General features: G+C 50.4%; 183 protein-coding genes and 3 tRNA genes (2 of these 186 running past the window's edge). 78 read left to right on the top strand and 108 right to left on the bottom strand.

Annotated elements, in window-relative coordinates:
• The 3 genes from GmarT_RS13645 to GmarT_RS13635 form a co-directional block, all read right to left on the bottom strand.
• A protein-coding gene (locus GmarT_RS13645) for a DUF1553 domain-containing protein (protein ID WP_002686262.1) crosses the window boundary here: on the bottom strand, positions 1-1796 show its 5' portion. The gene continues 850 nt to the left of window position 1, outside the view; the window shows 1796 of its 2646 coding nt (coding positions 1-1796); its start codon is at positions 1794-1796; its stop codon lies off the left edge, out of view.
• A 235-nt stretch (positions 1797-2031) separates the two neighbouring features.
• Positions 2032-4344, bottom strand: a complete 2313-nt coding sequence (locus GmarT_RS13640; RefSeq protein WP_002686263.1) for an efflux RND transporter permease subunit — start codon at positions 4342-4344, stop codon at positions 2032-2034.
• 126 nt (positions 4345-4470) lie between these two features.
• Entirely contained in the window at positions 4471-6435 is a 1965-nt protein-coding gene (locus tag GmarT_RS13635; RefSeq protein ID WP_149302849.1) for a redoxin domain-containing protein, read from the bottom strand.
• A 246-nt stretch (positions 6436-6681) separates the two neighbouring features.
• On the opposite strand from GmarT_RS13635, the gene GmarT_RS13630 reads away from it, so the two are divergent.
• On the top strand, positions 6682-8865 hold the full coding sequence (locus GmarT_RS13630; protein ID WP_002686266.1) for an FdhF/YdeP family oxidoreductase: 2184 nt from the start codon (positions 6682-6684) through the stop codon (positions 8863-8865).
• Positions 8866-8929: 64 nt separating this feature from the next.
• On the opposite strand, the gene GmarT_RS13625 is transcribed toward GmarT_RS13630, so the two are convergent.
• The 6 genes from GmarT_RS13625 to GmarT_RS13600 all read right to left on the bottom strand — a co-directional run bounded on the left by GmarT_RS13625 (position 8930) and on the right by GmarT_RS13600 (position 12021).
• Positions 8930-9190, bottom strand: a complete 261-nt coding sequence (locus GmarT_RS13625; RefSeq protein WP_002686267.1) for a hypothetical protein — start codon at positions 9188-9190, stop codon at positions 8930-8932.
• A gap of 70 nt (positions 9191-9260) precedes the next feature.
• Entirely contained in the window at positions 9261-9815 is a 555-nt protein-coding gene (locus GmarT_RS13620; protein ID WP_002686268.1) for a hypothetical protein, read from the bottom strand.
• 40 nt (positions 9816-9855) lie between these two features.
• Positions 9856-10197: a hypothetical protein gene (locus GmarT_RS13615; RefSeq protein WP_002686269.1), complete on the bottom strand. Its 342-nt coding sequence runs from the start codon at positions 10195-10197 to the stop codon at positions 9856-9858.
• Positions 10198-10256: 59 nt separating this feature from the next.
• The gene (locus GmarT_RS13610) at positions 10257-10496 is read right to left on the bottom strand and encodes a hypothetical protein (protein WP_149302848.1); all 240 of its coding nucleotides are present in this window, start codon (positions 10494-10496) and stop codon (positions 10257-10259) included.
• Complete coding sequence (locus GmarT_RS13605) at positions 10450-11172, bottom strand: hypothetical protein (protein WP_002686271.1); 723 nt, start codon at positions 11170-11172, stop codon at positions 10450-10452. The genes GmarT_RS13610 and GmarT_RS13605 overlap by 47 nt, the downstream gene beginning before the upstream one ends.
• 150 nt (positions 11173-11322) lie before the next feature.
• Positions 11323-12021: a phytanoyl-CoA dioxygenase family protein gene (locus GmarT_RS13600; protein WP_002686272.1), complete on the bottom strand. Its 699-nt coding sequence runs from the start codon at positions 12019-12021 to the stop codon at positions 11323-11325.
• 254 nt (positions 12022-12275) lie between these two features.
• Between GmarT_RS13600 and GmarT_RS13595 the strand changes: the two genes are divergently transcribed.
• A complete protein-coding gene (locus tag GmarT_RS13595) occupies positions 12276-15212 on the top strand; it encodes a hypothetical protein (protein WP_149302846.1) in 2937 nt (978 codons plus the stop codon).
• A 39-nt stretch (positions 15213-15251) separates the two neighbouring features.
• Here the strand turns inward: GmarT_RS13595 and GmarT_RS13590 are convergent, their stop codons facing one another.
• The 14 genes from GmarT_RS13590 to GmarT_RS13530 all read right to left on the bottom strand — a co-directional run bounded on the left by GmarT_RS13590 (position 15252) and on the right by GmarT_RS13530 (position 26284).
• Entirely contained in the window at positions 15252-15563 is a 312-nt protein-coding gene (locus GmarT_RS13590; RefSeq protein WP_149302844.1) for a hypothetical protein, read from the bottom strand.
• Positions 15564-15610: 47 nt separating this feature from the next.
• A complete protein-coding gene (gene tam, locus GmarT_RS13585; protein ID WP_002686275.1) occupies positions 15611-16381 on the bottom strand; it encodes a trans-aconitate 2-methyltransferase in 771 nt (256 codons plus the stop codon).
• 265 nt (positions 16382-16646) lie between these two features.
• Complete coding sequence (locus GmarT_RS13580; protein WP_187782364.1) at positions 16647-19709, bottom strand: GAF domain-containing protein; 3063 nt, start codon at positions 19707-19709, stop codon at positions 16647-16649.
• 482 nt (positions 19710-20191) lie between these two features.
• The gene (locus tag GmarT_RS29525; protein ID WP_155367868.1) at positions 20192-20350 is read right to left on the bottom strand and encodes a hypothetical protein; all 159 of its coding nucleotides are present in this window, start codon (positions 20348-20350) and stop codon (positions 20192-20194) included.
• A gap of 34 nt (positions 20351-20384) precedes the next feature.
• On the bottom strand, positions 20385-20918 hold the full coding sequence (locus GmarT_RS13575; protein WP_002686279.1) for a hypothetical protein: 534 nt from the start codon (positions 20916-20918) through the stop codon (positions 20385-20387).
• 152 nt (positions 20919-21070) lie between these two features.
• Positions 21071-21649 (bottom strand): hypothetical protein, encoded by a 579-nt coding sequence (locus GmarT_RS13570; protein ID WP_002686280.1) that lies wholly within the window; start codon positions 21647-21649, stop codon positions 21071-21073.
• On the bottom strand, positions 21630-21848 hold the full coding sequence (locus GmarT_RS13565; RefSeq protein ID WP_002686281.1) for a hypothetical protein: 219 nt from the start codon (positions 21846-21848) through the stop codon (positions 21630-21632). The genes GmarT_RS13570 and GmarT_RS13565 overlap by 20 nt, the downstream gene beginning before the upstream one ends.
• 25 nt (positions 21849-21873) lie before the next feature.
• On the bottom strand, positions 21874-22542 hold the full coding sequence (locus tag GmarT_RS13560) for a DUF4328 domain-containing protein (protein ID WP_157158955.1): 669 nt from the start codon (positions 22540-22542) through the stop codon (positions 21874-21876).
• A gap of 31 nt (positions 22543-22573) precedes the next feature.
• Positions 22574-23341 carry a hypothetical protein gene (locus tag GmarT_RS13555; protein WP_002686283.1) on the bottom strand — a complete coding sequence of 256 codons (768 nt, stop codon included), beginning with the start codon at positions 23339-23341 and terminating at the stop codon, positions 22574-22576.
• Between the two features lie 278 nt (positions 23342-23619).
• A complete protein-coding gene (locus tag GmarT_RS13550) occupies positions 23620-24009 on the bottom strand; it encodes a hypothetical protein (protein WP_002686284.1) in 390 nt (129 codons plus the stop codon).
• 45 nt (positions 24010-24054) lie between these two features.
• Positions 24055-24366 carry an acyl carrier protein gene (locus GmarT_RS13545; protein WP_002686285.1) on the bottom strand — a complete coding sequence of 104 codons (312 nt, stop codon included), beginning with the start codon at positions 24364-24366 and terminating at the stop codon, positions 24055-24057.
• Between the two features lie 77 nt (positions 24367-24443).
• Positions 24444-24938 (bottom strand): hypothetical protein, encoded by a 495-nt coding sequence (locus GmarT_RS13540; RefSeq protein WP_002686286.1) that lies wholly within the window; start codon positions 24936-24938, stop codon positions 24444-24446.
• A gap of 121 nt (positions 24939-25059) precedes the next feature.
• Positions 25060-25335, bottom strand: coding sequence for a hypothetical protein (locus GmarT_RS13535; RefSeq protein WP_002686287.1), 276 nt, complete (start codon positions 25333-25335; stop codon positions 25060-25062).
• Positions 25336-25543: 208 nt separating this feature from the next.
• Complete coding sequence (locus GmarT_RS13530; protein ID WP_002686288.1) at positions 25544-26284, bottom strand: helix-turn-helix domain-containing protein; 741 nt, start codon at positions 26282-26284, stop codon at positions 25544-25546.
• A gap of 89 nt (positions 26285-26373) precedes the next feature.
• Here GmarT_RS13530 and GmarT_RS13525 point away from each other — a divergent pair, with 89 nt between their 5' ends.
• Genes GmarT_RS13525 through GmarT_RS13515 form a run of 3 tightly spaced genes read left to right on the top strand, consistent with a single transcriptional unit; the run spans position 26374 to position 30763 of the window.
• Positions 26374-27918: a sodium:solute symporter family protein gene (locus GmarT_RS13525; protein WP_002686289.1), complete on the top strand. Its 1545-nt coding sequence runs from the start codon at positions 26374-26376 to the stop codon at positions 27916-27918.
• Positions 27915-29519 carry an FAD-dependent oxidoreductase gene (locus GmarT_RS13520; RefSeq protein ID WP_002686290.1) on the top strand — a complete coding sequence of 535 codons (1605 nt, stop codon included), beginning with the start codon at positions 27915-27917 and terminating at the stop codon, positions 29517-29519. The genes GmarT_RS13525 and GmarT_RS13520 overlap by 4 nt, the downstream gene beginning before the upstream one ends.
• Positions 29516-30763: an exo-alpha-sialidase gene (locus GmarT_RS13515; RefSeq protein WP_002686291.1), complete on the top strand. Its 1248-nt coding sequence runs from the start codon at positions 29516-29518 to the stop codon at positions 30761-30763. The genes GmarT_RS13520 and GmarT_RS13515 overlap by 4 nt, the downstream gene beginning before the upstream one ends.
• A 2-nt stretch (positions 30764-30765) precedes the next feature.
• On the opposite strand, the gene GmarT_RS13510 is transcribed toward GmarT_RS13515, so the two are convergent.
• The 3 genes from GmarT_RS13510 to GmarT_RS13500 are packed head-to-tail and all read right to left on the bottom strand — an operon-like array spanning position 30766 to position 32342.
• A complete protein-coding gene (locus GmarT_RS13510) occupies positions 30766-31116 on the bottom strand; it encodes a DUF6122 family protein (protein WP_002686292.1) in 351 nt (116 codons plus the stop codon).
• A gap of 56 nt (positions 31117-31172) precedes the next feature.
• The gene (locus tag GmarT_RS13505) at positions 31173-31697 is read right to left on the bottom strand and encodes a hypothetical protein (protein ID WP_149302840.1); all 525 of its coding nucleotides are present in this window, start codon (positions 31695-31697) and stop codon (positions 31173-31175) included.
• Between the two features lie 24 nt (positions 31698-31721).
• Positions 31722-32342 carry a DUF5673 domain-containing protein gene (locus GmarT_RS13500; protein WP_149302838.1) on the bottom strand — a complete coding sequence of 207 codons (621 nt, stop codon included), beginning with the start codon at positions 32340-32342 and terminating at the stop codon, positions 31722-31724.
• A gap of 250 nt (positions 32343-32592) precedes the next feature.
• On the opposite strand from GmarT_RS13500, the gene GmarT_RS13495 reads away from it, so the two are divergent.
• The 3 genes from GmarT_RS13495 (at position 32593) to GmarT_RS13485 (ending at position 38217) form a co-directional block, all read left to right on the top strand.
• A complete protein-coding gene (locus GmarT_RS13495) occupies positions 32593-33549 on the top strand; it encodes a pentapeptide repeat-containing protein (protein WP_157158956.1) in 957 nt (318 codons plus the stop codon).
• Between the two features lie 571 nt (positions 33550-34120).
• The gene (locus GmarT_RS13490) at positions 34121-35866 is read left to right on the top strand and encodes an HDOD domain-containing protein (RefSeq protein ID WP_002686296.1); all 1746 of its coding nucleotides are present in this window, start codon (positions 34121-34123) and stop codon (positions 35864-35866) included.
• Positions 35863-38217, top strand: coding sequence for a PAS domain-containing hybrid sensor histidine kinase/response regulator (locus tag GmarT_RS13485; protein WP_002686297.1), 2355 nt, complete (start codon positions 35863-35865; stop codon positions 38215-38217). Before GmarT_RS13490 ends, GmarT_RS13485 begins: the two co-directional genes overlap by 4 nt.
• A 77-nt stretch (positions 38218-38294) precedes the next feature.
• Here the strand turns inward: GmarT_RS13485 and GmarT_RS13480 are convergent, their stop codons facing one another.
• On the bottom strand, positions 38295-38765 hold the full coding sequence (locus GmarT_RS13480; protein WP_002686298.1) for a hypothetical protein: 471 nt from the start codon (positions 38763-38765) through the stop codon (positions 38295-38297).
• A gap of 41 nt (positions 38766-38806) precedes the next feature.
• Positions 38807-39013 carry a hypothetical protein gene (locus GmarT_RS13475; RefSeq protein WP_002686299.1) on the bottom strand — a complete coding sequence of 69 codons (207 nt, stop codon included), beginning with the start codon at positions 39011-39013 and terminating at the stop codon, positions 38807-38809.
• A 209-nt stretch (positions 39014-39222) separates the two neighbouring features.
• Here GmarT_RS13475 and GmarT_RS29520 point away from each other — a divergent pair, with 209 nt between their 5' ends.
• Together GmarT_RS29520 and GmarT_RS13470 are read left to right on the top strand one after the other, a co-directional pair.
• On the top strand, positions 39223-39717 hold the full coding sequence (locus GmarT_RS29520) for a hypothetical protein (RefSeq protein ID WP_002686300.1): 495 nt from the start codon (positions 39223-39225) through the stop codon (positions 39715-39717).
• On the top strand, positions 39665-40276 hold the full coding sequence (locus GmarT_RS13470) for a DUF4184 family protein (protein WP_187782363.1): 612 nt from the start codon (positions 39665-39667) through the stop codon (positions 40274-40276). The genes GmarT_RS29520 and GmarT_RS13470 overlap by 53 nt, the downstream gene beginning before the upstream one ends.
• A gap of 258 nt (positions 40277-40534) precedes the next feature.
• Here the strand turns inward: GmarT_RS13470 and GmarT_RS13465 are convergent, their stop codons facing one another.
• From GmarT_RS13465 to GmarT_RS13455, 3 genes are all read right to left on the bottom strand, one after another.
• Complete coding sequence (locus GmarT_RS13465) at positions 40535-41035, bottom strand: hypothetical protein (protein WP_149302832.1); 501 nt, start codon at positions 41033-41035, stop codon at positions 40535-40537.
• Positions 41036-41052: 17 nt separating this feature from the next.
• Positions 41053-41301, bottom strand: a complete 249-nt coding sequence (locus GmarT_RS13460) for a thiamine-binding protein (RefSeq protein WP_002686304.1) — start codon at positions 41299-41301, stop codon at positions 41053-41055.
• Positions 41302-41453: 152 nt separating this feature from the next.
• Entirely contained in the window at positions 41454-42236 is a 783-nt protein-coding gene (locus GmarT_RS13455; protein WP_081459521.1) for an SIMPL domain-containing protein, read from the bottom strand.
• A 278-nt stretch (positions 42237-42514) separates the two neighbouring features.
• On the opposite strand from GmarT_RS13455, the gene GmarT_RS13450 reads away from it, so the two are divergent.
• The gene (locus GmarT_RS13450) at positions 42515-42796 is read left to right on the top strand and encodes a hypothetical protein (protein WP_002686306.1); all 282 of its coding nucleotides are present in this window, start codon (positions 42515-42517) and stop codon (positions 42794-42796) included.
• Between the two features lie 175 nt (positions 42797-42971).
• Here the strand turns inward: GmarT_RS13450 and GmarT_RS13445 are convergent.
• The 4 genes from GmarT_RS13445 to GmarT_RS13430 form a co-directional block, all read right to left on the bottom strand.
• Positions 42972-43044 (bottom strand) — tRNA-Phe (locus GmarT_RS13445).
• 318 nt (positions 43045-43362) lie between these two features.
• Complete coding sequence (locus tag GmarT_RS13440; protein WP_002686307.1) at positions 43363-44715, bottom strand: HD-GYP domain-containing protein; 1353 nt, start codon at positions 44713-44715, stop codon at positions 43363-43365.
• A 249-nt stretch (positions 44716-44964) separates the two neighbouring features.
• Entirely contained in the window at positions 44965-46197 is a 1233-nt protein-coding gene (locus GmarT_RS13435) for a hypothetical protein (protein WP_002686308.1), read from the bottom strand.
• Between the two features lie 56 nt (positions 46198-46253).
• Positions 46254-47102, bottom strand: coding sequence for a sugar phosphate isomerase/epimerase family protein (locus GmarT_RS13430; protein ID WP_002686309.1), 849 nt, complete (start codon positions 47100-47102; stop codon positions 46254-46256).
• 279 nt (positions 47103-47381) lie between these two features.
• Here GmarT_RS13430 and GmarT_RS13425 point away from each other — a divergent pair, with 279 nt between their 5' ends.
• Both GmarT_RS13425 and GmarT_RS13420 read left to right on the top strand, forming a co-directional pair.
• Positions 47382-47855 carry a universal stress protein gene (locus GmarT_RS13425; RefSeq protein ID WP_002686310.1) on the top strand — a complete coding sequence of 158 codons (474 nt, stop codon included), beginning with the start codon at positions 47382-47384 and terminating at the stop codon, positions 47853-47855.
• 72 nt (positions 47856-47927) lie between these two features.
• Positions 47928-49553, top strand: coding sequence for an SLC13 family permease (locus GmarT_RS13420; RefSeq protein ID WP_002686311.1), 1626 nt, complete (start codon positions 47928-47930; stop codon positions 49551-49553).
• Here the strand turns inward: GmarT_RS13420 and GmarT_RS13415 are convergent, their stop codons facing one another.
• From GmarT_RS13415 to GmarT_RS13405, 3 genes are all read right to left on the bottom strand, one after another.
• Entirely contained in the window at positions 49554-50927 is a 1374-nt protein-coding gene (locus tag GmarT_RS13415) for a tRNA modification GTPase (RefSeq protein WP_002686312.1), read from the bottom strand.
• Between the two features lie 190 nt (positions 50928-51117).
• Positions 51118-53241: a YidC/Oxa1 family insertase periplasmic-domain containing protein gene (locus tag GmarT_RS13410; RefSeq protein WP_002686313.1), complete on the bottom strand. Its 2124-nt coding sequence runs from the start codon at positions 53239-53241 to the stop codon at positions 51118-51120.
• Positions 53242-53243: 2 nt separating this feature from the next.
• Positions 53244-53990 carry a metallophosphoesterase family protein gene (locus GmarT_RS13405; RefSeq protein ID WP_002686314.1) on the bottom strand — a complete coding sequence of 249 codons (747 nt, stop codon included), beginning with the start codon at positions 53988-53990 and terminating at the stop codon, positions 53244-53246.
• 1072 nt (positions 53991-55062) lie between these two features.
• Here GmarT_RS13405 and GmarT_RS13400 point away from each other — a divergent pair.
• Together GmarT_RS13400 and GmarT_RS13395 are read left to right on the top strand one after the other, a co-directional pair.
• The gene (locus GmarT_RS13400) at positions 55063-56457 is read left to right on the top strand and encodes a sigma-54-dependent transcriptional regulator (RefSeq protein ID WP_002686315.1); all 1395 of its coding nucleotides are present in this window, start codon (positions 55063-55065) and stop codon (positions 56455-56457) included.
• 358 nt (positions 56458-56815) lie between these two features.
• Complete coding sequence (locus GmarT_RS13395) at positions 56816-57997, top strand: hypothetical protein (protein ID WP_002686316.1); 1182 nt, start codon at positions 56816-56818, stop codon at positions 57995-57997.
• Positions 57998-58024: 27 nt separating this feature from the next.
• Here GmarT_RS13395 and cmk read toward each other — a convergent pair whose 3' ends face one another.
• Together cmk and GmarT_RS13385 are read right to left on the bottom strand one after the other, a co-directional pair.
• The gene (cmk, locus tag GmarT_RS13390) at positions 58025-58687 is read right to left on the bottom strand and encodes a (d)CMP kinase (protein WP_002686317.1); all 663 of its coding nucleotides are present in this window, start codon (positions 58685-58687) and stop codon (positions 58025-58027) included.
• A 3-nt stretch (positions 58688-58690) separates the two neighbouring features.
• Positions 58691-61597 carry a polysaccharide deacetylase family protein gene (locus GmarT_RS13385; RefSeq protein WP_002686318.1) on the bottom strand — a complete coding sequence of 969 codons (2907 nt, stop codon included), beginning with the start codon at positions 61595-61597 and terminating at the stop codon, positions 58691-58693.
• 770 nt (positions 61598-62367) lie between these two features.
• Between GmarT_RS13385 and pilM the strand changes: the two genes are divergently transcribed.
• The 3 genes from pilM (at position 62368) to GmarT_RS13370 (ending at position 68574) form a co-directional block, all read left to right on the top strand.
• Positions 62368-64497 carry a type IV pilus assembly protein PilM gene (gene pilM, locus GmarT_RS13380; protein ID WP_002686319.1) on the top strand — a complete coding sequence of 710 codons (2130 nt, stop codon included), beginning with the start codon at positions 62368-62370 and terminating at the stop codon, positions 64495-64497.
• Positions 64498-64599: 102 nt separating this feature from the next.
• Positions 64600-66315, top strand: coding sequence for a hypothetical protein (locus GmarT_RS13375; protein ID WP_002686320.1), 1716 nt, complete (start codon positions 64600-64602; stop codon positions 66313-66315).
• A 66-nt stretch (positions 66316-66381) separates the two neighbouring features.
• Positions 66382-68574: a hypothetical protein gene (locus GmarT_RS13370; RefSeq protein WP_157158957.1), complete on the top strand. Its 2193-nt coding sequence runs from the start codon at positions 66382-66384 to the stop codon at positions 68572-68574.
• 139 nt (positions 68575-68713) lie between these two features.
• Here the strand turns inward: GmarT_RS13370 and GmarT_RS13365 are convergent, their stop codons facing one another.
• Complete coding sequence (locus GmarT_RS13365) at positions 68714-70147, bottom strand: bifunctional folylpolyglutamate synthase/dihydrofolate synthase (protein WP_002686322.1); 1434 nt, start codon at positions 70145-70147, stop codon at positions 68714-68716.
• Between the two features lie 207 nt (positions 70148-70354).
• Here GmarT_RS13365 and GmarT_RS13360 point away from each other — a divergent pair, with 207 nt between their 5' ends.
• Complete coding sequence (locus tag GmarT_RS13360; protein WP_044238313.1) at positions 70355-70843, top strand: DinB family protein; 489 nt, start codon at positions 70355-70357, stop codon at positions 70841-70843.
• A 251-nt stretch (positions 70844-71094) separates the two neighbouring features.
• Positions 71095-71421, top strand: a complete 327-nt coding sequence (locus GmarT_RS13355; protein ID WP_044238246.1) for a hypothetical protein — start codon at positions 71095-71097, stop codon at positions 71419-71421.
• An 18-nt stretch (positions 71422-71439) separates the two neighbouring features.
• Here the strand turns inward: GmarT_RS13355 and GmarT_RS13350 are convergent, their stop codons facing one another.
• The 6 genes from GmarT_RS13350 to GmarT_RS13325 form a co-directional block, all read right to left on the bottom strand.
• Positions 71440-72651: a CpaE/TadZ family protein gene (locus GmarT_RS13350; RefSeq protein WP_002686325.1), complete on the bottom strand. Its 1212-nt coding sequence runs from the start codon at positions 72649-72651 to the stop codon at positions 71440-71442.
• A gap of 262 nt (positions 72652-72913) precedes the next feature.
• Entirely contained in the window at positions 72914-74686 is a 1773-nt protein-coding gene (locus GmarT_RS13345; protein ID WP_002686326.1) for a type II and III secretion system protein family protein, read from the bottom strand.
• Positions 74687-74812: 126 nt separating this feature from the next.
• The gene (cpaB, locus tag GmarT_RS13340) at positions 74813-75880 is read right to left on the bottom strand and encodes a Flp pilus assembly protein CpaB (protein WP_081459523.1); all 1068 of its coding nucleotides are present in this window, start codon (positions 75878-75880) and stop codon (positions 74813-74815) included.
• Between the two features lie 314 nt (positions 75881-76194).
• Positions 76195-76746, bottom strand: a complete 552-nt coding sequence (locus GmarT_RS13335) for an A24 family peptidase (protein ID WP_149302831.1) — start codon at positions 76744-76746, stop codon at positions 76195-76197.
• Between the two features lie 808 nt (positions 76747-77554).
• On the bottom strand, positions 77555-77728 hold the full coding sequence (locus tag GmarT_RS13330) for a Flp family type IVb pilin (protein ID WP_002649391.1): 174 nt from the start codon (positions 77726-77728) through the stop codon (positions 77555-77557).
• A 635-nt stretch (positions 77729-78363) separates the two neighbouring features.
• The gene (locus GmarT_RS13325; protein ID WP_149302828.1) at positions 78364-79821 is read right to left on the bottom strand and encodes a hypothetical protein; all 1458 of its coding nucleotides are present in this window, start codon (positions 79819-79821) and stop codon (positions 78364-78366) included.
• Between the two features lie 297 nt (positions 79822-80118).
• Between GmarT_RS13325 and GmarT_RS13320 the strand changes: the two genes are divergently transcribed.
• On the top strand, positions 80119-81033 hold the full coding sequence (locus GmarT_RS13320; RefSeq protein WP_002649394.1) for a glycosyltransferase family 2 protein: 915 nt from the start codon (positions 80119-80121) through the stop codon (positions 81031-81033).
• A 109-nt stretch (positions 81034-81142) separates the two neighbouring features.
• Here the strand turns inward: GmarT_RS13320 and GmarT_RS13315 are convergent, their stop codons facing one another.
• The 5 genes from GmarT_RS13315 to GmarT_RS13295 form a co-directional block, all read right to left on the bottom strand.
• Complete coding sequence (locus GmarT_RS13315) at positions 81143-82906, bottom strand: divalent metal cation transporter (RefSeq protein ID WP_002649395.1); 1764 nt, start codon at positions 82904-82906, stop codon at positions 81143-81145.
• Between the two features lie 273 nt (positions 82907-83179).
• Entirely contained in the window at positions 83180-85870 is a 2691-nt protein-coding gene (locus GmarT_RS13310; RefSeq protein ID WP_002649396.1) for a M16 family metallopeptidase, read from the bottom strand.
• Between the two features lie 181 nt (positions 85871-86051).
• The gene (locus tag GmarT_RS13305; protein WP_002649397.1) at positions 86052-86978 is read right to left on the bottom strand and encodes a rhomboid family intramembrane serine protease; all 927 of its coding nucleotides are present in this window, start codon (positions 86976-86978) and stop codon (positions 86052-86054) included.
• A gap of 83 nt (positions 86979-87061) precedes the next feature.
• Positions 87062-88069, bottom strand: a complete 1008-nt coding sequence (locus GmarT_RS13300; protein ID WP_002649398.1) for a hypothetical protein — start codon at positions 88067-88069, stop codon at positions 87062-87064.
• Between the two features lie 51 nt (positions 88070-88120).
• A complete protein-coding gene (locus GmarT_RS13295) occupies positions 88121-90493 on the bottom strand; it encodes a transglutaminase family protein (protein ID WP_002649399.1) in 2373 nt (790 codons plus the stop codon).
• 578 nt (positions 90494-91071) lie between these two features.
• Between GmarT_RS13295 and csrA the strand changes: the two genes are divergently transcribed.
• Both csrA and GmarT_RS13285 read left to right on the top strand, forming a co-directional pair.
• Positions 91072-91305, top strand: a complete 234-nt coding sequence (gene csrA / locus GmarT_RS13290; protein WP_002649400.1) for a carbon storage regulator CsrA — start codon at positions 91072-91074, stop codon at positions 91303-91305.
• A 373-nt stretch (positions 91306-91678) separates the two neighbouring features.
• On the top strand, positions 91679-93079 hold the full coding sequence (locus GmarT_RS13285; protein ID WP_002649401.1) for a DUF1501 domain-containing protein: 1401 nt from the start codon (positions 91679-91681) through the stop codon (positions 93077-93079).
• A gap of 627 nt (positions 93080-93706) precedes the next feature.
• Here the strand turns inward: GmarT_RS13285 and GmarT_RS13280 are convergent.
• Positions 93707-93780 (bottom strand) — tRNA-Arg (locus GmarT_RS13280).
• Between the two features lie 301 nt (positions 93781-94081).
• On the opposite strand from GmarT_RS13280, the gene GmarT_RS13275 reads away from it, so the two are divergent.
• A complete protein-coding gene (locus tag GmarT_RS13275; RefSeq protein ID WP_044240358.1) occupies positions 94082-95737 on the top strand; it encodes a Na/Pi cotransporter family protein in 1656 nt (551 codons plus the stop codon).
• A 22-nt stretch (positions 95738-95759) separates the two neighbouring features.
• On the opposite strand, the gene GmarT_RS13270 is transcribed toward GmarT_RS13275, so the two are convergent.
• Together GmarT_RS13270 and GmarT_RS13265 are read right to left on the bottom strand one after the other, a co-directional pair.
• Positions 95760-96860 (bottom strand): acyl-CoA dehydrogenase family protein, encoded by a 1101-nt coding sequence (locus GmarT_RS13270; protein WP_002649404.1) that lies wholly within the window; start codon positions 96858-96860, stop codon positions 95760-95762.
• A gap of 129 nt (positions 96861-96989) precedes the next feature.
• Positions 96990-98312 (bottom strand): hypothetical protein, encoded by a 1323-nt coding sequence (locus tag GmarT_RS13265; protein WP_149302826.1) that lies wholly within the window; start codon positions 98310-98312, stop codon positions 96990-96992.
• 204 nt (positions 98313-98516) lie between these two features.
• On the opposite strand from GmarT_RS13265, the gene GmarT_RS13260 reads away from it, so the two are divergent.
• From GmarT_RS13260 to GmarT_RS13250, 3 genes are all read left to right on the top strand, one after another.
• Positions 98517-99614: a tetratricopeptide repeat protein gene (locus GmarT_RS13260; RefSeq protein ID WP_002649407.1), complete on the top strand. Its 1098-nt coding sequence runs from the start codon at positions 98517-98519 to the stop codon at positions 99612-99614.
• Between the two features lie 483 nt (positions 99615-100097).
• Positions 100098-101357 (top strand): trypsin-like peptidase domain-containing protein, encoded by a 1260-nt coding sequence (locus GmarT_RS13255; protein ID WP_230682315.1) that lies wholly within the window; start codon positions 100098-100100, stop codon positions 101355-101357.
• Positions 101358-101581: 224 nt separating this feature from the next.
• Positions 101582-102505 (top strand): thiamine-phosphate kinase, encoded by a 924-nt coding sequence (locus GmarT_RS13250; protein WP_002649409.1) that lies wholly within the window; start codon positions 101582-101584, stop codon positions 102503-102505.
• 22 nt (positions 102506-102527) lie between these two features.
• On the opposite strand, the gene rpoN is transcribed toward GmarT_RS13250, so the two are convergent.
• The 4 genes from rpoN to dnaX form a co-directional block, all read right to left on the bottom strand.
• Positions 102528-104018, bottom strand: coding sequence for an RNA polymerase factor sigma-54 (gene rpoN, locus GmarT_RS13245; RefSeq protein WP_002649410.1), 1491 nt, complete (start codon positions 104016-104018; stop codon positions 102528-102530).
• Between the two features lie 64 nt (positions 104019-104082).
• The gene (recR, locus tag GmarT_RS13240) at positions 104083-104709 is read right to left on the bottom strand and encodes a recombination mediator RecR (RefSeq protein WP_044240352.1); all 627 of its coding nucleotides are present in this window, start codon (positions 104707-104709) and stop codon (positions 104083-104085) included.
• Positions 104710-104793: 84 nt separating this feature from the next.
• Positions 104794-105147 (bottom strand): YbaB/EbfC family nucleoid-associated protein, encoded by a 354-nt coding sequence (locus GmarT_RS13235; RefSeq protein ID WP_149302824.1) that lies wholly within the window; start codon positions 105145-105147, stop codon positions 104794-104796.
• 2 nt (positions 105148-105149) lie between these two features.
• Complete coding sequence (gene dnaX / locus GmarT_RS13230; RefSeq protein ID WP_223123525.1) at positions 105150-106943, bottom strand: DNA polymerase III subunit gamma/tau; 1794 nt, start codon at positions 106941-106943, stop codon at positions 105150-105152.
• Between the two features lie 513 nt (positions 106944-107456).
• Between dnaX and GmarT_RS13225 the strand changes: the two genes are divergently transcribed.
• Positions 107457-108782: an amidase gene (locus tag GmarT_RS13225; RefSeq protein ID WP_149302822.1), complete on the top strand. Its 1326-nt coding sequence runs from the start codon at positions 107457-107459 to the stop codon at positions 108780-108782.
• A gap of 524 nt (positions 108783-109306) precedes the next feature.
• Here GmarT_RS13225 and GmarT_RS13220 read toward each other — a convergent pair.
• The 3 genes from GmarT_RS13220 to GmarT_RS13210 all read right to left on the bottom strand — a co-directional run bounded on the left by GmarT_RS13220 (position 109307) and on the right by GmarT_RS13210 (position 112274).
• Positions 109307-110314 carry an acyl-CoA desaturase gene (locus GmarT_RS13220; protein WP_002649544.1) on the bottom strand — a complete coding sequence of 336 codons (1008 nt, stop codon included), beginning with the start codon at positions 110312-110314 and terminating at the stop codon, positions 109307-109309.
• A gap of 224 nt (positions 110315-110538) precedes the next feature.
• On the bottom strand, positions 110539-111273 hold the full coding sequence (locus tag GmarT_RS13215; protein WP_002649545.1) for a response regulator transcription factor: 735 nt from the start codon (positions 111271-111273) through the stop codon (positions 110539-110541).
• Complete coding sequence (locus tag GmarT_RS13210) at positions 111270-112274, bottom strand: sensor histidine kinase (protein WP_002649546.1); 1005 nt, start codon at positions 112272-112274, stop codon at positions 111270-111272. The genes GmarT_RS13215 and GmarT_RS13210 overlap by 4 nt, the downstream gene beginning before the upstream one ends.
• 314 nt (positions 112275-112588) lie before the next feature.
• Between GmarT_RS13210 and GmarT_RS13205 the strand changes: the two genes are divergently transcribed.
• From GmarT_RS13205 to GmarT_RS13195, 3 genes are all read left to right on the top strand, one after another.
• Entirely contained in the window at positions 112589-113032 is a 444-nt protein-coding gene (locus GmarT_RS13205) for a DUF2784 domain-containing protein (protein ID WP_002649547.1), read from the top strand.
• 132 nt (positions 113033-113164) lie between these two features.
• Positions 113165-113893, top strand: coding sequence for an SDR family oxidoreductase (locus GmarT_RS13200; RefSeq protein WP_002649548.1), 729 nt, complete (start codon positions 113165-113167; stop codon positions 113891-113893).
• A 35-nt stretch (positions 113894-113928) separates the two neighbouring features.
• Positions 113929-114984: a YheT family hydrolase gene (locus GmarT_RS13195; protein WP_002649549.1), complete on the top strand. Its 1056-nt coding sequence runs from the start codon at positions 113929-113931 to the stop codon at positions 114982-114984.
• A 27-nt stretch (positions 114985-115011) separates the two neighbouring features.
• Here the strand turns inward: GmarT_RS13195 and GmarT_RS13190 are convergent, their stop codons facing one another.
• Together GmarT_RS13190 and GmarT_RS13185 are read right to left on the bottom strand one after the other, a co-directional pair.
• Positions 115012-116448: an aldehyde dehydrogenase family protein gene (locus GmarT_RS13190; RefSeq protein WP_002649550.1), complete on the bottom strand. Its 1437-nt coding sequence runs from the start codon at positions 116446-116448 to the stop codon at positions 115012-115014.
• A gap of 142 nt (positions 116449-116590) precedes the next feature.
• Entirely contained in the window at positions 116591-117694 is a 1104-nt protein-coding gene (locus tag GmarT_RS13185; protein WP_002649551.1) for a phenylacetate--CoA ligase family protein, read from the bottom strand.
• Between the two features lie 471 nt (positions 117695-118165).
• Here GmarT_RS13185 and GmarT_RS13180 point away from each other — a divergent pair, with 471 nt between their 5' ends.
• Entirely contained in the window at positions 118166-118705 is a 540-nt protein-coding gene (locus GmarT_RS13180) for a GNAT family N-acetyltransferase (protein WP_002649552.1), read from the top strand.
• A 226-nt stretch (positions 118706-118931) separates the two neighbouring features.
• Here the strand turns inward: GmarT_RS13180 and GmarT_RS13175 are convergent, their stop codons facing one another.
• Positions 118932-120338 carry a mandelate racemase/muconate lactonizing enzyme family protein gene (locus tag GmarT_RS13175; RefSeq protein ID WP_002649553.1) on the bottom strand — a complete coding sequence of 469 codons (1407 nt, stop codon included), beginning with the start codon at positions 120336-120338 and terminating at the stop codon, positions 118932-118934.
• A gap of 483 nt (positions 120339-120821) precedes the next feature.
• Here GmarT_RS13175 and GmarT_RS13170 point away from each other — a divergent pair, with 483 nt between their 5' ends.
• The 3 genes from GmarT_RS13170 (at position 120822) to GmarT_RS13160 (ending at position 125246) form a co-directional block, all read left to right on the top strand.
• Entirely contained in the window at positions 120822-122072 is a 1251-nt protein-coding gene (locus GmarT_RS13170) for a M16 family metallopeptidase (protein WP_002649554.1), read from the top strand.
• Positions 122059-123291 (top strand): M16 family metallopeptidase, encoded by a 1233-nt coding sequence (locus tag GmarT_RS13165; RefSeq protein WP_002649555.1) that lies wholly within the window; start codon positions 122059-122061, stop codon positions 123289-123291. Before GmarT_RS13170 ends, GmarT_RS13165 begins: the two co-directional genes overlap by 14 nt.
• Positions 123292-123557: 266 nt before the next feature.
• Positions 123558-125246: an ATP-dependent nuclease gene (locus GmarT_RS13160; RefSeq protein ID WP_002649556.1), complete on the top strand. Its 1689-nt coding sequence runs from the start codon at positions 123558-123560 to the stop codon at positions 125244-125246.
• A gap of 84 nt (positions 125247-125330) precedes the next feature.
• On the opposite strand, the gene GmarT_RS13155 is transcribed toward GmarT_RS13160, so the two are convergent.
• Positions 125331-126164, bottom strand: a complete 834-nt coding sequence (locus tag GmarT_RS13155; RefSeq protein ID WP_002649557.1) for a hypothetical protein — start codon at positions 126162-126164, stop codon at positions 125331-125333.
• A gap of 382 nt (positions 126165-126546) precedes the next feature.
• Between GmarT_RS13155 and GmarT_RS13150 the strand changes: the two genes are divergently transcribed.
• Positions 126547-128376: a tetratricopeptide repeat protein gene (locus tag GmarT_RS13150; protein WP_002649558.1), complete on the top strand. Its 1830-nt coding sequence runs from the start codon at positions 126547-126549 to the stop codon at positions 128374-128376.
• 108 nt (positions 128377-128484) lie between these two features.
• On the opposite strand, the gene GmarT_RS13145 is transcribed toward GmarT_RS13150, so the two are convergent.
• Positions 128485-129120: a hypothetical protein gene (locus GmarT_RS13145; RefSeq protein WP_149302818.1), complete on the bottom strand. Its 636-nt coding sequence runs from the start codon at positions 129118-129120 to the stop codon at positions 128485-128487.
• A 224-nt stretch (positions 129121-129344) separates the two neighbouring features.
• Between GmarT_RS13145 and GmarT_RS13140 the strand changes: the two genes are divergently transcribed.
• Complete coding sequence (locus tag GmarT_RS13140; protein WP_002648490.1) at positions 129345-130055, top strand: hypothetical protein; 711 nt, start codon at positions 129345-129347, stop codon at positions 130053-130055.
• A gap of 43 nt (positions 130056-130098) precedes the next feature.
• Here the strand turns inward: GmarT_RS13140 and GmarT_RS13135 are convergent, their stop codons facing one another.
• The 3 genes from GmarT_RS13135 to GmarT_RS13125 form a co-directional block, all read right to left on the bottom strand.
• Complete coding sequence (locus GmarT_RS13135; protein ID WP_002648491.1) at positions 130099-130449, bottom strand: hypothetical protein; 351 nt, start codon at positions 130447-130449, stop codon at positions 130099-130101.
• Between the two features lie 253 nt (positions 130450-130702).
• Positions 130703-131098, bottom strand: coding sequence for a DUF2750 domain-containing protein (locus GmarT_RS13130; protein WP_002648492.1), 396 nt, complete (start codon positions 131096-131098; stop codon positions 130703-130705).
• A gap of 80 nt (positions 131099-131178) precedes the next feature.
• Positions 131179-132645: a hypothetical protein gene (locus GmarT_RS13125; protein WP_002648493.1), complete on the bottom strand. Its 1467-nt coding sequence runs from the start codon at positions 132643-132645 to the stop codon at positions 131179-131181.
• Between the two features lie 766 nt (positions 132646-133411).
• Here GmarT_RS13125 and GmarT_RS13120 point away from each other — a divergent pair.
• Entirely contained in the window at positions 133412-136042 is a 2631-nt protein-coding gene (locus tag GmarT_RS13120; protein ID WP_002648495.1) for a DUF1559 family PulG-like putative transporter, read from the top strand.
• Positions 136043-136071: 29 nt separating this feature from the next.
• Here GmarT_RS13120 and GmarT_RS13115 read toward each other — a convergent pair whose 3' ends face one another.
• The 3 genes from GmarT_RS13115 to GmarT_RS13105 all read right to left on the bottom strand — a co-directional run bounded on the left by GmarT_RS13115 (position 136072) and on the right by GmarT_RS13105 (position 137177).
• Positions 136072-136404 carry a DUF971 domain-containing protein gene (locus GmarT_RS13115; RefSeq protein ID WP_002648496.1) on the bottom strand — a complete coding sequence of 111 codons (333 nt, stop codon included), beginning with the start codon at positions 136402-136404 and terminating at the stop codon, positions 136072-136074.
• 102 nt (positions 136405-136506) lie between these two features.
• A complete protein-coding gene (locus GmarT_RS13110; protein WP_044239677.1) occupies positions 136507-136755 on the bottom strand; it encodes a hypothetical protein in 249 nt (82 codons plus the stop codon).
• Between the two features lie 47 nt (positions 136756-136802).
• On the bottom strand, positions 136803-137177 hold the full coding sequence (locus tag GmarT_RS13105; RefSeq protein ID WP_002648498.1) for a hypothetical protein: 375 nt from the start codon (positions 137175-137177) through the stop codon (positions 136803-136805).
• On the opposite strand from GmarT_RS13105, the gene GmarT_RS29515 reads away from it, so the two are divergent.
• The gene (locus GmarT_RS29515) at positions 137172-137339 is read left to right on the top strand and encodes a hypothetical protein (RefSeq protein ID WP_002648499.1); all 168 of its coding nucleotides are present in this window, start codon (positions 137172-137174) and stop codon (positions 137337-137339) included. The genes GmarT_RS13105 and GmarT_RS29515 overlap by 6 nt on opposite strands.
• A 123-nt stretch (positions 137340-137462) precedes the next feature.
• Here the strand turns inward: GmarT_RS29515 and GmarT_RS13100 are convergent, their stop codons facing one another.
• The 4 genes from GmarT_RS13100 to GmarT_RS30230 all read right to left on the bottom strand — a co-directional run bounded on the left by GmarT_RS13100 (position 137463) and on the right by GmarT_RS30230 (position 144344).
• On the bottom strand, positions 137463-138899 hold the full coding sequence (locus GmarT_RS13100) for a DUF1501 domain-containing protein (RefSeq protein WP_002648500.1): 1437 nt from the start codon (positions 138897-138899) through the stop codon (positions 137463-137465).
• Between the two features lie 3 nt (positions 138900-138902).
• Entirely contained in the window at positions 138903-142106 is a 3204-nt protein-coding gene (locus GmarT_RS13095) for a DUF1553 domain-containing protein (protein WP_002648501.1), read from the bottom strand.
• Between the two features lie 134 nt (positions 142107-142240).
• Entirely contained in the window at positions 142241-144079 is a 1839-nt protein-coding gene (locus GmarT_RS13090) for an ArnT family glycosyltransferase (protein WP_149302816.1), read from the bottom strand.
• Between the two features lie 142 nt (positions 144080-144221).
• Positions 144222-144344, bottom strand: coding sequence for a hypothetical protein (locus GmarT_RS30230; protein ID WP_002648503.1), 123 nt, complete (start codon positions 144342-144344; stop codon positions 144222-144224).
• Between the two features lie 67 nt (positions 144345-144411).
• Here GmarT_RS30230 and GmarT_RS13085 point away from each other — a divergent pair, with 67 nt between their 5' ends.
• The gene (locus GmarT_RS13085; protein WP_002648504.1) at positions 144412-145293 is read left to right on the top strand and encodes a hypothetical protein; all 882 of its coding nucleotides are present in this window, start codon (positions 144412-144414) and stop codon (positions 145291-145293) included.
• On the top strand, positions 145290-146723 hold the full coding sequence (locus GmarT_RS13080; protein WP_002648505.1) for a hypothetical protein: 1434 nt from the start codon (positions 145290-145292) through the stop codon (positions 146721-146723). Before GmarT_RS13085 ends, GmarT_RS13080 begins: the two co-directional genes overlap by 4 nt.
• 21 nt (positions 146724-146744) lie before the next feature.
• On the opposite strand, the gene GmarT_RS13075 is transcribed toward GmarT_RS13080, so the two are convergent.
• Positions 146745-147251, bottom strand: coding sequence for an NUDIX hydrolase (locus GmarT_RS13075; RefSeq protein ID WP_002648506.1), 507 nt, complete (start codon positions 147249-147251; stop codon positions 146745-146747).
• 147 nt (positions 147252-147398) lie between these two features.
• Complete coding sequence (locus tag GmarT_RS13070; RefSeq protein WP_157158987.1) at positions 147399-147743, bottom strand: FHA domain-containing protein; 345 nt, start codon at positions 147741-147743, stop codon at positions 147399-147401.
• Between the two features lie 418 nt (positions 147744-148161).
• Here GmarT_RS13070 and GmarT_RS13065 point away from each other — a divergent pair, with 418 nt between their 5' ends.
• The 7 genes from GmarT_RS13065 (at position 148162) to GmarT_RS13035 (ending at position 154331) form a co-directional block, all read left to right on the top strand.
• The gene (locus GmarT_RS13065) at positions 148162-148617 is read left to right on the top strand and encodes a hypothetical protein (RefSeq protein ID WP_002648508.1); all 456 of its coding nucleotides are present in this window, start codon (positions 148162-148164) and stop codon (positions 148615-148617) included.
• Positions 148618-148857: 240 nt separating this feature from the next.
• Positions 148858-149442 (top strand): glutathione peroxidase, encoded by a 585-nt coding sequence (locus GmarT_RS13060; protein WP_002648509.1) that lies wholly within the window; start codon positions 148858-148860, stop codon positions 149440-149442.
• Positions 149443-149512: 70 nt separating this feature from the next.
• Positions 149513-150682, top strand: a complete 1170-nt coding sequence (locus tag GmarT_RS13055; RefSeq protein ID WP_002648510.1) for an iron-containing alcohol dehydrogenase — start codon at positions 149513-149515, stop codon at positions 150680-150682.
• 105 nt (positions 150683-150787) lie between these two features.
• On the top strand, positions 150788-152080 hold the full coding sequence (locus tag GmarT_RS13050) for an SGNH/GDSL hydrolase family protein (RefSeq protein ID WP_002648511.1): 1293 nt from the start codon (positions 150788-150790) through the stop codon (positions 152078-152080).
• A gap of 51 nt (positions 152081-152131) precedes the next feature.
• A complete protein-coding gene (locus GmarT_RS13045) occupies positions 152132-153055 on the top strand; it encodes a 1-phosphofructokinase family hexose kinase (protein ID WP_002648512.1) in 924 nt (307 codons plus the stop codon).
• Positions 153055-153759: an ABC transporter ATP-binding protein gene (locus tag GmarT_RS13040; RefSeq protein WP_002648513.1), complete on the top strand. Its 705-nt coding sequence runs from the start codon at positions 153055-153057 to the stop codon at positions 153757-153759. Before GmarT_RS13045 ends, GmarT_RS13040 begins: the two co-directional genes overlap by 1 nt.
• A 206-nt stretch (positions 153760-153965) precedes the next feature.
• Positions 153966-154331 carry a SpoIIAA family protein gene (locus GmarT_RS13035; protein WP_002648514.1) on the top strand — a complete coding sequence of 122 codons (366 nt, stop codon included), beginning with the start codon at positions 153966-153968 and terminating at the stop codon, positions 154329-154331.
• 19 nt (positions 154332-154350) lie between these two features.
• On the opposite strand, the gene GmarT_RS13030 is transcribed toward GmarT_RS13035, so the two are convergent.
• The 4 genes from GmarT_RS13030 to GmarT_RS13015 form a co-directional block, all read right to left on the bottom strand.
• Positions 154351-155901 (bottom strand): bifunctional aminoglycoside phosphotransferase/ATP-binding protein, encoded by a 1551-nt coding sequence (locus tag GmarT_RS13030; RefSeq protein ID WP_002648515.1) that lies wholly within the window; start codon positions 155899-155901, stop codon positions 154351-154353.
• 131 nt (positions 155902-156032) lie between these two features.
• Positions 156033-156776, bottom strand: a complete 744-nt coding sequence (locus GmarT_RS13025; protein WP_002648516.1) for a class I SAM-dependent methyltransferase — start codon at positions 156774-156776, stop codon at positions 156033-156035.
• Between the two features lie 51 nt (positions 156777-156827).
• Positions 156828-158024 carry a BtaA family protein gene (locus GmarT_RS13020; RefSeq protein WP_002648517.1) on the bottom strand — a complete coding sequence of 399 codons (1197 nt, stop codon included), beginning with the start codon at positions 158022-158024 and terminating at the stop codon, positions 156828-156830.
• A gap of 34 nt (positions 158025-158058) precedes the next feature.
• Positions 158059-158961 carry a UDP-2,3-diacylglucosamine diphosphatase gene (locus GmarT_RS13015; RefSeq protein WP_002648518.1) on the bottom strand — a complete coding sequence of 301 codons (903 nt, stop codon included), beginning with the start codon at positions 158959-158961 and terminating at the stop codon, positions 158059-158061.
• A 307-nt stretch (positions 158962-159268) separates the two neighbouring features.
• Between GmarT_RS13015 and GmarT_RS13010 the strand changes: the two genes are divergently transcribed.
• On the top strand, positions 159269-160066 hold the full coding sequence (locus GmarT_RS13010) for an ABC transporter permease (RefSeq protein WP_002648519.1): 798 nt from the start codon (positions 159269-159271) through the stop codon (positions 160064-160066).
• A 33-nt stretch (positions 160067-160099) separates the two neighbouring features.
• Here GmarT_RS13010 and GmarT_RS13005 read toward each other — a convergent pair whose 3' ends face one another.
• Both GmarT_RS13005 and GmarT_RS13000 read right to left on the bottom strand, forming a co-directional pair.
• A complete protein-coding gene (locus GmarT_RS13005; RefSeq protein WP_002648520.1) occupies positions 160100-161824 on the bottom strand; it encodes a hypothetical protein in 1725 nt (574 codons plus the stop codon).
• 271 nt (positions 161825-162095) lie between these two features.
• Positions 162096-162872: a glycosyltransferase family 2 protein gene (locus tag GmarT_RS13000; protein ID WP_002648521.1), complete on the bottom strand. Its 777-nt coding sequence runs from the start codon at positions 162870-162872 to the stop codon at positions 162096-162098.
• 301 nt (positions 162873-163173) lie between these two features.
• Between GmarT_RS13000 and GmarT_RS12995 the strand changes: the two genes are divergently transcribed.
• The 4 genes from GmarT_RS12995 to GmarT_RS12980 all read left to right on the top strand — a co-directional run bounded on the left by GmarT_RS12995 (position 163174) and on the right by GmarT_RS12980 (position 166945).
• Positions 163174-163785, top strand: coding sequence for a superoxide dismutase (locus GmarT_RS12995; RefSeq protein WP_002648522.1), 612 nt, complete (start codon positions 163174-163176; stop codon positions 163783-163785).
• A gap of 116 nt (positions 163786-163901) precedes the next feature.
• Positions 163902-164288 (top strand): hypothetical protein, encoded by a 387-nt coding sequence (locus tag GmarT_RS12990; protein ID WP_002648523.1) that lies wholly within the window; start codon positions 163902-163904, stop codon positions 164286-164288.
• Between the two features lie 191 nt (positions 164289-164479).
• A complete protein-coding gene (locus GmarT_RS12985) occupies positions 164480-164839 on the top strand; it encodes a hypothetical protein (protein ID WP_002648525.1) in 360 nt (119 codons plus the stop codon).
• A 390-nt stretch (positions 164840-165229) separates the two neighbouring features.
• Positions 165230-166945, top strand: a complete 1716-nt coding sequence (locus tag GmarT_RS12980; RefSeq protein ID WP_002648526.1) for an ATP-binding protein — start codon at positions 165230-165232, stop codon at positions 166943-166945.
• Between the two features lie 22 nt (positions 166946-166967).
• Here GmarT_RS12980 and GmarT_RS12975 read toward each other — a convergent pair whose 3' ends face one another.
• The 5 genes from GmarT_RS12975 to GmarT_RS12955 form a co-directional block, all read right to left on the bottom strand.
• Positions 166968-171410 (bottom strand): serine/threonine protein kinase, encoded by a 4443-nt coding sequence (locus GmarT_RS12975; RefSeq protein ID WP_149302814.1) that lies wholly within the window; start codon positions 171408-171410, stop codon positions 166968-166970.
• 203 nt (positions 171411-171613) lie between these two features.
• Positions 171614-172513: a WD40 repeat domain-containing protein gene (locus GmarT_RS12970; protein ID WP_044239680.1), complete on the bottom strand. Its 900-nt coding sequence runs from the start codon at positions 172511-172513 to the stop codon at positions 171614-171616.
• Positions 172510-174180 carry a S41 family peptidase gene (locus GmarT_RS12965; RefSeq protein ID WP_081459588.1) on the bottom strand — a complete coding sequence of 557 codons (1671 nt, stop codon included), beginning with the start codon at positions 174178-174180 and terminating at the stop codon, positions 172510-172512. Before GmarT_RS12965 ends, GmarT_RS12970 begins: the two co-directional genes overlap by 4 nt.
• Before the next feature lie 434 nt (positions 174181-174614).
• On the bottom strand, positions 174615-175847 hold the full coding sequence (pepT, locus tag GmarT_RS12960) for a peptidase T (RefSeq protein WP_002648531.1): 1233 nt from the start codon (positions 175845-175847) through the stop codon (positions 174615-174617).
• A 41-nt stretch (positions 175848-175888) separates the two neighbouring features.
• Positions 175889-177046, bottom strand: coding sequence for a sialidase family protein (locus GmarT_RS12955; RefSeq protein ID WP_002648532.1), 1158 nt, complete (start codon positions 177044-177046; stop codon positions 175889-175891).
• A gap of 289 nt (positions 177047-177335) precedes the next feature.
• On the opposite strand from GmarT_RS12955, the gene GmarT_RS12950 reads away from it, so the two are divergent.
• Positions 177336-177409, top strand: a tRNA-Met gene (locus GmarT_RS12950).
• Between the two features lie 185 nt (positions 177410-177594).
• Here the strand turns inward: GmarT_RS12950 and GmarT_RS12945 are convergent.
• Positions 177595-179289: an ArnT family glycosyltransferase gene (locus GmarT_RS12945; protein ID WP_002648533.1), complete on the bottom strand. Its 1695-nt coding sequence runs from the start codon at positions 179287-179289 to the stop codon at positions 177595-177597.
• Positions 179290-179767: 478 nt separating this feature from the next.
• On the opposite strand from GmarT_RS12945, the gene GmarT_RS12940 reads away from it, so the two are divergent.
• Positions 179768-180961: a hypothetical protein gene (locus tag GmarT_RS12940; protein WP_002648534.1), complete on the top strand. Its 1194-nt coding sequence runs from the start codon at positions 179768-179770 to the stop codon at positions 180959-180961.
• Between the two features lie 49 nt (positions 180962-181010).
• Here GmarT_RS12940 and GmarT_RS12935 read toward each other — a convergent pair whose 3' ends face one another.
• From GmarT_RS12935 to GmarT_RS12920, 4 genes are all read right to left on the bottom strand, one after another.
• Positions 181011-181568 carry an HdeD family acid-resistance protein gene (locus tag GmarT_RS12935; protein WP_002648535.1) on the bottom strand — a complete coding sequence of 186 codons (558 nt, stop codon included), beginning with the start codon at positions 181566-181568 and terminating at the stop codon, positions 181011-181013.
• A 392-nt stretch (positions 181569-181960) separates the two neighbouring features.
• Positions 181961-182308 carry a hypothetical protein gene (locus GmarT_RS12930; RefSeq protein WP_002648536.1) on the bottom strand — a complete coding sequence of 116 codons (348 nt, stop codon included), beginning with the start codon at positions 182306-182308 and terminating at the stop codon, positions 181961-181963.
• Between the two features lie 95 nt (positions 182309-182403).
• Complete coding sequence (locus GmarT_RS12925; RefSeq protein ID WP_002648537.1) at positions 182404-183360, bottom strand: DUF1559 domain-containing protein; 957 nt, start codon at positions 183358-183360, stop codon at positions 182404-182406.
• 455 nt (positions 183361-183815) lie between these two features.
• A complete protein-coding gene (locus GmarT_RS12920) occupies positions 183816-184964 on the bottom strand; it encodes a prolyl oligopeptidase family serine peptidase (protein ID WP_198139444.1) in 1149 nt (382 codons plus the stop codon).
• Positions 184965-185198: 234 nt separating this feature from the next.
• Between GmarT_RS12920 and GmarT_RS12915 the strand changes: the two genes are divergently transcribed.
• Positions 185199-186113 (top strand): alpha/beta hydrolase, encoded by a 915-nt coding sequence (locus GmarT_RS12915; RefSeq protein ID WP_002648539.1) that lies wholly within the window; start codon positions 185199-185201, stop codon positions 186111-186113.
• 80 nt (positions 186114-186193) lie between these two features.
• On the opposite strand, the gene GmarT_RS12910 is transcribed toward GmarT_RS12915, so the two are convergent.
• Complete coding sequence (locus GmarT_RS12910) at positions 186194-187717, bottom strand: glycoside hydrolase family 183 protein (RefSeq protein ID WP_002648541.1); 1524 nt, start codon at positions 187715-187717, stop codon at positions 186194-186196.
• Positions 187718-187904: 187 nt separating this feature from the next.
• Here GmarT_RS12910 and GmarT_RS12905 point away from each other — a divergent pair, with 187 nt between their 5' ends.
• Complete coding sequence (locus tag GmarT_RS12905; RefSeq protein WP_002648542.1) at positions 187905-189635, top strand: FAD-dependent oxidoreductase; 1731 nt, start codon at positions 187905-187907, stop codon at positions 189633-189635.
• A 39-nt stretch (positions 189636-189674) separates the two neighbouring features.
• On the opposite strand, the gene GmarT_RS12900 is transcribed toward GmarT_RS12905, so the two are convergent.
• Positions 189675-190802, bottom strand: a complete 1128-nt coding sequence (locus tag GmarT_RS12900; protein WP_002648543.1) for an NAD(P)/FAD-dependent oxidoreductase — start codon at positions 190800-190802, stop codon at positions 189675-189677.
• Positions 190802-192166 (bottom strand): SAM-dependent methyltransferase, encoded by a 1365-nt coding sequence (locus GmarT_RS12895; RefSeq protein ID WP_002648544.1) that lies wholly within the window; start codon positions 192164-192166, stop codon positions 190802-190804. The genes GmarT_RS12900 and GmarT_RS12895 overlap by 1 nt, the downstream gene beginning before the upstream one ends.
• 504 nt (positions 192167-192670) lie before the next feature.
• Here GmarT_RS12895 and GmarT_RS12890 point away from each other — a divergent pair.
• The 9 genes from GmarT_RS12890 (at position 192671) to GmarT_RS12850 (ending at position 203014) form a co-directional block, all read left to right on the top strand.
• A complete protein-coding gene (locus GmarT_RS12890) occupies positions 192671-194011 on the top strand; it encodes a DUF1501 domain-containing protein (RefSeq protein ID WP_002648545.1) in 1341 nt (446 codons plus the stop codon).
• A gap of 115 nt (positions 194012-194126) precedes the next feature.
• The gene (recQ, locus tag GmarT_RS12885; RefSeq protein ID WP_002648546.1) at positions 194127-195962 is read left to right on the top strand and encodes a DNA helicase RecQ; all 1836 of its coding nucleotides are present in this window, start codon (positions 194127-194129) and stop codon (positions 195960-195962) included.
• 342 nt (positions 195963-196304) lie between these two features.
• Complete coding sequence (locus GmarT_RS12880; RefSeq protein ID WP_002648547.1) at positions 196305-197219, top strand: DUF1559 domain-containing protein; 915 nt, start codon at positions 196305-196307, stop codon at positions 197217-197219.
• Positions 197209-197670 carry a putative periplasmic lipoprotein gene (locus GmarT_RS12875; RefSeq protein ID WP_002648548.1) on the top strand — a complete coding sequence of 154 codons (462 nt, stop codon included), beginning with the start codon at positions 197209-197211 and terminating at the stop codon, positions 197668-197670. Before GmarT_RS12880 ends, GmarT_RS12875 begins: the two co-directional genes overlap by 11 nt.
• A 120-nt stretch (positions 197671-197790) precedes the next feature.
• The gene (locus tag GmarT_RS12870) at positions 197791-198573 is read left to right on the top strand and encodes a DUF3386 family protein (protein WP_002648550.1); all 783 of its coding nucleotides are present in this window, start codon (positions 197791-197793) and stop codon (positions 198571-198573) included.
• Positions 198574-198610: 37 nt separating this feature from the next.
• The gene (locus tag GmarT_RS12865; protein WP_002648551.1) at positions 198611-200269 is read left to right on the top strand and encodes a Kelch repeat-containing protein; all 1659 of its coding nucleotides are present in this window, start codon (positions 198611-198613) and stop codon (positions 200267-200269) included.
• A gap of 114 nt (positions 200270-200383) precedes the next feature.
• Entirely contained in the window at positions 200384-201169 is a 786-nt protein-coding gene (locus tag GmarT_RS12860) for a tetratricopeptide repeat protein (protein WP_002648552.1), read from the top strand.
• An 86-nt stretch (positions 201170-201255) separates the two neighbouring features.
• Complete coding sequence (locus GmarT_RS12855; protein ID WP_157158988.1) at positions 201256-201681, top strand: RrF2 family transcriptional regulator; 426 nt, start codon at positions 201256-201258, stop codon at positions 201679-201681.
• On the top strand, positions 201674-203014 hold the full coding sequence (locus tag GmarT_RS12850; protein ID WP_002648554.1) for an outer membrane protein assembly factor BamB family protein: 1341 nt from the start codon (positions 201674-201676) through the stop codon (positions 203012-203014). Before GmarT_RS12855 ends, GmarT_RS12850 begins: the two co-directional genes overlap by 8 nt.
• Before the next feature lie 652 nt (positions 203015-203666).
• Here the strand turns inward: GmarT_RS12850 and GmarT_RS12845 are convergent.
• The 3 genes from GmarT_RS12845 to GmarT_RS12835 are packed head-to-tail and all read right to left on the bottom strand — an operon-like array spanning position 203667 to position 206592.
• Positions 203667-205109: a hypothetical protein gene (locus GmarT_RS12845; protein ID WP_002648555.1), complete on the bottom strand. Its 1443-nt coding sequence runs from the start codon at positions 205107-205109 to the stop codon at positions 203667-203669.
• A 58-nt stretch (positions 205110-205167) separates the two neighbouring features.
• Positions 205168-205581, bottom strand: coding sequence for a hypothetical protein (locus GmarT_RS12840; RefSeq protein WP_149302812.1), 414 nt, complete (start codon positions 205579-205581; stop codon positions 205168-205170).
• Between the two features lie 42 nt (positions 205582-205623).
• A complete protein-coding gene (locus tag GmarT_RS12835; protein WP_002648557.1) occupies positions 205624-206592 on the bottom strand; it encodes a DUF1559 domain-containing protein in 969 nt (322 codons plus the stop codon).
• Between the two features lie 367 nt (positions 206593-206959).
• Between GmarT_RS12835 and GmarT_RS12830 the strand changes: the two genes are divergently transcribed.
• From GmarT_RS12830 to GmarT_RS12820, 3 genes are all read left to right on the top strand, one after another.
• Positions 206960-207409 carry a GNAT family N-acetyltransferase gene (locus GmarT_RS12830; protein WP_044240754.1) on the top strand — a complete coding sequence of 150 codons (450 nt, stop codon included), beginning with the start codon at positions 206960-206962 and terminating at the stop codon, positions 207407-207409.
• 100 nt (positions 207410-207509) lie between these two features.
• The gene (gene rimK / locus GmarT_RS12825) at positions 207510-208913 is read left to right on the top strand and encodes a 30S ribosomal protein S6--L-glutamate ligase (protein WP_149302810.1); all 1404 of its coding nucleotides are present in this window, start codon (positions 207510-207512) and stop codon (positions 208911-208913) included.
• Positions 208914-209007: 94 nt separating this feature from the next.
• Positions 209008-209790 carry a hypothetical protein gene (locus GmarT_RS12820; protein WP_149302808.1) on the top strand — a complete coding sequence of 261 codons (783 nt, stop codon included), beginning with the start codon at positions 209008-209010 and terminating at the stop codon, positions 209788-209790.
• A gap of 4 nt (positions 209791-209794) precedes the next feature.
• Here the strand turns inward: GmarT_RS12820 and GmarT_RS12815 are convergent, their stop codons facing one another.
• The 3 genes from GmarT_RS12815 to GmarT_RS12805 form a co-directional block, all read right to left on the bottom strand.
• Entirely contained in the window at positions 209795-211135 is a 1341-nt protein-coding gene (locus GmarT_RS12815; RefSeq protein ID WP_223123524.1) for an outer membrane protein assembly factor BamB family protein, read from the bottom strand.
• Positions 211136-211271: 136 nt separating this feature from the next.
• Positions 211272-212021 carry a 3-keto-disaccharide hydrolase gene (locus GmarT_RS12810; protein ID WP_149302806.1) on the bottom strand — a complete coding sequence of 250 codons (750 nt, stop codon included), beginning with the start codon at positions 212019-212021 and terminating at the stop codon, positions 211272-211274.
• Between the two features lie 191 nt (positions 212022-212212).
• Entirely contained in the window at positions 212213-212659 is a 447-nt protein-coding gene (locus GmarT_RS12805; protein WP_002649437.1) for an SRPBCC family protein, read from the bottom strand.
• Positions 212660-212825: 166 nt separating this feature from the next.
• Between GmarT_RS12805 and GmarT_RS12800 the strand changes: the two genes are divergently transcribed.
• Complete coding sequence (locus tag GmarT_RS12800) at positions 212826-213554, top strand: SGNH/GDSL hydrolase family protein (protein ID WP_002649438.1); 729 nt, start codon at positions 212826-212828, stop codon at positions 213552-213554.
• A 22-nt stretch (positions 213555-213576) separates the two neighbouring features.
• Here GmarT_RS12800 and GmarT_RS12795 read toward each other — a convergent pair whose 3' ends face one another.
• A complete protein-coding gene (locus tag GmarT_RS12795) occupies positions 213577-214989 on the bottom strand; it encodes a sigma-54 interaction domain-containing protein (protein ID WP_149302804.1) in 1413 nt (470 codons plus the stop codon).
• A gap of 525 nt (positions 214990-215514) precedes the next feature.
• Here GmarT_RS12795 and GmarT_RS12790 point away from each other — a divergent pair.
• From GmarT_RS12790 to treZ, 3 genes are read left to right on the top strand one after another with little or no spacing between them, the layout of a single operon-like run.
• Complete coding sequence (locus GmarT_RS12790) at positions 215515-217743, top strand: HAD-IIB family hydrolase (RefSeq protein WP_002649442.1); 2229 nt, start codon at positions 215515-215517, stop codon at positions 217741-217743.
• Positions 217740-219707: an alpha-amylase family glycosyl hydrolase gene (locus GmarT_RS12785; RefSeq protein ID WP_002649443.1), complete on the top strand. Its 1968-nt coding sequence runs from the start codon at positions 217740-217742 to the stop codon at positions 219705-219707. The genes GmarT_RS12790 and GmarT_RS12785 overlap by 4 nt, the downstream gene beginning before the upstream one ends.
• Before the next feature lie 15 nt (positions 219708-219722).
• On the top strand, positions 219723-222341 hold the full coding sequence (gene treZ / locus GmarT_RS12780; protein WP_002649444.1) for a malto-oligosyltrehalose trehalohydrolase: 2619 nt from the start codon (positions 219723-219725) through the stop codon (positions 222339-222341).
• Positions 222342-222356: 15 nt separating this feature from the next.
• Here the strand turns inward: treZ and GmarT_RS12775 are convergent, their stop codons facing one another.
• From GmarT_RS12775 to GmarT_RS12765, 3 genes are all read right to left on the bottom strand, one after another.
• The gene (locus tag GmarT_RS12775; protein ID WP_002649445.1) at positions 222357-223733 is read right to left on the bottom strand and encodes an alkaline phosphatase family protein; all 1377 of its coding nucleotides are present in this window, start codon (positions 223731-223733) and stop codon (positions 222357-222359) included.
• Between the two features lie 125 nt (positions 223734-223858).
• A complete protein-coding gene (locus GmarT_RS12770; protein ID WP_149302802.1) occupies positions 223859-225289 on the bottom strand; it encodes an MFS transporter in 1431 nt (476 codons plus the stop codon).
• Between the two features lie 441 nt (positions 225290-225730).
• On the bottom strand, positions 225731-226129 hold the full coding sequence (locus GmarT_RS12765; protein ID WP_002649447.1) for a DUF1353 domain-containing protein: 399 nt from the start codon (positions 226127-226129) through the stop codon (positions 225731-225733).
• Between the two features lie 182 nt (positions 226130-226311).
• Between GmarT_RS12765 and GmarT_RS12760 the strand changes: the two genes are divergently transcribed.
• From GmarT_RS12760 to GmarT_RS12740, 5 genes are all read left to right on the top strand, one after another.
• Positions 226312-226920, top strand: coding sequence for an SOUL family heme-binding protein (locus GmarT_RS12760; protein WP_198139457.1), 609 nt, complete (start codon positions 226312-226314; stop codon positions 226918-226920).
• Positions 226921-226972: 52 nt separating this feature from the next.
• On the top strand, positions 226973-227413 hold the full coding sequence (locus GmarT_RS12755; protein WP_002649449.1) for a hypothetical protein: 441 nt from the start codon (positions 226973-226975) through the stop codon (positions 227411-227413).
• A gap of 104 nt (positions 227414-227517) precedes the next feature.
• Entirely contained in the window at positions 227518-228396 is an 879-nt protein-coding gene (locus GmarT_RS12750) for an alpha/beta hydrolase (protein WP_002649450.1), read from the top strand.
• 135 nt (positions 228397-228531) lie between these two features.
• Positions 228532-229767, top strand: coding sequence for a carbohydrate porin (locus GmarT_RS12745; RefSeq protein WP_149302800.1), 1236 nt, complete (start codon positions 228532-228534; stop codon positions 229765-229767).
• Between the two features lie 535 nt (positions 229768-230302).
• On the top strand, positions 230303-230686 hold the start of the coding sequence (locus GmarT_RS12740) for an ATP-binding protein (RefSeq protein WP_187782361.1). It continues 1995 nt past the right edge of the window; the window shows 384 of its 2379 coding nt (coding positions 1-384); it begins with the start codon at positions 230303-230305; the stop codon falls past the right edge of the window.

Below are 230686 nucleotides of genomic sequence, written 5' to 3'. Positions count from 1 at the left end.
TGACCACTGGTCAGATAGCGGGCAAACGCCAGTCGACGCCCCGACGTTGGCACTGCAGGATCATTGACGGGAAAAGTGTTTTCGGTTTTGGAACCAACAACCGTCAGCCCGCCCGGCGCAATCATTTCTGATTCGGGTGAGGACATATCCCCTCGATAAAAGACAAACGTTTCAGGCAGATGCTGCGTGTCTTCGGTCGCAACCCTGATATATTCAGGTTGAGGAATCTGTTTTCTTAGCTTGTCTGCTTCAGCCTTCACATCTTCGTAGCGTTTTGCCAGTTCTTTGCCATCTTTATAACGGGCCAGGAACAGATGCAGACGTCCGGGGACCAGCAGATCCAGCATCGGATATTTCTTTTTCAGGAAATCGCTCTGTTCTGCAGTCCGTTCTTTGATCGCTGTTTCATAAGCGGTTTTGGCCCGTTCACGATCTGCTTCAGGAACTTCCTTCAAAACCCGTTCCGCGATCAACTGTGTCACTTCTGCCTTGATCTGATTATGCTGCTCATCCAGTTTTTTAACCTGCGCGGCCAGTTCTGCCGCTTTTGCTTTTTCTTCCTTTGACATCAGCGCCGCACGGCGGCTGGCCGGTTTCCGCCACTTGTCGGCATCATACACGGGAGCAATTACAGCGCGCAACCGATAAAAGTCTTCCTGGGGAATCGGGTCAAACCGATGATGGTGGCATTCAGCACAACCTACGGTCATCCCCAGTAAAGACGATGACATGATTTTCACGGTTTCCGTAATCACCTGATTCCGGGCCAGGGCAGGGTCCATCGGACTCGATCCCGTTCCATCCGGAGCCAATCGTAAAAACCCGGTCGCTGTCAGCTTGTCACACACTGCAGGATTCTGGTCTACCAGTTTCTGCGCTGTGGCATGCGTGGCTCTAATCAGTTCGTCACCGGCCAGTTGCTCTTGAATAAACTCATCCCACGGCTTATCTGCATTCAATGCGCGAATCACATAATCGCGATAATGCCAGGCATCCGGGCGAATCACATCTTTATCGTTGTAGCCTTCTGAATCGGCGTAGCCGGCGACATCCAGCCAGTGTCGCGCCCAGCGCTCACCATAATGCGGAGACGCCAGTAGACGATCGATCATATTCTCGTACGCATTCGCTGATGCGTCTGCCAGATACGTTTTCACATCTTCCGGAGCAGGGGGGAGGCCCGTCAAATCAAAGGCAGCCCGCCGGATCAACGTCAGTCGATCTGCTTCTTCAGAAAACCAGAGCTCTTTCTTAGCAAGCTGACGGGTCACAAACGCATCAACCGGATTTACGGTCGATGTATTTCCTTCTTTGGAAAGACGCGCGACTTCTGGAAGTTTAACTTTACGAATGGGTTGAAATGCCCAGTGAGAACGTTCGGCTTCCGTCATCAGAAAATCACCGGGTTTCACTTCGCCGGCTGGTTCCGGTCCCGCGGCGGCTCCCTGGTCGATCCATCTGGCAATCACGGACACTTCTTCGGGTTTTAAACGCAGTTTCTCATCCGGAGGCATGTCGCCTGATTCCACATATTGAAACAGCAGGCTGTCAGCATGATTGCCGGGAGTAATCGACTCTCCCGAATCACCGCCTTTCAAAATCAAACGCTTTAACCGCAGATCAAGTGCGCCGGAAAGCTCTTTTTCTTCCCCGTGACAGTGAAAGCAATAGGCCTTGAAAATCGGGCGGATATCTTTTTCAAATGTCAGTTGCTCATTCGAAGCGCCAGCAGAGGGGCACCACGCAAACAGAGAGATCAAGCCGGGCAGCAATAGTGCATTCACACGGTAAAACAAAGCGTTGTTCCTTCATGTCGGGGAACATCTTTTGGGCGGGAGTCATTTCGCTGAACTCAACGAATATAACTACAGTGGTGGGAATCTTTTATAACGTTTATCGGCTGTAAAGTCAAATTATTTAACTTTACTTACCGCTTTCCGAAACCATCCACGAAAGACAACATTTTCAGCTGCAGACGAGAAGGGATCGAAATCACTGAGACTCACGTGAGTTACAGCAAACCGCATCTGATTATTCTCGCACCAGGGTCTGTTCCACCATCGGGTCAGATAATTCTTCCGGCTCTTCCATTGCAGGCACCTGGGAACGTTTTGCATACCGTGCCAGCAATGCGGGTAAAAAGACCAGATCTCCAAACAGGGCAGACGAAATCGTCAAACCGCTCATGATCGCGAAGATCCGCTGATCGCGCATATCGCTGAAGATCACCGTCGAAAAGCCGGCCACCAGAATCACCGTCGTCATAATCAAAGCAGTCCCCACGCCGGTAAATGCACGGCGGATCGCCTCTTCGTCGCTGTCGACCAATAGCTGTTCTTCCCGGAACCGGGTTAAAAAATGAATCGTATCATCGACGGCTATCCCGAGACAGACTGTGAAGGCACACACGCTGACGATCTCCAGGGACTGTCCCGTAAACACCAGAAACGTTCCGGTCACAGCCAGGGGAAACATATTCGGGATAATCGAGATCAACCCCAGTCGCAGCGAACGGAAAGCAAACGCCAACACCACCAGAATGATAATTGCGGCACTCCCCAGGCTCGCGGCGAGATCCACGACAATCTGGTACAGGTTCCGCCAGCGCCAAACAGCAGACCCCGTCAGCTCAAATTGAAAATGGGGGTGTGCGGCACCAATCGTTTTCAATCCCTCTTCGATTCGTGTAAAGGTGGGTCCATAACGAGCGATACCCAGATCCTGCACGTGAAAACTGACTTCAGCCTGATTTCGTTCCGGCGTATAAAAAGCGCGTTTCAGCGGGGGAGGCAGCAGGTCCATCATCGACATCCGCTCTTCCGGTTTGCCTTCTCCGGGCAACGCTCCCAGGATATTGCGAATTGAAATCGGATGGCCGATCAATTCCTCTTGCAGCAGTAAATCGTCTACTTCACTGATGGCAACCAGCACTTCCGGAGAATCGGAGGGCACATCATCGTCCCAGGTGACATGCACCCGTGAATGTTCCAGCCCTCCCATCGCCCGGTCCATATGATTCAGCGCCACAGCCGCCTCCGAGCCATCAGGCAACATATTCGCCCGCCGTTCATCTGGACGCAGTGTCAATGATATCAAAATCAGAATGGCGGTCACACCAATCCCCAGCGAACTGATAAATCGTGTCCGCTTGAGAACCATCTCGATAATCACGCTGATGCGTCCCAGATGCCGGTCGATGATTCCTTTCCCATAACCAACATGAATAGAACGTCCCAGCCAGGTACGACAGGCCAGGGGGATTACGGTGATCACCGCGATGAAAGTCAGCAGCACTCCGACCACACAACTGTAACCAAATTCGCGCACGGTTTCATGATGGGCCAATGACAGCGAACCAAAGCCGATGGCTGTCGTCACCGAGGTCAACAGGCAGGCCAGTCCGACTTCCTGAACACCTCGCCGGGCCGCATCACGCCCACTCAACCCGGCGGCCCGGTGCTTTCTGATCTGCACCATCAGATGTACGCCATCCGTCAGTCCCACCAGACTCAACAAAACCGGCAGCACAACGTCATTAAACGGATTATCCTGAAAGTCCAGGAACTGAATGAACCCCATCGTCAGAAACACGCCGAACATTGGTGCCAGCGCAACGATGATCACGGCAGAGATCCCTCGAAACAGAATCACAGCCATAAACAGGATCATGCCGTATCCAATGACCTGGTATTTCACCTTGTTGGCATTGTGCGTCCGCACTGCGGTCAGATATATCGGCACGCGTCCGGTCGTCAGGAAAGAGAAATCGGCTCCCGGATATTTGGCAGCAACCTCGCGCGCCACATCCTTTAATCCGATCGTACAGGCGTCATCATCCGTCACATGCAGCCAGTCGAACTTGATCATCAGCAACAGCGTCTTACCATCCACTGACAGCAGTTGCCCGCCCACCAGTGGATGGGCGACCGTTTTTTCTTTAGCAGCATCCAGTCGTTTCTGTGAAGCCCGTTCGTTGGGAATCAAGGGTTCCCGCAAGCCGAAGATATTCAGATTGGGAATATCTTCCAGCCAGAAGACGCTACGCACATAGTCCAGTGATTCTATCTGCTCCACAATTTCACGGAGGGCTTTAATTCGTTCCGGGGTGAAAAAGTCTTCCGAATCAATCACCAGAATAGTATCGGCATCAGTCAGACTGATCGGATCGACATCTGGCGGCGTTTCCCGTACTTTTCGCGGTTTTTCCGGTTTCTGCTGCTGTACCTGTTGTACCGGAGCTGGTTTAAACCAGTCGCGCACCTCTTCAGGCATTGTATAACCCAGCAGCGCAATTCCACTCAGCAGCAGAATGAACAGCGTGACCATGACAGGATGATCGGCCATCCAGACAGAACATCGATTAAACGCGCGAAACACTCTCGATTCTCTTTCTGACAGTAGGGACAGGCGATTCAGGTAGAATCAGATTCAATACCTCGGGTTCATACTTCGCGTAATACTTCAAAGCAATTATCGTTTCCAGAGGTCCTCTTTACCGATAATGCCGTCTCCGTCGTGATCTCGATAACGTCCATAACGTTGCGTTGCCAGAGGGACCTCATCCACATCCACTTGCCCGTCCTGATTTCTATCAAAACGCTGAATGAATTCGGCGACTAATTGCTCATACTTCTTTTTACGTTGCTCGTCCGCCTCTTCCTGACTGGGCTTTTTATTACGAGCAATCTTTTCAACCTTCTTCTTTTTCCGGGGTTCAGCAACTTCGAAAAAGGCAATCGCCATTTCTTCCCAGGTCTGATCTCCCCAGGTCACGTACTCGCTGGGATCGGGGTTGAATGGATTCTCTTTGGAATTATCAAATTTCACAGTAAATTCCAGCGAGTCCACATCATCCAGTTTCATGGGCTGACTCAGCTCGTAAATATGCTGCCAGTTGAAATCGTAGTTTGGCACATCCAGCAGAATTTCCGATTCGTCCTTCTGCTTCATAAACAGCCGAAACGATTTCCCCCGTAAATGCATATGTGGCGCAATCGCCAGCAACTCTGCTTCCGCGGGAATACGTCGCACTTTTGCAGTCACGGGAAAATCATTGGCGTGCGGCGGAATTTCAAACTCCTGATCAATGCCAATCAGCGTGAAGACTTCGTGCGTGATCTCTTCCTCTTTGCCAAACAGGAGACCCACTTTGGAAATATCTTCCGCGACCGAGCCGTTCGGCGTGTAATGCATCTGAAACACCAGCTTCGAACCAGCGGGGACCTTACGGGCCCGTCCTTCAGGCAGTTTTTTGATCCTTTGACCCGGCACATACGCGGTTAACCAGCCGATACCTCGAAAGTCGGCGCCATCCGGCGGACGAATAAAAACAATCGCATGATGCACGACAGAGCGATTGCCCGGCAGCACCTGCGCTCCGGTCACCCATTTGTCTTCTGTAAAACCAGGATCGACAACAAAATACTGATATTCGACCACACCTTCCGCGGGAACCTGAAACGGTCGTTTCCGCATCTCGAAGACCGCTTCCGGAATTTCCGGCAGATGCCAGCCTTCACGGAACTCGGGAAGTTTCGGCATGTTTTTCACATCACCATATGGCATCCCCCCGGCAACCCAGTCGCGGAGCACTTTTTTATCCTCATCCGACATGAAACGGGCATTGGCATAATGACCATATTTCGGACTCGCGTGCCAGGGAGGCATGCGTCCGTCATCAATGGTTTCCAGCATGGTATCTGCCCAGCCTCTCACTTCATCATAGTCGGTCAGACTGAAGGGCGCGATTTCGCCTTTACGATGGCATTCCACACAATGTTGATTCAAAACCCGCACCACTTCGTTACAGAACGTCAGACTGGTCGTCACTTCTGTTTTTTTGACGCGTCCGATGAAACAGCCGTTCGGTTCGGTCACCGCCAGTTTGACTGGATTCCCCGACAAAACCTGGTCCAGCGCGTTCTTCAGATCATGGGAAGTCGTTTCGGCTCGAGAAATCCCCGGCAGATACTGATTATCGATCCGTCCCCGATATTGAATCACCAGGTTCTCGTCCAGCACAAAGACTTCCGGGGTCCGCACCGCCTGATAGCGATCGGCGATTTCATTCCCGTAATCCTTCGCCATGGGAAACTGAATCTGATATTTTTTGACGTATGCCTGCACGTCTTCCAGCGAGTCCTGCTGGTTACTGTTGACGCCAATCAAGCGTACGCCTCGCGATCGATAGGACTCCTGCAGTTCATTTAACCTGGGTCCATACAACCGTGCCAGCGGGCATTCCGCTCCCAGAAAACAGACCACCGTCACTTTTTGATCGGGCTGTTTCTTGAGTTCAACAGTCTCACCGGAAGTAGTGGGCAGACGAAATGTCAATTCAGCGGAGGAAGCAGTGGCAGATGGTTTCTCCCCCCAGAGAGAACTTCCGCAAACCAGAATCAAGAATACTGAAAAGCTTACACAGCGACGAAACATAGCACGATCCTTCCTCCTGTAGTTTAGATAGACAGGAGCTGTATTGTATCAACTGGCCGGAAACCCCCGCAAGACCCACTGTACGGAAATGAAGCCCGTCTCGTTGATTGCATAAATTCATTTGGATATACTCGACCTAACTTGAACAGGTTTCAGATTTTGGCAAAAGTGTGAAGATTGTGTTTTGTTGTATCGGAATCGGTTCACTGCAGTGTGCTCCTGAAAAACGACAAAGGAAGGCGTAAAGTGAAAGCTCCACGAAGCGGCGGCGGCTGGAAAGCGATTAAATACAGTCTGACTCTGGCAAACCGGGTGGGCTGGTGGAAACTCTGGAAGTCCATGCGTTCCAAAAACGCCTGCAAGACCTGTGCTGTCGGCATGGGTGGACAAAAAGGGGGTATGGTTAACGAAGCAGGTCTGTTTCCCGAAGTCTGCAAAAAATCGTTTCAGGCGATGGCTTCCGACATGCAGCCCGCGGTCGCTTCCGACTTCTTCGCAAAACACAATATCGACCAGCTGCGTTCTTTCAACTCGCGAAAACTCGAATACAGCGGCCGACTCACCGAACCACTGCTGCTCTCTCCCGGTGAAAAACATTACAAACCCATTTCCTGGGATGCGGCTCTTGACCTGGTGGTCGACCGCCTGAAAGCAGCTGGCCCCGAGCGGGCGTTTTACTACGCCAGTGGTCGTTCCTCGAATGAGGCCGGCTTCCTGTTCCAGATGATGTCGCGACTGATGGGCACCAATTATGTCAACAACTGCTCCTACTATTGTCATCAGGCCAGTGGAGTCGGTTTAGGCTCCAGCATCGGCACTGGAGCGGGGACGATCAAACTGGAAGACCTCGAACACACCGATCTGTATATCCTGATCGGCGCCAACCCGTCCTCCAATCATCCGCGACTGATGAAAGCCTTCATGGAAATCCGGCGGCGGGGTGGCAAAGTCATTGTCATCAATCCGGTCAAAGAATTGGGGCTGGTCAATTTCAAAGTTCCCAGTGACGTCCGCAGCATGCTGTTCGGTTCCAGTATCGCATCCATGTACGTGCAGCCGCACGTCGGCGGAGACCTGGCGTTACTGACCGGCATCGCCAAGGTCGTACTCGAACAAAACGCTCACGACAGCAGCTTCATCGCTGCGCATACTGAGAACTTTGAAGCCTTCCAGGAACAGGTCAACCAGACCAGCTGGGACGATATCATCGCCCAGAGTGGTGTCGACCGCGATACCATTCAACAGATCGCCGACCAGTATATCTCTGCCAAAAATGTCGTCATCGGCTGGTGTATGGGCATTACCCATCATCTGCATGGCACCAATAACGTGCAGACCATCGCCAATGTCTCTCTGCTGCGAGGCATGGTCGGTCGCCGCCAGGCGGGGCTGATGCCCATCCGCGGGCATAGCAACGTGCAGGGTCTCGGGTCGGTCGGCGTCACACCAGGTCTGAAACAGGCCATGCTTGAACGCCTGGAGAGTCAACTCGGTATTCAGGTTCCCACGACACCCGGCTATGACACGATGGCCTGTATGGAAGCATCGCATCGCGGTGAGATCGACTTTGCGTTCTGCCTGGGAGGCAACCTCTACGGCAGTAACCCCGATACGAAATACGCGCTCGAAGCCATGAGCCGCATCAAAACCATTCTGTATCTCTCCACGACCCTCAATACGGGTCACGTCTGGGGCACTGGTGAAGAGACGCTGATTCTCCCCGTCCTGCCGCGCGATGAAGAGCCACAGTCGACCACGCAGGAGTCGATGTTCAGCTACGTCCGCATGAGTGACGGCGGGAAATCCCGGTATGAAGGCCCCCGCAGCGAAGTTTCTATCCTCGCTGCCATCGGCCAGAAACTGTTTGCCGGCGACAACCGCATCGACTGGAAGAAACTGGAAAGCCATTCCGCCATCCGCGAACTGATTGCCGACCTGATTCCCGGCTACGAAAATATGCATCAGACGATTGAATCCAACAAGGAATTCCACGTCACCGGTCGTGCGGTCGCGGAATACCAATTCCCCACGGAAAGCGGCAAAGCAAAGTTCCACGCCATCCCGCTGCCCGAGATCCCCGTGGATGACAATCAGTTAAGACTGATGACAGTCCGCTCGGAAGGGCAGTTCAACAGCGTCGTCTATGATGACGAAGACATCTACCGCGGCCAGGAACGCCGCGACGTGATCCTGATGAACCGGGCCGACATCGATCGCCTGGGCCTCAAACCCGATCAGCGGGTCAAGGTGAAGAGCGAAGCAGGAGAGATGCCTTACATCCTGGTCCGCGAATTCGACGTCCGCGCCGGAAATGCTCTGATGTATTACCCGGAAGCGAATATCCTGGTTCCACACACCGTCGATCCGCTCTCGAAAACCCCCGGTTTTAAATCAACACGGGTCACGCTGGAAGTGCAAGCAACAGTTTAAAATCACACCATCCCGTCCACATTATTTTAGTTGGTTTAAGAACGCTTAACCAATTGGGATCTTATCAGCTGGCAACGATCTCCTTCAAAAACTCAATCTGTGCAGGATCTTTCCACCAGGGTCCCGCATAGATTTTGAGTTCATTTCCAATTGTAATATCATTCACCGCAGCATAAATGCCGTTGGAGATCGTCGGAAATTGTTTCTGTAATTTTTTCTGATCCAGCTTGATGTTCGCGAGAATATCGATCTTCATCCGTCGAAAATGGATTTTGTTACATGTCACAGTCGGGGCGAGGCGCCATCCAACTGCTCCCTGTAACATATCCAGAGTCGGTTTCCTGTTATCTTCCAGACACCGCATCTGGATTATGGGACAATAATAAGCGAGATACTCAAACACATGCCCACAATCGACAATTACTGCAGCCCCCCCAGTTAGATTGATTCCAGCTAAGTTTCTGAAACTCACTCTCCGTATAATAACTATTAATCGATTTCCCATCTGAGGACACAGGAAACAGGATCACATCTCCCTGCTTCAGGAGTAGCGATTGTGGCTTTTTCAGAGTTTTACGGGGCTTTTCAATGACCGGCTGACACAGTTTACTTCGTAATTTCTGTAGATATTTCTCTCGCTTCTTTAGCTCTTTCGCATCCATCCCCAGCGATTCCTGCATCTGCAAATCTGAATGGGAATCGATAATTTTAAGCGATCGAGAAAACACATCCGGACAGTCAATACCCCGCTTATGAAACTGGTCCGCAAGAACCAGCCAGAACGTAGTATACTCTTCATTCGTTTCCCGGCCGGCTTCTTCAGTAAACGCTTCCGCCAGCATTTTGATTAATTGCTCTGACTCGAAGGGGAGTTTCACAATTGCAGCAACAGCACTTTTGAGATCGAGTGCAATATCATTAGAGTAGAGCCCGGCTCCCCAGCTTCCCATGACTGTTGCTTTCTGAGAATAAACAGATTCAAAGGTTCGATCAGGAAACTCCGCGAAGTTTTCGAATTCCCCAACCAATCCCCAGAAAAACGGCGGCCCCCACTCCTGCGCAAACCAGATGAAATCCGAGTGTCATCAAGATATGGGAAAGGCTTGGCATCAGCGCGGCCAGCTCACCGGAACTTCGAAGCCAGGTTCCTGCTTCATAATAATAAAATTGGAACAGGTTCACCTGCATCAGTGTCCCCGGCGGACCACCTACCGCGGTAAACCTAAACCAAAATCCCATTGCGAAAAATACAATCAGAAACCCTGCCAGAAACCAGCGTCGCAGTCCTTTGGGTTTTGTTTTTGTTTCCAGTTGTCGCTCGTCAGATGTCATAATCGACCTCTAAAAATTCAGAATCGCCAATGCGAATCATGCTTTCATTTATCGTTTTTTTACAATGTCAGTTGTTCTACCTGGGCTGGCTTAGACGGGACTCTGCTTCTGAGTTCATTAATAAAGGTTTGGTCACCTTCATCCAGGGGAGAGAGAAACAGGAGAAATACATCGTCATCCGTCGTATTGATTTCGACTATCGTATCATCGATGAAGTTTCCCTCTTCCACAACAATGATCTCTGTTACATCTTCATAGTTCGCTGCGTAGACCTCTAATACTCCCTCGATTCTCTTCATACGAAACGACACGTTGATCAGTCAGCAGATTCCCGTCATCTGAAATGGAAGTCAGACCCGTCGAATAAAAATAAAGAACGGTTTCATCCGGCCTGATGATTCCTTCATCCAGAAGCAACTGTAAGTCGCTTTTTGACAGCTTGTCTCCTGCAGTCACTTCAGGAGAGACGAAGGTTCCACTTTCAGCCAGAATCCCAAGTCCGAACAAGCTTACTCCCAGTATGATTAAACTCAGAACAATCCCCCCGACAGGAATCACGAAATAGTAAAACGAGACAGGTGTGGACCGGTAACTGGAATCCGCCTCTTTTCTTAAGCGGTGGTAGGCAAAGGTGCCTCGAATGCCCTTCCAGTAGAAGTAAAGCCAGATCATGGTAAACAGAAGCCCCGAAGGTCGCCCGTTCTCCAGCATTATAAAGATTTTTGCTAATATGAAATAAATAACGAGGGTGACTGCGGCAGTTCTCGAATAGAATCGGAGTCCCACCCAGCACGCCACCACCAGGGCAACATCGATGAAGTTAATCGGATCAGCAAATGGTCCGAACACGCCTTCCGCAGAAGTGACGATGGCAACGACGATGACTAAGGTACTCATAGCCGCTGAAAGAAACGCAGCGATGGAAGCCTGCTTTATATCATGAGTGGCATCATCCAGATTGTATTGAAATTTCACTCTGTTTCCCTGACTGTTTTCAATGAATCAATTTGCTGCAAATCGCGTCACCTGCCATCACAACATTTGAATAGATTCATATGAACAGCACAAGAGTTGATTTAATGTTATTCAATAGACTTCACTAAAAACCAGGTGAGACCTGAAGGCTTAAGTCCACTCCAGCCCTTTGGGCGGCACCGTTGCAGAATAAACCACGTGCAGCACCCGGCGGCGCTCTGGCAGTTTCGCAGCACGGGAACGGTGCACCAGCAGCGGTCGCATCAGCAGCACTTCCCCCGGACCAGCAGGGCAGACTTCAAACGCCTTTTCAGCGAACTCTGCCACTGCATCTTCATCCAATCGTTCATGCTGGCTGCCGGGCACCACTTCCAGTGCCCCATTCACACCCGGGCACGCATCCAGATGTAATCGAAGCGCCAGCAGTTCCCGTTGCACTTCGACGGGCGGTTCGACGTATTGGACTCCCGCTTTGATTGACCAGTTGGTCCAGCGGAGATCATCTGTTGTACCGCTAATTGGCACGAACAGATCCTGATGCGGCGGCACAAACCAGTTCGCACCGGGTTGTTTATCGAACAGCGTCGCACTGACTAATGCAACCGTTTGTCCCAGGACTCCGCGTGCCAATTCCACCAGTGCACCGTGCTCAAGCAGAGGCCTGAGAGCTGGCACTGCGAGGTGCGCATTCCGAATCGCGTAACGGGTACCATTGCGCCGCCGACGAAAGTTCTCCTGGACAACCGAGTCGAGCACCTCATCCAGAACGTCATAAGCACAGGCAGGCAAGGGGGCCGACAGTTTCTGGTAACCTGCCTGTTCCAGTTGACAATCTATGATCTCTGACATTACCCGGCTTTTCCTGTTTGAGTATGCGATATCCGCTTTGCAATGGGGGCTCAAGCAGGAATGTTATCAATCAGGATGACGCATTCAAAGTCCATTTCATTTCTTCGTTCTATTAGTCCGATTAGCAGAAAAACCGTATGTTTCTGCAGCTCTTTCCAACCCAAGGTTGAAAGTCATCTTCAGGAATGACAAAATGTACATACCGTTATCCTGAGTTGTCTGTTATTCTCATCTGCGTTCGAAAGGTGGCTCTCTTGCGATTCGCTCCAGTGGGAATAGGGTTGGTTTTGCTCCTCAGTTCCTGTTCCTGCCAAAAATCTGATCCGGCACCTGCCTTTCAACAGAATCAGGGTGGCGTAATACCCGTTGACGGACCCTCTGCCAATACCGAAGAACAGCGACTCTCTCCACACAAAGTTATCAAAACCGAACCAAGTCAAGCGGATCAGGCCAGTCTCTCAACAATTTCACATCCTGAGTTGACCGATGATCGGCTGACAGTAAAAATGCCGGGAACCTGTCGTGCCGTCGCCGTCGGAGGAGCAGGACGGTATCTGATTTTTCATCTGGACCAGTTGCGGTTGCTGGCGATCTTCGATGTGTCCGCAGCCCGCGTGACGGAATATCTGCCTGTCGAGTCCGATGACATCGCCTTTACCGCGGGTCTTGAGAAACTGGTAGTCGTGCTCCGCGATCAGCAGAAAATACAACGCGTTGATCTTCAGACACATCAGCTGGAATTGACGCGTCTGCTGAATAATGGAGAAGTTTCTCAGATCAGTATGGGTTCTGCTTCAGCAGGCCCGATCTTTCTCTGTCGTGGAGACATGTCCGTCAATGCAGAGAATTTTCTCGATCTGCAGACTCTGGAACCAGCCCACCTGAAACGCGGTGGGAGTGACTGGAAGTTCAAAGGCGTCAATGCCCGCGACTGTATCGTGCATGCTTCCGCGGATGGCACGGTATTTGGAGTCGCACGCCCGGGTATCGCATCACACAGCGGCTATGGAAACCTCATCATCAAACGAAACCAGATTCAGGGGTTCTATCAGGACCGAAATCTCGGAGTCAGCCTGCCTGGCCCGGACGGAAGTCTGATCTATTCCTTCTCGGGAATTTATACGAACACCCTCAACCAAGTTCTGGCGGAAAATCATTCTCGCGCGATTCCCGCTTCTCTCGGAAATCTGTATATGCGAGTCAGGGCCGACAGTCCGAATGTTACAATCCATCAGCAGCATGATCCCCGGCCACTCCTTACCATTCCCCAGGTCGTGCCTTCCATCTCCAGGCGTGACTGGCACAAGGATTTCTTCGTGGGAGAAACTCCTCAGATAGTACGTCTGCATTATTTCCCCGATATGGATCTGCTGGCTTACCTCCCCGCCACCAACAGTCAGGTTGTCCTGCATCGGGTTCACCTGCAGCAGGCTCTGGACAAGTCGACCCTTGATTATCTGTTGATTACCAGCCAACCCAGGAATACTGCAAAACAGGGAGACTTCTACCAATACCAGCTAAATGCCAAAGCAAAGCAGCTACCGATTCAGACCTCGATCGAAGTCGGCCCGGAAGGTATGACGATTACTCCACAAGGTACCTTGAACTGGCAAGTCCCAGTAGAATTCAAACGGGAGACAGAAACGGTCATACTTTCAGTTAAAGATGCAACCGGGCAGGAAGTTTTCCAGACCTGGCAGATTGAAATCCAAGGTCAGAAAATTCGAAAAAACAAGACAGCATCTTCCGTTACCGGAAAACCATCTCCACTACATCAGCCTGAACCTGGCACTCACCAAAAAGCGACGATTCCAAAAGCCACTCCAACTCAGCCTGAACCGCATCATCGGACAGTCAACCTCCCGGGAAGCATTGATGATCTGGTCGTCGGTGGCGGGGGACGTTACCTGATTCTGCATCTTCTTGATCTGCATCAGCTGGCGGTCTTCGACACGAACAAATCAGCCGTTGTAAAATATATCCCCGTTGATTCTGACGACATCCTGTTCACGGCTGGAGCAGATGATCTGATCATTCTGTTGCGCGACAGGCAGATTTTTGAACGCTGGAATCTCAAGACCTTTCAGCGCGAACTCAAGGTTACTTCCCCCATTGCTGATCGGATCGCTGCCCTGGTAATGGGGTACGATTCCACGGATCCCCTTGTGCTGTTTACTGGCGACGACATGAGGAAGATGAAGGTTCATTTCTTCAATCCTGAGGCGATGCGAAAACGGAAGTATCAGTCGCCGTATCCTCTGCGCATCTCTGTTGAACCGCACCACGTCAAAGCCTCCGCTGACGGGACGCTGATCGCCTATGGAGCCGCGGGGGTGCTGATTCTGGAAGACCAGAAGGTCAGTAACCATCCGACGCAGATTCCCTCTCCCTTTGTCCTGCTCCCCAGTGCAGACGGCTCAGTCGTGTATACACCACACGGATTCATGTCGCGACAGATGACTCCCATTAACCGGGACGACCCACGCAGTATTCCCATCCCTTCCGTGCAGCCCGGCTTTTATCTGATGGCAAAAAAACAACCACAAAACAAAACGAAAAAAGAGCTTTACCTCTACTCTAAAGGGGCAAATACCCCATTGGCTCAATTGACCAGCGTCAACCCGACCCTCAGTTTCAGTGAACGTCAAAAGGCTCCCGGTCCGCATGTGATGGCGTTGTCGAAACATTTCCAGTATTTGCCCTTCGAGAATCTTTTGATTCAAATCCCCGCTACGAATCAGAGTCTGATTCTGCACGAGATCAACCTGGAAAATCTGCTGAAACAGTCGGACCAGGACTATCTGTTTGCCGTCTCACATCCACTGTCAGCAGCCATCCGCGGAAAGCACTGGATCAGCCAGCTGGATGTCAGATCGAAACAGGGAGGTGTGAAATATCAACTCGAGGCGGGGCCTGAAGGCATGTCTGTTTCTTCTACGGGCCTGCTCTCCTGGCAGGTTCCCGCCGATTTTCCGAAGTCCAGAGTCTCACTGATTCTGTCGATCACAGATACTTCAGGTCAGCAGTTATTTCAAACCGATAGACTCAAAGTAAAAGGCACCAGCCGTCAAACAGAGACAGCCCCCCAGCCGGACTCCTCTCCAGCAAAGAATGTTTCGACACAGAACGCAGAACCAGTTATCGCCACAAAACCGGACCGTGAGGAACCGCTGACTGCGAGAAAGCCATAACAAGCCTCTGGTATCAACGTCGATGAAACGTTTTTTGTATTAACGGGATGATGGTTTGATCCGTAAAACACCCAGATATAATCCGGTCAGCACAGACAGATTCACCAGAATAACACTGACTATTACAGCAGCCAGCAGATACATCGAGAAAACTGTCAGTGAAAATCGATTTGTGTTATACAGCCCGAAATTATAATAGACGCCCACCAGGTAAATCAGCCCAAAACAGCCAAACACGATTCCCGTAAGGTAGACAGTCCCGACTTTCAAACCAAATTGTGACAGACACCGGCTCCCCGTTGCCCACAGACAGAGCAGCACCAGAAAGATTCCATATACCATTCCACTCACCACACAGATTCCCTGAAAGAATTATCCATAGATCAGATCAAAACAACTCAGCGATACGACACAATAAATAACCGCCTGAACGGAAACAGCACTTTTCCATTTGCCTGGAGCGGATAGGCGGCTCTGTAGCGTTCCAGTAATTCTGTTTCGAAGCGGGCGCGGTCGCGATCATCGGGTAATGCTTGCAGGTAGGGCCTGAGTCCCGTCCCGCGGAACCATTCCAGAATCGCTTCCACGTTCTCCATGATATGGATGTACTCAGTCTCCCAGAGTTCCAGTTCGGAACTCTGAGGCGCCAGCAGGTCGTAATAAAATAATCGCGATTCAGAGCCCAGCGCCTGCCGCGCCTCTGCCGTCTGCTCAGACCACTCCGGCCGCTCAGAGACTTCCTTGACAAGATAGTGCAGGGGAGAGTCATAATGCATCGGTAGTTGCACGGCCAGAGCTCCTCCCGGTACCAGAAAGCTCATCAGTCGAGGAAAGATCGCTTCATGGTCGGGCACCCACTGCAGTACCGCGTTCGAAAAAATCAAATCATATTTCGTTTCCGGTTCCCAGCTGGAAATATCCACCTGAAACCAGTGCACCGCAGGCTGAGATTCCCGCGCGGTTTCCAGCATCTCAGCCGAGCTGTCCAGCCCGCTGAGTTCCGCTTGAGGCCAGCGTCTCGACAGCACCGCGGTACTGTTTCCTGGACCACAGCCGACATCAACAATCCGCCGGGGGGCTTCCAGCCGCACCCGTGCCGCCAGATCGATGGCAGGCTGCGTCCGTTCACGCTGATATTTCAAATACTGATCCGCATCCCAGACAGGCATTTCTGCAATTCCTAAACTGCCATTGAACTCTGTAGCCCTGATCCAACAGTTGCTCTTGTGACAGCATCAGGACAATAATTCAGGACAGCAGGTTCACTGACAATGGAATTCAAAAGCGGAAGGATCTAGAGTTCATCACATTTAACCATAGTGTCTCTCAATTTAATATACTCGGTCTAAATGAACCTGAAGACGCGACAGTAAAAATGGACTACGTCAATCTGATCAATATCCCTTTTCCCTCGGGTGCCATTCTGAATTAAATTCAGAATCCGCTTCTGTCTGTATCACCCAGAACTTTTCGAATTTTCTGAGCCAGCTGACCGATTTTCGCCGGTTTTTGGATCAATTCGAAATCGTCGCCATATTCCAGAATATCACCCATCATACCCGATAACAGGATGACTTTCAGATCAGGATCGAGTTGCGTCAACTCTTCCGCCAGTTGCTGTCCGTTCATATCCGGCATATTAAAGTCGGTTAATAACAGTGAGATTTTTCCGATGTGGGATCTGGCTGCCTGGATTGCTTTACTCGGACCTAACGCCTTAATGACAGAGTAACCTAATTTTTCCAGTAGCGCTGATACCACGGTAAGCACAGACTCCTCATCATCGCAGACAAGCAGAGTTTCAGTGCCTCCGGTAATCGGGTCATGCGAAGTAGCGGGAGCGATATTTTCTGCCTCTACTGTTTTTCCCTGATCCTGGGGGAGATAGATTCTGAATTCTGTTCCTTGTCCCAGTTGACTCTCCACTGAGATAAAACCCCCATTATTGGAAATATCTCTGAAAACTGTGGAAAGCCCAAGCCCGGTCCCCATCTCTGCCGGTTTCGTCGTGAAGAATGGTTCAAAGATCTGCTCTACGGTTTCTGCAGACATGCCGCAGCCATTATCAATTACGGAAATCTGCGAATAGGAACCGGGAAGGGTACCATACTCCCGAGCAATCTGATCTTCTGTAAATAGAGCATTCTGTGTACTGATTGCCAGCGTTCCCCCCTCAGGCATCGCATCACGTGCATTGACAACCAGATTCATTAAGGCCTGTTCTATTTCCGCTTCGTCTGCCCAGGCAGGCTTTGTATTCGAATCCAGGTTCACTTGAAGTTTGATAGCTTCGCCCAGGATTCGCTGATACATATTCTGATGAACGGTGATCAACATGTTCAGATTAATCCACGATGTATTCGGTACTTTCTTTCGGCCGAAAGACAACATCTGCTTTACCAGTTCGGTCGCACGCTCACCAGAATTTTTTATTTCCTGTATCGGTCCGCGATATTCTTCAGGTAACTCGTTTTCTGCTGTCATTAGCAACAGTTCCGCATTCATATTAATCCCCACGAGAATATTATTGAACTCGTGAGCCACTTCAGCCGCCAATTGACCGATTGCTTTCATTTTCTGACCATGCTGCAGCTGAATCTGCAGTTGCCTGTTTAATTCCCTCGCATGTTTCTGCTCAGTAAGGTCTTTGTACATTACCAGCAATAAGGGTTCCCCGGCCGTCTGGATTAAACAGGCATAGCATTGGATGGACCGTTTTTCACCGATTTTGGTTTGAAGTAACGTTTCCTGATCGTATACCATCCCTTCTTTATGCGCGATGCCGACGATTTCCTGCCAGCGAACTGTATCAGCAAATAGATTGAGTTCATGAATTGTTTTTCCTATCACCTCTTCACGTGCATACCGGGCTGTAATCAGAAAAGACTCATTCACATCAATCAATCGTTCGGTATTGAAATTGATGATCACCTTACCCAGCGGGTTCAAATGAAATATCTTTGAGAAACGTTCTTCAGAAATCTGTAAAGCCCGTTCGTTTTTTACTCGCACGATTTCATCCCGATGAGCCTTGATTAAGGTCCCGCCGGTGATAAGCAGGGGTTTAATAAATTCGACATATTCTTCATCGTACCCCGCTGGTCGGTTTGCAATAACCGCCACTCCAGCCAGTTTCCCCTGTGAGTAAATCGGCAACCCGAGACAGGAATTCAATTCCGATTCAAACAGATCTTGAGCCAGGCTGCCAAGTCGCGAATCTTCACCGGATTGACAGGAGATAACCGCTTCTCCACTTTTCACAATCTGATCAAAAAAAGTTTTCAGATGCCCCGATTCCAATATTGCCGAAAGCGGACCGGTATGAAATCCCGGTAATTCATCCTGTGCGGATCGCCGTTTGCTGGCGCGAATTATAAAAGATGTTGAATCTGACTCCTGAACTTCTGCGATAAATCCAAACTCGCTGTCTGAAGTATTTAATAAGGTCAGCAATAGATCTTCAAACACCTGATCAGAATTCGAATCGACAATGTAATGCTCCAGCAGATTTCGAATCGATTCAATCAAATGAAATGAAGTACGTAACTCCTCTTCATATAAAACCTGCCGGGTAATATCAGTTCGAACACCGGCAATCCCGCCTCCTGCCGTTTTTTGTTCCGAGATCAATAACCAGCGACCATTTCTCAGTTTTTGCCGATAACTACCTTTTGGATTCTGATGTTGTTTTACTCGCTCCCGAACCCATTCTTCTTCTCTGCCCACAGCATCCGCGATTTGCCCTCTTTGAGCGGAGATTCGGATATGATCTTCAAATCGTTGCCCGGGGATCAGGATGTCTGCGCTTTCCACATAGAATTCGCGGAACTTGGAATTACACATTACCAGCCGGTCATCGGCATCATACAATGCGAATCCTTCCGTCAGAGATTCGATCGCTTCTGTTAACTGGACACGCAATCGATGCGATTCCTGTTCGCTTTTCAACAGGTTCTCTTCAACCTTCGCTTGTTCAATGGCAATCGCTGCCAGATACACAGCCTGCTCAATGAGCTGCAGATGAAACTGACTTGGTCTGCAGGGTTTATGGTAGTAGATGGCGAAGGTACCCAGAACGGCGCCCGTTGAGGAGTGGATCGGCGCAGACCAGCAGGCGCGCAGATCATAGATTCGCGCCAGTTCCTTAAATTCTTCCCATAAAGGATCGTTTGCGATATCTGCGACGACAATCTGTCGATTTCTAAAGGCGGCTGTCCCACATGATCCCTTGTTCGGCCCAATTTTTGTTCCATCAATACTCCGAATATAGTCTTCTGGCAAGTTGGGGGCGGCACCATGCCTGAGCTGATTTTCGTCATCCAGCAATAGAATGGAACAAATCATTTCCTTGCTGTTTGTTTCGATATAGTCAACCAGGGTATTCAGGGTATCTTTGAGAGAGACCCCTTTGCTGATCAGTTCCAGGATAATTTTGATATCTGGTAATACCTTTAAGGTTTTCTGTTCTGCAAGAACCTCGATACCATCATCATTCATCTGGCTGTTTCCCATTACTTGTTAACAGAAACACTACTGACAAATATTTTCTTATTTTGCTCTATGACTATACCAATTATCCAGATACAGTAGATTCCACTTAATATCGAGCATTCTCTCTTCGTCTATTCTAAACAGATTCCTGTAATTTACGACACCATTATTTTCTATGTTTTGATAAGCGATAAGATTGAGACCAAACTATTAATCACAAATCATGAGGGTTTGCCCTCAGTGAAAGCTGATTTTAAGGTCGTATTGCCTGTTACTGATTCATCGAGATCATTTTCAGTTCAGAAACAGTCCCGTCCTCCAACACCCAGACCGTAAAGATATCTTCTGTTTTCTTCTCATCGGAACCCGGCATCCGGTACCGCAACAGTGACTGCTTTACCCACCCGTACCATCGATTCCAGCTTCACGGGTTTCTGCTTCAGGGCTCAGTGTTTCCAGTCACCTGGTTCATACGTCAAGAGCACATGTCAGATACGAATCACAAAGACACTGTTGGGGGCGATTTCAGACAGACGGGGCATCTGGTCCGAATCAATCTTCCAGTCTTTGAATTCCATGAGAGCCTGAGCGATGGTGGCAGCTTCACCAGCCGCGAAGAAAGTCAGTATCAAAAACAGGCATTTCACATCCATTCTGCACCGATATCAATAAGGCGTGTCGTTATCGCAATTCTGGCTGCCGTAACCTCGTAAAAAAACCGCTCAGTCCGCGTGAACCGAATACCAGACAAAACCCCAACAGTAATCGGCAGGCAACCGCCACGCCCGCTGCCTGCAGGGTCAGGGGAATATGAGCAAAGTCGTTTGTTTGCTTTAACTGAAACAGTTGAAACAGAACATTCCCCAGATCGGCGATCCCCCAGGTCAGCACCAGCAATCCGACTGCAGAAAATGCCACTGACTGCATCTGTTCTGCGGTGACACTTTTCGAAGCGTGCTTTATTTCACTGTCAGGCAACAGGTACTTCACAATGGTCGCCGATCCGAACCAGAGCAGGCAGGCGGTAATCGTATAAAAAGTCAGAGGCATCAACTGCAGATAAAACATGCCGGACACCGATGTAGAAAACTGGGCCGAGGCCGTCTTCCACGCGACAAACGTCATGACAAAGGATGCCACAGTCTCCAGTGCCTTGATTGCATAAAACAACCCGACCAGCCGACAGCCAATATAAGCAACTTCTTCTTTTTTCATCTGATCCTTTCAAGCCAGTTTTTAGACAGCGTTCTGCCGTCCCCATCGATACTGTTACAACCTTATCAGAATCAGCACCAAATTCAGAGCCGAATCAAGCTGACAGTTCCCGAAATGTTTTCAATTCCCTCTCAGGTCAATCCAATTGATTATCACACTTGAAATGTGGCACGTGTTGCGATCAGTTCTGATAAATCCCGAAAAGTCCGCAGATTCCCGAATTGTAATTGGCGTCCTCCCCGACGATGCAATTCCGCACGAAACAACAGAAACAGCAGTAGAAAGCCACCGGGAAACAGCAACGGCCACAGACTTCGGCTGAACAGGGAGAACATCGCTGCGAAAGGCAGAGTACCTGTCATCCAGAGCAGACTGATGTCGACTCCCCGGTAACAGTCCCAGTTCAGAATCGAAGGCCGAGGCAGAGTACCCGGCGCCAGATTCGCTATATTCCATTGGAAAGTGTCCGCGAATTGATTCGTATACGGAATCAAAGGTGTTGAAGGGGAGATTTCCGACACATCCGCCCCCGCTTCCTGGAGTAACGCGCGGATCGTCAGAAAAGTCGATGCAGGTCGGCACGGTTTTCCAAAAAACGTCTCTTCACGAATCACTGGGGTTGATGCGTGCCGGGCGATCAACTCACACACACCACCCAGGGTCTTCTTTCGCTCCGGCTTAAGAACCTCACGCCATTCTTCATCGGGCAGGTCAATCCCCCCAGGCGTCATTCCAGGCTCGACCCAGGGGCCGCCATTCCAGATAATCGCATTGCCACTGCCATTCTTCGACGGTCGTCTCAAAAGTCAGTTCTTCTCGAGGCAGCATGTCATGCTCAAGCAGAAAGATCTGCCGATGCTGATCCTGAAATACCGACAACACATATTCCGGCGTCGCCGGAACTTCAACAATTATCTTTTCGCCATCCATGTGAAACATCCTTTCTAATCCGCTGTCAGACCAGTTCCCAGTAGACCCCCAGGTCTTCGTATTGCGTTACTTCATACCATTCGACAGACGCCTCGTTAACTACGTAGACCATCAGTGCCGCGGCCACATCCAGAAATACCAGAGACACGTCTAACGCGATCGCCCAGCGACTGGCCACCAGCAGTTCGCCCACCGTTTCAGCACGCGACATATAGTATGATGTAAAACACCCGACAGCACTGCTCAGCACCCATGCAGTCCACCAGAGGGGTAATACTTTGCTGTAGCTCGGCCGCTGCCTGAAGGCTTCGTAGATCTCTTTCATGATCAGATAAGGCTTCCACATGTTCAGAACCGGAATGAAATAACAGCCTACTGCCCATCCCGGCGAAGATGTCGGCTTCCCGGTTTTCACGCAGTGCGCATTGCGGCTCATCCGATAAACCCACATCAAGAACTGGATCCCGACAATGACTCGAAAACCCAATTGAGCCACTTTAATCATAAGTTGATGGACCAGAATGGAACCCGCTTCATCCATATTCACATCCACGCCATTCTTCGCAGACACAAGCAGTTCATACTGGTGATAACCATAGACAACCGCCACACCATTCAAAATAGCCGACAGTAGAATCAGGCTGATTAAAACATCTGTGAATCCAGTGGACTCCTTAAAACGAGAGTTCGACATCTCAAAAATCATTCTATTTTTTTTGCACCGTTCATGCTTGAAACGCAGCACGCTGTGCAATCAGTTCTGACAGATCTCTGAAGGTTCGCAGGTTTCCGAATTGTACCCGAACTGGGTCACGTCCCTTAGTACCATAGGCGGCAATCAGCAGGCATGCCAATACAAACATACACAACAGATAAGCTGCAGTCCCATATCCTACACTCAGAGGGCAGAGGATGAGAAAATATAATATAGCCGCTGTCCCAATCCAGTTCGTATCCCACACCGGTCTTTTCACCTGCACTGTAGGCAATACCCCGGGTGCCAGTTTGGCGATCGGTCCCAGAAACAGATCCAGCTGCCGCCGTGTCATTTCCGATAAAGACGTCGAGGGAGCAACTTCCGTAACATCAACACCAGCCTCCTGCAACAGCGAACGAATCGCCAGAAAAGCAGACGCAGGTCGACAGGTACGACCTATAAAAGACTCCAGATAAATCACCGGCATTGTCATTCGCGCGGCGATCCGTTCACAAAATTCGCGCACTGTATGCATCTGAGGACCAGAGACCGCCTGCGTCCAGTCTGATTCACTCAACCCCAGCCAGTCTTTTGTAAAAATACATATAAACCCCAAGTCATAGAGCTGGCAGGCCTCAAAAAGAGTTTCCAGCGGAGAATCGAGCGTCACCGGGATTTCTTCTTCCTCGGAAATAAGTGAGTTTTTACTCCAGTACTGACGCGACTGGTCCAGCAGCACTTCCAGCACATAATCCGGCGTCGCCGGGACTTCGATGATGGTCTGAGAAGATTTCATTATTTGCTCCTGAAACACAATCAGATAAGATCAATACCACCTGTTCACATTCCAGGGAAGCTTCTGCAAAGTCATCTTTGGTGAATCGTTCTGCACAGGCTTTGCTCACGGTGTAGACCATTAAGATTGCACTGAAGTCTCGCCGTATGAACTATTCTCACACCAGCACAGATTCTCATACTTATACCACACTGACCATCGGTCCAAAACAATTTCAGAAGGATTCAGAATTAAACTACGAAAAACAGAGATTCCGTGTCTGTTCCGAACCAGCAGGACTATTGCACCTGCTCTCGCAGGGTTTCCGTGTTCTGAAAAATTGATTCCACGCACTCACTTAAATCTTCGGAAGCAATATGCGAATGCCCGATATTCACCAGCTGTGAATGCACCGACTGATCTGCTTCGTTGGTAAAACATTCGAATGCAGCCTCGGCCAGCCCCTGGGCATATTTGGGTCCCACTCCCAGTGCCGCCAGTTGTCCCGCCACACTTGCATTGATGTCTTCCACATCCATCAAGCAGACGATCCGGCCCAGTCCAAACGCATACCCATACAGCGTAAAACCCATTACCTGCACCATCAGCTCGTCTTCCAGTACCCATCGCGGGTCAGCTGTGACCGCCTCAACGAACGGATCTGTTTTGTCTTCCAGTCGGCCTATCATAAATTCTCCTCTTGTCTGATTTCATTAATAAACTCGTTTTCAGAATCAGTATCTCCCTGCATCGACATAATACGATAATCGGCTCAACAGTTCTCTCACCGACTGGGAGTCACTCAATCCCTCATAATCCCCATCAGAGACGAGAACCTTCATCTCTCCTTCCAGCAGCATCACCAGTTCCACCACAATCAGCGAATCATAGTCAAGTTCGCTCAACCGGGTCTCCAGCGTTACCGGACGGGACAAAGTGATCTCAATCGCGGTTCGCTCACGTTCCCAGAATCCCAGCAGCAACTTTGCCCCCTCAATCCGACAACCACACTCCGGGCAGCAGACCTGATCAGGAACGGCATTCATACTGTGTGCCACAGGAGCCGTACACAACAGGCAATAGCAATGCAAATCTTCAGGAGTGCAGTATACAAATTCATGAATCAATACTCAAAATCGGTCGCCAGGCGATCCCAGTCCAGTTGTTTCAATGACCGTATAACCTCAGGATCGATCGGCATCGCATAATCATCCTGATACCAGACCACTGTCAAGCAGGAACCATGCATCTCTGTATTGCGCACCGGTGAAACAGATTTAAAACAACCAATACAGCAAATCAAAGGTAACCACTCCGGGTCCATCACCCATTCTTTCGGGTAATGTGATTTCTGCTTTCGAATCTCATCCATATCACCAGGCTCACGCAGATAATCACGACGACGTGGCGGAATCAGATAAGGCTCACCCAGTGTATACTCACGACGGACAGCACGGCACAAATCAACATCAATTCCCCAATCATTGGCTTTCTTATTGGGTACGCCTTCCATCATTCCGGCATAAGACTGAGACTGTTCCAGTTGATTGAGAATCAACTCCCGCCCCGAGTCCTGCTTGAGATTACAGGTCACATGATAGCTCAGATTATATTCCATATTTGCACACACAATTCTTATCAAGCTTTTCATTTACCGCAATTGCTCAGCATCGGGTGGAGCTGTTGGCTCGCTATTTAGACCGAATACGACTATTCTCAATTGAAAGAACGCATACTCATTATTCGGAATCCAGTTTCGGTTCCAGCAGTTCCCAATCAGGAGACTCCTCACGTACCTCAAACGTCCGTTCCGCTTTGCGATACAGATACTGGCAACCGCAGTGCGGACAGATCGCATCGACCGTGCGGACCAGCCTCAGCCGGGTTCCTGGCTCACTCTTTGCGATGATTGCTTTCACGATCTCATCCCAGCGTTCATCCGCCAGTTGAATTGCCTCGACTCCGAGCACCTCACCGCATTCCACACAGACAAACCGACCCGCCAGTTTTCTCATCCTTCTCTTTTCACGCAGAGACTGAAGTAGCGAAACAGGTAAGATGATTGGTATTAGCAGTATGAAGATCGTGAAGATGAAACCATTAGTAATTTTCTTAAGCATATTCATCCAGCCTGATCAACACGATAACTGCCATAAATGTGATTGTCCGTTATCTTATCATAACAACTCCATTCTGCTCCACACATAGAATCCCAGAGCTACATCACCCCGTCCCCCGATCCGCTGAAGGTGGATGCCCCAGTACCTGTCGATACTGGGCCGAGAACTGAAAGACACTCGCAAACCCCAACAGGTGCGCGACTTCTCCCACGCGCAGCCCCTCCTGCTGCATCAGCCGCCGGGCGAATTCCATGCGGGTCCGCCTCAGAAACTGCTTGGGACTCTCTCCCATCTGTTCGCGAAACAACCGCCTGAGATGCGGCTCCGAAAGCCCCACGATCTCCGCCAATTCGCTGATCCGATGATTCTGATCCGGAGCCGCTTCAATCAACCTCACCACCTTCCGCAGTCGATCATCCAGACGTCGCTGCGTCCCCCGGTCGGCTTCCGGAAACATCAGCCGTACCGCCGCCGCCAGCAGACAGCCCCCCGCATCCGCCTGTTCCGCCTGGATCGTTTTCAACAAACCAATCAGCGCCGACCGTTGTGGCTCCTGGCCAGGGAAGGGGACCGCGCGCTGTTCGGTCAGCCGCGTCGTCGCCTGAAATTCGACGAACAGATACGATACCGGCTCCCGCCCGAAATACCGGTTCTCCCTTACTCCGGGTGCCAGCAACCCCAGCCAACCCGCAGCGACCTGAAACGATTCCTCGGCGATGCGGTACTCGCCGCTGCCCGCTTCCACATACAGAAACCGGTAATGCGAGATCCGTCGGGGCCGCAGATGCAATTCCTGGTGAAACCGTACCCGGTTACTGGCAATATATTGAAATGAGTCTCCCATCACAACGTCTTCCCAATGATCGTTTTTGACATATAAATAACCGATTCTCCTATTCCGCCGCGGGATCGTCAACAGTAGGATGGCCGATTATGTTATCAGTGCTCCTCGCCAACTCGGTTCACTTTCGCCCGCTCGACCTGGCGGTGATTGTCGTCTATCTCACGCTGATGGCGGGCATGGGACTCTGGTTTTCCCGCCGCAACCAGTCGACCGAACACTACTTCCTCGGCGATCGAAATTTCCCCGGCTGGGCCATCGGCCTCTCCATGCTGGGCACCTCGATCAGCTCGGTCACGTTCCTCGCCTTCCCGGCGGCCGCCTTCGCCCTCGACTGGCGACAGCTGATCTCCAACCTCACCTTACCCTTCGTCGCGGTACTGGCCATCATCGTCTTCATTCCCTTTTTTCGACGGGGAAATACCACCAGTGCCTTCGAATACCTGGGCGACCGTTACGGCACCGTCCCCCGTCTGTACGGCACCCTCAGTTTCATTCTGCTGCAACTGATCCGCCTCGGGAAAGTTCTCTTCCTGGTTTCGATTCCGGTCAGCCTGCTCACCGGCTGGGATATCCGTCTCGTGATCGTCGGCGTCGGCATCTTCATCTCCTTCTACACTATCGCCGGTGGAATCGAAGCCGTCATCTGGACCGACGTCATTCAGACCATCGTCCTCTGGCTGGGGGGCATTCTCTGTTTCACAATCATCGTCACGCGACTCCCCGGCGGACTCGCGCAGGTCTTCGAAGTCGGTTCCGCCCAGGGCAAGTTCGGCATCGGCTCGTTTGACTTCAACCTGACCGAACGCACCTTCTGGACCGTCTCCCTGCTGGGCCTGCTCAACTGGCTGACGATTTACTCCAGCGACCAGAACGTCGTCCAGCGATTCATCGCCGCCCGCAGCCTCCGAGAAGCCCGTAAAGCAACCACTATTTACTCTGTCCTGGCCGTGTTAACCTGGTCCTTCTTCTTCGTCGTCGGCACCTGCGTTTTCGTCTTCTATCGCGTCTTTCCGGAATCCGCTGTCGCCAACCTCCAGGCCGATGAAGTCTTTCCCTGGTTCATCCTCACCCAGGTCCCCGCGGGCCTGGCCGGGCTCGTCATCTCGGGAGTCCTCGCGGCTGCCATGTCCAGCCTCGACTCCTCGATCAACTCCATCGCCACCGTCACCACGGTCGACCTGCTTAAACCCTGGCTCGCCCCGGGCAGAGACGACCGCTTCTACCTGCGGTTCGCTCGCCTGATCGCCGTCCTGGCCTCAGCCATTATGATCGGCGGTGCCGTCTTCTTCAGTTCCGTCGAAAAGGAAAGCATGAACGACCTCAGCTGGATCATCGCCTCCGTCTTTGGTGGCTGTCTGCTCGGCCTGTTCATGCTTGGCTTTTTCACCCGCCGCGTTGATAACACTGCCGCTGTCATCGGACTGGCCGGGGCGATCCTGGTCAACCTTTATCTTGGCTTGAGCACCGGCGGCTGGCTGCCCGCAGCCTGGTCCCTCCAGATTCACACCTACTGGGTCGGCCTGTTCGTCAATCTGGCCTTCATATCGCTGGCTCTATTGATCAGTCTCTTCCGCAGCCCCAACCCCCGTGATCTCACCGGCCTGACGGTCTGGACGCAGGAGCAACAGTCATGAGCGGGACCCTGCAGACCGACATCGCCATCCTCGGGGGCACACCCGGCGGTATCGCCGCAGCCATCGCTGCCGCCCGCCTCGGACGTAGTGTCCTGTTGATCGATCCCCAGGCCCACCTCGGCGGCATGTCCACCAGCGGCCTGGGCAAAAGCGACGTCGAACGCCGCCACCTGATCGGCGGCCTGTTTCAGGAATTCACACAGCGCATCCACCAGCACTACCGCAACCGCTACGCCCCGGACTCCACAGACATCGCCCTCTGCCAGGACGGCTATTACTTCGAACCCTCTGTCGCCGAAACCGTCTTTCACGACATGCTCAAGGCACAGCCGCAGATCACCCTCCTCACCAGTCACACTCTGAACTCCGCCACCACCAGCGAAAATCGACTGACTGCAATCAACATTCTCAGCCCTAAGCAACAACGCATCACCGTCCGCGCGCAGGTCTTCCTCGACGCCACCTATGAAGGCGATCTCTTTGCCGCTGCGGGTGCCGACTTCCGACTGGGACGCGAATCCCGCGACGAATTCGACGAACCCCACGCCGGCCAAATCTACTTCGACTACCAGCGACAACAGTTCCTCCCCGGCAGCACCGGGGCAGACGACGACCGACTCCCCGCCTACACCTACCGTCTCTGCCTGACCACCGATCCCGCGAACGCGGCCCCACTGACAGAGTCGCCTCCTGACTATGACCGCCGCCACTACCTCGGCTACTTCGACGATCTGGCCGCGGGGCGTCTGGCCGGTCCACTGCAGCTCAAACCGGGCCGGGGCTACGAACCGGCTCACTTTAACACGCTGGTCCGCGCTCTCAGCGTGACGCCGCTCCCCAATCACAAAACCGACGTCAACATCAACCCGCGTCCGCTCGGCTTCCCCTTTCCGGAACTGAACCGCGGCTATATCACCGGAGATGCCGCCACCCGCACTGCCATCTCCACCCGCATCCGCAATCGCACTCTCGGTCTGCTCTGGTTCCTGCAAAACGACACGCAGATCCCAACGCAACATCGCCAGATCGCCCGACAATACCATCTCCCGCTAGATGAATTCACCGACAACCGGCATTTCCCCTGGCAGCTCTACATCCGCGAGGGCCGTCGCCTCCGGGGAGAATTCACCCTCACAGAACGGCACATCACCCATCAGCCGGAGCAGGGGATCGACCAGAGAGAAATCGAAACCTTCGCCGACACCATCGCCATCGGCGAATTCCCTATCGACAGCTTCCCCTGTCAGCCCAGACAACCGGGCGACACCATCGTCCTCGAAGGCTACCTCGGCATGCTGGATCAGATCACCCGCCCCTACGAGATCCCCTATCGGATTATGATGCCGCAGACCATCGACGGACTCCTCGTCCCGGTGGCCGCCTCGACAACGCACGTCGCTTTTTCATCGATTCGAATGGAACCCACCTGGATGGCCCTCGGGCAGGCCGCCGGCGTCGCCGCCCACCTGGCAATTCAGCAACAGTGTGCCCTCCGCAACATTCCGATTCACGAACTGCAACAGCAACTGGCCAGCGATGGTCAGATCCTCAATCATCAACCTGAACTCAACCACGCTTCCACCAGGGAACCCCAGTCATGAAACAACTGATTTATACGCTCACCCTTCTGACCTCGATCTCCGCGGCCCTCGGTCCTGCTGTCGCAGCAGAGAAACCAGGATCGCCGGTCACCGTTCTGAATCTCCCCGGTTCCGGCACCGATCCCGCAGCCATCGATTATCAAAGTCTCCCGGTCCTCAAAGGCGAACACGCCATCATCAACCCGGCGGCCCTCGGTCCTTATCCCCGAAAATCAGATAAGATCGACCTCCGCGACCTGCGACTGAACCTGCACAACTACCTGATCTATCATGACGGCAAGTTCTGGTGCATCTGGAGCGACGGCCCCCGCATTGAAGACGAACCGACCCAGGAAATCAAGTACGCCACCAGCGTCGATGGACTCCACTGGACAGCAGCAAAATCGGTCACCGGCACTCCCAAACAGCCCCACGCCTTCATCGCCCGCGGACTCTGGCTCCGCGATGGTCAACTGCTGGCATTAGCAGCGAAATACCAGGGACACGGTGCCTTCGGCCCCCCGGACAAAAAGCACCTGGAACTGGTCGCCTATCGCTGGGAACCGAAGCAGGACAAGTGGGTCCTTGAAGGCAAACTCTACGACAACGCCATCAACAACTTCCCCCCGCAGAAGCTCCCCTCCGAGAACTGGATTCTCACCCGCCGCGATTCGCGGTTCAATGTCAGCGTGTTGATCGGCGGCGTCAAAGCCCTCGACGACTGGCAGTCCTTTCCCGTCGTAGGCGTCAAACAAGTCTCCGGCTTTCGTCCCGACGAACCGATCTTCTGGGTCCTGCCCGACAACAGCTTGTATGCACTCTTCCGCGACAACGGCAAATCGCAGCGGCTCTTTTTCTCGACGTCAAAAGACGAAGGCCGCACCTGGGACACCCCCGTCATCTCCAACTTCCCCAACGCCCGCAGCAAACTGTTTTCGCTGGCCACCAGCCACGGCTACCGCGTGCTCGTCCTCAACGCGCATCCGAAAGTCAACCGACGCGAACTCTACCTCGCAGTCAGCCCCGACAACAAAACCTTCACCCGCCTGGCGAAGCTGGAGATTCCCTCACCAGCCGAACTCCCCAAAGAGGTTGCCTCGCTAAAGAAGAAATTCAGTGCCGGCATCGCCAGTCTGCAATATCCGCACGTCATCGAACACGACGGCTATCTCTATATCGCCTTCTCACGCAACAAACTGCAGACCGAAGTCTTCCGCGTGAAACTCACTGACATCGATGCCCTGCTGAAATCGAAGAAGAACTGAGCTCAACAAAACAGACAATGCCCGCCCAAGAGACAGTCGATACCGTCCGTCGCCAGGTGCCACAGACAGCCCACTGCCACCGCCCGCCAGCGCCAGGAGGGAATACAGAGTAGTGCCGTATACACGACCGCCGCCCACCAGGTATGCAGGGGATGAAATCCCAGGCTGCAGCGATGCGGATCAAAGATCGGGTCGGCCAGCAGATGATCGACGTCAATCAGCATCGTTGCCAGCATGATCAGCCCTGCCTGCACCCAGTGTTCCTTCCAGAACAGGCGCGCAATCAGAAAGGGGACGAGCAAATGACACGAGTAATGAATCAGATGCCGCACGACATCCGGAACAGCTTCCATGAGCGCGGTAAATCCTTCGACCTTTAAACAACGACAACTTCGAAGTCGTTATCATATTAGGGTACGAGGATTGGTTCAATCATCCAGTTACCTGAAAAGCCGGTCGGTTTGGGTTCGATTCCGGGTAGGCCGATACGAGAACGGTTCCCCTTTGTACTGTCATCGTAGCTGACATAAACGCCTTTGGTCCGGCCTGCACGAAAATCGACGGCAATCCAGGCATCTGCGGGTACGGTAACCGGTTTCGGGAATTTGATCTCCACCCATTGCTCGGCTCCCCGTTCAAACAGCGCGTACGGCGCCATCTCTGTCGCGATGACCTCGGTCAGATCCGGATTCAGAATATAGATCAGAAATCGTTCCTGCGGCGGTTTGGCTGTGCCATAGCGCGAACCATGAATGCGAATTCCACTCAATTCCCGCTGCTCGGCAGTCAGATTCATTTGAATCATTTCCCCAGAGCCACCAAGACTTTTTTTACCAGCCACTTTTGCTTCCGCTTGTGCAGTCGTGGAAGAAAGCGAAAGACTCAATCCAATCCATAAAAAAAGAGAGAACTTTAAAGCATGTGTTCGTCTCATCGCAATCATCCTTCATAAAAGAAGTCAGCTTCCTGCCTGGATATGTTTTTGCAGCAATTCGTTTACCGCTGCTTTCAACTCCGGTGGAACGGACAGCGGAGGGCCAGCCCCTTTGAAAAACCTTTTGCTGGATTGCAGGACCAACTGTGAATTCGCAGCTCCCGTCCAACTGTAACCGGTAATTTCATCCCATTTGAATAGAGTCCCATGATGCCAGACCCCATTTTCAACGATCAGTAACCGACCTGAAGAAGTGATGAGCATCATGATGGGGGTAGAGAGCAGAAGTCCTCCCATGAGGATTCCTTGACCATGTTCGGCACTGACGAAGAAACTCAACACTGCACCTGGTAATAACAGTAATGCGAGCAGTATGAGTGCAGTCTCGAATCGTGGGCCTCTGCAATCAAGCAAGGTTGAACCACAGCTCCGGAGTGATCTGATCCAGGAGAACAGAAACCAGAATAAAAGCGGGTAGCCACTTATGATTCCTGCATAGATAACTCCGTCACCCAGGCTGGTCTGAAAGAAATACGAAGTGAGCAATGCCAGAATACCCTGAAGCACAACCAGGCCGATCAGAATCAGGTAATCACCTTTGCCGTTTTCCCACTTCCCGGGGAATTCATTGATTTCCGCTTGCATGAAATCAGGCTCCGTTTGCTCTGACATCGATAGTAAAAGAACTTTTCACCAGCCGTCTGAACAGAGAAGAATAATACCAGACTCGTTCGACCTGTCAATCAGATTGTTGACGAGAAACGATAGTTCAAAGCCGGTGATAGAAACGCAAGAGCCCTGGCTCATCTGCCTCAGTACATTCTAAATTCATAATTTTGATACAATGCTGATTGCAGCCTGCTTTCCCGATCTTCAGAATGGAAATATCGCATCCATGTCTGATATTTTGCGGGAGACACGTATGGCAATTCCTGAGCATGAAGCAGTGGTACGACAGGGGGCAAAATCCTTGTCGCTCTGGCGCATGAGTCACCCCCAGGTAAAACTGAACTTGAAAGAAGCAGACTTAAGCGGGCTGGATTTATACAAAATCCGACTTCGGAAGGCGGATTTGCGTGATGCAAATCTTTTCAGAACGAATTTGAGTTGTGCCGATCTGAGTGAGGCTGATTTGTCTGGTGCCAATCTATGCGATGCCGATCTGATGTGCACGAATCTCTCGGGAGCCAAGCTCACAGGGGCGGATTTCAGCAACGCGAACCTGATTGAAACAGACTTCAGCTGGGCTGACTTAAGTGACGGCAACCTGGAGAACGCTATTTTAAAAAATATCAATCTCAATCATGCAATCGGGGTCGATCTGAGCACGATCACTGTTGACGCCGTCGCGGAGAATAAAACAGAACCTCCCGTCCTGCGACAAAAAAAACTGTTTACAGGATATGTTATAACCTTTTCTTCAATCTTCGTTTCCCTGTTTTTACTGGGGATCGGTTTATTCATTTCAGCCATCGCGGGACTGTATGGTGTCAAAGTTCTACACCAGAATTATATCGTAGAATGTTTTATGGGCCTGGCATTGCTGACGTTATCTTCGGGCATGACCGCAGGCGCAATCGCAATTGCATCGAGCAAAGGCTATTTTAGAATCATCGGTTTCATTTTAGTCGGTCTCCCGCTGGCAGGTCTCTGGCTTGACTTTCTGCTGAGATTAATGTTTGAACAGAAAGTCATCACCACCCTCAATGGGCCGGTACTTTTCCCAGGATTTCGAGAAATGTTCAAGCGATTCATCCTGATGAATGATGTCTACTATCTGTCAGCGGCCGCACTGGCAGGAATATTCATTCTTGGATTATTGCCGCCACGCAAAAAGATTTCTTCAGATTAAACACCGAGCACCGGTTGCCGACGATTCCGCCATGCTACTCCAGGCAGTGGATGCTGAGTTCGTAATACCACATCATGACACAACCACCCCAACGGAATTAAGAGCATACCTCGGACTTTCGAAATCCCCGCTCTGGCGATATCTCTCCCTGCAAATTACAGATTGAACATGTCTAGAATGAATCAGGACAACTGAGTCATCCTGCTTATTATTACATGGTATTTCCTGCAGATATATTTGTTCAATATTTGAGAATGAATTTTACCCCCGGGAGCCCATAGGCAATTTACCCCAAACTCATCCAAGGCAATTCCCTCCTTACGGCTTTACCGTTTTCGCATGTGTCCCGCTCTCAATCTGCAGCTTAATTAAAACGTCAGGTTTTCAGTAATGTCCAGGCAGATCAAATCATCATAATTAGAATTGCTGTCTCATAATTTCGACTTATTCGCCTTCCTGCTGTCTTGAAATGTTCTGTACATACAGAGATTGACGATGAGTTTCTCAGCGCGTTGTTTTTCTTATACAGAGTTTCAAGGAGACGGTTCCCATTAAATCTTTCACACACCATGTGCTGATTGTTGACGATGAATCATCGTTACGACAACTTCTGGCGCGTGCCTTAACACAAGTGGGCTTCCACTGTGATACCGCTGAAGATGGTACCGCCGCGCTGCTATACTATGAACGACATGATTATGATCTGGTAATTACAGATCTAAGTATGCCAAAATCAAATGGGCATGCCTTGTGTATCAAGCTACTTGAAAACAAAAAGAAAACGCCTCTGATTTGTGTTTTGACGGGTATTGCAGAGCCACGTATCGAAGAGGACCTGAAGAAACGGGGGATTAAACATCTCTACCATAAACCCATTGATTACAAACAGTTTTCCCAGGATATGCTTGCTTTACTGGAGGATTCAAATGATTCGGCACCACGTGAACCGACAGTGATGACTCCGCCTACTATCCCCTCCACACCAGAGACACCCGGCTCCAAAAACAATGTAGTGATTCTCAGCCCGGACATGACATTCTGTCGCAGCATTTCACTGGCATCCGCCGAGAGCCCGCTGAATGTCATTATTGCACTCAGTACCGACCACCTGCTGGAAATTGTGAACGAAAAAAGAATCGACCTGCTGATTGTCGATCAGGAGATATCGGGGTTTCTGCGCGGTAATCAGATTGTAGAACGACTTCATTCAGATTTAATTAATATTCCCGCATTCGTACGGGGGGATAAAAAATCATTTAGCCGGCTTAATATTGATGAATGCGAGGGAGTTGAGAAACTGATTGAGCTAGACATAAATGAGAGAGATCTATTGAACATGTCCTATGCCTATTTATCTCGATTATCTCAACATTGCCTGGTGATCGATCCGGCAGCCCGCAGGCTGGTGACTGAGTTTAGTGATGTGCCTCCCATTCCGCACGTTCTCACCAGACTCGCAGAACGCGCAGCACAATCGTCGCTCGATATTTCGATCCCCCAGTTAGTCAGTGAAATAGAAACGGATCCGCGACTCACTTCCGAACTCATTAAAGTCGCCAACTCGTCTCAAGTCGCATCGACTTCCAAACAAAAAGATCTGAAAGGGATCATCACTCTACTGGGGCCGCGACAGGCAATTTCTATTTGTCTCTCGCTGGGGTTAAGAACAGTACGTTCCAAACTGATGATGCCGTGGGCAGAGGAATTTCGAAACTGGTACTTAAAAAGAACTTCACTCATCGCTGCCACAGCAGAATCGGTGGCGCGTTTTTACGAAAATGTTCCGCCGGAAACAGCGTATTTACTGGGTATTTTACAGGACATCGGGATTCTCGTTCAAGCAGAGCATTATGGAGAAGTCTACTTTGAAAGAGTTATCAAACGAGTGCGAAAAATACCGACTCTGCAATTTACGACATCGGAAAGCCTGGTAACGAATACTGACCACGGAATGGTATCGGCGGCAGTGCTGCAATCCTGGGGATTTCCTTTTTCGATCGTACAACCTGTATATGCACATCATCAGGAGGAGCAGACAAAATTGCCGATCATGGCACAGGGTCTGGTCCGCTGCATGTGTCTTGCGGAAGCATTTGCTGAAATGTGTGATCAGCCTGTACCACAGCGTATTCTTAAAGTGAATACTCTGCTGGCTGAGTATTACCAGAAGAGCAGAATGGAAGCACAAGATGTATTTCTGACTGCCATCGAAAAAACAAATCGGATGACAGAAATATTACGAACGCCTCCCCTGGAGCCCGACGAACTGGAAGCAATTGTTAATCAACTTCAGATAAGTGATCCCCAACAGGTATGAGCCCATTCTCTAAAAATTCAATTGATGTAAATACTCTCACACAAGTGATCGAAAAGACGGTCAATGCCGTAGTCATTACGGACACCAACTGTCATATCACCTGGGTCAATCATAGCTTTGAACGGACGACAGGTTACTCATTTGCCGAAGCGCAAGGCAAACACCCTGGTCGTTTGCTGCAAGGTCCTGAAACAGCCCCGGAAGACATTGAGAGTATGAGGCAGGCCATAGCGTATAAACTGCCATTCTCCAAAGCGGTATTGAATTATACAAAGAGTGGCCAGAAATATTGGAATTACATTGAATGCCAGCCACTCTATGAGAATGACAGGTTGACCGGCTATATGGCTCTTCTGACTGATGTGACATCAAGCTTGGTAGCTCAGAATAAGCTGATTGAAGCCAAAAATCGCGTTCTCGAAAATTCAGAACGTCTCCAACTCGCCTTTGCCGGCGGTCAGGTGGGAAGCTGGGACTGGAGCCCAACCGAAGACAGACTGGTTTTCGACAAAAGCTGGGCAAATCTGGTAGGAGCAGATTACGAAAACCTCACACACAATCTGGAGTCTTGGGAACAACGGATTCATCCAGAAGATCTGGATCTGTTTTCACAGCAACTGGCAGCAGTGACAACTAACAACCAGGATTATTTCATCTCGGAACATCGTATTTTATGCGACCATAATCAGTATCGCTGGACAATGGCACGCGGACAGGTTGTGGCGCGCAATGATTTGGGGCTCCCGACGAGAGTGGTAGGAGTACATTTTGATATCACCCGTCAAAAACAAACGCAGGATCTTCTGGACACACAAAATACCCTCCTGCGTACGATTTTAAATGTCATTCCCTTTTCCGTATCCTGGAAAGACTCTGACTTACGCTACCTGGGTTGTAATGACAATTTTCTGGCGCTATCAGGATACAAACACTCCCGCACGATATTGGGGAAAACAGATTCAGAATTGAAACCTGAATCCACTTACATTGAACAACAACTTCAAGACGAATTAAAGGTCGTAACGACCGGTACCCCATTAATGCATCAGATCGAATCCCGGGTATCCGCAAATGGTGGCCAGAATATTCTAGACACTAACAAGGTCCCACTTAATCTAAATGATAATACGACAGGAATCCTCGAGGTCTCAATCGACATCACCGAGCTGGAAATGGCGCGTGAAGCCCTGCGTCAAAAAGAGCTGGAACTGCGTCGTCATGGACGGATGCAGGCAGTGGGGGAACTGGCAGGGGGCGGGGCGCATGAATTCAACAATTTATTGCAGACTATCCGCGGTTATGTCTGTTTCGCGCAGGACGAACTCAATCCTCAATCGTCCGCATATTCAGATCTTTCAGAAAGTATCTTTGCCATCGATCGTGCTGTGCAGCTAACACAGCAATTATTGCATTTCAGCCGTATTGATAATATTGCAAAAATAAAATGCGAGCCTGACGATGTGATTGAAGACTTAAAAAATTTACTCAAACCATTAATGCCAGATAAAATTAATCTGAATTTTGAATTAGCACTTTCGTTGCCCCCCATTAGGGCCAATACACTCATTCTGGGACAGGCAATTTTGAATTTGTGTCTGAACGCTCGTGATGCGATACCCGACGGAGGCACCATCACCATCGGAACACGATTAATCACTTCGGAAACCGGCAGAGACCAGATTGGCTTTTATGTCATCGATCCGGGAACCGGAATACCTGACGAAATTCAAGACCGCATTTTTGATCCTTTTTTTACAACAAAGGAAGTTGGAAAAGGAACCGGGCTGGGACTTTCCATCGTGTACTCTGCCGCTTATGAACATGAGGGCAAGGTGGAATTTGAAACTACCGTTGGGAAAGGTACAAGGTTTGAAATAGTGATCCCCCAGTACTACCAGAAATCCGAGACGAATCTGGAGAAAGGCGCTGATGAACAGGAATTATATCTTGAAAAAGATACGTCTTTAAACAACAAGACGATATTGATTGCCGATGATGATTCCATCGTAACCCTGGTTACAGTGCGTATGCTGCACAACCTGGGATACCAGATAATTACAGCGAGCAATGGACGTGAAGCGGTAGAAATCTATCGACGGGAACGACATAACATTCAGGGTCTGGTATTTGACATTTCGATGCCGCACATGACAGGTACCGAAGCCTATGAAAGTATTTGTAAACTGGGAAACCCTCCTCCCATTTTATTTTGCACGGGAGATGCGACTCCTGAGCTTCGCCACGTCAATCTCGCGGCAAAAGGTTATCGATTTATCAGAAAACCATTTAACCAAATTACCCTGGAGAAAATGATGGACGAACTATTTTCTGACGCCCTGGAAACCATCTAGAGCGTTTCACATTTAGTCGCACCAACGGGACACTGGCAAAAAAACTTCAGGCAGGAACTTCTTTTGTGCTTTCCTAATTAATCACTACCACACCAGTAATATCTGACACGCCCGGTCGACGGGTTGAAATAGAGATCTTCCGATTCCCATCCAAAGTGTTCGGAAAAGATGCGACGATAGTGCTCGGACATCCCTACATCCGTTTGTCTCTGCATTCCACTTTTTAATATTTGATCTACAGTTTCCCGCTTACCTGTAAAAGCGATTGTGATTTCCCCTCCATCACCCAATATCCAGAACGATGATTCCAGCTCTTTGACTTCACAATCCGGGGTAAAGCCGAATGTGCGTTCGAAAACAGCCGCCGGACGTGACAGTCTAAAAAAGAGAATGGCAACACAAAGACAATACACGGCAAATGAGCCGATCAGCCACTGTCGTTTGTGGGCGATTTTCGCCAGGAATAAGCCTCCCCACACCACTGCCGCAATCACGGTAAAGGTCATGCAAAATAACATCAGCAGAAAAAGGGCATTTAACGCAACCATTATGGATCCGAATCTGACTGTACTCTGGTACTGTGTAACGATTAAGCGTTTTCCTGTTTTGTTCTCTCCTTCAGCGCAGGCCATTCTGCGAATGCCAGAAAAAACAACAGCCCGATATTCAGCCCCGGAAATAAGATTAGAAGACTGATCCAGCCGGGAAAACCGGCTTTACTGCAGATCATCCAGCAGGGAAAGACTCCAATCAGCAGAATGGAACTGAGAATCATCATCTCAAAAAAACCGGGCATACGAAAATCTCCTTGTGATTGGGTCAGGCTGTCTTCCGTTCTCCTTTCTTCACAGGATGCAGGCCCAGGAATAAAAAAGCAATGGCAACTTGAGAAAACCTGACTTCCCCCGGAATTCAGCATTCTCTGTTGAACCGGTGCGAGCTAAAATAATCTCACGTCTTTTTTATTCGCAACGAGACCGTTTTTAATGTCAGATGCTTTTACTCATGCCCGAATCATCTCCTAAAAGCAGAATTCGTATTTTAGTTGTCTTCCTGATCCTCATCGCGGGATACGCGATTTTTTTGCAATACTACAATTACAACCCTGGGTTCAATGATGCGACCATGGCAGACATGAGGAAAGTAAACGCGGCTAAAATAGTGGACATCGCAAAAAGTGAATATGATGTTGATCTGGATTACTCTCCCGAATCAATCAAAAAGGTCGATCAGATCTTAGGTCAAATGCATCGCGAACACCTGGAGAAGCCATTTTCGGAAGACCAGATTATTAAAAGATCCATTTTATGGGGATCTTATGTAGGAGAGGTTGTCCGATCCAATGTAAGTTGTGAGTGGAGAGCTACAATTGGTCTTCCGCTTCAGTTAGATGACGATACTTACCTGTACCCCACCGACTGGTGTCATCAGAAAATCGTTGACGGGGGTGAAGAGAACCATCTCTGGACTCGATACCTGTTCGCCACGACGGGAAACTGAATATAAAGCATTCTTCAATGAATCGAATTCCACATTCCACCAGGGAGAATTTCTCATTCCACTCACGCCGTTTCATTTCAGCCCCGGGTTGCTGACTAAAGTCTTTGGCCCCCGTTCGTTCTGGCTGACGTCCTTCATGGCCGCGAATGTCCTGATTGATGTGGAAGTGCTGTATTATCTGAGCAGGGACGAACTACCGCTCCACCGTTACCTGCATACTTACATTGGCGGCAGCCTGGTCGGGCTCCTCTCTGGATTGTTGATGTGGGCCGTTATTTTAATCATCGTTCGACTAATGCCCGCCAGTTCACGCTGGAAAACACGACTTGAGCAGACACAAAATATCCGACTGCTCAATCAGTCGCTGCTGGCGGGTTTGATCGGGGGAGTTTCGCACGTTTTTCTCGACAGCCTGATGCATGACGACATGCATCCGTTCTGGCCGTTCGTGACCGGCAATTCACTGACTGGTATGATCAGCGTTCCGGCGCTGCACATCGGACTCGGGCTGCTCGGCCTGTTCTCGATGATCCTCTGGCTGCTGCTGCGAGAACCGTAAGCGGTAATCGCCTGTTTTGCATCAGTCTCAATCGGTGTTTTCGGCAATCCGCCACAAGACACCGGAAGTATATGTTAACTCAGTACGTGCTCCCAACCGGCATCTATGCTTTTGACGGATAGATTCATCATGAAATTTTCCGCCAGCGCTTGCTTCTAGAAATATTGTAACAGAAATGTGCAGTCCCCAAATTGGAGACAGGCCAGTGCATCGGACTTCCAGGAAATCTTAAAACCTAGATCTTCATAGAACCGCTGCTTAAATAGCGGGTGGTTCAGGCAAAGGCACTTCCGCAGTTTTCAACACATGGTTGAACGCGTCAGTTGGCGCGTCGGTGGGATTGAAGCCCTCTCTCCGTTGGTCGTCTGTGTACCAGATTGCGTGATAGCATTCAAAACAGATAACAAAATCATGCTGCTGGTCTTTATATTTGACCCGCAGGCCATGACGTGGTGAGAAACAGGCGGCAACGATCCCCGGATTGGCAGCGACGCTCTCTTCCAGAGACTGCATAAGTTTCTGCCTGGTTGTCGTATCGGTAATCTGCGTTGATCCCAGTATTTTCCAGCCATGAAATCTGCTGGCGTCATCCGGATCCTCTTCAATACAGGGATTGAGCGAGAAGAGTTCCCACTCAGGTGCTTCGTTCAGAGCAGCCGCTGCATCAGCCGGTATTTTGTCACCGGATGGCTCCATTGATAGTCGGTCCGAAGTACACCCCATCAGCAGTAATATAAGTATCAGAGGGTAGACTCGCATTGTTGTTTCCCCACCAATTACGAGGGTTCGTAACCAGGCATGATTTTAACAACGAATACCGCTTTGCCATGTTCCTCGTGGCTCCAGCGGAACATTTCCGTCAGACATGTCATCAGTTGTTCGTACTCGCCCACCACCACCGTCGAAGTCGGACCCGGCGTCACCTGCAGATCCGGGTAGTAACTCAACTTGGCAATGAAGGCTTTGATCAGTTCCTTGTAGCTTTCCTGAAATGGATACATGCTGATTTCGGCGGTACTGATCATGGGAAACCTTTCTGACAAAATCGAATTCACAAAGCAGGGGAGGGCACTACTTTCAGAATGAACTGATGAGACGTTATGTACAATCGATGGTACCAGACCTTAAGAGCCTGTCAATCAGTCGATGCAGTATCGATCGTTTTGTACGGTTTCAATTACTCAGGTGTCATGGCGAACTTGACCGTTACTTGGGCAGAAATAGTAATCTGGCCCGGTGCGGCAAGAATCCGTGCTGATTTTTCATCCTTTGTTTTGTCTTTCTGCAGGGCGACCAGCATCAGTTTCGTTTTTTCCGGTTGAATCTGCTGTTGATCTCCCTGAGGTCGGTCCGATTCCATGCGCACCATCGTACCGCCAAACCCGCCTGCGTCCCAGTTTGATTCGATTCCTTCTTCAATTCTCAGGGGAGAGCCCAGTTTCATATTTGTTAATTCGGTCAGATGCACTGCTTTCTCACGGGCATAGGTCATCGCCAGTTTTCGAGCTTCGAACTGATACTTTCGCTGATTACTTACCCGAAAATGGATTCTTTTCACATCGTTCAAACCTGCCTGAATCACATCGGACAGCAAAGGTTCAATATGATCGAAATTAGTCAAACGAATCCGCATGGATCGGACAAAATCATAGGCGATCGGAGTTTCTGAACGGGAATTGAATTGACCGTAATCGGGGGTGAGATCCAGGTCAGTGATTTTGATATCCTCGTCTGGAATCTGATAACGGGGAAATACCTCCATGACAGCAGTCGTGACTTCATCGTTATCCCGTTTGGCAATGGAAAGATGCTTGTCTCGTGTGTGGGCTGCCAGATACAGAATGACTTCATCGGGAACCACCTGAATCTCACTCATCGCCGACACTTCAATCGACGGCTGCTCGGCTGCCCCTGCCATGGAGCAACCTGATAGCAGTAAAACAGTTATAAAACCTCTCATTTCAATCCCCCTGGTAAACGTCCCTTGGAAATATCAGACTCCGTTTGAGTACTCGACCGTCTCCAGATCGCATCATATTTAACCAAAGAGTTCAGATGGATCGGGAGACGCTTCAGTAAAACAGGACACAGTCTGGCAGTCAATAAATTATTTACACAGCCACTGATCAGGAGGATAGCACGATAAAATAAAATGTGCTTAAAAAAATATTCATCTGGAATCAATGAGTTGAAGTTGTTACGTTGTGCACAGCGGGCACGCAATAGGGGTTAATTCTCATGAAAGTCACCACCGTTGCATTTATTGTTGTTATTGTGATTCAGTCGATCCATTCAGCACTCACCAGCCAGGAATTAAACCGCTGGAAACGGCATTGTTATCATTACGGCTATGCAAGCGCCGATACTGATCACACTGGAAATGTCATCGACTACAAGCTGATTCCCGGGCCAGGTCGATTCAGGAGCCAGACCGCTTCACTTTCACGGCTGACTCACTTTATTGAAATCGTCCCCGATGACCCGGATTATGGTGACGAGATTCCAGACAACGTTCCCTGAGCGATTGAATTAATCGGCGAACAGGGACTCGGAGTTGGAAAGTCAACCTGCTGGCATTGTCTCCGGATATCGACTGACCGAGAGATCAGGTCAAAAGAGATCGAAGTCCTGGAAACGCAAACGGGCGGGAATATCAACTGATATTCCCGCCCGAACTGGTTTAATGAGTTAAAAGTGGGCACGGGCGGGATCGAACCGCCGACACCAGGATTTTCAGTCCTGTGCTCTACCAACTGAGCTACATGCCCTTCGTTTCCCAATGAAATATCGGGGCGTTAACCCCATATGCAATCATTGCTTAATGGAAGCGAGATGGAAATATAAGCCATTCCTCTCTGAGTTTCAAGCAAAACCACTACTTCCTCGTCAGGTTTCATGAGTTTTCCTGGTTCCTGATCTGTTCTACTGCAAATACTGGTGAAATCACTGTTTAAGTTGTGCGGAATCTGTGAGTTTTAACGATCAGAACTGCATCGAGACTGTGTTGAGTTTGGCTGCATCGTCTCCTGGTCGATTTGGACCGGGTATAACAGATCAACAGACGCGATGGTGAAAAGGGAAGCGTTCTAGATCTGACCATCAAACAGGTCTGATGACAAATCGATCTCATCTTTTCCAGGGGTCGGCAGAGCCTGATCAATTTCCAGGTCACTTACATTCAGATCGATAATACTGTCCGGATCCAGCGGATCTACATTTTTGCCATCAGAAGTCTGAATCAGTTGAACGATTGGGCTGGTATAAAAATCTTTATTTCGGCGGATGACCCGGGCTGCACTTCCATCGGTAAGGATCACGATACTCCCGATGGGAAACAGAGAGAGCAGGTTTAACAGAGCCCGCATGGGCCCCTGGTCAATCGTTTTATCGTTCGTCAGCCGTAACAGATACTCCATCGCCGCATAAGGCATCAAAGCAGGTCGATCTTCCCTTGAACTCGTGAGAGAAACATAAGAATGTGCAACATTCAGAATACGGGCAAACAAATGAATCATTTTATGAGATCGCTGGCGTGGATACCCCAACCCGTTGGGCTGTTCGTGAACCTGGTAGCAGACGACGGGCACGACGCTGGGGATACCTGCTACATTTTCCAGCATTTCGAGGGAGAAGATCGGATGTTTCTGCATCTCCATCCGCTCCAGGGGACTTAATTGACGACGTCCTCTGCCAATTTTCTCCTGAACGCGAACCATCCCCCAGTCATGTACCAGTCCACATAGTCCAATGTTACGGACATTGTTCTCATCTAAATTCAGTTCGGTGCCGATTGCCATTCCCAGCAATGACATCTGCAGACAATGCTGTGAGAGAGACTCATCTTTGCCGGCTTCGACCGCAGCGGAGATCACACTGTCTGCATCAGAAGTCAGTTGCGTCAGATAACTGGCTGCCATCCCGGTAATATCTGCTCCACTGGGAGGTTTACCGGTGAGGGCACCACGCATCATACCGTCCAGAGACTCTCCAAATTGTTTCTGCTGTTCAAACAGCTTTTCACGTTGTGCAGGATCGTATGCTTTGCAGCCATGCATCACCATGGAATCCCGGACGGCCGGTCCGGTGTTGGCAACGAACATGGAACCCGATTCAATCAATCGGTCCAGCTTTGCGGTAAGTTCAGTTGAAAAAATTCCCTGGCTGGACGCATCGAGCATCGCATCCGCCCCCAGACTGACCGAGGCGGCATCTTCACTGTGAATTTCTACCTGAGGCATATTCCGATCGCGTAACAACTGTTTGAAACGTGAATTTATAACAGAATCTGCAGCCAGCAGTAACACGCCGTGCGCATCATAGATTGGATGCTTGATCCTGCGTCCCACGATCAGATCTTCGACGCGTATGGAAACTGTCTCCTCAGAATCAATCTGTGATTCGATGGATGGGCCCGTTTGTTCTTTTATTTCTGTAGTCATTTTCGTAACCTGAAGAGGCAATCAGCTCTTACATATCAGCCGATTCAAAACAGATGATTATTAATCGAACGCTTACTCTCTCGTAAAGAAAGCTCTTACTGTAAGCCTAGTTTGAAAAACCGGAAAACACTGCTAAGGAGGGATTTCCGATACAAAAATCTGATTTGGGTTGTACCTGATACTCCGAATATTCCGATCAGGTAACAGTCAAAGGAGGTATTTCTCCGTCGAATGGGATTCGCCAGGAAACTAGAGAGATTGACTGATCTGTTTCAGTACATCTGCTTCACTATTTTGAACAGTGGGCAGAAACCCACGCAATGGGAGAGGTGTTCCATCGTAGCGATACATCGAACCGGGAAAATGAATCCCTGTGATGCCCGTCGGCAGGAACACATCGGGTTGAAAATCCGGAAGCAATACAGGACCAGCCAGGATGGAAGCGACTTGTTTCAGATTCTTAATCGCCTTATCTGATAATCCTGCCAGGGGATTCCCCCCCGTCAGGATACACAGATCGACCTGAGACTGTTCCAGCAACCGAGTGGCCTGGTATTCGCCTGGTGAGTAGCGGGGAAATCCGGAAGCAAAATTGACTGTAGCCGCATATCCTGTCTGCCAGGCCAGTACATGTTCTGCCCCTTTGGTCTCACTGGAATTGGGGACTGTGATCGCATGGCAGCGGCGTTCGCTTTGAATTTCCTTGACCAGCAGTGAAAGTGCTTCCAGCTTGCGATGCGCCAGGAGCCCCTGCTTGAAAGCCGGTCCGGTAAAAAAGACGATGTATTTACTCTGTTTCAGTTGTGAAGCCAGCGACTGCAGTTCTGCTTCCGCAATTCCCACCGGTTCTTTTCCGGCGAGGTCCACCCCTTTCAGCAGAGCACGCAGTTGCCAGATCACTTCAAGTTCCCGCTCTGGTTCGATCTGAATGCACTCATCTGCAAAGTCAGACACAAGTGAACCTGCTTCCCCCATCACGACGGTTTTACGTGTAATTTCCGGGGAAGTTGTTACCAGTGACTGTCTGTGACGGGCATTGCTCAGAAGGTCCGCAGCCCCCCAGTAAATAATCAGGTCGGCACGACTGCGCACTTCGCCGAGAGTACATGTGGCCTCTCCCACCTGCTGCAGGGCCCTGGTTACAGCAGTTGCACCAGTGTCGATGCTCGCTCCTGTCTGATCTGCTAACGCGACAGCAGCGCGCTGGGTATCGGTTGAAGTCTGCGAGAAACCGGTCACAAGCGGTGCCTGCGCCTGTTGAATCAGTTCGACTGCCCGTTCGATGGCTGTTGTTTGAGAAACAGGCTGCCCCTGGATCTGTGGAACCAGCTGATCTGTGGTCGCCGCGCGTTCAAACCAGGCCTGCCCCTGTGAGCAGGTGGTCTGAACTTCCTGAATCTGCTGACCGTCAGTTTCCAGCCGAATGTCGTCACATGCGCAATAACACCCGGCACAGGTCACGTCTTCAATCAGATTTTTCACAGACGGTCTCCGCAACAATCACTTTGCCAGTTTCGAAGAGCAGGGGACGGTTCGAATTAACCCAGTTGCTTTTTCAGCTCGGTTAACAGCGAAACGGCCTTGCCAATATCCGTCTTCTGCTGTTCGCGATCCTCGGGAATTTCCCGTTCGATCGTCAGAGGACCGGTGTAACCGATATCATCCAGAGTCCGCAGATAGGTCCCCATGCCGACATCACCTTCGCCGAGAGGAACTTCCGCGCCCCAGTCAATCCCCCGTTTCTCCTCTGCTGCCCAGGTCGCATCTTTACAGTGGACACTACCCACCAGATGTCCTACCCGTTTCAGAGCAGCGATAGGATCACCGGTTCCGTACAGAATCATATTGGCAGGGTCAAAGTTGATCTTCAGATTATCTCGACCGACATCACTGATAAAATCAAGCAGGTGGTCTGCGGATTCCTGTCCCGTTTCCAGATTCAGGTTCTGTCCATTGACTTTGACATGATCCAGCAGGCCCTGTGTAACCGACACCAGTTCTTTGTAATTGTCTGAATCACGATCTTCAGGAACAAAGCCAATATGCAAAGCGACCGTATCGCATCCAAGCAATTTCGCAAAGTCAGAAATCTCTTTCATTTCCTCAACACGGGCTGCTCGTGTTTCAGCGGGAACCAGTCCCACGGTCTGTTTTGTAGTGGGGATGTCTGCATAGCTTTCACCATCAAATCCGCCGAACACACAGGTGAGTTTGATCCCGGCAGAATTGCAGCGTTCCAGGAATTCCTGTGCCACTTCGGGAGTTCGCGTCTGTTTGTGAGGTGCATGGATCTGTACGGTAGGAATTCCCAACTCCTGAACCACGTCAAAATGCACTCCTAATCCGGCGTCAACCGAAGCGAATACACCAATAGGCCATTTTTCCATTATCTGACTCCACAATATGAACGTTTATAATGCTCTAGTTGTTCCATTTTTCAATGACGTTAACCCTGCGACTGTCGGGCAGAGATACTTTTATCATAAGGAGAACCCGGCAGATTCACAAACGAGGACTCCGATTTCTTTACAATTTAAAAAAACAGTTGACTGAATCCCCGATTGCGGTTTCCCCGGCTATTGTTTCCAGACAAACACCTCTTATAATAAACTCTTCTCGCAACATACGCAGAGATTGCCAGCTCGGAAAACACAAGGGAACCGCTCATGATCGACATCAAAAAAATCCTGATACCAACAGACTTCAGCGAAACCTCTCAGGCAGCGACTCAGTATGCAGTCGAACTGGCGAAAAAATTCGGTGCCCAGTTGCATCTGCTGCACGTCATTGAAGACCCTGTGGTCTATATGCCGATGTTCGAGAGCTATGCCTTGCCTCCCAAAGAAGACTTTGAAAACTTTGCCAAAACCCGGTTAGACAACTGGATTCTGGATGAAGACAAAGCAGGCCTGGAAATTTCAACCCACTGGGTACACGGAAATCCGTTTGTCGATATTCTGAAATATGCCAAGCGGGAAGAAATCGACCTGATTGTGGTGGGTACACACGGACGTTCTTTCACCGCACACCTGCTGCTGGGCAGTGTCGCAGAGAAAGTGGTCCGCAAGGCATCCTGCCCGGTCCTGACCGTACGCCCCAAAGGTCATCAGTTCATTCACCCGACATCCGATGACGAATAACCGTTCGCATCCTGATCTTGACTCTTACTCTCTACGAATGTTGTACTGAGATAATACGGGATAACTCTATTCGTGATTGGCGACTCATCACATTCGGGAGAAAGCAGAATTCCCTTCTACGGGAAACTGTTCAGCGTGATTGCGTTTATGGTCATCCTGAATCTGCCAACCCCTGCAGACATGACTCCCTCGGCTCAGCGTCTCGCCGCGGTCACAGCTTTAATGGCAATCCTGTGGATGACACAGGCCATTCCCATCGCCGCCACCAGCCTGATCCCCCTGGTGGCGTTCCCCATTTTTGGCATTCAAAATCCAAAAACCGTCAGTGGTTCTTATATTAATGAGAATATTTTCCTGTATATGGGGGGATTCATCATTGCACTGGGCATTGAAAAGTGGGGCGTGCACCGACGCATCGCTTTGAACACGATTCGAGTCATAGGCAGCAGTCCACGTCGGGTTGTACTCGGTTTTTTATTCGCCACCGCGTTTCTCTCGATGTGGATCAGCAATACCGCGTCGACTCTACTCATGCTGCCTATCGGCATGGCGATCATCGGTTCGATCTCCGAACTGGCGATGTTTGAGTCCCAGGAAGATTCCTCAAAAGCCATCCAACACTTCTCGGTCGCTTTACTGCTGGGCATTGCCTATTCTGCGAGCATTGGCGGGGTAACAACACTTATTGGAACGCCGACCAATATTGCATTTCAGTCAATCTGGACTTCTCAGTTTCCAGACGGCCCACAATTATCTGCAGGTGAGTGGATGATTATGGTCATCCCGTTTGGCATTACCTTTTTGATGCTGACCTGGATCGTACTCTGCTGGAATATGCCAAAGCTGGCGAGTTCAAAAGAGTCATCCAAAGCGATCATCAATGAACATGTCAGACAGCTGGGAAAACCGACACGTCCCGAGATTCTGATGTTGATGGTGTTTGTGATTACAGCCGTATTATGGATCACCCGAAAGCCCCTTACGTTTGGTGAAGAGACTGTTCTACTGCCGGGCTGGGAAACTCTTCCTATCCACTTTCTGACCAAGTGGGGAATCTCCGTCAATTCTGCATCAGGCTGGGTACACGATTCCACGGTAGCCATGGGCATGGCGTTACTCATGTTTGCGATCCCTGCTCAGAAATCGGAGCAGGGGGAGACGCAATACCTGATGGACTGGGAAACGGCAGAACGTCTTCCCTGGGGAGTGCTGCTGTTGATTGGGGGCGGGTTTGCAATCGCCAGTGCGTTCAGCAGCACCGATCTCTCTGGTTGGGTGGGAGAGGTATTTTCCGAACGCATCACAGGCTGGCCTGCCTGGGCACTCATCTTTGCCGCGTGTCTAATGCTGACATTTCTGACGGAATTTACATCCAATATTGCCACCGTGAATACAGTGCTGCCCATCATGGCGGCGACGGCCGTCAGTCTCGGCATCGATCCGCGTCTGATCATGATTCCCGCTGCCATTTCGGCCAGCTGCGCCTTCACAATGCCGATTGCCACGCCTCCCAATGCCATTGTATTTGCATCGGGAAAAATCAGAATGTCAGACATGCTCAGGTACGGTATTATTCTCAATTTGATCGGGGTCTTCCTGTTGACCGCATTTATGTGGTTCTATTTCGTACCGCAACTGGGAATTGAGTTCGGAACCGTCCCCGAATGGGTGCATCAGCATACGCCTGAAAGCAAATAATTATTTGCCGATACAGAACTTACTGAAGATGCGATCCAGAATGTCATCGGTATAAACCTGCCCGACGATCTGCCCCAGATGCTGCAGGGCTCCGCGAATCTCAATCGCAACCAGTTCCTCTCCTACTTGTAACTGCGCGGCTTCTTCCGCCGCCTGCAGAGAGTGTCCTGCCTGACGCAGACTGTCGCGACAACGGGAGGCCGTTGAACCAATCAACTGGCGACTGCCCCGCCGGGATTCACTCAAACGCGAGAGAACCGCATGCTTAAGATCTTCCAGTCCCGATTCTTCAGCTACACTCAACGCCACCTCGCAGGCGGCGTCCCCATTCAGAGCAGGGGAGAGATCACTTTTCGTCAGCACTGTGATGACATTAAGTGATTCAGCAAGCTGCGTGCGCTGTGATTGATCAATGCTGCGCAATTCGGGACGCAGGTCCGCTGCAGTACACCAGACGACCAGATCTGCCTGTGCCATCTGCTGCTGGCGAAACTGCTGGGCAGAGACTGAAATCTCATGTACGCCAGCTTCCAGACCTGCTGTATCAATCAGTTGAATCGGTTGACCGCTCCAGTTGAGTGAGGTCACCAGGTAATCACGGGTGGTGCCTTCGATATCTGACACCAGTGCTGCCTGCTCATCACCGACCAGGGCATTATACAATGTACTCTTGCCTGCATTCGGCAGACCAGCCAGTACGAGTGACAGGCTGCCCGTCGATTCCATCCGTTCCGAAGAGTCAAGATACAGTTGTTCGCAGAACTCACGAATCTTCTGCAGACGGTTGACCAGTGTTTCACGATCAATAAATTCTATATCTTCTTCGACAAAATCCAGACCTGCTTCAAGCTCAGACAGCAGTTCCAGCAGATCCACCCGGGCAGCTCCGATCCTGGTAGAAACGCCTCCTGCCAGTTGGCTGAGTGCCAGATTCAACTCTTCATGATCGTAGGCATCAATCACCCCGAGCACCGCTTCTGCCTGGACGAGATCGACGCGTCCTGCCAGGAAAGCACGCAGCGTGAATTCGCCCGGTCGCGCCATCCGGGCACCATGCGCTGCCAGATTCTCGATGGCCGACTCCAGCAGGGGAGGCGAACTGACTGTGTGAAATTCGGCCAGAGGCTGACCGGTGAAACTACGCGCAGTTGGCCAGAAATAGAGCGCCCCTGGCAACCGGGAATCGGAGCCTGCCAGTTTGATGGTGCCGGAATAACGAGTCGGCAGTCGGGAGTTCTGCCATTTCGCATCAGAGTCAAAACAGTCTTGCAGACAGGGAAGAATCTCGTTTCCGCTAATACGTATCAGACCTGCTGCACCACTACCCGGTGCAGAGGCCAACGCGACAATCGTATCATCAAATTGCAGATTCATGCCGAATCTCGTAAAGAAACATTTCAGGAGCAGGTCCGCTGGGAAGCTTCTCGCTTAAGAGAAAACCAGACATAACCGCATCCTGAATCCAGACACAGTCCATGGCGCATCACATTTAACCAGATCGTCTGACAAGCTGGTACACCCGGTCCAAATGGTCCAGGAGAGGCTACAGAAAACGGGACACAGTCTAGCGGCGTTTTTTGGATTTTTTCCCCGTTCCTTTATCGCGGGAATTCTCCTGTCGCCGATCGTTCAATGCTGCCTGCTCCTGTGCCTGATCCGCAATTTCCTGGAGTCGGGCAAACCAGCCTTTTTTGGCGGGTGGCTCATTTTCATCAGTCTGTTTTTTTCGATTCTGGGTTTTCTTCGATTTGGCTTCGACGTCGATCACATTCGGATCAGATCCCACAATGGTCGACGGACGGCGTTTGGACTGGAAGTCCAGCAGCTTTCGCTCACAGATCCCCCACAGGCTGGAGGCGATGAAGTACACGCACAGACCTGCGGGAACATGATAGAACATGAATCCCATCCCGATCATCATGTAGTTCATGATTTTGTGCTGCAGTTCCTGATCTTTATCAGTTGGCGGCGGCATGAACAGTTTCTGCTGCATGACGAACAATCCAACGGTCACAATAGGCAGCAGGTTAAACTGGTCTCCCAGGAAGGGAATGGCAAACGGCATCTGAAACAGGGCGTCCGGAGCAGCCAGGTTATCCACCCACAGGAAAGGAGTGCCCCGCAGCTGGACGGCGTTGTTCAAAGCGGTATACAGACCAAAGAAAATCGGCAGCTGCATGAAAATCGGCAGACAGCCCGCCAGGGGGTTATAGTTGTTCTTGCTGAACAGCTCCATCTGCGCCCGGCCCAGCTTCTCGCGATCATCCCCGTATTTCTTTTTGAGTTCAGCAATCTGTGGCTGTAACTCTTTCATTTTCTGGGCACCAATCGCCTGCTTGCGCGAAAGCGGATACAGACTGCCACGCACGATGATCGTCAGGCAGATAATGGCAATTCCATAGGACAGGCCAAATCCATGCAGGGTGGTCAACAGCCACAGCATCAGCTTGGCAACCGGCCCGAAAATACCCAGGTCCATAATTTCGGTTGCATTCAGTGGGGGCCCCAGCAGAGATTCCCGTTTTGGTCCGGTATACATCGCATAGCTGTGTGTGATATCGCCACCGGGTGCCAGATCCAGATCCTTCGAATTAACTTGAACCGTGATCCGGCTCTGTGTTTCATCCCTCAATCCTCGCTGGACCAGGACAGGCTCGATACTGGCCGAATAATTGGACTGCATTTCGCCGTTAACGAGCTGGGGATCGTAGTTTTTTCCGTCCGGCGTCAGGAGAGCAGCGAAGTATTGAATATCCACACCGGCATACTGAAACGCCCGGCTGTACTTCTCGACCTGCTGCGCATTCACATTTTCAATGATGTCGGGGGCAGTAAAGATTTCCGTTTCAACGCTCTTGTCATCCTGCAGAAAGCCAATCCGCAGATCGCGATACTTGCGGGTGTTTTCGGCATTTTCCAGAGGAATCCCGATCGGCCCCAATAGCTGATAATCCAGCTTCTGTGCCGCCTGACTGTGGTTGACCACTTTGATATCAAAGTGAACCATGTACCCTGCCTGATCGGTGTCGCGAAACTCACGAAAATCTTTTCCCTCTGGAACCGGATATTTCTTGAGTTCGTATTTCTTCTGTACTTCAATGCTGCCATCCGGGGCTGTCAGACTCAGGAGAACTGACTGATAGAGTTTGGGATCATCCGGATCTTTTACCAGTTCCAGAACTTTCCAGTTGGCAGAGTGACAGTCTGTGTTTAACGCGGCCAGTTTGGCATCCAGTTGTGCCACATTCAGATCCAGGCTGCGTTTGAAGTCTTTACCGGCTGCAAATTCACCCAGAATTTTCAACGGTTGTTTGGGATTATTCAGATCGCGGTATAACGGATCATTCAGGTGTGCCTCAACCAGAGACGCTCCTGTTGTCGAAATTTTTGTCTGCAGAAAATAGCCCGAATCAGGATCCAGAGAGCCCAGCAGTATCGTGCGTTGAGGATTTTTCAGCAGTTCTGCTTCAGGGGGAGCCGGTTTTACCTCCGCTCCTTTATCTGCACCAGGGAGATCCGGTTTTTTCGCCACTAGCGGCGCATCGGCACCCTGAGGATCTTTTGCGTCATTCTCGACGACGTTTTGCGCTGCGGGTGGAGGAGCGATTTTCGGGTTAATGAACAGCTGCCAGAAAAATAACATGGATGCTGACAGTGTGACGAATAGTAAGAGACGTTTTTGTTCCATTGTTATCGACCATCCCGCAGGCGGTCGCCTAAGAAGTTGTCTAAATCAGGAATATCATAAATTTTTTCAGCGGTCGTATTAAAATCATATTCGACGCGGCAGAACGACACTTTCTCATCATCGATGATCACATAGGAAGAACGATTATCTGCATCACGTGGCTGACCGACCGAGCCCACATTCACCAGGAATTTTTCCTGGCCAAAGGGGTAAACGTAATCTATTTCATCCGGAGCAAGAAAATTCATACTTTCTGTGAAAACTCCGGGAATATGTGTGTGTCCCTGGAAGCAGTACTGGTCGACCAGACCAAAAATCCGCTCCATTTTTCGCTGATTGTAGATGTCTTCCGGAAACACATATTCGTTCAATGGATTCCGTGCAGAACCATGCACAAACAGGAGTTTATCTTCGCGGATCATGCGAGGTAATTCGCCCAGAAAATCCCAACGATCCTGATTCTTCGAGGCATCGCCGGTTTCCAGCATGCGACGTGTCCAGAAGATGGCCCGTTCAGCGCCCGCATTGAAACCTTCCGGATCAAATAATGCTGCCTGATCATGGTTACCCAGCAATGACTTCTGGCAGCGTTTTCTTACCAGGTCAATACATTCGCGCGGATTCGGACCGTAGCCGATAATATCGCCCAGGCAATAAATCTCACTGATCTCACGGCTGTCAATATCTGCCAGAACAGCTTCCAGCGCTTCGAGATTACCGTGAATATCACTTATGATCGCTCTTAACAACGGACAACTCCCACTTTCTTTGACCGGGTCCGCACCAAATGGGGGCCTTCCTCGGCTGTTATCTTTTGAGGAGCCTGATACGAGAGGCTAACTTCAGGAAATTAATACCCTGTTTATTCGGAAAGGCTGACTGGTCACTCGCCACAACAATACAGACCATTTGCGGACCAACTGCTGACTTTAATCGTGTTCTCTGCAGTTGCAACGATTATAAAACCAGTGAATGCTGAAATTGTTCACGCCAGGACCACCCGACCTGCCTTCTGACAGTCTGGATTCTTTCCACGTAAGCCCCAATAGTAGCAGTACAAGCGCACCATCTCAAGGCTGTGTTTACAGTTATCATTCGTTCTCAATCGGTATTTCTGAGACGATTCAGCCTCCGTTATGTGGAATTTCATTCTCGGTTACCGGATTCCGTAATGAAAACCGAAAAAAACACCTTCTCGAAGCATCATGCCCCAGCAGACACTTCCCCGACTTAACCTAAAGTGGCTAAACTTGGCAAGCATGAGGATTTGCCTGCGAATAAACCAGTTATACCCCCTCTATCAACTGCAGGAGATTTATGGATTACAGGCCGATCTAACGCGGAGTTCACAACGCTGTAGAATCGGAATGACCGATTCAATCCTTTTTCACAATCCTCTACGAGACGCTCCATGTGTTCATAAACACACCTCCGGGAGCACATCATCTGATATTTTCCACAACACTGATTCGGGAAAACAACAGCGCTTCACCTTCGGGTGTTGCCCGATTGAAACTCGTGTTCTATGTTTGAATATCCCTTCATTATGTTTGACTCCCAGTTTCATCATCAGGTGATTTCATCACCGATCCGGTGACAACTTTGTCTGACATGAAAGTCTGGATCGGAACCTCATCTGTAACGGGGTCTGATTTATCCAGCAGTTCGTTCGGCCGAGATCATGGATTGATTTCTTTCCGGATACTTACACAGATTTTCAATTCAGATTGTAAATTCAGCTATCGACTGGCTGTATTTTACCCACGACACAGTTGTACGACGATTACAGCTAACATGCACACTTTGGCGAGACATAATTCAATGAAGACAAACTCTGGTTCATTACTGGTAGTCGATGACGATCAATATATTCTGGAAGCGATGGCTGATTATCTGAGGAGCCTCGGGCATCGTACCGAAACTTCTCTCAGTTGCCTGGATGCGATTGAGCGTTTAAAGGAATTCCCTTTTCAGGTTGTTGTCTGTGATGTGAACCTGCCTGATCAGGATGGTTTCCATCTGCTCGAATGGGTTAAAGACCATGCACCGGATACCGCGGTCATTATGCTCACTGGTTATGGAACCATAGAAAGCGCCGTCGAAGCGATCCGCCTGGGCGCGTTTGAATATCTGACCAAACCGGTCATCGACGAAGAACTCAGCCTGACGATCGAACGTTGCCTCGACCAGCGCAAAGTGGTCGAAGAAAACAAATCACTCAAGGCACAACTTGATCAGCGATTCGGCCTCTCGAACATTGTCGGCCAGGATTACAAAATGCAGAAAATGTTCGATCTGATTGAAAGCGTGGCAGATACCCGTACTACCGTGCTCGTTCTGGGTGAAAACGGTACAGGCAAAACAATGACCGCCCGTGCTATCCACCAGTTAAGTGACCGCTGCAATCAACCTTTCGTCGAAGTCGCCTGTGGTGCGCTGCCCGATTCATTACTGGAAAGTGAGCTGTTTGGACACAAAGCCGGTTCGTTTACCGGAGCGTCCCACGACAAAATCGGAAAGTTCCTGCAGGCAGATGGCGGCACGCTGTTCCTGGACGAAATTGCGACTGCTTCTCCCAGCCTGCAGGTCAAACTGCTGCGGGTCTTACAGGATCGGGAATTCGAAGCCGTCGGCGATAATGTCACTCACTCCGTCGACATCCGTCTGATTCTCGCTACCAACCAGAACCTGGAAGAAATGGTGGCCAAAGGAGAGTTCCGACAGGACCTCTATTACCGAATCAACGTCATCACCCTGACTCAACCGGCATTGCGGGAACGCATCAGCGACATACCACTGTTGATTGAACATTACCTGAAGGTCTATAACGAACAGATCGGAAAATCGATTAACGGATTTGATGCTTCTGCCACACAGGCCATGCTGAAATACTCCTGGCCGGGAAATGTTCGCGAACTGATCAACGTTGTAGAACGCTGCGTTGTATTGACAAAAGGTGACTATATCCGCATGCATGATCTGCCAGAACAGATTCGGCAGGAACAGTCATACTCACTTTCGCCGGAAAATCGCATAAGCAACGGTTCCCTGAAAACGGCGCTGGCGAATCCGGAACGTCAGATCATTATTGAAGCTCTGGAAGCGAACGGCTGGAACCGGCAGAATACCTCTAAAGCCCTGGGGATCAACCGGACCACGCTCTATAAGAAGATGAAAAAATACGATATCGATTTCGAAAAACAACTGATGCATTAGAGCACATCACTTTTAACCGTAGCATCTCTCGATCCAGACTCGGTCCAGATCGACCTCGAGACGTTACACTAAGGCTGGCTATAAGTCTAATACTCAGACTCGGAGGCTGGCAGAACTTGTTATGCTCCGATTTCAAACCAGAATAAAAAAGCACGTCGTACAGACGTGCTTTTTTATTTAACGGTAACAATCGCTACCTGCGGCATTTCCATGCAATCCCATAAAACAAATAAACCCCACTTTATATACCTATTCTCTCAAGTGATAAGTGCCGATAAGTCCTGAGACCTGAAGAAGACTACAGAGTAAGAATGAGACTTGAATCACTGATCTATTGCATTTCCATGGGGGGAAAAACATGAGGTTCGGGCTGCTGCTTTTGACCATGTTTACATTACACGCCGGCCTTTCGGCAGTTTTTGCTGAAGAAACGGCTGAACCTCAAACACTGGAGCAAGTGTTGTCTCAAGGCGTGATCGACCTGGAAGCGGCTCCTGCACCTCCCCTTGTCGATCCTGTGACGACACCAGCACAGTCTGACACAAAACCTTCAACAAACCTGGCTGCACCGGCGGAAACAGAGGACCTGCTAATCACAGCTCCCACCGGACATCCCGCTTTGTGCCCCTCTGGTTCCGGATGCACCTGTCCCACCTGTGCCTGCCAGACTCCGGTCTGCAGTTGTGAGCCATGCGACTGCAATGCCTGCACACTCTGCGACCGTATTCCGTTACTCAATAAATTTCCCAGTGACCGCTGTTTTGATGACTTTATCATGCCAGTCAGTAATCCGGTCTGGTCGATTGACCCGCGCTCTCTGACCTATGTGAGAGGCATCTTCATCAACCAGATGATAGATGCCCAGACTCCCGTACTCGGTGCAGGGGACCTGCAGGTTTACGCACTCCAGCTGGGAATTGCCATAAACGAACGCCTTTCAATTATTGCCGTCAAAGACGGTTACAACACGCTGCAGACACGTGGGGTCGGAAATCGAACAGGCTGGTCCGACATCGGGCTGGGGCTGAAGTATGTTGTAATCCGGGATGTGGAAAACCAGTTCCTCTTATCTGGCGGACTGATCTACGAAGCCACCAACGGCAGTTCGCGTGTCTTCCAGGGGAACGGGGATGGCGTCTGGACTCCTTACGTCTCCATCGGTAAGCAGATTGGCAGCGGTCACCTGATTGCATCCTCCGGATATCATGTACCCGGTGATACTGCCGAAGAATCACAGTCCATTTATTACAGTATTCACTACGACCACCCTGTCACCAGCAAACTTTCCGCAGTAGCGGAACTTAACGGCATTGTTTACACCAAGAGCGGCCAGGCCCTCCCGTTGAATATTGAAGGGGGAGACTGGATCAACCTGGGTTCATCCAGCGTGGCTGGCAATAACGTGGTGACGACAGCAATCGGTGCCAACTACCGGCTCAATTCGTGTCTGTCACTTGCCGGTGTCTGGGAATTTCCAATCTCGAACAGAAAAGATCTGCTGGACAGCCGCACGACTGTCACGATGACCCTGCAGTTCTGATCGTAGAAATAATCACCGTGATAAAGATCACTGCGAGAGCGAACTGATCCGCTCTCGAACGGTCTGCTCGAGCCGATCTAATACTTCATCAATGGTAACTGCCGAAGTATCGATTTCCAGCGCGTCGTCTGCCGCCTTCAACGGGGCGACGTCGCGCTGTTCATCCCGTTGATCGCGTTGATAAATCTGCTGCAGAATTTCATCGACGGTAATGTCTTTTCCTTCCGACTGCAGCTCTTCATGTCTGCGCCGCGCCCGCTCTTCCGGATCTGCGACCAGAAAAAACTTGCAGAAGGCATCTGGAAAAACCACCGTCCCCTGATCGCGCCCCTCGCTGACAATGTTCGTACCAGAAGCAGCATCGCGTTGCAGCCGGACCAGTTCTTCGCGCACTCCCGGATACTGGGCCACCACCGAGGCGACCTCTGTCACTTCCGGGGTGCGTATCAATCCCGTGACCTCTTCATCATTCACCAGTACCTGCGCATCTGAAAACGATATCTGAATCTGCCGACTGAGATCGACAACTGCGGCTTCATCAGCCGGGTCGACTTGTTTTTGCAGCACGGCCCAGGCAACACAACGGTACATGGCACCGGTATCCAGAAATTCAAACCCCAGTCTGTCAGCCAGCCCTTTTGCGGCTGTACTTTTTCCGGAACCTGCGGGGCCATCAATTGTCACAATCATTTTTCAAACGGAGCCCTGAAATATAAGTTCAATTTCTGCGATTTCATAAGGTGACATTTCCACTAAAACCGCATCCTCTTCGACGGGTAATTCCACGATTGTTTTACCATGAAAATCGCGCTGCCGGGCACTCGCGGGAGATTTGAAGCACCTGAGTTTCACAGAACGGTGAATCCCTTCGGTCTCAATCAGACGCACTGCAAATCCCGATGAATCTCCAGTCGGAGCAGGGGATGATTGATGTGTCGATTCCAGCAGATCCATGACGCGGGTAATCTGGACATTGCTCACTGAGACATGGAACAACCACCCCTGGTCACCCATGCGGGGAGGGCCGACCTGACTCGGATAATTGCCCGCCGGCACCATGACATTCCGCGCGATCTGCATGGGAAAATTCTGATTGATGGCAATCGAGAACTGAAATTCGCGTTTTGTTTCGCCTTCCACAATCAACATACTGTCGAGCATGCGTGGACCGGTTTTACGATGAAACGGCAAACCGTGATTCAGTATCGTAACCCGTTCTTCTCCCTCTGCAATTTCAAAGTAGTGCGGGCCTTCAAATCGTTCCCCCTGGAACGCATGCGCGCTTTCCAGCAGCGACCGTGTGAGCGATGCCGTACTGTCTCCCCAGGCAAAGCGGACTGCATAATAATGATCCCAGGGATTGCCATCAGGCAGCGTCTGCACTTCCAGTTCGATTTTCACATCCAGGATCGGACGTCCACGCCAGAGTTGGAATGTCTGTCGAAACGTGGCCAGTGTCGTATCACTGACCTGGTCGTAAATTTCTCCGGTGGTTACGATCTCCCCCAGACCCGGACCTGCGCAGGTCAGCTCTACCTTGACCGCCCGCGTCGCGGAGTAAGGAGTTTTTGTATCCCAGTCACCTAAGGCACCGGGAGTGGAAATATTACGTTGATAGGGGAAGCGATACGCCAACTGCTGGCTCAGTCGATTTGGCTTGCGGCCATACTCTTTGATCTGTGCAATCCCACCGGTTTCTTCATGGATATGCACTTCAAAAAATTCATTCCGTAACAGCAATGGTTCTGCAATGGGTACACTGCTCTTAGGCGGTGTCGCAGAGATCTGACCTGGCTGCAACCAGACAAAACCCGCAGCAGGAAGTTCCACGACCGCCTGCTTTCGCGTTTCATCAAATTGTGTTGACTTGACAGCAGGATGGGCTATCGGTTCGTGCGCAAAACCAGGCAGATCCACTACGACCCGCCGCGAGAATGACAGCGAATTTAATAACAGCACTCCACTCTGATGCTGTTCAGCCCCTTGCAGAATGATCTTTGCCAGTTGTTCGACACCGTCATCACAAAACCCCTGCAGCGACTGAACCGCCTTAACAGTTGCACTTTCATCGGCATCAGGATGCCCGCGTTCAATATCCTGTTCGATCTTCAACAGTGCTACATCCTCTACCGGTTTCCCATAGATGGCCCGTGCCACCGTGTGAAACCAGCGTCCTGCCGTGAATTCGTCGTGACGGACAAAATGATTGATGAAGCGACTGAGAGGATCCGGTTTACGCATCGCAACCAGCTGGCTCAGGAAGGGGGACAGATATTCTCGTGCGTCGTAAGAGGAGTGCCTTCCCGATGACTCCGTGTTCTGAAAAAAGTCATTCAGAAGTACAAAGCTGCCCAGGACGGGCGCGTACTGATGGATGCGTTTAAAGTCTTCAAAAAAAGGCGATTTCACATCAGGCCAGTGCGCAAACATCAATGCGCCCACCTGGTCTTCTTCCATCGATTCCGCCATTCTCTGGGGAAATCGCAGATACCCGGCAGCGCCTTCCGCAGACATGGGAATCCGGGAAAACGCATCCAGAATGGTGCCGTCTGATCCCTCCCAGTGAATTTTACTCTGTTCGTAATCGGGGTAAATCCCGTCATCCAGCACCAGATGCAAAGCCGAGTGAAAACCAAAACGATGCAACAGCATCGGCAGTACGGAAGCCAGCCCGAAGCGACGTCGCGCCCAGGTTGTAGGAGTCATTCCGACTAATTTCTGAACGGTTTTCGTACCAGACTGTAATTGCCAGATGATCGATTCCACCGGGACAACGGGCGTTGATATCTGATCCTGCTCACCACCAATTACTTCGCTTTCGCGATCCTGACAGCTTTTGGTTAACAGCGAAATCAGCTCGGAATCCTGACTGGCGATTGTTTCCAGATCGTCCCCACTGACCAGAATATTGAAAGGGCGTTCATTTTTAATCGACTGTTTTAATGATGCATTCGCCCATTCCGGCGTCAGCAGACACAGATCAATCAGGTAACAGTCAATCGGATAAAACCGCTCACGGTTTTCCAGCAGTACTTCAAAACAGGCTTTGAGATGGGCGCGTGCTGCCTCATTATCATCTGCCAGGACGGCATCGGCAGCCGCAATGGCTTCCCGTTGAATCGTCGCTTCATCCAGACTGCTGAAGTGATGCATACAGCGCGTCAACAGTTCCAGCTGGATATAGCAGAATCCCAGCGCATGAAAATCGGCGACCAACTCGCTGGATAATTCCGGTTTCTGAGTCGTTTCCGCTCCTGCTTCAACTGAACGAAGGGGGAGCAGAGCGGCTTCTGTCATTTCTTCCCGGTGAATTTTCCCGCTGACGACAGTCGCTCCATTTGCTTCTGCCTCTTCAATCCAGCCGTAAGGAAGCCAGTCTTCAGAGGTTTTGGGAACAAGCAGCAGGCGATCTGCCAGAAACTGGGGGGGCTCATCAGACCGATGCCAGCTGGGAATGACACGCGAGGATGCAAGCAGTTCCGGGTGCCAGGCCACGGCAAACGCATTCAGTAGACTCTCTGCCTCTTTTTCATCCAGTTCCGTTGGAAAATCATCAAGGCTATGACAGGGAATCAGCACAACAATATCATTGTATGTCATTGAATCACAATGCTTTACATAATTAACTGAACTCAATGGGAGCAGCGTTCAGGCATTCATTACTTCCGACAGAATCCCAGTCGCTTCACATTTACCCCATCATGTCTCAGATTCTAGTATACTCGGTCCAAATGGCCCTGGAAACGCAACAGTCAACCTGGACACAGTCTAGCATAAGCAAACAATTGGCAAGTATCTATAGTGCTGCATGTCCCTGAGTCGACTAAAAGTGAAAAGACCATCTAACCCACTTTGAAATCGACAGTTAAGAACGCACCGTTCTACTGGTGAATTTACAATTGCGCTGAAAAGATGCAGCTCAGATCCAGCAAAAAAACTGATAAATTCGTAATAATAACCAGGTTAGTGGGAACTCCTGTAATTTGTGTTCCGTCCAATCGGATGAAAGCAACAAATATCTGACGTATTGACACAATTATCAGGGCCATTCATTACGGCATGCCCTGGTAATCATAGTTATCAATTATAACGGTTTATATTAATTTTTATGAAGTCGTTTTCAAACATCAGTTATTTCATTGACTTTATAGGAAATCCTGTGATAGCCTTATGTTAGGGAATTATTGCATCTCAAATCATTCCCGAGCCTATCCTGACTGAAACTGAATAGATCTGATACATTCTGCCTGTTGTTCAAGCTCTCTCAACCGGCAGGGTTTCACCTCGTAAAATTATTTTCTTATTACATTCCGGTTCTATCGGACGGCCAGTGGTCGCCTCAGTTCCGGAAAGCAGGAGTGACCAGACACATGGCAGAAAATCAAGCTGTTTGGGGTATTGAAATTGGCCAGGCGGGCTTAAAAGCGATTCGCCTGCGGTATGCAGAAGCCGCCGACCAGGTGATTGCGGTTGCCTTCGACTACATTCCACACCCGAAAATTCTCAGCCAGCCCGATGCCGTTCCCGATGAACTGATCGGCCAGGCTCTGGACACATTCCTGTCTCGCAATGAAACCAATGGCGACCTGATTGCCATCAGTGTGCCCGGCCAGACTTCACTGGCGCGTTTCATTCAATTGCCCCCCGTTCAATCCAACCGGGTTCCGGAGATTGTGAAATACGAAGCCAAGCAGCAGATTCCTTTCGCGCTGGAAGACGTGATCTGGGATTACCAGCCTCTTGGCGGTGGCATCGAAGAGAGTGGCTACATGCTGGATGCCGAGGTCGGTATCTTCGCCATGAAACGCGATCAGGTGCTGCATGCACTACAACCATTTCTGAAACGCAAAATAGAAGTGGAACTGATTCAGATCGCGCCCCTGGGACTTTATAATACGCTTTGTTATGACTCTCTGGGCATGCGGGTCGGCCAGGACTTTGAAGGCAATCCGGAAGAATCTGCCATCGTCGTCGACATGGGCGCTGACAGTACCACACTCATGGTGACCAATGGTAATAAAATCTGGATCCGCAATGTCCCCATTGGCGGTAACCACTTTACACGCGCTTTGACCAAAGAGATGAAACTGACGTTCGCAAAAGCCGAACACCTTAAATGTAATGCAACACGCTCAGAAGATCCTCGCGCTGTCTTTCAGGCACTGCGACCGGTATTCAATGAATACGTCTCTGAAATCCAACGTTCGATCGGTTACTTCTCAAGTGTCAACCGTGATGCCAAAATCTCAAAAGTGTACGGTACCGGTAACGGTTTCAAGCTGGCCGGTCTGCAGAAATTCCTGCAACAGAATCTGCAGTATGAAGTGGAACGCCTGGACGACTTCCAGGGGGTCGTAGGCGACGCCGTTCTGAATGAGCCCCTGTTCCAGGACAACATCCTCACGTTTACCGTGCCTTACGGAATCGCATTGCAGGCGCTGCAGCAGACAACCATTCGTACCACTCTGCTGCCTCCCGAAATTGCAACGGCCCGTAAAATCCGTCGCAAAAAGCCTTGGGCAGTGGTGGCAGCGGCTGCCCTGATGATCGGCCTGTGTATCTCCGCAGTCGGGTACAGCAATGTGGCCAACTCCGTCAGCCAGGACCGATTTGGTGCAGTTGAAACAAAAGTCAAAAACCTGAAACAACAGGTCGGCGGCTATGATTCCGCTTACAAAGGTGAAGAGACGGAATACACCAGCCTGATCGAACAGGGTAATAAACTTGTCTGGAATATGGACAGTCGTGCTGACTGGCTGGAAATTTACAAAGCCATTGACGAATGCCTGCCGCGCGATGTCGGCGATGAAATTGATAACGAACAGATTGAAAAACGAAACCGGATTAAACTTCCCGGTATTACAGTCAGACATGAAAAGGATCTGGGCACCTGGTTCCAGGGGCTCTCTCCACAGGCAAAGTCATTGCTTCCCAAAATTGATCAGGACACTCCCCCGGAAGGCGAAGGGTATGTCTTCACTTTAAATGGGGTGCATTATCACAACGATGAATCCAAACCAACTACAGATGTCGGTGTTCTGTATGTCCACGAGACTCTGCTGAAAAATCTGCAGTCATGGACTGTCAAAAACCCGGGTTCTAATCCCGTTGATGTTCGGAAAATGGGGATCACACATCCGGTCATTCTGAAAGACAATCGTGAACCCTTTGAATTCTATCCCAATGGCCGTCCCCGCGGCACTCGGCATGGGGGAGAAGGGCGGTTCGCCGGTCGATCAGGCGGATTTGGTGGCTTAGGAGGTGGTGGAGTTGGTCTCGCTAATGACGAAGCTTCTTTTGCCGGCGGACTGGGCGGAGGCGTCGGTCGTCCTCGCATCGGCAATAATCGACCTGAAAAAGAAGTGAAACCGATTAATCTGCAGCGTACTCAATTCACGCTCGAATTTATCTGGAAACCCATTCCTGTTCTGGAACGTCAGGAAACCCCACCAGATGCCCCTGCCACAGAAGGGGAAGAAGCCACTGCGGAAGCTGGTTGAGTCGAACGGCAATACATTGAGAGTCAAAAGTCAAAGAGAAGCTAGTCAGTACCTGAAAACATAAAAGTATTTGATCTCTTCGGAGAAAATGAGGACAAACCCATGGACAAATTAAAACCTCTGATTGTTCATAAATTCTGGATCATCCTGTTCATCGCATTACTTCTGCCTGTGATTGGCTGGAGTATGGCAACCGGCAGCCTGGCAAAAGAAATTGAAGAGCGAAAATCCTCAATCGATCAGGCCTTCACCGATGCGCAGGTTCCCCCGAATCCTCCGAATCAGACCTGGTCGACTGCCCTCAAGCAGATCAACGAGGAAAAACGAAAGTACAATGCAGAGTCAACGAAATATCTCTGGGAAAAACAGAAGGAATTATTCGTCTGGCCTCCTGATATCGCAACTCTGATGACAGAGACACCCCATCGTGGTGAAATTTCGATTAAACCCCGTAACCTGTACCGTTCTGCTTACAAATTTGAAATTCTCCGTGCCTATAAACTGGCTAACCCATTCAGCCTGAAAGATGGTAAGGGACTGGTCGACCTCAACCCCAACATCATTCCGCATGTTCCCTTTGATAAATGGAGAAACGTCTCTCCCACTTCGGAAGATATGTGGGATGCTCAGGAAGATGTCTGGCTGGTCTCATCCATTATGGAAGCTATCGCCAAAGTCAATAAAGACAGTGGAGCAACCAATATCAGCGAATCCCCCATCCGACAGATTTCCGTACTGGAACTGCGTGGCGGTACTGTCGGCGATGACGGTAGTGCGCCTGCCGGAGACGGTGGTATGGATGGCGAAATGGGGATGGCCGGAGGCGGAGGAATGTTCTCAGGCGGTGGCGGCGGAATGAGAGGTATAGCTGGCGGAAAAGAGGGATCATTATCAATTGAAGTTGATATGGACCTTACGAAAATATTTGGAAATGACATTGATGGTTCCGCCGGCGGTGGCGATGGCGGTTCTGAAATGGCCATGGAAGAATCCCTGGCTGGCGGTGGTTTCGGCGGCGGCATGGGCGGTGCAGGCGAACAAAAACTCAAACGCTATTACCACGATGAAGAAGCTCTGCCTTACAAAACAAGAGCCTTTTATATCAAAGCGACTATCCAGTCTTCCAAGCTTCCCAATCTGCTGGCCCAGTTGAGCAGCATGCCCTGGCCGACAAAAATCGTGCGTGTGCAACGTGCTGACCTGTTCGATGACAATATGAACCCCATCGCCGGTGGTGGTGGCGGCGGTGGCATGGGACGACGGGGAGGCGCAGCAAGAGGGACAGGCGGATTCAGTTCCGAATCTGACTTTGCTGGTGCAGGGGGAGGATTCGGTCGGAACAGCGGCCTCGGATTTGAATCTGATATGGGTGTGAACGGTGCAGCAGGACTTCAGGAACAGGAAAACAAGGGTCTGCTCGATGCGGCTCTGAATGATCCTGAACTGGCTGTTGTTACTATCGCAGGCCTGATGACGCTTTATAATCCTTATGTTCCACCAGAAGGCGAAGTGGTTGCCGAAAATACGGAACAACCCCAGGATGCGACAGAGCCAACCGACGCGGCAGCTCCCACAGAACCTGCCGATGGCTCAACACCTGCCGCTTCCACTCCGGAAGCAGCGGCAGCAGGTGAAAACCCTGCTACACCCGCTCAGCCGGCGACGACCACCCCGGAAAATACACCACCTCAACCAGGTGGTAATACAACAACACCAGCGGAACCTGCAACACCTGCGCCAGCTGCAGATTCCAACCCCAGTGAAACAACACAAACCCCTCCGGCTGAACCAAAGCCAGAGGAACCGGTTAATCCATAATACACTTTTACTCGATGCTGCAGTTTAGCAGCTCCTGTAACATTTTCACTTAACGGAGACTGTCCCGTGAAAAATCTGATGTCCAACCTCAAAGGAATGAATTACAAAGAATTTGCAATCTCGCATGGCGAAAAAATCGTCCTGGGTTTCATTGCGTTGTTTGTATTTTTCGTCATCTTCACCTCTCAGTGGACAACTGAAAAACGGACTCCTGCTGAATTAGAACAGAAGGTCAATACTGCTGAGACCCAGGTGAGTAACAGCCAGTGGCCTGAAGAAAAACGCAACGAGTACCTTAAGGAAGATGACCTGCGCCAAAAAGTGGCTGCGTTAATGAATAAGCCACTGGAAGTCACCCCTTATATGTTTACGACTAAACTCTCCTGGCCCATCTATGCGAAAAAAGCAAAAGCCAAAGAGGTCGACTGGCTCGCTGTCGAAGATCTGGTTGCCACTTATGGCCGCGTAATCATGCAGACCCGTCCCATTTCTGCGACTCTGGAAGGCAGCGAAGAAGGAAAGTCAACTGAAGGAGAAAAAGCAAAACCGGATGAACCGGAATACGACGCTTTCAAACGACGTACCACAGGTATGGCCGGTGGTATGGGGGGGCCCGGTGGCGCTGCCATGGCGGGTCTGACATTCGGTGGGATCCCCGGTGAATCGGAAATGATGATGGCGGCAGATCCAGGTGCGATGGATCCCGGTTTTGCCAATCCCGATGCGTATTCCGCCGGGCTTCCTGAAGGTATGGGCATGGAAGGTGGCATGGGCATGACTGGTCCTGTCCGTGAAGGGCGGGGGTTAAGGTTTGTCGCAGTACGCGGTGTCTTCGACCTGGCAACCCAGCAGGATAAACTGGAACGTTCTTTAGGCGACGCCTTCTCTTTCCAGAATATGCAGACAGGAAAAATCCTGGAGTTTCTCGACTTTCAGTTACAACGTAAAAAAGCCATTCCCGGCGAAGACCCCTGGGCTGGAGAGTGGAAAGATGTGGACATCGAAACGTCTATCGAAATCTTGAAGGAAAGTGCCGACTTTGATCCCGAAGTCGTCAACAGTGGGATTACGGACCGTGTCTTTACGATGCCGCTTCCCAGCCGCATTGCCGGTTTCTGGTATAAAGTCGCGACACATCCCCGCGTGGAAAACTTTACTTTGAGCCAGGAAGAAATCGAACAGGAACTTGAGTTCAATCGACGCATTCTGGACCAGTACAAAAAGACTCACTCGAATGAAAAAGTCTTCAAGGAAAAACAGAAAGGCTTCTCCACTTTACAACTTGATATGCGAGGTATGCGGAGTGAGCTGATGTACGGTGGAGGCGGAGCCAGCGAAATGGATATGGTCATGCAGGATACGGCCAGCTCAATGATGCAGGAACGCCCGGGCAGACCAGGTGAACCTATGGATGAGAAGAAACTGATTCAGAAGCTGAAAGCAAATGTGACAGCCGCTGGCCGTCTGCTTCTGTTCCGTTACTTCGATTTTGACCTGAATCCAGGTGAAACTTATAAATACCGCGTGCGACTGGTTGTCCGTAATCCCAATTTCCAGCGTCCCATTGATGAAGTCGTTCTGCCGGCAGTTGCCGAAGGTGAAACCCGCACCACTCCCTGGAGTAATGAAACAGCAGCAGTGACTGCTGAGGAAGACGTGCACTTTTACCTGCAAAGCGTGCGTCCTCCCCGTGGTATTGCAGGGACTACAGCGAACTTCGAAATCTACCAGTGGTATCCTAAAACCGGGACAACAATTCAGTCTACCTTGAAAACATCCATTGGTGATGAAATCGGCGGCGAGCAGGTTGCCGAGCTGTATGATGTTGCCAAAGAAGAATATGATGAGAAGGCGACTGTTGAATTTGACACTCAGAATTACCTCGTCGACGCCGTTCCCGCACCAACGATTCGACTGGAAGATCATCCTGATTTAAACCTGCCTGCTAAAACACGCGGGCATCTGCCAATCCAACCGGAGGCAGTCATTGTTGATAATTTCGGTAACCTGAAAAAATCGCTTCCACCTGCTGTTTCCTCTTCCTATGCTGATGTCAAAAAGAAATTCAGCCGTGAACGCGACAGTTTAACCTGGGTCAAGGAAGCCTCAGAAGCACGCACTGCTGCCCCGACCGACGGATTTGATATCGGTTTTGAAGGCGCCAGTGCTTTTGAAGGTATGGAAGCCGAAATGCTCGGCCCCCCCCAGCGCGGTAATAAAAGCAAGCGGAGAAAAAATCCGATCCGTCTGGGACCTTGATTGAATTTTCAGTCCAAAATGACTGAAAGGGCAGGACAGTCAAATGTCCCGCCCTTTTTTTATTTCTGGAGCTGACAGAGCGGATTGAGGTAGTTTTTCATTGAAACGAACGTGCCTCAGACGAGTGCATTCGCTCCGATCAGCAGGGTTCCGATACCAGAACTTCATCCGTTGTGCCCAGCAGCAGCTCACGTAATTCTGCTGCGATGAAAAATGAGCCGGTAACACAAATCAGCGTATCTGGCGTCAGCATGTCTTTTGCCTGTAACCATGCCGCCTCAGGACTGTCTGTAATACTGAGCTGAGATGTATTACCTGTTGACAGTTGAACTGCCCGGGTGAGCTCGACTAATTCTTCCACAGGAATCCGCCGTGGATTCGAGCGGTATTGCGTCAGGATGACCGTCTGAAAGGAGGGCAGTAGTGTTTCGAGCATCTCCCCGACGTCTTTATCTTTCGTCGCAGCAAAGATCAGTATCCGGTTGGTCTGCGGAAAACTGGCAGCAAGCGTCTCAACCAGTGCTTCAATAGAGGCACCGTTATGAGCCGTATCAATAACCACTGGAGGATTTTTCTGTACCAGTTCAATCCGGGCCGGCCATTTCAGACGCGTCATTCCCTGGCGCATCTGACTGTCCTCCAGGGGAACTCCCTGCTGGCGTAAAAAATCGATCACTGTTACTGCCAGAGTCGCGTTGATAAGCTGATGCGTTCCCAGTAGTGTGACAGGCATCTGATCAATCAGGGACCAGGGAGTTCTTACCTGTATGGTCTGTTGATTACTATCAGGGAACAGTCTGGAGTCATCGGCCTGCTCACGCCTGAAGCCCTGGTAGGGTTCAACCAATCGCTTAAAATCCCGATTCAACAGATACAGGGGAGCCTGTTTTTCCCGGCAGACCTCTTCGAGCACTGCCATTGCCTCCGGCTGTGTCACCCCACTGAAAACAGGGACTCCCTGTTTGATAATTCCGGCTTTTTCACGCGTGATCTGTTCAATGGTATTTCCCAGCAGTGCCGTATGGTCATAGCTGATATTCGTAACGACAGACGCCAGTGGCTCACAGACGTTTGTGGAATCCAGTCGTCCTCCCAGTCCCACCTCCATCACTGCAAAGTCAACGCGCTGCTGTTGAAAATGCATCCAGGCCAGCGCGGTCGTCAATTCAAAAAATGTGGGGCTGAGATTGCCCGGCTTCAGATCGAGTTGCTCCACAACCTGAATCAGTTCCGATACCAGATCGACCAGTTGTTCCGGCTCGATCTGTCGACCATCAATCAGAATGCGTTCTTCATAGCAGGTGATATGAGGAGAAGTAAATAATCCCGTGCGAAAACCGGCCGCAGAAAGCATTTCTGCGATCATCGCGGACGTGGAGCCTTTCCCTTTGGTCCCTGCTATGTGGATCGTACGGACCTCGGATTGCGGATTCCCCAGGGACTCCAGTAACTCCTGCATTCTTCCCAATTTAAAATCACTGGTAGAGTATTTACTACTCCCCATCCGTTCATAATTGAGACGACCAAATAGAAAGTCCAGACTCTGCTGGTACTTCTCTGCCGAGACTCCCATGTCAGGCAGTTTCCTTATGATATAACTGAAAAAACATACATTCTGTTAACTGTCGTGATCAGCATGACAGTCAAAACGGCAGAGTATAACAGTGATCTGTCGGATATTATAGTCAGGCACTTTTCGGAAGTAGACCGTGAGGTATATGATCTAAAAAAGAATTTTACAACTGCCAGCCACTTTCGAGCCAAAAGGTATAGCGAAAACATGAGCATTCAGATTGCCACCCTTGTGGAACTGCTGAAATTCAACCGGATCATGACACTCAAAACCATTGATGAGATCAGTTCACTGACTGATCCTCAATCAGCCCTGGCATTCCGACCGGGCCCCGGCAGAGCACATATTGCCTGGCAGTTCATGCATACCGCGATAACGGAAGAATTATTTGCAACAGACCGCCTGCGGAAAACGGACTCGAAACTGTCAGACCTGTTTTCCCTCTACGAGAAGGGAAGTACTGCGGTAGATGAGATTCCCTCACTGGATGTCATCAAAAATACATTAAGCCAGTCTCGGGAAAATTTACTGGAAACCATACAGCTCATCCCGGAAACAGACCTGGAACTGGTACCGGCAGGTCTTCAGGAACGAGGCTGGTCCTATGAGATGGCTTTAAAAATTCTTTGCTGGCATGAAACTCACCATCAGGGACAGGCACATTTGACGCTGAATTCCTGGAAAGCGATACACTAGCCTGTGTCCGGTTTTACTGTAGCGTGTCCAAGACCATTTGGATCGAGTATCACAGATCGGGAGACGCTATGGTCCAATGTGACTCGCTCTGGTCGATGACTGTTCTACTCACCAGGAAACCGGGGAACAGCGAATTTCTATTGACATTTTTTCGTTATCTTCTCAAATTACGTCTGTCATTCATTTTAGTCAACCGCTCCAGACGTTCAGCTGATGTTGAGACTTTTCAAATCAGATGGAGGATCTGTCCCATGAGTTCGATCAACCCCGGTGCCCTCAATATCAACAGCTCATTTGCCGGTGCGCAACGGAGTGATGCCAGTGTCGACAAGCAGAAGGCCGAGTCGGCGGCGCAGAACATGTCCATCGATAAAAAAGAGATGACAGATCATCAACTGCATGATGTGGGTGACCCGGATGCCTCTGGCGATCGAGATGCAGATGGGCGGATGCCATTAGGCCATGACGAAGAGGCCGAGCAGGAGACTCAGGACAAAACTGAAGAACCGGAAACTCATACCACTCGTCACCCCGATGCAGAAGGTAACCTGGGGACGCACCTGGACCTGGATGCCTGAAGTACCGCGCGAAAAAGACTATTTGGATTGATTCAAGAAACCAAACAGGCTCTTCTTTTTCCGGGAGACCGAATCTTCCTGTTCTGCGACAGATTCTCCACTCACATTGGCAGCCAGCCCCATAATAGTTCTGGTGAGTTTTGCTTTGGGTGCCTGCATGACCAGTGGAATCCCATTATTACGGGATTCCACCATTGTCGCATAATCATTGGGAATCTGACAGAAAATTTCGCGACCGATTGTTTCCAGCGCTTTACTCACACTGATCTGGGTATCTTCCAGACCCAGACGATTCATCACGACTTTGATTTTCTCAGCGATGTGATCGTTGGTATCGAAAAACTGTGACAGACGCACGACATTTCTCAGGCAGGGTAAATCCAGTTGCGCAGTCAACAAAACCGTATCCGATAACTCCATTGCTGCCAGATCGAGACTGTTATAAGACTTACTGACATCAATCACGAGATGTGTGAACGTTGCTCGAAGCAGGGCAATGATTCGGCGGAGCACTTCAGTTGTGATCTGCATCGACATATCCATCTGCACGGGACGGGGTAACAGGAACGCCCCACATGCATGTTTGGTTAACGAACGTTTCAACAGCGAATAATCCAGTCGCGCAATGTTTTCGGCAACGTCCTGAATCGTGTAATCCGGAATGATATCCAGCCAGACATCCGTATCACCCAGGGCCAGATCCAGGTCGATCACAGCCACACTGTTACGTTCCTGACTTGCCAGGCAGCAGGCCAGGTTGATTGCCAGGGAAGTGCAACCCACACCACCACTCACCCCGGCCACGGTAATAACCTGACTGGAACGGGGAGCATTATGTTCCCCTTCTGATTTACCGGAGGTAATCTGAATGCGGTTCAAGGCGGACAGAAAATCTTCCAGTACCAGAGGGAACCCCAGGAATTCTTTGGCGCCGTTTCGCATCGCCTTTAAAATCAGACTGCCTTCCTGGGAACTGCTGACGACAATCACGTTACAACTTGGTAAATCGCGCGTGACCTGGGCAATCAGGCTTAAAGCCAGTTCCGGATTCGCATCCAGCGAGATCAGCGCAATATCAGGTTGAGTCTGAGAAACGACCTCCGTAAAAAATTCATAACGACTGCACTCAGCTTCGAGCCAGACCATATCCACGCCAATCAGCATGTTTTTCAGCTCATTGCGAGTTGCTTCATTGGGATCGATAATCGATAGCCGGACAACTCCACTCATTCGTTGATCACTTCTACTTAAGGTTTAAACTGAGCCCAGTTTTACTGTAGCGTCTCCAGGGTCATTTAGACCGAGTATCATAGATCGGGAGATGCGATGGTTAAATATGCACTCTAGTGTTGCTACTGTCTTTATAATAGTATCGAACTTGAAAGCGTACATTTTGAAGTTTTTCAAAGAAGTTCCCGTTGAATTGAGCGGCATTCTGGCAGACTTCATTCCAATTCTGCCAGAAAGAGACTCAAATAATATCACTTTACTGTTAACTTCCCGGTCCAATCAGTCCCGGTTGATTACTCGCAGGAGAACTCAAACGGGGTGCACTTGCTTTCACTTTCGGTTCAGGTGTTTTTGCTTTCGCTTTCCAATCATTCTTTTTCGACGTTGAAAGATCTGGCACTCTGGCGGCTGCGGCCGATTGAGGAGGCGTCTTCTGCATTTTTTCATGCTCCTCTAATGCTTTCATATTTTCCGGCGAGAGTGATGGTTTCCTGATCACTTCTGAGCGAATCGTAGGTGCCGCCGGTACAGGAGGCACCTGAGATGCCGATGCTGGCGGCAACACATGATCGGGAGCCATCATTGATTCAGGACTGATGGGCCCGGGAATCGAATACTGGCAGTCAGGGCAGTTATCCCCATAGCTGGGAACTTCCAGCACACCATCCAGATACAACTCGCGATCTGTTGGAGTGGCTGTAAACAGGCCGGGGCCCCCCGGTGGTACCTGGCCCGACTTCAATGGAGATACCAGTTCCGGAGTCACCATGATGACAAGCTCTGTTTCCCCTTCAGTGTACCTGACCCGGCGGAAGGCAGCTCCTACCACGGGAAGTTCTCCCAGAAAGGGCGTCTTGGACGTTTCAGCAGTTTTGCGGCTCGATATCAGACCGGCAATGACCATGGTTTCACCGAAGTTCATTTCGACAGCAGTATTTGCACGACGGACAGTCAATCCGGGAACCGTTGTTCCGGCAACCTGTACCGCATTGGAAAAGTCGCGTTCGCTGACTTCAGGTTGTACCTCCAACCGCAGACGTCCGTTCCCCAGCACAATGGGAACCGCTTCCATTCTGACACCAAACTCACGCCATTCAATGGTAACCGTACCCAGACTTTGGGGGACCAGAATCGGGAATTCTCCACCAGACAGCAGGTTCGCCGGGCGACCGCTGGTGGTAACCAGTTCCGGTTCTGCCAGAATTTTCAGCAGGGCTTCTTTCTTTAACGCTTCAATGAATGCCTGAAAAATACTGGATCCGTCCACCAGGCCGAAACCAAGCGACGTACCACTGATCAGATTTTGCGATGCTGTGAGTGCAGGAGGCCCACCAAAGGGAACATTGATTCCGGTGATCGGAACCAGTGTACCAGGCGTACTGTAAGCATAGCCTGACTGATTCAGGAACAACCAGTTGACGCCCAGTTGACGGATTTTCGACCGCTGCACTTCCATAATTTTGACTTTAAGCAGTACCTGTTGTACTCCCGCCAGCTTCATCTGATTTAACACACCATTGGGAAAGAACTGTTCGGCGATTTCTACCATTTCGGTAATGGCTTCCGGTTCAGTGACCCAGCCACGCAAGACAACCGAGTCTTGAACTTTGATGGCTGTTACAGAAGAAGTGGGAAACAGTTCCCGCAGATAGGCCTGCAGATGACGGGCATCACCGCTCACGAATGTCTCAAGTGTGTAGACTTTTCCATTTTCGTCGGTAATCACCAGTGTGGTCACACCGGGAACCAGTGCCTGAATGCGGAGTTCGTTGGGGGTGAGAGCAGAAACACTCAAAACAGTCGGATCAAATCCATCCACACGTTTGATCTTACCCGGAAACTTGAGAATCTTGGAGAACTTCTCTGTCACTTCCAGCTTCATTTTTTCAGATGAAACCTGAACGACAGGCTCGCTCGCACCGGGAGGTGCAGGTTGTTCGTCCTGAGCGTATGCGCTCAATGCAATGAGACTGCATACCAATGTGACTAAGACAGGCAGACGTTTCACTCTAATTTGTTTTTTGAAGGCCAGCATCCGTGCCCCTTACATTTTTACTATTGAGTGATTTCAGATCAAATTCTGAAATCACTCTAAAACAGGTATCATTCAATAACATGTTGAGAGAATTCTCTCTGCCCGCAATCAATGCCCCGTTCTGTGTCAGAGAGCAGGGGAGTCTTGTATCTCAGTCTGTTTCTGTTTGGTCGTAAACACTTCCCACAGATCTTTTAACGCAGCTTTCTGATCTTCAATTTCTTCTTCCAGAAGTTCCACTTCCTGCACGATTTTTTCTTCTCCGGAATAAATCTCGATCTGCCACATTTTTTTAGGTTCTTCCAGCGGCTCTACCTCGGCACCAGTTGACGTCATCTGCTGAGGTTCCTGCTCTTCATCCAGAAACTGCTTTGCCGATTGAGGTTCTTTTTCTTTTTGAACCACTTCCTGTTTTTCTTTTTTCTTCACATCGCCTTGAACTGGTTCTTCGCCGTCCTTCAGATATTCACTGCCTTCGATCGAAAAGACTTCAGCCAGTTCGTCATCATCAAACTGCACATCTTCTGAATCAGTCGAATCAGACTGTGCTCTTAATGCGAGATGAACTTCTCCTTTTTTCTCTGCCAGTTTCAACATGGCCCCTTCACGTGGAGAAAGCAGCAGTGAAATGTTTTTTGATTTCACCTGGTTACTTTCTGTACCACCCACATCGGTCAGATGGTCCGTCGCAAAGATCTTTACCCGTTCCAGAATCACTTTTGTTATTGTTGACATCCCTCCCTCAGGCTTACGGGCTGTGAACGTCACATACACATCCACAAAGTCGCCAGGAAGAATCAATCCGCTATGTGTCTTGGTCATATCTACTGATGTTGTGAAGACCCGTTTCCCATCTGGAATTTCGACTGATGCTCCACGAACTCCCTGTTCACTGAGCTTCGCTTTCATCACAATTTCTCCCGGTACGGCCCGGGTCTTGATGGAGCGGTCTTTATACTGTTCCAGTTTGGTGACGGCACCTTCCGGTACCTGATCGATCGGCCATGACTTGAATTTGACATTGGACTCATTCAGAGGAGTACCAGGTGGAATTTCAGCAATTGTCATCAGGACATTTGCCGTTTTCACTTCTGCCTGCTGATCATCCTTATTAAGGACCTGCCTCACGCCCAACATCGCAACCAGTCCACAACCGACGGCGATCACCAACATCATTAACGACTTGACTTTCATTTCTGTCACCCATCAAAGAGAAACATATCAACGAAGCTCTGGTGAAAACTGTTTCGTCCCGAAAGGAATGAAAGTCAGTTCTCCGAAATGGCGTTCCGATATGCCTCTTTCTCACAGGAAAACAGAAAAGAAAATTCTGTCATCATGGAGAACATCGGCACTTCGAGAGCTTTCGCTTCAATTTATAACGATTTTATCGATTGAAAAAGCTATTCTGGTTGTAACACATGGTGCCTCGTGACCACCCCGAAAACCGCCTTCACCCCACACCCCCTGTTTTAACAGAGGGGGGGGGATGGATATCCTATTCGAGCTTACAGCAGTCCGGCGTAGAAAAAGTAGGCAATTGATCCGATACAAATGGGGATACCATATGGCAACAGAAACATGGTCGGTTTCCGTTCCTTCGCGATACGCGACAGTTCACGCGGGTTCTTTACCGAACGCCATTCATCAAGAATCATGATGGCCTGTCCCAAATGCTTGTAGAATTTTTTGCGATAGAGCACCATGGCCACAGCCATGACTGCCCCCACAACTGTGGTGACACAAAATGCATAGAAGGTGATTTTCACACCCAGCCAGGCACCGATGCCGGCCATCAGTTTAACGTCTCCTGCCCCCATTCCGCCTACGCTGTACAGTGGGAGAAGTGTAGCCAGTCCGACGACCATTCCCAAAAGTCCCCATCCCAGTCCAGCCAGACCGCCAGTCCAGGTCATGTAGATTAACCCGGAGAGGACCATCGGATAGGTGATCCAGTTGGGAACACGCAGTTCTTTTCCATCAATGTACGCGGCATAAATCAAGACAATGGAAACAAACTTTACATGCCAATTCTCGAGAAGTAACTGTTGCCAATCCATCAATATGGCCTTTCTTATCGTGTCTTAATGAAATGCGTGTCAGTGCATTTCGTTGGGGATATTACTTGTTGGTGATACTCAGGTCTGATCTTCTGTCAGTTCGTGCGAAGTAGAATCAACGGGATCGACACTGAAATGATTTGTATTCTTATTATTCAGTTTAGGTCACAGGCTCAGCAGGGGATGAAATATCTTGAAATTTTCTGGTTTCTAAGGCCCCGCTGCCTGGCTGCGTCATGGGTGGCTGCCGGACATTGATTCCAATCCGGGAGGTGACCACTTCTGTTGTTAAACAGTCGTATCACAACACTCTGTGACCTGTCTGTCAGCGACTGCGTTTGAATCGATATGCCGCCTGCATCCTGGTTGACTGAAATCTCTCCCGCCCTCAGAAGTGTGAACCGATACCGCGATTATTTTTTCAGTTCCAGTAATTGATCTGGATCGCATCACATTTAACCTTAGCGTCGCCAATCATACAGACTTGACCCCAATGGGCCTGGAAACGCTATCGTAAAACTGGACACTGTCTAGCAGCGACTACAGCTCATCAGGGAGGTAAACCAGACAACAACAGTAGCCATCATCATGAATAACTCCAAAACCGCGCCCGCCGGGGCATCAAAGCAGTAAGGAAACATTCCACTCTCCTCAAAAAACAAAACCGTCTTTTCTCATTAAAATAAACTTCATCAACAACAGCGATCAACCAACGACTTTCGGGTAATCGCATACGCAAGAAAACGCTCAGCCGACGATTCGACTGAGCGATTTTCTTTTAACTTCGCGGTAATACAACTGGCCTCTATTAGGTCAATGCATCGCGTACGGCTTCAAACTTCGCGTTGGCGTTTGTTCCGACAGCCTGAATAGCAGTCAGACAAACGATAACGATCAGAGCCAGCATCACAGCGTATTCAACAGCTGTAGGACCATCTTCTGAAACCAGGAAGTTTTTGATGCTCTTTGTCAGATTCTTCATTGTTGCTCTCTTTCTTTCCAATTGGAGTCGACTCATGGACCACATGTATCGACACAAAACAACCAAGCTATGGAAGTCGCGACTCCATTAGTTCGCTTATTCCACAACTCACCCGAAACACTTGCTTCTTTGAGGAACATCCTCAAATGAAGCACCCAATATGCCCCCTCTTCAGAAGAGCAGATCTCCTGTATCCAAAATTTGAAATACAGAATGGTATTGGAATTTTTTAATTCACATAACAACGGAAGGTACTTCCGATATGATGTCAAACCTGTTGTGCTCACTGCTTCAGCTTGAAACCTGCTGAGCAAACTGATCACACTTAAAAGTAGGTCACGGGTTAAGACAGTCAAGCAGAGATGCAAAAGATTTTTTAAGAAAAACATCCGGTTTACCAAAAGAAACACTCATGTGCCGGAAATCTCTATGCAGCCGGTGGATTACAGCCATGATGCAGAAAAACAACAGCCTGTTATTTTCTGCAGAACTGCATAGTGAGTCTGTATCATTTGTCCTGGCGGCTGTCAGAGAGGTCATTTTCCGCGAACAAACGTGATGAGTTTTTCATCAATGCCGCCTGGGAGCCACTTGAGAAGGTGACCTGGAAAGAGATTTCTGCAGCCAGACGAACACTATTTGACAGACGACCATTCCCGGATTTTCTGCTGCATCCGTTCCCGGTCCAGTTCATCCGGCTTTGTCTGCTGCAGCGCATGCCTGAGAATGTTGACTGCCCGCTCCGAATCTCCCTGGCTGTGATAACTGTTAGCCAGTTGAATCTGCACCACCGGGATTTCAGGTACCTGAGTCGACGTGTATTGCCAGAGCGTCAGACCATCGCGCCAGACCGTCAGATAGCGTTCTGTCTGCCAGCTGAAACGCGTCAACAGAGCCAGAACCAGCACTCCAAACACAGCCGGCAGGAAATATCCCGATCGCGATTTCCCCGGTAAAACATGTACCAGAATACGATCTCTCAATCGCTCCAGCAACTGCATGGCACCGGCAAAAATCAGGGCGAAGAAGGGGATCGATGGCAGGTAAAGATAACGGTCATTCATCAATGTCGTGATGGGAAACAGGTTCAATACGGGAATCAACAGCAGGATGAATGTGGCCCCTGCAAATAAAATGAGAGGCTGCCGTTTTCCCATGCGGACAAACAGTAGCGCGGTCAGCAGCCAGCACATAGCAGAAATCACTACGTTCCAGGCTATCCCACTGGTCGGAGGATCGTACAATACAGATCGGGTACCGGGCCAGAGCAGCATCTGCACGTACTTTGACATGATGACGGTATCAACCGATATCAGTTCCAGTTTGCTCATGCCGAAATGGTCTCGGACTCCGCCCAGTTCGCTGGTCTGTGCCAGCATTGTAATCACGAGCAGCAACAAAGCACAGCACCCCGGAAAAACCTGCTTTCTGACAGCTTCCCGAAATGGTACTTTCGCCACCCAGTAATCGTAGCAGAACACAATCGCCGGTACGACTACTGCTAACGCCTTGGAGAGCAAGGCACCAATGAAACATAAAAAACCACAGGTATTCTGCTCCAGGGTGCGATCTTTTCTGAGCCAGTACCAGAGCGACGCCAGGATAAAGGCGCCTGAAAGCAGCCCTTTTCTGGAAGAAATCCAGACCACGGTCTCCACCTGAACAGGATGAATAGCAAACACGGCCGCCGTTGCCCAGCCAAGCATCCGGTTCTTTGTCAGACTGGTAATTAATAGAAAGACAAGAACGACATTCACCAGATGCAACAAAATATTCGTCAGGTGATATCCGCCTGCCCAGAGACCGTACACGCTATGATCGAGCAGAAATGAGAACACGGTCAACGGCGCGTAATTTCTGGTGACAACCTGTGTTGCAACTTTCTGCAGATTCTCGGGATGCCAGCTTTTGACCAGGGGATTATGAATGACATACCAGGGATCGTCCCAGTTGACAAAGTCAAAATTGATCGCCATTCCAAAACTGATCAGAACCAGCAGCACCAGCAGGCAACAGGCGCGCCACTCCGTTTTAACCGCCTGTAATAACTGCCAGGGGAGTCCCCGCTGGTCTGGTTGTATTTGATTTGACATTTGAACGTTTCCAAAGCTGTGCAGACTCGTTTGCATCCTACTCTTAACATAGGTTGTGCACAGTTGATTGCACACGCTTTGAAAAAAATGTGGTTTCGCTGCAACACCAAGCGATCAACCAGGCTGTTCAATCACTACAGCCGATACAGGCAGCGCTCTGCTGCAGACAATACTGCGCTCACCTCTTATGGTTGCGAGTCCAACGTCCCCAGCCTTTCAAACCTGAGCTATTCTTGAAATTGAATATGCTCTGCTTAAAGAGCACGCATTTCTACGTCGTTACATTCGGAGAGCCCCGTGCAGACATCACTGGAAAATACAGAATCTAAAACCACTCCATCCAGTCCGGTCATGGCACCTGACAGTGCCGAGTCGATGTCACAGTTCCACAACCTGGAACCCCTGCTGGAAGAAATTGAACGCAGCTGTTTTCCGCAAGGGAAAACCATCGTGGTGATGCCGGCTTACAATGCAGCAACGACCCTGGTAAAAACCTTAACCGACCTGCCTGCAGAAGTGGTTGACGAAATCATTCTTGTTGATGACGGCAGCACCGATGGCACGGTCGACCTGGCATTGCGGCACGGTCTGACTGTCGTGAAACATAAAGAAAACCGGGGGTATGGAGGAAACCAGAAGACCTGTTATCAGTATGCGCTGGAGCATGGTGCAGAATATATAGTCATGCTGCATCCCGACTACCAGTACGACAGTCGGGTTGTAGGAATCGCCATCCAGCTGCTGAGGCTGGGGATCTGCGACATTGTTCTGGGGTCTCGCATCCGCACCAGACAGGAAGCGCTGGCAGGTGGCATGCCTGCCTGGAAATATCTGGCCAATCGCCTGCTGACGATTACTGAAAATATCGCGCTGGGACAGAATCTGGGCGACTTCCACAGTGGCTTCCGTGCCTATCGCAGAGAAGTCCTCGAAACCATTCCCTTTGAACAGAATTCCGATGACTTTGTCTTTGACAGCCAGCTGCTTGCGCAGTCTGTCTACTTTCAATTCCGGGTGGGTGATATTCCTGTCCCCGTCCGCTACTTTCCCGAAGCATCCAGCATCAACTTCAAGCGCTGTATGAAATACGGCATGGGTACTCTGGCTGTTCTCGCGCGTTTCTGGGCGCAGAAACTACGGGTCCGTCCTTCAAAGATATTCTTCAGCAAGAAGAACGACCATGACGCTGAGAACCGGGTACAACTGCAATAGACTTTACTATAGCGTCTCCAGGGTCATTGGGACCGCTGAGAGACGCCATAGTGAAATATGATACGCTCTGGAATTCCTATACAGTTGCCCGGACCGGCTGCCTCTGAAGTTATTCACCGGCCGCCGGTGGTGCCGAACTCGTATTCCCGCGTATGAAATGCACAATAATGGCGAGACCGATAAAGACTCCCAGAGCCACAAAACCATAAGTAGCGAATGCACTGGATTTAATACTCCAGACACATCCGAAGGTCGCCAACAGTGTGGAAATGCCCATCGCCAGGTTCCACGCCACACGTTTGCCTCCGGTAGGCATCCGCTCTCCCAGAATTTTCGGAGAGTTCATCATGAAGAAGAATGTCGCATAAGCGATCGGCAGCAGCACCATCCCGAACATCGACGTCGGCACGGCCAACCAGGCTTTCGCATCTGAATCGCCCCAGATAAAAGGCCCTGCCACACCAGTAAGCGCTGGCATAAAACAGCCAATACGGTGGAATGTGCCCCGCGGTTCAACGCCCAGCATTTCGCAGAATACAAAGCCGTTGATCAACATCAGAATGATGATCGTCGATATAGCCATCGCGACAACGCCCAGACCGAAGACAACCTGTGAAACCGTAGCCCCGGCCAGTGGTTTGAGTGCCGCCGCTAACTGGAATGCATCCCGGTTAACCAGCATCGCTGCCAGGGTACGTTCGGGCAGAGGCAGATCATTACGTTTCGCCTGCAGGGCTGCCGTGTTGTCTGCCTGCTGCAGTTTATCCCATTCTTCAGAAGAAACTTCCGATTTGATGCGGCTGTCCAGCAGCTTGTTGAATTGTCCGTGCAAATTAGGATCCGGTACAATGACCTCGCCTTCTGCATCCACAACCTGGCCTTTAGCATTGGTTTCTCCTACCAGGCCGGCAGCCGGTTGGGCATGGAACTGTGAGGCCGCTGCAATCACAACACAACTGGTGGCCAGGACGAATGGGATAAATAACCCGGTCGCCAGGTCGAACATGGCCAGGCCGCGAAAATCTTTATCCCAGCCTTTGGCCCGCATGGAGTAGGGGAGCAGGAAGGTCATGTTGATCCCGACCGCGGTCGCGGCAGCGGTAATCATCACCTGTTGTTGTTTCCCGACAATCAGGTTCTTCCAATACTCGGCATAACCGCCAGCCTGCGCCAGTACATCGGAAAACTCAGGTGAAGGATTGCTAAACAGACTGAAGTTCGGAATGTAGCCGGCCAGAATTTTTCCCCAGTCCAGATCATTCGTGGAGAAACTCATTTTGAGAACAACGCCGAAGAAACAGAGCACGACGATTCCCACCAGAATTTTCAGGATCGCTTCAAACAGCTTGATGCCCCATCCGCCGGAATCGTAAAACCAAATGACAATTGCCGAGATCACAAACAGGACTGCTACCGCTGAGATAAGACCATTCTTTGCGTCACCAAAAAATTCAGGCGCCAGATTCTGCTGCAGGGCGGCTGTCCCTAACGCATACTGAGGCATAATCCAGACCAGATTCGCCATCAGAGTCGCAATCGCCCAGCCCCAACCCAGCACCGGGTTGATATGATTATTAATCGCAGCAAACGGACGCTCTTTAGTTGAGAGGGCCACATAACCGATGGCACTCAACATGACAACGCCCATAATCATCGCCACGGGCTGCAACCACATCAGGTGATAACCCGAGAGAATTCCCAGATAGAGGCCACCTGCCAGCGAACCACCGCCCAGGGTAATCGCACTCTGCAACCAGCCGGGGCCCGAGAGTCTGGTATATGCCAGAATCTTGGCACCGGTGCCACGTTCTTTGGCGTCCAGAATCAGTTGACGATCTTGTTCAATTCGGGAATTTGCTGCTTCTTCTGTCATTGCAAACTCTTGCTATACCAAGGTTTAATTAAGTTACTTTAGAATACTTTGTTGTAACGTTGAAAGGACCAAGGTAACCAGTTGTCAGTTGAGAATCAAGCAACGTTGATTGATGGACGGATGAGTTTACGGATCTGCAAAACGCAGGTGTACGACTGCTGGGAGCGAATACAAAGCCAGCGCAGATCAGGATGTGAGGGAATCACGTCCGGGAAGAAATCCAGCCATTCCCCCGAACAGAAACAGTCCGGGGGAATGGATTGCTGGAAGAAATTACTGTTTCAGACTTCCAGAAACAGTAATGATCAGATTCGCGGGATCGATATATTTTGCGAACGCCTGCCGGGCAGCATCCGCAGTCACCGCGTTGACTTTTGTTTCCAGTTCGGAATAGTAAGTCATGTCCCGATTCGCAAACAGATTGGTCGCCAGGATGGAAGCCAGAGAAGAATCGCTGGTACGGGAAACTTCCTGCTGTTCCAGATATCCTTTCTGAGCATTGGCCAGTTCTTCTGCTGTAATGCCTTTCGAGATCAGCAAAGCCAGCTCTTCCTTAATGGCGGTTTCTACCTTTTCCATGTTGTCCGGATTACAGCTGGCATACAGGGAAATGGAACCGCGGGAGTCAACATTGTCCGCGTGAATGAACGCCCCGACACCATACGCCAGACCTTCTTTCTGCCGGACACGATCTCCCAGGCGTGATGAAAGTCCGCTGGAGCCCAGCACCGAGCCAGCCACGATCAGATCGGGATACTCGGGGGAATTGCTGTTCATAGGAAACGTCAGACCGCCAAAGTAGAACGCATTTGCTTTGTCAGGAATGATAATTTCAGTCAGTTTTCCGGGAATCGCATGCGGTTCCGCGGGAATATGCTTGTAGGGAGCAGGTGACTTCCAGTCATCCAGCATGGATCCCAGTTGGGCATATACCTCGTCTTCCGAGAAATCGCCGACGACGGCAATCTCGCCGACGGAGCCGCCGATAAAGTTTTCATACAGCGATTGCAGATCGCTCTGTGACAATGCTTTGATCCGCTCAATTTCCTGTTCTATCGTCGGCACATAGCGGGGATCTGATTCCGGGTAGGGACGAAGTTGACTTCGCACCGAAAGAATCGCCCGTGACTGGGGATCGGTTTTCTGCTTTTCCAGAGTCGCAATCTGCTGCGATTTCAGCACATCCAGTTCGGTTTCCGGCAAGGTTGGCTCGCGGAGAATTTCCTTGAGAATACTTAACACGCTGGAGAGACTCTCGCTGCGTGTTTTGATTGCAACATTGATTTCGCCGGGTGAACCGGAAATGCTCAACTGGGCACGCAGTTTATTGAGTTCGTCTTCAATCTGCTGACGAGTCCGATTCTTCGTCCCTCGCTTCATCACAGCAGGTAGAAATTCGCTGGCGGTCTTTTTGCCCTGCAGGCTTTGCAGGTCCCCGTAGCGGAGCGTCATATTCAGATTGACTTCTTCGCCGCGAGTCTTTTTGGAGAGCAAGGCAACTTTCACACCACCGGACAGAGTTTTGACAGTCGTGCGTTTATTGATATTCTCAGGAGATACGTCAAAGTCTTCTCCCTTCGCAACCGTTTCCCGTCCCTGGTAGTCGCCAATCATTTTTGCGACATCATCAATCTGCGGGATCGTGACCTTCTGGCTTTCTTCCACGGGCACAAAAATCCCCACGGTTCGATTATTTTCTTTCAGGTATTCATCCGCGACTCGTTTGACATCTTCGGGAGTCACTTTTTCCAGAGCATCCCGATAGAGAAATCGCAAACGCCAGTCTCCCATCGAAACCCATTCCGACAGTTCGACTGCCAGCCGCGAACTGTTATTTTCTGCCTGTTCGTACTGTTTCAGCAGTTTCTCTTTGGCGCGGGTCACGTCTTCGGCGGGAATTCCTTTTTCCCTGACGGTCTGCAGCGTATCAAACATGATCCCCAGAATGACCTGTGGATCATTGCCTTTGACAACTTCGACCATCAGTCGCAGTACGCCGGGATCGTGTAATGCAAACAGAGATCCGGAAACGCTGGATGCCTTTTTCGTCTTCACAAGGGCCTGATACAAGACGCCTGAAGGATCATCAGTCAGTGTTGATTCCAAAACGTCAATGGCAGCCATGTCTTTGTGAGCGGCTGCCGGAATGTGATAAACCACTCCAACAACGGGAACTTCACCAATCCGCCGCAGCGTTACGATGCGCTCGCCTTCCTGCGGAGGCTCTTCGGTATAGGTCTTATCCAGTTTTCGTTCCGGTTTGGGGATCGTACCAAAATATTTGTTGATCAGCTTCAGCGCTTCGTCGGTATCAAACTTTCCGGCCACAATTAAAACTGCATTATCGGGCTGATAATATTTTTTGTAGAAGCTTTTCAGACGGTCTATGGGCACACGTTCGATGTCAGCCCGGTTACCAATGGTCGATTTCCCGTAGTTATGCCATTCAAATGCGGAAGACATCACTTTCTGCATCAGCATGCGCGACGGGCTGTTTTCGCCCCGTTCGAATTCGTTACGGACCACTGTCATCTCCGAGGCCAGATCTTCGGCTTTCACATAACTGTTCATCATGCGATCGGCTTCCATCTTCAGCGCGAATTCCAGGTTGTCCTCGGTTGCCGGCAGTGTTTCGTAGTAATTGGTACGGTCATACCAGGTGGTTCCGTTGAACTGGGCGCCACGGGCCTGCAGTTCCTTGGGAATATTCTGATGGGTGGGCGTCCCCTTGAACAACATGTGCTCGAGCAGGTGCGCCATTCCGGTTTCGCCGTAGCCTTCATGTCGAGAACCGACCAGTAATGTCAGATTCACGGTCACTTTGGGGCTGGAGGCATCCGGAAACAGCAGTACTTTCATGCCGTTCGCCAGAGAATACTCGGTAATGCCTTCTACAGTCCGAATTTTTTCCGGTGGGGCAGGTGCATCAGCGGCTGTCAGAAATGATTGGGAAGCAAAGCTCATTACGAAAAATACCCCTGCGGTTAAACTCCATTTTTGTCGATTCATCATCCGATATTTCGCTCCACTAGAGAGGGTCAGCAATTTAGTCAGTCCTTAACTCAACAGCATCTTCAATTCATTGTTCGAATTATAGGCGATTCCCGAAGAGGCAACAATCACTGACTCCGAGAATTCACTCAGATCATTTCGATTTACCGGCCTGCTTTAAAAACGTGGTGCCGACTCCAATCAGCATTCCCATTCCCAGACCGCCCGCATGCGCCATGTTGGCAACGGAGCCCATCGCGCCGGTCATACAGAGAAAAAACCAGCCAATCAGAATCACGACCATGTTGGGGGGAACATAAAAAGAAGATTGAGGATCGAATTTACTTTTCATCCACATATAACCGAACATCCCATAGACGACGCCCGATAGACCACCAAAGCTTGGCCCCGCCCAGTAAAACTGAGCCAGATTAGATGGAATCGCTGCCAGTAATACAAGTAAAAGCAGCTTGGTACTGCCACGATTCCCTTCTATCGCGCCCCCCAGTTGATATGTCATAAAACAGTTAAATAACAAATGCAGAGGTAGCCCCCCGGTGCCACGAAAATGAATAAATATCGGTGTCACCAGCCGCCAGACTTCACCCTCGCGAATATCCAGCAGATAAGGGCTGTAGCGGATCATATTACCTGACGTTTGAAATGAGCTGATACTTAAAGCCTGCCTGATCTGTCCTCCATACTCATTAGTCTGCATAAACAGATAGACGACCACGGAGACGCCAATCAGCAACGATGTCACCGGACAGCGGCTAGTGAAAGGCTGATTCCAGGTATCGCGGACATTCACCTGTTTGCGGGCGCTGTCCGCGACTTTTTTGATTTTCGATTCACGGATGGCTTCCGCTTTTCGGGTAGCGCCCTGAAATTTTTCGGCGTCAGGATTTGCAGAAAACTCCTGCAGTTCCTGTTTGGCGTGTTCGATCTGATCTTCATCATAGACCCAGATCGACCACTGGTCGACTGACTGTTCAACCTTGATTTCCACACCTGTAGTAAGCAGATAGTCTTCGAATAGCTTTGCCTGCTGCCCGGAAGGAAGGGAGCCGATTTTTCTCATTCTATTTTCAATCCATGCCTGATAGGTACAAGACTGGCTGCATCCTGAAACCAGATTGTCTCCCTGAAAAAAATCAGGGACAATTAATCCTGTGCTAAAGCAGATAAATGTTTTTGAACCGATTTTTGTAACGTTGCATGATCAGACCACGGCGCATAATGCGCCCGCATCACAAACCCGTAAGCTTCGCCTGGCTGATAATCCGGAATAAACCACTGAAAATCCCAGGCGGGATTTTTGCCTCCGCCTCCGGTAGGTGACTGCGCGAACCAGATCTGATCACGGTCTCTGAAGAGTTGAGTATAGGAATAATTATCACGAATACCATAGTACCATGGCTGGGAATACCGGTAAGCAGACGGATGATTCACCAGGGTTAAAGGAAAGTTCGCGGCCAGCTCCGGAAAGAAAGCCCCGTGTGCAGGGGGATGTGTGCTGTCAACTCCATGCGAGGGAGTTCGCGCGTGGAGCAGCGTTTCCGATTGATTCAATTGCTTTACCGGTTTCCCATAGAAGTGGATGCGGCAATCTTCGGGAGCCTGAATATAACTGGCCCAGAACAGACCAATATATCCGTTTTTAAACAGATCGGCGTGCGGGATACATTCGAACGTATACTCCAGAGTCCCGTCTTCCAGTATCTGGTAACGACCGCAGCTTTCCAGCTTCCAGTTCTCCGTGGGAGGCTGATACAACTCCACAGTGTCTGCAGAGATGATCCGCAACTGCATCGGAAATTTGCGCGGCTCAAATTTTTCTTTGAGATCCGGTGTGCCATCATGAATGTGTTCGAAGTTCAAACCAGCCAGGGCAGGGACAAACAGATTCTCATCCTGTCCGGTATATTTAAGCGAAGCCACTCCATTATAACCGGCGCGATGGCCGGGCAGTGCTTTTGTATCAACGGCAGCATTATCGACAATGATCGCCGTCACATTTCCCCGCCTGAGTGTGACCGTGTGCTGGTCTGTCAGCTGATATTTGATTTGGGGATTGGTGAGGCTCGTACGCCGGGGTGCGGCAAGGGGATGAGCGGCAAAGATCAATGGAACCTCGACCATCAGCGCCAACAGGCATACTCCCGGTTTCATCCAGTTCAATTCATCGCTCCAATCTTATCTCAAACAACCTGGCCATTCAGATTATTCAGTTGATTTCACAGTTTCCAGATAATCACGAAATTCCTGGATACGCCGCAGATCAAAACCTTCGGGCGATTTTTCCAGCAGGAAATCCGCATCGGCCATCGCTTCGGTAATCCGTCCTGTCTGATAACGCAACACCGCCCGCAGCCAGCGTTCCTGCAGTAGATCTTCATCGATGGCGATCATCGTCTCGACATAGCGCAGCATGGCCTGGACGTCCTCATCATCCCGCGCCAGATTTAACAGGTTCCGCAGCATGCGTTTGATGATTTCCTTTTTGGGCTGCGCTTTCAGAAACTCTTCATCAAAGCGACCACTGTTTGCGGAAACAATGATTGCCCTGGCGGCATCTTCGCTCACCACTTCGCCACGCTCAAAGACGTCAACCAGCTCTCCTTTTTCTGCGGTTGAGTTCACTCGGACTACGAAATGCCCGGGTAACCCGACGCCTTCAATGTCGAGTCCCAGCTTGCTTCCCAGTTCCATATACAGAATCGCCAGTGTGATCGGGAGTCCTTCGCGATCCTCAATGGTTTCATTGATATAGCTGTTGGAACGGCTGTAATAATTTGTACGGCTTCCATGAAAACCGGTTTCCTGGAACAGATAATCGTTGAGTGCCTTGAGCTTCACTTTAGGACTCGCATCGGCGGGCAGCGTTTTCTGAATCTCATTTGCCATGCCGGCGACCTGGTTGAGATAGGTTTTCACTTCCACTTCCGCATTGTCCAGCCGCGCGACCAGCAATGCAGCTGTCAGTAAATCGATTTCTGACTCCTTCTGCTTTTTGAACAGCTGCTGTAGATCATCCCGCACGACTCGTTCATGAATTGACTGCGCCAGTTGCTGCAGACGCTCCGCCTGTTTCGTAAGTAACCGCGCCCGCTCCTGTAATGCCTGCTGTGCCCGTTTCTCATCCGTTTCTTTGACAACTTCTTCAATCAACTCAGCGTGAGGAGGACGGTCCACGCGCAGATCTTCTGTCAGATCGAGAATTTTCTGTGCGGTTTCTTTGGAAGGGCGGTAGGGAGCAATCTCGCGAGCTACCTGAAACCCTCGAAACGCAGCCACCGTGTTCCGGAACTTGGCCAGACCAGCCTTCCCCTGTGTATAACGCTGGTCTTTTATTTCGAAAATCTGCTCATCATTCACAAAACAGAGTATCCGGTCGGTTTCCAGGCGGACTTTGAGCTGATTCCATTCTCCTTCGCGATACGAATTGGATTTCTTCTCTTCCAGTACCCGCCACAAAAACACATCAGAACCATCAAAGCGGCTGATCCGTAAACTCTGGTTACTGGGATAAAAACCATAATGCTTCGTGTTTTCATCCGAGTAAAAAATCAGTCCTGCAGCACCGGACTCGTCATCCAGCTTGACTTCCACTGCAATTTCGTAAGGGAGCGCGGGAAGATCTTCCTGCGAAACGCACAGGGAACGACTGCCTAATCCGTTTCCGAAACCTTCTACCATGATGCGACCGGCACGCTGTCGCCAGCGCGAGCCGAATAAGGGTTTCCAATGCCGCTCGTCAAGCGTACCAATCGTCAACCAGCGGTTCATGGGAACCGGGTTTGGCTTTTCCAGCAGGACTTTGAGCGCGCTGATATTTACCGCATAACCCAGATTCCGCGTGACTGCAGATTTTAATGTCACAATTCCCTGGACGTATCCCTGTGCATCCAGAACCGGACCACCACTGTTTCCCGGTTCGATTGGAATCGCCAGTTGAATCATGGGTTTGCCGTCGATTTCCCGGGTTCCCGAATTAACTCCTTTGACAACACTATAACGTAAGCCTTGCGGATTCCCCAGCGCGATGACTTCCGCGCCCTGTTTCAAAGAATCGGGTTCCGCCAGAGGTAACGGCGTCAAATCTTCCGCATCAACCTTGAGCACAGCCAGATCCATCTGTCGATCGGTTGCGTGCACCTCTTTGACATCATATTTCTTACCGTCCATAAACTGCACGGAGATGGGCCGTGCCTCGCCGATCACATGCAGATTCGTCGCGATCAGACCATCGGCGCTGATCACAAAGCCGGTTCCCAGTCCGGCCTGCTGTCCATCGCGGCCTGCAAATGAGACGGCAACAACAGAGGACTTCGCCTGCTCCGCGAGTGCTTCTGCCGACAGGCTCAGCCCGGTGCCGGTTGACTCCGAAACATCGGGGTGGCGGGCAACGATCGGTTCTGCTGGATCAGCCCCCGCTGAAAAGACCGGCGGCAGCAGTAATATCAGCATCAAACCAGACAGGATCAAAATCACCTGTCTGTCGCAGAACCTTGCGGTCCCTTTCTGGCATCCGATCATTTCCTGTTTCCCTTCAAAAGGAATTGCTTCAGCCTGGATCCGATTTTCACCAGACATCCCCCCGTTGATTCAGATCAGTAAAAGCAGGGAAGTCTGTATTTAAGAAACCGGAAGCGCTCAAACAGGCTCAGTCATCCACTGCATTGTATTTCCCCGGAGCAGAGAATGCAAAAAAGAACAGACAGATTCAATTCATTCTAAAATGCTTTCAGGAAATCACTTTCGTACTATCAGTGAAGCCTGGATTGAATGAAACCTGTACCAGAACCAATAATTTTGTAAAAAAGTAAAAACTGGTATTGCATAAAAAAAGAGTAACAGCTAAATTTTGCGCCAGCAATCAACTACTTGCCCGGCAGGTGCCGGCCGCATGCTCGCCGCTGGAGGTGCGAGCGCATAGTTAAATATTGAGAGACACAACAGCAAATTACTGCTGAATTGAGTTGAACAACTAGCTCAATAATGCCCTTGGTTGCCTGATTCTACCTACCGAACCTGAGAAAATTTCGGTAACAAGCGGAACGACCCCACGATTGCAAAATCGAACCGTTCCGAGCCCCACTGCAGGCAATCCACAAGCTTGTTTCACGTACCCATTACAGTACAGTTCCACATTGATTAGAAGGAGTCTACAAATGTTGGTCTTATCCCGCAAAGTCAACGAAACGATTCAAATTGGCGACAACATCCAGATCACCATTCTGGATACCAAAAAAGGAGCCGTCCGCATCGGCATCGCCGCTCCACGGGAGATTCAGATTTCCCGTCCCGAGTATGCCAAGCAGACGGTGACACAGGAAGTTTCCACTCAGGAGACAACCCGGGAAAACTCACAGTTTTCTCTCGCTTTTTGTGGCACGATTTCCTGAGTCGGTTCCATAGAATCGGACAGCCGGAGGAAGCGCCCCGCGCTTTCCTGCCCCTGTCCGGACGGAACGGCACGCCTGAAATCTTCTGACATCCTGCCACAACTGAATACGCCCACCGACTCCTCGGAATTGCCTCCTGATAACGTTCCAGTACTCCCCGACAGGCTCAGTCTGCGCGCCTGTGGGGAAGGGATTCAGAGCTGCAAATCTGCAGGAAAACAGCGAACGCATCAATCCCCACTTGTGTGTCACCTTCCATCTGGCTAGAATCAAAACTTAATAATCCTGCGAAATTCCTGCTTCAGAATTTCCCCAGGATCTCCTTGAAGTCATTTGATTTTCCTGCCCGTTTCCGCATGCCAGAGGTAACTCCATGAGTGCTGACCGTTCTGTTTACTGTCCCGGTCCGCTGTCACGACGCAGTTTTCTGGAAGCCGGTTACATGGCGCTGGGGGGACTGGGACTCGCCGATCTGCTGCGTCAGCGAGTGCTGGCCAACTCACTCAATCCCCAGGCAGGGAACCGGGAAGACACCGCAGTGATTTTCATCTGGCTGCTGGGTGGTCCCAGTCATATGGAAACGTATGACATGAAACCGAATGCCCCCAGCGATTACCGCGGACAACTCAACCCGATCGCGACGAATACACCTGGAATGGAGATTTGTGAACTGCTGCCTCAGCATGCGAAGGTTGCCGACAAATTTTCGATTATCCGTTCGATTTCTCATGAAGATTCACAGCATGCGCGTGGTTCGGTCCGTTTTCTGAGCGGTCGTAAAACACAGAGCGTCGATCCGGTCTCTGAGTTTCCGACCGTGGGACCGATCGTCGCCAAAATGCGTGAACAGCGTCGTGTGGGCGTGCCCAACTATGTCGCCAGTTCTCCCCGCGCCTATGGAGGAGGCAGTGCCTATCTTGGTGAATCTGCCATGCCGTTTGTCGTGGGCGGTAATCCGGGCGCCCCGGGTTACACAGTACCCAACCTGTCTGTTTCCAATAGTGTCAAGGACCGCCTTGATGACCGACTGGGGCTACTCAAGTCCTTTGATCATTTCCGCCGAGACGTCGACCTGCATGGTTCCATGCAGGCGATGGACAACATCAATGAGCAGGCGCTGGGAATGCTGACCAGTGACAAAGCCCGCGAAGCCTTCGATCTGTCACAGGAGAGCGATGCCACCCGGGACCGATACGGCCGCCACAAATGGGGCCAGCGTGCATTACTCGCGCGAAGACTGGTCGAAGCGGGTACCAGCTTTGTCACCATGTATATGAATAACCCGGATGTACCCGGCACACAGAAAAACCGCATCCATGGTAACTGGGATATTCACGCGATCAACGGTGACCTGTATTATGATCTGGGCGTGCGGATGCCCCATTTTGACCGGGCTGTCGCAGCTTTGATTGAAGATATCTACAGCCGCGGGCTCGACAAAAAAGTCATGCTGGTCGTCTCAGGTGAATTCGGTCGCACGCCTCGTATCACTGTTCAACCAGGAACGAAAAGCAAGGTGATGCAGCCAGGCCGCGATCACTGGCCGGGTGCGATGTCCGTTCTGGTCTCAGGTGGCGGCGCTCCGATGGGACAGGTGATCGGCTCAACGACCGCCAAAGGGGAATACGCCAAAGACAACAAGCTCGATCCGAATGACCTGCTGGCAACCGTCTATCACTTCCTGGGCATCGACCAGAACCACGAGTTCCTCGACCTCAGCGGCCGCCCCATGCCCATCCTGCCCCACGGGGCACCGATCAAAGAGCTGATCTGAGCCAGATTCTGTCCATCAGGAGCAATATTGGGATCAATGCAATGAACATACTGAAAACTCGACGTAAAATTGTAGCCTGTCTTCTCGCCTCACTGGTCCTGATATCAATCTTCTTTGCTCTGCGGCATGTAAAGCAGCTGGAAATCCAGAATCGGCACGCAAAGTATTACGAGGATGTTTTACGACAGCAGACGAACGCCAGCGGCCCTCCGATAGCAAAGGTACTTTCTGCTGACCGTGATAAACCTGTCTCAAACGTAATTGTTGGTATGACGTTGATCGGTCCTGATGGAGGTGATGGTGGATTTTTCAGTTTCGTTACTGACGAAACTGGTATTGCTCATTCTGACAGGCCTTTAACTCCTGGACGGTATCAGTATCACTTGATGCCCGATCCGAAATCCAGGTTCAATCGGACATACTGGCGTCGAGGCCAGCCGTACGTTGTCATTTCAAAAGACGGTACAACATCAATGCCATCATTACTATTGAATGTCAAAAGTGGGGGATAGCAACTGAAGAGATAAAAGGTGTCAGGTCATTGATTTTTTTATTTGACCTGTCCCTCTAATTAGAATGGCGTTATGGATCGGTAATACGTGCATCAAAGACACACTAAAGCGAAATTACCCCCGGCTGGGCTCGAACCAGCAACCTCTGGCTTCGGAAGCCAGCACTCTATCCAATTGAGCTACGGGGGCTCATTTTTCTGATACCTGAACAGGTTTCCCTGTTCCTCGGCCTGTCGTGGCGTGAACCAGTCTCAGAACGGTCTATGAACTGATTTACCGTCAGAGACTCCAACACACAAGGATCAGCCCCATAATTTTAGTTCTGTCTTGAAAGACAGTCCGTTCGGACCCTTGTATTATTAACAGTTCTTCACAATAAATAAGCACAATCTTAACACAATCCAATTCATATGAACACCTTCCAGTTGCCCCGGTCAGATTCTTTGGGGGTAAACACCAATACGATAGGTTCAGAGACACAATGTTTGAAATGACGACCACCCTCATTGGAGGTCTGGGGATCTTCCTCCTGGGAATGAAATACATGTCCCAGGGGCTTCAATCGATTGCCGGCGCCAGTTTGCGGCGGCTGATCGGTGCCGTCACCAATAACCGAATCCTGGCGACTTTCGTCGGATTCCTGGTCACCATCTTAGTCCAGTCCAGTTCTGTAACCACCGTCATGACCGTCGGGTTCGTGAATGGGGGGCTGATGTCTCTGACTCAGGCGATTGGCGTCATCATGGGTGCCAATATCGGGACTACGGTGACAGGCTGGATTCTGGTGCTGAAAATCGGCAAGTACGGACTGCCCATGCTGGGTGTTTCGGCGTTTGTCTATCTGTTTTCCAAAAATGAAAAGGTGCGTTATACCGCTTTGGCGATCATGGGCGTCGGCATGGTCTTTTTTGGCCTGCAACTCATGAAGGAAGCCTGTGCATTTCTCAAAGATATGCCGGAATTTCGGACCTGGTTTCTTCAATTTCAGGCTGACTCTTTTGTGGGTTTGTATCAGTGTATGCTCGCGGGCTGTATTTTGACGGTACTCGTACAATCCTCATCTGCCACACTGGGAATTACGATCTCTCTGGCGACAACCGGATTGATTCCCTTTGAAACGGCAGCCGCTCTGGTTCTGGGTGAAAACATCGGCACCACCGTCACAGCATTGCTGGCTTCGATCGGAACCACCACGAATGCCCGCCGCGCCGCTTATTTTCATTTTCTCTTTAATATATCCGGGGTCATCTGGATTTCGACCATCTTCTTCTGGTACGTCCAGTTTATTCCCTGGATCATTAATGTCGATGTGACGCAGACTGCCGTCGTAAATGGAGAAACCATCTATCCCAACGCGGCTCTGGCGATTGCCGCAACCCACTCGGTGTTCAATATTGTCAACACGATCGTCTTCCTGCCGTTTTCCGGAATGATCGCCACGTTATTAACACGAATCGTCAAAGATCAGCCTCAGGAAGTCACTCATCTGCAGAGTCTGGATATCCGCATTCTGGAAACACCGGCGCTGGCCATTGATCAGTCACGGGGTGCCGTGATCAAGATGGGTGTGCTCTGCAACGAAATGGCCCAGATTTTATACCGGATCCTGTCGCAGGAGAAACCGGATCCCGATGATGTCGAGAAGCTGTTTCAACATGAAGAAGAACTCGACCGGATGCAGGATGAAGTAACCAGCTACATCACCCATCTGCTCGCCATGGATCTGACTCAGGATGTGATTTCCAAAGGACGCTGCCAGTTGCGTATGGCGGATGAATACGAGTCCATCAGCGATTACCTGCAGCGAATTGCCAAATTCAGACTCAAACTAAACAAGCAGGGCAGGGTCTTTGATGACACCCATAATAACTCACTGCTGGACCTGCTCACGATGGTCGAAAAGCAGCTGAACCATGTCACCACCGCCTATCAGCAGTCTCACACCGACGTAGTTTCTGCGACGATTCGCTCAGGCACCGAAATCAAGCACAAAGTCAAGACGCTGCAGCGCGAACACCTGGATTACCTGTCGGCAGAAAAAGTTGACCCGTATATCAACGTCTCTTACACATCGACGCTGAACGCCTTGCGTCGCGTGCGGGATCATGTGATCAATCTCGCGGAAGCACTCGCTGGCGAAAAGTGATTGGCCGCGAGTCAGCATGCGGCTAATCGAGCACGCAGGCAAACTCTTTCATATTGGCGTGGACCACCGGTTGTGGACAGGACCAGACCAGAAAGAACATGGCCTCGCGAATGGCGCGCTCGGCGGGGTGCCCTTTGACAAAACCGGCTCCTTTGACCGCAGCGAGTAATGCCTGGGAAGCACGTAAAACCAGCGAGTTCGACTGTCCGCGAATCTTCTCTGAGAACCCGCCGTTCAGAGTTCCGGCCTGGAGGGTCTCAAACATTTCAGTACAGATGCCATCACACTCGGCACGGAAGGGCCGATAGATTTCCATCAGATCGGGTCGTCTGTCAGCCTCTTCACCCAGTTTTGCAATCGCTCTGCGGGCGACTCCCAGCGCGAGGGCGGAAGTCGTCAAAGATCCGGCACCTCCCTGACCATCGGGCCGCTTCATCACATTCTCGACAGGTCCTGCAATGAGATACTGCTCAGGAACAATGACCTGATCGAGTTTCACCGCGCCGGTTTGCGAGCCCGTCATCGATAACATTTCAATGGGCGGTTGAGGGGCAACCCCTGCGTGATCGGTCTGGACCAGCGCCAGGATCTGGGTTCTATCTTCACATACGCCACCGGTGATGATGTAGTCCGCTTTCACGGCGCCCGTCACCCAGGGAACGAAGCCATCCAGTTTCCAGCCCTCGTTGATTTTCTCTGCTGTCACGGTCGGTTTACTCAAGTGCTGCCTGGAAGTGGTCAGATGAGAAATTCCGACCGTGGCAAATTTTTCTCCCGCTGCCAGTTCCTGAAATACGCTCCATTTCAATTCCTGATCCTGGGACCAGTTAATCCGCTGACAGGCTGCATTGAACTGAGTCAGTATAAAAGTCGTCGTCAGACAGGCCTCAGCAAGCCTGATATAGCCGTAGGTCATCTCCACGGAATTCAAATCGGTTCCGCCGAATTCCCGGGGAATATTCCAGCCCAGAATTCCCGCCTGGGTGATCGCATTCCAGGCTTCCGCTGGCCATGCCAACTCAGAGTCACTGTTTTCAGACAGTTTCGAAATGGTCTGGAGCAGACGATCAAACTCGTCCTGAAATCGTTCTGGTCGATTTGAATTCAATGCAGATTCTGTCATCACTCTTCTCATTGCTGAAATAGTATTGTAAGCGCCACAGCATCCAGTCTATAAAAAAAGCCTCATACCCGAAAGTATGAGGCTGATCAGCGTTGAAATGAATCCGGATCAGAAAGCCTGATTCATAAGTTAATTGCAGGTAGAGCAACCTGTTGCACAGGGAGCACAGTCAGGGACCTGGACGGCGATTTTCTTCGCAACCTGTCGACAGACCTGAACCTGGACTTCTTTCTGTACCGTGTATGGAACACAGACAGTATAAGACTGCTGCACGACTTTGGGTACGCATTTGTAAACAGTGACTTTGCGTGTGCAGGTTTTCTGTTGAGGAACGCAGACAGTGAAGTTCACCATACGGGTTTTTTCCTCTTTGACCAGCGAGCAGACCTTTACATCACAGGTACGTGTTTCCTGTCGGCACTTTTGCACCTGGTAGGTGTATTCCTGGGGAACACATTTGACCTCGCAGACTTTCACCATGCGTGTCTTTTTTTCCTGTCGGCAGAGCTGGACATCGTATGTGTATTTTTCGGGTACACAGACGGTTTCACAGACTTTGACCGTTCTGGTTTTCTTGACCGCTTTGCAAAGTTGAACTTCATAGGTAAAGGGGACCTGATCGCATTCCTGACGATAGGAAGTGTATTCGACCTGTTTCTGTACGACCTTAGGAACCCAGACCCGCTGTGTGCAGACAGGGGCACAGGCTGTCTGGCAGCAGCCGCCACAGGTTCCACAACTGCCACAGGCCGGAGCAGGGCAGGCCGTTTCGATGGGACGGTCTTCCCAGTGTCCCTGATCTTCACAGACGGTGCGATACTGTTTCACGGGGACGCATTTCATCACAGTCCGCGTTCCCTGTCGCTTGACTGTGTAAGGTTCATTCACCGTGTATTCCTGAACCACATCCTTCATGACCACTTTTTGAACCTGGCGGGTTGCTGTCCGTTTTTCGGTGTAGGGAACGTTGACCATGTATTCCTGCTCAACATCCTTCCAGAAAGTTTTCTTAACCTGGCGGACTCCGGTTTTTGATTCATAATAAGGCACATTGACCGTATATGTCTTTTGTGAAGTCTGCCAGACCGGTTTGCAGACCACATACTTTTCTTCGCGGGTCCGTACTTCGGGTACCATCACGGTATAAGAATGTTCCACCTCTTTGATCTCAGGAACTTTTTCGTAGATTGTGACATCCCGCTGACGCGTTTCGGTGCGATAGGCAGTGCAGTTGACTTTACGAACTTCGGTGACCATTTCTGGCACCATCACCGTGCGTTCCACTGTTTTACAGGCCGGTTTACATGCAACCGTCGCGCATGGATTACAGCCGCTCACACAGGGGGCTGCACTCACGCAACACTGCTGCGAGTGACACTTTCCCGCCTGGGCTGCTGAGGTCATCATCATGATGGCTCCCACAGCACAAAGTATCTTAAACGTTGGTTTCACTTTCCTCCCCTTTCATGTTGTTTTGAAATTCATAATGCTAAAAAATGAATATTCTCTGTTTTCTAATTCCCTTTAGTTTGGGAAAGAGTCGAACACCAGTATAGAATAACATGTTAATATAGGAATTCTACGAATTATACTAATTATATCAAAAAACTAACAATTCTCTGAGATATACCGCTGAGACAGTATTGGCAAACATTGATGAACGCTGCATTTAGAAACAATCTGATTCAGTCTGCTCTGCTGCTGGCAGTCATTTTACATGCTCATAATCACACTTATTGTGAGCAGCCTGAGATTTTCTCTCAGACGATGATCGTGGCGACCAAAGGGGCAGAACTGAAGACAGGGGAAGGGCTCATCAGTCAGCTGAACCCGGGGGAAGTTCTTGTCGCAACCCAGCGAAACGAGGAATGGCTCTGGATTCCGTTAAGGGGAGGCTGGATTAATGTAGCTGACCTGAAAGCACCGGAGGAACTGATTTCTATTCTGGATCAGTTTATCGAAACCAAGCCTACCGCCGAGCGCTATCATTTAAGAGGAATAGCTCAGCAGGTTTTGAAGAACTATCCTGCAGCTCTTTCTGACTTTGCCGCCTCGCTGAAGCTCAAACCCGAGAATGCCCACATCTACGTCAATCGGGGAAATATTCGACGTTTACAGAATGAGTACGATCTGGCTCTGGAAGATCTGAATCGAGCCATACACCTCAATGGCAAAGATGCAAATGCGCATTACATTCGAGGCCTGATCCGACTGGAACAGAAGCAACTGCAGACGGCAGTGGAGGATCTGACAAAAGCGATTCAGCAGAACCCGCAAATGGTGGCGGCTCTAAATGCCCGGGGAATTGCCTATCGGGAACTGAACCAGTGGGACCAGTCGCTGCAGGATTTCAACCAGGCAATCAAAGCCAACAACTTCGTATCCGAAGTATTCAGCAATCGCGCTGCGATCTGGGAACATCGGGCTCAGTTTGATTCGGCGATCAAAGACTACCAGAGAGCACTGGAGCTTAACCCCTCCTCAGCAGTAGCACATAACGATCTGGCCTGGTTATATGCAACCTGTGCTGACGAGAAACTTCAAAACTCTGAACTGGCAGTATCTCATGCTGAAAAAGCCTGTGAACTGACCCGCTTTGAAGACTGGAATCTACTGGACACACTGGCGACATCCTATCAGGCAAACCAGCAGCTGAACAAAGCATCCCATACCCTCACCCAGGCAATTCAGAAAGCCCCTGTTGAGCAGAAAAAAGTGTTAAAAATGAAACTCGATAAAATCACAAATAATTGAAATCATTCTCAAGATTCACTTCGCAGAAGTCTGCAGCCGCTCCACTTACGTCTATCTCGCTGAATCTGACAGCATCCGGCTGCCTCCGTCTCTGCCGACATGAGCCATTTCTGCAAAGCCGCAGTCATTTATCAAAACTGCAGGCCATTTAATCGGCACCTTTTACCCAGAATAACGACTTGTGAACTAGGTAAACTATTCCACAGAGTTTGGCCCTGATTAAGGCGCTCAAGTAATCATTCCGATATGCAGTTCTACGGAGCATTGATGGATCGCCTCCGGTCGGTAGATGGAACTAGGAATCGCGAGCAATCGCACCGCCACCTCGATGAACTGAGCCACCGAATGATTAAGTGCTTTTATAAACTCACTATGTGCACTGTTCTGATCGTAACAGGATCAGTTGCATTATGTGAGGACAGTGTTGCCTCCGACGTACGGAAAACACCCCTTGTTCGCGCTATTGAACGTGCAAAAACTTCTGTGGTTAATATTCACAGTGAGAAGACAGCACGTTCAGAAGACTCGCTTTTCGGTTCTGGAAAAAACCGCAAAGTCAATGGGATGGGAACCGGTATCGTCGTTGACCCCCGTGGATACATCGTCACAAATCACCATGTGATCGATGGAGTTGACTCTTTACGCGTCACGATGATGGATGGCAGCACCTACAATGCGCGGATCATTTCATCGAATCAGAGTGAAGATCTTGCGATTATCAAAATCAATCCCAACAAAAAGCTGACGGTGATGCCTCCCGGAACGTCATCAGACCTGATGCTGGGCGAAACCGTGATTGCCGTGGGCAACGCGTTCGGATACGAACACACGGTCACATCCGGTATCATCAGTTCGCTTTCTCGTGATGTCGAAGTGAACGAAAAACAATCCTACAAGAACCTGATTCAGACCGATGCCAGCATCAACCCCGGTAACAGTGGTGGCCCTCTGTTGAACCTTGATGGTGAAGTCGTGGGGATTAACGTCGCAATTCGTGCCGGTGCCCAGAGAATTGGCTTTGCCATTCCCATCGACGATGCCCGGAAAATTATTGCTGACCTGATCAGTACGGAATTACTGGATCATACCTACCATGGAATTCTGGCGAACGATATCAAACAGGGTGACAAACAGATGCTGGTACTCGGACAGCCAGCCAAAGACAGCCCCGCGGAGAAATCCGGTCTGCAGAAAGATGACATTGTCATGAAGGCTGGCTCGGTCAACGTAGTTGATCGTGTTGACCTGGAACGAGCTTTCATGGGACACAAGCCCGGTGATACAATCGACCTGCTGATTCGCCGGGAAGAGAAAACGCAGACGGTTCAGATCACACTGGCAGACAGTGGTTCTGTTGTTCGCACGACACCTGTCAGTGCCCCCATTGTGCGGGCTCAGAATAATGAAATCTCAAACGATCCCACTCTGGAAAAGACATGGGAAGTCCTGGGAATCCGTATCAGCAAAGTTCCTGAAACACAAAAGCATATGCTCAACCCCCGCTATGAGGGTGGGATGCTGATCGAAGAAGTTCGCCCCCAGAGCCCGGCAGCCATGAACGGCATGCGTCGCGGCGACATTCTGGTGGGACTGCATATCTGGGAAACGGTTAATCTCAGCAACGTATCCTATGTTTTAAGTAATTCGAAGCTCCCCAGCTTCAACCCACTGAAATTTTACATTCTCCGCAAGAACGAAACTCTCTATGGCCACCTGCCACTCAATCTGGACAGTACGCCGTAGTTTATAATAGATCCATCAATCAGTTCATACTGATCCATCAAACCCGACACTCTTTCCACGAGTGCCGGGTTCTTTTTTTTGACAGCGATCTGATCCTGCCTGCGTCGTAAAAACGAGATAACGCACACTCGCAGCCCGGCAATGGAAACTGTTATGATGGGCTGTCGACAGGCAAGCGTTGTGCCCCCTTCGAACGAACTCTTATTGTCCCTGACTGTATCCACATGACTGCATTTCACGAATTTGAACTCATTGAATGGATTCGTTCACAGAAGGGAATGTCGCATACAAACCTGCTGGGGATTGGCGATGATACAGCAATACTGCAACCGCCGGCCCACTCAGAACTGCTGCTGGCGACCGATATGCTGATGGAGGGGGCTCATTTCACATTTCCACCCGCGACTCCGGAACTTGCCGGCCGCAAAGCGCTGGCGGTCAACCTGAGTGATATCGCGGCCATGGGCGGATCTCCTCACTCAGCCCTGGTCAGTCTGGCGCTGCCTCGATCACGAGGATCTGAATTTGCCAAATCAGTGATGCAGGGGATCATGGAGCTGGCTGCAGAATTCCAGACCCAACTCGCCGGCGGTGATACAAACAGCTGGAACGGCCCCCTGGTCATCAATGTTGCCATCATTGGAACCGCAGACCAGTCACACTCCATCAAACGCTCTGGCGCTCAACCAGGCGACTGGATTTTTGTGACCGGCGCTCTCGGCGGAAGCCTGGAATCCCATCATTTGACGTTTCAACCTCGCGTCAGGGAAGCTGTCGCTCTGATGGAAACCGTAACGATCAAATCCATGATCGATGTGAGTGACGGCCTGGCATCTGACCTGCAACACATTCTGGTCGAATCGGATGTCGGTGCAGTCATCCAGTCGAAACAGATCCCGATCAGCCCACGCGTCTCTTCTGAGTTGACAGACGCAGAGCGTCTACAGAAGGCACTCTCAGACGGCGAAGACTTCGAACTGCTGTTTACCGTCTCTGCAGAACAGGGGCAGCGACTGCGGGACCAGAATCCACTTTCCATTCCATTGACTCATATCGGAAAAATCACAGCAGAGCAGGGTGCCTTGCTGCAGCAGACAGACGGTTCCACAACACCACTGGAGAATACAGGCTGGAAGCATCAGTTGTAACCAGCCTGGTACGGGTGAGCGATTAATATTCGCGCCGTTGACGTGATGACGGGATATTCATTGCTTTCCGATACTTGGTGACCGTTCTGCGTGCGAGGTTATAGCCTTCCTTGGATAAGGCATCCACGAGTGCATCATCGCTGAGGGGTTTATTCTTATCTTCCCCGTCAATGATTTCTTTGAGTTTCAGACGAATGATGCCCCAGGCAACGTCTTCACCGTCCGAGGTTTTTGTGCCGCCGCCAAAGAAGCGTTTGAGTGGATACAGCCCGCGGGGAGTCTGAATCCATTTGTCATCGACCGCCCGGGAGACCGTGGTTACGTGCACGCCAACCACATCAGCAATCTGTTGCATTTTTAACGGGACGATAAACTCAGGGCCGTTATCCAGGAACTCGGTCTGAAAGTCTACGATCGCCTGTGCGACCCGCTTCAACGTACTGTGCCGCTGCTCAATGGCTTCGATTAACCACTTGGCAGCATCGATTTTTTTCTTGATGTATTCTTTGGTCTGATCGTCAGCTTTGTTGCGCAGCATTTGGGCATATCCCCTGCTGATTCGCAGGGGAGGCGTGTATTCGTTTTCCAGCTCAACCACGTACTTGCCGTCTTTATCCAGTTTGACAAATACATCCGGCGTCACCTTGAGTACTGGTTCTGATTCAAACCCACGACCGGGAAACGGATCCAGGTAGCGCAGATAAGACATGGCATTTTTGATCATGTCGATCGAATAGCCGGTCTTGCGCTGAATCACAGGCAGACGATTTTGTCCCAGGTCATCCAGGTGTGCGGTGATCAGAGTAACCAGTACATCGCGATACGGGGCATCTGGCTTCAACTGCAGCAGCAGACATTCCTGCAGGTCGCGGGCACCGACGCCAGGCGGATCACATTTCTGAATCAGCGACAGCGCGGTTTCCGCTTCTTCCTGTGTAATTTTCTGTCCATACACCTGCACGATTTCAGGCAGCGAACTCTGCAGTCGGCCGTTATGGTCCAGATTCTGTATCAGGTATTCGCCAAACTCTTTCACTTCCGGAGAGCAGCTGAAGTAATGAAACTGCTCGATCAGGTATTCGTTGATTGTCTGCTGTCGTTCGGTAATATTCGCGACGGCATCGTTATTGCGTTCAATATCTTCGCTGACGCGGTTAGACGAAGGTTTCGTCGCCGAGGTCACATTGTCTTCAGGCCACTGTTCGGCCATCTCGAGCAGTCGTTCAAAATCGGATTCGTTATTCTGCTCGCTGCCGGCAACCATTTCCTTTTCGTCAATTTCATGACTGTTGGAATCTGAGTTGGCCTGTTCCCGCATCTGTTCCGACTCGGTTTCAGGGGTATTCTCGTTGTCGCTGATCCGTTCCAGGCAGACATTCTCCGCCAGCTCCTGATCGATGCGTTCTTCCAGCGCCTGTAAAGGGAGCTGCAGGATCTCCATGGACTGGATCATCCTGGGGGCCAGCTTCATCTGCTGGCCCAGTTTCATTTGTTGTGAAATATTCAGATGCATGTATTATCCGAATCCAAACCTGTTGTTGTCTTACAAAATTTTAACAAATGAAAAACGATCAAACTCAAAACCTTTGCCGCCCCTGCAGGGCATCAGATAACATCTCTTTGTTAGCAAACTCTAGCACACTCCCGGAAGCGATACCGCGGGCAAGTCGGGTGATTTCCACATTTTCATGCTCCAGCAGATTGGAAATATAAAGCGCAGTTCCATCCCCTTCCAGCGTCGGGTTGGTGGCCATGATCATTTCGGTTACGCCATCCTGTTTGACGCGTCGAATCAGGGCATTGATCGTCAGATTTTCCGGCCCAATTCCTTCCAGCGGTGATATCCGTCCCTGTAATACATGATATACGCCTTGAAACGAACTGGTCGCTTCCAGCGAGACCACATCCCTCGGGGACTCTACTACGCAGACCAGTTTCTTATCACGCCGGGAATCGGAACAGATCGTACAGACTTCCTGTTCGGTAAGATTGTAACAGACGGAACAGGGACGCACGGACTGCTTAACGGCATTGATCGCATCTGCCAGCTGGCGGGCTTCCGGTTCAGGAATCGACAGGATGTAATGCGCAAGCCGCTCAGCCGATTTACGACCGATTCCGGGCAGGGTCGCAAACTGATCAATCAGTTGCCCCACACTGGAACCATAAGGATGAGACTGACTCTCTCTTCCACGTAGCGACATAAAAAGACTCTTCAAAAACTTGAAACAGACGGAATGCTGTCCGTAAAGAAAATGGAACTGAACGGGTAGGGCACGCGTACCAGTTCAGGAATTAGGATTGAATTTCGAAAGTGCTTCATCCAGCCCGGGAATATTCATACCTCCCGTGATTTGAGACATTTCTTCTGCAGCTCCCTCGCGCGCTTTATCTAATGCCTGGTTGGTCGCCGCTGTGATCAGGTCTTCCAGCATTTCCCGGTCACCGCTCTCCAGCAGAGTCTGGTCAATCTTGACTCCCAGAACCTTCTGCTGGCCATTTGCTTCCACGTTGACCATTCCGCCACCGGCAGAGCCTTCAAAGCGAAGCTTGCCCAGTTTTTCCTGCATCTCCGTCATTTTGCCCTGCATTTCTGAAAACTGCTTCATCATGCCGGCGATATTTCCCAGTCCTTTGAACATGGTCACGAATCCTCTTTTTTCTCTTCTGCCTGGACTTTTAAAACATCGACTCTCACACTTTGCGCGTTAAACACGGAAAGGGCTTCCTGCAGAAAATGATCCGTGGCAGGGGCCAGTTCACGCTGTTCTGCTCGCTGTTGAGCCATCGATGGTCTGCTTTGTTTGTCATCTGCATTCTCGTTTTCAGACGCTGGTTCCAGCACAATCAAACGAATTTTAATCCGTTCACCTGTCACCTTTTCCAGCGAATTTTCGAGTCGGGCCAGCATTTCAGGCCGTTCGCAGTATTGCTTTGAGAAATTATAGCTCTTAGAGAATTGTAAATCCAGCTGTTTCGGCCCAGAAATTGCTATTGACGTCACACCTTTCAGGGAATCTTTTAACAAATCCTCAGTGTTTTCAATAAGTTGCGACAACAATAAACTTTCCATTCCGGGTCGAAAAGGAACTGTTTCTGCGGCAGGGGGGGAACTTTCAATCGATTCTGACGCTACAGGCGATTCAATTTCATTTTTTTTTTCAATTTTTTTTTGATCGGACGAGGGCTCAGTACTCTCTTGAGGGGGAGTGGGGGGCTCAGAAACGGGTTGGGAAACCGCAGCTGCAGAGAGAGAAGGGGAAGCTTGCCGCACCGCTGCCGGGGCAGCAGGTATCTGACCTCCGGATGACAGAAAACGGCTCAACAGGTCCAGATCTTCGAGGAGTGACATCCGTATCAATGCCAGTTCCACCAGTGCGCGACCGTGACTGGCACGAAACATCCGATTCCGGGCTTCATTCAGAATCTGAAACGCGGCCAGACAGGTTTGAATTCCCCAGGCTTCCGCCTGACGCTGCAGACTGGCTCGATTCATCTCCGAGATCGAGAGCAGGGTGACCTGCGACGCTCCTGTTGCCACGACAGATAAATCACGCAGATAATTCAGCAGCTGATCGACAAACTCGTTCAACTGCACACCGGCATTCAAAGCGGCATCAAAGTGCGTCAGTGCCACATCCCGCTTTTGTTCAATCAAAGCGTCGATAAGTTCAATCAGCCGTTCATCACTGGCCGTCCCCAGAATTCGGTGCACACTTTCTGCCGTCAGATGCGATTCGCCGAAAGACAGCAGTTGATCAAAAATAGACTGGCTGTCCCGCATCGATCCACCCGCGCGGCGGGCGACGAGTTGAATGGCGTCATCAGCCACACTGACCTGTTCGGCTTCGGCAATCTGCTTGAGACGATCACAGATGCTGTTTTCTTCGATGTACCCGAAATCGAAACGCTGACAACGGGAAAGAATCGTATCAGGCAGCTTGTTCGGCTCGGTCGTACAGAAGATGAACTTCACATTCGGAGGCGGTTCTTCCAGCGTTTTCAGCAAGGCATTGAACGCTTCCTTGGTCAACATGTGAACTTCGTCGATGATATAGATCTTATATTTTGATCGCATCGAACGCACATTCACATTCGCCCGCAACGAACGGATATCATCAATCCCACGATTGGAAGCACCATCGATTTCCAATACATCCACATCACTGCCGACAGCAATATTCTGACAGACCTCACACTCGCCACACGGAATCCCATCCTGTGTATGAGGGCAATTCAACGCTTTCGCCAGAATGCGGGCCATCGAAGTTTTACCCACACCCCGCGCGCCGGTAAACAAATAGGCGTGTGCCACGCGGTCACCACGAATGGCATTCTGCAGCGCCTGGGCAACCATTCCCTGTCCTACGACTTCCGAGAAATTCTGAGGCCGGAAGCGACGGGCCAACACTGTATACTGCATCGATTTACTGGACATACCTGTTATCAGACATCGAAATCAGAAAGAGACAAAGAAACGGGGAAACGAAGAGCAACCTGCTGCTCAGTCACTTACAATAAGTGACTCTGATCCGTTTATCCAGTGAGAGGTGGTAATCAATTTGCGATCATAACGTGAATGAGGAGCTGCCAGAGTATATCACATTGAATCATAGCGTTCGTAATCTAACATACTCGGTCCAAATGCCCCTGGAGACGCTACGGATAAACTGGATACAGTCTAATAAAAAGGGGCGAAAAGCTGCCTCCTCGTACACCTGGAATAAACCAATGTGGGCTGCTTCGGTTAAGATCTGACCCGGTCAATGACTACCCCACCATACTCGGAGACAGCTTTTCGCCCCCTGATTGATAGCGATTCAACGCCTGAACCATGCATTATGGAGCTAAATTCCCGATCGTCAACCCACTGCCATTTGATTTCCCGCACTGAATCGCCGAAAATCTTAAAATACTGCGATAATCCACTCCTACGCATCAGAAACGAATTATGAATCTGTACCAGACACCTCCCCGAACCATTGCCGACGCACAACAGGCGCTTAAAGCCGGCGAACTCTCCTGCCGCGAACTCCTGACAGAATGCTTTCAGAATATTGAGGAAAAAGAACCTGCCATTCATGCCTGGGCACACCTCGATCGTGAGGCCGCTTTTCAGCGTGCAGACTTACTGGACCAGGAACTGCAGCGTGGACGCTGGCGCGGGCCTTTACATGGAATCCCAATCGGCGTCAAAGACATCATCGATGTCAAAGGCATGCCCACACAGGCCGGTTTTTTGGGCCGAGACAAGCCTCCCGCCACCAACGATGCCACGCTTGTGGAAAACCTGAGGATGGAAGGAGCGATCTTTCCCGGCAAAACGGTTACTACCCAACTGGCGAGCTTTGATCCTCCTCCCACGCGAAATCCCTGGAACCAGGAGCACACACCGGGAGGCTCTTCCAGTGGGTCCGCGGCGGCAGTCGCAGCCGGGATGTGCCTGGCAGCAGTGGGAACGCAAACAGGTGGCTCGATCATTCGTCCGGCGGCTTTCTGTGGTGTCGCTGGTTTGAAACCAACCTTTGGCATGGTCGATCGGCAGGGGGTGATTCTGCTTTCCGACCATCTGGATCATGTAGGACCGCTCGCACATACCGTCTCAGACCTGGTGATTATGCTGGATGGTATGACTGACCAGGCCACCTATCTCCCCCTGTTGATCGAACCCGTGACTGCAGCGCCCCGTATCGGCTGGCTGTCCGACTTCTTCATAACGCGCGCGGAGCCAGACATGCAACAGGCACTCACAGTGGTCCGAGAAAAACTCGCTGCAGCCGGCGCCCCCATTAAAGATTCTCGGCTGCCCACCGAATTTGAATCGATTCTGGACGAGCATCTGAGCCTGATGCAGTATGAAATGCTGCATCAACTGGGAGATGATTATGACCAGAATCGGGAATATTATGGCCCTGCGATCAGCCAGGTCCTCGAAGCGGGCAGGGAGGTCTCTTCTAAACGCTACCAGGCATGCCTGGACTACCAGAGCCTGATCGGCCAGATTACGCGGAGGTGTTTTGCGCGTGCTGAAATTTTGATTTCGCCAGCCACCTTCGGGCCGGCCCCTGATTTGACCACTACGGGGAACCCCGGCATGAATGCTCCCTGGAGTCTGACCGGCTTTCCGACGCTCACCATCCCTGCTGCTGTGACGGCAGGGGGGCTGCCTGTGGGTATCCAGATCACAGGACATCCCGACAAATTCGATGACCTGCTACTGGCTTCCCAGTGGTGTGAAAACGTCTTACGCCCGGGGTTTCTGGAACAGATTTCGTAATCAAAAAGCGTACTTCAACCTGCCTGTTTCAGCTTGAATCAATGGCCTCGCATCAAAGTTTACACGAGTGTCACCCATGTGTCCGAACGTGTGTTACCCGTGTATCCAGTCCCTACAGAAACTCCCTCAAGAGCGCCACACGGGAATGTGATCTGGCAGAGATTGTACTACCACGAAAATCACGAAATGACACGTAAGAGAGAAATGGGTGAAACTATGAAAGAAGGTCGAGCGAAGCGAAGCGGGCAGGAGGTCCCAGTTGGCTCGTTCACTTCAGAATAAAGCGTCAAATTTTTATCACCAGATAGTATGAGGCGCACATTCTCACCCGACTGCTTCCACACTGCCACCTCTTGTTGTCTGCGACAACACCGAATTGCATTCGGTGTCACCCATCGCTGAGTTAACAGTAAAAGACAAGAGGCGAGCTGGAGACGCTACAGTAAAGCTGGATACAGTCTAAACAAAAAAGCCCTGACGGGTTCTCACCAGTCAGGGCTTTCATTTTTTTTAATCTGTCTCGTTTATTTAGCAACCACGATTCCGTTTTTGCCCGGTTCCGGATCAATTTCCGGTTCTGCATTCTTCTCAGGAATCCGATCGTTGACGTCGTAGGCCATACCGATGGCTCTTAAGGCTTTGATTGACCACCAGGTAATATCGATTTCCCATTTCCGGTGCCCCGCGGGAGCTACAGAAGGATGTGCATGATGGTTGTTATGCCAGCCTTCGCCGTAAGCGACGATGGCAACCCACCACAGGTTCTTAGACTGATCTGTGGTTTCGTAGTTACGATAGCCCCACAGGTGAGTCGCAGAGTTTACAAACCAGGTGGAGTTGTAAACAAAGGCCATCCGGGCACACAACCCCCAGAGCAGCATCGACCAGCCCATAAAGTTTCCGCCCATGGCATAACCAATTCCATACATGGCAAAGCCGGAACCAATCAGCCACAGTGGGTAGGTTTTTTCGAAGAACTGAATCATCGGGCGATTTTTAAAGTCGGGGATATAGTGATCGGCGAATTTATCGTTGAGTTCTTGATCCCGATAGACGAACAGCCACAACAGGTGAGACCACCAGTTTCCTTCAAAAGGAGAGTGGGGATCGCCGTGCTTGTCTGACTTCTGATGATGCAATCGATGTGTTGCTGCCCAGGTTAAGGGTGAACCTTCACCGGAGAGAACTCCACACAGCAGAACAAAGAATTCCGCAGGAGCTCTGAGCTTAAATGATTTATGCGAGAGATAGCGATGGTATCCCAGACAGATCCCGATACTGGCGGTTGCCCAGTGCAGCACCAGACAGGTCACAATTGCCTGCCACGAGATAAAAAAGAGAGCCGCAACCGCGCCAATGTGAATTCCAGCCATCCAGATCAGGACGACCCAGTCAACATTGCCCCAGTGCAAATTCTCTTTATGAAATTTGGCGAGGATCTGTTCTCGCTCTTCGCGTTTTTTTGATTTCTTAGGTTGGGTTACCGCAGCTGTTTGTTCTTCAGCAGGTTGATCCAGAATGACGCTCGACATGATTGCCCTCATCTACATTAACAGGTGCCTGATAGTTAACACTTGCAGGAAATCAGGGTTCACCGATCTCCTCACTTCTGCGGAATTCTATCCAAGAGGTCGGAATCCGGTGTCTTGTAAGCGTCATATAATTGTCAAAGTTGTGTCAAAGTGACAAAAAAAATGGATTTTCAAGGCATTCTGGCAAAAAACAGTGCAGAAACCGCAACACCTGTCCACAAAAATCAGTCAACGACGTCCTCAGGCATGAATCGATAGCCGGCACCACGCACAGAGACAATGTGCACAGGTTCAGCTGGATTGGCCTCGACCAGCTTACGAAGTCGCAGGACAAAATTGTCGATGGTGCGGGTTGTCACAAAGGCAGACTGTTCCCCCCAGACATCTTCCAGAATCTGGCTGCGGGTCAGTACCATGCCTTCATGCTCGATGAAATATTTGAGCAACCTCAGTTCCAGGTTGGTCAGACTTTTGCGTTCTCCGTCGACTTCGATCTCGAATGATTCAAAATCGACGATGACGTTTCCGAATTCGTAAAGTGCGGGGAGCTTCCTGCTTTGCGACAGTGCCGGTTTCACCAGACTTTTGCGTTTGAGTAGATTTTTGACGCGACTGAGCAGTTCAGGCAGGGCGAACGGTTTGGTCATATACTGATCCGTACCGCAATCAAACGCGTATGCTTTGTCTTCGCTCAGTTCGCGGGCGCTGAGAACCAGGATCGGCACGACTTCATCGATACGGCGAATCTCTTTTGCTATCTCATAGCCACTCATCCCGGGCAACATCAGGTCCAGTACCACCAGGTCGACACTCTCTTTGTCGGACTCGTAACACTCCTGAAAGTAGTTCAGCGCGGTCGGGCCATCCTCTGCAGTCAGGACGGTATACCCTTCCTGTTCAAAGTTGAATTTCAATCCCTGCGCGAGGGCTTTTTCATCCTCAACAACCAGTAACTTCATGTTTCAGCTCTCCCTGGCAAATCGATGGCAAACACGCTGCCGGGCTGATCCAGTCGATCGTGCACCGTGACTTTTCCTCCCAGCAGATGCACCAGGGTCCGTACAATGTACAGCCCCAGTCCGGTTCCCGTTTTCCGTCGTTCCAGTTCACTTTCTCCGCGATAGAAAATCTTAAAAATGTCCTTTCGGATTTCAGGATCGACGCCTTCACCGTTATCCATCACGCGCGCAATAACGCGTCCCCCTTTACTCACACGAACCTGAACCAGGATCTGCGGTTCGCTGGCTCCATACTTGATGGCATTGTCAATTACATTGCGAAAGATCATTTCCAGTAAAATCCGTCGGGTATGGATCACTGCCGGCTCGATATCAAACTCAAAGATCTGCTCCACTTCAAACTGCCGCCGATTACATTCCACACGCGCGCAATGTCGAATCAGCGGCTCCAGCAGGATATCTTCAGGGTCACTCTCCATGCCCAGCGCATCCAGGCGTTTGACCTCCAGCAGCTGGGAAATCAGGTGATCGAGGCGTTCGAGTTCTGTTTTCATCGTCGAGTAAAATTCGCTGCGCTGCTCTTCCGCTAACGAGCGCATCTGCAGCGTCTCCAGGTACAAACGGAGTGTTGCGATCGGCGTTTTCAACTCGTGCGTGACACTGTCAATAAAATCAGACTGCCGCTGACTGAGCCGCACCTCCTTGATCGTCAGTACCAGATACAGTGAAAGTCCGACCAGAATCAGAACAAACACAACCGTACCAATGGTCAGGGCCGTCCACCAGTAAATCTGGGCTGCCAGGATGATCCAGAACACCATCAGAGCAACATTCAGCACCATCAGTACGACACTCAATGTGATCGGCAGACGTAAGCGCCCCCGGCGAACTTTACGCATCAGTTGTAAAGCAGACCGATTGCCGGTACGCGCTGGCACCTCCGCGACAGTTGGCGGGGTTTGCTCATCTTCATCCAGTTGTTGATGCCTGGTCGATGACATCGCTATTTCCTTAAATTATATTACTGACTGAATCGCTCAGTTTTGCCAGTCCTCAGTATATCGAATAACAAATCAGCAGCGTATGCACAAACCCGCGCTTCCCGATAACTTGTTCTTTATCGCCTCTTACCCCAAAACGTGGGGAACCTGTTTCCGATAGCTTTCCCTATTAAACAGCTATACATCAGATAATTTTATTATAAATTTCCTGATGTTCCCGGGAATATTTCCGTGATCCCGAGTCTCTCTCATTGTGACAGGACGAAACTTCTTTGAGAAACATAATTAGATTTTGGCCCGTAACAGGTGCGCACATGGATTTCCACGATACTCAGTTTCTCTATCGACTCACAGCTGATTTCACGGTGATACTCCATTTCTCCTTCGTCATGTTTGTGCTGCTGGGACAGATCATGATTACCATCGGTGCGTTTGCCGGGTGGGGCTGGGTCCGCAATTTCAAATTCCGTATTATCCATCTGGTTTCAATCCTATTCGTTGTATTTGAATCAGTGGCAGGTATTGTCTGCCCGCTGACTACGCTGGAAAAGTGGTTACGAACACAGGCCGGAGAAGCCAGTTACCAGGGCGATTTCATCGCGAACTGGGTCCATGAAGTGCTGTTTATTGATGCGGGAACTGTTGAACCCTGGGTCTTCACAGTCTGCTATTCTCTGTTTGGTCTGATTGTTCTGCTCTCATTTTTCTTCGCGCCGCCCCGACGCATTTCTAAGACGCCCGCAGCCGAAGAAGTCTGATTTCATGCTCGTTTCCCTTCATGCATCATTTCATTTTCCCCTCTGATTCCGTAATATTGGTTGAATGAGAAGCGAAAACTATTCGCAACATGGCACCTTCCTTCCATAGACATCAGATAGAGAACTGCAAACATGCCTGGATTAGAAAACAAAAATATTGTTGTGACCGGTGGAGGTACCGGAATTGGAGAAGCCTGTGCTCTGAGTCTGGCACAGGCCGGCGCCAATGTGGTTGTCGGTGGCAGGCGGCAGGCACCACTCGAAGCTGTTTCCGCTCAGGCCGAAGGGAAAATCGGTTTCCATACCATTGATGTCGCAGATCGCGAAAGTGTCTCCGCCTTTTTTGACTGGGCAAACGAGAAGCTGGGACAAATTGATATCCTCGTGCACTGCGCAGGCATTAACTGTCGTGACCGCTCCATGGAAGTGGTTTCCGGAGAAGACTGGGACAAGCTGATGACCGTAAACGCCACGGGCGCATTCAACTGTATGCAGGCGGTACTGCCCCAAATGCGGGATCGTCAGGACGGGCTGATTGTAAACATCTGTTCCGTATCTGGAATTCGGGCTGGCCTGCTGGGCGGAGTTGCCTATAATGCCTCGAAGTTTGCGATGGCCGCGCTGGGAACCACTGTTGCTCAGGAAGAGAAAGATCGGGGAGTCCGAATTTCAACGATTTATCCCGGGGAAGTAGAAACCCCTATCCTGGACGAGCGTCCGGTTCCCGTCAGCAAGGAACATCGTGCGAAAATTTTACAGCCGGAAGATGTTGCCGCTGCAGTGAATATGATTTGTCAGCTACCTCCACGTGCTCATGTTTCTGATTTGACAATTAAGCCTACCACAGCTGCGTTCGTCTGATCAGCCGCGAGAACGTTCGACAGGATTGAACTTTAATGAAGAGTGATTTGGTTTTTCCGCCGTTTGTTCCGCATCGACTCTATCGAAACCGGCATCTGCAGACGATTGTCGGGCAGTTTCATTCGCGCGTGAAATCACCCTATCAGGCCGAGCAGCACAGCTGTCGACTGCCTGATAACGACCTGCTGATTCTGCACGATGACTGTCCGGGCAACTGGCAACCTGGTGACCGGGTAGTGATACTGTTGCACGGACTTTCGGGCTGTCACCGCAGTTCCTACATGATCCGCCTGGCACACAAGTTGAATGTCAGGGGAGTACGGGTTTTTCGCATGGACCTGCGTGGCTGTGGAGCAGGCACCGGTCTGGCCAAGTCTCCCTACCATGCAGGCAGTTTTCTGGATCTGCAGATTGCACTGGAACGGATCGAACAGATGTGCCCGCGTTCCCCCATCGGGATTGCGGGGTTCTCACTGGGCGGCACGATCACCCTCAACTACCTGGGACGTACCTCGGAAACGTCTGACCTGGTCGACCGGGCCATCGTTCTCAATCCCCCGATGCAGCTGTCTGAAAGCGTCAGGGTGTTTGGAAAACCATTATTTGGCCGTTATCAGCGACACTTCGTCACGAATCTGATCAAACACGTCCGCAAGTCATACCAGTACAAAAACCACACCCATAAAATTTCCGGGGCCAATTATCCCAAAACCCTGCTGGAGTTTGATAATCAATTCACAGCTCCCATGGCTGGTTTTGAATCGGCAGAAGATTACTACTCGCGTTGCAGTCCGACGGAAGTCCTCTCGCATATCAATGTACCGACGCTGATCATTTCATCGCAGGATGATCCGCTCGTACCCGCCTTCACATATCAGGAAGTCATTGACCAACTGGAACACCACGACAAAGTCACCCTGTACCTGACAGAGCATGGGGGGCACCTGGGATTTATCGGCGGACCATCCAGTGACCCAGATCCCCGCTGGTCAGACTGGCGAATCATCGACTGGCTGCTGACCGAGTCCCCGGAGGGACTGGCCAGTCAGGTTCGTAATCTAGCGAGTGACCCGGTTGAGCAATCCGCCTGATTCCGCAACCGTCGGAAACAGAACGACTCAGTGAGCCGCCGGCGATTCGTTCTGGAATGCCCGGGCCCGGTACAGAAACTCGACGATATTTCCTTCGTGAGGCTGCAGCCAGTTCAAGGCATTTGTTTTGACCGCGCCGATATTCAGACGATCAATATTGGTCGCATCCAGCAGTTGTTGAGACCACTGCGGATCTTCGGTAATCGCGGTGCAGACCAGCGTCGGGCCGATTTTCTTCAGCATGTCTTTCTGCTCGCATTGCACGACAGACGCCATCGGAAACATGTACTCGGTATTTGCCAGGGCAGGGTCAGTGCTGGCACAATGTACGATCGTGGGCCGCAGGTAATCACAGCGTTCCATTTCAATCAGGCGATCGCCGTCTCGATATTTCGCCGTGACTTCCGTGACCCCCGGCTCTTTCAGCCCTTCTTCAATCTGCGTGTGCATCGCTTTGGCAGCACCAGTCATGGTGAACGCAGCCAGCGGTGCTTCGGGGTCGGTCATCGAAGTCGGTCCCACAGGTCCAATCCGTTTGGCAATCGCATCAGCGATGGCTTCGGTGTGACGCGAGGCCCAGACGCCGGACGCGTTAATACAACTCCGGCCGCCGTTCTGGTAAATACTGTCGACCATCAGGTCGAGATAATCCTCCCAGCGATCCACGACATCATCACCCAGCAGAATCTTACTGAAGCCGGGCCCGTGTGCCTGCACGTTGGGATTACCTTTGTATTTGTCAATCGTCTGCTGGCCACCGAACAGCATGACACGCGAACAGAGTTCGGTCACCGTCGACCCCACATCGTGCGGACCAGGGTACACCGAAATACATTCACGGGGAATGCCTGCCTGACAGAAGGCTTCTGTCATCCGATAGGGTGTCCATGGTTCCGACGAACCAGGTTTCAACACCAGGCCAATCTGCATCGGCAGGATCGGCATCCAGAGGGTATGTACGCCCGGTGAATTCGAAGGCAATACCAGCCCGAGCACCGGCGAATTGGCCTGGTAGCTCATCATCACGCCCCGTTCTTCTTTGCCGTAACCCCGTGTGAGAATATCCAGGGGCAGGCCGCGGGTCAGAGAATCCAGGATCTCATCCATGTGTTCCAGTACGAACGCGACCTTTTTCATGTTGCCGGCACACATCCACTCGGGCATCCCGGTGCTGGCGGACTGAATCCGGCAGAATTCCTCGGGAGTCTGAGTACCGTTGCCCAGCGGCAGTTCCGCCGTCATGTAGAGGTCGGCAGCTTTTTTGCAGATCTCCAGCAGTTTGGAAATCGGGATTTCCCGCAGCAGATCACGGGCCCGCTGTGCTTTCCGCATGTCCATTTTCACCAGGCCCGCATTGGCCTGATGGACTTTGGCTAACGGCTCGCCTGTTTCAAAATGAACGACTTCCTGTTGATCGAAACTTTCGTAAGGTTTTCCCCAGCGAATTACAGGTATTTCCAACACGGCAGTTTTCCTTTTTATTGATAATGCGAATCAATCAAATGATGCCGCATCCAGGCAGAGAGATCAGACTTATCAGCAAAGCACATACGAATCGAACGTCAGAAAACCATGCCGACAGACAATATCGCTGAGCACAATTGGTTTAATAAACGCCCACCGTTGTCGATGAGGCAATTTTGTGGAACGGACGCACGCCACTCACACCATCCCAGGGATATTTGACGTGAGGCTTTTCGCGTTCACCTTCATCCCGTTCGAGGAAGCCGGGAATAAACAGCTCTTTGGTCATGGTAAACAGCTTGACGCGCCCGGTTTCGCCATAAGGCACAACCTTGGTATGGTCATCGAAATCGACGACGCGAATCGCCGCACGAGGCTGTGGTGCATAGTAGGTAATTTTGTAATCGTCGGCTGGATCGAATGGCTTACCACAGGCCAGGCCCATCAGTGTATTTCCGTAGGTCGGCGTGATGTAAACGTTCTCACCCAGCAGTTCTTCACGGGCGAAGCGATACCACTGCTGTGTGAATTCGGTTCCGCCACAAAAGATACCGGTAATGCCGGCTTCTTCGATGCTCGAACCTTCATCCATCAGCCGCATGGCCAGTGCTTCGAGCAGTTTGGGTGTGGTAAACATACATTTGATTTTATGACCGGCGCCTAAAATCGCCATCGCCTGATCGATGACGTGGGCACTGTACTCTTTGACTTCATCGATCTTCCCTTTTTTGATCAGCTTGACCACCCAGCGGGGGTCCAGGTCGACGCAGAAGGAAATCCCGCCGCGATACTGTGCCATGTGCTCCACAGCCAGACGCAGACGTCGCGGGCCGGAAGGGCCCAGCATCAACCAGTTGGCGCCTTTGGGAAACGATTCATCGGGCAGGGTATCGCTGAAGTTTTCGTAGTCGATGCGGAAGTCGTCAATCACGACGCGCGACTTGGGAATGCCTGTTGTCCCGCCGGTCTCGAAAACGTAGGTCGGTTTTCCGAGCAGCGCTTTGGGAATCCAGCGATCGAGGGGACCGCCGCGCAACTCGTCATCTTCGAACAGCGGGAACTTGTTCAGATCTTCGAAGCAGTTGACATCGGTCAGCGGATTGAAGTCGAACGATTTGGCTTTTTCCAGCCAGTAAGGTGAACCGGTTTCCGGGTTGAAGTGCCACTGGACGTGCTCTCTGGTATGAGCGTCGAGTGCTTCCTGGTTCTGTTTTACCAATTCGTCAAGGTTACTGTTGTCGGTCACTGTGAGACTCACTCCAAACAGGGAAGGAATAGTGGCGGGGAAAAACCATGTTCACCGGGAAACATGTACTCAAGCTCTTATGAATCATTCTAGGAGTTTCAGATGTTTTTTCAACTAAGGGACTTGCTGTCAATTTGAGATCGGCCACAAACACTGCCCCCGCAATTTACAGCCAACTTGAGCAAAAACAGGGCGATTTAAAAGCAATTCGAGAGTTTTCCCCGGGAATCAGCGGTAATCCGCAATTTGGGCAGATCAGGCATACCGGATCAATCAGTCACATCAGACACGATACACGTATTCTGAGAAGAAAATAGCAGCTTTCGTCGTCAATCAGCGTCCCCAGATTGACAGTAGTATAGAGAATGGTAAAATTAAGTATTGAAAATGAACTGCTCTTTTTCTGTTCGGCTCCTCGTATTCTGCGAGACACTCATGGACTTTACCGAAACATACTTTCGTAGATTTCGAATGGAAATCGAGTTGGCCCACGCGCGACTGGAAGACACCACGCTTCCCGAAGGCTATCGCTGGTGTCCCTGGGAACTGACTACCGTCGACCGCCACGCTGTCGCCAAGTACCACAGCTTCCGCTCTGAGCTTGATGCCCGCGTGTTTCCCTGCCTGGGCGATTATGAAGGCTGCCGCAAACTGATGCAGGATATCTCGCGTCAACGCAACTTCCTGCCGACGGGTACCTGGTTGATTACCTGGGATGGAACCGGCAAAGAAGACGCCGTCGATTGCGGCACGATTCAGGCCATCGTTCCCAGCCGCATCATGGGTGCGATTCAGAACGTCGGCATCACTCCCGAACACCGTGGCTTAGGACTGGGCAGGGCACTGGTGACGAAATGCCTGATCGGCTTCCGCGCCGCCAAAGTCAAACGTGCCTACCTCGAAGTCACCGCCGACAACGAGCCGGCCATCAACCTCTACCGCTCGATCGGTTTCCGCCTCACGCGGACCCTGTATAAACCCAGCCATTACGTGGAAGCCTCTTCTTTGTAAGCAGAGGACGAGAGGCTCTACAACCATTCGTGGTTATGAATGTGATCCTGGATACCGCTTCCTTACCCCATTCGGATTTAATCCGCGGCTAACGCGGTGCGGCTGATCTGTATTTTGTGACTTCCGATCCGTAATCACTAATTAGCCGAAGGGCGTTAGCCCCGGTTTTGCAACTTTGCTATGTAGTAGTCGAATCCAGAAGCGCTGGCTCACATCCCGCTGTGTATCACCCTTTGACCAAAAACGGCCCTTGGTTCGCTTTCTGGTACAGCTCTTTCCATTCTTTAGAACCATCATTGGGCACCAGACGTGTGTCAACGCCGCGTTCGAAGAAGGGCACATTGCCGTCGCGGGCCGGGTTGAGCACGAAATTTACTTCACCCGTATTGCCGAAATACATCTTCCGACCGTCTTTCCATGTGGTTTCAATCAATCGCGGCGGTTCCGGGCGGGAGGCCGGTTTTTTGACGCGGAGTGTTTCAATCAGATCACGATCCAGCTCATATCCCAGCCCTGGCTTGTCCGGAATTTGGGCAAATCCGTCTTTCACGACGATCGGTTCCGTCAACAGATTGTGTTTGTAAAGCTGGTGACAATTCACCGCCGGCCAGATCGCATGACTCAACACCGCGCCAAAGTGCAGCGAGAAGGCAGCGGTAATTCCCGTCCCAACCAGCTGCAACCAGAACGGCTTGTCCGCCATCGCCGCGACTGCGCCCGATGCCATCAGCGCACTGGCACCGTGTCCGATCACGAATCCATCGCAGATGTTTTCGCGAATCGCTATCAGGGGCTCGGGAGTCCCGTAATGCATGGCGATGTTCACATCGGTCGCCGCCATCAGCTTTTTGTTTCCGGCGATGTCGTCCTGAAAGATCGGCGATTCAAAAATATCGACCTGCGGGTACTGCGCCAGGTCTTTCAAAATCGGCAGGGCACGCTCTGCATCGAGCAGCGTATCGTTAAAGTCCATGTCGATTTTGAAGTTCTGCGGCACCACCTTGCTTGCTTCTTCGACCTGCGCCCAGACATCGAACCACGGACGGCCCTTGGTTTTGTACGACATATAGCCCTGTTTGTAAGCCTCGGCACATTCCAGCGCCATGTCGGCTACAGACGTGTCGATATTCCACCAGGAGAGGGGAGTCTGCTCGTAAATCTTTTCACCCAGCAAGGCATGCACGGGCACCTCGGCGGCTTTCGCGACCGCATCAAACAGCGCCATCTGCAGACCGGCCCCGAGGTCGTCATCCCACATCAACATAGCGGCATTCTTGCCTTGTGCGTTCTGGACGGCTTCGTCGGAAGTGGCATTCCACGTGTAATAGAGCAGTGTTTCCCCGAAGCCGATGTGCCCCGATTTTAAATGCACTTCGACAATTTCAGTATACGCCCAGTGCGGCAGTTCGCGGGCCATGCTCCGGGCGGGTACTTCCCGAAAGGGAACTTTCACCGTGGTGCGCTCGATGCGTTCGATTCGTAAATGTTTCGGCGCTGCTTTATTTTCTGCGGCCTGTACCGAGTTGGAAATCAGAGCCAGCATTCCTGTCCCTGCGACTCCGGCAAAACTGGCTCCCAGGAACCTTCTGCGGGAGATTTGATTCTTGGCATTCGTGTCGTTTTGTGCTTGCACCAGGTGAGTCCTTTATTCGGGATGAGTCATTCGGGAGGGATCGCATGAGAGGCACCGGGAACGTCTCCAGAACCAGCTCCCCTCCATCTTAACATCAACAACCCCCTATGCGTCCAGTGCCTGACGCTTTTTTCTGGTATTTCTCCCCAGGCCAGAAGATCGCAAAAATCCACGCAATTCAGCCCACCGGGTGCCACTGTTGGCTTGTCCAACAAAGCAGAAAGCAGTCGCTTGCCCTCCGTTGATAAACCCAATCCAGACACCGGCAAACGACGGAGATCAATTGCGTCAACCTGCCGTTTCAGGTCCGAGAAGACACTAGGAATTCAGCAGCCAAATCGCTAAGATCGCCCAAGTATTTTAAGGAAACATCTGACCGCAGTGCGGCGACCGTCGGCCTTTCTCACTCGAGACGACCGGCGATGCTCCGTCTGCTCATCTAATCACTTTCGTCTTCATCCAATCAGGAAGGTTGCATCCCGTATGGGTAAACAACTGATTCAAACCCATCAGTTTTCAAACGGACTGACGCTGGTCGCTGAAACCATGGACGATGTCCAGTCGGCGGCGTTCTCCATTCTGGTCCCCAGCGGCAGTATTTACGATCCCCCCAACAGGCGTGGCACCGCCAGCATCCTCTCCGAACTGATCACCCGCGGGGCCGGCCCTTTTGACAGCCAGCAGCTTTCGTGTGCTCTTGACGATCTCGGCGTCCAGCGTCACGAAGGCATCACCAGCGGACACATCACCTTCAGCGGGGCAACGCTCGCCGGCAACCTGGCGGAAACCCTCAAGATCTACGGCGAGATCCTCAAGAACCCGCATCTGCCGGTAAACCAGTTCGATGCCGCCCGCGCCGGAATCGCGCAGGCGCTGCTGTCCGTGGAAGACGATGCCCGGCAGAAAGCACTCGTCGAACTCAAGCGGCACGCCTTTCCCGCTCCCTGGGGACTGCCCAACGACGGGGAACTGGAACACCTGGAGTTCATCACCATCGACGATGTCCGCACACTCTACGAAAACTGCTTCCATCCCAACGAAACCATCATCGGCGTCGCCGGCAATGTCGACTTCGAACAGGTCAAGCAGATCATCGAAGAACTGTTCGGCGACTGGAAGACCAGCAGCATCAGCGAAGAACCTGCCATGGTCTTTGCTGACGAGAATCGGTTCTTCACCGAACAGGACACGACCCAGACGCATCTGGGCATCGCGTACGATGCCGTCCCGTACGGCCATCCCGAATATTACGCCGCCTGGGCTGCCGTCGGCATCCTGAGTGGCGGCATGAGCGCCCGGCTGTTTACCGAAGTCCGCGAGAAACGCGGGCTCTGCTACACGGTTTCCGCGTCGCTCTCCGGCATGCCGGGACTGGGCCGCGTGCTCTGTTATGCAGGCACGACGTCCGAACGGGCCCAGGAAACCCTCGACGTCACGCTGCATGAACTCACCCGGCTGGGTGACGGCATTGAAGAATCCGAACTCGAACGCTGTAAAGCCCGCGCCAAAAGTTCGCTGATCATGTCGCAGGAATCGACATCGTCCCGCGCCAGTTCGATTGCCCGCGACTGGTTCTATCTCAAACGCATTACCACACTCGACCAGATCAACGACGAAATTCAGCAGCTGACCACCGACCGCGTGTTAAATTACATCCACGCACACCCCGCAGCGAATTTCACCGTCTTAACGATCGGCCCCCAACCATTAGAGGTTCCCAGTGATATTTCATAAAGCACAATTAGACAACGGCCTGCAGATCATCGCCGAGCTGAATCCCAACGCACACAGCCTCGCCATCGGTTACTTCGTCCGTACCGGATCCCGCGATGAAACCGACGCGGTTTCCGGCGTGAGTCACTTCCTCGAACACATGGCGTTCAAAGGGAACGAAAAATATTCCGCCGACGATGTGAACCGCATCTTCGATGAGATCGGCGCGAACTACAACGCCTCCACCAGCGAAGAGATCACGCTGTTCTACGGCTCCTTTTTGCCCGAATACGTGGAGACCGCGATGGAGCTGCTCTCCACGCTGATCTACCCGACACTGCGTCAGGAAGATTTCGACATGGAGAAAAAAGTGATCCTGGAAGAGATCGGCATGTACGACGATCTGCACAGCTTCACCGCGTATGAAAAAGTGATGCAGGCCCACTTCAAAGGGCATCCGCTGGGGCGGAGCATCCTGGGTTCGGTGCAGTCCATCACCGATCTGACGGCCGAACAGATGCGCGAATACCATGCGAAGCAGTACATGGCGGGCAACCTGACGCTGGCGATTGCCGGCAATGCCGACTGGGACGAGATCCTGGAACTGGCTCACAAACTGTGTGACCACTGGCCGGCCGGCAAAAGCGACCGCCCGATTGACGAAGCACAGCCCGGCACAGGCACGCAGACAATTATCGAGAAAGCCATCCAGCAGCAGCACATCATGCAACTGGGTCCCGCGCCCGCAGCGCAGGACATGCTGCGGCTGCCGGCAGAAGTATTGTCGGTGGTCATCGGCGACGATTCCAACAGCCGCCTGTACTGGAAGCTGGTCGACACGGGCCTGGCCGAATCCGCCGAGATCGGCTTCAACGAATACGACGGCAGCGGCACCTGGCTGACCTACCTCTGCTGCGACCCCGAGCTGACCGAGGACAACCGCAAGCTGATCCAGCAGATCTTCGACGACGTGAACGAGAACGGCATCACCCAGGAAGAGCTGGACCGCGCCCGCAACAAAATCGCCTCAAGACTGGTACTAAGAAGCGAACGCCCGATGGGCCGCCTGTCGTCCTTAGGCGGCAACTGGGTCTACCGCGGCGAATACTTTTCGGTCGCCGACGACCTGAAACTCCTCAACAACATCACCCTGGCCGACATCCAGAAATTACTGGAGAAATACCCGCTGGGGCATAGTACAACCGCGGCAGTAGGGCCGCTGACGAGTGTGGTGAAGTAGGGATCGTGGGACATCAGATTTATTAAAAGCAGGCCTTAGTGTCTGCTTTTTTTCCTTTGGTATCCAATAAACGGATGAGATCAACGAATCAATCTTCAAAAAAAGATATAAGCAGTTCATTTTATGCGCGACAGAAGCTCCACATGAAAGGGGAACCTCGTAAGCACGCTCTGCAATTCGGTAGCAACCCAACCATTGATACTAAGCAGACAGAACTTTAAACTAAACACATACACACGTGCCACTAACTTTCTGGAGCTGCTTAAGTGATTAAATCAATCAAGTTGAAATTTGGATCAGCTCCTGAAAGTTTACCCGTTGAATTTGACATGGCTCCTGTAACAATCTTTGTCGGTCCAAACAATTCTGGTAAGAGTAAAATTTTGAAGGAAATACGTCGCTTCTGTAGTGAAGGTAGATCACATCCTAATGACTTAATTCTTGAGCATCTCACTTTTGACCAAAATAATACCCCTGATGAAATCCCAGAAGAGCAAATTCATTTACTAAAAAACATTATACAGCAACCTAGAGATCATGAGCATACTATCCCAGGTTATATATATGTAGGTGATAAATCAAAACGTAAACATGTAGATGAGAGGAAACTCTTTTCGGCTTTTTCAAAACCAAATATAGATTCTTATACTTTTTGTTGTTTCTTTCTGGATTTCCACACCTTATTGATAGATGGAAATAATCGAACAAATCTTATCCCAGATTCTTGTATGCATGATCCAGATGGCCATAGTAGCATTGCTCAAAGTCTATTTTACGATGATGTCAGACGAGAAGAACTTCGTAATATTATTTACAAAACTTTTCATAAACATTTTGTAATTGATGCTACATCGATTGGTCACCTTAAAATTCGATTATCTGAGAATGCGCCAAATAGTAATTTAGAGGAAAGAGGTTTTCATCATGAAGCAGTTGAATTTCATAAAAAAGCAACAAGCATTACAGATTATAGCGATGGAGTAAAAGCCTTCACGGGTATTCTTGCTCAAATAATCGCCGGTGATCCCCAGGTTATTATTATCGATGAGCCGGAAGCATTTCTAGCCCCCACATTATCATTCAAACTTGGAAAAGAGGTTGCATTCTCAACTACTACTTCAAATAAACGACTATTTGTTTCGACTCATAGTGCGAACTTCGTGATGGGCTGTATTCAATCAGGTGTTCCAATAAACATCGTGCGACTGACCTATCAAAACAATATCCCAACTGCCAGAACGTTACCCGAAAATGAACTCAAAAGGCTGATCCGTAATCCTTTATTTCGATCTACCGGTGTTTTAGAAGGTCTGTTTTATGAATCTGTCATTGTTACAGAAGCTGATTCTGATCGTGCTTTCTATCAGGAAATCAATGAACGCTTATTGCAATTGACTAAAGATCGTGGCATCCCCAATTGCCTGTTTCTGAATGCTCAAAATAAACAAACAGTACATCAAATAATAAAACCACTGAGGGAACTGGGAATACCAGCAGTTGGGCTAGTAGATATAGATATTCTTAAGAATGGCGGAAAAGAGTGGACTCACTTTATGAAGTGTGGCTTTATTCCCGAAGCACGCTATACAGGCTTGGGTCAAAACCGAGCAGATATTTACAAACTGTTTAAAGACACTGGTAAGTGCATGAAACGTGATGGTGGAATTGAGTTATTATCAGATGATAACAAAGAAGCAGCACGCGATTTTTTTAAACAACTGGCAGACTATGGCCTTTTTGCTGTTGAGTCTGGCGAATTAGAATCTTGGTTAAAGTACTTAGAAGTTCCTAAAAAAGGCCATGGTCCGAGTTGGTTAATTGATATTTTTGAAAGAATGGGTGAAGATCCTGAGTCCCCTGAATATGTTAAACCGGACACAAATGACGTCTGGGAATTCATGGACCAAATTGCAGCATGGTTTAAAAACCCAAAACGAAAGGGAATTCCCACTTAGAGAAATTCGAAATGCGAGGCAAATAGTAATATGTGTTTTAAGACTATCAGGCCCGTACAATGAACACAAAAAGTAATATTCTCTCTATTCCTTCTTCCCCGGCAGCAACTCAGCTGGGATCTGATTGACCAGTTTCCGGGCTTTGATCTGCTGTAGACGCTTTAACTCCACCTGGACGTCGTGGCCCAGTTGCTGGCGGCGTTTGAGGATCTGAATCTCCAGGGGAAGGATATTCACGAAGTAACTCTCCGCGTCGGCGGCACCAATCTTTTTTTCTGCCGCGAGCATCCAGTTCAGACATTTAATCTGCTGCTCCGTGTAAGAGAGGTTCTGATTGGCAATCAGCCATTTCTTCAAACCGCCGGCTTCAGCAAACGGTGATCCCTCCCAGACAGGCTTGGGGTGCGACTTCCCATCCCGGCCCTGGCGGGTATAGCCATATCGAGAATAATCTTTGGGTCGGTCCTGCAACTGGTACACCATATTCCAGTAACAGGCATCGCCTACTGCAAATCCGAGGTAATGATTGCGAAAAGGGATCGAAGGACGTTTGTCGTCCAGATGTTCCACTAACGCCGGGAAAGCCAGTTCCTTGTATTTAGACAGCTTTTGAAAGGCGTCGATGCAGAGATCCCACTCTTTTTCCCGGGCCTTCTCATCCTTGGGATCGATACTCTCATCGAATACCAGTTGCTCGATCAGGGCGCGAATCTGTTTTTCCTGCTGCGGCGTTGCTTTCGCTTTGCGCTGCCGAATGGTAGCTGCCTGCTGTTTGACAGATTGTGCCGGAACCGATTGACTGCTTACCGCCTGACGTTCTTCGGGAGGGGCAGCCGTCGTCTGGTTCAGCAAGAACGGGCATTGCGTTACACAAAGCAGACAGACTGCCGACAGCAGCAGGGAACGATGGCGTTTCATAACTCTGATCTCCATTTCATGAATGAGCGGTTCTACCCATCATAAAACGTCTCTGAACGACAGTCCAGAGGAAGCAGCATCCCCGCGTAGGCCTGCAAACTGAGATCCCTGCCGCTATCCTTCTGCGGGCATGCTCAGAAAGTGTTCTCTCTTCAGAGGCTCTCTCATCAATGGGTCCCTTTTTATGCTGGACTCATCTTCGTAATCCTATTATCTTTGGCGTGAACAGATATACTATTGCGTATTACCCTCTTCAACTCTTTCTCAACTGGCCTGTCACGTTACCCGGGCAGGGTCGTGAAGAGGTCCGCGATCGCCGACCGACCTGATCAGCGAACGACCGGAGAGAAATCGTGAAACTGACTGACGGACGTAAATCAAGATGAGACCACATCTGCGAAACAGCCTGATTCTGTGCGTATTGACTCTCATCGTGTACGCGCAAACCTTTTCGTTCGGGTTCGTGACGATTGATGATCCGTCCTGGATTGTCAATAACGCGTTCGTCAATTCAGGCGTCAACGCCACAAACGTGCGCTGGGCGTTCAGTTTCAACACCGTCGATGCGCTCTCCAACTGGATGCCTTTCACGTTTCTCTCACTCATGATCGATGCCCAGCTTTTCGGGATGGGGGGAGGCAGTTTTCATTTGACGAACGTCCTGTTGCATTGCGCCAGTGTCCTTTTTTTGTATGCGGCTCTCGTGCAGTTGACGGGAGCGACCACCAAATCTGCAATCGTGGCGGCGCTGTTTGCCGTGCATCCTCTGCATGTGGAATCGGTCGCCTGGGTGACCGAACGCAAGGATGTGTTGAGTCTGTGCTTCGGGCATGCCGCGATCTGGGCCTACGCGATGTATGTTACCGGCGCACGGATGAAATATTATCTGGCATCGGTCGCGCTGTTTCTGTGCAGTCTGCTCTCCAAGCAGACCCTGGTCACGCTCCCGTTCCTGCTATTGCTGCTGGATTACTGGCCCTTGTATCGCACCTCGGCTTTGGCGAACCCTCTTGCTGCGACTACAGACGAGGGACCAGCCGGGTCTGTTCCCTGGCGTCGGCTGATCGTGGAGAAAATCCCGTTCCTGATACTGACGGTTCTGTTCTGCGGACTGGCCCTGTATTCACAGACAAACCCGATGGAGTTCGCGGGGCAGTTTTCACTCCCTTATCGCATGCTGAACGCGGCCACCTCTTACACGGAATACGTGGGGAAGACGTTCTGGCCGACGGGGCTGACCCTATTCTATCCCCACCGCACGATTTCTCCGCTCGCGGGCATTCTGGCCTCCGGGTTCCTGCTGCTGGCATGTGGGCTGGCGTTCGTGTGGCGTCGGCGCAAACCTTATGTTTTCACGGGCTGGTTCTGGTTTCTGGGAACCCTGGTTCCGGTGATCGGTCTGGTCCAGATCGGTATGCAGCGCATGGCCGATCGGTATACCTATCTGCCTCTGACCGGGATTTTTCTGCTCGTCGTCTGGCTGGTGGACGACCTGGTGCGGGATAGTACGCTGCGGAAGCTGGTGCTGCCGATGATCACGGCGCTCTCGATCCTGCTGCTGACACTCACTGCATTTCAGCAGACGGCACTCTGGGGCGATAATGTGGCGCTCTACTCGCATGGACTGGCGGTGACGGAAGAGAATGGCAGGATGCACCAGATGCTGGCGGTTGCATTGTGGGAGCGGAAAGATCTGCAGGCCTCATTACGGCACTTTGAAGCGAGCGCCCGGTTGCTGCCTCAGAATCACATTGTCTATGAGAAGTGGGGAAGTCTCCTGCGCGAGATGGGCCAGACCGATGAAGCCGTCCAGAAACTGCAGCGTTCGATCGAAATCAACCCGCAATATGCCCCCGCCTATTTTACGCTGGGCAGAATCTGGGAAAGCCGAGGCGATCTGGACAAGGCCCGCGAATTGTATGAAGCCACGCTGCAACACGCCCCGGGTTTCGACAGCGCCTGGTATAATCTGGGACTCATTGATTTAAAGGCGGGCCGTCAGCCGGAGGCGATTGCTGCGTTTCAGCGGGCACTCGAGATCAACCCGCGACATGCTTCCGCCCATAATAATCTAGGCGTGATTTATCTGTTCCAGCAGAATTTCAGTCAGGCGAAATTTCATTTTGAAGAGGCACTTCATATCGATCCCGAACTCAAGCAGGCAAAACAAGGCCTCGAATATATGAAATCGCAAACAAACGGTTCCAGATGAGGGAGGGCGGGGTGGCACTGTTGGCTTGTGTCCGGTCTAAATACGAGCCAACAGTGCCACCCGATTACGTGAGAAGATTGAGAATCGAGCTTGATAGTTTGCCGTAACCTAATCCCCGCTGACGCCCACAAACACATATTCTACTGGCTGGCCTGCTTCATACACGGTTAGAAAGACAGCCCTCCAGCGCTCGCAGTGAGTGTGCAATTTGCCGGACTGCTCGGCTGACTGGATCATGTCTCTGGTGGGTTGGATGGTGCCGAAGAGGGTCTGGAGCTGGTCGTCGCTGAGAGCGGTCGCGGCGCCTGATTGCGGGGTGGGGGAGATTTGCTGGATGTCGAGGATCGAATGCGTGCCGGCTTCGGCGCACTGTGCAATGAGTTCGTCAATCGTGGCGGGAGGGGTGCTGCTGCTTTCCAGGGCTTCCCGGGCGGCGAAGACGAAGCCTTTCTTGTCGACCTGTTCGAGTAGCCTGCCGACATCGCGGGTCTGCTGCTCGGAGTCAGCGGTATCAAAGCCCAGCCCTTTGAGTGCCTGGTCCAGCTCCTGGCTGATCTTGAGCAGTTTCTGCAGATCACTGGTCGGCGGCGCGGACTTCGCCAGGGTGGCAGCGTCGGTCCCGTCAATCACGTCGCCAGGCAGCGTGAACTCGCGGCGGTCAAACACGGTTTGACGCAGTTGCTGCAGACTGATATTCACATCGTCTGTATACGTACAATAATAAAGCCAGCCGGATGCTGCCATGTGTGCTTCTCCGTGTTGATTAAAGGCCCGCTCACGGGATTGACACCTGTATCATAAATACCCATCTCTAAATCGGATTTCAAGCACTGATTTACAGAAGTGCAGATAATTCATGATTTTATTGCTGCCACGAAACACACGAAAACGCTCGCAAAACACTCTGGCCGAACACGTCTCCTCTGCAGAGAACACTGTGCTGATTCGAGAGAAATCGTTTGCTTCGCATGGCGGGGCAGAGTATCGTAATGGTTCAGTCGCCTGCTCCTGCTTCAAAAGGCTCCGGCGTTCACGGTCGCTGGTTGCAGATGTGCGGCGTTCCTTTAAAACTGGATTGTTCTATGCGAGAAGATGGGATGCGAGAGATTGAACCACGCTTGCCTGCGGTTGGTGGGATACTGTTAATGCTGCTCTGTTTCAGCAGTTGCAGTTTTCACAGCGACGATTCCCAGGCTGAGACTGCGCAGGTCGTCCAGTTGCGTTCTGCTTCTGATACTAAAATTGAGTTCGAGATCACTCACAGTCAAATCAATGCGTTATCTCTTTATTTTGGTCAGAAGAAATATGGCACTTATGGTGATCCGAATGATTCCCCTGCTGTTCGTCACAATCATGTTCGAATGCTGATCAGTCTGGAAGTCTCAGATAAGTTAAAACTGGAAGGGGGCGAAACAGGGTACGGCCTCATTTTCACAACGACTTCCAAAAATGACAAAACGGGCGGGTCGGTATCGTGCACTTCTTATAAAGCGATTACTGAAACCGGGCCACTACCTTACGGTCGCGTGAAGCTGAGAACGCCGGATAACATCGTTCAGACGACTGACAGCATTGAACTGGCAGATCTGGAAACCCCCGCTGGCAGCCTGATTCCCATTTCGATCCGACTGTATGTCTCTCCCGTTCCGTCTGCAGCAGTTACTGCAGCAGTCCGGTAGTTCGACTCGGCACCTGGAGAGACGGCGACAAAAAGGGCCGTGATCATTCCGGAATCAGTTCCAGCACCATCGGCCTGATTGAGATCATCTGATTGTAGGACACCTGATGTTTTGCCCGGCATTCAGGACAGACGACGATGGTCCCGGCTGGTGGTCTGCCAGAGTGGGGAACTCCGTTCCAGCCTCGGCCATGCATGGATCCGCCACCACTTAAGCCGCCTGAACCCACGGTTTTGTAGACGCGGTTCTGCTCCAGACAGCAGTGTGTCAGATATCGTTTCACAAACCATTCGGCAGAGCGCCGTTCGGAAAACGCCTTTTTGAATTTCAACCCGTTTTTCTTATTGAGAAACAGTTTGAACCAGCCGTCTTCTTCCCGAATTTCGTATAGCAAGGCGGTCTCACTTTCGCCAACGTAGAGAAGATTACTTCCCGCTTGACCTGTGCGGCAAAACTCCGCGACGTTTTTGATACCGTATCTATTACACAACAAAACGATCTACTTCTCAATACCGGGTGAGACAGGCTCACAGTTTTTTAACACAAGTATTGCGACGTGTGATACAGCAGAATTTCAGCTACCACGAAAAATGCGAAAGGGCACAAAAAACTGCCGGGAAGATGGCTGAGAAGAAATCAAGCGTGGCTTATTCAAACTGCTCTAATACTTCCTGCAAGTCCTGGTTGAGTTGATCACTGTCCAGAAGCATTCCCTGATCGGTAGCAAGCGGGAACACCGCGACCTTTCTGCCATCAGTCCCGATACCAGGCAGCCATCTGGTCATCCAGTCGGAAAGAGAAATGGCTTTGGGTGTATCTGCAGACCAGAGCCCCTGACAACAGGCTTCCGCAAAAGCTCGGGCCGGCCAGACCGGGACACAGAGTGTGACAGTCGAATCCTGCATCAGGCGCCAGCCGTCACCTTCACCAACGGACCAGACTTCTTCCCAGTCTGCGACTTTATTTAAGAAGTACTGATAGCGATCGAATGTCGACAGGGAAATCACATTCTCATATTCCTGCTTGTGAACCGAATAACTCATCTCTGCCCCTAAATTTTATCGTTCAGAATTTCCAGTGACCGTCAAATCAACTCCAGTTCAAAACCCAGTCCGGTTTCCGCTTACCGCGGTTGATACCAGCCTGGCTGGTGGGCGGCTCTGGCGGCTGCCTGATTTTCATTCCACCAGCGTGTCCAGCGGGTGTGGTTGCGGAAATAGTTGTCGCCGGCGAGTTCGATCAGCGTGTATAAAGCCCGGCCGCGAGCGTGCGGGGTATACAGGTTGACGGGCTGATCGATCTGATCACAGGCAACATCGATGAGAAAAGGAACGCCGCGGAAGTCACCCAGCTGACATAAAATACGGGCGGCACTTACTCGAGCATAAATATTCTCTGACTCGTACAACTTGAGATAAGCCTCCATCACAGCCGGTTGATTGAAAAAGTGATTGTTATTTAACATCAACTCACTGATCGTTGCAAATGTGTCTTCATCTCTGGCAGCCAGTTCAATTGTAGCAGCCGTGAACGCGGCGATATCGATCTGCCCCCATTTCTTCGACCACCAGATTTCGAATTCGACTGGATCCGTCGGCACCGTTTCCTGAAAATAGTTGGCATAGATCTTGCAGATAGGGGCCTGCTGCTCAGGTGTTACGTTCTCGAATGTCATAAATTTGTCAAGGAAGCGGATACTGATACCAAACACCAGTCCCTGGTGGAGGTAGTAGTCATTGTACAAGCTGTCGATCCAGTCAATAATTTCCGGATCGTCTGTCTCTGCGCGGTAATACCGCAGTTCCTGATAAGCGATATCAGTACGAGTTGCAGCCAGGCCTCCCAGTAAAAACAGTTTCCGGTCTTTGTCCGTTTCATTCCGGCAGGCAGTAACCAGCGTGCGGAGCAGGGCCTGGGAAAGGAACTCGCTGCGAACTTCAAACTGAAATGGATTGATTGAATGTTTAAGCTGATCCGGCGTCATCTGGCTCACGGGAGCGAGATCATAGTTCCCCTGTGTCCAGCGAACGTCTCCCAAAAGTGTCACAACATGCTCTGAGCCTTCCATAGCTTCTTCCTGCATCTCATCCTGCTCTTCAGCCGACTTCTCAATGTACGCTGCCCAGGCTTCTCTGGTGTGTAATTTCACCCAGACCTGATCCAACAGATCTCGATTCTCGGGTAGGACTTTGCCGGGGGCCAGGATCTGACTTAACTCTTCCAGTTGACCGATACAGTCCCACTGGAGATTTTGAAATCGCAGCCTTTCAAACGACGAAGCCAGATAGTCCAGCGCCAGACGACGCTCTGCAGCGGGGACCGTTTTGTCCTGAGAGATCCGTGCCAGTTCAATGAGATAACCGACGGGGCAGCCGCCTTGTGAGAATTCGTATCCCAGCTCTTCCAATGCGGCCGGGTCCTTTTCCACAGCGTCATGGATCAGCTCTCGCAGGTTCAGGTTGGACTCGGGATAAACCTTTCGCTTGATGGGCGATTCCAGTTTATCGCAGGCGGACACGGTACAGAGCAGCGCCAGCAGACCGCAGAACACGCTCATGCGAAGGAACGAGATGTTAGCGTGAATCGGCATCCGATTGCTTTCGAGTGGGATTTGTGATCTCTCCTGATTCCAGTTTATACGAATTGAAAGGCATTGTCTTTCAGAGATGTGAAGAAAAGGGGGTTTATTTGCTACCACGAAAAACACGAAAGGACACAAAAATTTGCCGGATATACGATCGTTACAAAACGGTCACCTCTGATACTGCTCAAAGGGCATGCGTTCGGGAGATTTATCTCCACTGAAATGAGTGATATCCGCTAAGATTGGTTTGGCCTGTGTTTGTTTAAAACCTGGTAACGGAGACCACATTTTTCATTCACGTTCTGATTGAAGTGGATTATGGAGAAGGGCAGAGAGGAGTCAAGACGATGTGCGCGAGGATGACCTGGATCAGGTGCAGGGTTGCGGGGGTTTCGTCGCAAAAGTGGTGGAAAGCGGGACAAAACGGGGACAGAAAAGACCGTTTTCCACTAAGTCGTATTGGCTGCTGCCGGTAAATCTGCTTGAAACGAGGGACTTTTATAATGCTGATTTCAACAGGAGCACGGATCTGTCGTATGCGAAAAAACGTGCTATGCGCGCGACGCATAGCGATGCAGTTTCGCCAGCGCCGTGGGGGCGTCAAGAGGAACTTTGAGTAGTGGGATTTCAGGAAAACTGATTGTGAGAAAGTATCTGCTTGCATCTGTATACACATTTATCTACCGTGGGTTTATGTACCACAATATACCTGACTCTCCCGGGTCAGAATCTTCCGCAACTTGAACTCTTCCTTAATGATTTTGGGACAGGTATGGCTATTCGATTCAAATGCAAGAAGTGTGGCAAGGGATATCAGGTCAGCGACGACAAGGCGGGGAAACGATTTCAGTGCCGTCAGTGCGAAGCTCCTCTGGTGGTCCCCAGCGCGACCACCAACACACCGAAGAAGCCAACCGGAACAGTCTCTCCCGCCAAAAAAGCAGAGCAGACGACTCCCACGCCCGCAGCTGCGAATGGAAAACGGAAGCAGATTCTGATTGGAATTGGTGCCCTGCTTCTGCTGGCAGGTGTTGGCGTTTTCCTGATGCTCCCCTCCGGTCAGACTGTGGCAGAGCCGCAGGGAGCTGCTGCAACCGCGCAGAGTCCTGCAGCACAGCCGACAGCCGATTCCCTGGTTGATTCTGAAACCGGAGAGATAGAGAATCCTCCTGCCGTTTCATCTGCGACCAGTCCTGCCGCAGACAATTCTCCGAGCACACCGGCGGCAACGGGCAAAGTCGATGAAGCCAGAATGTTAGCTGCGCATTTCTTCAACGCTAAAAATAAGCTGAAGCAAATTGGACTCAGTTTCCATAATTTTTATGAAAGTAACAGGGGATTGGTTCCAGACCCTAAGAGAACCCCTGGTTACTATGATGAAAATGGACAGTTAAAAGTCAGCTGGCGGGTTCACCTGCTGCCGTATCTGGGAGAACCAGAGCTCTTTAAACGTTTCAAACTAGATGAAGCCTGGGACAGTCCGACTAATATGGCTGCTGCGAAAACGATGCCTGATGTCTATCTCGCTCCCGGTGCGGAGCAGGATTCCAACCTCACGCGGTTCCATGTGTTTGAAAGTACGAACGATGCTTCAGCCGACAGTTTTCAGTCTGTCTTTCCACGGGGTAAGCGTATTGAGTTTCGCGATATCAAAGACGGAATGGTCAACACAGTCATGGCTGTCGATGCGGGTCCCGAACACGCGGTGATCTGGACCAAACCGGGGGGACTCGATTCCCGTTCTCCCAAAGAAGCGATCGGATCGGTGAAATCCGGAATACTGACATTATTCTGTGATGGGCATACCTATCTGTTAAAGCCGGATATCGACGCTGAAACCTGGAAACATCTGGTTCAACCTGCCGACAAGAATCGCATTGAGATTGATTCGCTCACCACAGAATACGCCAAGCCCTGGGAATTGGGATCTTTACCAACCGGACCGCTGCATCTGGCTTATCTGTCGGAAGACTGTAACGGCGTTTTTATGCTGCATCCGAAATCGATTGTGGAATCAGCGGGGTATGGATCTGTCATTGATCCGAAGACAGCCAATTTGCTTATCCGAGTATTTGGAGTCGAAGCAATTCTGCATTGGAAACTGGAAGAAATAGAGACCATCGTTACCTGGAACTCAGAGCGTACCAGCAACTGGTTTGCTGTCAGGTTCGCAAAACCGGTACCACTGGAAACGGTGAAAGTACAAATTGGAGAGTATGTCATACAGCATGACCCGCGAACCTTCCTGATCGCCGCCGATTATCAACTGGCTCGCCTGCTGCCATTCACCTCAAAACCGGCCCCAAGCAGTCAGGTCCAGTCTTTCATTACGCAACTGCAGTCGATGCCACTGGACGGTCAGTTCGAGATGGTGATGTTACCCCAGCCGATGCTTGAGTCGGATCGTCTCCCCGGTGTTGCCAGCGTGGGCCTCGTTTTTTTTACTTTTGGGAAAGAATTAATAAGCAGTTCCAAGGTCCTTAAAATGCAGGCCAGCATGGAAGATCCGATTGTGGTGAAGGCGTCTATCCAGCTTGCGGATGCAGTGGCTGCCCAGAAATTAAAACAACAGATTGAAGAACAGATGGCGACGAACCTGCGTGAGAGCGCTCCGGCATTTGTCACTGAAATCAGGAAGCAGATTTATCCCGCGGTGACAGTCAAAGCCGAGAATAATACTGTGCAGTATCAGATTTCAAAGACGCCTGATTTATTCAACCAGATCAAAACGTTTTACACCAAAGCCAAAAGCCATCAAGAGGATCAGCAAAAACAAAAAGAAGCTGAATCTCAGAAAGCAGAACAAGCCAAAAAGAAAACGGAAAACATGCGAAAAATCGGAATGGGGTTCCATAACTTTGTTTCTCATAATAAGGTTTTGCCCCCCACTCGTTCCCATTTTGTAAACGGTAAACTTAACTTAAGCTGGCGCGTCCATCTGCTGCCTTATCTGGGTCAGAAAAAGCTCTACGATCAATTTCAACTGGGAGAGCCCTGGGACAGTCCTCACAATATGAAATTACTGAAGCAGATGCCCGCCTTTTATCAGTGTGAAGGAGTCACACAGCCCGGCCATACGACTTATATGACGTTTCTGGGGGAGGGCACGCCTTTCGATGGCAGCCTGGACATGACCTTAGATAAGATCTCTGTCAAAGATGGATTGACCAGAACGATCATGTTTGTCAAAGCAGGTCCGGACAAGGCTGTTCCCTGGACGAAACCGGCTGATTTGCCATTCGATCCAGTGAATCCGATCAAAGTCTTAGGCCAACTTCCCGGTGATACATTTATGGCAGTCACAATGTCTGGCGTCGTACATACACTCAAAACAGATATCCCAGCCGAAACTCTCAACTATCTGATTCAGTACAACGATGGCAAAAAACCGATCGGGTATTAGGTGAATTGTACAGGAAAGCTGAACTAAGTTCATTCGATCGAATCGACGATTTCACCCAGTTCGCGGAGGTGTTCGAAGGTAAACAGCCCGGTGTTGTGGCCGTCGCTGAAGGTGATGCGGTAGGCGTAATTGCCGGCGAGGCTCATCTTGTCGACCTGGACGGGCCGGGCTTCGAGGGGGGTGAGGATCGGGAGTTTAACCGGGTCGGCGGCCGCCTGTTTTTTTTCGTTACGACAGGTGACGCAGGGACAGGCTTTGCGGAGTTCTCCGTAAGTATAGCGTCTGCGCTGACCGTCATCCCAGCCGATGAGCAGGGCGTTTTCGCCTTCGAGTTTTTTGAGTTCAATCGGAGTCGGATCCATGGAAGCATATTCTGTTGGAAAGCGGAAATAAGAGGTCTCTCAAAAGGACGGCTTGACTGTAATGAGAGAGCCGCGAATGCTCAAGCCAGCTGATGAATAATGTCAGCGATCTTTTCGCAAACATTTGTCAACAATGATCAGCAGCGCCAGACCGATGAAGCCAATAGCGAGGCACCATTGGGAAATATATTCTATCCGCTGCGCCCCGGCGAGCCGATTCGCTAAATCTGCCGGTGTAGGATATTGATCGGCGTGTAAGTAGATCCAGGCATAACTACCGGACCCGGCGAAAGACCCAAATAAAATAATCAACACCACCAATGTAGTGAGAAACGGATAGCGTGATTTCATTGAGGCATTATCCAGCAAACTTCAATACCAGATTCCGATAATCCAATTCAGCGGACTGGGGTTCGATCGGACTGGCTCAGCGGAACGATATAATAATCGATCCCATTGATCTGGTTGCGTTTCCAGTTTTGGGGATGCGTGGGTTGCTGCGGCAAAGCCGGGATCACTTTTGCGGCACCAGGCGGAGTCAGAAGCAGGCGAGGTGGAGAGGTCAGCGTTGTTCCAGGAACAGGTACGAGCGCTGGTTTTTGCTCCAGTTCCCTGACGCGTTGTTCCAGCTGTTCGATTCTTGTCAGCATTTCTTTAATATCGGAGTCAGATTCTGAAAGGGGCTTCTCTGCTTCCACGGCACTTTGCAGATTGCTGACAAACAGACAGCAGAGCGACAGGATTACCATCAGTGGAAAAGACCAGCGTTGCATTGGAAGTACTCCCTGTTTCTGATTTCCATGAAAAACAGCCTGCATGACATCAGATTGTCGACGTTCTATCAGCAGGACGAACTGCGTGCTTTGAAAGTTCCCTGGAGTTTCCAGGAAACGGGCACCCAACGGGATATTACCTCAACTGCGACAATACTGTAAAGCAGACTTTGGTTTAACTGATCCTGAAGGCGAGATCAGGCTGCTTTCAGGGAGGGGGGAACTGGACCAGATATCACAGAACAAGAGATGCGATATCCCAAAGAGATATTCTCTCGAAGGAGATTAACTCAACAATTGCTGTATAACATTTCCATGCACGTCAGTCAGACGGTAATCCCGCCCCTGGAATTTGTAAGTCAACTTTTTATGATCGATGCCCAGGCAGTGCAGAATTGTGGCATTCAGATCATGCACGGGCAGGGGGTTTTCAGTGATGTTATAACTGAAGTCATCGGTCTGACCGAATGTCATGCCCGGTTTCATTCCGCCTCCGGCTGCCCAGACGGTGAAGCAACGGGGATGATGATCACGACCGTAATTGGTGGCCGTCAATGTTCCCTGACAATAGACGGTGCGACCAAATTCACCCGCCCAGACAACGAGTGTGTCATCCAGCATGCCCCGCTGTTTCAGATCGAGAATCAGGGCGGCCGTCGCCTGATCGGTTTCCTCCGTGAGCTGCCTGATTTTTGTGGGCAGGTTGAGATGATGGTCCCAGCCTCGATGATAGAGTTGAATGAAGCGGACGCCTCGTTCTGCCAGACGTCGGGCTAACAGACAGTTGGCGGCATAGGTGCCCGGCTGTTTCGCCTGTTCGCCGTATAATTCAAATGTTGCGGAAGTCTCCTCTGACAGATCCGCCAGTTCGGGGATGGAAGTCTGCATACGAAACGCAAGTTCGTACTGCGAGATGCGAGTGGCAATTTCGGGATCTCCTTTCTGCTGCAGCGAAAGTCGATTGAGCTCGCCCAGGTCATCGAGCATGTCTCGACGAGTCTGTTGATCAATGCCGGGCGGATTGGAAAGGAAGAGGACCGGATCGCTGGAGCGACGGAACTTGACTCCCTGATGCCGCGTCGGCAGAAAGCCGCTGCCCCACAGACGGTCGTAGAGCGGCTGACCGCCGGCTCCCGAAGTAAGTGCCACAAATGTCGGAAGATCTCTGTTTTCGCTACCCAGGCCGTAAGAGATCCAGCTGCCCATACTGGGGCGGCCGGCCTGGATGCTGCCGGTCTGCAGAAAAGTGATCGCAGGATCGTGATTGATGGCTTCGGTATACAGGGATTTGACGACGCAGAGTTCATCGGCAATTTTTGCAGTATGTGGCAGAAGTTCGCTCATCCACGTTCCGCTTTCCCCGTGCCGGGCGAACTGATACATCGAGGCAGCGATGGGAAAACTTTTCTGGCCAGAGGTCATACCGGTCAGTCGCTGTCCGCGGCGGATGGAATCGGGAAGTTCGGTTTTATGAAACTTCTTGAGTCCCGGTTTATAATCGAACAGATCCAGTTGCGAGGGAGCCCCTGACTGACTGAGATAGATGATCCGTTTAGCTTTAGCGGGAAAGTGCAGGCCACCGGTGGGCGTAGACGGTTTTTCTGAGGCTTGCGATTCCTGCAGCAATGAGGTGAGTGCAGCCATACCGATACCGGCTGTGTTTCTGCGAAGAAAGGCACGCCGATTGAGGGTCAGTGTCAATTCGTTTGTGAAGTTCTGCATGAGCTATTCCCGGTTAATCGATTCATCAAGGTTGAGAATCAGACTGGCGACGATGGTACAGGCAGCGAGTTCTGCTGCGTCATGTTGTTTTTTCTGGCGTGACTCGCCGACTGAGATGAGTTGCTGCGCCGCCTGGGGATCTTTCTCAAAGCGTTTCTGATTGCGTTTCAGAGCGTTCAACAACAGTGGTAATTCACGCTCATTGGCTTCGCGGGCGAGGACCAGGCGCATGGCGTACTGGATACGCGCGGTAGCAGATGATTCACGTTGCTCAAGCATGCGTTCTGCCAGCTTGCGGGCGGCTTCGACATAGGTAATATCATTCAACAGGGCCAGCGCCTGCAGAGGTGTATTGGTTCGCGGACGTTTGACAATACAGGTTTCGCGCGAAGGGGCATCGAATGTGGCCATCGCGGGGGGAGTGACTGTGCGTTTCCAAAATGTGTACATGCTGCGACGGTACAGATCTTTTCCGGTATCTGGCTCATACTGCTGACTGGCGATTTCTTTCCAGACACCTGCAGGCTGATATGGTTTTACGGAAGGCCCTCCGATTTCCACATTCAACAGACCGGATGTAAACAAGGCCTGATCTCGAATCAGTTCAGCTGGCAGGCGAAGCCGCGAAGCACGGGCCAGCAGCTGGTTTTCCGGGTCAACCTGTTGTTTTTCTGCTGTCACATGCGATGACTGCTGATAGGTGGCGGAAGTGACAATTAACTGCTGCAGATACTTGACGTCCCAGCCGGAACGAATGAATTCCGTCGCCAGCCAGTCGAGCAGTTCGGGATGTGTGGGCCACGATCCCTGTGAACCGAAATCTTCGGTGGTTTTCACCAGACCATTCCCGAAGTACATCTGCCAGTAACGGTTAACGATCACTCGCGCGGTTAACGGGTTTTGTGGATCCACAAGCCAGCGGGCCAATCCCAGCCGATTGCGTGGTTGATGATCGGAAAATGCTCCCAGGCTGGAGGGGATGTCAGGCGAAACCTGTTCGCCCGGCTTATCGTATTCTCCCCGCATCAGCACGAACGTCGGTTGAGGTTGCTTTCGATCCTGCATGACCATACTGGTGGGCAGGCTGCGAAAATACGACTCGCGATCTTCTTTGAGTGCCTGCAGATTGAGAAAAGCAGTGCGATAGACGGCCGGGGCCTGAAAAGCCAGAAAGTAGCGTTGTATCTTTAAATGCTCTGCAGGGGAACGATCTTTAGCAGGAATCTGCAGCAGCTGCTGTACAGGTTCCCTGACGAGATTCAACGTCACCCATTCCTGTGAAAGGCGCGTCCGATAGATTTTCAGATCGTCCAGCATTCCCTCGAAATAATCGTGATCGTGTTCTGCACCAAAGTGAATCGGTGAGGGAAAAGAAAATCCTCCAGTGAGAATATTCAACTGAACTTCAAGGTCCCAGAGAACCCCGTTGACATACAGTTGAAAGTCCTCAGCCTGAGAATTGCCGGCGTAGGTCAATACGATCTGCGACCAGCGGTTCTGACTCAATTTTCGCGTTGACCGCAGGCGAATCGCATCATCCAGCCAACGGGGGCCCATATTGATTTTCAGATATCCTTCATCTAAAGCAATCTGAAAACCACTTTCTTCCTGAGCGGGTGTCAGTGACGCCAGCAGTGTGCCGGAGCGCTGGTCTGGTTTCACCCAGAAGACGAGTGAGAAAGGATCTTTGTCGCTTAAAACCGGCTTCTGCATTGTCCCATATTGCTGCTGACCATTGAAAGTCAGTGCCTGACCTTCGATCCCCGGTTTAAATTCCGGAGGTATTGAATCTGCAGCCTGCTTTTCGCTGGTCAGATCGCTGGAAGCGTTTGTCTTTGCTGCATAAAAATCCGCTGCCTGTTTACCAATGACCTGAAGCTTGATCTCGCCATCAAAACTGATGTGATAAGCCAGGTGTTTCTCGGGAAATGATAACTTGAGGTTGGCGGCAGGCTGTTGTTGCTCCCATGAATTCTGGAGCTGCTTCAGTTCTGGTACCGCCGCTGTTAACGTCTGCTCCAACTCCTGTATTTCCTGGTCCAGCTCTTTCAGCTTCTGCTGCTGCGTTTGAGTGGGAGCTTTGACAAACGGGATTGCATTGCCATATTTGATTGCGCGACCACGCTCGGGAATATTATTAAAAAAGGCAATCAGCTGGTAGAATTCTTTCTGAGAAATCGGATCATATTTGTGTTCGTGACAGCGGGCACAACCAACGGTAAGTCCCAGCCAGACCGTTCCCGTCGTTTCCACTCGATCGACGGCGTACTCCAGCAGATACTCTTCAAAGATGATACCGCCTTCAGAATTCGAGCGATGATTGCGATTGAAACCGGTGGCAATTTTTTGATTAAGGGTTGGTTCGGGGAGCAGATCACCGGCCAGTTGTTCGATGGTGAATTCATTAAATGGCTTGTTCCTGTTGAAGGCATCAATCACCCATTCACGCCAGCGCCACATATGCCGTTCGCCGTCCGTCTGATAACCGCTTGTATCCGCATAGCGGGCGGCGTCCAGCCATTCCATCGCCATGCGTTCGCCGTAATGGGGAGAACTTAATAACCGCTGCACCTGAGCCTGATAAGCAGCCGGAGAGTGATCCTGAAAAAACGCGTCCTGTTCCGCCAGCGTGGGTGGCAAGCCGGTCAAATCGAGACTCAGTCGACGAATTAAAGTCGAACGATCTGCCTGGGGAGCAGGAGCGAGGCCTTCCTGTTCCAGACGTGCCAGAACGAATGCATCAATCGGGTTTTGCACCCAGCCTTTCAATTTGACGGCAGGAATTTCTGGTCTAACCGGCGGGATAAATGCCCAGTGTTTCTGCCAGCGCGCCCCTTCATTGATCCACTGTTGAATGGTGGCAATCTGGTCTCTGGTAATCTGTTTTTCGGACGAGGCAGGGGGCATCTGCAAATCAGGGTCGCTAGTTATCAGACGCGAGAACAGTTCACTTTCATCCGATTTCCCAGGAATCACAACAGCCGGTACATCTGAGTTTCCCAATAAACCAACCTGCTGATCAAGGCGCAGGTCAGCTTTGCGTTGAGAGGAATCGGGGCCATGACACTGAAAGCAAAGATCTGAGAGAATGGGACGCACATCACGGTTGAAATCGATTTCCCTGGCAGGCAGTGAGCTGACGGGGTACAGCAGCAGGAGCAACATGCCAGTCCAGAATACCTGACTCTTCTTTCGCAGTTTCTTCACAGCAGTCTCCGAGTTGATACTTCAGACAGGAATAATCACACTCTACCGCATCGCTTGAGGCTGATATTGTATCATAGGAGATCAGCCCTCGCCACACCTGAAGCCGGGGTTCAGGCGCTGGAATATGTTGGTAATCACTCGGATGCCTGTTCCTGCTTCTGCATTTCCCGCAAGATATCAACCGCATGCCGCACTGCTTCACGGGCCTGGGGTGTCGCAAGATCAAACAGGTATATCGTGTAGCCAGCCTGTCCCACAGGCTGGATGGTTCGGAAACCGGCAAACGGATCTTTTGCCTCTGTATAAAGTCCCTGCAGATAATTTGCTGACAAAGCCAGATATTTCCAATCATCCAGATTCTCAGGCAGGTTCTGCTTGAGATTGAAGGTAGAAATTCCGTACGCTTGAGGATCTCCGGTCCCAAAATAATAGAGAAGAGTCCGGTCACGATTCTCTGACGGAAGCTGTTCCAGAGCAGTCTTCAACGCAGGCAGATCCTGTCCCCAGTCCAGATTGGAATCGAGCAGATAGAATCGGCCGCCAGCGGGTCCGCCGATACTGTCATTAAAGTAGGACAGGTAATTCGGTTGCACAGAAGTAATTGAGAGAAACTGAAAGCAGATACATAAACAGCCGAAGGCGTAGAGCAACCAGGCACGAAACTGAAACCAGCGCCAAATCTGATCGATCGTAAACAGAAACATGAGCGGATACAGAGTGAGTAGATAACGCTGTCCCAGATTCAACCGACTGGTCAATGCCATTCCAAACAGGACAACCATTGCCAGCAACCAGATCAGCGGCGCATGGCTGGTCGGTTCTGAATCTGCATCCAGTCCGATTCGGTTCTGGTCTACCGTCGGCATTGAAGCACGGCGATAGCGGACTGATTGCCAGGTCTCAAACAGCAGACAGAAGGCTAAGCAGAATGCGAGTAACGTGAACAGCAATTCCACGGGAGTACTCTTCAGGCTCCAGGCGACGGGGAAGTAATACCACCATCCATGTTCAGAAACCGCGCCCATCAGGTAAGCATCATGGCCTCCCGCATTATGCAGAAACTGGAATAGAACGCCGGCAAAAGGTGCAGGGCGTTTTAATGTGCTGTGTGAAACTTCCATAATCTGCTGCGCGACAGGCCCTCGTCCCAGCACACGCACCCAGGCAGAGTAGTCGGGGGTTTCTTCATAGGAAACGGTTTTCAAAGGTCCTGTAAAGCTGAATAAATGAAATGCCCAGGTCAGGGGAATCAGCAGAACCAGGAACAGAGTGAACCCCCATCCCACCTGCTTCATAAGAGGCCAGATGACATTCCTGGTTATTGGCACCTGCCGCATTAAGCCAGTTAACGTCATCACGATCAGCGTACAGGGCAACAGAAAGATTCCTGAATACTTGGTAGAAATCGCGAGAGAAACAGCCAGTGACAGCCAGCAGAGATTTCGCGTCGTCGGAATTTTCCAGTAGCGGGTTAATACAGCTAACGCAATCAAAGCAGTCAATGTGAAACAGGCATCCGTAGTGGCCAGTGAGAAGTGCGCAATCATCGTGGGAGAAAAGGTGACTAAAGCTGCTCCCAGGAATCCCGCGGCATAACCTCGACGCAGATAAAGCCAGCAGTAGATCAGCAGCATGATCGGAACACCAATCAGGAGTGCGGTCAGAAATCGGGCCTGGTTGATCAACCGAGGATCGGTGACTTCCCCCTGCCAGAGATCGCTGCGGGTACCGCCACCAGACCGCCACGCGACCGGCAGATAGTTGAGTAGAATCGGCACAGGCGCCACCCCCGCGCCGCTGATCCGTTCATCCAGTGATCCCTGTTGAACCGTGGCTAAAGCGGTGCCCAGGAAATAGGTTTCATCATAGGTTGGGCTCTTGGAAGACCGAAACGCGGTCGTCTGAGCGAGAATCACTGCTGCAAAGAGCAGGGGAGTCCCCCAGATCAGGAAATTCCAGCCTTTCGTTTTCAAGGATTTTTCTTTGCTGATTTGCGTACGCACAAATAGAATCTCAATAACTGGAAATAATTCCGTGATCGATGTAGAGGGTATCCTGCTTTTTCATCTACTTAGCTCTGATAAAAGCATTCACAATGCAGAATAGTGTAACATGTCAGCCAAAACCCGTCCCCTGATATTTGACGTCTTTCTGGAATTCAATCTGGTAGAACAAATCGTTCCCACTGGTGTTTGCCATGTCTTCTCCCGCTTCTTGACAATCGTCGACTTGAGTCATAGACTCGGGATTTGCTTTTCAACGTCCTCGCCATAACCGGTAAAGTACTTGCTCTAGAGACTGCTGCATGTCCCGTCTGGTGCGATTGATCCTGATTCTGATGTTATTGATATCGGTTCCCGGCACGGTTTATGTCTGGTTGATGCCGGTGGAATATTTTCAGACCTGGATGATTGAACGGGCAAACCCGGATCAATATTCCCAGTTTGCCGCCCATGAACAGGGTCAGGCATTAACGGTGCTTTTGCGAATTCTGCTGCCACTGCTGGCAATCCTGACCATCGCAGGTTTTATTTTTTACCCGCGCGTGGTCCAACTGGCTACTCATAGCTGGCAGACTTTGAAACAGTTAACCTCACTGCAACAACTCGGGCGAACCTACCTGTTTCGGGTTCTGTTAATCAGCTGGTTCATCCTGAGTCTGGTCCATTTTGCGGGCGGTGTCAGCCGTCGGATTGAAGACTGGCCCTGGTACCACTTCCGTGCCGGCAGCGAAATGATGCCTAACATCAGCGATTCCAACCGGGATGTGATTCGCTTTGTGAAAGAAGCAACGGAAGACGACACCCGCATTCTGGTGCTGAGTGACCAGAAACTGTTTTTCCTGTCATACTATCTGCTGCCGCGAAAGCTGTTTCATCCTCTGCATCCGGAAAGCGAATTTGTCCTCCCGAAAGAGTTTCAGCAACGACAGTTGAAAGCGTATCGACTGTCCGATCTCGACACGGATTATCTGGAACAGATTTCTCCTGACTACATTCTGGAATACTATGAGGGGAAAGATTATCTGGAAAATGATCGCTTACTGGAAGACACTCGCTGGTTAGAGTTCATGCGAAGTCAGTATGGGCCTGATTATCAACCGTCCTTCAACGTCCGTTTGAAAAAATATCAGAAACCAGAATCCCTGCCCGACGCTCCTCCGCAGAAACAGGAGGCGACCCCTTGACCGATCTGTTACTGATTCTGCTGTCTGTAGCAGGAATCTGGGGGATGGGACTCACTGTAACCCTGGTTCTACTCACACCGATCTTCCGATCTACTCAAACACAGAGCTCGCTGACCGAATTGCTGGGATTGGGGCTGGTCTTCGGTTTTGGCTCCACTGCGTTCTTTTATTTCCTGTGGGGCTGGATCGGTTTCGCTTACACTTCAGTCGTGGCCTGGTCCTGGATGGGCGTAGGACTGCTTCTGGGGGCAGGAAGCCTGCTCATGCGTTTCCGCGTCTCGCAGAAGATTTCCAACGAGACCGAAGCTTCCTCGGCTGAGGATGATTTCAAAAAGCTATGCCTGGCAATTGTACTATTCCTGGGATTGACCACATTGATTCAGTCTCTGATGACACCGCAACGTTTCTGGGACGAACGTGCCATTTTCGGGCTTAAATCAATCGTACTGTTTCAGGAAGGGACCTTGCAGAACGAGGCATTGCTGCATCCTGACTTTGTGCAGTATCACCCGAAATATCCGTTATTGCTTCCATTGAATGAAACCCATCTCTATCTGCTGCTGGGAGAAGTGAATGATCGCTGGTCGAAGATCATGTTCCCCCTGCTGTACCTGGGAATGGTACTCTGTTTTCAAGGGGTTCTGCAGCGTACCACGCGACAGCCGGCGCGGGCCTGGATTTTCACTTTGATGCTGGCAACCGTGCCTTCGATGGTTCCCTGGGAATATGGGTTTTTATCAGGCCAGGGGGATGGTCCCGTCGCCTGCTTCCATACAATCACACTACTGTATCTCTGGAGTTATCTCACTGAAGCTCAAAAAACAGAGCCCGATCCTGCTGTTCTCAAAATGCTGCCTCTGATCGCTGGATTATCGGCCGGGATGACGATCTTTACCAAAGACGAAGGGATCGCGTTTTTCCTGATTGACCTGATTGCCATTTCAATTGTCTGCCTGTTGTACTTCCGCGACAGACTGCTGTCACTGGCATTCAATGCGGGCAAGTTCGGTTTGACAACAGTACTGTTGGTCACTCCCTGGCTGCTTTATCGGAAACATCTGCCTGTGACAACCGAGATGACGTATTTCAGCAGAATGCAGATCACGAATCTGACCGAGGGGCTTGCAGCACTCCAGTGGGCAGTTACTCATCTGCTGCAATGTATGTTCCTTGAAGCGTGGAGTTGGGGACTGCAATGGTGGGCACTCGTCATTTCCCTGTTTGCATATCCTGCGAGAGCATTCCGGCCTCACCAGTTATTTCTTCTGCTCAATCTGGCGGGAGCATTATCGGCTCTGATTATCGCCGGTATGATTGCACCGACACCGGTCCAGGAACATATTGGCGGTTCCAGTCTGCGATTTCTGCTGCAGATTTCAGGAGGAGCTATACTGTTTATCGCCGGGCAGTGGATGGAAGATCTCGAGTAAACAGAGCCGATTCCAGAGATATCAGTCGGAACAGTTCTGACGATACCAGCGATAGAGCTGTCGAAACGGGGGAGTGAACTGACTTTCGTCTTCTATCAGCATCTGGTCAATATGGGGGAGTTCAAAGAACTCTCCCCGTTCAATTTCCACAGGATCAAAGGTAAACGGTCCGTCAGAAAAAGTTCGAAACAGCACGGTATGCTCAAAGGCGTTGTCCGGAGTTCCCGGAAATTTCTCAAGCCATTCGAGTGGTGTCTCGATGCCAATCTCTTCCTGCATTTCCCGCTGCGCCGATTCGAGATAGTCTTCCCCGGCACTCAGATGCCCGGAGGCAGATGAGGTATAGCAGTGTGGATACTCGTCTTTGGTGGCAGAGCGAAACTGGAGCAGTAATTTGCCTTGGGAATTAAAGACGAAGACGTTCGCCGCCCGATGCAGCAGCTTGCGAGCGTGGACGACAGAGCGGGGAAGCTGTTCCAGAATCTGATCCTGCTCATCGACGACATCAAACAGTTCTTCGGATTGCATAAAACCTGATTTCCAGAAGAAATTCGCAGAATGACCTGGCGAACCATATTACAGGCGAATTAATGAATCCAGTGATTCAGCACGCGTGCGCACGTGATAATCGGTGATGAATATAATGCCTCAGGACAGCCAGGGCAAAACAGCAGACTAGATCGAGTTCTCGGAGAAATAGCTTTCTTCGAAACTTTCCTGCCCTTCGCCATCGTAATAGCTGACAACATAATTGGCCATGCCAATGGTCAGAATATCCCCCGGGTAGAGCGGGGCTTCATGAACGATAGCGGAGTTCACAATGGTACCATTGGTGGACTCGAGGTCTTTGACCCGAACCACGTTATTGTGGAACGTCAATTCGCATTGATGTCTGCTGAGCATCGGATCGAGGATCCTTAATTCACAGCTGTTGCTTCTCCCCAGTACGACCGGCAGTTCTTCCGTACCAATCTCAATGTCCGGCAAATCAGGATGATCGCTGATAAGATGAACTTTCATAACGGGGCGAGCCTTTAAAGTTTTGGGCAGAATCAGAACCATTGTGACGATTCATCCAGTTCTGCCGTTGGGCGGGTCAAATTGGGGTAGGGTCAAATGGGGATCGTAAAGGTACTACAATACAAATATTTTACATCCGTGAGTACTTATGCGTAATTCTACAAACAAGATTATTTGTATGCAATGGGAAACAGTAAAAAGATAGTAAAATCTGAATTTCCCTCAGAATTCGGTCAACCGAAGATTCCCCTAATAGCGTGGAATTTGGGAATTCAAACCGATTTCTGCCTGAATGTCCCTGTTTACGACGAATTACGATCCTATTAGCGCTTCTGGAATGATAAAATTCATTCGGGCCAATAGTTGCTGAAATCATTCACAGACAGTCACATCTGATCGAGAAAGGTCATTATCGCCGATGGGGAACTTTGTAGGTACATTTATCCTGCTTCAGAATTCCGTCGATCAGAAAACACACTGGTTGGCCCACTGGAATTATGAACGACAGGAATTCATGCTGCCGGGTGATAAGAAACGACCTTACGAAACGTTTCAGCATTGCCTGATTTCAGAGCTGGAAAAAACTTTTGAACTGGTGCCGTTTGAGGATTTCATCCTCTCGCAGGAACCACTGGCTCATCTGGCTTTCAGTGAAAAATCAACGCCTGATGATTCATCTGAACATTATATCGTCGAATTATTTGATTTTCAGGAACTGAACTCAGCTGCCCGGAAGTCACTGGAGAACGATCTGCGAAACCGCTGGATCAACGAGCAGGAAATCGAAGTAGGGTCCACCATGGACGGCTTCCCGATCTCGGACCTGTTTCGTTCACTCTATTATAAAGCGAATCTTGCCAGGCGCCTCTCCTGATCTCTCCAGCCTGCCAGCCTCTCCTGTCTGGTACAACACTTAAACTTCACTTCTCGAATCCTTCCCCGACAATTGATTCTCTGACGAACTAATAGTATTATTTTTATTTGAGATCTGACTATAATAATGTTTATAGTCGAGGGATCGAGACGTTCTCGCAAGATGCGGTTCAAATTTTTGTTCGTTTTATTTATTTCGGGTCGAGCATTTTTGCCCGGATCCTTAACCTTGGAGAGATCGATGAGAAACCTCAAATCGCTGACGATGCTGGCTGGCCTGCTGGCTTTGACCTGTTCCATGAGCCTTGCCGGGCAAACCGATAAAAAATCAGTCCCCCCCGTGTTGAATCACACAGTAAAGACACTGGAAGGGAAAGAGGTCGACCTGAGTAAATACAAAGATAAAGTACTGCTGATCGTAAATACCGCCAGTAAATGCGGAGCTACACCACAATACAAAGACCTGCAATCTCTGCATGAAAAATACAAAGATCAGGGACTGGTCGTTCTGGGCTTTCCCTGTAATCAGTTTGGTGCTCAGGAACCAGGTTCCGCTTCGCAGATTTCTGAATTCTGCAGCAAAAACTACGGTGTCACCTTTGACATGTTCAGCAAGATTGATGTGAATGGCGACAATGCTGATGCACTCTATCAGTATTTGACATCCAAATCGACGAACCCCAAAACAGCAGGTCCCGTCAAATGGAACTTTGAAAAGTTTCTGATCAGCCGCGATGGTCAAATTGCAGCCCGTTTCCGGACTCGGATCAATCCACAGTCAGAAGAAGTTACGACAGCGATTGAATCCGAACTGAAAAAGAAATAATCGAACTCCGATCTCAACATCCAGGGATGCATCCGCATAGGATGCATCCTTTTTTCATTAAGAGACCGTTATGAACTATAATTTTTTCGCGCCGCAGCAAATTAACTTCGGCTGGGGACGCTTTCAGGAAACGGGGAACCTGGCGGCTTCGTTGGGGACACGGGCATTTATTATCAGCGGTTCGCGTTCCCTGGCTGCGTCGGGAGTCATTGAAGAATTACGTCAACTACTGTCGCGGGCCAGCATCAAAAGTGAATTCATTCGCACGATCTCTAACGAACCCGAAGTTACGGACGTGGACCAGACGACCAGAGTACTGCGGAACCTGGGAGCCGGTGCAGGGGACTTTCTGATCGGAATCGGCGGAGGTTCAGGCATCGATCTGGCCAAGGCAACCTCTGCCATGATCACCAATCAGGAAAGCGAGACCGTCGTAGACTACCTGGAGGGAGTCGGTCGGGGTCTGAAGTTGACCGAAGCACCACTCCCCCTCATGGCGATTCCTACTACCGCGGGAACCGGAAGCGAGGCGACCAAAAATGCCGTCATCTCCAGTTACGCGCCCCCCTTTAAAAAAAGCCTGCGTGCCGAGCAGATGATTCCTGATATCGTACTCTGCGATCCTCAATTGGCCTGTTCGGTTCCCCCGGAAATCACTGCCCGTACCGGGATGGACGCCATTACCCAGTTGCTGGAAAGCTATATCTCATGCCGTGCACAACCTATCCCACAGGCACTCTGCCTGCAGGGTCTCAAACTGGCAATTCCTGCATTACCCGAAGCCGTCGAGAACGGCAATTCCCGCAGAGGTCGTGAAGCAATGGCACATGCCGCGTTACTCTCCGGGATCGCTCTCGCCAATTCCGGTCTGGGGATGGCTCATGGGGTCGCCCCCGCGTTGGGGATCCATTGCAAGATTTCTCATGGACTGGCATGTGCGCTGATGCTACCTGCGACACTGAAAGCAAATTACTCAGTACGCCAGCAGCAATACGCTGAGATCTACCGCTTCCTTTATCCGGAACAGGCTCTGTCTGCAGAACAGGCCGCAGAATCTCTGATTGATGAGATTCAGAAATTGAATGACCGTATTCAAATACCGCGCCGGCTTTCCGATGTTGGTGTCTCTCCGTTGCAGATCCCCGCGCTGGTCCAGAGTTCGCGGGGAAACAGCATGAGTGGAAATCCCCGCGAAATCCCGGATGAGGAACTGACGCAGATCCTGGAATCCTTACTTTAGAATCAAATAATTCCAGCTTATTTTGAACGCGGCGTCTCATTTCAATCTGAGTCATCGTTCGTTAAAATGGAAGCTTCCAGTTCGCACTCCCGGAGAAGAATTTATATGAAATCGATGTCCATAAATCTGATTGTACTCACCCTGCTGACAATGTTCGCACTCGCGCCGGTTCAGGCTGATCCTCCTGAATTTCATACGGTGAAAGCGGAACTGATCAAACCACGACAGGGGCTCGGCAATACTCTTGAGAAACTGAAAGCCGGAGAAGAAGTCCGCGTAGCCTACCTGGGTGGGTCAATCACAGCCGCGAATGGCTGGAGAGTAAAAACAACGAAATGGCTGCAGTCAGCATTTCCCAAAGCAAAAATTCATGAAATCCACGCTGCCATCGGTGGCACGGGCAGCGATCTGGGTGCATTTCGCCTGGAGCATGACGTCCTGCAGCATCAGCCGGATCTGGTGTTCGTTGAATTTGCCGTGAACGATGGAGGCCGCCAGCCAGAAGCGATCTGGGAATCGATGGATGGCATCGTCCGACAGATCTGGAAATCCAATCCGCAGACAGATATCTGTTTTGTCTATACATTTCGGGTGAACTATGAAAACGATCTGCGCAAAGACGAAAATCCACGCGCCGCTTCCGCCATGGAACTGCTGGCCGACTATTATGCAATCCCTTCTATTAACGTCGCTTTAAAAATTGCGGTACTCGAACAGCAGGGCAAACTCAAATTTACATCCGAGACCCCGGTTGCGAAAGGTGTCATCCTGTTTTCCAAAGATGGTGTGCATCCACTTGACGAGGGGCATGAAGTCTATACCGAAGTGATTGCAGAAGCGATCAAACAGATGGAAAAGACTTCCCAACCAATCGATCACAGTTCCAAACTCAAACAGCCTTTTGTTACGGGTCACTGGACTGATGCCAAAATGATTCCCCTGGATGCATCCATGCTCAGTGGAAACTGGAAAGAACTGCCGGCGGACAATGTGCTGCAGAAACGGTTTAGGGGACGGATGGGACAAATCTGGGAAGCCGATACCCCGGGGAGTAAACTGACCTTTCGTTTCCGCGGTTCCCAGGCCGCCCTGTATGACTTGCTGGGTCCTGATGGCGGACAGGTTCAGATTACCGTTGATGGCAAACCGCATGAGAAACTTACTCCGCGGTTTGACAGCTACTGTACCTACCATCGTATCTCCACTTTGAGGCTGGCAAACGGCCTGGATCCACAGCAGATCCATACCGTGACAGTTGAAATTGATGCTGAACAGCCTGATCGCAAACCGGTGGCATTTCGTCTCAAAAACCCCGAAGAGGAATTGAAGTCAGCCAAATTTCAGGGAACCAGAATACGGGTCGGTAAGATTATGCTGCGAGGCGAACTGGTTCCCTGACAGACCGATTTCAATGCATTTATTTCTCATCTCTGTAGAAAGCAATTTGTTATGATCATTGCAGCCGGCTTGAGCCCGGCCTGGCAGCAGATTCTGGAAGTGGATTCCCTGCAGGTCGGCGAAGTCAACCGATGTCAGTCCGCTCACTGGTCTGCTTCCGGTAAGGTGATCAATGTAGGGATCGCCGTCCGTCATCTGGGTATTTCCTGTGAGTCAATTTTTTCAGCTGGAGGATACACCAGGGAGTTGATCGAAGCGGACCTGACACAACTTCAGGTTCCCTGTCGCATTCTGGATCAACAGAACCCGACCCGAATCTGCACGACAGTGCTGGATCGATCAACGGGGCAGACTACCGAACTGGTGGAAAACGCAACCGCTGTTTCAGCAGAAGAAGTTTCTGCGTTTGCTGATGAATACCGCAAATATGTCTCTTCAGCGGATATCGTTGTGCTGACCGGATCATTACCGACGGGTGCCCCCGCTACCCTGTATCATGATCTGCTGGCAGATACAGACTGCCCGGTTATTCTCGATGCCCGGGGGCCGGAACTGGAAACCGCATTAATTCAGAGTCCCTTTCTGGTGAAACCCAACCTGGAAGAACTGGAACAGACCCTGGCGCGCTCCCTCCCCAGCACTGATCAGATGATTAAAGGGATGCAGGAAATCAATCAGAGAGGTGCTACCTGGGTTGTGATCTCGCAGGGGAAAGATGCCTTGTGGGCGACTTCCGAACAACAGGTCTATCGCTTCACTCCGGCGAAAGCGAAAGTCGTCAACCCCATTGGTTGCGGAGACAGTCTGGCTGCAGGAATTGCCTGTGGAATTCACGAGGGTCGCAGTGTACCTGATGCGATTCGCTGGGGAATGGCGTCGGCAGCCGATAATCTGATGCAACTGTTACCGGCCCGTTTGTCCAAAACCAGCGTACAGACTTTTTTTGAACAGATCGAAATGGAGCAGCTTGTCTGATGACAGAAGCATCGGCTCCAGAAAATTGCCTGCTGGAAGCACGCCAGATCGGACGCCAGACTTCAGACGGTCATTGGTTGAATCGAGATTTGTCCCTGCAAATTTTTCCAGGGGACCGCATCGCGATCTCAGGTCCGACAGGATCGGGAAAATCCGTATTTCTGCGGTCGCTGGCAATGCTGGATGAGATCCAGCAAGGCAGCATCCTGTTTCACAATGAGCCTGTCAGGGATAAACAACTGCCCGAGTATCGCAGTCGGGTCGTCTATCTTCAGCAAAGACCAGTGTTAATCGAAGGTACGGTGGAATCGAATCTGCAGTTTGCTTTCCAGTTTCAGGTCAATCAGCAGAAGAACCATAATCCAGATTCCATTCGGAACTTTCTGAAATCGTTTGGCAGACCCGAATCTTTTCTCAAAAAAAAATCGTCATCCCTGTCCGGCGGAGAAGGTCAAATCGTCGCATTATTACGTGCGCTGATTCTGTCGCCCGAGATCCTGCTGCTGGATGAACCGACATCCGGCCTGGACCCGGAAACCACGCAACAGTTCGAATCGATCATTCTCAAGTGGCACGAGACTTCATCAGAATCTCCGGCGTTTGTCTGGATCACACATGATCGAAGCCAGGCTCAGAGACTCGCTGATAAGGTCATGATATTTCCTGCAGGCCAGGTGTCGAATCACGTCAATCCTGAATCCTGAGAGTTCTTCTCTTCAGAATAAAGATCTGCTTAAATTTGTGATTCTGATTAGAAACGCGCCTTTAAACAATTATGCTCAATTCCTGATAGCCATATAATAGAATGTAATGAGAGCCTTCAGATCAAACAGGAACTGTAAGCTCCATGATTGAAAAACAGGAATGATTCCTGTTAGAGAATCTCTCACAATGAATTAGGAGACTATCGATGCCAATTGATATTTTACATCATGCAGACCAGAACTACGTGGAATTAAATTTGTCTGGGAAACTGGTCAAAGAAGACTATCACAATTTCACACCCAGTATTGAGACTTTGATTAAACAACATGGTCCCTTACACATGCTGGTAGTTCTGGAAGATTTCCATGGCTGGACGATGGGCGCACTCTGGGAAGACACAAAATTTGACATCAAACACTTCAAAGACATTGCACGTCTGGCGATCGTTGGCGACAGCAAATGGGAAGAAGGGATGGCTACCTTCTGTAAGCCATTTACAAAAGCAAAAATCAAATATTTCAATATCGACGACCTGGATGCAGCAAGAACCTGGATCGCGGAATCTGCCTGATCTCTTATTAATAATCAACTCATCGCTGTTGGTTATTACCAGAATCTTGCACGAGTTGAACCAGTAATTCAGTCGTCCATTCCTGATCCACGGGAATGGCGACTGACTGTTTCAATTCGTTTTCATCCAACGGATCTAATTCGCCCAGTTGCAGCTTAAGAATTTCTGGTGTGGCATCAGACGGGTCATCCCCATTTCGCTCTCGTTCCCTGATCCGAGATTCCAACTGTTCTTGACTTGCTGAAAAGACGACCAGTTGAAACGGTATCTGTAGTTTTTCTGACAGGTCATAAAATAAAGTACGTTGCCAGACTTTGAGCGTTGTAGCATCTACAATGACTGTCCAGCCGGCCGATATAATGACCTCTGCCAGACAACACAACTGTTCATAAACCAGTCGGGTTGTCTCTGCAGAGTAGAGTTCACTATCCGGGATCTGCTGTTCGCCCTGCAGGCGTTTGCGTTCGACATCAGAACGGATTCGAATCGCAGGCATCCCTTTCAGCATAAGTTCGCTACCATAGGACTTGCCACTGCCTGAGACTCCATGAGTCAACAGCAGCCAGGGTTCCGTATTCACGACATAGTTTTTCGCAAGTTTCAGATACGACTGGAATTCGTCGCGTACTTGATTCGCTACTGTATCCGCCAGTTTAGCTTGACTTAATCGGATTGCAGCAACTTTTGCACGAACCATCGCCCGGTAAGACAGATAAAATCGCAGGAGGGGCACTCCTGCGTAATCTCCAGTCAGCTCCAGGTAACGATTCAGAAACTGCATAGCGAAATCGGCGCGGCCTCGATCTTCCAGATCCATGACGACAAAAGCGACTTCACTCATCACATCCACCCAGCGCAAACCCGCATTGAATTCCAGGCAGTCAAAGAGGGTTACACCCCGTTCACTCAAAATCATATTTCCCAGATGCATATCGCCGTGACACTCACGAATATACCCTTGCGCCTTGCGCTGCCGGAACAATGTGAATAATTCCTGAAAACAGCTTTCATTCTCAGTACGAATCAAGTCCAGTTGCCCCAGTATTGTCTCGTCTCCAGAAAACAACTCAGTCACATGCCGAAAATTTTCTTCTACGGGGGCAAGTACTTTTTCGGGCGTCCCCCACTCCAGGTCTGCACCGGCAACGGCGATCTTTGCATGAAATTCAGCAACCTCTTCTGCCAGTTGATTGATAAGTTCCACCGTTAAACGGTTTTCCCTGATCGCAACACTCAACAGACGATCCTGTGGAAACTGCACCATCTGGACTGCATAATCGATGATCTCACCTGTCCCATTGAATTCGGGGGTCTTTTCAGTACCGGTAATCGGGATCACCTCCCGGTACAACTCGGGTGCCAGTCTGCGATTCAGGCGAAGTTCTTCGCGACAGTATTTGTTACGTAATTCCAATGTGGAAAAATCGACAAAGCCCAGATCGACCGGTTTCTTGAGTTTATAGGCATACGGTCCGGTAAGCAGCACCCAGGAAATATGCGTTTCCAGCAACTGGAATGATTCTATTGAATGATCGTATAACGATTTATTCTGAAGTGCTTCGATCAACATCCTGCTTCTCTCCGATACCAGATTGACTCATGTCCCATTTCTTGATCAATCATAACAGATTAATGTCGAGGACCAGAAGCCTGTAACGAAGCGAATGACAGAATTGAATTTTGCGAAAGAGCAGGAATTGTTTAAACTGATTTTTTCGCAATCAGTGCATAATATGGGACTTTGAGAAGAGGTAAAAATGGAAGGCTTCCCTGAGATTCCTTGAGAGAAATCAACTCAAAGCGATCCAGCAGATAGGGCAGGTGATCGGGATTCAAAAACACATTGTCACCTGCGAACCACACCGGCCAGAAATTCCGCTGAAACCAGCCATGCGTCTGCAGATTGGGCTGAGGATATTTTCTCGCGACATAGAAATCGACAATGCCCAGCAATCCCCCCGGCCGCAATAGATCCCAGGCATGATTCACTGCCTGGAACCAGTCGGGAATCATAGTCAGAGAGTAGGAGAAGGTAACCAGATCGACGTGCGTTTCCGGCGGAGTGAAAGAGGTTGCATCCTCACAGACCGCTGTCACATTCGACCATCCTCGATCTGAAATTCTTTGAGAACAGACATCCAACAGAGGCTGACAGAGATCAACCAGATAGGCTTGTTGAAACTGCTGAAGTCGTTGCCCCCACAATTCTGCATTTTCACCGGTCCCGGCCCCCAGATCGACCCAGACACCATTTTCAGGTACAGCCAGACTTTCAAACAGTTCACAGCGACCATGCAGCAGGCGTTTGCGGAACTGGTCGTAACCTGCTGCCTGTCCCTGATAAAATGAATTCAGTCTTTCCACATGGGTCTGACCTTCAATGCGGGAGGCCAACAATTGCCACACAGTTTTGACATCATTCAACCGTCCACTCAAGTAATTCATGAATCGATCTTTCTCTCGAAAACCGTCCTGGCTGATTGCAGCTTTAACATGTCAGACGAGTAAATCTGCGATATAGAAACTGCCATAGGTATTCACCCGGTCCTGTTCGTGTAATTCTGTGGCGAGTTGGTTCTGGTACTGTAACAACTCGCCGACTTCCCGATTCCTTCCATCATGCTGGACTTGAATCGGATCGACAAAATCCACCTGCATACCCGCACTCCGCCAGAGGATCCTGCTCTCCGGTGCCGCCTTGTCGAGAATTGCCTGCCACTCGCTTTGTAATAATTGTGGTTGCGCACCTGCCATCCAGTCCATGTGATCCAATAGAATATAACGCGAGATGGTTCCGGGGTGTTGCCGTAGAAAACCTTCCACCGTGTTCGTATTGATGGACAGCCGATCAACCAGACCTGCTTTGAGGCGTTCGAAATTATTTGCTTTTAAATATTCGGGACAACAATCGTGATCGTAGCTTCCCGTCAGATAAACGCGCCAGAAATAGTTGTCCTGCAGTGAACGACTGGTAAATACCGTTTCAATGCGATCAATGACAAACTGCACGATTCCGCCTGCATAACATTGATCGATCTGTGTTCGTTGCGGGCGGGGGACTCCCAGCATGGATAACGTCAGGTCCCGCCGCATCCACCATTTGATCATCCTGGTCCAGAGCAGTTCATTCAGATTTCGGGACTGATAAATGGAACTCTGTTCGGTGACGTCGCGCGCTGCCAGCAGCGAATTGATATCATCACGAATTTTGGCAATGCGGTCGATGTAGCAGTTCACAAACCAGGCAAACAGCCCGGAAGATCCACGAAAATAGAAGCTGGCGCGTTTCCCTTCACCGGAAAAAAACTTTCCATGTCGATCCCAGTATTTCTGTGCGGTCACAGATAAATCTGCACGCAGATTCTGTGAGTACAGTTTCCGCCAGTCTTTCGAGTACCCTCGGCCAAACAGATCAAAAAAAGCTTCATAATCCAAATTACGAATCGCTGACAGTTTCAATTCCAGAAGGGCATTCTGTTTGGGGTTCACATCCACGGCATGTACCTGTCGTGGCTCATCCAGCAGATAATCCAATGCGTTACAACCAGCAGATGTGATCACCAGAACTTCATCTTCCGGGCCCAGATTCAGTGCCCTCCGATCGAGACGGGGATCTTCCCAGCAGGTATTGTAAACCAGATTACCCTGATGGACGAATTGAAAACTTTTACTGCTGATTCTTTCAGAAATCATCATTTTGCTCCAGCGAAACCATAAAAAAAACTGATCAGCGGCGGATCAGTTTCAGAGGATGACATTTTTTCCAGAAACGACTGATGAGACCAGGCACCTCAGCGTCCACAAAGGGTTCTTGCCTGATTCTTTCCGAACGAGCCTGGGGAACGGGTTTCTGGACAGGTTCGATTTCCTGATCAAAAAACACGATTTCCAGTTCGCCGTCACTGTATTCGATCAAGGCGCTGCAGTGCTCCACCCAATCACCAGTATTGCAGTAATTAATCCCGTCAATATCCAGAATATTAGGGGCATGAATATGACCACAAATGATTCCCTCGCAGCGTTTCAGTCGGGCATGATCGGCCAGTTTTTTCTCGTAATCGCTGATAAACCGCATCAGGTGCTTCACCTGAGATTTCACAGCAGAGGAGAGGGCAAACTTTGTCTGTCCCCGACGGCGCATGAGACGGTTGAATAAGGTATTGACGGTCAGCAACATGTCGTACGCGAATGATGCCAGTACCGACAGCCATTGTGCCCCTGTTTCAAACTTATCGAACTGATCGCCGTGGATAATCAGGAAGCGACGTCCATCTGCGGTCAGATGCACGAATTCATCAGAAAGTGAAACAAAACCAAACCGCTTCCCGAAATCACGTAAAAAGTTATCGTGATTTCCAGGTGTATAAAATACTTCAGTTCCTTTGCTACTAAGCTCTTCTACCCGATCAAAGATCTCATTATAGATATGCGGCCAACGCCATTTTTTGCGCAATTTCCAGCCATCAATCAGATCGCCTACCAGATAGAGAGACTCAGGGTGGTGGGAATTGAGAAATTCAAGAAACTCTTCTGCTCTCGAATGCATACATCCCAGATGAACATCGCTGACAAAGATTGTTCGAATACTACGAGAGACTGTTGCAGCGGACTGATTCTGGGACACGATCATATCATCCTCCTTAATGACATTACTCCGCGATTTCGGCGGCTCGCTTCCTGGCTGTCACAGCCCTGATTGTGTTTTTTTATGATTTGCTCATCGTTCATTGTTGCGGCGGATCTTATCAAGCTTTTATTCGCTGATGATGAATGGAAAGTTAAGGTCTGGAGAATTCACACTTCTCTCAAATTGCCGGTAAATGCAGATTGTGTTAAGGTTTCCGCATCAACTGATGAAGCAGAATCTGCTACCATTTCAAAGAACCCCGAACTGAACCATCCACTCCACCCCAATCTATTCTGACCAGGAAGACCAGATGTATGACTTAACTCCACTGAATATCTTTCTGGCAACACTACTGGTGATGATCAATGGGTTCATTTCGTTCTGGTTAAGCCTGAACCTGGAAAAACGCCTTTTGCTGGCTTCGATCCGCACTGTGATTCAACTCCTGCTGATCGGCATGATCCTGGAATGGATCTTTAAACTGTCCTGGTGGCCCGTCATTCTATTGCTGATGTTCAGCATGACGCTCATTGCCAGCCTGACCGCTGTTCAACGTTCGCCAAGACGCTTCCCGGGAATCTGGCTGAACAGCATCATCGCCGTTTTTGTCAGTTCCTGGCTGGTGAGTGGTTTTGCATTAACAGTTATTATCCCTCCCCACAGCTGGTCAGATAACCCGGCACAGTATCTGATTCCCCTCCTGGGGATGATTCTGGGGAATACCTTAAATGGAATATCGCTGGGCCTGGACCGGTTGAGTGAAGAACTGGTGATGCGCAGAGGAGAGGTCGAGCTCCGACTCTCACTGGGAGCAACGCGCAATGAAGCCGCCAGGGAAGCATTGCAGAATGCAGTCCGGTCGGGAATGACTCCCATCATCAATTCTATGATGGTGGTCGGCCTGGTGTCATTACCTGGCCTGATGACAGGGCAGATCCTCGCAGGAGCCAGCCCGCTGGAATCAGTTAAGTATCAGATTGTGATCATGTTTCTGATCGCATCGGGAACGGCTTTGGGAACTGTCATCTCTGTTCTGCTGGGATATCGGCGCCTGTTTAATTCTCGACATCAGTTTCTGTTCGAACGGATCACACGCGTCGAAAAATAAATCGGTCTACAATCAGAAGGAACCGGATTGCGTTCAAGTGAAATCCAGCTTGTCAAACAATTGCTGGAGCGTCTGTTCCGGATAGAGCACAAACGAAATCTCCCGGCTCTGAATCACTGCGTTGGCCTGCATCTGTTGTTGCACTACTTCCAGATCACCAATAATCTTTTCACGCAGTGGCAGCGTCAGTTCAGACAGTTCTGAATCAAGCTCGCGGAGTTCGCGAAATCGCAGACGGTTCCGTCGACGGCGTTCGGCCTGTGCCAGCGAATCATCGTGTTTTTCCGCAGCCTTTTGAGCCTGAATCAGAGCCTGCTTTCGCTCCACTAATGACGCTGCGCCTGCCAGTTGTTCTGTTGTCAGATGCCGATCAGAATTAAAATCCAGGTCCCGCTGGATCCGCTGCAGACAGGTCTCGTCACAATGCTGGACATCAAACGGCTTGCAGAAAGGCAGAAAGCGGGTGGCTGACAAAGTCAGGTAACGAGGCGGAGTCAGATGAAAGAAGCGGGTAAAGATCCGATCTGTCATTTCATCATATTTGGCACCACCAATCCCATGTACGAACAGATCTCCCAGGAACAGTCTGGCGAACAGAGTCGTCGTCAATGCGCGGGTCCGCAGGCGAATTCCCTGCTCAGGCAGTTGTTTGAGAACTTCGATTGCTGCCGACAGATCACAGTTTTCTCTCATCGGAAGTGAGCCTATAATATCAGTTCCATTTGAGAGTTGTATCTGCTCCTGATCCCGTTTGACGAACAGCTGGTGGCGACGTGTCTCTCCGGTTCTCCAGATCCAGAAAGGAGATTCAATCCAGCCATCTGATTCGGATAATTCCGGTACGGGATGGGTTTTACTCCTCACTCGATTGACTTTGCGGTACTCACTGAGGACTTCGTTATGCGTTGACCGAAAAGCGTGGGCGTTCTTAAATAGATGACAGGCAAACCATAAAAATGGCCCGGTCTGACACATGCGGCTGATCGGGAGCTCCAGATTTTCGATTCCCCATCTCTGCTCCTGCGCATGTCGGGCTGCCGCCAGGCAATCCGCAAGCCGGTCAGTTTTCTGCATGTGAGCTACAGCTGCCGGCCAGATATTTCGGAGCAGGGGAGCGGGAAGATCAGGCCAGACCGCGAGTGCCTCATCGACTCGATCTGCAAAGGTACGAAACAATTCCTCATTTTGAATGGATGTCTCTTCCCACGGTTTTTTCTTGATGGAATCATCAAAGGAAATATCAGAGAAACAGGGGTTGGATCGAGTTCCTTGAGGTACTTTGACAGCAGTTGAACTGACCAGGTCGTTATCAACAATCAGATTCAAACTGAGACCTGCCGTCTGTTGTGCTGCTTTGCCGATCAACAGATTTTTGATCCAGACCCCTGGATGATACAAAGCCGGTTGGTGACCTGTGATAAACAGTAATTGCTCATCCAGACCAGCGGGCAGTTCAACCGCAGATCCTGTCAGTTCAGCGGTGTAGCGGGCTGCTTCTTCCAGAACAGATCGTCGAGCCCAGGACCTCAAACTGGAAATGATTTTTCCGCTGCGGTCTCGGGAGCAGCCTTGAAACATATCCCGGTTTGCTTCCGCATCACCTATGATCTGAGACAGATCAGGGCGGGCAAACACAACATCATCATATCTTGGTACCCGCAGGTCCTGTTTCACCCACTCAGGTTCCGGGACAGATTCAGTACCGGAGTCAAATCGGGAATCAGGATTCTGACAGGGAAATGGAGTCACTGAAGACATTTCAATGCTTTAATGGAGTGCTGATTTTAAACAAATGTATGTTACTTCTGGCATACAACCAGATTTCCAGGAGGGAAGCGCTCGCTCGATACCCGTTTCGCGTGTTATCCTGCAGTCAGCTTTTTGCTGTTAAACGTCAACAGCTGAAGTGCCTGCGAGAATGCTTTAGTTTGACCAGTCTCTAACTGAAAGTCGAGTCCTTTTGATTTGATTTCAAGTGGAAAGTGTCTGATGCATTACCCTCTCCACCTTATAAGCTGTGTCTTCTGTTTTACTCACTATAAGAATCGGTACGATCGTTACAATTCTCCGATGCACAGCAGGTCATACCGGCTGCCTGCATTTCACGATCAAGAACTTCATCGTAGTAGGCTTTTCGTTTGATCGCATCATCCAGTGAGCCGCCAAAACTGCGTTCCTCCTCCAGGTAAACCAGTGGAACGGCGAATTCAACAATCTTCATCGCGTGCGCTGCTGCCTGCACCCAGAGTTGCAGTGGCATCGCGTATCCCAGATCTGTCACATTGAATTGCGACAAAGCTTCTACGCGATATGCTTTCAGCCCACAAAACGCATCCGTGATATCGAAACCAAGCTGTTCATTAATCCGATTTGTAACTGCGACATTGATCTGACGACGATCTTCCGGCGGAATACTGTCACCATTGAACGACTTCAGGTAGCGACTCCCGGATAAAATATCAATCGGGTCCTTATCAAAGCGATCGCGCATCTGCTGAACCAGACCGGGCAGCAGGCCGGGTTCATGCTGGCCATCACAGTCAATCGTCACCAGTACATCATAATCATCCTGATGTTCAACAGCATAATCGAAGGCACTCTTCAAAGCGGCTCCATATCCCTGGTTTTCCGGGTGAGTGATCACGGTAATCCCGGCGACGGTATTGAGTATCTCGGCAGTTCCATCCGATGAACCGTCATTGACGACCAGAATCGCTTCTGCGTACTTTTTGACTTCGGTCAGAACATCCACTACATGGCGTTCTTCATTGAAAACGGGCAAAGCAATCAGCGCTTTCCGGTTCATATCGCAGATCCTTGAAAATCAGGAGTTTTCCCTCGAAATTGACAACATGGTCTCATTGTAGACCGCAGCCCCCTGAGGTCAACTATTCTGTCTGACAGAAGACCAGCGCCCGCCGAGAACTCTGTGAAAACTTCATGGCCTGTTGGTTGTGAGAATGGTTTAATCTTCTACAATGGAGAAAGAGGATGTATTTGCACAGGCTTAGATTGTCCTCATTTCAATGAGTTCGACACACCGGGCAATATACGTAAAGTCACCAACACCTTGGACTAATAACACGGAAACACAAAGGAGTACTCGAATGTCTTATTCGCTTCCCGATCTACCCTATGCTTATGACGCGCTGGAACCCCACATTGATGCAAAGACAATGGAAATTCATCATACCAAGCATCATCAGGCTTATATTTCAAAAGCCAACGCTGCCCTGGAAGGGCATAGCGATCTGGCTGCCAAGTCAATCGAAGATTTGATGAGTGATCTGAGTGCGGTCCCCGAAGATATTCGTGGTGCCATTCGCAACAATGGTGGCGGTCACGCCAACCACAGCTTATTCTGGACGGTAATGTCTCCCAGTGGTGGCGGTGCTCCCAGCGGCGATCTCGCAGCTGACATCGACTCTACCTTCGGCAGCTTTGATGCCTTCAAAGAACAGTTTTCCAATGCCGCTGCTACCCGATTTGGAAGTGGCTGGGCCTGGTTGTCCGTCGATGGCGGAAAGCTGGTCGTGGAAAGCACTCCCAACCAGGATACACCTCTTTCTGAAGGACATACTCCGATTCTGGGCCTTGACGTTTGGGAACACGCATACTACCTAAACTACCAGAATAAGCGTCCTGACTATATCTCTGCATTTTTCAACGTCATCAACTGGGATGAAGTTGCCAAACGCTACGCAGCAGCAAAAGGTTAAGTGACAGAAAGCGGTTTTTGCTGAAATTTGGTTCGACATCCTACCGCTGAATCTCCGATATAAAAGAAGCGGTCTTCATATTTTGAAGGCCGCTTTTTATATCGGGAGAATATTTTATGTCATACCGCAGCTACTTTCTTGTCGTTCTGGCTGTTCTAGCCTGCGCACAGACTGGCTGTCGGACCATCCCGGATTATCACCAGCCCGCCGGTTTCAGCAGCACTTATCACCAGCGGATTTATCCCGAAACGGCTTATGCCTCTCTGGCAGATGCTTCAACTCGCGAAAAACTCAAGGATCCTGGTGTCTTTTATCCTACCGATGTGAAAGTCAAACAGCCAAAATACGTCGCTCCACTGGCTGAAATCAGGGATCGTATTACAGACGAAGATCTGAGTAACGAGCGGAAACAGCTGCAACTGGACAGCCTGAAACGGACCGATAATTACATCAACCAGGAACCGATATTCAACGAGAATTTCCCTGCCCCGGGCAACTGGTAATTCCCAGCTATCAACGACCTTCCGACCATCGCATTGTAAAGTTTACATATTTCAAAAAACTGAAATGCAGCTCCAGCTTCTGATTTTGACATAAATAATAGAACGAGCTATCTTTCCCGTCTGTCGAAATGAAGAATCACCTGCGTGAGCATCTTCATAGGATATAGTGCACATGGGAAGGAACCCAGACAGTGGTAAACGGTCAGCGTGTTGTTGTTTTTGACGGCTTGAATGAAACAGAAGAGGTCCTCAAGGCCATTCTGGAACCCCAGGGATGCAGTGTAGATCGGGTACGTCAGCGAAATGTAAATGACCTGGATTGCCCCTGTGAAATCCCCAGCATTGTTGTTGTCCATGATGACGATCTGAATGAGTCCACAACATCGCAGCCCGGCTGGAACGAGGTCCCCAAAGTTGTCATAGGTTCAGTCAGAAAACCGAAAAGCACCAGTTCCGGTCAAACGACCCGCTTCCTGATGCAGCCTTTCCAGTACGCAGAACTGATTGACTCCATAGAAAGTCTGCTGCAACAGTCTCCTGGAAACGACTGAGCCTGGATATTTCTTAAGCTGGATCAACTCTGAATCCTCAGATGGGATTTGAACAGGGCTCTGTCCTGCGGTATGATTTCAGGCAGGGTTGATGCATCATAGATAGATTGCATTGTCCCTGGTGTATCATAACGCATGACTCTGAACACGGGTCGATCGCCGGTTGCTCGGGATCCAACACCTGAATGCATTCTGGCACTGTTACCCAACAGTACATCCTGAATTCATAATTCATGCGAAACCCATGTTTTTCGTATGAACTCAGAAGCAATACAGTCAGGTAATCAGTATAAAAGGGATTCAGCATCAACAGGCGTGATGGACTTAAGCAGACAGAGCAACCCTCAATTCAGGGGGGGGAAATCCAGTCTTTGACTGGGAAACGACAATATGAAACGGTTAACAGAAAATGATGTAACCAAAGCGACGCTACTGGTCATCCAGGGCGTAGATCTGGGTACACGCTTTAAACTTGGTACGGAACCAGCCGGAGTAGGGCGGGGAGTCCGCAATGAAATCCGTATTCTGGACACCGAAGCTTCGCGCCAGCATGCTCTGATCTCGTTTAAAAATGGCTCCTACATTATTACAGATCAAAACAGTTCGAACGGGACGATGCTCAATGGAGTTCAGATACAGTCATCGAAACTGAATAATGGTGACCATATCCAGATTGGTCGCAGCCTGCTGCTTTTCTCCAGTCAGTCGCTGGATGAAGATTCCCGTTATATGGCAGAGCGAATTGATCTGATCAGCAACGAAGATTCAAACCCATCCAGTATCACACATGAAGTCAACCACCGGTTTGATTCGGTCGTTCTCGACACTGCCGATGTTTCAGGAGTCGTACAACAACACGAAATTCAAAACGACCTGCAGGCTCTGTATCGGGTCGCCGAGGCTTCCGTCAGCCCGACCATTTCTCAGGAAGAGCTGCTGAAACGAATTCTTGATCTCACGATCAACACGGTCGGTGCAGACCGGGGCTGCATGCTGATTACAGATCCGCATACTGGTGAAATATTGCCCCAGATCTACAGCAGCCGGGAAGAAAAGAAATCGGGCCCGCGCATGCCTGTATCTCACAGTATTGTGGATTATGTGCTTAATAAAAAACAGGGAGTCCGTACGTCAGATGCACAGCGCGACCAGCGATTCGAAGGGGGACGCAGTATTCTGCAGGCTGGTATTCGTGAAGCGATGTGTGTCCCGATGCAGGGGCGGCATGAGTTGATGGGGGTCATCTATGTTGATACGACGACTTCACATCCCGAGATGCTGTTGAAAAATGGTGCCGTCGAAAAATTCAGCGAAGAGCATCTGCGACTGCTGGTAGCTATCGGAAGACAATCTGCACTGGCAATCGAAAACTATCGCTTCCAGAATGCCATGTTGAAGGCAGAACGCTTTGCGGCAATGGGACAGACGATTGCCACCTTGAGCCACCATATTAAAAACATATTACAGGGGGTCCGCGGCGGCAGTTATCTGATCGACATGGGACTCAATAAATCTGAAGAAGACCTGGTTCGCAAGGGCTGGAACATTGTTGAGAAGAACCAGAACAAAATCTATCACCTGGTGATGGACATGCTCACCTTCAGCACTGAGCGCAAGCCGGCGCTCGAACCTGGCTCAATTAATACCCCTGTCAATGACGTCTTTGAATTAATGCAGGCACGTGCTGAAGAATGTGGTGTGCAGCTCAAATGCGAACCGGCTGAAGATCTGCCTGAATCCGTTTACGATCACGAAGGGATTCATCGTGCCATATTGAATATTGTAATTAATGCCATCGATGCCGTAGAAGGCTCTGAGAATGGCATGGTACTGCTTGAAACCACATATCTACGTAAAGCGGACCAGATCCTGATCATGGTTTCGGATAACGGGCCAGGGATTCCTCAGGATCAGATCAATAAAATTTTCAATCTGTTTGAATCAACCAAAGGGGCCAGAGGAACCGGTATCGGCCTCGCAGTCAGCCAGAAAATCATCAGAGAGCACGGAGGAGAAATCAGCATTGAAAGCGAAGCGGGTAAAGGCTCGCGTTTCACGCTGTCTGTCCCACGCCTCGATGAAGATCACCCTCCTGCTGCCAACTGATAATCACAGTTTCAAACAATTCTCAGAACGCCCGTTTGAGGCGTCCTGATTTATCCTGGTTCTGTTTTCCTTCAATGATCTTCTGTAAGACAACTGGATCAGCGCCCAATGGCTGATTCAATTCGGACCAGCTGGCCGCCTTACATGTGGGCAGGAGTTGAAAATGAACCGGCTGTAACTTGATGACGGGAGGCAGTTTCTGATCCTGTAAAATCACCCCTCCACGCATCGTCAGCTCATGCTGATCTGCATCTGCACCGAAAAGACTCTTCATGTCTGCTGAGAAATCATTTCCGGACCCCGAAGCGCTTCCTGTTGCGCGATTGATAGCATTAAAACGCTCAACCATATAACCGTTCGAATTCCCCCACCACTCAATTCCTCCGTTCCCTGACGAGGATTGAGGAGCCGAGATCAGCGATGCTGTCTTTGATAAATCAGAACGTGCATTTGAGCCTGAGGGAGCAGGCAGAAACAATGACTCTTCTGCAATGACCTGAATAGCAGACCGACCGGAATTGCTGTTTCCCGATTCTGATTTGATCGCGAAAACGGAGCCCTGTGGAGCAAATGTACTTTGGCTTAACGAGACACGAATGACATCTGATACTCCCTGTTTAGCAGGCAGAGCAAAGATATCCTGCTGACTGAGAAATAGACTGTTACGAACATCCAGGTCCAGCTGACTGGCTTCGGATTGAATGATTGTACCTGAGGCTGTCAGATATGAGTGGTCGATCTGAATCTGACTTGATTTCCCATTGGAATCGGCTTCAACATATATTGCAGATTGAAACCGGTTATCATTCGGCAGCAGGGCAGCCAGAGCACATTGATCCAGTCCCAGGCGGCTGTTTTGACATCTCACAAAATGACGCGGCACAACGCCTTTTCGATCAGGGGAAACTCGAAACGCCCCGCCAGAGACTTCCAGGGTTGAGTTTTTCAAGTTGAAGAAAGCTTCTATCCCTGACTTCACACGTGACTTTGAAGATGAAGGAAGCAACTTTAACTCAACCGCCTGAGGGCTCTCTGCCGTCTTGTGCTGAAAAACCAGCTGGATCTGTTTATTCTCCAGCGTCACAGGTGACATGTAACAGACACCCTGACCGCTCACATTCACCCGTGTAGGTCCGGATATAGCCGGACCGTTGAGAAAATCGCTGAGATTGCCTTTTGTCATATCGAACGTCACGGCTTTTGCCTTGGCGAACTGGCTCTTGATCTCCTGTTCAATATCTGGTCTTCCCAGTACGGCTTTGATCCGCTTCTGTTCATTCTGTGTCAGGGAGACAAGACTGGCAGGATCACATCCTGCAGTCACACCATCTGCTGATATTGCATAAACACTTTTCTGTTTGGAAAAATCCAATAAGGGTTTTACAAATGCCGGCGTCAGCAATTCATCGATTTCTGCAGGAAGATCAGGCTGAAACATGTCAGCAGTCACATGATTTCCCCAGCTTTGCTGCCAGGTTCGATGAGAATCGATTTGAAATACATTTTGTAAATTCCCCTGTTCTGTCGAGCGGAGATACGAGGGCCATCCCCAGAGCAGAGCGTTTTCCAGTTGCACCTTGACCTCATCAAACCGGCTTGCACTTTGACTTCTCAGTTTATCCTGAGGCCAGTTAGTGAGAGTCATCATTGTTGCCTGTTTATCCCTGGGATTCCCGATCAAAACAGAATTGATGACAACAATATCAGTTTGACCAGTGGCAAGTTCCGCTTGATCAGACTTTACCCGGTTTTTCTTTTCTTCAGGACCGGTTAACGAAAATATCGTATGGTCGGAGAGCAGGGTACTGGAAAATATCCTGGCGGTGCGGGGAACCTTGCGCTCCTGCAATATCAGACCAGGAGTCAGAGCCAGGTCCAGACTGTCCAGTTCCAGACAGGGCGCTCCTTTGCATGAGATAAAACAGTTAGAGATCAGCACATCCGCATAAATCTGATCTACGCGAACCGCTTCCAGTTTCTGCCCCATGATCACTGAATTTTCCAGAAAGATACGTGACTCACCTTCGGGTCGTCCTGTCGTTGTACGTGGTGCTCCCGTGGAATTGATCAGTCTAAGCGTTCTATCTGTTGTCCCGGTCAGCGTGAATGAACTGTCCTGAAATGTGAGATCACTCTGATTTAACTCCAGGACATTGCAAACTCCGGAACCAGAAAGCCCGGACACATCGCACAGCAGGTGGACCCCCTGAAATCGCAGTAAGCCAGCTGAAAACGAAAACAGGTTTACTTCAGACTGCTTCTCGTTTTCATTTTTTGCCTGCAGCAGAATTGTCGGCTTCTGGCCTGAGTCCCCCATGATGATTAACTGAGAAATATCCTGTAACCGATGTGGATGGAGTAAAAAAGGGCCAGAACCATAAAGACGGATAACAGCGCCTCTGGAAGTCACCTCATTCAGGGCATTGTTTAAGCTGTCCCAGACTCCGGATTCGTTTTTCCCCCGCGCCACTTTCAAAACAGGTAATTGAAGGTCCACCTTGCCTGCATTCGGCCCAGTGAGTGCAGAAAACCCTGGTCCCCAGTCTGGCAGATGTTTTTTTTCCTGCCCACGGACAGACAAGTTTTTTAAGGACTCAGCAGACTCTTCTTTTTGCTTTGATGGATCTATTCCAGATTTCACATCCGTAACAGCAACCTCTGCTTGAGGTGAGTCTTCAACTGGTTCCGCTGCATTCCCTGGCTGATCGGTAGCATTCTGAGAATTACGCTGCTGATTCTGCTCTGCCGTGAGAAATGGATTACTGGCAGGTCCCTGTTGTGGTCCGTCCCCCGATGAGCTCAGAGCATTGATCCCCCACCAGATCAGGAGAATCAACAGCAAAACTCCTCCCGCCAGCATGGCAATCTGTTTGTAATCCACGGCGATCTGACTACTTGCGGCTGGCTCATCCGCCGTAGTTGTTGTTTGAGTTTTCAAGGATCGTTTCGGTGGACGTGCTGAAGATCCCTGACTCTTTCGAGCTCCCGTTTTTTCCGGAATCTGTTTTTCCCGGTTTTGAGATCTGGATCCTTTGCGTGGTGTCGAGGTCGATGATGAATCCTGCTTTGAAGAACGCGGAGCCTGGCGCGTTTTCATTGCCGAGTCAGAAATCACAGAACCTTCCTCTTCTTCCAGTGGCTCCTGACGTTTCGCGGAGGAACGTTTGCGTTCCACCTGCCTGTTACTTTTTGCTGGTTTGGCAGATTTAGCAGATTTAGCAGATTTAGCAGATTTAGCAGATTTAGCAGATTTAGCAGATTTAGCAGATTTGGCTGGCTGCTTGAGACCAGGTGCTGTTACATCTGATTCGAATTCGACTTCTCCCGCCAGCTGCTGCAGATCGAAACTGGTGCTCAGCCGATTTTCCGACTCTTTATCTTCATCATCCTGATCATCAGACTGGCTGGTGTAATCGGGCATGAACTGATTGATCAAAAAATCACTGCTGTCTGCTGCTGGTAGCTGGTCTGACTCGAGAGTAGGTTGCTCTCCATCCGATTCATCATTTGCCAATGCTTCCAGAACATCGTTTCCAAGATTGGAACGTTTCAGATTCGAGTTCTTCAAGTCTTCCAGAAGTTCAGCCGGAGTCTGATAGCGATCTGCCTGTGGTTTGGCCATCATCCGATGAATGATGGCGACAATCCCTTCCGGCACTCGATCATTGAGTTCCCGCGGATCGGGTGGAGGAGTGGTAGCATGAGCGGCGAGTTTATTGGTCAGGCTACCTTCAGAGAAGGGGGCCCGGCCTGTCAGCATGTGATACCAGGTACAACCGAGCGAATAGATATCACTGCGGATATCTGCCGCCTTACTGTCACGGGCCTGCTCGGGAGCCATGTAATCAACGGTCCCAACAGTCGTCCCGGCCCGGGTGATACTCGTTTCCGTATTATCATCTATGGAACGGGCCAATCCCAGGTCAGTCAACTTAACAACGCCATCCAGGCGAATGAGAATATTGGCAGGCTTGATGTCACGATGCACGATTCCCTGCTGATAAGCATGTGAGAGAGCCTCTGTCACCTGTGTGATGATCTCCAGCGACCGGCGGACTGGAATCCGATTTCGTTTATTGATCAGGTTATGAAGGTCTGTTCCCTCAACATATTCCAGCGCGATATAAAGATAACCGTCTTCTTCGCCGGCATCATAAACTGAAACAATATTCTCATGGCGGAGATGGGCAGCCGCCTGACCTTCCGCCTTGAAGCGTTTCACGAGAACAGGGTTTTCCGCTTTATCCCGCGGCAGAATCTTTAGAGCAGCCAGTCGGTTCAATCTGGTGTCACGGGCGAGGAAAACAGCGCCCATACCGCCTGCACCGATTTCTTTTTCAATTTTGTATTTGCCCAGCGTTTCCAGTTTCGGTACGCGCGCAGACTGGCGTTTTTTTCTCTCAGGTGTATTTTCATTCCGCTTGGCCATTGCCTGCCCCAGAAATGTCTGAATCGAACGATTCAAAAAACGCCTTACTTGAGTCCGAACGCTTCCAGAAATTGTTAAGAACTGATTTGGAACCACCTAAACCCGAATGACAGAAGAACATATATCATAAGCTGTTGTCGTGAGAGAGTCAAAATAGACCCTCATTCTTTTCGACCTTACTCGATAAGAAAATGAGGACTGCACATCACAACAGCAGGTGTCCGGGGGACAGGGTGCTTTTAAATCGAATCACTCCAGTCCAGGCACTGCACGAGACCGGATTTCAAACCACAAACACACCATTGACCAAACGGATCGCAGGCTACTTCAACTGCTTCATCAGGAATCACTCCTCCCCAAATCAGCTTACCCTCCTGATTTAACCAGTACAGTTCCTGCTCTATCGTAGCGGCAACGATTCGATTTCCTGCAAAATCACAAGCGAGGACTTTGGGTGTCCCTTCAAAAATCAGAGTCCCTGCAGATTCACCATCATGGTCAAAAATTAAAATTCCATAATTGAATCCTGCCAGATAGAGCCGCTGTCCATCTCCCGAAATTGAAATCCCTCCACAATTAGACCAGTGCTTTTCAGTCCAGATACAATTTCCCTCAAGATCATGGCAGCAGAGAAACCCATTTTCCGCTGCCCCCATCAATCTTGGTTCAGAGACCTGAAATTCGAGATAACTTAAAGGACGCATCGTTTCAAAACTGGCGACTTTCTTTTTCTGCGAGTCAATCAGAATGGTCTTACCACTGGCCAGACTGACTGCCAGATAGTCGCCGTAGGAATCCATCGTAATTGCCAGGCACTCCACCGAAAAAGAGATCGCCCACAAGACGTTCAGATCACGATCAAAGCAACAGATATTATTGTCTGAGTAGATCGCAGCTCCCAGTTTCCCACGATCACTCCAGTGGACCAGTTGCACATCCTTAACACCACGATTCAAATGCAGAAACTGCCCCTGTCGATCCAATAAATAAAGGCCGCCCGAAACATCGGCGGCCAGTATTTCTCCTGTTTCCCGTGCCAGGTCCAGCGCAAGTAAAGGAGCTTCTGTTGAGAATGACCACCGTAATTCGGGGGTTGTCCCTTTTCCCTGTGTGAGCCAGGCGGCACGTTCATCCATCATGGTGTTACAGCATATTGCCTTTGCAGGATTTGTAAGCCACGTTTGATATCAGAATCTGCAGCGAGTTTCTGCTCTCTTGACGCACCATACATGGCTGTCTGCAGTTCATCCTTTTCAACCGTGATTGTCGGTTTGATCCCGATCTTACCATAAGTGTTACCTTGAGGCGAATAGAATTTGGCAGTTGTCAGGCGTAAACCAGTCGAACCCCGAATCGGGAAAATACTCTGAACAGACCATTTCCCGTAGGTTTTGCGTCCGACCACTGTCGCACGACGATGATCGGTTAATGCCCCCGCCACAATTTCGCTGGCACTGGCACTGTTTTCATCGACTAATAATACCAGCGGAATTTTCCAAGTACCAGGACGATGTGCTGTGTAGCTCCAGTTCTGATCAGAAACGCGTCCTTTTGTGGAAACGAGCTTCCCTTCTTCCAGAAAACGATCCAGCACTTCCACGGCGGCAGACAGTAACCCGCCTGGATTACCACGCACATCCCAGATCAGTGACCGCATACCTTCACCGTGAAGTTTATGCAGGGCGGCATCCAGTTCTGCAGCAGATGTTTTCTGAAAACCGGTCATTTTGATGTAAGCGATTCCATTTTCCTGATCAAGCATCTTCACGATGGGAAAACTTTTCACCTGGACTGCTTTACGGGTAACCCTTGCAGTTCGCGTCCGGTCACTGCCAGGACTTTCCAGTTCCAGTAGTACCTGACTGCCTGAAGTCCCCCGCAGCAGATTCGCTGCCTGGTCAGTTGTCATATTTCGGCAGTCATGCTGATCGATGCCAACAATATGATCTCCCGACAGGACCCCGGCCGCTTCGGCAGGGCTGTCTGGCAGCACATTCATCAGCAGCATGCCTTCTCCGATCTCGGCTTTCATTTCGATCCCGATCCCGACAAATTCACCTTCGATATTGTCGTACAGATCGCCCAGACGCTCCGGAGTCAGAAAGCTGCTGTAATCATCCAGGGCATTACAGCCACCGAACATGTATTCAGAAATCACAGCAGTATCCCGCAGTCCCAGATTCTGATAAGACATCGTGCAGACTTCGATAATCAGTTGATGTGCCCCGTGATGACTGGAAACAGATTTGTTCCAGTAATTTTCTCTTAGAATACGACGCACCATACGAATCTTCTCGGGCGGCACTCCTTTCAGATGAGCTTTAATAAACTGATCATTGGCCAGAGCCAGATACAGGCTTTCCGTACCATGTGCCACGAAAGAAGTGGTACTGAGCGGATCGACGAAGTGCGATTGAATTTTAGACAGAATTTCGTCGAAGAGGATAAATGCTTCTCTTCGCGATTGATTCAGAAGCACTTTCGAAAAGCTGTCATCCGAGTAACGACGGTCGATGCCAAAGTGAATTTTGGCACGACGCAAACCGTATTTGATGTTGTCGTTTTCAGGCCACTCTTTTAAGGCTTCTTCATAATGCTCAATCGCCTTGATCCATTGCCGATTCCGTTCATACTCCTCCCCTTTAGCAATTGACTGGGTCTGCGTAACGGGAATCACAATGGGAAGTTCACCTGGATCCGCAGCAGTGATATTGGATCCTGCTGCCAGCAGACAGCCCAGTAGATAAACCCACAAATGACTCGAATGTAATCTCTTAAGAAGTCGCGTCTTGGTAGTAGAAAACATGGTTCCCCCTCTATAACCGACGTTTTATCCTGTTGCTGAAGGCCGCCACAAGCAGGGCTCATCAAAAGCAGGCAGGTAAACAGTCGCCGGTTCGCGCTGCACAATAAATGCACAGCGTTTATTTAAACAAGTATCTTGCCGATATGTTTAACATAAGCCACAAAAATTCGATGGTCAAACAATCGTTTTCGTGAAGATGCACTACGACCTGTGCAATCGGTTCATTTTTAAATGACCATTTAAAACCGAATCAGGCAGAATACTGCTAAGGGAGGGCGTGTTGTCTTAACTCGTTAGTACAACACGCGCAGCTGGAGCTGAAATGCTTCTCTATTTCCACCAACCCCGGTAACCCGGACAACCCGAACCGGAATGAGCAACTTCAGAAAAAAGCGGCGCGTGTCTCAAATTCATTCAACTCGTCAGTTGGAACCTCAACGTTCTTTGCCCCAGAGAATTGCCAGCTGTATCAGAACATCAACTGCCTGCTGCATTTCTTCCACAGTGGTCCATTCCAGCGGTGAATGGGGATTGTGCTGTCCACTGGAAAGATTGGGGGTGGGTAATCCTTTTTCAGTCAACAGACTGCCATCTGTCCCTCCACGGATCACGTTCAGATTGGGTTCGAGGCCGGCAGCGCGAGTCGCTTCGATTGCCTTCTCCAATGCACGTGGCTCTTTGGGCAGCCCATCACGCATATTGCGATACTGTTTATGTATGTTGATCGTGATCTCTGCCTTGCGGTTTTTCTGGCGAAGTGGTTCGGCCAGTGATTCCAGAAGTTCGGCATATTCCGCAAGCTTCTCTGTTTCAAAATCACGTAAGATCAGCCGGGCAGACGCCTCAGAAACACTGCCTTCAATATGATAGGGATGGATAAAGCCTTCCCGCCCCTCAGTCGTTTCCGGACTTAAGGTTTCTGTCGGTAATTGAGCAATCAACTCACATAAAATGCGATTGGCATTCACCATCACACCCTTACCAACAGAAGGATGTGTATTGACCCCTTTGACAACAATGACAGCCTGATCTGCAGAAAAGGTTTCGGAATCGATGCGGCCACTGCCATCACTGTCTAACGTGTACGCACAACAGACACCGAATGCATTTAAATCCAGCTTTTCGATGCCCCGACCGATCTCTTCATCGCAGGTAAAACAGAGTCGAATCGGGCCATGTTTGATAGAGGAATCCCCCATCAGCTTCGCGGCGGCGGACATCATTACAGCCACTCCCGACTTGTCGTCTGCTCCCAGAAGTGTCGTACCATCAGTGGTAATCACCGTTTTCCCCTGCATCTGCTTCAGACGAGGTTCTTCACTGACCCGCAATACACGTGACGGATCACCGGGCAGCACCAGATCTTCTCCATTATAATTTTCGTGCACGATCGGTTTCACGTCCGTACCGGAGAACTCAGGGGAGGTATCCACGTGGGCTACCCACCCGATCGCCGGGACATCCGCTTCAACCGTGGAGGGAATCGTGGCCATCACAATTCCGTACTCATTTATTGTGACATCTTCCAACCCCAGTTGCTCACACTCATCAAACAGCATCCGACTCAGCACCAGCTGCTTTTTTGTACTCGGAAACGTAGGACTCGTCTCATCCGACTGAGTATCAATTCTGACATAACGCAAAAAGCGATCTTGTAGTGTATCCATGAGTATCTGTTTTCTAATATTAAATGGGGGATCTCATTCAACTATAATTCAGGCTGAAAAGAATCGAGTTTAAAGGCAACATATTCTATGGTCCGATAGCCGTCCCGCTCATAAAGCAAACCGACTTTTCCATCACCGATTCCGGCGAGACTGGAATAGGCAGCGGATCCGGGCGTTACCAGCCGTGAGGCGGTCCAGGTTCTTCCGTCATCTTCACTGAGTCGCACGACCATCTTTTCACGTTTTTTACTGGCTGGATTGCTGAATAAGATCTGTCCCGGTTTCTCAACATCAGGAAACCGGACACGAATCAGACTGGCCTGGCAGACAGGCTCGATTAAAGCCTGATCCAGACTCACATCAGACCAGGTCATGCCTCCATCACTGGAAAAAGCGATCGCTCGACGATTTTCACCGTGATAGCTTCGCATATTCATCAACAGCCGACCGTCAGTCAGTTCAACGACAGCACACTCATTTGTTTTTTCTCCGATCGGTTCGCTTAATTCCCAGGTCTTACCATGGTTGTCTGAAAAAATGGCGTGCGCCCGACGTACAACATTTCCCTGCAGCGAGACATTATGATCACAGGGAATAACCAGCCGGCCTTTAAATTTCCCTTGCGTCAACTGAATGCCATTTCCAGGGCCTGTCGCATACCACGTCCATTCCGGTTTCTTGGTCGATCCCGTGATCTCATAGGGCTGCTTCCATGTGACGCCGTCATCATCAGAATAACTCATATAAACGCGTCGCGTATCCAGGCCTGACCGGTCTTTGATCTGATTTGCATGGTCTTTGCCGTGATTCCAGGTTAAAGGCAACCAGATGCGGCCCGTAGTCTGATCCACTACGGGGCACGGGTTACCACAGGTATTTTCGCCATCAGTCCAGATCACCAATAATTCAGACCAGGTTTTACCCTCATCCTGACTCCTTTTGAGAACCAGATCGATGTCGCCACTGTCATTTAAATTATTCCTGCGGCCTTCCGCAAAGGCGAGCAGCGTTCCCCGAGGAGTCGTCAGTAAAGCAGGGATGCGGAATGAGTGATAACCAGATTCTCCTCGTTCAAAAACGGTAGTCACAATCTCTGAATTCAATGCAGGGGGGAATTCCTGAAGATTCTCTTCAGCAGAACAGGGGAGAGCAAGAGACAGGATGACACATGATAGCAGTAGTTGATTTGGATAGTACATATTTTAAGGCCACTCCAGATCCAGGGTCGTCTGATTTAAAATAAGACCAGAAAATGAGTATATCGCCCCTGTAAACGCATCACAATCAACGAAATTCGGGGCATTTTCGGATGAGAGCAGTGGTTGACTTGCGATCAAACAGGAATTTGTTAAGCTTTCGACTTCTCGGGGGTTATTTTGCCGATAAAGTGAGATACCTAAGCAGTTTAGCACTGAGAAATGGCTTTTCCTGCAGTCGAACATTTTGTAGGATAAACCCATCTGGCAAAGCCAGGGGGTAACCCAAACTGGCGGTGTAGCTCAGTCGGTTAGAGCAGCGGAATCATAATCCGCGTGTCGGGGGTTCGAATCCCTCCACCGCTACTTGTGTCATAAGAAGACACATCAAGACAAACGACGCCTGAATCTTGTAACTGAGATTCAGGCGTTGTTTTTTTAACGGATGCCATTACCGCCGCCTGATACATCGAAGCGCCATGGAAGCGATGCTTCGAGTTTGAACGTGAGAGGCATTATCTGCTTAATTGAGATAAAACCAGATGGATCTCTCATTGATCAATTAGAGTATCAGCATCGGGGAGTTTTTTATTTTCCGAATCAGGTGCGATAAACTCTACCTTGATAATATAGTTATCAAGGTAGTTTGCTTTTTCAAGCACTTTACGAGGCGGAAAGTTTCTAAATAATCTCTGCGGTATATTGCGAGGATTTCCGAAACCGATATAGGTCAGCCAGACTGGTTCTGTAGCGTCTTCCCCCAACACCTGCTGATATTTTTCCCATTCATTTTTGAAGTCATATAAGTAAAAATGGAACTTCGGAATCGTGATTACACGATAGTCCCCCATTTGATATTCCATAAACCCTCCCTCAAGAGGTTTCATCTGAGTCTGCTCTCTCCCCATCAGGTAATATTCCAAAACGTTTCTCGTACTATCGTCGGTAATGATCAGCGAATCAGCAGGAACGGTGCTTTTCAATAAGGAAGCCACTTCTCGGGCCATGGCAGGTGTCTGAGTTGTTTCCAGACTTCTAACCACCTGATAGGGATAGAGGTAAAACCAGAAACCAAGCAGAAATACACCGCAGGCAGATCGAAATACGCCTGGACAACGCAACAATGGATAAGCCGCAGCAGAAAATCCTGCAGCGGTGAAGGGGATCAACCAGATTGAGTGCCGCGTGTATCCCAGAGGATAAATGCGATAGTTAAATAAGAACGCTGCAATGATCATAGGCAGGAGAACCGTCAGGCTTCGCTCAATGGCAATCCATTTCGATCCACTCTCTCGATAACCCTTTAATAAGAGAACAAAAGATCCCACCAGCAACAAACAGCCCATCAGGATCGGATTCACACCTGCAACATATTTTATATAATCTGCCGTATGTATTAGCGTCAGGGCGGCAGGACGCAGTTTTGTCTGATCGGCTGAACTGTAATTCAACCAGACGTCCCACAGTTCTGACTGAATTTGACTGTTGACAAAACCTCTTACGTGCAACAAATACAATCCAACGCACAAACCGATTAAAGCGAACTGTAAGAAGACCCAACTGACGATTGCCCGACGGGAAAGAGATCCCGAAAAAAGCCGCATCAGAGCTAATAATCCTATCACCAGCAGAAACCAGGCAGTGGCATAGTGAGTTAACATCGCCAGTCCCAGACAAAGTCCACTCACAACTAACGCGGGCAAAGACTCATGCCGAAAAAATCGCTCCTGATAATACAGAGCAACGAAAAAAAACATGAGCATTAACGTATACCCACGCACTACGATGCTTAATTGAATCATCGGAAGCGAAAAAGTAAGAAAGGTTAACCCCACCAAGGCAGGCCGTGGCCCCAGCAGTTCCTTGAGCCACAGAAAACCGAAAACAAGTGCCGGAACACAAAACAACAGGGAAGGCAATCGCAACAACCATTCAGAGTCGCCTAGAATCATCCAATAATGATAAAAAAGAAAAATCAAAGGAGGATGAGTATAGATCCGACTCGCCTGCATCACATCGGCAACATTAGTAGCACGCGCTGCCTGAAAATGCATTGCTTCGTCATAGCCCAAAAACAGCAAATCCAGTAAGTTTACTCTGATGACAATCCCGACAAGGATGATGACAAGAACGCTCAACCAGATCACCACTGAGACTGAAGTCTCCTGGCTGGAATCGGAACCCCTGGTTTCATCATTTTGTGCTTCGGTTTCAATCGAAGCTGATGCTACTGTCGTTTTGCCCACCCGGCATTCCCTGCTTTATGATTCACTTGATTGGATTAGAAATCTCACTTAACCATTTACTCAAACTATTGATGAAGGATTATCATCCTGTTTCAGCTGTCTGGAAATCAAACAGATCTATAAAGCAATTACCATACCTATTCCCGGCTCAATTGTTATACACTGTTATTATGAGCCATGGACCTGTTCCTCGATACAATCTGTAAATCACACTGTCACTGAAGTTTAACAGGTTGAGATAAGTGTAAACTGGCCGAAACACGGAACCTGATTATGGCAGGGGAGACAACTGAATCAGGATTCAGGTCGAATCCCCCCAGAACTAATAAGTTGGAGATTTTACACAACATAATTGATTTACTTCTGTAATTTTACGTGGTACATTCACTGCAGATAGCCCTTTTTATTGAACTCCTTGAAACGGCACCTATCCCCGATTACCCCTTAAAATCGCATTATCTCTGGAACACTCACAATCATGAGCTTTACTCTGCGTCTTTCCCTTCTGGTACTTTTGTGCTCCAGCAATCTCTTTTTCTATGGTTGCAGTGAATCAGAACCTTCCGCCAGTCAGGCTCCCAGCATTACCGGCATGGAAAATCTGGAGTCCCCCGAAGAACTTCTACCCAAAGTAGAACAGGCAATTGAAATTGCCCGTCAGCATTATCTGGCATCAGAAGAACATTCCCCGTGGGAGATATACCATGGAATGCTGGCATTTCGGAAAGACTACCAGATCAAAAAGGATGGCAAAGTTGTCAATGCATTGGAGTGGATCTCCTCCGGTCCCACATTTGACAATGAACCCTGGTTCCAGAAAACGGAGTTCGGCGGCCGCGCTCATCCTTATACCAAATCAAATGCTTTCGAAGGCCATAAAAATCAGTCACTGGCAATTCTAGCCATGGCCGATGTTCCACTTGATCATGAGTTCCAGACACCCGATGGTCCGATCACCGTAGCGGACATCGTTGCCAATGCGCAGAAAGAGGTCCAGGAGAACGAAGAAGTTACCTGGTCACTCTGGGGACTGGTGCATTATCTCGGCCCCGACGCCGTATGGGAAGACAAAAACGGGGAAGAATGGCACATGGATGATCTGGTTTATATGCAGAATGCCACGCTGTCAAATGAATCGGCATGTGGCGGAACACACGCCTTGTTCGCTCTGGCATATGCCAGGAACACTTATCAGAATTCAGGTCAACGCCTGCGGAGTTACTGGCTGGAAGCAGATCAGAAAATTCAGAAACACATTGAAGCAGCCAAGGCGATGCAGAATCTGGACGGATCTTTTTCTTACGACTACTTCTTCCAGAAAAGTGCCAGCGAAAATTTTCAGGAACGTCTGGAAACCACAGGTCACACTCTGGAATTCCTGATGATGGCACTTCCAGACGATCGCCTGAATGAAGAATGGGTGCGGAAAGCAGTTTCGCTGTTGGCAAATGATATCATCAACAATAAAGATGAACCCGTCGATTACTCAGCCCTGTATCATGCCATCGATGGCCTGGTGATCTACCGGAACCGGATGTCACCAGACCGCACAGCGCAACTGGGAAGTAAAAGCTTCCCAAAACAGGATCAATCCAAGACTGATGTGAAAGTCCTTAAACCCGCTGTGCCACCCGCGATTCCCGAACTCCCGGAATTACCGCCCAAACAGTAATGGAGACAGTGGAAGGTCGGGAACGAAATTCTCATCCAACAGCATTGGGTTACACGTCGATTGTATCGGAAGGGCCTGAACTTCCTCCGGTCGATTGATTCGCCAGGCTGATCAGGAAAAAGCCAGTCAGCAGAAAGTCTACTCCCACCAGCGTACCCACTGCCCACATTCCTGAGACAGGCCACTGGCCCGAGATCAGGCCTCCTAAGAGTAATGAGATCACGCCACTGAAAAGAATGCGTCCCCAGCCGGCAGCAGGCCGGATTCCCAGTGACATAATGATCTTCCAGACTCCCTCAAAGACAAAAAATACCGCCATGATCAGTGTCAGTAGTTCCAGTCCATATAATGGATGAAACAACAGAGAGAGTCCTCCGAGCATAATCAGAGCTCCCAGGATCACGTGGAAAGTTTTCCCTGCAACATCTCCCACCTGCATCGACTGCAATACATATAATATCCCCCCCAACAGTAAAAAAGCGCCAATCATATATACTACAGCGATACCGGCAATCAGCGGCGTAATCAGCGAAATAACGCCGATGACACATAAGATAATTCCAGTCAGTTTGAAGTCCTTGATTGCAGGTAAGGCAGGCTGTGTCATTTGAGTCTCACTTCTGGCTTAAAATTGATATAGGGTAAAAGCACTTTTCATTTGGCAGGAGTCTCTGTAATTCTCAGAAATCTCTGTTGCAGCTTAAATGCAAAACAGATTCAAGAACGCCACAGATTATAGTGCTGTAGCTTTCATTCTCGGAATCGAAACCATGACTACTGGAACATATTCAAAAAATTGTTTTTAAACTGATAATACCCAAAATGCAGCTCTTTATCAGTGTTTTCTATTTCGATTATAAAAACCTTTCGTGTTATACCAGTAAGCTGCTTTAGTCTGACTTTACAGATGTGTTGTGAATTAGAGGTAGAAAACATGAAAAAACGCCGCACTCTCCCAAAAGGAGAAGCGGCGTTTTTGATCACTGAGTATGGAGAAACCTAAGGCTTACTCTTGAGTTCGAAGGTAAAGTGATTTTCTTCACCCGCTTGAACCTGGGCTGTGATTTCACTTTTTTTCGGGTCTGTGTACATCAGAGGAATCAATGACTTGGGAGCCTGATTCACAGGTTGATTCGGATCAAACGCAGACGATTCATAACACTCAATTGAAACCAGATGATGGCCCACCTGCGCTCCATCGCCCATTAACTCAAACGTCCCGTCTTCCTTGATCCCGCCCAGTGCCATTCTCCCGGTGGTTCCCCGGTCTTTATCGGGAGTAAACTGGATCGTGCCAGTCGTCAATGGCTTTCCATCCAATGTCACCACACCTTTTACCGGAGCCATGGGAGGTGTGTCGGATAGACCGCTTCCACATGCAGAAAGAGTAAAGCTAAGAATCAAAACAGGGATCAGTTTTAGTGAAGTCGAACACTGCATAATTACTCTCCCAGCACTTGACCGTCGGCCATACTGCCTCGATAGCGCCAGTTGTTGATATCAATGTTTTCACTGACAAACACAACGCCGCCATCGGCATTCAGCATGTGAACCCCACCCACGTGTTGCGAGCTGAAGGGTACTACGGTCCAGTCATTGATGTACGCGGTCTTTGGAAACACCTGATTTGGCCCGTAACGCATGACTTTCACAGCGCCACTACCTTCCAGGGTAATTCCACGTACCCACGGGCTGCAGCGATTATCATAACATGCACCATTCGATCCCCAACCCACATCCGACATAATCGAAGGCTTGAATTCACCAAAGATGAATGTATTGGAAGATCCATCGGTAATGTCTCGCATGCGGGTATTGCTGTTCGGCCAGAAGATACCTCGTTGATTTGCCGGCAGACTGGTACTGTTTCTGATTCCCACCTGGGCACCAGTCGATGCATAACCGGCCACTCCCAGATAATTTGTGATGGCTTTTTTGGTACTGGTATTCCAGCCCCGGTAACCATGTTCTGAAATAACCGTTTCACCCGAGTAAGAAGGACAGAGGTAAGTCGGAATAATATTCGCTGCCAATCCAACATTTGCGGGGTTGGCATAACTCAAGCTGAAATCAAATTGGTTATAAATATTAGCCATATCCATGAAAGGCAATATCATGACCATTGGCCCCATGCTGTTCAACTGCGGGTTATCGAAAGAGGACGCGGTGAAGGTCCAGCCAATTCCCCCGGGAGGAAAGCAGGAGTGAGTTTCATGGTAATTGTGCAATGCCAGACCAATCTGTTTCAGATTGTTTTTACACGTTGATCGACGTGCGGCTTCACGGGCCTGCTGGACGGCAGGTAACAGGAGTGCGATTAAAATCGCAATAATTGCGATAACGACTAATAATTCAATCAGCGTGAAACCACGCCGAGTAGACCGAGCGCTGTCTATCATTCAAATGATCTCCAAAAATGATAACGAAACAAGTATAGATTCAGGTTGTAAATCATGCGCAATACAACTCTGATGACAACTCAAGCAGGAATAAGTTAAAGGCGTGAGTGAGGGCAAGAACGATTCAGGCGGGGAACAGGACGAAATACTCCAAGCTCAATTTTAAATAAGACTACGTGTAAAAGCAAACACTAACTCCTGGCGATAGATTTAACACCGGACAGAAACTGCGGTTCTGATATATTTTTTCTTAAAATAAGGAAGTGCCATTCCCCTTCATAAGTAACCGCCTTTGGTGAGGTAACATGCGTCCTGTTCTGATTATTTTTTATCAGGGGCAGTTTTTTTGACACAAATTAACCTTGCACTTTACTTAACAACATTAAGATGCACGGTCTCCCGAGACGCAATTATATGCGGCATAACATAGTGTAAAACTGAAAAGAGCAGTCTGTTTATTTCTTTCCTGCCTGATTCGGCATGAGCCAGTATTCAAAGAACTGGTACATCTGCTCGTTCGACTGAGGATCAGGAGCATGTTTTTCGCGGTTGGTCATCGCCACGCGGTTTTCGTAACCCAGAAAACGATTCACGGCAATTGTGTGGTTCAAGGCCCGCCACTGTTTTGGCTGATCTTCAGCCCCTCCCGAAACCAGGAAGGGGCGAGGTGCCATCAAAGCATGCAGCTCATGCAGATCATGACCTTCTTTGATGAGTTCTTTATACAAACCGGTGCGGGGATTCTCTTTGGTCGGTAAACCGCGTTTGCGAAAATCAGGGCCTTCATAACCCAGATACCAGGGTTCCCAGTAATTGACACTGGGACGGCTTTCGTCAAACACGATTCCTCCATCCGACCAGGCGGCACACGCAAATTTGTCGTACAGACAGGAAGCGAACATCGCCCATTTACCACCATAGGAATGGCCGACAATTCCGATCCGCTTGGAATCCACTTCTTTTCGATTGGCGAGGACATGGAAAGCATTCGCAGCTCCATAAGCCAGCGCTGAAAGAGGCTGAATTTCTGCCTGTTCCCGATTGGGGTAATAGAGTGAGTAATCATGACCGATAGAAAAAGTCACGAATCCCCTTTTCGCCAATTGTAACGCGAAGTCCCGATTCTCTCCCTTCAAGCCGACCCCTGTCTCCGGTTCATAATAAACGACCAGAACGGCGGGCCTGCTGTGATCCGGTTTTGCCCCTTCCGGAATCAACAGATAGCCGGTATTAGGGTGCCCGGGTGCAATATTAAAACGCACCGTGTATTGAGTAAGATCTCCCCGTCTTTCCTCTTTCAGATATTCAACCTCAGGGTGCTCATTGACCGGAGGCCAAGCGCCCATTTTCTGATGCCAGGTCTTCAGAATTTCCTGTCGGCGTGCCTGCCAGTCTTCTGGTGTCTTCACGGGACGACCATCATAGAATTTCAAGGGGCTTTGATAATTGCCCAGATCACCTTTGAATTCTTCCGCGGGTTCAAAGTAAGGTGCAATCTGCTTCCAGAGCTCTCGGGGACCTTCGGAACTCGACTCCGCCAATGCTCCCTGAACGACAGCGATCAAAATGCAACTCACCATTCCCAGACAACTCAGACTTTTCATATCCATTCGCTCCACTCATATTTATAATGAACGTAGTCAATATTCTTCCTAAATAATTAAGATCGCATCATAACCTGTTGATCCATGTAATAAAACTCCTCAGAATAGAGAATTAAACCGAGGTCTCATTGACCGCAGCAAAATCACTTTCAGCGATCTATGTTGAGCTGTGCTATCTGGTAGAATCCGATTCAGTCATTCTAGAAATGTAAGTATTTTAAAGGATACAATTTTATGCAGCGTCCCTTATTTCCTTTGATTATCATTTTCACCTTAACCTCTTCTATGGCTCTCGCAGCGGATAAACCCAAGAACCCTCCGCCGACACAAGCTGACGTTTCTTACGGTCCTTCCAAGATGAACAAGCTTGATTTCTGGCAGGCCGAAGGAGACGGACCACGCCCGCTGCTGGTTTATATTCATGGCGGTGGCTGGATCGGCGGCGACAAAGATCGTGTTCGCAACATCCAGCCTTTTCTTGACAAAGGGATTTCCTTTGCTTCCATTAATTACCGACTGACGGGAGAAGCACCACTTCCCGCTCCCGTACACGATGCCGCTCGCGCCATTCAGTTCATTCGTTCCAAAGCCGGTGAATGGAACATTGATAAAGAACGTATCGCTTTAACCGGCGGCAGTGCCGGTGCCTGCACTTCCATGTGGCTTTTATATCATGATGATCTGGCAGATCCCGAAGCCAAAGATCCTGTCCTGCGGGAATCAACCCGTGTCACAGCCGCAGCCGTGGCAGCCGGGCAGACTTCGATTGATCCGAAAGTCATTGAACCCTGGCTGGGTCCGAATGTACTCAAACATGCGATGATCTATAAATCGGTCGGCGGAAAAAGCATGGATGAAGTGATGGAGAATTACAAACAGCACGAAGCGCTCTACAAGGAATTCTCACCCTACAATCACCTGACCGCCGATGATCCTCCATTGTTGATGACCTACAACAATAATATGAAGCTGCCTTCTGAAAATGCAGGACACGGAATTCATCACCCCGTGTATGGCGTCAAAATGAAAGAGAAAGCCGACAAAGTCGGAACCGAGTGCCACCTGTTGATTCGTGGAGTTTCCAAGTCGAAAAAATATGCAACTTCAGACGAATTCCTGATGGACAAACTGTTGAATAAAGATTCATGAGCCCGGCTCTGAATGCAACCAGAACACAGAGACGAAGTTCCCCGATTTCGTCTCTGTGATTTTATTTCCCGACAGTAATTTCATTTCTCAAACAGTTCTGCCGCCAGTCGTGGATCTGACAAGTCCAGCTGATACATAATCTGGTTGTAATCATAGCGTGGGGTCTTGACTTCGTTTCCTGAGAACAGAGCGGTGTAAGTGCCTTCAAAATAAATCAGGCGGCCTTTCTCTCGGGCAAACAGGGGATGTTGTTTCGGATTATAAAAGCTGTATTTGTCATGCGTGACAATCTTCCGTCCCCATTTCCACGGCCCCAACGGACTCGCCGCTTCGGAGTACCAGATTTCGCCCAAAACGGAAGTCCCGAATTTCTGTAGCCCGATCATCGTCCATTTGCCACGAAACTCATTCCAGGCGACCGAACTGTTCTGGATCTCGATTCTCTCTTTGGTTTCGATATCACGCAGCTGAAAGTATTGTTCCTGTTTTGACAGCTTCTTCTGCTGGATCAGTTTTTCCTCCAACTCACTGGTTAAGGGAGTCACATTCTTCCGCCACTGATAGCGTAACGCTCCCGATTCATCCCGGTCGACTTTCCAGTTTTCGGCTTCTGATCCCGGCATCAGGTAGGAATAAGTCTCATATTGTTTCAAGTCAGCCAGCGCATCCGGATTCGCCGGTACACGAATCAGCGGGACTGCCAGTCCAAACAGAATATAGTCATGACCTGACATTTCATATTTCACCGGATGTCCTACCGGATAGAGCGGGGCATCGAAATCAAATACCTTTCGCTTTTCAAAGACTTTCTGCTGATCATTGAATTCGACCAGCCCCCGTTCATAGGCGGTCAACAGCCCTTTGATTTTGACGTATTTCGCAAACATTCGTTCGTTTCCCTGATCGTCACGTACCACTACCAGTCCATCAATCCAGGTGGGTCCGGGACCAGGCATATCACACGTTTTCTTAGCGAAACCGTTCTGATCCAGAAAATAATTCAGATTGACGCCTTGTTGAATCGGCAGTCCTCCCTGACCGGGCAAATCAGAAACAGCACCTGGTACAGAAAAGTTTCCTAATGGATAGCCGGGGAAAATCGTATCTCCCCAGAACCAGTACACACGATTTTTGAACTTTACATTCACGACACTGTCGGAACCAAGCACTTTACCATTCAATACAGGCTGCGCGATGGGAATGTCAGCATCAGTCAGAAGACTGTCACGATAAATGCCTTCTCCTGTCAGTCGGTACAATCGTTCTGCGAGGTTAACCCGTTTCATTTTCAGAATGGCTTTTCCTCCGGGACTGACCTGAATTTTTTTCCCTTGATATCCAAACCCGTCAGCGGGAAACTCATATCCGTGACTGCGAACATGGAAGTAGACCTCCTGATGCATTAACCCTGGTTCGTTGATTGCAGCGATGCCATTACTGTCAGTGACGTGCAATATCTGATTGACTGTTTTCAGTTCGACCAGAGGAATTCCGCGTTTCGATTCAGAATCAATAACCTGTATCTGAAAATATTCCGCAGCCAGAATCAGCCGAGGCACTCCCAGCAGCAACAGCAGGTACATCAGACATTGAAGATACTTCATAACCATTCCAGACCGTTGAACGTTAATAGATTCCCGTTTCAAACTATCTCAGCTTTCCATTTATCACTTCCAACTGGCAGATTAGCTACGATATACTTAATATAGTTAGGAAACAGCAGACTGTCATTGCCTGTTGTCTTTTTGAACCTGCCTGATCGCTATCCCTTTCTTCATAAATTTGAATATCATGAATATGCATCGACGACGTTTTTTACAGAGCTTTGGTATCTATGGTACAGGAATCTTCAGCCTCGATTTTCTGCATGCATTAGAATCACGCTCCTGTTCTGCAGCAGAACCCCGTGAGACGTCTGCTGATATTGTCATCATCGGGGCAGGACTGGGGGGCTGTGCTGCTGCCCTGGCAGCCTGTCGAAATGGTGCTCAGGTGATTCTGACCGAACCAACAGACTGGATTGGCGGGCAGATCTCTCAACAGGCAGTTCCCCCCGACGAACACCAGTGGATCGAGTCGTTTGGCCGTACCAAATCGTATGCAAAACTGCGAACACTGATTCGCGAGTATTATAAGCAACACTATCCGTTAACCAGCAAAGCCCGCAAAACAATCAACCTGAATCCGGGCAATGGCTCGGTGTCCCGCGTCTGCCATGAACCAAAAGTCGGAATCGCGGCTCTGCAATCGATGCTGGCTCCTGCCATCAGTAGCGGTCAACTGACGCTCCTGCTCAATACAGAACCGCTGTCTGCCGAACTGTCGGGTGATAGAATCACTTCCGTCACCTGTCAGACTGAGGGAGCAGGACACCCTGTCACATTGCATGCCAGGTACTTCATTGATGCCAGCGAAGAAGGGGACCTGCTTCCATTAACCAAAACTGAATATGTCCTCGGCGCAGAATCCCAGGCAGAAACGGGGGAACCGCATGCTCCCGAGAAAGCGAATCCTCAGAACATCCAGTCATTCACACATTGTTTCGCCATCGACCATCTGGCAGGGGAAGACCATACCATAGACAAGCCAGCGATGTACGGCTTCTGGAAAGATCATACACCACCTTTGACGCCCGCCTGGTCAGGTAAAATTCTATCGCTCTCATATTCTTCTCCTCGAACATTAGAGCCGAAGGCACTCTCGTTTGTTCCTTGTGGAAAAGAAACTCCCGCTCCGAAGACTCGCTCTCTGAACCTCTGGCTGTACCGGCGGATGATTGACCGCAATAATTTCACGCCGGGCTCTTATGACAGTGATATAACTGTCATTAATTGGCCTCAAAACGATTACATGCTGGGAAACATCACTGATGTTTCTCCTGCCGAACGTACGAAACAGCTCAAGGCTGCCAAGCAACTCAGCCTGTCTCTTTTGTATTGGCTACAAACTGAAGCCCCCCGTCCTGATGGGGGAGAAGGCTGGCCAGGTCTGCGCCTGCGCAGGGACATCACTGGCACGGAAGACGGTCTGGCCAAATATCCTTACATCCGGGAGTCACGTCGCATCCGCGCTGAAACCACAATCAAAGAACAGGACCTGACCCACTCAGAACGCCTTAAAGCTCTGGGCAAAGATCACAAACCACTGCTGGCAAAACCGTTCCCTGATTCTGTTGGAATCGGCTACTACCATCTGGACCTGCACCCCAGTTCCGGCGGTGATAATTACATCGACATGGGAAGCGTCCCCTTCCAGATCCCCCTGGGAGCCATGATCCCGGAACGGGTCGAGAACCTGATTCCCGGCTGCAAAAATATCGGAACCACACATATCTCAAACGGCTGTTATCGTCTGCATCCAGTAGAGTGGTCGATTGGAGAAGCGGCTGGAGCGATCTGTGCACACGCAATTGCCAGCCAGACGACGCCACGTGAGATTCGAAACACGCCAGAAAAACTACAGGAGTTTCAGACATCACTCACGAAGCAGGGGATTGAGCTCGAATGGTCTCGCCTGAGTTGACCGGGATTTCTCTCAACTCTGAATTATGGGGCGCAGAACTCAACTGCGTACCAGAGGTGGCAGATGCTGTTGTAAAAACCAGCGTCCCAGCAGCACATTTCGCGTGAACCAGTGAGTGGACATCAGATGCCTGCCCAGAAACTGACGAATGCGTGCAGGCAGAATACTGTCGACAGGTTTGTCAGGCCAGGGGCCAAACCGATCCAGGATTTTCTGCTCATAATTCTGCAAATGTTGTATGTGATAGCTGGACTGACATTGCTGCAACACATCGGCGGCCATCAGACCAGACTCAACAGCAGGCCGAATTCCTTCTCCACTTTGAGGTGAAGCCAGACCGGCGGCATCTCCAATCAGCAAAATACGATCGTCTACGACTGAACGTTTCTCAAGACCATACAGTCGGTAAGCATGTCCTTTAAATTTACCCAGGATCCCCCGGGGAACGCGTCCCTCCAAATCCAGAAACTGAATAAACTCGTCGCGTGCCGCAGAAAGCTGCTTTTCTCCTTCTCGACCTATGCCCACATTGAGATAACCGTCTTTTAAAAAACACCAGGCATAGCCTCGTAAATCAGGGCTGAAATACAGTTCAGGCCGCTCTGGCTGTACACGGCAGACCTTTAACTGTTCTGGAGTCAGTTGAAATTCCGTCTCCTGCGCCAGCACAACGGAATGCTCAGACCGTTTCTCGGGATTTAACCAGCGGGCCACCGGACAAAAATGTCCTCCCGCACCTACGATCACTTTTGCCTGCAGGCTTCCATTTACCAGCCAACCGTTCTCCGTCCGTTCCAGTGATTGAAATTTCTCACCCAGTCGTGTTCTTGCTCCACAACGGCTTAAAAGGTACTCATCGAATTCACAACGCCGAATCCCATAACTGACGGTCTGTGTAAACTCTGTTTGAACCGCAGCACCACCGATGATCCCGGTCCGAAAGCGGGTAATGGGTTGCAGAACATGAGACTTCTGATAGTCAGATAAATCCAGGTTCAGCAGATCAGTGACTGCCGGTGTAATCCAGCCGGCGCAGACTTTATCTCGCGGAAAGGTTGCCTGATCGAGGATTAGAACATCCAGCCCTGAATCCTGCAGCCCCCATGCGCAGGAAGAACCTCCCGGTCCCCCTCCCACAATCAGTACATCGCAGCTTTCAGATTGCATTACGTCTGCTCACCCCGTCTGGACTGCCTGCGTTCTTCCGGATAGAGCGCGGCACGCGTCCAGGGAATTTCATGATTGTCGCCCTTTGTGAAGGCAACTTGAAACAACTGCAATGACCCCGAACGAAATGCGGCAATGGAAGCAGAAAGATAGAGACGCCAGGTGCGAATGAAGTTTTCATCAAACATCTCTCTTACCTGGTCGAGATTCTGCTCATACCGCTGCAGCCAATGCTCCAGCGTCATTGCATAATGAAGTCGAATGTTTTCCACATCCAGCACAGAAAACTTCTGAGGCTCAAAAATCTGCATCATCTCACTTAAGCTGGGTACATGGGCGCCGGGAAAAATGCGGCGCGTCGTCCAACTGTCCAGCGTTCGCGGCGAATTACAGCCGATCGAATGAATCAGACCACGCCCCTGCGGACTCAGGCAGCCTGAAATGACTTCACCCAAACGCCGATAATTCTTCAGTCCGACGTGTTCCAGCATACCAACAGAGACGAAGGCGTCGTATGTCCCGGTGATATTGCGCCAGTCATCTTCTACAAATTCCACCTGCTGCGAGAGACCTTCTTGCCGGGCTCGATCACGGGCATAACTGAGTTGTTCTCGTGAAATATTAAATGCTCTCACTTTCACACCATAATACCTGGCCATATGCAGCGCCAGAGCCCCCCAGCCACATCCTGCTTCTACGACAGTATCACCAGTTTTGAGGCCGACCTTGCGACAGACATGGTCCATTTTAGCGATTTGAGCCTCTTCCAGGGTCATCTCAGGATCTGCAAAGTAGGCACAGGTGTATGCCAGTTGCTCATCCAGCCAGAGCTGATAAAAATCATTTCCTATATCGTAATGATGATGGATATTGCTGCGGGCAGCATCAATCGTATTGCGTTTCAACCATGCCAGACTGCTGCGTAACCCGTCTCGATAAAAGTGCTTGGTATCAACGGCATGCGTACATCGATCAATCGCTTCATGAAAATTGACCAGGCCGCCTTCCACCTCAATCAGGCCCTCCGAATAGGCATCTCCAAAATACAGACTGGGGTCGATCAGCATTTTATAGAGCGTACTACGGTTATGAATCACAGCACGTGTTCGGGGCGAAACAGGGGATGTGCTGATCACCGACTTGTCCCATAGAACGACCTCGATTTCCGGATTCCCGGCCTGCTTCAGCATGGTCCGCATCAGCCAACGGTCAAATGCAGTTGACTTCGATTGAGTTGAGAGGGAATCAGAACTGGAAGAACGCACAGGCAATACTGCCTGACTTTCTCTGCCCGGCGGCTGGTCTCCGGGCTGGTTCCCTGGGGGAGCATGTTTGGGTGTCGCTTCAGATTTGGTTGGATTCACTTTCGATCTCCCGAACTCTAACGATCAGAATCTCTCTGTAAATAAACGCTTTCTATCCGTTAAGCTTGTATATGTTATTTCATTGCCCTGCCAATCATTTTCGCAGCCTTGTTCAAAATTTCAAATTATTTTTGCGGATCTCAGCAGGAATCCTGAAATTTCGTAAGGGGCTCTTATTCGATGTCAACTTATTGCACTGCACATAAATACTGGCGTTAACACCTGACATTAACGGCTGGGTAAGTTAATTCAGCAATCCGTTATTTTCGGCGTCACTCAGTTCCCCACTACTAATTTCGTATCGCCGGTCGATAATATATGAAGAAACTGCGGTAAATCTTTTTCCCGCTTCCAGTCACACTTTCAGTAATTGGGCTTGGAAATCACTGATTGGAAGTGTTACAATCAAATACATCAATGAACCTTGATCATTGATTCACACCAAAATTCGCTCACCACAAAAGCTCCACTAAACTCCTGCCTGTCCTTGAGAAAGGAATACCGATGCTGTCAATCTGGGGACCAGAGAAGAAGCTCTGTGATCGCATTTCACGACGGGAAATTCTGAAAATCGGCGCACTGGGTCTGGGCGGAATGAGTCTGCCTCAGTTGCTTCAGGCAGAGTCGCAATCAGGCAGCAGTAAACGCCAAAAAGCAGTCATCATGATTTACATGTGTGGTGCCCCCTCACACCAGGACATGTATGATCTGAAAATGGATGCTCCGGCTGAGATTCGAGGCGAGTTTCGACCAATAGAGACCCGTGTTCCTGGATTTCAGATCTGCGAACATCTGCCACGCCTGGGAAACATCGCTGATAAAATTATTCCCCTGCGTTCTGTACATGGTTCACCCAATGGTGCCCACGACTCCTTTATCTGTTATACAGGTCGAACCACACGCAATCAGCCGGCCGGTGGATGGCCTTCAATCGGTTCTGTGGTTTCAAAACTGCAGGGACCTGCGAATCCTGCTGTCCCTCCATTCGTTGGATTATCGCCTGACACGGGACACCCTCCGTATGGTTCTCCCGGTCTGCCTGGTTTTCTGGGTGTCAGCAATTCCGCGTTTCGTCCTTCAGGCCCTTCGCGCAAGAATATGGTTCTGAACGGAATTGATGAATCACGTCTGAATGACCGCAAACAACTACTCGCTTCCTTTGACCAGTTCAAACGCGAAGCCGACGCCAGCGGTTCCATGCAGGGCATGGACGACATGAATCAGCAGGTGTTCAATATCCTGACATCCAATCGACTGGTTAATGCGCTTGATCTCTCGCAGGAAGATCCTGCCGTCCGCGAACGCTACGGTAAAGGGGATCCGAAAAATTTCGGTGATGGTGCCCCGAGAAACCTGGAACATTTCCTGATGGCACGGCGGCTGGTTGAAGCGGGTGCCCGGATTGTGACCCTCAATTTCGGTCGCTGGGATTTCCACAGTAACAATTTTGGCGGCTTAAAAAACACTCATCTCCCACAGTTTGACCAGGGATTAGCTACGTTAATCGAAGACCTCCACGAACGGGGGATGGCGGATGACGTCGCGGTCGTCGCATGGGGCGAATTTGGCCGGACTCCCAAAATCAATAAAGATGGCGGACGCGATCACTGGCCCGCTGTGGGTGGCGGACTGCTGGCTGGCGGCGGTTTTAAAACCGGTCAGGTCATCGGCAGCACCGATCGACTGGGAGCCCAGGTCGCTGATCGCCCGATCCACTTCGGCGAAGTCTTCGCTACGCTCTATCGTCATCTGGGCATTGATTACAACACCGCTCCCATCCACGATCTCTCTGGGCGTCCCCATTATCTGGTAGATGGTTACGACCCGCTGCCTGAAGTGTTTTAAGCACCTTTTCAGAGCTGTCAAATTCCATCCTTTAGCTTTTCTGCGCAACCCGTTACGATATGTATCGACACGCTGACTGCCTGAATCAGACGATATAGATTATACGGAATTGAAAATGACCCGCGCTGGAATGGATGACGCTTTACTGGATGTGCTGCACGAATACTGGGGCTACGCGGAGTTCCGTCCTCTGCAGCAGGAAGCCATGACCGCTGTCCTGGACGACCGGGATTCGTTGGTCGTACTCCCGACAGGCGGAGGAAAATCGCTCTGCTACCAGGCTCCTGCACTCTGCAGGGAAGGGACGGCCGTCGTAGTCAGCCCCCTGATCTCGCTGATGAAAGATCAGGTCGATGCACTTCGCGTATGTGGTATCTCCGCAGCCTGCCTCAACAGTTCCCTGGACCAGGAAGAATCGCGTCAGGTCCTGCGCGATGTCCGGGCCGGCAAGATCAAACTCCTGTATGTCGCCCCCGAACGGCTGATGCTCGAAAACATGCTCTGCCTGCTGGCAGAGATCAACCTGACTTATATTGTCATCGACGAAGCACACTGCGTCAGCATGTGGGGACACGACTTTCGCCCGCATTATCGTGAACTGTCTGAATTGAAAAACATCTTCCCCCAGTGTGGCATTCATGCTTATACAGCAACTGCGACTGAAGAAGTTCGCTCCGATATCGCCGTACAACTGGGGTTAAAAACTCCCGAAATCCTGATCGGTTCCTTCGATCGTCCTAACCTGACTTACTCCGTCGCACGACGCGCTGACCGCTTCAATCAGGTCTGCGCGGTACTGGATCGTCATCCCGGAGAACCCGGTGTGATCTACTGTATTTCCCGCGCCGATGTGGAATCGTTGAGTGAATCTCTGAACGACGCCGGTTATGAAACACGCCCCTACCACGCGGGGTTAGAGGATAGAGAACGGGCCGCCAATCAGGAAGCCTTTATTCAGGACCGGGTCGATGTTATCGTCGCCACGATTGCATTCGGCATGGGAATCGACAAGCCCAACGTGCGCTATGTGATTCATGCCGGCTTACCCAAGTCTCTGGAAAACTATCAGCAGGAAAGTGGTCGGGCAGGGCGGGATGGCCTGGAAGCAGAGTGCGTTCTGCTCTATTCGGAACAGGACGCGATGATCTGGAAGCGGATCCTGGAAGACCAGCCTGATGAATCAAAGGCAAGCGCTCTGCAATCGCTGCAGGCCATGCAGAATTACTGTCATGCATTTGACTGTCGGCACCGTTACCTGATGCAGCACTTCGGACAGGACCTGGAACAGGACTGCGAAACCGGCTGCGATCTCTGTCGTGGTGACTTTCAGAAAGTCGAAGACGCCCAGGTCATCGGACAAAAAATCCTGTCATCCATTTTCAGACAGGATCAGAATTTTGGGGCTTCCTACACCGCTGCCGTCCTGAAAGGCTCGAAAGATAAAAAAGTACTGGCAAACGGACATGACAAGTTGAGCACTTACGGTTTGCTTAAAACTGAAAGCCTTGCGACAATTCGACATTGGATCAACCAGCTGGTCTCCCAGGGATATCTGACAAAGACGGCGGAGTATCAGCAACTGCGCATTACCAAAACCGGCAGGCAACTGCTGAAAGGCGAAATCACTCCGCAGCTGATGCGAACGACAGAGACCAGCAAATCAGAGACAAATCGTGCTCCAAAGAACGATTTATCCCAACTAAACTGGAAAGGTGTCGACCAGGATCTCTTCGAAAGCCTGCGCTTACTGCGTAAGCAGATCGCCGGGGAGAAAGGGATTCAACCGTATATGGTCTTCGGCGATGCCACGCTCAGAGAACTGGCACGACACAAGCCTCAAACACTACCTCAGTTCCTGGAAATCTGGGGGGTAGGCCAGAAAAAATGTGATGACTTCGGTCAGCAGTTTCTGGACTGCATTGCGACCCAATCTGACCAGACTTCCTCGTAAGTCATTACTGTGATTCACATTACAAACCACATCTTTCAGGTGACTCGAAGACAGATCCTCATCAGCCTCGACTCTGCTTCGGGGGTGGTGATTCGTTCCCAAACTTCCCCCTGATTCTCGATTTCTGAAATTTTCCACAAAATGAGTATGGAAAACTTGCATGGCAGGGAGGCTCTTTATAGGATCTCATTATTGAGATTGAGTTTCAATTTCAATCAGCCAGCGAGCAAAAATGGTTTTTCTCCATCAGTAGCCAGCCAGCCAGACCAAACGGGCATTGAGAGATCCGGTGATCTTTCAAATTCATCACACTGGTAATGTCTACATACCTCAGGAGAAACCATGCTATCCCGCTATCGCAAGAAACGCGCCTTCACACTGATTGAGCTTCTTGTCGTCATCGCAATCATTGCTATTTTGATTGCCTTGCTCCTCCCCGCCGTCCAGCAGGCACGCGAGGCGGCCCGACGCAGCCAATGTAAAAATAATCTCAAACAAATTGGACTGGCTGTCCACAACTATCACGACATCTACACCTGTTTCCCCAATGCAAATGCAAACAGTGAATTAAGCGGTGGCAGTCTGTTTGTCTCAATTTTGCCGTTAATCGATCAGGCCAACGCTTACAATCTCTATGACTTCAATCTGACCAACTCTGATCCCTATAATGTGACGGTTACTTCTCAGGTTCTCCCATTCTATCTTTGCCCAACCTCTCCCATGCGGCGGGCGGTTCCCAGTTGTTCCAGTGATTCCGGTCGAGCACCAGGGCATTACGCGGTCTGTATTGGTTCCAAAGATTACAATCCTTACTGGGTCCATTATGGTGACCCACAACCTGCTCTGAACGGTTCCATCGTTTACACCGGCAGCACGGCGGGCCAGACTCGATTTCGTGATATCACCGATGGCTCTACCAATACTCTCATGATTGGTGAAACGGCATACAACCTTCCTGACTATAAATTCAGCAGTGGAGACTGTACCGGACAATCCCGTTACTCCTTCACTTACTGGTCCAGCCCGTACCCAGGTTCAACTGTCTGTACGACAGAGTACGGATTCAACCCGAAAGACGTTGCTGATGATTCCATTTATGACAGCAACTGGTTCAAAACTTTTCGTAGCGATCATGTTGGGGGCGTGCAGTTCACTCTTTCTGATGGTTCCGTCCGTTTCATCTCTGAAAATATCGATGCGACACTGCTGGATGCTCTGGCTACCCGTAACGGTGGGGAGGTGATCGGTGATTTCTAAGTCTCTGACTCTGCTTTTCTGTTTGTCCATTCTGCTTTCCGGTTGTGGTGCATCGAAACAGGATTTTTCACGGGCTGCTGTCAGCGGGATTGTCAAACTAGATGGCGATCCTCTTTCCGAAGGAGTGATCCGATTCATTCCCCAGGGTGAAAATAAAGGGCCGAAGGCATCTGCCACCATCCACAATGGAATCTTCTCGATTGATGAGAATTTTGGCCCGGTAACAGGAACCAATCGAATTGAAATCGATTCGACTGACGATGGTGGATATGCACCTGATGACGAACTGGCGATCGAGAAGCTCAAGGCGTCTGGAATCAAGCGGATCAAAGTCGTGAAAGTTCCTCCGCAATATAATCGACGCAGCACGCTTACGAAAACCATCACGGCCGAGGGAAAAAATGATTTAGTTTTCGAACTCACATCAAATCCTGCAAAAAAGAGAAATTGAATCAATCGCGATCGATTGAATTCGCCAGTCTGAATTATCAACTGATATCAGAATTGTATGGATTGCACTGGCTGATGAAACCCCAGACATCCCGTTCATAAAACCCCTGTGGAGAATCAAATGCGATTCCGTGAAAATATAAAACGTGAATTGAAACAATGGAGCCTGGCCGGCTTGATCGTCCTGCTCTCACTTTCTGCAACCATTCAGTGGTCGCCTGCCCGAGATCAACCCAGGCTGGTTTCCAATCCCAAAAAAGAGGCTGCCACTCAGCTTTACCAGCAGGTTCGAGAAGCGCGAGCGACCTGGCGAGATTTTTCCGGATTCACAGCCGATGTGCTCATCCAGTACAATGGAAAAAGCACCACAGGCAAACTGACTGCAGACAAAGATTTTAAATTGAATCTCATTCTGGAAGATAATTCGCTGTCCGAGTGGAGCCTGCCTAAACTCAATTCAGTCATCGGGCATCGCAAATTTCGTAAGCAGGAACCCATCCCCGCTACATTTGCTGATGGTGAAGTGAACCACCCCCTGGGCCGACTGGTTAACATTGATGGCAAGAACGTTTCCTTTCGCCTGCAGGGAGACGTGATGACGGAAGTCCATCGTCGTTCTGACAAATCCTGGTTCACCATTTCCACGCTGGATGTCTGGCGTACAAAAGAAAATGAAGTTCTGCCCCGCGCGACTTCGGTGATTTATCGCGATCCCAAATCAGGGGCTATCACGGGCAATCGCAGTAATACATTTGCCTTCACTCGCATCGGAAACTTCGATCTGCCATCCAGCATGCTGACGGTCGAAACCGGTGAAAACTTTGGGCGAAATGTCGGCTCAATCAAATTGACAAACCATCGTTTAACAACTCCCGAATCACTCTCCAAGATTGATTCAAAGTAACTTTTGATTCTTCACATTATCGTAAAAGAGCATCAATATGAAAACGTTTCAATGGACTGCAGCTCTTGTTTGCCTGCTGGCTGCTTCAATTACAAACCAGGCATCCGCGCATTTTCTCTGGCTCCTTCCGCAAGTAGAAGGAAAAAACAATGCCGCTAAAGTTCAGTTGTATTTCGGTGAAACCGCCGAACCGGATGACCCGGATCTGCTCAAACCCCTGTCGGGCATTAAAGTCTGGGAGAAAAACGCGAAAGGCAAGCTGGAGACCTACTCCCTCACAGCCGGCGATGACTCTCTGTTTATCACACCGGAACCCAAAGGGGCAGGGCGCGCTGCTTACGGCCTGAGTCACACCTATGGCGTCATTACCCGTGGAGAGAGCCAGTTCCTGCTTCAGTATTATGCCAAAACCTATCCCCAGAAAAGCCAGCGCGTCTGGAGCAAAATCTCCACCACTGAGCAGTTACCGCTGGATATTGTCCCTACTCTCAAAGGAGAGGAAGTGACTCTGCAGGTCAACTGGCAAGGCAAGCCACAGGCAGATGTAGAACTCAAAATCATCGGCCCTGAAACCAGCGACTCAACCGTCACTGCTGCCACTAACGCCAAGGGACAACACCAGTTCAAACTGGTGGAAGGTGTTTACTCGATCCGGGCGAAATTCGTCGAAGAGAAAAAAGGAGAACACAAAGGGGACAAGTATGACAGCGTGCGTCACTATTCCACTTTGACTTTGCCTTTCGTCGCTGTGGCAGGTAGCAACAAAACGGCACACGCTTCTGAAACTGCTGCCGACAGTAAATACCCTCAACTGCCTGAAGGAATTTCCAGCTTCGGTGCCGCCGTCAGTGGAGATTATCTGTACGTTTACAGTGGACATATCGGTCGAGCTCACGCTCACTCTGCAGAGAATCTCTCGCAGAACTTCCAGCGGTTAAACCTCAAACAGCCGACCAAGTGGGAAGCACTGCCGATCAAAACTCCTCTGCAGGGTCTAGCGATGGCTCCACACGGCGAAAACGTTTACCGCGTCGGCGGACTCTCTGCCTATAACAAGAAAGACGAAGATTCCGTGATGGAATCATTGCCAACCGTCGAACGCTTTTCAGCTGAAAAGAAAGCCTGGGAAGCGGTCACATCCATGCCCAGCGGTCGTTCTTCCCATGACTCGGTATTCCTCGGCGATCATTTATACGTTGTCGGTGGCTGGACCATGCAAAAAGAGGACGAGTCAATCTGGCAGGAAGACATGCTGGTCCTCGACGCCTCCCAGGAAAAACCGCAGTGGAAAACCATTAAACAGCCCTTCCAGCGTAGAGCACTCTCTGCTGCTGCACACCAGGGTAAAATCTATGCCATGGGGGGTATCGACGCTGATGGCGATATCAGTCATGAGGTCGACGTCTATTCTCCCGAAACCGGAAAATGGTCCAAAGGCCCCGAGCTTCCTGGAAGCACCATGAATGGCTTTGGTACCACCGCCTGGAGCATTGATGGCAACCTGTATTTCAGCGGTATGGATGGTGGCGTGTTCCAGTTGGACCAGGAAAACAACAACTGGAAAAAAGCAGGTACCCTGGCCACACCTCGCTTTTTCCATCGACTGCTGCCTGACGGAAATGGTGGTCTGCTCGCCATCGGCGGTGCATCCCGTAAAGGACACCTCAAAACCATTGAGCAGGTCAAACTGAATTAGCAGCCGTTTTCCGTATGAAGAGACAAGAGCTCTGCTCTGGATACGCCCCATTTCCGGGAGCTCTTGTCTCTCCTCTTTTTAGATGCAAACAGATTCTTTATCGGAGAATGTGAGATGGATCCTCAAATCACACTGCAGAAAGCAATCGGCCTGTTTCGACAGGGACTGCAATTCCAGGCTCTCGAATGGCTCGCTAAACTGCTTGAGATACAACCAGATTCCGGTAAAGCATGGGAACTCAAAGGATTAATCGAAAACTCTTTGAGCTGGCAACATGTTTCCATTCACTCACTTGAAACGGCAACCACCCTGATTCCACTGTCTGCCTCCGGGCAGTATGTTCTGGCGAAAAATTACCTGGAAATCGGAAAAACTGCTCTGGGTGGATCTGTGTTTGGGATTTTGCTCCAGCGCGATGATATCCCTGATCGACTTCTACCGGCTATCGCTGCTTATCTTAGTCGATATCCTGATTTTACTTACCTGGCTTTGTCTGCCTTCAGAAAATCGGTCAAACAGGATCCGGAATGTGGAGACTCTTTACTGGGCATGGCTTATTTCATGGAGAAGTTGAAGTATCCTTATCCACAGATTGCCGGTGTACTTCGCAAAGCCGTCTCGCTTGATCCGGACAATCGCCACTATCGGATGGCGTTGAGTAATGTACTGGTTCAATCAGGTCTAATGGAAGAAGCCTGGCAAACGGTCAGAGAAATCAGCCAATCCGAACTCAAGCAGATTCAATGCACAAGCTGTCTGAATAAACTGATTCACATTTTTACCGAAGCGCAAGATCACAGTCGACGTGACTACTGCCTGAGCCTCCTGTCGCAATTGTCTGCAACTGAAACTTCATCAACAAGCAGACTGCCGCCTGACAGGATTTCCCAGTCCCTATAAATCTCTGATCGGTGAATTGTTCCCAGCCCGAGACAGCTGCTCGAATTCGATCCGTTTTCAATATGAACCAGCAACAGGTCCGTTTCATGATTTCTCAAACCGAAGCATATGCCCTGCGAGCCATGACCTGTCTGGCATTTCGCTTTCCCGATTACATGACGCGAGACCAGCTGTCCCAGGCAGCGGAGGTCCCGCATGCCTATCTTCCTAAAATCATGCTGGAACTGAATCGAACCGGCCTGATCCGTTCGCAACGCGGACAGAATGGCGGCTATGCTTTGATTCCATCTCCACAGGAAATCTCACTGCTGGATGTCATCAAGTCAGTGAAAGCAGGTTTTCAACGTGAGCTCTCTCAACATCGTCCCGATACTTCCAACGAAGTCCGTCAGCTCGACGAACATCTGAATCATACTTTTTCGCTGCTGGAGACCAGCCTCGAACAGACATCGCTGGCGGACATCTTCAACAAATCAAAACAACCATCGACCGAGGTACCTGATTGTGTTTAATCAACTCTCCCTGTTCGTATCCCTTGTCGTCCTGCTGAACACTGCCTTTACGCAGGCTGCAGATACCTGGACTGGATTTCGTGGCACGGGTTCAAATATTTCTGCTGCCACGAACCTCCCTTTAAGCTGGTCTCCCACACAGGGAATCCGCTGGAAGCAGACTGTGCCCGGTTATGGACAATCTTCTCCCGTCGTCTGGAAAGACAGTGTTTTCCTGACATCCATCGAAGGACCACAACAGGAAAAATGCTTCATCCATGCCTACGGTCTTTCGAGCGGAAAACTGCTCTGGAGTAAAGAATACCCGGCCAGCCAGACCAAAAAGACTTCGTCCATGGTCTCGCGCGCTGCTCCTACACCCGCTGTTGACGAGCAGGGCATCTATGCCTTCTTTGAAAGCGGCGATGTCATCGCTTGCTCACATGCCGGGGAAACACTCTGGCAGCGTTCCCTGGTGAAAGATTATGGCTCCTTTGTCAGTAATCACGGCATCGGCAATTCGCTCGCCCAGACAAAGAGTCAGCTGATTGTCTTAACTGCCCACGATGGTCCCTCCTATCTCCTGTCACTTGATAAAAAGACGGGAAAGAATCTCTGGAAGACTGATCGTGAAGAAGGCGTCGCCTGGACATCCCCTGTCATCGCCGACCGTGCCGGTACCCCCGAAATCATCGTCAGTGCTAAAGGAACAGTCACAGGGTACCAGGGTCTCACAGGCGAACTGCTCTGGACTCTGACTGGTATCAGCGGCAATACCATTCCTTCTGCCTCGATCTTCGAAGACTCTGTTTTAATCGGCGCCGCCACCGATCGTCGTAACCCGGATGCAGCTAAAGCCAGTGAATCCAACTGTTGCCTGAAGCTGGTTACCAAAGATGGGAAGCCCTCTTATGAAATCATCTGGAAAGCGGAAAAAGCAGTCTCTTATTACTGCACTCCACTCGCCTATGAAGGTTGTGCGTACTTCGTGAATAAGGTCGGTGTCGTCTACTGCCTGGATCTCAGAACCGGTAAGCAGCTCTATGCAGAACGTCTGTCCGGCCCCTGCTGGAGTTCGCCACTCGCCGCCGGTGACAAGATTTATTTCTTCACGAAAAAAGGAGTCACCGATGTCATCCAGCCCGGCTCCGAATTCAAACTGCTGGCCTCTAACGAACTCTTCACTGACGAACCGGAAAAACCAGCAGCCAAAGAAACCGCTCCAGCAGGGCGGGGCTCAGGAGGCGGATATCCCCAACTGGGACCAACGATCTATGGCGTCGCCGCCGTCGACCAGGCGCTGCTGATTCGCACGGGCACAGAGCTCTACTGCATTGAAGCCCAGGGCAACTAATCAGTTCCCCATGTTCATCCCCAATTCAAATCCCCTCTGAAATCTTCAGAGGGGATTTTTTTGACACCCGCTTAAGCGTAACTGCTCTTTTTTGGCGTTGACAGCACTGCGCACCTCGCGATACTCCGCAAACTGCGTCGCGCGCGTGTCAATTTTTGCAAGAACTGCTTATTACGAAGACCTGAACCCATTTCTCGATTTTTCCACTGGGCATCCATTGGTTTTGATTTCCCCTCTGACAAACGGTCAGTGAATTTACCTGCGGATCGACACACATCGACTCACATAGGCAGACATCGCCCCGGTATCGTTCCCATACCAGCACGGATCACCACCACATCGCTCCCTGTCGCCACATGGTTACTCTTGACCTGTTGTTGTCCTTAACAAAAATTGCATCTACATCTTGACCTCCTTCTGGCAACTGATTCTGACATCAAACTAGAGCGAATCACATTTAATCATAGCGTCTCCCGGACTATTATAGTCGATCCCAATGGCCTTGGAGACGCTACAGTAAAACTGAGCACAGTCTAAAACACCCGACACATCCCCTTCGCGCGGTGCGGGACCGAAAAACACCCAGACAGATTCTAACCGATGTTTCATTTTCGACCGTAGATGAAGACCCGCCAGTAGTTGATAAGAACCATCAGTCTGTCTCATCCTGCTGACCAACTGCGATCACCTTTGTGGGCACGCCTGGCATAGAAAACTCACCCACCGGCATCAATGTTTCCAGTGATAACGCTTTCAGCAAACCGGTTCCCGGTTCCGACCAGAAGCCATACCGGCCCGCCTGGTCAAAGGCAATCGTGTGGTGTCCGTAGTGTCCCTCCACTTTGCTGTCCCCTACCTTCATTGTTTTCAGTAAACTGGCATCCTGAAAATCCAGGTCTCCATCCGGGTCCAGCTCGATCACGCTGAAGAATTCATCCTGCTCCAGTTCCTGTCGATGATTATGAAACACAAACGCCAGCCGTTTCCCCCAGGCTGTCCGGCAGACCTCTAAAGAAACAGGTGAGTTCCCCTCCAGCATCGGCACAGGCACGGAAATCAGTTCCGGATGATCACTTTCTGCATTCAACAGACACACACATGCATCCGGTCCTTTTCCGGTCACAAACAGGACATAATTTCGATGCGTCGTAAAAGCTCCCGTCCGCTGGGGCTTCTGAGTCTCGCTATCAACCCCCAGTGAAATATACTGCACATTTACCTGCTGCTGCTCAGAAGGCAGTGGATTCCGATCCGCTACACACCAGCAGATTCCGTCGGCTGGCGCAAAAAATACTTTTCCGCCACAAGTCGTCAGTCCATGAATGGCTCCCGTAGGCAGTGTAAAGGAATAGCAGATTTCTGAATTTCCCTCAGGCAGAATGCGCGTGACATCAACCAGACCTTTTTTTGGTCCTCCACCGGCAATCCAGGAGGCATAGCCGGTCGTCCCGTCGACTACTGCCAGGGTGATATGCTGTCCGCCACCACGATGAAATCCCGCTGTGATCGGCGATTCCGGATAATCCCGATAACTCCGGGGATCAATCCGCGTATACCCCGAATTCTGATCGTTGGCCAGGTAATAGACGCCCTGGTAACAATACAGGTGTGCTGGATTACCCTGCTGATCATCCAGTTGTGACTGAATGACATGTGGCTCCTGCTTGAACTTCCAATGGGCGTGGTCTCCATGCGATTCTTCTTCGACGCCTGTCTCCAGAAAAACCCAGCCACTCTGATTTGTTCCATCCTTGTGGTCACGCACCCCTACCAGCATCGTTTGCTGCGAACTCTCCATCTGCACCAGATTCTGCTGCTTCGCATCCAGTTTGGGAAAACCAGGCACGACAGACGGCGTCGACATTTCCAATGTTTCACCTTTCCGAATATCCGCCCAGTACACCGTTTTCCCTGCATGGTCCTGAATAAACAGGCGACAGACGGTCGGCTTTTTTTTCCTGGATTCAGCAACGTCAGGTTTTTTCTTCGTCTCTGTCTCTGTTTCTTCCGGGCCGGCATCGGCGGCTGTACACCCTGAAATCAACAATGAGATCATGAACAGAACAGAATAGCGTTTCCAAAACAGAGATTTCATATTACACCTCTTGATTGATTTAAATCTGGGAATTTCAATGATAAAAATACTCTTACACTCACGGGGAATCCGTCTGATATGGGTTCCCCGTTCCTTCCAGAAACTGATACCGTCCCTGTGAAAATTCCACGCACGACCAGAGCGGGCCATCAGCCGTTCCCTGAACCCAGTAAAACCGCCTGCGATTTTGCACTCCGTGATAGATCACCGGTACGCCCGCCACAGCAGGGCTGCCCTGCATCCCAGGTTGTAACTGGAAGAAACGGGATAACACGGCGGTATCAGAACCGCTGAAACCGTCCTCACGCTGCCAGTTTAATCCGTCGCCCTGAAACGATTCAGGGGCCTCAATCCGGGGGAGGTCAGGTAAGATGGAACTTTCCTCTGCACAACCGACTGCCAGGAACAGCCCGCATGTCAGTAACAGGCTGCACTTTGTAAACCGACCTTGAATTATGACCATGTCAAACACTCGCCACTTCTTACTCTTTCGTGATTATCTATTCTCTGCGTTTCAGAATTCGCCGAGCACACGCCCGTCCGCCCGACCAAACAGATCACGTAGCGTCTGCAGATGAACATTCTCACTCACAAACCGCACACTTCCGTCGCAGAGCAGAACATTGGCGCCGCCAATATGCAGACTGCGTGCCCCCGAAATCACCTCTCCATGATGTGTCACGTCCGGGTTGGGTGAATTGGGCGGATAGAAGCCGTGCACCAGAGTGTTATAACCAAGAGCGCGAATCCAGCTGGCCGCACGTCTTCCCTCGTATTGGGTCGCTGCTCGTCCTGCGAGATCGTCAGATGTCGCAGAGCAGGGGCCACCACCACTCACACGTTTCATCTGACGATCCGCATTCAGCAGAGATGCCGTGTCCGGTCCTCGATCTCCAAACAGAGTTTCCGCCATGAAAATCGTATTCGATGTCCCATCCGTAATATCGCGAAAGCGTGTGGAAGAGCCGCGCCAGAACAGCCCGTCGTTTTCGCTGGTGCAATATGCAAGATTCTGACCCGAACCACCATTCACCATATAGTTGCTTCCGGCCCAGATCGTTCCATTCTCATCGGTGTAATACACCGAACCCGCATCACTGGGACACAAAAAGATGGGCAAAGCCTGTTGCGCGACCACCTCCAGCGCAGGATTGATCGTCGCCGCCCAGGCAGGGCCTGTCAGCAGTGGTTCCCGGAAATCAATCAGGTTATGGAGATTACCCTGCTCAAGAAAAGGCAATAACTGCGCCGCAGGAGAATAACCATACAGCGAGTCAGCGGCCATTAAAGGCAGACGAGAATGTGTTTCATGATAGTTATGCAGTGCCAGTCCCAGTTGCTTCAGATGGTTCTTGCATTGAGTCCGCCGCGCTGCCTCGCGCGCCATCTGCACCGCCGGCAGCAGTAACGCAATCAGAATTGCAATAATGGCGATCACCACCAGCAACTCGATCAATGTAAATCCTCTTCGTAAACGTTTCATTTCCCCTCCCGTTCCCGGTTAATCAATCCACTGACAGAACCACACAACACGAAATCGATCGCTCCGTTTTCCGTCCTGTCCACAAAACGGAAGCCATCCTAACAGACAAACACACATTGTAAATACAATCTGTTTGCATTTACATACATTAATCATATATTTTCTTCTCCTTGAATTTCTGATGAATGCAGTTCATGAAGGTTGCCACTACTCACCGGTTTGCGGTAAAAGCAGTCTGCTGCCACTTTTCTACTGGAACGTATGGACCAACTGACGGGGGCGGACAGCATCAGTGCAGCCACCGAAGAAAACACCGTTGAATCAACGTCCATTTATTCAGACCGCTGGAAAACTCTGCGAGTCTTTCATGAAACCGATCACCATCAGACAGGCCGTGCTCACCGATCTGGATGCCCTCGTGCCTCTGTTCGACTGCTATCGTCAGTTTTATGGCTGCGTCAGTGATCTCACTGCGGCCAGGGAGTTCCTGAAAGCGCGCTTCCAACACGGCGAGTCGGTACTGTTCCTCGCCAGTGATGAAGATAACCCGATAGGCTTCACTCAGTTGTATCCCTCGTTTTCTTCGATCTCACTTTCCCGCACCTTTATTCTGAATGATCTGTTTGTAGCTCCTGCAGGACGGCGGCAGGGTATCGCAACCCGACTCCTCGCAGCGGCTGCCGACTATGCCCGAAATATCAATGCCGTCCGTCTCTCACTTTCGACGGAGATCACCAACGAAACAGCGCAGGCTCTGTATCAGTCAGCCGGCTGGCAGCAGGACGAACAGTTTCTCGTCTACCACTTGAAGCTCTGACGCCGTTTCCTGGAGAACCAGATTCTGTCTGTCTCAAGTGGAATTCCATCAATCACGACCCACTCAACCTGGATAATTTCCAGATAGAATATATCGTTCCATGAAAGAGAATCCTTCCAAGCAGATCATTGGCAGTGAAGAATGGTGTGCCTTCCCCGACCTCGGCCTGCCCGCCATCAAGGCCCGTGTCGACTCTGGCGCCAAAACCTCTTCGATCCACGCTTTTAACGTGCAGAAATTCCGCAGACAGGGGGAGACCTGGGTCAGTTTTGAAGTCCACCCTCTGCAGAACAACCGCCGGATTGTCGTTCGCTGCGAACGCCCGATCGTGGATAAACGGGTTGTCAAAAGCTCCAGTGGCATCTCGGAGACCCGTTATGTCATTCTGGCCACTCTCAAGATTGGTGACCAGGCCTGGGAAATCGAACTGACATTAGCCAACCGCGACTCCATGGGCTATCGCATGCTGCTGGGACGAGAAGCCATGAGCGGCCGCATGCTCGTTGATCCCGCAATCAGCTTCTGCATGGGGCAGGTTTCCAGCGAAAACCTTGATCAACACTACGGCAAACGCGAACAGGCTCGCAGTGGTTTGAAAATTGCGCTGCTCGCCAGTAACCAGGAACTCTACAGCAATCAGCGTATCCTGGAAGCAGGAGAGGAACGCGGCCATGAAATGGAATTCCTGGATATTAAACAGTGTTACATGAAACTCGACGCCGTCGAGCCTGAAGCCCATTACCGCGGCGGTTCCATTCTGGATGATCTCGACGCAGTCATCACCCGCATCCGCCCCAGTATCACCTATTACGGCTGTGCGCTGGCCCGTCAGTTTGAGAGTATGAGCGTGCTCACCGTAAATAACTCCACCTCAATCACCCAGTCCCGCGACAAACTCTACTCACTGCAACTGATGCTCAAGAGCGGCATCAACATCCCCACGACGGGCTTCGCGAATTCTCCGATCGACACCAACGACCTGATCGAAATGGTCGGCGGCGCACCATTGATCGTCAAGCTGCTGGAAGGTTCACAAGGAAGGGGCGTCGTACTCGCGGAAACCCGCAAAGCAGCCGAGTCTGTGATCAACGCGTTCAAAGCACTCCGCGCCAACCTGCTGGTTCAGGAGTTCGTCAAAGAGGCCGACGGAAAGGATCTTCGTTGCTTCGTCATTGACGGCAAAGTCGTCGCGTCTATCCAGCGCGAAGCCGCGCCGGGTGAATTCCGTGCCAATATTCACCAGGGTGGGACTGCTTCGGTAGTCAAAATCACCCCCACCGAACGCCGTCTTGCGGTCAAAGCCACCAAAGTACTCGGACTGATGATCGCCGGCGTCGATATCATCCGCTCCAAAAACGGACCGCTCCTGCTCGAAGTCAACTCGTCTCCAGGATTAGAAGGCATCGAAGCTGCGACCGGCAAAGACATTGCCGGCACGATGATCGCCGCCATCGAGAAAAAGCTGGAATGGAAGCGAGAACTCAGCGGCAAACGCCATAAATGACAATCTGCTCTCGGCGGATCACATTTCCTTAGTTATAATAGAACAGAGTTCATCGAATACTGCAGGAGTACTCAGTTTCCCTGGAGCCGATTCCATGCAAAAGACAGCGATCCCGCGTTGGTTCAAATTACTGCTGTTCCTGATTTCTCTGTCTCTGCTGCAGATCACTGTTCTCGCAGTGCAGAAAACAGAGACACCCCCGCGCGAACAAATCGGCACCTGTCTGGGCAAACCGGTCTACCGCGACCAGATCGGGATAAGCCTGAAATTGAGTGAAGAACTACAACTACTTTTCAGCTATCCTGTTTTCAGCCAGTTTCACCAGGAGCACCAGGCGAAATTCAAACCGACTGAAAAAGAAATCGCCGCCGCAATTGCCTACTACTCCAGAGACGAATCGGTGATTAAAGATTGTCAGGAAATCGATAAATTAACTCAAAGTGAACTCGAAGAAAACAAAAATCAACTGAAGCGTTCTGACCTCAAACCAGCAGAGCGAAAGCGACTCGAACAAAAACAGCAACAGCTGCAAAGGGAATTAAAGAATGGCGCTCTCAAATGGATGCTGCTCGGAATGCTTGAATACTGGAAATTCGAAAAGCACCTGTATCTCACTCAAGGCGGCGGTCGCATTCGTTCAATGATGTTCGGAGAAGAAGCCTTCGATGCACGATTCAAATGGCTGGAAGCTCAGGAGAAACGGGGAAAATTCCAAATCACCGACCCCCAACTCCGTACCACATTTTTTGAATTTTGGACTGACAAAAATAATCGAGGCTATAACACAACCAGTCAGGAATCGATTCAGGAGTTTCTCGAACCTCAGTGGCAGAAAGAACTGAATGCGGATAAACCACTCACAGCAAAAAAGCCTTGACCGCTCACTCGGCTGATTTTTCGGTTGGGTTTTCCGGTGTTTCGGCTGCGATACACACCAGCTGTTCCTGGCGTTTGTCGCCGACCTGTTTGCCAACCCGGAGAAAGATTTCACCATCGACTACAGCCGGACTGGCGTAGCTGTCGTCTCCCAGCTTATTGAAGGCGACCTCTTTGTAGCCATCCGGACTCGCTTCAAACACGAAAGTTTCACCTGACAGGTTCGAGACATAAATCAGCCCGTTACAGAGAATCGGCGAGCCACTGAAGGAACCCCGCAGACGGTTTCGCCAGAGCACATCTCCCGAGTCGATCGACCAGCAGTAGACAATCCCGTCATCGGTCACGCCATACAATTGCCCGCCATCCACGAGCATCGAGGGTTCATAAATCTTGGTCTCGTTCGACCACAACAGTTTTCCTTCTGCTGACAGACAGACGGTCTGCCGTTTGGGATAGCCACCACTGGCAAAGATTTTATCGTCACTGGTTACAATCGTGCCACATGTCGCTTCGGCCAGACAGGGGGTGCTCCAGATTTCTTTCCCGGTCGCCGGATCATAACTGGCAACTTTATCACAGCCACTGATCAGCAGCTGATCACGGCCTCCGACATACGCCACCACGGGACTAGAATACGTACTGACCGCCGGTCGTGAGACACGCCAGGCAATCTCTCCCGTTTTGCGATCCAGCGCCGCCAGGTAACCGCCGCCCCGGTTGTCAGCAGCAATAATCACAAACGATTTATAGAGCAGGGGGGAAGGAGCATAACCGAACTTCGAATTAAAGGCTCCCAGTTCCTTCTGCCAGACTTTCTTACCTTCCAGATCGAGGGCCGTCGCGATGATTTTTCCCGAGTTCAGAAAAACCGCATAGATCCGGTCGCCATCAAACAGCACGGTTCCATTCGCGTTGGTCCCTTTCTTGTGCAGTTCACCCGGTCCGGGGAAGCCGCCTTCATGCAGTACGGTTTCCCAGCGTACCTTTCCATCAGCCCGACCATACGCGATCACCATCTGTTCCTGATCCTGATCGTCAGCGGTTGCCAGTACCACCATGTCCTCTGTCACGACAGGGGAACTGTGACCGCGTCCGGGGATATCCGTTCGCCATTTGATATCATTGCTTTCGCTCCACTGTGTCGGCAGTGGTTGATCAGGCACGTGACCATTTCGATCCGGACCACGCCAGCCAGGCCAGACATGGGACAGATCAGGCAGGGTGGCATCTTTTAAAGAGACACCACTCGACTTCACAGAGATTTCTTCGACCGGGGTTGTTTTCGTACAGCCGGCGACCAGCAGCATTCCCAGCAGGAACCATCTGTGTGACATGCAAACCATACGAAAACTCCTCCGTGATCGAGTTGAGTAATATTGAATTCAGATTCCGTAACGGACAACCTGTATTTCTCCGTTTAACACTGATTCTGCCAGGGCAGCAGAATCAGTGCTTTTCCAGAATCTGTATCGCTTCTGCTTATAGTTTTTTCAGAAAGACATTCTTGAAGCGAATCTCGCCGCCATGAGTCTGCAACTGAATCGGACCCGATTCATAAATCGGCTTGTCCTTCTCATAATAATTATCCATCTTTTTGTTGTCTACCACCAGTTTACCATTCATATAAACGGTAACCTTTTCCCCCTTCATGATGATTCGGAAATGATTCCACTCACCAAAAGGTTTGTCGGCGTGGACCAGCGGATATTTTCCTTCGCCTTTATTATTAAATAATCCTCCCGATCCCAGATTGGCTTTGCGGTCCCATTTGCCACCTTCTTTTGTGGTATCCCAGATCTGCACCTGTGGTACGCCACGCAGATAGATCCCACTGTCGGCTTTCGCTACGGTTTTGTAATCCAATAGCAGTTCAAAATCGCCATAGTCTTCTGCAGTCGTCAGGTAAACACCATGCCCATCGTTCACCAGTTCACCATCTTCCACCGACCAGTGTTCCAGTACATCTTCCCAGTTCTTTTTCAACAGCGCTTCCCGATCGGCTTCAGACATGTTCTTCACAGCCACCGGGCTTTTGCCTTTGACCTGGTGATAGTTCATGCCAATCCAACCGGACAGATCTTTACCATTGAACAGAGCAATAAAACCTTCCGGAGGCTGATTCAGCTTTTCTGCTTCTTTTTTATCCCCGGCAAAACCAGCGGAATTCCCCAGCAGGGAAAGAACCAGCAGGGAATAAAGACTCTGTTTCAAGTATGACAATGGATTCATTTTGGGTTCCTCTTGATGCCCGCTGTTTTTTACAGCGCAATAATTCAGACCAGACGAAGATTCAGTAACCTTCCTAAGTAATTACTCTAATTCGGTCAGAGAGGAAATACAATGTGTTGGCCGAAAACAGCAGTTTTTTTTGGAATCTGAAGCTGATATCAAGCTCCAGCCTGTTGCCCAGTGAACACAGGTTAATCTGGAATTTCAGGCTCCACCAGCTTTGCCAGGTGAACCAGCGAATCCTGCCAGCCTAGATAGCAGGATTCCGTGGGGATTACATCCGGAATACCGGATTGTTCAATCTTGATCTCGGTTCCACAGGAGACCTGTTTCAGGTCGACCGTCGTATTCATTTCACCAGGCAGGCTGGGATCGTCGAATTTCGACGTGTAACAAATGCGGGTATGAGGTACGAGTTCGAGATAAGTGCCCCCGAAAGAGTGGCCGTTCCCTGTGGTAAAGTTCGTAAATGACATTTTATAGCTCCCCCCCACCTGAGGATCCATTTCGTAAACGCGGGCAGTGAATCCATCTGGTGGAAGCCAGCGCGCCATCGCGTCCTCTTCCAGAAAGGCGCGGTAAATTTTTTCCGGTGTCGTTTTCAAAACGCGGTGCAGGCGGACGATGTTATTTGACATGACTGGATACTCCTCCTTTAATTGATGTATTAATCGGTTCACTGCCTCATGGCAACATGATATCGTCGTACAGAGTCCGTTCATTTCGACAATGACTTAAATTTTTTCATCACAAGTGTCAATCTTTCCTGAAGAAAAGCATTTCCCAATAGAGAGTCATCATATTATGAAATCCAGATCTCCTGAAAAGCGATCTTTATTGTCAACAGGTTTTGCGTTTATTTTCACGTTCGTCTTCACGATTCAGAGCGCAGCAATCCGGGCTGATGACTCCAGGCCAGGCCACACCTTTCAAAGGATTTTATTCCTGGGCAACAGTATCACGCTACATGGCCCTTCAAAGAAAATTGGCTGGGAAGGCAACTGGGGGATGGCTGCCAGCAGACAGGACAAGGACTACGTCCACATCGTCGCGAGTTCACTTGCTGAATCGAGTAGCAACACGCCTCAAACCATGGTTAAGAATATTGCCACCTTCGAGCGGCAATACGCAACGTTCGACATCACAGAACAACTTCAGGATACCATTGCATTTCGCCCTGACCTGGTGATACTCGCAATTGGAGAAAACGTCCCACAACTCAAAACAACAGAAGAGCAGGCGAAGTTTCAGGCCAGCGTCGAAAAACTGCTCAAGCAACTGCAGACAGAAAATCATCCGACCATCATCGTACGCAGCTGCTTCTGGCCAATCAAGCTGAAAGACGATGCGTTACGTCAGGCCTGTCAGAAGGCAGGCGGAACTTATGTCGACATCAGCAAACTCAGTAAAGACGAAAAGAATTATGCCCGCTCGGAACGCGAATTCCAACACGCTGGCGTCGCCGCGCATCCCGGTGATCAGGGCATGCAAGCTATTGCTGACGCGATTCTGAAAGCGATTCGCGCTCGATAACTGCAATGTGAAATCCCATCACTCACGATTTAAACTTCTGCTTATCAATCCCATACTGCTTCATCTTCCTGAGCAGTGTGCGTCGGCTGATTCCTGCCTCTTCGGCCGTCTCTGACACCCGGCCTGCGTGCAGTTTAAGCTTTGCCTGCAGGTACTCCCGCTCCAGTTCTTCCATCACCGGGTCCAGATTTTCCTGCAGTGACAGGGCCGGATCAACACTTTTACGCCACACCGACTGCTTGTTATGCTCCCGTACCTGAGGCGTTTCCACCAGATTTGTATTTCGCAGTTTGTCGAAATCACGGGCCGTCAATGCTGACTGTGTGCGTTCCAGCACCAGTCGTTCGCTGAAGTTTTCCAGTTGACGTACATTACCCGGCCACTCGTATTCCAGCAATGCATCCAGGAAACTGTCCGTAAAAGTGGGAGGTTCCAGTCCATAATGTTTCGCCAGTCGTTTCGTAAAATGACCGAACAGCAGAAACACGTCTTCCGGACGCTGACGCAGGGGAGGCACATTAACGCGAATCACATCCAGGCGATAAAACAGGTCTTCGCGAAATTTTCCGTCCCGCACGGCTTCATCCAGCAGCACATTCGTCGCCGCTACGATCCGCACATCGATATCTGCCTCCACCTGGCTGCCCACGGGGCGAATCCGCTTTTCCTGCAACATCCGTAACAGACACTGTTGCGCCTCGGGTGGCATGTCGCCAATTTCATCCAGAAACAGCGTCCCTTTATTCGCATGCATTACCAGTCCTTTCTTCGCCCGGTCCGCGCCGGTAAAGGCACCTTTCTCATGCCCGAACAGTTCTGAATTGATCAGGTCAGCCGGGATACTCGCACAGTTCGCCGCCACAAACCGCCCCTCACGTTCAGAACGTCGATGCACGGCTCGCGCCAGAAGCTCTTTCCCCGTGCCGGTCTCCCCGACAATCAACACGGTCGCATCCGTCGGTGCCACACGTGTGCAAAGTTCAAACAGATCCCACATCTCGGTGCTGCGGCTCAACATCGATTCAAATCGCGCGCCTTTACTCCGCTGACGAGTCAGGTCATGCATGCGGGGCAGAAACTTCTGATTCTCTAGTGTGGCTGTAATCACATCTGCCAGCTTTGACTCCTGGCGCTGCAGCACCACATCATGAGCACCTGCCTGAAAATAAGTTCGCACGGTGCCCCCCTCTGCCTGGGGTGCCCACACCAGCACATCCGTCAGCGGCCATTGACTGCGCAGGGAAACGATCAACGCCCGCGTCGCGTCATGATCCTGGGGCAGGGCCTGAAGGACAAACAGCCGTGGCGGACGTGGATATTCGGTTGTGAGTAACTGCTCTGCAGCGGGCAACCGCAGGAGTTCACAATCCAGCGTCTGCAGCACTCCTTTGGAACTGCGGCCCTGTAGACAGCAGACAATCAATGGTTTTTGCATCTCATCTCCCGGGAAGGCATACGTAGAGATTCTCAGCGCGCACCTGATGTAAAACTTGATCAAAACAGCTCAAATCAGGAATCTCGGAATGCGACACCAGCTTCCCATTCTATCAACATGAGTAGATATGAGACAAGTCTGTCGCATATTTTGAGCCACAACTGTCCCATTATCACTTTTCGTCTGAACCGGACTTTGGCATGACCTTTGCTTAACTCAACAGGCAGAACATTGGCTCGAGGATGAACTATTCAGGAGAAATTCGATTAACAAGGCTTGTTACACCTCCCGTTTAGGAATCAGAAACATCTTTCGCCGGTCGTTGAACCATCAATGTGATCACTCAGCGTGCAATCTGAAGCCGCTGTCGGAACCACAGGCTTCAGGTTCTGTATCGACCCGGAAAATAATTACTTGCACTCACATAACGTCTCGCCCCGTCCTCACGAATACATATGTCATTCCGGGTGTATTCACCAAACCAACTATTCACTCTCTGATTTTGAACAAACAGGACTAAATCAAATGGCCCGAAACGTATTGAAAAAAACGTCACAGACGGAGACCAGCGCCGCCAGGCTGACCAGAAATAAACGCGGCGACCTTAAAATCACTTTGATCAGTCTGCACGGACTGATTCGGGGACATGACTGCGAACTGGGTCGCGATGCCGATACTGGCGGTCAGGTCAAATATGTACTGGAGTTGGCTCGAGAACTCGCAGCGCACTCTCACGTAGGTGAAGTCGAACTGCTCACCAGGCAGATCATCGATCCTAAAGTCGACGACGATTACGCCCAGGTGGAAGAACAGCTTTCTGAAAATGCCAAGATCGTCCGTATTCCCTTTGGGCCCAAACGCTACCTGCGAAAAGAGTCCCTCTGGCCTTACCTCGAACTGTTTATCGACCAGACGCTCCAGCATTTCAGACGCACCGGTCTGCCGGACATCATTCACGGACACTATGCTGATGCGGGAGCAGCCGGTGCACAACTGGCGCGACTGCTGCACATTCCCTATGTCTTTACCGGACACTCACTGGGACGTGTCAAACGCCAGCGTCTCTCCCTCGGAAAAGAAGATCATCAGGCCGTCGAAAGGCTGGAAAGCAAATACAAATTCACTTCACGAATTGAAGCGGAAGAGCTGGCGCTTGAGACCGCATCCATGGTGGTAACCAGCACCAACCAGGAAGTCCAGCAGCAGTATGAACTCTACGATCATTATCAGCCCGCCCGCATGGAAGTGATCCCCCCCGGCGTCGATCTCACTAATTTTTCACCTGCAGCGAAAGACTGGACCACGCCTAAAATCGCAGCGGACCTCAACTGTTTTTTACAGGAACCGGACAAGCCCATGATTCTCACCATGGCTCGACCCGATGAGAGGAAAAACCTGGAAATGCTCGTCCGTGTCTACGGAGAAAGCGAACAGCTGCAGGAACTGGCTAATCTCGTGCTGGTCATGGGCACGCGCGACGATTTGCGCGACCTCCCCAAGGCGCAGCGCAGAATCATTAATCATGTCCTGTACCTGATTGACCGTTACAACCTTTATGGAAAAGTCGCGTATCCCAAAACCCATAAACCAGATGATGTTCCCGAACTGTATCGCCTGGCGACTTCTATGAAAGGAGTCTTCATCAATCCGGCGCTCACTGAACCGTTCGGATTGACGCTGCTTGAAGCGGGAGCGACCGGATTACCGATTGTCGCGACCAATGATGGTGGCCCCCGTGACATCATTGCCAACTGTAAAAATGGTCTGCTCGTCGACCCGCTCGATAAATCGGCCATCGAACACGCACTACTGCGCACATTAACAGAACCGGAACAATGGGCCGAATGGTCTGATAATGGTATCAAAGGGACCCGCGAGCATTATTCATGGAATAATCATGCTGAGCGTTATCTGCGCGATCTGGATGATATTCTGGAGCATTCACCCGCTCCGGTACTGGCAGATCTGGCAGAGAAATCCAGTACACGCCGACTACCTGAATTTGACCGGTTGATTATCACCGATCTGGACAATACACTGACCGGTGATGATGAAGCTCTCAAAGAATTTGTAGAGTTAATTCGCGAAAATGATCACATCGGTTTCGGCATTGCCACTGGTCGTCGACTCGATTCGGCCATGGAACTGATCAAAGAACTGGGACTCCCTCAACCGGATCTGATCGACACGGATGCAGGAACACAATTACACTACGGCGAAAATCTGACTCCAGACCTCAGCTGGCGAAAATCCATTGATTACGCCTGGAAACCGCAGCAGATTCGAGATGTCCTCGATATGCAGCCCGGTCTTTACCCGCAAATTGAAGAACATCAGTCCGAATTTAAAATCAGTTATGAAATTGACACCAGTGTCAGCCCCAGTATTACAACCATCAAAAAAATTCTCCGGGAGGCGGGTTTACGTGCTAAGGTTATTATGTCACTCGGCATGTATCTTGATATCATCCCGGTGCGGGGTGGAAGTGACCTTTCCATGAGACACGTACTCTGGAAATGGGGATTCGCCCCGGAACACGTCCTCGTTTCAGGTGATTCCGGTAACGACGCCGGCATGCTGCTGGGGCGCACACTGGGTGTGGTCGTCGGAAATCACAGTGAAGAGCTCGAACGACTCCGTAACAGGCCACGCGTCTATTTCGCAGAGGCTTCCCACGCGGCGGGCATTCTCGAAGGCATCAGGTATTACAACTTCTTAGACAAGATTACTATTCCCAACGATCGGATCGAATGAGCACCGCGCAGGATGAGATTGACTTCAAAGCGGATCTGACACTGCAGCGCCTGCAGCCTCAATTGCAGGAAGTCTGGCGCACCAGCCAGATTGATGATGTCAAAAAACATGAATTTGAAACGAGACTGAATGAGCACTGGCGTCCTCTGTTTGGACTGCTGTATCAGCTCTACAGTTCCCGGTACGATTTCTTCTATCACATCGAACAGGTTCTGCTGACCGCGGCCCGAGGCTGGGCAGAGCGACCAGAGGACCTCTGTGCGCTCGACCGTCATCGTATTAATGAACCCAACTGGTTTCAGTCAGAACGCATCAGCGGGGGCGCCCTCTACGTAGACCTCTTTGGCGAAAACCTCTGTAAACTCCGCGAGCAGGTGGGATACTTCAAAAACCTGGGGCTCACGTACCTGCACTTGATGCCTCTGTTCGCAGTTCGCCCCGGTAATAACGACGGCGGTTACGCCATCAGCACGTATCGCTCGGTCGACCCGCGTCTGGGAACCATCGACGACCTCCGCCTGCTGGCAGCAGATCTCCGGGAAGCGGGGATCTCACTGGTGCTTGATTTTGTATTCAATCACACCTCGGATGACCACGAGTGGGCCAAAATGGCGCAATCGGGAAACCGTGAGTTCCAGGAATACTATTATATCTTCCCTGACAGGGTAAAACCCGAACAATATGAACGCACGCTGCGTGAAATTTTTCCGACTGTCCGCCGCGGAAATTTCACCTGGCATGATGGAATGCAGCAATGGGTCTGGACTTCTTTCAACAGTTTCCAGTGGGATCTGAACTACACCAATCCCGCTGTCTTTCGCGCCATGCTCGAAGAAATGTACTTCATCGCCAACACGGGCATTGATATCCTCCGGCTTGACGCGGTCGCATTCATCTGGAAAAAAATGGGGACCAGCTGCGAAAATCTCCCTGAAGCGCACACGCTGATTCAGGCATTCAACCGTCTGGCCCGTATCGCTACGCCAGGTCTCCTGTTCAAATCCGAGGCCATCGTGCACCCCGATGACGTCGTCAAATATATCAGCGAACACGAATGTCAGATCTCCTATAATCCCACACTGATGGCGCTGCTCTGGGAATCGCTGGCGACGCGAAATGTCTCATTGCTGGTCCAGACTCTCAGACATCGCTATAAGCTGCCCAGAAACACCGCCTGGGTGAACTACCTGCGCTGTCACGATGATATCGGCTGGACCTTCGATGATGCCGACGCGCAGGCAATTGGTATCAACGCCTACGACCATCGCAAATTCCTCAACGATTTCTATACAGGGCAATTCCCCGGTTCTTTCGCGCGCGGCGTTCCTTTTCAGGAAAACCATGAAACAGGCGATATGCGGATTTCCGGGACGATGGCGTCACTCGCTGGACTCGAACAGGCGATTGAAGAAGACAACGAAGAGAAAAAAGAACTGGCGCTCCGCCGCATGCTGCTGCTGCACGGCGTTTCCCTCAGTATCGGTGGAATTCCACTTCTCTACCTGGGTGAAGAGTGGGGCATGCTGAACGATTACGATTTCGTGAAAGACCCTGCTAAAGCCGGTGACTCCCGCTGGATTCATCGTCCTAAGATGCAATGGCAGTTTCTCGAAGAACTGGACGACCACATCAAATCAGGCAACGGTTCCATTCGCTCCACGATTTTTCGATCCACACAGAAACTGATCGCACTGCGAAAATCTCTGCCTGCGCTCGCGGGTCAGGATATGGAACTCATCGCCACAGCCAATGAGCATATCCTGGGATACGTCCGCCTCTATGAAGGAAATCGCCTGATCGTCCTCGCTAACTTCTCTGACGAAACACAGGTCATCGAAGGCAACAAACTCCGTACCGCAGGACTCGGTCGATTTTTCCTGAATGTCATCGACGACAAAACTTACGCCACATCAGAGCAACTGGTCCTGGATCCGTATCAGATTCTCTGGCTGAACCGCGTTTAATTGAAGGAGCAATTGATGTCTACGCAGAATACTGCTGCGCAATTCACAGAACAGGTCCTTGCCACCGACCTGGATGGAACCCTGATCCCTTTAAATCAGGATCCTCACAACCAGTCAGACCTGCGCGTACTGTCGGAACAGTTTCAGGCCCGTGGCAACTCACTGATCTTTGTGACTGGCAGACATTTCGAATCCGTCTCCCAGGCAATCAAGGATTTTCAACTCCCCATTCCGGAGTGGATTATCTGCGACGTCGGCACTTCCATTTTCCAGCGACAGGAATCGGGAGAATTCACACTGGTCACCGCCTACCAGGATTATCAGGACCAGATCATCGCTGCCATGCCCATAGACTCATTGCGCGAGAAGCTGCAAACAATTGACGGTCTCCGCCTCCAGGAACCAGTCAAACAGGGGCGTTTCAAACTCAGCTTTTATGCAGACGCGGCACAACTGGAAACGCTCGTTGATCACGTTCAGGAGGTTCTGACTCAAACGGATGCCCCATACTCGATTATTAACAGCGTTGATCCCTTCAATGGCGATGGATTGATTGATCTTCTGCCGGCAACGGTTTCCAAAGCACTCGCTTTAGAATGGTGGACCGAAAAAAACGGATACGATCCCGCAAACATTGTTTTTTCCGGTGATTCCGGTAATGATCTGGCAGCATTAACCGCCGGCTATCGCACCATTCTGGTAGGAAACGCAGACCGCCGGTTGGCACAACGCGTTTACGATCTGCACCAGGCATCGGAGTGGAAAAACCGTCTTTACCTTGCTCAGGGAACCGCAACTTCAGGCGTCCTGGAAGGTTGTCGCTGGTTTGGTCTCGCAGAACAGGTTGATCTACAAAATACCCGATCAGGAGCCACTCCGCTCACCGTTGATTCCACATCCTTTCGCGTCTGGGCTCCGCAACGAAAACAGGTTGCCGTTGAACTGCAGAAAGGAAACCAGGCAGACGCGACACGTCATTCCCTGACACGAACAGCACAGGGATACTTCGAAGGCACGTTTAATCACGTCTGTCCGGGCGATCGCTATTTGTATCGGCTTGATGACCAGGTCTCCCGGCCGGATCCTGCCTCCCGATATCAACCTCAGGGAGTACACGCTGCCTCACAAGTCTGTAACTCGCTTGATTTCCCCTGGTCCGATCAAGACTGGCAGGGAATAAAGAAACAGGATCTGATCATATACGAACTTCATGTCGGCACCTTCACCAGAGCGGGTACGTTTCAGGCGGCCATCGAACATATCCCTGAACTGATCGAGCTCGGCATCACCGCGGTGGAAATCATGCCGGTCACTCAGACACCTGGCCGCTGGAACTGGGGATACGATGGCGTAAATCTGTTCGCCGTTCGAAATACCTACGGTTCCCCTGATGATTTCAAAGCCTTCGTGGACGAATGCCATCGCTCTGGTCTCGCCGTCTTTCTTGATGTCGTTTACAACCATCTGGGTCCGGAAGGAAATTATCTTTCTGAATTCGGCCCTTATTTTTCAGACAGGCATCACACTCCGTGGGGCGAAGCCCTCAATTACGACGGTCCTGATTCCGAATCCGTCCGTCGGTTCATTACCGAAAATGCGGTCTTCTGGCTGGAAGAGTATCATCTGGATGGTCTGCGACTCGACGCCGTTCACTGCATGTATGACGACAGCCATTTTCATATTCTCGAAGCAATCAGAGCGGCCGTCTCCAGACACAACGAATCCGTGAACTGGCCCATACATCTCTTTGCCGAAACCAATGTCTTTAATCACGATCTGATTACTGCTGACCAGAGCAGGGAGGCCTACTCGGGCATCTGGTGTGACTGCCTGATGTATTCTCTCTATTCTCATGCGCTTCCCGACGTCCATCTCACACAGCGAAACTACCAGGGGGCCTCCGACCTTATCCAGGCGCTGCAGTGTGGTTACATTTATGCCGGACACGAAAACAGTCGCGTGACTGATTCTCAACGTAGCGTCCATCCAACCAACCAATATCTGACATCCCTGGTGATCGCGCTTCAAACCCATGATAGTGTCGGCAATCATCCGCATGGCAAGCGTATTCACCAGTTGGCATCCAAATCCTTCCAGAAAGCAGCCGCTGCACTCATCTTGCTTTATCCGGGCATACCATTGATCTTTATGGGTGAAGAATTTGCGACTTCTGCTCCGTTTCCGTTTTTTGTCGATTTTGAAGACCGCCATCTCCGCGACGCCGTCGACGTCGGCCGCCGGGGAGATTATCCGCCTCACATCTGGCAGGACGCATTGCTTCCCTCACAGGCCGAAGCTTTTTTCAACGCCAAATGGAACGAGGCCCCCCTGAGGGACCCGGAGATGTTTCACTGGTATCAGCGGCTGCTCCAGTTTCGAAGAGAAGGCCTCAACGCAGGCTGGCTTTCACCAGAAAACCTGCAGACAGCTTATGAGAGTCAGTCCAGCAGTTTTACAATGCAATACCAGGACATCAGGATTCAGGCTCGCCTGACTCCCCAGGCAGAGACACAGGCACAACCAGTGTCGATCCCGTTCACAGGTACTCTGGTCCTGAATTCAGAACCAGAGTCTGTCATCGAGAACAAGCAGATTCAACTCGCTCCCAACCATACGATCATTTCCCGGGTTTAACACCGGCTGCAATGATCAATCGTCCTGCAAAGCCGGCATTAACGGTTTTCCCTGGGCTGTCGGCAATTCGACCCCCAGCAGCCGGGCCATTGTTGGCGCCACATCAATGCTTTGTACTTTACCTAAATTTGTTCCCGGCTTGATCCCATATCCATTGATCACCAGTGTCGCCAGCATGTCCGGTTGATCGGGCAGATAACCATGTGTGCCCCCCGGCGTCTTACGTGGCGTGACGACATCGTCCCCTTTATCACTGTTCGTAAACGAATACCCGGACTTCGCTGACAGCCAGAAATCGGGAGCATGAGAATCTTCTGTTGGAGTAGGCAGGCCCAGCTTTGTATATTCATCCTGATCCAGTACAGACTGAATCCCTTCCACTGCTGTAAATTTCTTCTTCAACTCTTCCTTCATTTCCCCCCGCTTCGCGTCATCCAGCAGGTAGACCATACACCCGCCTCCCTGAGACAGACAGTATGCCTGCTTCTTCTCATTAGAAATCAGCCCTGACTGTTTTAAGATCACATTTGGGCGAATGTCTTTCGAGATCGGGAAAAAACCATGATCACTGGCGACGACCAGTGTCGTCTTATCACGATGCGGCGAACGCTCGATTGCTTCTACAATATCCCGCAACCGGTCATCAGCATAGCTGACGGCCCAGTACGCTTCCGGGCTCCGCGGACCATATTTGTGTTCGACATGATCGACCTCGACCAGGTGAATCATCAACAGGTTCGGCGGATGCTTTTCAAACAGATGCCGGGCCATGCGGGTATACAGCCAGTCCCGCTTCACGCCGCCGCCACTCTCTCCCGTCCAGTCTCCATGCAGATCCACAGGTAATCCCGCAGCGCGGAGTTCTTCCAGCCAGATCGGCGTTCCGTATTTTGGCCAGGCTTCTTTGCCGAACATGTCAGGTACGGTCCAGTCCAGTGTCCGAGCATTTCGCGTTGCCGGCCAGACGATGCCTGCAGTGACCAGCCCCGCGTTATGGGCGGCATCATAAATTGTCGGCACTTTCACAATCTGATCTTTGTCAAACAGGGGATCAGGAATGAAGGCAACCGACGTCGCACTTTTACGATCCAGATAGTTATTTCCGATTACCCCATGCTTCGCAGGCGTTGTGCCGGTTACCAGTGTGGTGTGATTGGGCCAGGTCACTGTGGGAAACGAACAGACCATGCCGTCAGCCCGCGCCCCGGTCTTTGCCAGTTTCCGCAGTGTCGGCATATCCGCCAGAGGATCATCCAGATAAAAATTGGCCAGCCCGTCAACGCTGACCAGAATCACACACCGGTCCTCATGCGGTTCAACAGCCTGGACAGTCTCACCCGGATTAAACAGCCACACCACAGCCAGTAAAGAAACAGTAATCATCCCGCGCATGGAAGAGGCTCCCGATGGTAGTGAAAGAACAGAATTTCCCGGTCTGCAGAGCAAGCCGGCTCTCATCCATTCTGAAATACCCCGCGCAACAATGCAACCTTGTATAACTAAAGCGACGAGTGACGTCAGGTCGGCTCAGTTTTAGCGACGACTTCCGGTTGTTTCAGTTCGCGTTTGCCTTTTCTGGATTTGCCCCGCAATTCATCGGGTCGGAAAGAACGATACAGACCGACCGGAAAACGCAGCATACGGAATGGTGTAACTCCGACCAGTTTCATCACGACTTGAGATGTCCAGTGTGAATCGGGCTCGCGAATCGTCCGGGCATAGACGGCAGCCACCAGCCTCATCAGCAGACTGATCGCAAAGATCATGTGAAAGTTGTTGTACTCAGAGCCAAAGATGGTCACGCTCCACCCGGAAGCAAGCACCAGAAAACCACCTGCCATTATGGATGTCACACCTCCCACCAGCCCCGCAAACGCGGTGCCTGCAGCGATATACATTGTCCGGTTTTCGGCTGGCGAATTCTTCAGCATGAACCCGTTATTGGCAATGGCGATGCCTGCATTCAGCAGGGAATCCACAATAAATACAGGCACCATAATCCAGAATGCCAGCGTCGGATCTCGCGGCAGGAACAGCAGGCCAATCATATTTGTAGATTTAAACGCCGTACACAATATCAACACCGGCCGGTTGCCATAATGATCGGCCAGTGAGCCCAGATGCTTCGAAAAAACAGCTCCCCCCAGCCAGGCGCAGGTCCATAGCAACAACAGACGGAATACGTCCATCCCAATGTAATCCAGCAGGTAATAGCTGATGAACGGAGCCCCCAGCATCGCCGCAAAGTGCCAGAAACAGGTGAAGGAGATAAACGAACGGAAATTGGGATCCTGAAATGGTGTAAGCAGGACTTTTTTTAGCTTTGGTTCTTTCACCTTGGTAACCGGCGGTTCTTCGATTTTCATGTAGAACAGGATATCGAACACGCCAAACAACGCGCCGATGCCGACCAGCCAGGCAAATCCATCCCCAATATCCAGGCCGCTTTTTGCCAGAAAGATCGCCCCCCCCAGCAACGAAATTGCCCCGGTCCAGTACATCCAGACCTGGCGATAACCCCAGTAATGATTGAGCCCCTTGTGAGGCAGATAATCTCCCAGCCAGGATAACCAGAGCGGCGTCGTAAAGTGGATCAAGGCATGATTCAAAGCAGTCAAACCAATCAGCCACCATAGTTCGGCTGAATGAGACATGTCCGGCATCAGCCACGCCATCAGGGCAATCGGAACCAGAATCAGTCGCTGTAGTATCGAGATCGGTAACCAGAGCCAGCGGCGGTATTCCAGGTGATTCGCCACGACTGCTGCCAGAAACTGGAAAAACAGCATCATCGTCGGCAGAGCCCCCAGAATCCCGATATGCCAGCCTGTCGCTCCCAGGGAACGGGCGAACTCAATCGTCGCCGGCGACATCGTAAACTGGGTATAAATCATCGCCATACAACCGGCGGCAATTAATGCCCGTTGGGCTGTTTTCAGAGACCACACGAAACTTCTATCCTTGAAAGGAGGGTTTGCAATTTTAGGCGCCCCTGTTGTGAACCACACTCCAATCGAACTCTTGCGGGAATTCAGCGCGTTCACTCACGGCGGGACTTGTGCTGAACGAAGGGCTAAAACCAGGGGGCAATAGGTGTGGCCAAGATCGAATTGTTGTTGCTTGTGATTCATCCACGTTTGTCAGCAGATGGCCATTACCGCGCATCATATCAGCGAAGCCAGTCTATTGCGACCGTGATTTTCACAGGAAATTTCACGCAAACAACATGCCATAATATTGAGTTTTCACCAGTGCTCCGAAAGCCTGTTATACCTGCCAAACACGGCCCCCCTTAGACACTGACAACGGTGTCACCATTGACCGACCGGGTATGACAGATTGGCCATACCAACCTGCATGGAACCCGACAGTTGGTATCGTTAGCGAGTTCACGCCAGGCGGCTTTTTTTCCGTGCCCGATCCCAGGCGAACCGTGCCCCCAGCCGGATCAACAGCCAGCCCAGCCACGCCTGGAACGAATTGGCATGACCCCCACCGGATTGCGCGGTCAATCGCCAGATCGTATCTGTTTCACAGCGCGTGAATTGCCCTGTGGCGTACAATCGGTCGTGAATGACCCCCGCCAGTTGAACCCGGGCAGGGTCAATCAGAATCTGGATCACACGGGGCAGGGAACGAAAGTCGGAAACAAAACCAGCGGGGACCACAATCTCTTCATCACGCACTTTTACGATGAGAGCACGCAATAACCTGCGACTGCCATCAGGGAGGCGCTCTGCCTGCAGGGGACCACTCACCAGTCTGACCTTCTGGTCGGTCTCATTCATCGAAATCTGACTCCTGAATAAATCATCCGGCAAAAGAGATTTCGTTCAGAAATAACATTTGCCAATCACCCTCGAATGACTAAAGTCTTTATAGACAGTAATTCTGGTTCTGGTAGTTCAAAAACGGTATTTTAAACATGGAACAGCAATCGCACCAAAATCCCGGGATGACTGGAAAAAAGATGATCTACCTTGGCATCGCCACTGTACTGTGCATACTACTATACTTTGGCTGGAAGTTCACAGCCCGAAACGCGTACGAGTCAGCCCGGTACACGGTGATTGAGTCGTACGGCCCTTTCGAAATCCGCGAGTACCCCGACTTGATGCTGGTATCGACAGACAGCAAAGCACAGCCTGTCGACCAGGACGGCCGTTTCATGCGTCTGTTCCGCTATATTGATGGAGCGAACCAGCAGGAACAGAAAGTCTCCATGACGACCCCCGTGTTTATGGATCCCGAGAACAAACTTTCTGACGGGCAGATGTCATTCGTTATCCCCCAGCAAACTGAAGTACAGGGAATTCCGGTACCCACGGGAGAGAACGTGCGCATTCAGCAACGCGAGGGGGGACGCTTTGCTGTCTACCGCTTCAGCGGACGGAAGAATCAGACCACCACTGCCCAGGCCGAAAAGAAATTGCGAGACTGGATGAAACACAAAGGACTGAATCAGTCAGGCAGCTTCGAATCAGCCGGTTATGATCCTCCCTGGACACCAGGCCCGTTTCGTCGCAACGAAGTGCTGATTCGACTCGAACAGGCAGTCGATACAACTTCGAACGATTAATAATCCCGCCAGAACTTATATACAGCGTACTTCACCCGGGAGCTTCACAGCCTTGAAAACTCTTTTCCTGCTGCAACTCGTTTCTACCTTCTATATGACAGGTTTAATCTGGTTCGTGCAGATCGTGCATTATCCGCTGTTCGCACTGGTCGGCCGTGCCCGCTTCACCCGCTACCAGCAGGCCCACCAACTCCGCACAACCATTGCCGTCGGCCCAATGATGCTGACCGAAGCTGCCACAACTGTCGCCATCGTCTATTGGCCTCCCCCCGGCATGGGCCCCGCTTTCACCTGGACCGGCGTCGGTCTGCTGTTTGTCGTCTGGTTCTCCACGGCACTCCTGCAGGTGCCCCGGCATCAGGTGCTTGCCTCCCGCTTTTCCCCCCGTCATATTCGCAGCCTGGTAATTTCCAACTGGCTCCGCACCATTGCCTGGACCGCTCGCAGCGTTTTACTGTTGATTTATCTCGCCCAGATTTTCCCGAACAAGTAAAGTTTCAGTGAGTCCTTATGCTCGACTGGTGTCATTCGCGAGAGCAGGGGATTATAATAACAGACCGCCCCCCCACCTTCGACTGCGAACTGAAAGAGACGTCAATGAGAAATCGCTGCTCGCTGAGCCTGTGTCTGCTGCTACTGCTGTCTGTCCCGGAAAGGAGTTTTGCTGTGGAATCTTTCCAGCAGATCAACGACATCCAATATGCGACCGCCGACAACCATCGGCTCCTGCTTGATCTCTATCTTCCCAAAGTAAAACAGCAGCCACCTCTCCTGGTCTGGATTCACGGTGGTGCCTGGCGTGCAGGCTCTAAAGCGAACATGCCACTCATCGATCTGGTAAAGCAAGGCTTCGCCGTCGCCAGTGTCGATTACCGTCTTTCACCCGTGGCAAAGTTTCCGGCTCAGATATACGACATCAAAGCCGCCATCCGCTTCCTGCGTGGCTCCGCTGAGAAGTATGGCTACAACGCCGACAAAATCGGCATCCTGGGTTCTTCCGCCGGCGGCCACCTCGTTGCCTTGATGGGTGTCACCAACGGCAATCAGCAGCTCGAAGGAGATCTCGGCGATTTCGACAACCAATCATCCAGCGTGCAGGCCATCGTCGATTATTTCGGCCCCACCAATTTCATGACAATCCTTCCCCAGTCCACACCGCATGGCTTAAGCGTCCGCATCCCCGCGCTGGAACTCCTGCTCGGTGATCGACCGGAAAAAAAAGCCGATCTCGCCCGACTCGCCAGCCCGGTCTTCCATGTTGATGAACAGGATCCGCCATTATTGATTATTCACGGCGACCAGGATCCGCAAGTCCCCATCAACCAGTCACATGAGCTGCAAGGCAAATACGAACAGTATCAACGCGACGTTTCCTTCAAAGTCATCCACGGCGGCGCACACGGCGGCTCGGAATTCTTCGACAAAGAGCGCATGCAACTCGTCGAAAAGTTTCTGCGAAAACACCTCACCCCTTAGAAATCGTCATTCTCAACTCATATTGACCATTTTGCCAGACTGGACGTCCCTCTCTATTTCTGCCGAAGATAAGAGTACACAACTCTGAATTTTCATACCGTTATCGAAAACGTTGCGCAAACGGGGAGCGTAACTGTGCGGCTTAAGGTCTTCCTTTCATACATGTTCCTGCTGGTGGCGCTCCCTGCCTACCAGTCAGTCGGGCAGGAATGCGCGGTAGAAAATGTCGTAGCAGAGGACGCCTCTATAGGTTGCGTGTCCAAAAGTGAATCAGCAGACACACCAGATCAGATTTTTCTCGATTCTATACTGTATTCAGATAACGGTATCACGTTCCAGCCGGTCTACTATGGTGAAGTTTTCACCAACGCACACGGCGGAATATCAACCAGTAACTCAACACACTATGAAGGACTGCTCGATCTTTCTCTCTCGTTTGACCTCGAAAAGCTCAACGCCCCCATTCCAGGTCAGATCAATGTGCTGTTTCAAAATACTCATGGTCGAGGGCTGGAACAGAATGTCGGTGCCACGCAGATCATCAGCAGTATCGACTCACTCAACAACATTACTCAAATGAGCGAACTCTGGTGGGAAGTCGATCTGTACGAAACCGGAATCACCATGCGCATCGGCAGACAGGACCTGAGTTCTGAATTTGTCACCATGGATACCGCCAGCGACTTCATTAACTCGGCGTTTGGGCTCTCCCCCTCAGCCGGACTTCCTTCATTCCCGGCTCCCAGCCCGGCGGTTGTACTCATGAAGGACCTCTCTAATGAAGTCACCGTCAAAGCAGGAATCTGGGATGCCTACCGCAGCAATGAAGCCGGTATCTTTTCTGATAACGGTTCCGCCCTCTTGATCGGCGAATTCGAATATCGCTACTCGACTCCACTCAGGCAACTGCCCGGCATCTTGACTGCAGGCATCACCTATGAAACACCCGGAGAAGTCCCCTCCGGTGCTATTCCCAGAGCATACGGCTACTATTTCCAGTACGAGCAGATGCTGATTCGTGAAGCAGGCTGTAACTCAGACAATCCGCAAGGCCTGTCCGCCTTCGCCCAGCACTTTCCCACCTACAGCAGTGGAAACTCTCCCTTCCCGCTGATACCGCGTGACGCTTTGGCCGGCATCACCTATACCGGCCTGATCCGCAATCGCGACGCAGACGTTACCGGTGCCGGTGCGGGCTGGGTCGACCTCGACCAGGGGGGCACCGACCAGGAAGTGATGATCGAAGTCTTCTACAAGGCAATCGTGAATGACAATCTGATCATTCAGCCCGACCTGCAGTACATCACCACCCCTTCCGGCATCTACCCCGATGCCTTTGTCGCCGGCATCCGCTTTCAGTTGGATCTTTGAACTTTCCCAAAATTCTACAATCGCCAGACACCGCATCCGCAAGAACCATTCATAACTGATTAACAACTTTAATTCATGTGCTCGCCTGCAGGAGTAGGTCGTGCTGCCCTGGAAATTCGAAAATCACCCATCAATCGAGAGGCATACGACAGCGCGATCTTCAGATTAGATCGCGTCACATTTAACCATAGCGTCTCCCGATCTATTATACTCGGTCCAAATGGTCATGGAGACGCTACAGTAAAACTGGACACAGTCTGGCGGACTCGTCCAAGTAAAAGAAAAAACCACACCTGACAAATTGCCGCGGTTGGCCTCCTGGTACTCCCACGAATATCACAAGACAGGCGCGTTATACACTCCACACATTTCATTTTATCGAGGTCTGCCTGCTTGATAAAATCAGCCTGAAAGAGTCCATTTCAGACTCATCCTCAGCCTGATTTTCACATGGCTTGTTGAATTCTGTAAAGGAATCATATAGACTGTACAAAGTCTGAGTTGTGATTGTTTACTTTCTTACGGAGATATGTGCGTGACAGACACAGCCCGTATCTCTGCTCACATGCTCAGAGAGGGGCGACGAACTATAGCGGAAGCCATTTGCTCGCATCTGGAATCCTCTTCTGCTTTGAATAAGGGAACTCCGCCCGTTACAAGACTTGAACAGTCTGAGACCCATATTCTTATCCTCGCTGCCAGTATAGAATTCAAAAGCACGGTTCTGTTAAATGACTACGTGCACTGGGTCACCCGGCTTCCCGAATCAGTTTCTCCCTATTTCTGTGAGATCTCACACTTTCTGGACGCGTTAATTAGCGTTGTAGAAGCAGAATTTCCGCAGGAAGTGGCTAACGTCGTCCAGCATTATATTGATACGGCTCGAAATTCACTGCTTGTCGATCGCCCCGTTGAGCCC

The organism is Gimesia maris, from assembly GCF_008298035.1.
Classification (GTDB): Bacteria; Planctomycetota; Planctomycetia; order Planctomycetales; family Planctomycetaceae; genus Gimesia; species Gimesia maris.
This window is presented reverse-complemented; position numbering and strand designations above follow the sequence as displayed.

Excerpts from the sequence above, each read along its gene's own strand:
- GmarT_RS13640 (WP_002686263.1), bottom strand. The coding sequence starts at position 4,344 with ATGGCCGATCATCCTGTCATGGTCACGCTGTTCATTCTGCTGCTGAGT.
- GmarT_RS13635 (WP_149302849.1), bottom strand. The coding sequence starts at position 6,435 with ATGTTTCGTCGCTGTGTAAGCTTTTCAGTATTCTTGATTCTGGTTTGC.
- GmarT_RS13625 (WP_002686267.1), bottom strand. The coding sequence starts at position 9,190 with ATGTTACAGGGAGCAGTTGGATGGCGCCTCGCCCCGACTGTGACATGT.
- GmarT_RS13620 (WP_002686268.1), bottom strand. The coding sequence starts at position 9,815 with ATGGGAAGCTGGGGAGCCGGGCTCTACTCTAATGATATTGCACTCGAT.
- GmarT_RS13615 (WP_002686269.1), bottom strand. The coding sequence starts at position 10,197 with ATGACATCTGACGAGCGACAACTGGAAACAAAAACAAAACCCAAAGGA.
- GmarT_RS13610 (WP_149302848.1), bottom strand. The coding sequence starts at position 10,496 with ATGAAGAGAATCGAGGGAGTATTAGAGGTCTACGCAGCGAACTATGAA.
- GmarT_RS13600 (WP_002686272.1), bottom strand. The coding sequence starts at position 12,021 with ATGTCAGAGATCATAGATTGTCAACTGGAACAGGCAGGTTACCAGAAA.
- tam (WP_002686275.1), bottom strand. The coding sequence starts at position 16,381 with ATGCCTGTCTGGGATGCGGATCAGTATTTGAAATATCAGCGTGAACGG.
- GmarT_RS13580 (WP_187782364.1), bottom strand. The coding sequence starts at position 19,709 with ATGAATGATGATGGTATCGAGGTTCTTGCAGAACAGAAAACCTTAAAG.
- GmarT_RS13575 (WP_002686279.1), bottom strand. The coding sequence starts at position 20,918 with ATGAAAAAAGAAGAAGTTGCTTATATTGGCTGTCGGCTGGTCGGGTTG.
- GmarT_RS13570 (WP_002686280.1), bottom strand. The coding sequence starts at position 21,649 with ATGACGCCTGGGGGGATTGACCTGCCCGATGAAGAATGGCGTGAGGTT.
- GmarT_RS13565 (WP_002686281.1), bottom strand. The coding sequence starts at position 21,848 with ATGGATGGCGAAAAGATAATTGTTGAAGTTCCGGCGACGCCGGAATAT.
- GmarT_RS13560 (WP_157158955.1), bottom strand. The coding sequence starts at position 22,542 with ATGTCGAACTCTCGTTTTAAGGAGTCCACTGGATTCACAGATGTTTTA.
- GmarT_RS13555 (WP_002686283.1), bottom strand. The coding sequence starts at position 23,341 with ATGAAATCTTCTCAGACCATCATCGAAGTCCCGGCGACGCCGGATTAT.
- GmarT_RS13550 (WP_002686284.1), bottom strand. The coding sequence starts at position 24,009 with ATGATAGGCCGACTGGAAGACAAAACAGATCCGTTCGTTGAGGCGGTC.
- GmarT_RS13545 (WP_002686285.1), bottom strand. The coding sequence starts at position 24,366 with ATGAATGCCGTTCCTGATCAGGTCTGCTGCCCGGAGTGTGGTTGTCGG.
- GmarT_RS13540 (WP_002686286.1), bottom strand. The coding sequence starts at position 24,938 with ATGGAATATAATCTGAGCTATCATGTGACCTGTAATCTCAAGCAGGAC.
- GmarT_RS13535 (WP_002686287.1), bottom strand. The coding sequence starts at position 25,335 with ATGAGAAAACTGGCGGGTCGGTTTGTCTGTGTGGAATGCGGTGAGGTG.
- GmarT_RS13530 (WP_002686288.1), bottom strand. The coding sequence starts at position 26,284 with ATGGGAGACTCATTTCAATATATTGCCAGTAACCGGGTACGGTTTCAC.
- GmarT_RS13525 (WP_002686289.1), top strand. The coding sequence starts at position 26,374 with ATGTTATCAGTGCTCCTCGCCAACTCGGTTCACTTTCGCCCGCTCGAC.
- GmarT_RS13520 (WP_002686290.1), top strand. The coding sequence starts at position 27,915 with ATGAGCGGGACCCTGCAGACCGACATCGCCATCCTCGGGGGCACACCC.
- GmarT_RS13515 (WP_002686291.1), top strand. The coding sequence starts at position 29,516 with ATGAAACAACTGATTTATACGCTCACCCTTCTGACCTCGATCTCCGCG.
- GmarT_RS13510 (WP_002686292.1), bottom strand. The coding sequence starts at position 31,116 with ATGGAAGCTGTTCCGGATGTCGTGCGGCATCTGATTCATTACTCGTGT.
- GmarT_RS13505 (WP_149302840.1), bottom strand. The coding sequence starts at position 31,697 with ATGAGACGAACACATGCTTTAAAGTTCTCTCTTTTTTTATGGATTGGA.
- GmarT_RS13500 (WP_149302838.1), bottom strand. The coding sequence starts at position 32,342 with ATGCAAGCGGAAATCAATGAATTCCCCGGGAAGTGGGAAAACGGCAAA.
- GmarT_RS13495 (WP_157158956.1), top strand. The coding sequence starts at position 32,593 with ATGTCTGATATTTTGCGGGAGACACGTATGGCAATTCCTGAGCATGAA.
- GmarT_RS13485 (WP_002686297.1), top strand. The coding sequence starts at position 35,863 with ATGAGCCCATTCTCTAAAAATTCAATTGATGTAAATACTCTCACACAA.
- GmarT_RS13480 (WP_002686298.1), bottom strand. The coding sequence starts at position 38,765 with ATGGTTGCGTTAAATGCCCTTTTTCTGCTGATGTTATTTTGCATGACC.
- GmarT_RS13475 (WP_002686299.1), bottom strand. The coding sequence starts at position 39,013 with ATGCCCGGTTTTTTTGAGATGATGATTCTCAGTTCCATTCTGCTGATT.
- GmarT_RS29520 (WP_002686300.1), top strand. The coding sequence starts at position 39,223 with ATGCCCGAATCATCTCCTAAAAGCAGAATTCGTATTTTAGTTGTCTTC.
- GmarT_RS13465 (WP_149302832.1), bottom strand. The coding sequence starts at position 41,035 with ATGCGAGTCTACCCTCTGATACTTATATTACTGCTGATGGGGTGTACT.
- GmarT_RS13460 (WP_002686304.1), bottom strand. The coding sequence starts at position 41,301 with ATGATCAGTACCGCCGAAATCAGCATGTATCCATTTCAGGAAAGCTAC.
- GmarT_RS13455 (WP_081459521.1), bottom strand. The coding sequence starts at position 42,236 with ATGAGAGGTTTTATAACTGTTTTACTGCTATCAGGTTGCTCCATGGCA.
- GmarT_RS13450 (WP_002686306.1), top strand. The coding sequence starts at position 42,515 with ATGAAAGTCACCACCGTTGCATTTATTGTTGTTATTGTGATTCAGTCG.
- GmarT_RS13440 (WP_002686307.1), bottom strand. The coding sequence starts at position 44,715 with ATGACTACAGAAATAAAAGAACAAACGGGCCCATCCATCGAATCACAG.
- GmarT_RS13430 (WP_002686309.1), bottom strand. The coding sequence starts at position 47,102 with ATGGAAAAATGGCCTATTGGTGTATTCGCTTCGGTTGACGCCGGATTA.
- GmarT_RS13425 (WP_002686310.1), top strand. The coding sequence starts at position 47,382 with ATGATCGACATCAAAAAAATCCTGATACCAACAGACTTCAGCGAAACC.
- GmarT_RS13415 (WP_002686312.1), bottom strand. The coding sequence starts at position 50,927 with ATGAATCTGCAATTTGATGATACGATTGTCGCGTTGGCCTCTGCACCG.
- GmarT_RS13410 (WP_002686313.1), bottom strand. The coding sequence starts at position 53,241 with ATGGAACAAAAACGTCTCTTACTATTCGTCACACTGTCAGCATCCATG.
- GmarT_RS13400 (WP_002686315.1), top strand. The coding sequence starts at position 55,063 with ATGAAGACAAACTCTGGTTCATTACTGGTAGTCGATGACGATCAATAT.
- GmarT_RS13395 (WP_002686316.1), top strand. The coding sequence starts at position 56,816 with ATGAGGTTCGGGCTGCTGCTTTTGACCATGTTTACATTACACGCCGGC.
- cmk (WP_002686317.1), bottom strand. The coding sequence starts at position 58,687 with ATGATTGTGACAATTGATGGCCCCGCAGGTTCCGGAAAAAGTACAGCC.
- GmarT_RS13385 (WP_002686318.1), bottom strand. The coding sequence starts at position 61,597 with ATGACATACAATGATATTGTTGTGCTGATTCCCTGTCATAGCCTTGAT.
- pilM (WP_002686319.1), top strand. The coding sequence starts at position 62,368 with ATGGCAGAAAATCAAGCTGTTTGGGGTATTGAAATTGGCCAGGCGGGC.
- GmarT_RS13375 (WP_002686320.1), top strand. The coding sequence starts at position 64,600 with ATGGACAAATTAAAACCTCTGATTGTTCATAAATTCTGGATCATCCTG.
- GmarT_RS13365 (WP_002686322.1), bottom strand. The coding sequence starts at position 70,147 with ATGGGAGTCTCGGCAGAGAAGTACCAGCAGAGTCTGGACTTTCTATTT.
- GmarT_RS13360 (WP_044238313.1), top strand. The coding sequence starts at position 70,355 with ATGAGCATTCAGATTGCCACCCTTGTGGAACTGCTGAAATTCAACCGG.
- GmarT_RS13355 (WP_044238246.1), top strand. The coding sequence starts at position 71,095 with ATGAGTTCGATCAACCCCGGTGCCCTCAATATCAACAGCTCATTTGCC.
- GmarT_RS13350 (WP_002686325.1), bottom strand. The coding sequence starts at position 72,651 with ATGAGTGGAGTTGTCCGGCTATCGATTATCGATCCCAATGAAGCAACT.
- GmarT_RS13345 (WP_002686326.1), bottom strand. The coding sequence starts at position 74,686 with ATGCTGGCCTTCAAAAAACAAATTAGAGTGAAACGTCTGCCTGTCTTA.
- cpaB (WP_081459523.1), bottom strand. The coding sequence starts at position 75,880 with ATGAAAGTCAAGTCGTTAATGATGTTGGTGATCGCCGTCGGTTGTGGA.
- GmarT_RS13335 (WP_149302831.1), bottom strand. The coding sequence starts at position 76,746 with ATGGATTGGCAACAGTTACTTCTCGAGAATTGGCATGTAAAGTTTGTT.
- GmarT_RS13330 (WP_002649391.1), bottom strand. The coding sequence starts at position 77,728 with ATGAAGAATCTGACAAAGAGCATCAAAAACTTCCTGGTTTCAGAAGAT.
- GmarT_RS13325 (WP_149302828.1), bottom strand. The coding sequence starts at position 79,821 with ATGTCAAATCAAATACAACCAGACCAGCGGGGACTCCCCTGGCAGTTA.
- GmarT_RS13315 (WP_002649395.1), bottom strand. The coding sequence starts at position 82,906 with ATGACAGAAGAAGCAGCAAATTCCCGAATTGAACAAGATCGTCAACTG.
- GmarT_RS13310 (WP_002649396.1), bottom strand. The coding sequence starts at position 85,870 with ATGAGCTTTGCTTCCCAATCATTTCTGACAGCCGCTGATGCACCTGCC.
- GmarT_RS13305 (WP_002649397.1), bottom strand. The coding sequence starts at position 86,978 with ATGAGAAAAATCGGCTCCCTTCCTTCCGGGCAGCAGGCAAAGCTATTC.
- GmarT_RS13300 (WP_002649398.1), bottom strand. The coding sequence starts at position 88,069 with ATGAAACCGGGAGTATGCCTGTTGGCGCTGATGGTCGAGGTTCCATTG.
- GmarT_RS13295 (WP_002649399.1), bottom strand. The coding sequence starts at position 90,493 with ATGTCTGGTGAAAATCGGATCCAGGCTGAAGCAATTCCTTTTGAAGGG.
- csrA (WP_002649400.1), top strand. The coding sequence starts at position 91,072 with ATGTTGGTCTTATCCCGCAAAGTCAACGAAACGATTCAAATTGGCGAC.
- GmarT_RS13285 (WP_002649401.1), top strand. The coding sequence starts at position 91,679 with ATGAGTGCTGACCGTTCTGTTTACTGTCCCGGTCCGCTGTCACGACGC.
- GmarT_RS13275 (WP_044240358.1), top strand. The coding sequence starts at position 94,082 with ATGACGACCACCCTCATTGGAGGTCTGGGGATCTTCCTCCTGGGAATG.
- GmarT_RS13270 (WP_002649404.1), bottom strand. The coding sequence starts at position 96,860 with ATGACAGAATCTGCATTGAATTCAAATCGACCAGAACGATTTCAGGAC.
- GmarT_RS13260 (WP_002649407.1), top strand. The coding sequence starts at position 98,517 with ATGAACGCTGCATTTAGAAACAATCTGATTCAGTCTGCTCTGCTGCTG.
- GmarT_RS13250 (WP_002649409.1), top strand. The coding sequence starts at position 101,582 with ATGACTGCATTTCACGAATTTGAACTCATTGAATGGATTCGTTCACAG.
- rpoN (WP_002649410.1), bottom strand. The coding sequence starts at position 104,018 with ATGCATCTGAATATTTCACAACAAATGAAACTGGGCCAGCAGATGAAG.
- recR (WP_044240352.1), bottom strand. The coding sequence starts at position 104,709 with ATGTCGCTACGTGGAAGAGAGAGTCAGTCTCATCCTTATGGTTCCAGT.
- GmarT_RS13235 (WP_149302824.1), bottom strand. The coding sequence starts at position 105,147 with ATGTTCAAAGGACTGGGAAATATCGCCGGCATGATGAAGCAGTTTTCA.
- dnaX (WP_223123525.1), bottom strand. The coding sequence starts at position 106,943 with ATGTCCAGTAAATCGATGCAGTATACAGTGTTGGCCCGTCGCTTCCGG.
- GmarT_RS13225 (WP_149302822.1), top strand. The coding sequence starts at position 107,457 with ATGAATCTGTACCAGACACCTCCCCGAACCATTGCCGACGCACAACAG.
- GmarT_RS13220 (WP_002649544.1), bottom strand. The coding sequence starts at position 110,314 with ATGTCGAGCGTCATTCTGGATCAACCTGCTGAAGAACAAACAGCTGCG.
- GmarT_RS13215 (WP_002649545.1), bottom strand. The coding sequence starts at position 111,273 with ATGAAGTTACTGGTTGTTGAGGATGAAAAAGCCCTCGCGCAGGGATTG.
- GmarT_RS13210 (WP_002649546.1), bottom strand. The coding sequence starts at position 112,274 with ATGTCATCGACCAGGCATCAACAACTGGATGAAGATGAGCAAACCCCG.
- GmarT_RS13205 (WP_002649547.1), top strand. The coding sequence starts at position 112,589 with ATGGATTTCCACGATACTCAGTTTCTCTATCGACTCACAGCTGATTTC.
- GmarT_RS13200 (WP_002649548.1), top strand. The coding sequence starts at position 113,165 with ATGCCTGGATTAGAAAACAAAAATATTGTTGTGACCGGTGGAGGTACC.
- GmarT_RS13195 (WP_002649549.1), top strand. The coding sequence starts at position 113,929 with ATGAAGAGTGATTTGGTTTTTCCGCCGTTTGTTCCGCATCGACTCTAT.
- GmarT_RS13180 (WP_002649552.1), top strand. The coding sequence starts at position 118,166 with ATGGAAATCGAGTTGGCCCACGCGCGACTGGAAGACACCACGCTTCCC.
- GmarT_RS13170 (WP_002649554.1), top strand. The coding sequence starts at position 120,822 with ATGGGTAAACAACTGATTCAAACCCATCAGTTTTCAAACGGACTGACG.
- GmarT_RS13155 (WP_002649557.1), bottom strand. The coding sequence starts at position 126,164 with ATGAAACGCCATCGTTCCCTGCTGCTGTCGGCAGTCTGTCTGCTTTGT.
- GmarT_RS13150 (WP_002649558.1), top strand. The coding sequence starts at position 126,547 with ATGAGACCACATCTGCGAAACAGCCTGATTCTGTGCGTATTGACTCTC.
- GmarT_RS13145 (WP_149302818.1), bottom strand. The coding sequence starts at position 129,120 with ATGGCAGCATCCGGCTGGCTTTATTATTGTACGTATACAGACGATGTG.
- GmarT_RS13140 (WP_002648490.1), top strand. The coding sequence starts at position 129,345 with ATGGCGGGGCAGAGTATCGTAATGGTTCAGTCGCCTGCTCCTGCTTCA.
- GmarT_RS13130 (WP_002648492.1), bottom strand. The coding sequence starts at position 131,098 with ATGAGTTATTCGGTTCACAAGCAGGAATATGAGAATGTGATTTCCCTG.
- GmarT_RS13125 (WP_002648493.1), bottom strand. The coding sequence starts at position 132,645 with ATGCCGATTCACGCTAACATCTCGTTCCTTCGCATGAGCGTGTTCTGC.
- GmarT_RS13120 (WP_002648495.1), top strand. The coding sequence starts at position 133,412 with ATGGCTATTCGATTCAAATGCAAGAAGTGTGGCAAGGGATATCAGGTC.
- GmarT_RS13115 (WP_002648496.1), bottom strand. The coding sequence starts at position 136,404 with ATGGATCCGACTCCGATTGAACTCAAAAAACTCGAAGGCGAAAACGCC.
- GmarT_RS13110 (WP_044239677.1), bottom strand. The coding sequence starts at position 136,755 with ATGAAATCACGCTATCCGTTTCTCACTACATTGGTGGTGTTGATTATT.
- GmarT_RS13105 (WP_002648498.1), bottom strand. The coding sequence starts at position 137,177 with ATGCAACGCTGGTCTTTTCCACTGATGGTAATCCTGTCGCTCTGCTGT.
- GmarT_RS13100 (WP_002648500.1), bottom strand. The coding sequence starts at position 138,899 with ATGCAGAACTTCACAAACGAATTGACACTGACCCTCAATCGGCGTGCC.
- GmarT_RS30230 (WP_002648503.1), bottom strand. The coding sequence starts at position 144,344 with ATGACTCAAGTCGACGATTGTCAAGAAGCGGGAGAAGACATGGCAAAC.
- GmarT_RS13085 (WP_002648504.1), top strand. The coding sequence starts at position 144,412 with ATGTCCCGTCTGGTGCGATTGATCCTGATTCTGATGTTATTGATATCG.
- GmarT_RS13075 (WP_002648506.1), bottom strand. The coding sequence starts at position 147,251 with ATGCAATCCGAAGAACTGTTTGATGTCGTCGATGAGCAGGATCAGATT.
- GmarT_RS13070 (WP_157158987.1), bottom strand. The coding sequence starts at position 147,743 with ATGAAAGTTCATCTTATCAGCGATCATCCTGATTTGCCGGACATTGAG.
- GmarT_RS13065 (WP_002648508.1), top strand. The coding sequence starts at position 148,162 with ATGGGGAACTTTGTAGGTACATTTATCCTGCTTCAGAATTCCGTCGAT.
- GmarT_RS13060 (WP_002648509.1), top strand. The coding sequence starts at position 148,858 with ATGAGAAACCTCAAATCGCTGACGATGCTGGCTGGCCTGCTGGCTTTG.
- GmarT_RS13055 (WP_002648510.1), top strand. The coding sequence starts at position 149,513 with ATGAACTATAATTTTTTCGCGCCGCAGCAAATTAACTTCGGCTGGGGA.
- GmarT_RS13050 (WP_002648511.1), top strand. The coding sequence starts at position 150,788 with ATGAAATCGATGTCCATAAATCTGATTGTACTCACCCTGCTGACAATG.
- GmarT_RS13045 (WP_002648512.1), top strand. The coding sequence starts at position 152,132 with ATGATCATTGCAGCCGGCTTGAGCCCGGCCTGGCAGCAGATTCTGGAA.
- GmarT_RS13040 (WP_002648513.1), top strand. The coding sequence starts at position 153,055 with ATGACAGAAGCATCGGCTCCAGAAAATTGCCTGCTGGAAGCACGCCAG.
- GmarT_RS13035 (WP_002648514.1), top strand. The coding sequence starts at position 153,966 with ATGCCAATTGATATTTTACATCATGCAGACCAGAACTACGTGGAATTA.
- GmarT_RS13030 (WP_002648515.1), bottom strand. The coding sequence starts at position 155,901 with ATGTTGATCGAAGCACTTCAGAATAAATCGTTATACGATCATTCAATA.
- GmarT_RS13025 (WP_002648516.1), bottom strand. The coding sequence starts at position 156,776 with ATGAATTACTTGAGTGGACGGTTGAATGATGTCAAAACTGTGTGGCAA.
- GmarT_RS13020 (WP_002648517.1), bottom strand. The coding sequence starts at position 158,024 with ATGATTTCTGAAAGAATCAGCAGTAAAAGTTTTCAATTCGTCCATCAG.
- GmarT_RS13015 (WP_002648518.1), bottom strand. The coding sequence starts at position 158,961 with ATGATCGTGTCCCAGAATCAGTCCGCTGCAACAGTCTCTCGTAGTATT.
- GmarT_RS13010 (WP_002648519.1), top strand. The coding sequence starts at position 159,269 with ATGTATGACTTAACTCCACTGAATATCTTTCTGGCAACACTACTGGTG.
- GmarT_RS13005 (WP_002648520.1), bottom strand. The coding sequence starts at position 161,824 with ATGTCTTCAGTGACTCCATTTCCCTGTCAGAATCCTGATTCCCGATTT.
- GmarT_RS13000 (WP_002648521.1), bottom strand. The coding sequence starts at position 162,872 with ATGAACCGGAAAGCGCTGATTGCTTTGCCCGTTTTCAATGAAGAACGC.
- GmarT_RS12995 (WP_002648522.1), top strand. The coding sequence starts at position 163,174 with ATGTCTTATTCGCTTCCCGATCTACCCTATGCTTATGACGCGCTGGAA.
- GmarT_RS12990 (WP_002648523.1), top strand. The coding sequence starts at position 163,902 with ATGTCATACCGCAGCTACTTTCTTGTCGTTCTGGCTGTTCTAGCCTGC.
- GmarT_RS12980 (WP_002648526.1), top strand. The coding sequence starts at position 165,230 with ATGAAACGGTTAACAGAAAATGATGTAACCAAAGCGACGCTACTGGTC.
- GmarT_RS12970 (WP_044239680.1), bottom strand. The coding sequence starts at position 172,513 with ATGATGGATGAACGTGCCGCCTGGCTCACACAGGGAAAAGGGACAACC.
- GmarT_RS12965 (WP_081459588.1), bottom strand. The coding sequence starts at position 174,180 with ATGTTTTCTACTACCAAGACGCGACTTCTTAAGAGATTACATTCGAGT.
- pepT (WP_002648531.1), bottom strand. The coding sequence starts at position 175,847 with ATGGATACACTACAAGATCGCTTTTTGCGTTATGTCAGAATTGATACT.
- GmarT_RS12955 (WP_002648532.1), bottom strand. The coding sequence starts at position 177,046 with ATGTACTATCCAAATCAACTACTGCTATCATGTGTCATCCTGTCTCTT.
- GmarT_RS12940 (WP_002648534.1), top strand. The coding sequence starts at position 179,768 with ATGAGCTTTACTCTGCGTCTTTCCCTTCTGGTACTTTTGTGCTCCAGC.
- GmarT_RS12935 (WP_002648535.1), bottom strand. The coding sequence starts at position 181,568 with ATGACACAGCCTGCCTTACCTGCAATCAAGGACTTCAAACTGACTGGA.
- GmarT_RS12930 (WP_002648536.1), bottom strand. The coding sequence starts at position 182,308 with ATGGCTCCGGTAAAAGGTGTGGTGACATTGGATGGAAAGCCATTGACG.
- GmarT_RS12925 (WP_002648537.1), bottom strand. The coding sequence starts at position 183,360 with ATGATAGACAGCGCTCGGTCTACTCGGCGTGGTTTCACGCTGATTGAA.
- GmarT_RS12920 (WP_198139444.1), bottom strand. The coding sequence starts at position 184,964 with ATGAAAAGTCTGAGTTGTCTGGGAATGGTGAGTTGCATTTTGATCGCT.
- GmarT_RS12915 (WP_002648539.1), top strand. The coding sequence starts at position 185,199 with ATGCAGCGTCCCTTATTTCCTTTGATTATCATTTTCACCTTAACCTCT.
- GmarT_RS12910 (WP_002648541.1), bottom strand. The coding sequence starts at position 187,717 with ATGAAGTATCTTCAATGTCTGATGTACCTGCTGTTGCTGCTGGGAGTG.
- GmarT_RS12905 (WP_002648542.1), top strand. The coding sequence starts at position 187,905 with ATGAATATGCATCGACGACGTTTTTTACAGAGCTTTGGTATCTATGGT.
- GmarT_RS12900 (WP_002648543.1), bottom strand. The coding sequence starts at position 190,802 with ATGCAATCTGAAAGCTGCGATGTACTGATTGTGGGAGGGGGACCGGGA.
- GmarT_RS12890 (WP_002648545.1), top strand. The coding sequence starts at position 192,671 with ATGCTGTCAATCTGGGGACCAGAGAAGAAGCTCTGTGATCGCATTTCA.
- recQ (WP_002648546.1), top strand. The coding sequence starts at position 194,127 with ATGACCCGCGCTGGAATGGATGACGCTTTACTGGATGTGCTGCACGAA.
- GmarT_RS12880 (WP_002648547.1), top strand. The coding sequence starts at position 196,305 with ATGCTATCCCGCTATCGCAAGAAACGCGCCTTCACACTGATTGAGCTT.
- GmarT_RS12870 (WP_002648550.1), top strand. The coding sequence starts at position 197,791 with ATGCGATTCCGTGAAAATATAAAACGTGAATTGAAACAATGGAGCCTG.
- GmarT_RS12865 (WP_002648551.1), top strand. The coding sequence starts at position 198,611 with ATGAAAACGTTTCAATGGACTGCAGCTCTTGTTTGCCTGCTGGCTGCT.
- GmarT_RS12860 (WP_002648552.1), top strand. The coding sequence starts at position 200,384 with ATGGATCCTCAAATCACACTGCAGAAAGCAATCGGCCTGTTTCGACAG.
- GmarT_RS12855 (WP_157158988.1), top strand. The coding sequence starts at position 201,256 with ATGATTTCTCAAACCGAAGCATATGCCCTGCGAGCCATGACCTGTCTG.
- GmarT_RS12845 (WP_002648555.1), bottom strand. The coding sequence starts at position 205,109 with ATGAAATCTCTGTTTTGGAAACGCTATTCTGTTCTGTTCATGATCTCA.
- GmarT_RS12835 (WP_002648557.1), bottom strand. The coding sequence starts at position 206,592 with ATGAAACGTTTACGAAGAGGATTTACATTGATCGAGTTGCTGGTGGTG.
- GmarT_RS12830 (WP_044240754.1), top strand. The coding sequence starts at position 206,960 with ATGAAACCGATCACCATCAGACAGGCCGTGCTCACCGATCTGGATGCC.
- rimK (WP_149302810.1), top strand. The coding sequence starts at position 207,510 with ATGAAAGAGAATCCTTCCAAGCAGATCATTGGCAGTGAAGAATGGTGT.
- GmarT_RS12820 (WP_149302808.1), top strand. The coding sequence starts at position 209,008 with ATGCAAAAGACAGCGATCCCGCGTTGGTTCAAATTACTGCTGTTCCTG.
- GmarT_RS12815 (WP_223123524.1), bottom strand. The coding sequence starts at position 211,135 with ATGGTTTGCATGTCACACAGATGGTTCCTGCTGGGAATGCTGCTGGTC.
- GmarT_RS12810 (WP_149302806.1), bottom strand. The coding sequence starts at position 212,021 with ATGAATCCATTGTCATACTTGAAACAGAGTCTTTATTCCCTGCTGGTT.
- GmarT_RS12805 (WP_002649437.1), bottom strand. The coding sequence starts at position 212,659 with ATGTCAAATAACATCGTCCGCCTGCACCGCGTTTTGAAAACGACACCG.
- GmarT_RS12800 (WP_002649438.1), top strand. The coding sequence starts at position 212,826 with ATGAAATCCAGATCTCCTGAAAAGCGATCTTTATTGTCAACAGGTTTT.
- GmarT_RS12795 (WP_149302804.1), bottom strand. The coding sequence starts at position 214,989 with ATGCAAAAACCATTGATTGTCTGCTGTCTACAGGGCCGCAGTTCCAAA.
- GmarT_RS12790 (WP_002649442.1), top strand. The coding sequence starts at position 215,515 with ATGGCCCGAAACGTATTGAAAAAAACGTCACAGACGGAGACCAGCGCC.
- GmarT_RS12785 (WP_002649443.1), top strand. The coding sequence starts at position 217,740 with ATGAGCACCGCGCAGGATGAGATTGACTTCAAAGCGGATCTGACACTG.
- treZ (WP_002649444.1), top strand. The coding sequence starts at position 219,723 with ATGTCTACGCAGAATACTGCTGCGCAATTCACAGAACAGGTCCTTGCC.
- GmarT_RS12775 (WP_002649445.1), bottom strand. The coding sequence starts at position 223,733 with ATGCGCGGGATGATTACTGTTTCTTTACTGGCTGTGGTGTGGCTGTTT.
- GmarT_RS12765 (WP_002649447.1), bottom strand. The coding sequence starts at position 226,129 with ATGAATGAGACCGACCAGAAGGTCAGACTGGTGAGTGGTCCCCTGCAG.
- GmarT_RS12760 (WP_198139457.1), top strand. The coding sequence starts at position 226,312 with ATGATCTACCTTGGCATCGCCACTGTACTGTGCATACTACTATACTTT.
- GmarT_RS12750 (WP_002649450.1), top strand. The coding sequence starts at position 227,518 with ATGAGAAATCGCTGCTCGCTGAGCCTGTGTCTGCTGCTACTGCTGTCT.